A 230,686-nucleotide genomic window follows, 5' to 3' on the forward strand; every position below is an offset into this window, starting at 1 on the left:
CATTGCTCCTTAGAAAGGAGGTGATCCAGCCGCACCTTCCGGTACGGCTACCTTGTTACGACTTCGTCCCAATCGCTGGTCCCACCTTCGACGGCTCCTCCCCTTACGGGTTAGGCCACCGGCTTCGGGTGTTACCGACTTTCGTGACGTGACGGGCGGTGTGTACAAGGCCCGGGAACGTATTCACCGCAGCATGCTGATCTGCGATTACTAGCAACTCCAACTTCATGGGGTCGAGTTGCAGACCCCAATCCGAACTGAGGCCGGCTTTTTGGGATTCGCTCCGCCTCGCGGCATCGCAGCCCTTTGTACCGACCATTGTAGCACGTGTGCAGCCCAAGACATAAGGGGCATGATGATTTGACGTCGTCCCCACCTTCCTCCGAGTTGACCCCGGCAGTCTCCTGTGAGTCCCCATCACCCCGAAAGGCATGCTGGCAACACAGAACAAGGGTTGCGCTCGTTGCGGGACTTAACCCAACATCTCACGACACGAGCTGACGACAACCATGCACCACCTGTATACCGACCACAAGGGGGCGACCATCTCTGGCCGTTTCCGGCATATGTCAAGCCTTGGTAAGGTTCTTCGCGTTGCGTCGAATTAAGCCACATGCTCCGCTGCTTGTGCGGGCCCCCGTCAATTCCTTTGAGTTTTAGCCTTGCGGCCGTACTCCCCAGGCGGGGAACTTAATGCGTTAGCTGCGGCACCGACGACGTGGAATGTCGCCAACACCTAGTTCCCAACGTTTACGGCGTGGACTACCAGGGTATCTAATCCTGTTCGCTCCCCACGCTTTCGCTCCTCAGCGTCAGTAATGGCCCAGAGATCCGCCTTCGCCACCGGTGTTCCTCCTGATATCTGCGCATTTCACCGCTACACCAGGAATTCCGATCTCCCCTACCACACTCTAGCCTGCCCGTATCGAATGCAGACCCGGGGTTAAGCCCCGGGCTTTCACATCCGACGCGACAGGCCGCCTACGAGCTCTTTACGCCCAATAATTCCGGACAACGCTCGCACCCTACGTATTACCGCGGCTGCTGGCACGTAGTTAGCCGGTGCTTCTTCTGCAGGTACCGTCACTTGCGCTTCTTCCCTGCTGAAAGAGGTTTACAACCCGAAGGCCGTCATCCCTCACGCGGCGTCGCTGCATCAGGCTTTCGCCCATTGTGCAATATTCCCCACTGCTGCCTCCCGTAGGAGTCTGGGCCGTGTCTCAGTCCCAGTGTGGCCGGTCGCCCTCTCAGGCCGGCTACCCGTCGTCGCCTTGGTAGGCCATTACCCCACCAACAAGCTGATAGGCCGCGGGCTCATCCTGCACCGCCGGAGCTTTACACCCACCCCCATGCGGAGGAAGGTCATATCCGGTATTAGACCCCGTTTCCAGGGCTTGTCCCAGAGTGCAGGGCAGATTGCCCACGTGTTACTCACCCGTTCGCCACTGATCCACCCCGAAGGGCTTCACCGTTCGACTTGCATGTGTTAAGCACGCCGCCAGCGTTCGTCCTGAGCCAGGATCAAACTCTCCGTGAATGCTTACCCGTAATCAGGTAACACCCGCGTCGAGCGGCACGGCAACCACCGGAATAAGGCGGTCCCGCGCACTGCGTCCTCGCTAGTGTTTTACTTCAAAAGGAATCTCCAACCCCGATCAGACGATCGAGGCCGGGGATGTCAACATATCTGGCGTTGACTTTTGGCACGCTGTTGAGTTCTCAAGGAACGGACACTTCCTTCGGACCGCCTTCCAGCGGGCCCTCCGGGCGCTTCGTTCTTTCGTGTTTCCAGCTTATCAGATGTTTTCCGCTCCGTTTTCCGGAGTTTCATTCATCGGATTTTGCTTTCCGCTTGTCCCCACTCTCTCGCGGCGACTCCGGAACTGTACGGGGACGGACCCGCCACATGCAAATCGTCCCGCCCTGCTGTCGCAGGACGGGACGATCCGTTGTTCAGGCACCGTCAGGCGCGGCCCATCTCCTCGACGATGGCCGCCGCGAAGGCGTCGATGTCGGCCTCCGTGGTGTCGAAGGAGCACATCCAGCGCACCTCACCGGTGTGCTCGTTCCAGAAGTAGAAGCGGTAGCGCTTCTGCAGCCGCTCGCTCACCTCGCGGGGGAGGATCGCGTACACCGCGTTCGACTGGACCGGGCGGACGATCTCGACGCCGTCGATCTTCCGGACCGCCGCCTCCAGCCGGCTGGCCATCGCGTTGGCGTGGCCGGCGTTGCGCAGATAGAGGTCGCCGGAGAGCAGCGCCTCGAACTGGACGGAAAGGAAGCGCATCTTCGAGGCGAGCTGCATCGAGGTCTTGCGCAGGAACTTGATGTTGCGCACCCGCTCGGGGTTGAGCACCACCACGACCTCGCCGAACAGCAGGCCGTTCTTCGTCCCGCCGTAGGAGAGCACGTCGACGCCCACGTCCGTGGTGAAGGCGCGCAGCGGCAGGCCGAGCGAGGCGGCGGCGTTGGCCAGGCGGGAGCCGTCGACGTGGACGAGCATGCCGAGCTGGTGGGCGTGCTCGGTGATCGCGCGGATCTCGTCGGGGGTGTAGAGGGTACCGAGCTCGGTGCTCTGGGCGATGGTGACCGCGAGCGGCTGCGCGCGGTGCTCGTCGCCGAAGCCCCAGGCCTGCTGGTCGAGCAGCTCGGGGGTGAGCTTGCCGTCCGGGGTGGGGACGGTGAGCAGCTTGATGCCGCCCATCTTCTCCGGAGCACCGCCCTCGTCCACGTGGACGTGAGCGGTCTCGGCGCACACCACGGCGCCCCAGCGCGGGAGCAGCGCCTGGAGGGCGACCACGTTGGCGCCGGTGCCGTTGAACACCGGGTAGGCCTCGGCCTTGTCCCCGAAGTGGCGGCGGAAGACGTCCTGCAGGTGGGCCGTGTAGTCGTCCTCGCCGTACGCGACCTGGTGGCCGCCGTTGGCGAGGGCGATCGCGGCGAGGATCTCCGGGTGCACACCCGAGTAGTTGTCGCTGGCGAAACCCCGGACGGCGGGGTCGTGCCGCCGTGCCGCGTCCGTGCGGGTGGAGTCGGTCATCGTGCTGTCAGCCACAGGTGCTGTCCGTTCAGTTCTGCTGCGGGGCGGTCCCAGAGGCCCGCCAGGTGTCCGGCAAGGTCGGCGGTGTCGGTGAAGCCGGCGAACTTCGCCTCCGGCTTCTCGGCCCGCATTTCGGGGCTGACCAGCGCCTTGATGACCAGGATCGCAGCCGCGGCGGTGGGCTCGCCGTCGGAGGCGGTGGTCTCCTTCTTGAAGGAGTCGGCCATGGCGAGGGTCCAGGCCTCGGTGGCGGCCTTGGCGGCCGCGTAGGCGGCGCCGCCCGCGGTGGGCTTGTGGGCGGCGGAGGCGGAGATCATCGCGTAGCGGCCGGCGGGGCTGCGGACCAGAGCGGGCTGGAAGGCCAGCGAGGTGTGCTGGAGGGTGCGCACGACGGTGTCGTGCAGGAAGTCCCAGTCGTCCAGGCGGGTGTCGAAGAAGGTCTTGCTGCCGCGCCAGCCGCCGACCAGGTGGAACAGGCCGTCGACGTGGCCGTGCTCGGCCTCCAGGTGGTCGGCCCAGTCGTGGACCTCCTGCGGGTCGAGCAGGTCGATCACCTGGCCACCGACCTTGGCTCCGCGCACGGCGACGCGGGTGGAGTCCAGCGCGGACTCGAGACGCCGGGCGTCGATGTCGGCGCCGATCACGGTCGCGCCGTCGGCGGCGAGGCGGCGCAGCACCGCCTGGCCGGCCGGGCCGCTGGCTCCGGCGACGGCGATGACCTTGCCGGCCAGCGGGGAGTTGGAGGTCGTGGTCACGCGGCGGCTCCCTGGATACCGGCGCCGGTGATGCCGGCGGTGGCGGCGATGACGCCGCCGAGCTTCTTGGACAGGGCCTCGTAGAACATGCTCAGCGGGAACTCGTCCGGGAGCACGGCGTCACACAGGGCCTTGTTGAGGGCCTTGCCGTCGATGAGGTCGAGCGGGAGCGCGTCGGGGCCCTTCGCCCAGGTGGAGGCGGGGTGCGGGGTGAGGTAGCGGGAGACCAGCTGGTAGGCGGCGATCCAGTGGGCCGGCTTGGGCCGGTCGATGCCGTCTCGGTAGAGGGTCTCGATCTCGGCGCACAGCGCGTTGGTGACCTGCGGGGCCCGGTCCCAGTCGATGCTGAGGCGGTTGTCGCGCCAGCGCAGCGCGTCGTGCTTGTGCAGGTAGGCGAAGAGCAGCTGGCCGCCGAGGCCGTCGTAGTTGCGGACCCGGTCGCCGCTGACCGGGAAGCGGAACAGGCGGTCGAAGAGGATCGCGTACTGGACGTCGCGGGCGTGGGGGTTGCCCTCGGCCTCCAGCTTCACCGCCTCCTTGAAGGTGGTGAGGTCGCAGCGGAGCTCCTCCAGGCCGTACATCCAGAACGGGCTGCGCTGCTTGATCATGAAGGGGTCGAACGGCAGGTCGCCGTGGCTGTGGGTGCGGTCGTGGACGAGGTCCCACAGGACGAAGGTCTCCTGCGCGCGCTCCTGGTCCTGGAGCAGGCCCTCGGCGTCGGCCGGGATCTCCAGGCCGAGCTGCTGGACGGCGCTGGTGGTGACGGCGCGGAAGCGGGCGGCCTCGCGGTCGCAGAAGATGCCGCCCCAGGTGAAACGTTCCGGCGCCTTGCGCACGGCGACCGTCTCGGGGAAGAGGACGGCGGAGTTGGTGTCGTAGCCGGCCGTGAAGTCGGTGAAGGTGATCGGCACGAACATCGGGTTGTCGAAGCGGGTGCGCTCCAGCTCGGCCAGCCAGTCGGGCCACACGACGCGCAGCAGGACGGCTTCCAGGTTGCGGTTCGGGTTGCCGTTCTGGGTGTACATCGCGAACACGACCAGGTGCTCCAGGCCGTCGTCGCGCTGGTCCGCGGGCTGGAAGGCGAGCAGCGAGTCCAGGAAGTCGGGCTCCCGGTAGCCGGTGTCGGCCCACTTGGCCAGGTCCGCGTCGACCGCGGCCAGGTAGGCGGCGTCGTGCGGGAAGAGCGGGGCGAGCTCCTCGACCGCGGCTCGGACGGTGGCCACCAGCGGGTCGACGGTGTGCCGCTGGACGGCGGACAGGTCGATCGAACCGTCCTTGGACTGCAGCGGGCGCAGCGTCTCGACGGCCTCCTTCAGGCGCAGCCAGGCCGGGTGGCCGGCGAGGGTCGAGACCGGGGCGTCGGCCGCCGCAGCGAGCCTTGGCGAAAGATTCTGCATCGGGGACTCACTTCGACAGGAGTTATTTCAACGGAGACACCATAAGTACGAAAGGTTCTCCTGTTCAAGGGGGCCGTGACCGACGAAGCTCCCGTCGAGGCCTCGCCGCGGTCCGGGGCGCGGCTCCGACGGCCGGGCGTCCGGCATGTGGACAGGGATCTGGATGTTCTGGACAGATGCGCCGTCGGGATGCGAACCTCCCGCCATGCTCCCGGCGGTGATCACGGTGGCCGAGCACCACATCGGCCTGTTCCGGGTGCCCTCTCGTTGTCACGCCTGCTGTCGCGTGCGCGGCCTCTGCCGCCGCTGTCGCTGATCCGGCTCGGAGGGCGCCGCGGACGCGGGCCCGTACGCCGACCATGCCGTGTGTGTTCCGGCGCCGCCACCGGGGGGAAGTGACCCGCCGGGCCCGCGGCCGGCCCCGGCCCGCGCCGTCGCCCCCACTGTCCCACCCGGTCCTTCCTCCCTGGAGCCCTGCCATGACCTTCCGCAAGCCGTCCGCCGTACTGCCCCTCGCCGCTCTGCTGGCCGCGGCCGCCGCGCTGACCGCGTGCGCGCCGCAGGACGCCAAGTCCGACGGGGCCGCCGCCTCCGGCGCGTCGGGCACGGCCGGTGCGGCCGCGGGTTGCGCGCCGGGGGCGCTGACGACCCGGACGGCGGGGACGCTGACCGTCGGCACCGACAAGCCCGCGTACGACCCGTGGTTCTCCGAGGACAAGCCGGAGAACGGCAAGGGGTTCGAGTCCGCCGTGGCCTACGCGGTGGCGGAGAAGCTGGGCTACCCCAAGGAGAAGGTCGGCTGGGTGGTCGCGCCGTTCGGCAAGGCCACCTCGCCGGGAGCCAAGGACTTCGACTTCGACATCAACCAGGTGTCCATCAGCGACGAGCGCAGGCAGGCGGTCGACTTCTCCTCCGGCTACTACGACGTGCGCCAGGCCGTCATCGCGCTGAAGAACTCCAAGGCGGCGGGTGCGAAGAGCATCGCCGACCTGAAGGGCGCCAAGCTGGGCGCCCAGGTCGGCACCACCAGCCTCGACACCGTCACCAACACCATCAAGCCGAGCGTCCAGCCGGCCGTGTTCGACTCCAACGACCTCGCGAAGGCCGCCCTGAAGAACGGCCAGGTCGAGGCGCTCGTGGTCGACCTGCCGACGGCGTTCTACATCACCGGCGCCGAGGTGCCGGAGGCGCAGGTGGTGGGCCAGTTCGAGGGGGCCTCGCAGGGCGAGCAGTTCGGCCTGGTGCTGGACAAGGGCTCGAAGCTGACCGGCTGCGTGTCGCAGGCGGTGGACGCGCTGCGCTCCGACGGCACGCTCGCGAAGCTGGAGAAGCAGTGGCTCTCCGACGCCGTCTCGGCGCCGGTGCTCAAGTGAGCGGCGACGCGGCGACCACCGGGGCGGCGGTCGTCAAGGTCGACGACGACGGCTACCGCCCGTCCGAACGCCGGCTGGCGCACGAGGCGTACCGGCGTGGCCGGGCCCGCCGGTCGGCGCTGATCGCCGCCGGGTCGACCCTGGCGACCGCCGTCACGCTCTACCTACTGGTCGTCAACTCCCCTGGCTGGGAGGTGACTCGGAAGACCTTCTCCAACGCCGACTACGCCCGCCAGGCGCTGCCCGAGGTGCTGAAGGGACTGCGGCTCAACCTGGAGCTGATGCTCGGGTGCGGCGCGCTGATCCTGGTGTTCGGCCTGCTGCTCGCGGTGCTGCGGACGCTGCGCGGGCCGGTGTTCCTGCCGGTTCGGCTGCTGGCCACCGCGTACGTGGACTTCTTCCTCGGGCTGCCGATGATCATCTGCCTGCTGGTGATGATCACCGGGGTGCCGGCGCTGCGGCTCAGCGGGGTGACCACCGATCCGCTGCTGCTCGGCGGGGCCGCGCTGGTGCTGACCTACTCCGCGTACGTGTCGGAGGTGTTCCGTTCCGGGATCGAGTCGGTGCACCCCAGCCAGCGGGCTGCCGCCCGCTCGCTCGGGCTCACCAACGCGCAGGCGATGCGGTACGTGGTCCTGCCGCAGGCCGTCCGGCGGGTGGTGCCACCGCTGCTGAACAACCTGGTCAGCCTTCAGAAGGACACCGGGCTCGTCTCGATCGGCGGGGCGATCGACGCGGTGTACGCGGCGAAGATCATCGCAGCCCGGTCGTTCAACTTCACGCCCTACCTGGTCGCGGGGCTGGTGTTCATCGTGCTGACCATTCCGCTGACCCGGTTCGCCGACTGGCTGACCGCCCGGACGAACCGTCGGCAGTTCCAGGGAGGTGCGGTGTGAGTGGGCACGGCAAGGTGGTCGCACGAGGCGAGGTGGTCGCATGAGCGGGGCCGACGTGCTCCGGCTGGAGTCGGTGCGCAAGACCTTCGGCGGCCAGGTGGTGCTGCGCGACGTGGGGTTCGCGGTGCCCGAGCACTCGGTGACGGCGCTGATCGGGGCCTCCGGCTCCGGTAAGTCCACACTGATGCGGTGCGTCAACCTGCTGGAGGGGATCGACGACGGGGCGATCTTCCTGGACGGGGAGGAGATCACCGACCCCCGCGCGGACCAGGACGCCGTCCGACGCCGGATCGGCGTGGTGTTCCAGTCGTACAACCTGTTCCCGCACATGACCGTGCTGGAGAACATCACGCTCGCCCCGCGCCGGGTGCACGGCCGCGGACGGGCCGAGGCCGAGACGAGGGCGCTGGAACTGCTCGACCGGCTCGGGCTGGCGGCCAAGGCGAAGGAGTACCCGGACCGGCTCTCCGGCGGACAGCAGCAGCGCGTCGCCATCGTGCGGGCGCTGGCCACCGGGCCGCGGCTGCTGCTGCTCGACGAGATCACCGCGGCGCTCGACCCGGTCCTGGTCGGGGAGGTGCTCTCGGTGGTGCGCGACCTCAAGGAGCAGGGGATGACGATGGTCCTCTCCACCCACGAGATGGGGTTCGCGCGCGAGGTCGCCGACCAGGTCTGCTTCCTGGACGGCGGGGTGGTACTCGAGCAGGGGCCGCCGGAGCAGGTGTTCGGCGATCCGCGGGAGGAGCGGACGCGGCGGTTCCTGAGCCGGGTCGTCGCCTCGGGGCGGCTGCAGGGCTGAGCCGGGTCGGAAGCGGGGACGGTACGACGGGGTGCGCGATCGGAGTCCGTACACCGGTGGGCACCACCGTGCGCCCCGGTGCGCGCCTGGCCGAGCCCGGGCCGCAGCGGTGATCGTGGACGGGACGACCGTCCAGACCGCGGGCGGCGGGTGTCGGTGTGGCGGGCAGCGGGCGACAGGCAGAGGGGCGGGGAACAGATGACGGCGAACAGATAACAGATGACGTTATCTGTTATCTGTTATCTGTTCGCCGTCATCTGTCAGCCGTCCTCCGCGCCCTGTCCGCCGCCCACCACATCGACGTCGGCCGCCCGCCACCCGCCGCCCCGGGAGGCCGCCGTTGCACGGATCCGCGCTGATCAACTGGCTGCTCGCCCTCCTCACCACCGCCGCCGGGGCCTACTGCCTCGCCCGGCTGCGCCACTCCCCCTGCGCCGCCGGCGCCACGCCCCGCTTCGGCGCACACCGCCTGCTCGCCCGGGAGTCCGACGCCGCCGAGGCCCTGATGGGACTCGGCATGGCCGCGATGGCCGTGACCGGGCATGCCGTCCCGACCACCGTCTGGGCCTTGGTGTTCGGCGTCCCGGCCGCCGCCTTCCTGCTCGCCGCCGTACACGGCCCGGCCCGCCGGGCGCACCGGCTGCACCACGCGGTCGGCGCGCTCGCCATGACCTACATGGCGCTCGCGATGACCGCCACCTCCGGCGGCCATCACCACCACGCCGCCGACGCCGGCACACCACTGCTGACCGGCACCCTCCTGCTCTACTTCGGCGGGTACTCCCTCTGGGCCGGCACCCGGCTCCTGCACACTTCCTCCGGGGCCCTCGCGGTCGGCACCACCGGGTTGCCGCAGGCCTGCCGACTCACCATGGGCATCGGCATGTTCGCCATGCTCCTGACCATGTGAGGCCCGCCACGCGGACCAAGACCCCACGCCCCGCGTGGCGTTGGTCACTGGCCGGTCGAAAGCCGTTCCTCCGGACGTCAACAGCGCATAGGTTGGCAGGGAGCGCGTTGTCGCGTTCCGTGCGTACTCGGGGAGCCCATGCGATGACTGCCCTGATCGGACTGCTACTGCTCGGACTGCTGCTCTCGACCGTCGTGCCCCGGCTGCTGGCCCGGGCCCGCTGGGTGGAGCGCGAACCGGTGCTGGCACTGCTGGTGTGGCAGTGCCTCGTGGTGGCCGTGCTGCTGTGCTGCGTCCTGGGCCTGCTGCTGGCCGCCTCCGCCGCCCTGCCCGAGCTGCGCACCCTGCTGTTCGCGGGCGCACCGCACGGCGTCGAAGCCGCGTACGGCCTGCAGAACGCCGAGGGCTGGGGCCGGTTGTGCGCCGCGGTGCTGGCGGCGGGCGGCGTGCAGACGGTGCTGGCGCTCACCCGCGAGCTCCGTACCGCCAAAGCTCTGCGCAACCGGCGGCACGCCCAACTGACGAGCCGGGCCCCGGAGTTGCCCGAGGCCATCGCGGCCGCCCGGAGCCGCCGAGAGCGGCTGGTGGTGTTGGAGAACGTCCGCCCGGAGGCGTGGTCGCTGCCCGGCCCGGACTCCCGCCTGGTGGTCACCACCGGAGCCCTCCAGCAGCTGACCGACCGGGAGTTGGCCGCCGTCCTGAGCCACGAGCGCGGGCACGTCCGGGCCCGGCACCACTGGCTGAAGCAGTGCGCGCAGGCGCTCGCGTCGGGCTTCCCCGGGGTCGGCGTGTTCAGCGCCTTCCAGCGCCAGGTGGACGACCTGGTCGAGCTGGCGGCCGACGACCGGGCGGCACGCCGGCACGGTCGGCACACCACCGCCCTCGCACTGGCCGAACTCAACCTGGACCGCGGGGTGTTCGGATCCTGCCCGCCCGGTCTCGCACAGTCCCCGCGCCGGGTGGACCGGCTACTCGCGGGCCGCCCGCGACTGTCCGTCCCGCACCGGCTGCGGCTCACCGTCGCGGCCCTCGCCGCGCCGGCCGCCGCCGTCCTGCTGGCCGCCGCCCCAGGACTGGCCTCGATGTTCTGATTCCATCCCAACCCGGCCGCCGGCCCGGCCAAGTGACGTCGAGTCAGTTTGACGAGGAGTCGCCCAGCGGCCCGATCGGGGCACCGAGGGTCAGTTCGAGCACCTCGCGATGGAGCGGCCTGGCCTGCTCGTACCGCTCCCGCCCGGCCTCGGTCATGGCGATCACGACGCCCCGCCGGTCGCTCTCGCACATCGCCCGGGTGACCAGCCCGCCCTTCTCCAGACGGGCGATCACCCGGGACAGCGCGCTCTGGCTCAGGTGGACGGTGTGGGCCAGATCCTGCGCCCGCAGCGCCTGACCGCCCCCCTTGCACCCCTCCACCAGGCGCTCCAGCACCTCGAACTCGCTCATGCCCAACCCGCACTTGTCACCCAGCTCGCGATCGAGCATGCAGGACGTGGCGGCGTGCCGGGCCAGCAGGTCGCGCCACTGCGCCACAAAACCGGCCTCCGCCGGGGAGTCGAGATCAGCCACGCCGCCACCTTAGCATGTGCGCCGTAAAATTATGCGTTCACATCTTATTCATTTGCATTGAATGCACGTGCATGTACTGTCCTCCCCATGACCACCGCGACCGTCACGTCACCCGACGCCTCGTCAACCAGCGGGATGAGCTGGACACCCCGCCTCTGGGGCACCCTGATCGTGCTCTGCGCCGCCATGTTCCTGGACGCCCTGGACGTCTCCATGGTCGGCGTCGCCCTCCCGTCCATCGGCTCCGAGCTCCACCTCTCCACCTCTGCCCTGCAGTGGGTGGTCTCCGGCTACGTGCTCGGCTACGGCGGCCTGCTGCTACTCGGCGGCCGCGCCGCCGACCTGCTCGGCCGCCGCCGGGTCTTCCTGATCGCCCTGGGCACCTTCGCCGCCGCCTCGCTGGCCGGCGGCCTGGTCGACGACGGCGGCCTGCTGATCGCGGCCCGCTTCCTCAAGGGCGTCAGCGCCGCCTTCACCGCCCCGGCCGGCCTGTCGATCATCACCACGACCTTCGCCGAGGGCCCCGCCCGCAACCGGGCGCTGTCGATCTACACCACCTGCGGCGCCAGCGGCTTCTCGCTCGGCCTGGTGCTCAGCGGCCTGCTCACCTCGGTCGGCTGGCGCTGGACCTTCCTGATGCCCGTCCCGGTCGCGCTGCTCGCCCTGCTCTTCGCGATCCGGCTGCTTCCCCGCCCGACCGAGGAGCGCGCCAAGGGCGGCTACGACGTGCTGGGCGCGATCACCGGCACCACGACCGTGCTGCTGCTGGTGTTCACCGTCACCGAGGCACAGGGCGCCGGCTGGCTGAGCCTGCGCACCGTCGGCTCGCTGGTCGTGGTGGTCGCGCTCGCCGCCGCCTTCCTCGTGGTCGAGAGCCGCACCGCACACCCGCTGGTCCGGCTCGGCATCTTCCGCAACGGCTCGGTCGCCCGGGCCAACGTGATCGCCTTCGCGATGATCGGCGCGTACGGCGGGTTCCAGTTCGTCGTCACGCTCTACCTGCAGCACCTGCTCGGCTGGTCCGCGCTGCAGATGGCCCTCGGGCTGCTGCCGGCCGGCGCCTTCATCGCGCTCTCGGCGCCGTTCATGGGTCCGATCGTGGACCGCTTCGGCACCGGTCGGCTGCTGCCGATCGGCCTGCTGGCCCTGGTCGGCGCGTTCGCGCTGTTCCTGCGACTGGACGAGCACAGCTCGTACCCGGTCCTGGTCCTGCCCTCGATGCTGCTGCTCGGCGTGGGCTTCGCGCTGGCCTTCCCCTCGGTGAACATCGCCGCCACCGACGGCGTGAGCGACGAGGAGCAGGGCCTGGCCTCCGGTCTGGTGAACACCGCGATCCAGGTCGGCACCGCCGTGGTCCTGGCCGGGGCGACCGCGATGATCACCGCCGGCAGCGCCGGTGGCGACAGCCCGCAGGCGCAGCTGGACGGCTACCGTCCGGCCCTGGTGTTCGTCACGGCGGTCGCGCTGCTCGGTCTGCTGATCGCCGCGGTGGGCGCCCTGGTCGACCGCCGGAGCAAGTCAACTCCCCTGACGGTGCCGGACTATGATTACCCCGCGGCCGGGTCGAACGCGGCCCGGACCGAAGTCCTGACCAATCGCTGACCGTCACCGCCACCGGGGGCCGACCCCCCGGCCACCGGGCAATGGCGCCGGCTCCACCAAACCCCCGTCTTGGTGGAGCCGGCCGTCTTCGTACCGGCCGCCCGAGCGGCGCCCACCGGCGCGCGGATCCACGGTGCGGCTGCGGCTCCGCCAGTATATTGGCTCGGAGCCAACGAACGTTCGGAGCAGACACGATGGCACCTCGCGGGGATTCGGTCAATGAGGAGATGCGGCAACGCTCCCGTCGGCGCATCATGCGAGCCACCGTCGAACTGGTCGACCAGCGCGGTTACGCGGGCACCACGCTGACCGACATCGCCGAGCGGGCGGGGCTCGCGCGCGGACTGCTCTCGTACTACTTCGACGGCAAACGACTGCTGATGCAGTCCGCGACGCACCGGATGATGCACCAGTCGCTCTCCTCCGCACTCGCCGAACTGACGCCGGACGCCTCTCCGGAGGCCCGGCTGGCCCGTGCGATAGACGCGGTCCTCGCCCTGGCCCTGGACCACCCCCGCGTGATGCGCTCGCACCTCGCGCTGATCCTGGACCCGGACTCCGGTGCCTTCGTCCAGGACCCGGAGCAGCAGCAGCTCGGCGCCATCCTCCAGGGCCTGCTGCTCGACTGGGGCGCGCCGGACCCGGCCGCCGAGCACGCGGTGCTGCGCAGCGCGCTGATGGGCGGCTGCATCGGGGTGCTGCTGCCGGGCGCCGAGCTCCCGCTGGCGCCGATCCGGGCGGACCTGTTCGGCCGCTACAACCTGCCCTGGGAGCTGGGCCTCCCGCCGCAGCCGTTGCCGCCGGAACGCGAACGGCCGCCGGCCCGCGGTTGACTGCGGGCCGGCGGCTGCTCGGTGTCGGACGCCTGCTCGGTGTGGGGCGGCTGTCGGCGGATCACCGGGACCATCCCGGCCGAGCCGTGGCCGGGCGGAGCCTCAGCGCTCCTTCAGGATCGAGGCCAGCAGGTCTATGGTGCGCTCGGGCGTGAGGCTGTCCACGCAGAGCCGCTCCATGACCTGGATGTACGCGTCGACGTCGTCCCGCTTGTCGAGGTAGAGCGCGCTGGTGAGCTGCTCCAGGTACACGACGTCCGCGAGGTCCTGCTCCGGGAAGCGCAGGATCGTGAACGCCCCGGACTCCCCCGCGTGCGCGCCGAAGCGGAACGGCATGACCTGGATCACGACGTTGGTCTGCTCGGCGACGTCGATCAGGTACTGCACCTGACCGCGCATCACCTTGGGCCCGCCGACCGGACGCCGTAGCGCGGCCTCGTCGATCACGGCCCACAGGCGCGGGCTGGCGCCCTCGGCCAGCAGCTTCTGGCGGCGCAGGCGGAGGCTGACCCGCCGCTCGACCTCCTCCTCGCTGATGACCGGCCGACTCTGGCCGAAAACCGCCCGTGCGTACTCCTCGGACTGCAGCAGTCCGGGGATGAACTGCACCTCGTAGGTGCGGATCAGTTGAGCCGCCTCCTCCAGACCGACGTAGGTCTGGAACCAACCCGGCAGCACGTCGTTGAAGCTGTGCCACCAGCCGGACTTGTTGGCCTCGCGGACGAGGCCGAGAAGGGCCTCCCGCTCCAGGCCGTCGTCCACGCCGTAGAGGCTGAGCAGGTCGGCGACGTCGCGCTCCTTGAAGCTGACGCGGCCGAGTTCCATACGGCTGATCTTGGACTCGGAGGCGCGGATCGCGTAGCCGGCGTCCTCGCGCGTGATGCCGCGCGTCTCACGCAGGCGGCGCAGCTGCGAGCCGAGGAGGATCCGGCGGACCATCGAGCCGCCGCCCGGCTGAACTGTGGTCATGCGGTCGAAACCTCCACCTAGGGCAAACAGCGCACAGTCTGCCATCAGTTGAGCGCTCACGGTGCCGATACTGACGGATGTTCCTATCAGTTCCACACCCCGAGCACCAGGATGCACGTGCATTCGGCGCTTGCATATGCCAATAGTGCGACTGCACGTGAATCGACTCTTGCATCTGCAGTGAGCGCACACCACCATGGTGCACGTGCACCTGCACATCCCTGGCATTCCCGCGGGCTCCGCGTCGACCCCACGCGCGACTCCGTGCACCGACCCGGCAGCGTCCCCCCACGCCACCGGGCGTTCGAGTGCGCGCGCGCTGGTCGAAGGGGCGGCCGAGCGGCCGAGCGAGTCGGAGGTGACCGGCATGACCCCGGCGGGTCCAGCCGTGTCCGCCCCCTTATGGGAGGAGCTCTTCATGAGCACCGGTACGGCTTTGGCGGTTGACCCCCATGTGGTCACCTGTACGCTCGCTCCTCGCTTCGAAGCCGTCAGAACCGCGCGCGACTTCGCCCGAACCTCTCTTCAGCGCTGGGGCCTGATGGAGCTGTTCGACGACGTCGCGCTGGTGGCCTCGGAACTGGTGACCAACGCACTACGGCATGCGATCGGCGCACGGCCCGACCCCGCGGGCGGCACCCAGGGCGGGTACGACTTTCCCATACAGCCGACCGCTGAAGGCCGACTGCCGATCCGAATAAGCCTGGTCCACCGCTCTCCCCAGGTGGTCTGCGCGGTGAGCGATCCGAGCAGCATCGGTCCGGTCGCCCGGGAGGCGGACTTCGTCGCCGAATCCGGCCGCGGACTGCACCTGGTGGAGTCCTTCAGCCGCTCCTGGGGCTGGCACCCGCTGGGCAGCGGCAAGGTGGTCTGGGCCCTGTTCGAGGCGGAGCCGGCCACCGGTTCCGAACTCGGTGGACGGCACCGGCGCTCGGCCTAGCGCCAGGCGGCGCGCGGCCGGCCGAGGAAGGCCCCGGGAGGACCACGCCCCGAGCTCCTCAGGACCCGGCGGGCCGGGCGCACGTGCGCGACAGGCCCCGGCGCGACTCTCGGAACGATTCCCCGGACGACTCCCGGGGCAGCCCCCGGACACACCTCTGGACCACCTTCCGAGCCACCTGTCGGCCGAGCCGCAGGACGAACCACCGGACGGGCCGCCGGGCCGGCCGCGGCGCAGGGTCCGGCCGAGTCGCCGGACGGCGCGCGGGTCCACTCGCGGCGCCCTCGCAGGGTCGACCGCGAGGTCGTGGAGCGGCCGCGGAAGAGCCGGGTTCGGAACCGGAACCGGAAAAGACAAAGGCCGTCGCGGTGTCAGCACCCACGACGGCCCCCCGATGGAAGACGGCGGCCGGTCAGACCGTCAGGTGGTCGAACTCCCCGTCCTTGGCCCCCAGCAGCAGGGCGGCGATCTCGGCCCGCGTGTAGATGAGCGCCGGACCTTCCGGGAAGCGCGAGTTGCGCATCGCCACATCACCCCCCGGCAGGGCCGCGAACTCGACGCAGTTCCCCTGGGAGTTGCTGTGCAGGCTCTTCTGCCAGACCACCCCCTTGAGGTCGGCGGCCGCCATCCCGTTGTAGGTGTCGTACGAGTCGTGCGTGTCCTGCGAGTCGTGCATAGAAATCTCCCGAAGAGCTCCGGAGTGGTCGTCCAGCGCGGCGCCCCCGGCACCCGCCGAACGAACGGACCGGCCCCGTACCGGCCCGGCACAACGCCTCACTTGACGTGATGATAGCCGCTGTGCACGTGCATCAGCACGGGACATTGCAGGTGCACGAGGCCTGTCATCCGCCGCCCCGAACTCTTCACGGACCCTTCTCCTGACGGTACGTAAACGGACATAGTCGAGTGAATCGCCAGACCTCCGATAACCGGCCGTGAGCGTTTCCCCGCTGAATGTTGATCTTCCGACGCCGGAAGTCGCACCGTTGTGACCCTCCGTCAAGCGAACCTCAAGCTGTGAGACATCTCACGCGCCACAGCCGCAACTCGACGCCCCGCCGGACACGTCATGACAACTGGCGGTGACCATCCGAGACTCGGGGGAGATATGTCCGAATTACGGGTAAATCGACCGGACCGGCACACCGGACGTGCGGCACACGCGCCATGACCACGCGAAACCCGAACGGCAGCCGACTGCAGGCCTGACGGGCCGATGTCCTACGATCTCCGGCATGAGCACCGCAGCCATCCCGGGCGCGCCACTGCCCGTCCGCACTCCAGGCTCCCGTGCGCGGGGGCGCCACCGCCGCCCCGAGCGCCCCGAGATCCCGGCCGGCTCCCCGGCCCTGGTGCTCGCCGTGCCCGCGACCGCCGGGCCCGAGTCCCGCTCGGTCGTCGAGGAGCTGCTGTCGATCGTCCGCAGCGAGCAGGGCGGCGTCCAGACCGCCGTCGGCTACCTCCCCGGCAACGGCGCCGAGAGCACCGGCGGTGACGAGCACACCGTCGCCGAACTGCTGGCCATGGCCGCCGAGGCCGGCCTGCCCGCACCGGTCCTGGTGCCGCTGGTACCCGGCCCGCACGGATTCCTGACCGAACTTCACGCCCTCGCCGCGGAGTACGGAGCCCCCGTCACCGACGTGCTCGGCCCGCACCCGCTACTCGCCGAGGCCGTGCACGTGCGACTGTCCGAGGCCGGCCTGGCCCGGGCCGACCGCGCCCGGCTGTTCGCCATCGCGACCGCCGCGGACGGCGTGGTGCTCACCACCGTCGGCGGCGAGGACGCCGCCGCGGCGGCCGGCATCACCGGCGTCCTGCTGGCGGCCCGACTGGCCGTCCCGGTCGTCCCCGCCGCGCTCGACGTGCCCGGCTCGGTCGCCGCGGCCGTCAACCACCTCAAGGAGACCGGCTCCCAGCGCCCGGCACTGGCCCCGCTGGTGATCGGGCCGGAGGCCGACTCGGAGCTGCTCGCCGCGGCCGCCGAGGAGACGGGCTGCCCGTCCGCCGCGCCGCTGGGCGCCTACCCGACGGTCGGCCAGCTGATCGCCTCCACCTACCTGGCCGCGCTGCCCGAACCCTCCCCGGAGGCCGAGGCCGCCGCAGAGGCGGAGGCGGCGGCCGCCGAGGGCACTCACGCCGGTCGCGCCGCCCACGCGGCTCACGCCGCCGCCGAGGGGCCTGCCGACCAGTAACGGACACCACGCGCACCGAAAGGGCCCGGGACGGTAGCGTTCCGGGTCCTTTCAGCTTGTCCCGTACGGGAGTTAAGGGGCGAATGAGAGCGATGTCCGTTCTGTTCACATTTGCCCACCCCCGCTTGGTGCACTTCCCGGCTGTCGAGACGCACTCACGCCCCTCCCCCGCGCCTACGCCCTCATGCGACCCGACGTGCCATCACCCACTCCCTGAAGCTCAGACAGTTGCGTACACCCATAGCGACGTTGCCGGAAAACGGTCATTTACGATCACGATGGGCTGTGAAAATGTCACCTCCCACCAAACCGTGATGTGCATCACAGGTATTTGCAGTTTGAACTTAAGTCTGCTTAACGTGCTCCCCGTTCGTGGCCACACGGACCCAGTTCATCCGCGACGCCGAGTCCTGCCGTCGGATGTCCTGGCAGCGCGAAAACGCATCACGGCAGGAGCGGGGGACCCACAGGTAAGTCGCCCCGGACCGCTCTTCGGAACGGTTCAGGGCTAGGGGTGAAGCCGCGCCCACAGCGCGGCCGGGCAACTCCAGCCCGAATCCGACAGCTCACCTCGCAGGCGTGGGAGAGGACCGCGTCTTCATGCTGCCCACCAACGGCACCCGTCTGTCCAGCCGCACCCGACGCGTGATCGCCGCCATCGGCGTCGCGGGCGTCGGCCTCAGCATCCCGTGCCTCACCTCCGGCACCGCCTCCGCCGCCTCCGTCGCCACCTGGGACAAGGTCGCCCAGTGCGAGAGCAGCGGCAACTGGAGCATCAACACCGGCAACGGCTTCTACGGCGGCCTGCAGTTCACCTCCAGCACCTGGGCCGCCTTCGGCGGCACCGCGTACGCCCCGCAGGCCAACCAGGCCACCAAGGACCAGCAGATCGCCGTCGCCGAGAAGGTGCTCGCCTCGCAGGGCCCGGGCGCCTGGCCGGTGTGCTCCGTCCAGGCCGGCCTGACCCAGGGCGGCGCCGCGGCGTCCGTCGACACCGCGGCCGGTTCGACCACCGGCTCGACCGCCGCCAAGCCGGCCACCAAGCCCGCTGCCCCGGCCGCCAAGCCGGCGCAGGACCAGGCCCCCGCCACGAAGCCCGCTTCGAAGCCGGCCGCGCCGGCCCAGGACCAGGCGCAGGCCCAGGGCAACGCCCAGGCCCAGGGCGGGGACTACACCGTCGCCGCCGGCGACTGGCTGTCCTCGATCGCCGACAAGAACAACGTCCAGGGCGGCTGGCAGCGGCTGTACGAGCTCAACCGCGGCACCCTGACCGAGGGGCCGGACACCATCTACCCGGGCCAGCGCCTGTCGTTCAAGGACGGCGGCCAGGCGGCCCAGCAGTCGGCGCAGCCCGACCAGTCCGGCTCGGGCTTCACCTGGTTCGACCGCTCGCAGAAGTCCGGCCAGACCTCCAACGGCGGTGCCGTGAACGCCAAGCCGGCCGCGCAGAGCCAGGCCCCGGCCTCGAAGCCGGCCGCCCAGGCGCAGACTCAGGCTCCCGCCCAGACCGCCACCGGCAGCATGGCCGCCGCGGTCACCTTCGCCAAGTCGAAGGTCGGCCAGGCCTACGTCTACGGCGGCACCGGCAACGGCGGCTGGGACTGCTCCGGTCTGACCCAGGCCGCGCTGCGTGCCGCGGGCGTCTCCGTCCCGCGCGTCGCCGCCGACCAGGCCGCCGCCAGCACCCACGTCTCGCTGGACAGCCTGCAGGCGGGCGACCTGCTGTTCTGGTCCAACAACGGCAAGGACTCCGGCGTCTACCACGTCGCGATCTACATCGGCGGCGGCCAGTACGTCGAGGCCGCCAACCCGAGCTCGGGCGTGCGCCTGCAGACCGTCGCCAACTGGGCCCCGGACTTCGCCGGCCGGGTCTGAGGACGACGGGCGAGCGACAAGGAACAGGTGACAGATGACGGCTGACAGATAACAGATAACAGATAACAGATAACAGATTTCATCATCTGTCATCTGTCAGCCGTCGCCCGCCCCCGGTGAGAGTCTGGTCGCTCCTCCGGGGGCTCCGGCGCATCCCGCCCCCCTGACGACCAGGGGCCATGGTCAAACCCCGCGCCAGCGGGCATGCTGCTGCTCCGCACCAGAGGAGGAGTCACCATGACCCAGGTCACCGTCACACTCGACGCGAACCTCGCCATCGACGCGATGATGCTCTCCGGCACCAAGAGCCCCCAGGACGCCGTCGAACTGGTCCTGCGCGACTACCTGGCCCGCGGCCGCCGCACCGAGACCCGGACCGGCGACGCGCTCGACGGCCGGCGGCTCCCCCAGCGCCCCTCCACGGACCACGAGGGCTGACCCGACGCACCCGCGACACGAGAAACGGGCCCCGGAGAGCAACCGCTCTCCGGGGCCCGTTCGCCCGTCCTCCGTCTACGCTCAGCGCGCGCAGGCCCCCGTGGACCCGCGCATGACCAGCTCCGGCTGGAACATGAACTCCCCGCGCTGGGCCGCGTTTCCACCGACCTCCTCCAGCAGCGCGTCCACCGCCGCCGTGGCCATCGCCTCGACCGGCTGGCGGATCGTGGTCAGCGGCGGCTCGGTGAAGGCGATCAGCGGCGAGTCGTCGAAGCCGACCACCGACACGTCCTGCGGCACCGACAGCCCACGCTGGCGCACCGCGCGGATCGCTCCGAGCGCCATCATGTCGCTGCCGCACACGATGGCCGTGCACCCCTTGTCGAGCAGTGCGCCGGCCGCCGCATGCCCGCCCTCCACGCTGAACAGCGTGTGGTGGACGAGGTTCTCGGCCTCCTCCCCGCCCAACCCGAGCACCTCGCGCATCGCGGCCGTGAAGCCCTCGATCTTGCGCAGCACCGGGACGTACCGCCGCTGTCCGACGGCCAACCCGATCCGCTCGTGCCCGAGTTCGGCCAGGTGCTGGACGGCCATCCACATCGCGGCCCGGTCGTCCGGCGAGATGAACGGCGCGTCGATCCGCTCGCTGTAGCCGTTGATCAGCACGAACGGCACCCCGCGCCCGGTCAGCCGGGCGTAGCGGTCGTGGTCGGCGGTGGAGTCGGCGTGCAGCCCGGAGACGAAGACGATGCCCGCCACGCCCCGGTCGACCAGCATCTCGACCAGTTCGTCCTCGGTCGACCCGCCCGGGGTCTGGGTGCACAGCACCGGGGTGTACCCGTGCCGGCTGAGCACCTGCTCGATCACCTGGGCCAGTGCGGGGAAGATCGGGTTGCTCAGCTCCGGCGTGATCAGCCCGATCAGGCCGGCGCTGCGCTGGCGCAGTCGGGTCGGCCGCTCGTAGCCGAGCACGTCGAGCGCCGCCAGCACGGTCTGCCGGGTGGCGGCGGAGACGTTCGCCTTGCCGTTGAGTACGCGGGAGACGGTGGCTTCGCTGACCCCCGCCTGCGCCGCGATGTCTGAGAGTCGCGCCGTAGTCACGGTCCCAGAGCCTATTGCAACCACGTCAGACCGCCCACCAGCCGGTGCTGTCCGGTGCGAGCACCGTCTCGTCGCCGTCCGCCACCAGCTCCACCGAGGAGAGCAGCAGCTTTCCGGGCGCCGCTATCCGGACCGGCTCGCCCGTGGTGTTCACCGTGCAGACGAAGGAGCCGCGGCGGAACGCCAGGGTGCCCTCGGGGCCGTCCAGCCACTCGACGTCCGTCCCGGCGCCGAGGTCGGCCTGGGAGCGGCGGACGGCGAGCGCGCTGCGGTACAGCTCCAGGGTGGACTCCGGGTCGCCGGCCTGCGCCTCGACGCTCAGCGCAGCCCACTCGGTCGGCTGCGGCAGCCAGGACGGCCCGCCGGCGACCGGGCCGAAGCCGTACGGGGCCTCGGTGCCGGACCACGGGATCGGGACGCGGCAGCCGTCGCGGTAGCCGTCCTGCCCGGCCTTGCGGAAGAACGACGGGTCCTGGCGGACCTCGTCCGGCAGGTCGGTGACGTCCGGAAGGCCGAGTTCCTCGCCCTGGTAGATGTACGCCGAGCCGGGCAGCGCGAGCATCAGCAGGGTGGCGGCGCGGGCACGGCGCAGGCCGAGCTCGCGGTCGCCGGGGGTGCGGATCTGGGTGCCGAGGCCGGGCGGGTTGGCGAAGCGGGTGGCGTGCCGGGTGACGTCGTGGTTGGACAGCACCCAGGTGGTGGGGGCGTCGACCGGACGCATCGAGTCGAGCGAGACGTCGATCACCTCGCGCAGCGCGGCGGCGTCCCAACCAGTGCCCAGGTACTGGAAGTTGAAGGCCTGGTGCAGTTCGTCGGGGCGCACGTAGTTGGCGGTGCGCTGGACGGTCGGGGTCCACGCCTCGGCGACGCCGATCCGCTGGCCCGGGTACTCGTCGAGGATCCGGCGCCAGCTGCGGTAGATCTCGTGCACACCGTCCTGGTCGAAGAACGGCATGACGTCGTTGCCGAGCAGCTTGAGCTGGTCCGAACCGCCGAGGTCGGGGAGGCCCGGGGCCTTGACCAGGCCGTGGGCGACGTCGATGCGGAAGCCGTCGACGCCCATGTCGAGCCAGAACCGCAGGATCGAGCGGAACTCGTCGGCGACGGCCTGGTTCTCCCAGTTGAAGTCGGGCTGCTCGGGGGCGAACAGGTGCAGGTACCAGTCGCCGGGGGTGCCGTCCGGGTTCTCGGTGCGGGTCCAGGCCGGGCCGCCGAAGATGGACTCCCAGTCGTTGGGCGGCAGTTCGCCGCTCTCGCCCTTGCCCGGGCGGAAGTGGTAGCGCTCGCGCAGCGGGGACGCGGGGCCCTCGCGCAGGGCGCGCTGGAACCACTCGTGCTGGTCCGAGGAGTGGTTGGGGACGAGGTCGACGATGATCCGCAGCCCCAGCTGGTGGGCGTCCCGGATGAGCGCGTCGGCGTCCAGCAGGGTGCCGAACATCGGGTCCACGGCGCGGTAGTCGGCGACGTCGTAGCCGGCGTCCGCCTGCGGCGAGGCGTAGAACGGCGAGAGCCAGACCGCGTCCACGCCGAGGTCGCGCAGGTACGGCAGGCGGCTGCGGATGCCGGGCAGGTCGCCCATGCCGTCGCCGTTGGAGTCGGCGAAGCTGCGCGGGTACACCTGGTAGATGACCGCGTCCCGCCACCAGCCTCTGGACGCCCCGCCCGTCGCAGGAGCCGGGGTGACCGCCTCGTGAGCGGTGGCGTCGGCGGCAGGCCGGGAGGTGTCGGCCAGGTTCTGGGTCATGGACGGTATCCCTTGGGGACTAGAGGAGCGAGGAGCGTTACGACTTGGAGGCACCGGCGGTCAGACCGGTGACCAGGTGGCGCTGCACCAGGTAGAAGAAGACCGAGGACGGGATCGCGATCAGCACGGCGGTCGCCGCCATGAAGTTCCACTGCGCGTCGTGCTCACTGACGAAGGTCTGCAGGCCGACGGCCAGCGTGTACTTGTCGGAGCTGAGCATGAACGTGGAGGCGAAGGCCACCTCCGCCCAGGCGGTGAGGAAGGAGTAGAACGCGGCCACCGCCAGGCCCGGCCGGGCGAGCGGCAGGACCAGCCGCCAGAAGGTGCCGATCGGGGTGAGCCCGTCGACCCGGCCGGCTTCGTCGATCTCCACCGGGATGGTGTCGAAGTAGCCCTTCAGGAGCCAGGCGCAGTACGGCACGGTGGTGGTCGAGTAGACCAGGATCAGGCCGAGGTAGCCGTCCAGCAGGCCGAGGTCGGACAGGATCGTGTACATCGGCACGATCAGCACCGCGATCGGGAACATCTGGGTGACCAGCAGCGACCACATCAGCGGCTTGTGCCCGGGGAAGCGCATCCGGGAGACGGCGTAGCCGGTGGTGGCGGCGACCATGACGCCGAACACCGTGGTGACGCCGGAGACCAGGAAGGAGTTGCCGAACCAGGTGAAGAAGTCGGTGTCAAACAGCACGTGGTGGTAGTTCGACAGGGTCAACTTGCCGAAGATCTCGCCGGGGTGGAGGTAGTCCGTCTTGTCCGGTCCGAGCGAGATGTAGAGGATCCACAGGACCGGGAACAGGGCGACCAGGCTGGCGAGGATCAGGGCGCCGTGGGCCAGTGCCTTGCCCATCGGGCTGCTCTCGCCGCGGCGGCGGGTCTTGGCGGGCCGGGCGGCCGGTACCGGGCTCGCCGGCGGCGCGGGACGTTCGGTGGTGGTGCTCATCGGGGTTACCTGCCTTCGTGGGTCAACTGGGTCCGGGGCCGCGGCCGTTGGCCTGCTGGGGCCGTTGGCCTTGCGGGGCCGTTGGCCTGCTAGCCGTTGGCCTGCTCGTTACGGGCGAGCCAGCGCCGGTAGAAGGCGGTGAAGACGATGAGGATGGACAGCAGGATCACGCCGTACGCGGCGGACTGCGCGTAGTCCCGGGGCTGTTGGCCGAAGCCGAGGCGGTAGGCCCAGGTGACCAGAAGCTGGGCGTCGGAGCCGCCGCTGGTACCGAACAGCAGGAAGATGACGGCGAATTGGTTGAACGTCCAGATCACGCCGAGCAGCACGACGGTCGAGGAGACGGTGCGCAGCCCGGGCAGGGTCACGTGGCGGAACCGCTGCCAGGCGGTGGCGCCGTCCATCTCGGCGGCCTCGTACAGCTCGGCTGGGATCGACTGCAGGCCGCCGAGCAGCGAGATCATCATGAACGGGACGCCGACCCAGGTGTTGACCAGGACCGCGGCCGCCTTCTGCGCCAACGGGTCGTCCAACCAGCCGGGTTCGGGCAGGTGCAGGGCGGAGAGCAGGCCGTTGACGGCGCCGCCGTCGGCGAGCATCAGTCGCCAGGAGAAGACGGTGACGAAGGTCGGCACGGCCCAGGGCAGGATGAGCAGCATCCGGTAGACGGCGCGACCGCGCAGCTTCTGGTTGAGCAGCAGGGCGAGGCCGAGACCGATGGTGTAGTGCAGGACGACGCACAGGACCGTCCAGGTGATGGTCCACACGAAGTGGGACCAGAACCGGTCGTAGGAGCCCGGGCCCCACAGGATGTCGGCGTAGTTGTGGAAGCCGACGAACTTGTAGGTCGCCGGGATGTGGTTGACGCCGATGGTCCGGGCGGAGTTGAGGCTGTTGGCGTCGGTGAGGGTGAGCCAGACGCCCTCGACGAGCGGGTAGATCACCAGGACGCCGAGGACCAGGACCACCGGGGCGATCATCGCGTAGGCGTACCAGTGCTTGGCGTAGGAGCGCTTGACGCGTTCCAGCAGGCCCGGACGCTGCTCGCGCTCCCGGCTGCCCTTGCCGGTGGCGCCCTGCACGGCGACTGACATCGAATGACACCTTCTCGGGGATTCTCGGGGGAGCCCGCCGCCTCAGGTCGGCGACTGCTGGTCCTACGGGTCCTGCCGTCCGGCCCGCCGAGGGTGGCGGGGCGGGGGGTGACCGGGTCACAGGTGACGGAAGACGGACAACAGCTGACAGATAACAGATGATGAAAGTTGTCAGCTGTTATCTGTTCGCTGTGATCTGTCACCCACCCCGTGACGCCACCCCGCTCCCGCCCCGCCGTCGCCAAGGCGATCGCGATCGCGACGGGCCGGACGGCCGGCGGCGACTACTTGGCGAAGCCCGGCAGGAGCTTGGCGTAGTCGGTGGCGACGGTGTTCAGCGCGTCCTGAGTGCCGGTGCCCTGGACGGTCTTGCCGAGGTTGGTGCCGAGCGAGGCGAACAGCGAGCTGTACTCGGGCAGCTCGGGGCGCGGCTTGGCGCTGCCGAGAATGGCCTGGAAGCCCGCGATACCGGGGTCGGCCTTGACGTCGGCGGTGAAGGCGTCCGAGCGGGTCGGCAGGGTGGAGTTCTTCTGCGCGATGAAGGCCTGGCTCTCCGCCGAGGTCATGAAGGCGGCGAACTTCTCGGCGGCGGCCTTGTGGGACTGATCGGCACCGGCGTAGACGGAGATGTTGTGACCGCCGGTGGGCGCACCGGCCTTACCGCTGGAGCCCGCCGGGACGGGGGCGATGCCGAGGTTCTGCTTGTCGGCGAACGCGGCACCCTTGTAGATGTTGGTGATCTCCCAGGGCCCCTGGATGATGGCCGCGACCTTGCCGCTGTTGAAGGCGTCCATCATGTGCGCGTAGGCGTCGGTGGTGACGTCGGCCTTGACCGTGCCGGGCGCGGTGAACATCGACTTGTAGGTCTCGATGGCCTTGACGGCCTCCGGCGAGGAGACGGTGATCTTCTTGCCGGCGGCGTCGACGGTGTCGGTGCCCTCACCGAACAGGAACGGCATCGCGTAGTAGCCGTCCGCGGCCTTCAGCCAGAAGCCGTCGACGCCGGCCTTGTCCTTGAGCGCGGCGGCGTCGGTCTTCAGCTCGTCCCAGGTCTTGGGGGCGTCGGTGATGCCGGCCTTGGCGAACAGGTCCTTGTTGTAGAGCAGGCCCAGGGTGTCGGTGACCAGCGGCACGCCGTACAGCTTGCCGTCGTACTTGGCCTGCTGGATCAGGCTGGACTGGAAGGCGGAAGTGTCGGCGGCGGCCGGGGTGCCGTCGAGCGGCTCCAGGTAGCCGGCCTTGGCGAAGGCGGCGGTCCACCCGACCTCGGAGCGGAACACGTCCGGAGCGCCCTTGGCCCCCATCGCGGTCTGGAGCTTGTTCTGCGCCTGGTCGAACGGGACGTTGACGAAGTCGACCTTGACGTTCGGGTTGGCCGCCTCGAACTTCTTGACCAGTTCCTGGTAGTTCGGCGCCTCGTTGGTGGCGTTCGAGGTGTCCCAGTACGTGAGGGTGACCGGCCCGTCGGCCTTGCCGTTCGAGCTGGAGCCGCTGCTGCCACAGGCAGCCATCGAGACCGCGAGGGCCACAACGAGGGCAGAGGCCGCGATGCCACGCCGCATGAGAACTCCTTGGGAGGGTGGGGGTGCCCGAGATGTTCCGAGGCAGGCGCATAATGGCTGCCTCGTGCCGACCGCACCGTTGCTGCCGTCGGGCTCGGGAAGGAAGTTAACAGCGGCGCAATAGCGACGGAAAGTCCTTGCAGCAAGTTTCTGCAAGAAACAGCGATCGTTACGCCCACGTGTCCTGGACGTAGCCGCACGGTAGTTGACAGCGCGACCAAATGTCCGGGTTCGACCGCTTCGAGTCGATACCGGATGGCCGACACCACCACCATGCGTGGCTGAAAGATGCTTGCAGCAGACTGGACGCATGCGTATCAGATCCGCCACACGGGACGAACTGCCGCTGCTGTGCGAACTGGAACGGGCCGCCGGGGCGCCCTTCGCCGCGATCGGCATGCCGGAGATCGCCCACGACGAACCGCCGGCCCCGCACGAGCTGGCCCACTACCTGGACGAGGGCGTCGCCCTGGTCGCCCTCGCCGAGCCCCCCGGCCTTCCCGGCGACGCCGCCCTGCCCGCTGCCCCGGGTCCGATCGCCGGCTACCTGCTCGCCGAGCCGGTAGCCGGCGCCCTGCACATCGAGCAGGTGTCGGTCCACCCCGACCACGCCCGCCGGGGCATCGGCCGGGCGCTGATCGAGCACCTCGCGGTGGGCACCGACGCCCCCGCGCTCACCCTCACCACCTTCGCCGACGTCCCCTGGAACGCCCCCTACTACGCCCGCTGCGGCTTCCGCCCGCTCGCCGACCACGAAGTCACCCCGGGCCTGCGGGAGATCCGCCGCAAGGAGGCCGAACACGGCCTGGACCGCTGGCCCCGCCTCTGCATGCGCCGGGACCTCTGACAGGACCCGCGCCGGGACCTGTGACAGGACCTGCCCCGTGACCTGTGACAGGACCTGCCCCGTGACCTGGGACGGGACCTGGGACGGGCCTGACGATCCCCGCCAGGCCCGCGACGTTCCCGAAGCGCTCAGCTGACGCCGAGCCGCAGCACCGTGGTCGAGCGGAACGCCTCCCCCGGCCGCAGCACGGTGCTCGGGAACGCCGGGTGGTGCGGGGAGTCCGGGAAGTGCTGGGTCTCCAGCGCGATCCCGGCGAACGGCCCGTAGGGGACGCCACTCGCGCCGGTGACCGCGCCCTGGAACTTGTTGGCCGTGTAGACCTGGACGCCCGGCTCGGTGGTCAGCACCTCCAGGGTGCGGCCGCTGACCGGGTCCTCCAGCAGCGCCGCCCTGGCCGCCGTGCCGTCGGCCGGCCGGGCCCGGAGCACCCAGTTGTGGTCGTAGCCGCCGGGCCCGGCCAGCTGCGGGTGGTCGTCGTGCACTGACTTGCCGATCGGCGTGGCCACGGTGAAGTCGAACGGCGTGCCGGCCACCGGTTCGGTCCGCCCGTACGGGATCTGCCGCTCGTCGGCCGGGGTGTACTCGTCGGCGTCGAGGGTGAGCAGGTGCCCGAGGACGTCGCCGGCGCCCTCACCCGCAAGGTTGAAGTACGCGTGGTTGGTCAGGTTGACCACGGTCGGCTTGCTGGTGACGGCGTGGTAGGCGATCACCAGCTCGCCGGCCTGGTCCAGGGTGTAGGAGACGGTGACGTCCAGGGCGCCGGGAAAGCCCTGGTCGCCGTCCGGGCTGTGCAGCCGCAGCCGCACCCCGCCCTCGATCTGCTCGGCCTCCCACATCCGGTTCGCGAAGCCGTCCGGCCCGCCGTGGATGGTGATGCCGCCACCGGTCGGGGCGAGCGGGTGCTCCTCGCCGTCGATGGTGACCTCGGAGCCGTCGATCCGGTTGGCGTACCGGCCGACCACGGTGCCGTAGTGCCGGGCCGGGCCGAGGATCTGGGCCAGCTTGTCGGTGGAGAGCAGCAGTTGGGCGGGGCGGCCGGCACGGTCCGGCGCGGTGAGGGTGTGCAGGGTCGCGCCGAGGGTGAGCACGCTCGCCTCGTAGGGGCCGGCGGAGAGCGTCCAGCGCTCGATCGCGGCGCCCGCGCCCGAGGGGTCGAGGGGTTCGTGCCGCACGCTGGTGGCCTCGCTCGCCATGGCCTGCTCCTCACTGGCGGTCGCGGTGTGCCCCGACCGCCCGGTTCCGGGTCCGTCCCGGGGACGCCGTGGCGTCCCCCGTGTCCGTCAGCCTAGGGCCGGACAGGCCCTGGCGACGGACACCATCGCAGGAGACGCGCGCCGTCTGCGCGCCCCCGCCCTACGCCTCCGCACGCCCTCGCCTTACGCCTCCGCGCGCCGCGCCCTGCACCGCCGCACGCCCCGCCCTACTCCTCCTCGCACTCGTCGCCCGGCCGGGTGGCCTCGCGCGGCTGTGCCGGCAGTCCGAGGGCGGAGGCCAGGCCGTCCGGCCCGCTGCCCGCTTTGCGGTAGACGGCGGCCAACCGGCGGTTGACCAGACTGAGGTGGACGCCGAGCTCGTCCGCGATCCGCTGCGGCGGCACGCCCTGCACGGCCAGGTTGGCGACCTCCCACTCGGGCTGGCTGAGCGTCTCCAGCGTCTCCCGGAAGTCGCGCAGCCCCAGCCGGTTGGGCCGCAGGCCGTAGTTGGCCAGCTCCCGCCGCGCCTGCTCGACGAGTCCCTCGGCCGAGCAGTGCTGGGCCAGCTCGATGCCCTGGTACAGGTGCTCCTGCGCGTCCTCCAACCGCCCGACCCGGCGCAGCGCGGCGCCGAGGTCGACCAGCGCGACGGCGTGCTCGTACCCGGCCGGCGACTGCCCGAGGTACATCACGGCCTGCTCCAGCAGCTCGACCGCCTGCTGCCCGTCCTCGATCTGGGCGTTCAGCCGCAGTGCGGTGCCGATCGCCGAGGCGGTGCCGAAGGTGCGCGCGTCCTGGACGGCCTTCTGGGCGTACTCGCGGGCGCGGTCGGGCTCGTCCGCGGCCAGCGCGATGGCCAGGTGGCCGGCCCAGGGCGCCCAGACGGTGTTGTGCCAGCCTCGGGCCTCCAGCTGGGCGCCGGCCTCGGTGAGCGCGGCGGCCGCTCCGGCGTGGCGCTTCTTGGCGATCAGCAGCTTGCCGTACAGCGAGGGCGCGTCGGGCAGCACCATGGCGGTCGCGTGGTACGGCGGGTGGAAGCCGAACTCGGCGGCGAGGTCCCAGGCCTCGTCGACCCGGCCGCGGGCGAGCAGGGTGTCCACCAGGACGCCGACGGCGTCCCACGCGAGCGGCAGCTTGGGGCCGATCCGCTCGGACAGTCGCAGCGCGCGGCGCAGGAAGTCCTCGGCCTCGGCGAGCAGGCCGCGGCGGAAGCGCGCCAGGCCCATCAGGAAGTAGGCGAAGCCGCGGTGGGCACCGCTCCACCCGGCCACCTCGAACTGGATGATGGCGTCCGCGAACAGCCGCTCGGCCTGGGCGATGCGGTCGTTGTAGGTGTAGGTGAGGCCGAGCATCGAGGGCAGTTCGAAGCCCCAGGTGCTGTTGGTCCAGCCGAGTCCCTGGGGCAGCCGGCCGGAGTCGAGGACGCTGTCGGCGTAGGTCAGCGCCTCGGCGGAGGGGGCGCCGCGCAGGGTGAGGTCCCAGGCGCGCATCGCGAGGACGGCCCGGTCGGCGGCGTCACGGCCGCTGAGGCTGTCGCACATGGCGCCGAGCCGCGTGGAGCGGCCGGGACCGTCCTCCTCGGACTTGCGGAAGGCGTGCCACATGAACGAGGCGGCCTGGAGCCGGAGCCTGCCGGCCGGGTCGGCGGTCTGCCCGGCCTCGTCCTGGCAGACCAGCGCGGCCTCGCGCAGTTCGCCGCTGTGGGCGAGCACCTCGGAGAGCCGGAAGGTGGCGTCCACCCGCAGCTCGGGGCGCAGCGGCCCCTCGTCGGGGTCGAGGGCGAGTTTGAGCTGGTTGACGGTTGCGCCGGGGTCGGTCAGCAGGGCGGAGCAGCCCAGTTCGTACAGCACCTCGGCGCGGATGTCGTCGGCGGGCGGCTCGTTGAGGGCGCGGTGAAGACAGCGCTGGGCGGCTTCGGGGGCGCCGATCAGCAGGTGTTCGGCGGCGGCGCGGCGCAGTTTGCGGACGGTGCGGTCGTCGCCCTCGCCGGAGAAGGTCTCGACGAGGTGGCGGGAGGCGGCGAGCAGACCGAGTCCGGCGTTCTCGATCTCGGCGGCGGCGACGCCGTGCATACCGGTGCGGGTGGCCTCCGGCATGGTGTTGTAGATCGAGCTGCCGATCAGCGGGTGGACGAATTCGAGGTTTCCGTTGGGGGTCTGGGTCAGCACCCGCTGCTTGCGCAGTTGCTTGATGGAGTCGCGGGCGCCCTCCACGCTCTGGGTGGAGATCCGGGTGGCGAGGTCGACCCGGATGTCGGTGCCGAGCATCGCGCAGGCCCAGGCGAAGCGCAGGGTGGAGGCCCCGAGCCGGTCCACCCAGCTCTTGAGGGTCATTCCGGTGGCGTCGACGGCGAGTTCGCGCAGTTGCTGGGAGTTCTCCTCGACCGGTTCGAGGTCCTGGTCGCGGACCTGGTCGAGCAGGGCGACGGCTTCGAACGGGTTGCCGTTGACGACGTTCCAGAACTCGTAACAGAAGGCGTCCTCGGCCTTGTCGCCGAGTTCGGCGCGGATCATGTCGGTGATGGAGACCAGCGAGAGCCGGTTGAGCTCGTGCTTGCCGGTGGCGCGGCCGAGGACGTCCTTGCGGTGTTGCTGGATCTCGGCCGGCCAGTCGTTCTCGTCCTCCCGGAACGCGAAGACGAGCAGGACGGGCAGTTCGCGGGAGCGGACGGCGAACTGGGTGAGCCAGGAGAGCGACTCGTGGTCGGCCCAGTGCAGGTCGTCGACGATCATCACCAGCGGCGCCCGGCGAGGCGCGAGTTGGGTGAGGACGTAGTCGAGGCCGTCCCGCACGCCCTGGGGGTCGAGGCGGCGGGCGCCGGCCTTGGGCTGCTTGAGGCCCATGGCCGGTCCGACGACCTCCTCCCAGGTGCCCATGACCTGGCGGAACTCGTCGGGCCGCAGGCTGGTGAGGGCGGGCTGGAGGAGTTGGCGCAGCACGTGGTACGGCTCGTTGAACTGGCGTTCGCCGCCGCGGGCGAACAGCACGGTGGCGCCGTCGCGGAGTTTGGCGATCCGTCGGACCTCGTGCAGCAGGCTGGTCTTGCCGATGCCGGGGCGGCCGGAGAAGGCCAGCAGTTCGCCGATCTCGGTGCCGCCGGCCGCGAACGCGCGGCAGAGCTTGTCGACGGCCGCCTCGACGGAGCGCAGTTCGGCGTCGCGGTCGCGCAGCCTGACCCTTGGCGAGGTGCTGTCGCCGTCCCGGCCGGAACCGGATCCCGTCCGAAGTTCGTTTCCCTGCTCGGTCACCGTCGCGCCTCCGCCTCGCCGCTCGCGTCACTGCTCGCATCACTGCTCGTGGAGCCGAGGTTAGCGCTGCGTGGCACTCGTCGTGGGGTAATCGCGCAGGCTGGGGCGGACGGTGAGGGTTCGGACGGTTTGCCAAGGGCAATTGCCCTATACACCTAACGTCCGATCATTGCATCAGATAACCTACGGCCCGCGAGGCGGAGATGATCTTGCGTCACCACCCTCACCCCGGAAGCCTCGCCGCGTCAACTCCCCCCACCCCCAGCACCCGAACCGCTAGCACCCGAACCGCTAGCACCCCCACCCTCCGCTGCACCGGGAGTCCGATGTCTGACGACACCTCACTTCAGATTCCGTTCCCGCACCGCCGCAGTCCGCACGGCCCGCGCGCCGGCGCACTGCACCGCGACTGGCTGGTGCGCCACCCGCTGCTCCCCGATGCCGACCACCCGGGCTACGCCCACTGGGAGGTGGCCGACCTCGCCGCCCTCGGCTACCCGGACGCCGGCCCGGACGAACTCGCCCTCGCCGCGGACCTGATGGGCTTCTACTTCCTCTTCGACGACCAGTTCGACGGCCCGCTCGGCCGCCGGCCCACCGAGGTCGCCCCCATCTGCGAACGGCTGATCGCCGTCCTGCACGGCGCCCGACCCGACCAGGACTCGCCGGTCGAGACCGCCTTCGCCGACCTCTGGGACCGCAGCGTGCGCGGCATGCCCGCCCGCTGGCAGGCCCGCGCCGCGTACAACTGGGAGTGGTACCTGGCCAGTCACCCCGCCGAGGCGGCCGGCCGGATCTCCGCCCGGCCACCCGACCGGGAGGCCTACCTGGTGCTCAGACGGGGCACCGCGGCGATGGAGACCATCTTCGACATGGTCGAACGCCTCGGCCAGTTCGAAGTGCCCGCCGCCGTCCTGCACCACCCGGTCCTGCGTCAACTGCGCCAGCTGGCAGCCGACATACCCTCGCTCAGCAACGACGTCCGGTCGTTCCCGCTGGAGGCCCCGCGCGGCGACGTCAACAACCTGGTGATGATCGTCCAGCGCGAGCGCCGCTGCTCGGCCGAGGAGGCCTGCGCGGTGGTGCTGGAGGAGGCGCAGCTGATGATCGGACGCTGCGGGGAGCTGCACGGCAGACTGCCGGACGTCTACCGGGAGTTGGGCCTGTCCCGGGTCGAGCGGACGATCGCCCAGCGGTACGCGGACGGACTGGTCACCTGGCTCGCCGGCTACCTGTGCTGGGAGTCCCGCACCGGCCGGTACCACGCGGTCTGACGCCTCGCCGGGCCCGGCGGGCGCGCACCCGCCCGTACGACGGCTGGAACGCGCACCCTCCGTGCGGGGCGGACGTACGGACCGTAGCCGCACCAGCGTTCGGCGGCTATCGTGCTCGACGGCAGGCGCCCCGGCGGGCGCCCGCCCCGAGTTGCGTGTCCGCACCCTCCCGCCGGGCCGCCCCGAGCCGGGCGGTCCGGCGCGCCGCCCCCGCCGCGCGGCCCGGGCGGCGCCCGACGTCGCGAGGAGACACCAGAGCATGACGGTCTACCAGCCCCCCGGCACCCCCGGCAGCATCGTCGCCTACCGCTCCCGGTACGAGCACTGGATCGGCGGCGGCTGGACGCCGCCGGTGCGCGGCGAGTACTTCGGCGACCCGACCCCGGTCACCGGCGAGGTGTTCACCGAGGTCGCCCGAGGCACCGCCGAGGACATCGAGGCCGCGCTGGACGCGGCCCACGCCGCCGCCCCCGCCTGGGGCCGCACCCCGCCCGCCGAGCGGGCCCAGGCTCTGCTGCGGATCGCCGACCGGATGGAGGCGAACCTGGAGCCGCTGGCCGTCGCGGAGAGCTGGGAGAACGGCAAGCCGGTGCGCGAGACGCTGGCCGCCGACCTCCCGCTCGCCATCGACCACCTGCGCTACTTCGCCGGCGCGCTGCGCGCCCAGGAGGGCGGCCTCTCCCAGCTGGACGAGGACACCGTGGCCTACCATTTCCACGAGCCGCTGGGCGTGGTCGGCCAGATCATCCCGTGGAACTTCCCGATCCTGATGGCGGTCTGGAAGCTCGCCCCGGCGCTCGCGGCCGGCAACGCGGTGGTGCTCAAGCCCGCCGAGCAGACCCCGGCCTCGGTGCTGCTGTGGGCCGAGCTGACCGCCGACCTGCTGCCGCCCGGCGTACTCAACATCGTCACCGGCTTCGGCGAGGAGGCCGGCGCCCCGCTGGCCGCCAGCAACCGCGTCCGCAAGATCGCCTTCACCGGCGAGACCACCACCGGCCGGCTGATCGCCCGCGCCGCCAGCGACAACCTGATCCCGGTCTCGCTGGAGCTGGGCGGAAAGAGCCCCAACCTGTTCTTCGCGGACGTCGCCGCCGCACCGGACGCCTTCTACGACAAGGCCGTCGAAGGCTTCGCGATGTTCGCCCTCAACCAGGGCGAGGTCTGCACCTGTCCCAGCCGGGCGCTGATCCAGTCCACGGTCTACGAGCGGCTGCTCGCCGACGGCTTGGCGCGGGTGCGCGCGATGCGCCAGGGCGACCCGCTGGACACCGAGACCCAGGTCGGCGCCCAGGCCAGCGCGGAGCAGCTGAAGAAGATCCTCTCCTACTTCGAGATCGGCCAGGCCGAGGGCGCCAAGTTGCTGGCCGGCGGAGAGCGGGCCGACCTCGGCGGCGCCCTGGCCGGCGGCTACTACGTGACGCCGACGGTCTTCGAGGGCGTCAACAGCATGCGGGTCTTCCAGGAGGAGATCTTCGGCCCGGTCGTCTCGGTCACCCGCTTCGAGGACTTCGCCGAGGCGGTCTCCCTCGCCAACGACACCCAGTACGGGCTCGGCGCGGGCGTGTGGACCAGGGACCTCAACACCGCCCACCGCGCCGGACGCGCCATCCAGGCCGGCCGGGTGTGGACCAACTGCTACCACGCCTACCCGGCTCACGCGGCCTTCGGCGGCTACAAGAACTCCGGCATCGGCCGGGAGAACCACAAGGCGCTGCTGGAGCACTACCAGCAGACCAAGAACCTGCTGGTCAGCTACTCCCCCGACGCGGTCGGCTTCTTCTAGCCGCTCCCGTCCCGGCCGCGCCCCCGGCCGGCCGGCCGCGCTCCGGTTCACCGCCGTCTCGCGCCGTCGGGGGCCCTCCGGGGAAACGCGGAGCGGGAGACCGGTTCCGGCCTCCCGCTCCGCCGCCACTCCCCGTGGCCCGCGTCGAGCGCCCGTCCGGACGCCCTTCGCTGCACAACCCCCGATCGGGCAAATCGTCTGTTTCGGGATCTAAGCACATGAATCCGCGATTTTCTCGACGCGCCGCCGACATGCCCGGACACGCCCGACGAACGCCTTAAACAGGACTCCCCGCCTCCTCACCTCCGGGAGTCCCGATGACCATCGCCCCCGCCAAGCTCTCCGACCCCGTCGTGCGCACCTTCGTCACCGCGATCAACGCCGGCGACCGCGAGGCCTTCCTCGACACGCTCACCCCGAGCGCGACCATGTCCGACGACGGCTCCGACCGCGACCTCGTCCAGTGGATCGACAAGGAGATCTTCGGTGTCCGCGGCCGGATGGACGTCCAGACGGAGGCGAACGGCGGCCACTCACTGGTCGCCAACTTCACCAACGACACCTGGGGCGAGATGCGCACCGCCTGGCGCTTCACCGTCGAGCACGGGAAGATCACCCGCTTCGAGACCGGCCAGGCCTGACCTCGGGCGCGCGTCAGCGCGAGGCAGGGGCCTGACCGCCGGCGCGCGTCCGGAACAGGGGCCTGCCCTCAGGCGGAGAGCCCCAGGCACCCCCGCACCGCGCGGATCAGGTTGCGCGAGCGGATGTCGCCGGTGACGCCCGGCTGCATGCCGTTGGTGACGTAGCCGAAGCCCAGCCCGAGCTCCGGGTCGGCGAAGCCCAGCGAGCCGCCCCGGCCCGGGTGGCCGAAGCTCGCCGGAGAGGCCATCGGCGCGGTCGGGCCGTGCCGCCAGAAGCCCAGGCCGAAGGTGGAGTTGACGATCAGCACCCGGTCCGGCCCGTGCACCGCCGGCCCGACCGCGCGGGTCAGCACCTCGGGCCCGAGCAGCGGCGGCAGCAGGGCTCCGGAGCCGTCCGGACGGTCGGCGGCGCCGATCAGCGCCGCGTAGAACCGGGCCAGCGAGCGGGCCGTACCGATGCCGCCCGCGCCGGGGATCTCGGCGGCCTGCACCGCCGGGTCGTTGAGGTCCACCCCGGGGCGGACCGAGGCGAAGGAGCGCGCCGTCAGCGAGGCCGGGTCCTGGTAGGCCTCCCGGACGGACTGCTTGGGCCGCAGCCGCAGCCCGCTCGGCCCGGTCCGGGCCGCCTCCGGGGCGGGCAGGTCGACCAGTCGGCCGACCCGCGGCGCGGCACCGGCCGGCAACCCTATCCACAGGTCCAGTCCGAGCGGCCGGGCGACCTCCTCGGCGAAGAACTGGCCGACCGTGCGCCCGCTTACCCGCCGCACCACCTCACCGACCAACCAGCCGAAGGTGTACGGGTGGTAGCCGTGCGCCGTGCCGGGCTCCCAGGCGGGCGCCTGCGCGGCCACCGCCGCCGCCGCGCGCTCCCAGGTCAGCACGTCCTCCAAGCGCAGCGGCACGTCCAGCGCGGGCACCCCGGCCTGGTGCGACAGCAGCCAGCGCACCGGCACCCCGCCCTTGCCCGCCGCCGCGAACTCGGGCCAGTACGAGGCCACCGGCGCGTCCAGGTCGAGCAGGCCGCGCTCGGCCAGCAGCAGCGCGGTGGTCGCGGTCAAGCCCTTGGTGACCGAGCGCAGCACCTGGGCGGTGTCCGCCGTCCACGGCACCGCCGGCGCGGGTCGTCCGCCGACCTCGGGCCGGGCGTCGCCACCCCACAGGTCGACCACCTTGCGGCCGCGCGCGTACAGCGCGAAGGCCGCGCCCAGTTCGCCGTACTCGTGGAAGTTCCGCGCGAAGGCCTCCCGTACGGGCTCGAACCCCTCGGCCGTCTCGCCCCAGATCTCCACCACCGCGTGCCGCCCTCAGCCTGTCGGTTCCGCTCGTCCGTTCGCGCCCGCTTTCGAAGCGGGCCCGGAAACCCTAACCTGTCGATCATGACCAACCCTGCCGAAGAGCTGCTGGACGTCGTCGACGAGCACGACCGGGTGATCGGGACCGCGGTGCGCGGGGAGGTGTACCGGCGGGGGCTCACCCACCGGTGCGCCTTCATCCTGGTCTCCGACCCGGCCGGGCGGATCTTCGTCCACCGCCGCACCGACACCAAGCTGTTCGCCCCCGGCGCGTACGACATGTTCGTCGGCGGCGTGGTCGGCTCCGGCGAGACGTACGCCGCGGCCGCCGTCCGCGAGGCCGAGGAGGAACTCGGCGTGCACGGGATCGCGCCGCGCCCGCTGTTCAAGTTCCTCTTCCGGCAGGACCGGCTCTCCTGGTGGTGCGACCTGTACGAGGCCCGGTGGGACGGCCCGGTCTCGCCGCAGGAGTCCGAGGTCGCCTGGCACGCCTGGCTCACCCCCGCCGAACTCGCCGACCGCCTCACCCGCGACGACTTCGTCCCCGACGGCCGCGAGGCCTACCGCCGCTACCTGGACCTCCACGCCTCATAGGCCCCGTGGCAGGCGCCGGATAGGGTGGCGCGCATGGCCTCCCGTACGCCGTCGCCGACGGCCGCCCGCGCTGCACGGAACCCCGCACCGGACCGGTCCGCGGCGGGTGAGCGGCCGCGCCGGCGGCTCAGTGTGGACGAGCGGCGCGAGCAGCTGATCGCCGTCGCGCTGGAGCTGTTCAGCCGGCGCCCACCGGAGGAGGTGTCGATCGACGACATCGCCGCCGCCGCGGGCGCCTCCCGGCCGCTGGTGTACCACTACTTCCCCGGCAAGCAGGCGCTGTACGAGGAGTCGCTGCGACGGGCCGGGCGGGAGCTCTCGGCGCGGTTCGAGGAGCCCGCCGACGGGCCGCTGTCCGAGCGGCTGTACCGGGTGATGGGCCGCTACCTGGACTTCGTACAGAGCCACGGGCCCGGCTTCGCGGCGCTGCTGCGCGGCGGCTCGGTGGCGGCCAGCGCGGGCACCTCGGCGGTGATCGACGAGGTGCGCCGGGCCGCCCACGACCAGATCCTCTCCCACCTCGCGTTCCCCTCGCCGAGCCCCGGGCTGCGGCTGACCGTCCGGGCCTGGATCGCCAACGCCGAGATCACCTCGCTGGAGTGGCTGGCCGAGCGCTCGGTGCCGCTGGAGGAACTGCAGTTGCACCTGGTGCAGGAGTTCGTCGCCGCCCTCACCCTCACCGCCGCCCGGGAGCCCGCGCTCGCCGCCGAACTCGGTTCCTTCTTCGCGGACGAGCGACCGGACGGCCCGACCGGTCGCCTGGTGCGGGACCTCACCGGGCTGTTCGCCGTCCCCGGGATCGCCGAGGCGGTCACCACGCTCGCCGTCGCGGCGGTCGGCGAAACGTCCCCGCAGGCCACGGAGGAACCGGACGAGGCCGGCGCCGAGTGATCCGCCGGTTCGGCCCCGACACCGGGCTCTGATAGGAATGAGCAGGGATCCGACGGCCCGCCACCACGGGCGCGCGCGGACCCACCCGAACCAGCGACCGCAGACGCAGCAGAGCGGGGGGCTCATCAGTTGACCCAGGACGTCCAGTTCAGCGCGGAGGCCAACCCCTTCGCAGCGGCGGAGCAGGCATGTGCGACCCTCGGCACGCTCACCGACGCCCTCTTCGACGAGCGCACCTCCCGCCACCCGGCAGCCTCGCTCAGCGCCCTGCGACCGGCCGAACACCCCGCCGCCGAGGCGCTGTTCGGCCTTCCGCTGGCGCCCAACGGCCCGGTGCACTCGGCCGTGGACCGGCTCGGCACGGTGATCACCGCCGGCACGGCCCGCCCCGGCACCGGCGCCCGGGTCGCCGACCGGGTGACCGCCGCCCTGCAGGCCCGCTACGGCGGCGGGGCGGTGCGCGGCGCGATCGCCGACCGGGGCACCACCTCGGCCGCGCTGTTCCAGCTGCCGGTCACCGGCGAGTTCGCCGACCCCAAGCTGCGCCCGCCGTTCGCCCCGGCACTGGCCGCGCTGGCCGCCGGGCAGCACACCCGCCATCCGGTCGAACTGGCCACCGGCGCGGGCGCCGAGGTCCGGCTGGTGGTCCCACCCGGCTTCCACCCGCTGACCTCCCCGGGCGGTCCGGCCGGGGTCTGCGCCCGCACGGTGCCCGCTCCGGCGGGCGGGGCGGACGGCGTCGCCCCGGCCACCGCCGCGGCCGCCGAGGAACTGACGGGACATCTGGCCGAGGTCGCCGAGGAACTGTTCGGCGGCACCGGGCCGGCACCGCGCCGCGACTTCGCGGTCATCTCCGCCACCCTCGCCGACCTGGTCCACGACGCCGGCGCGGTCTACGCGGGCGTCTGCGCCCTGGACGTGGACGGCCGGGCCTCCGACGCCGCCCTCGTCGTCTCACTCGCCCGGCACCCGCTGCCGATCACCGCGCTCGCCACCGAACTGGCCACCGTCCGGCGGCACGCCGAGGTGTGGACGGTCCTGCTGCCGGCCGGGCCGGCCGCCGTCCTGGTCGAGGGGCGGACCGTCCCGGTGCCCGGACCGCTGTCCGCCGACGGGCAACGGCGCTGGGTGGTCACCTCGGCGGTCGAGGCCTTCGTCCCGCTGCCGGACGGCGCCACCGTGCTCTGCGTCCAGCTGTCCACGGCGCAGCCGGAGGACTGGGAGCTGTACACGCAGGCGTTCGCGGAGCTGCTGAAGAGCGTCCAGTTCGGCTGGGACGGGGAGGCGGCCGGCGCCGTGCCCGTGGCCGTGCCGCTGACCACCGCTGCCACTCCCGTCGAGAAGACGCCGGAGCAGCCGGAGGAGGTGCCGGTGAACCTGCACGGCACGCCGGAGGACGTCCCGCCCGCGGACGTCCGTCCGTCCTCGTCGGTCGCGGAGGCGGCGGTCGCGGAGGCGGCGGTCGCGGAGGCGGCGGTCGACGCCGAACCGGAGGCCGGGGCCCCGCGGAAGGGCACGCCGGTCATGGTGCCCCCGCCGGACTTCAACCCCTTCGCCCCGGAAAGCCTCCCGTCCGCCCCGGGCACCGACCCGGCCACCCCGGCCGCCGACCCGTTCGGCACGGTGACGGCGGACAAGCCGGACCCGTTCGGCACCATGCTCGCGGCGCAGGGCCCGGCCGTCCCGCCGCCGCCCTCCACCCCGCCGGTCGTGCCCGCGCCGGCTGCCTCCACGGAGGACGCCCCGCGGAAGGGCACGCCGGTCATGGTGCCCCCGCCGGACTTCAACCCCTTCGCCCCGGAAAGCCTCCCGTCCACCCCGGGCACCGACCCGGAGGAAGAAGCGGCGACGGATTCGGGCCCGGAGACCAGCCCCTTCGGCTGAACCGCGCCCGGGCGGGCGGACGGCGGCGGACAACCGACGGCGAACAGATAACAGCTGACAGATAACAGATTTCAGATTTTGTCAGCTGTCAGCCGTCGGTCCACCCCCGGCCGTCACCCCGCACCTGACGGTAGAGCGACATGGTCGCGGCGGCCATCGCCACGCCCCGCTCCCGGGCGATCCGCCGGGTCGACGGCGACGGCACCCGCGTCCCCGGCGCCACAGCACCGCACCAGTGCGCCACCACGCCGAGGCCAACAGCCGCCGCCCGGCCCATCCCGCCAACTGGCGCAGACCCACCACGAGTTGGCGGCAACAGGAGCGACGCGCCCAAACGCCGCAGACAACGGCCAGGCACGGCAGGCCAGTTGGCGCATTGGCGCGCCCCGCGCAATCAGCCCGCGCGCCGCGCCAGGTGGACCACGTCCGGCACACCCCGGCTGACCGGGATCTCGTGCGTGACGACGCCCGAGAAGCCCGCCGCACGCAGCGCCTCCTCGAACTCCGCGGAGGGCTGCGCGCTCCACACCGCCAGCACCCCGCCCGGCTGAAGCCGCTGCCAGAGCACGGCGAGCCCGTCGGCGCCGTACAACCCGGCGTTGGAGTCGGTCACGGTCCAGTCCGGGCCGTTGTCGATGTCCAGGCACAGCGCGTGGTAGCGCTCGCCGTCGGCCGCCGCCAGGTACTCCAGCAGGTCGGTGTGGAGGATCCGGACCCGCTCGTCCTCCAGCGCGCCGTCGGAGAAGGCACCGAGCGGCCCGTTCCGGTGCCAGTCGATGATGGCGCTCTCGCGCTCGACGATGGCGATCCGCCCCCAGCGCGACTCGGCCACCGCGTACGCCAGCGAGAAGCCGACGCCGAGGCCCCCGATCAGCACCGAGGGTCGCTCGACGGGGGTGCCGGTACGGTCCAGCTCGTCCAACGCCGCCTGGATCAGCAGGCGTTCGGAGCGGCCGTCGGCGGTGTCCATCAGAAAACACCCGTTGGCGATGATCTCGAAGTGCCGACCACGCTGGCGCAGGACCACCTCGCCGAACGGGCCGTCCCGCCGGTCGAGCGTGACGACGGCCTCGTGAGCGTCCCGTTCGGGCAGTGCGGTGGACATGCGTGTTCCTCAGCGGACTCGGGTGCAGGAGCCGTCCCGGCGGACGAGTACCCGCCCGACAATAGCCGAGTCCGCCCCCGCGCCGGTCACATCGTGACCAGCACCCCCGCGTACGAGACGCCCGCGACGACCACCCAGGAGCCGAGCCCGAGCAGGGCGAGCCGCCCGCCGGTGCGGACCATGGTGGGCAGGTGCACGGCGCTGCCGAGGCCGAACAGCGCGGCGGCCAGCAGCAGTTCCTGGGCGTCCCCGGCGAGCGTGAGCGCCCGCTCCGGCAGCACCCCGGTGGTCCGCAGGACGATCATCGCGAGGAACCCGGCCACGAACAGCGGGACGATCGGCGGGCGACGACCGCTCTCGACCGGGCTCCCGGAGCCACCGGTGTCCGCCGCGTCCGGCCCGGCGGCGTTCCCCCCGTCCCGCCGCGCCCTGCGCCGCACCCCGACCGCCACCCCGGCGACCAGCGGCGCCAGCAGCACCACCCGCATCAGCTTGACCAGGACGGCCTCGCGCAGCGCGCCCACCCCGCCGGTCTGCGCGGTGGCGACCACCTGCCCGACGTCGTGCACGCTCGCGCCGACCCACCGCCCGAACTCCACCTCGCCGAGCCCGAGCGGGTGCTGGAGCAGCGGCAGTACGGCGATCGCGAGCGTCCCGCACAGGGTGACCAGCGCGACCGAGGAGGCGACGTCCTCCTCCTCGCTGCCGGCCGCCTGGCTGACCGCACCGATCGCCGAGGCCCCGCAGATCGAGTACCCGGTGGCGACCAGCAGCGGCTGGTCCCCGGGCAGGCCGAGCCGGCGGCCCAGCCAGAGCGTGCCGGCGAAGGTGGCCGCGACCACCGCGAGCACCATGGCGACGGTGGCCCAGCCGAGGCCGAGCACGTCGTCCAGGCTGAGTTTGAGCCCGAGCAGGACGATCCCGAGCCGCATCAGCCGCTTGCCGGCCGTGGACAGCCCGGGCCGGGCCACCCCGCGTACCACCGGGCGCAGCCCGGGCAGGTGCGCGGCCGCCATGCCGAGCACGACGGCGGCGGTGAGCTTGGGCACGGCGGGCACGGCCGCGTGGACGCCGATCGCGGCGGCCACCCCGGCGGCGGCGAGCAGCAGTCCGGGGGCGTCCCCACCGAGCGGGGGCAGTGAGCGGGTGCGCGTGGCGCGCTCCCGGAGGGTCAGTGCCACGCCGTCCTCACTGCTGCTGGTCGGCGGGCAGCCGGTAGACCCGCCGGATGCTGGTGCCGAGCCGCGAGACGTCCGCGCCGTACACGTGGATGGAGATGGCGGTGCTGCTACAGGCGTTGCGCACCAGGTGGATGTCGCCGGGCGGGGCGAAGGCGGCGACGGTGCCGGCCGGGCCGGCCACGTGCTCGGTCTCGACCAGCCGGGCGGTGCGGCCGTCGGAGACCAGCCGGTAGCGGGTCTCGCTCTCCTGGCCGCGGTGGACACCGGCCACGCACCAGGAGACGTGGTCGTGGATCGGGGTCTGCTGGCCGGGCAGCCAGACCAGGGCGACGACGGAGAAGCTGCCGTCCTCCTCGGCGTGCAGGACGTGCTGGCGGTAGCGCTGCGGGTCGCCCTCGCACTGGGCGGGGGTGAGCAGCGCGTCAGGCCCGTCGGGGTCGGCGTGCAGGTGCGGCGCGAGGCGTTCGCCGACCAGGTAGGCGGTGAGTTCCGGGGGCAGTCCGCGGTCCACGACGGCACGGATCTCGCCGATCAGGGCGCCCATCCGCTCGGTGAGTCGGTCGCTGCCGACCGTGGCTGAGGGTGTCATGCCAGCAGGTTCGGGCGCATACACCTATCACGTCCAACGAGGGTTCTTAAGCCCTCCCCCAAATCCAGCTTATGAATCGACGGCACTCAGCCGCAGCCCCGGCCACCCACCGGAACCCCCGGCCATCCGCCGCACCGGCCCCTCAGCACCCGACCCGGCTCGCCGCCGCCTGCCGCAGGTGGTCCAGCACCAGCCCGGTGGCCGGGATCCGCCGGTGCTCGCTCAGCACGTACGCGCTCACCTGCCGGCGCAGGTGCGGCTCGACGGCCCGCCCGGTGACCTTGCGGTGGCACATGAAGGAGAGCACCAGCGCGGGCATCAGCGCGATCCCGACCCCGGCGGCGACCAGGCTCTGCACCGCGAGGTTGTCGTCCGTCGAGAACACGATGTCCGGCGCGAAGCCCTCCTCCGCACAGACGTGCAGCAGATTGGCCCGGCAGCGCGGGCACCCGGCGATCCAGCGCTCGCCGTCGAGGTCGGAGAGCCGCACGGCGTGCCGGCGGCCGAGCGGGTGCCCGACCGGCAGCAGCACGGTGAGCAGGTCCTCCATCAGCGGGATCTCGTCCAGCCCGTCGGGCACCTCGGTCGCGGCGCCCGGGTAGCGGAAGGCCAGCGCGATGTCGCACTCCCCGCGCAGCAGGCGCTGGACGGAGTCCGGCGGCTCGGCCTCCAGCAGTTCGACCCGCACACCGGGGTGTTCGGCGAGCAGCCGGGCCATCGCCTCGGGTATCAGGGTGGCGTTGGCGCTGGGGAAGGCGCAGACCCGGACCCGCCCGGCACGCAGCCGGGCGAGCGCGGCGAGCTGCTGCTGGGCGGCGGAGAGGCTGCCGAGGATCACTTCGGCGTGCCGGGACAGCGCCTCGCCCGCCTCGGTGAGCCGCAGCCCGCGCCCGGCCCGGGTGAACAGCGCGACGCCGACGGTGCGTTCGAGCGCCTTCATCTGCTGGGTGATGGCGGGCTGGGTGTAGCCGAGTTCGCGGGCGGCGGCCGAGTAGGAACCGGCCCTCACGACCTCGTGGAACGTCCTGATGTGCCGCGAGTCGAACACCGGCTCCATTGCCCCTCCACCCGGTCGTCGTCGTCCAGCCTCCGCAATCATAAGAGGAAATTGGAGGTGCAGGGTCTATCCCCATCCGCACCTATGGTTCAGGATCGAACCAGCCTTCTCACTGCTGCGCGGCCGGCGGCAGCCCCATCGCCACCCCGGCCTCGACCACCGGCGCCCCGCCCCGCACGCTCGGGCTGCGCCGGCTGCGGCGCTCCACCCAGCGGGCGAGCCAGGAGAGCAGCAGGCACATGCCGATGTAGATCGGCGCGATCACGATCACCACCGGGATGAACGGCAGGTCGTAGTCGAGGTTGGTGGCGATCAGCTTGCCCGCGTGCAGGAACTCCTCGTACGTGATCAGGAAGCCGAGCGAGGTGTCCTTGAGCGCGACCACCAGCTGGCTGATGATGGCCGGCAGCATCGCCCGGTTGGCCTGCGGCACCAGCACGTACGTCATCACCTGGGTCTTGCGCATGCCGAGCGCGTAGGCCGCCTCGCGCTGTCCCTTGGGCACCGCGAGCACGCCAGCCCGGAAGACCTCGGCCAGCACCGAGCCGTTGTACAGCACCAGCCCGGTCACCAGCGCCCACAGCGGCTGCACCTTGAGCGCCACGAAGACGAAGAAGATCATCACCAGCAGCGGCATGGCCCGGAAGAACTCCACCACCAGCGTGGAGAGCCAGCGCACCACCCGGTGGTCGGACAGCCGGCCGGCCGCGAACAGCGCACCGAACGGCAGCGCGAACAGCACCGTCCAGCCGAAGGCCTTCAGGGTGTTGCCGAGCCCGCGCAGCAGCAGGTCCTGGACGCCCCGGTACTCGAAGGGCATCCACTTCTGGTACGTGAACTGGTGGGTGTGGAACAGCATGTAGACGATCCAGCCGATCAGCGCCGCGATCAGCAGCAGCGCGATCCCCCCGTACAGCCGGTGCCGGGCGAGCGCCTTCGGACCGGGGACGTCGTACAGTGCCGAGGCCTGAACGGTCATCGCGACACCGCCACTCGTCGTTCCAGCAGGTTGAAGACGGCGCTGATGGCCAGGGTGATGATCAGGTAGCCGACGGCGATCCAGACGAAGGTCCAGATGATGCTGTAGCCGAGCTCGTTGATGGTCCGGTAGGTGCCGAGCAGTTCGGTGACGCTGAACGAGCCGGCGATCGCCGAGTTCTTCGCCAGCGCGATCATCACACTGCCGATCGGTGCGACCACCGACCGATACGCCTGCGGCAGCACCACCACGCTCATCGTCTGCCCGAAGCTCATGCCCAGGCTGCGTGCCGCCTCGCCCTGCCCCGCCGGCACGGTGTTGATGCCCGAGCGCATCGACTCGCAGACGAAGGCCGAGGTGTAGCAGCCGAGCGCGGCCACCGCGAAGGTGAAGAACGGCAGCGTGATGTTGAAGCGCGGCAGGCCCAGCACCACGATGAAGAACAGCAGGGTCAGCGGCGTGTTGCGCAGCAGCGTCACCCACGCCGTCCCGAACACCCGTAGCGGCCGGACGGGCGAGACCCTGAAGCCCGCGATCAGCACTCCCAGCACCAGCGACAGCACGGCGCTCACCACGAAGAGCGCGAGCGTGCCGAGGAAGCCGTCCCAGTAGGTCGACCAGTTGTCGGTCAGCGTTCTCACAGCGCGGCCCTCTCAGTACCGGTCGATCGGCGGCGGCGTCGGTGCGGGCTCCCCCGAGAGGCCGAGGGTCGCGTCGTAGGCCTTCTTCCAGTCGCCGTTCTGCTCGTACCGCGCCAGCGCGTCGTCGATCGCGTACCGCAGCACGGTGTCGTTCTTCGGCGTCCCGATCCCGTACGGCTCCCGGGAGAACAGCGGGCCGACCACCTTGAGCTCGTCCGGCGCCTTGGCCGCGTAGCCCAGCAGGATCGCGTTGTCCGTGGTGACGGCGTCGACCTGGCCGGTGATCAGGTTGTCCACGCAGGCCGAGTAGGTGTCGTAGCCGATCAGGTGCGCCTTCGGGTACTGCGACTGGATGCGCTGGTACGGCGTCGAGCCGGCCGCCGAGCAGACCTTCTTTCCGTCCAGGTCCTGCGGGCCGTGGATGCTGGTGTTGTTCTTGCGCACCAGCAGCGACTGCCCGGCGATGAAGTAGGGCCCGGCGAAGCCGACCAGCTTCTTCCGGTTGTCGTTGATGGTGTAGGTGCCGACGTAGAAGTCCACCTGACCGTTCTGCAGCGCGGTCTCGCGGTTGGCCGAGGCGATGGTCTTGAACTGGATCCGGTCCGGCCCGAAGCCGAGGTCGGCGCCGACCATCTTGGCGATCTCGATGTCGAAGCCGGAGTACTCGCCGGTGGCCGGGTTCTTCTCGCCCAGGTACGGCTGGTCCTCCTTGGCGCCGACCACCAGGTAGCCCCGGCGCCGGGCGGCGTCCAGGGTCGGCGAGCCGGTGATCGAAGCGGCGTCCCGTACCTGGTAGCTGGGCAGCGCGCTCGCTTGCGGGCCCTTGGGCGGCGGGGTGCCGGCCTTGCCGCAGCCGGCGGCCAGCGCGGCGAGCAGCAGGGCGGCGGCGAGCAGCGTCCGGCCCGGGGCGGCGGGCGTGGTCTTCCTCGTCACGGCGCCGCCTCAGTGCTTCAGGATCTTGGACAGGAAGTCCCGGGCGCGCTCGCTCTCCGGGGCGCTGAAGAAGTCCTCCGGGGCGCGGTCCTCGACGATCCGGCCGTCGGCCATGAAGACCACCCGGTTGGCGGAGGCCCGGGCGAAGCCCATCTCGTGGGTGACCACGACCATCGTCATGCCCTCGCGTGCGAGCTGGCGCATGACGTCCAGCACCTCGTTGATCATCTCAGGGTCGAGCGCCGAGGTGGGCTCGTCGAACAGCAGCGCCTTCGGGTCCATCGCCAGCGCCCGGGCGATCGCCACCCGCTGCTGCTGGCCGCCGGAGAGCTGGGCCGGGTACTTGTCGGCCTGCGCCGCCAGCCCGACCCGCTCCAGCAGTGCGCGGGACTTGGTGTCCGCCTCCGCCCGGGGCCGGCCGCGGACCTTGATCTGCGCGAGCGAGACGTTCTGCAGCACGGTCTTGTGCGCGAACAGGTTGAAGGACTGGAACACCATGCCGACCTCGGCGCGCAGCCGGGCCAGCCCCTTGCCCTCCTCGGGCAGCGGCTCGCCGTCGATCAGGATGGTGCCGTCCTCGATCGGCTCCAGCCGGTTGATCGCCCGGCACAGCGTGGACTTGCCGGAGCCGGAGGGCCCGATGACCACGACGACCTCGCCACGGCCGACGGTCAGGTCGATGTCCTGCAGGACGTGCAGGTCGCCGAAGTGCTTGTTGACACCGCGCACCTCGATCAGCGGTGTGAAGGCCGGGGGCCCGGCCTGGGCCGACCCGGGAGCGCTGGTCACCGGCCGCGTCGCCCCTTCAGCAGCCAGCCCAGCGCACCGCCGGCGAGCAGCGTGGCCAGCAGTGCGATCCAGAGCGGCGCGGTGACGGTGAAGACCCAGAACTGGATCTTCACCGTGTCGAGGTTCGCGAACAGGAACCACACGGCGAGGACGACGAGGACGCCGATCCCGATGTACCGGGTGGGGATCCCACCGATCTCACTGCGTTTGGAGCCGGCCGAGCCGTCCGAAATCTTGGTCACCGGAGCAGTCTGCGGGCCGGGGCGCCGATTTGCCCGGTTACGCGCCCTTACGGGTCAGGGAGTAACCCGCACGGGGCAATCCGGCCCCGTGCGGGTTTAGCGCCCGCCCGGCCGATCCCCGCCCGACAGACCTGGGCAGGCCCGGACGGCACCGGCCCGCTACCGCTCGTCCCGCCAGGAGCGCCAGAGCGCCGCGTACGGGCCGCCGGCCGCCACCAGCTCCGGGTGGCTGCCGTACTCGCTGATCCGCCCGCCCTCGACCACCGCGATCACGTCCGCGTCGTGCGCGGTGTGCAGCCGGTGGGCGATGGCGATCACCGTGCGGCCCTCCAGCACCCGGGCGAGCGACCGCTCCAGGTGCCGGGCGGCGCGCGGATCCAGCAACGAGGTGGCCTCGTCCAGCACCAGGGTGTGCGGGTCGGCCAGCACCAAACGGGCCAGGGCCAGTTGCTGCGCCTGCGGCGGGGTCAATACGGTGCCGCCGGAGCCGACCTCGGTGTCGAGGCCGTGCGGCAGCGCGTCCACCCAGCCACCGGCGTCCACCGCGTCCAGCGCGGACCGCAGTTCGGTGTCCTCGGCCGTGGGTGACGCCAGCCGCAGGTTGTCCCGCAGGGTGCCGACGAACACGTGGTGTTCCTGGTTCACCAGGGCGACCTCGGCCCGCACCCGCTCGGCCGGCATCCGCGCCAACGCCGCGCCGCCGAGCGTCACGCTGCCGCGCCCGGGGGCGTAGATCCCGGCCAGCAGCCGCCCCAGCGTGGACTTGCCCGCGCCGGACGGCCCGACCAGCGCGACCCGGCTGCCCGGCGCGACGTCCAGGCTGATGCCGTGCAGGACGTCCGCGCCCTCGCGGTAGCCGAACCGGACCTCCCGGGCCTCGACCCGGCGGCCGTCCGGGCTGGCGCTCTCGTCGCCCTCGTGCTCGGGCACCTCGCGGACGCCGACCAGCCGGGCCAGCGAGGCCTGGCCGATCTGCAGCTCGTCGTACCAGCGCAGGATCAGGTCGACCGGGCCGGTCAGCATCTGCGCGTAGAGCACCCCGGTGGTCAACTGGCCGACGGTGATCCAGCCCTGGAGGGTGAACAGCCCGCCGAGCACCAGGGTGGCCAGCACCGCCGAGGAGTAGACCGCGTCGATGGTCGGGAACCAGACCGAGCGCAGCCACAGGGTGTAGCGCTCCCAGGCGAGCCATTCGCGCAGCTTGCGGTCCGTCAGCCCGATCCGCTGGTCGCCCAGGCGCAGCGTCTCGACCGTCCGCCCGGCGTCCACCGTCTCGGCCAGCACGGTGTTCACCGCGGCGTACCCGGCCGACTCGTTGCGGTAGGACTCCGGCGCGCGCCGGAAGTACCAGCGGGAGCTGACCAGCAGCAGCGGCAGCCCGATCAGCGAGGTGAGCGCGAGCAGCGGCGAGGTGACCAGCAGGGCGCCGATCACCAGCAGCAACGACACGACGGCGACGGCGAGTTCGGGCACCGCCTCGCGCACCGACTTGTCCAGCCGGTCGACGTCGGTGGTGCCCCGGGAGACCAGGTCCCCGGTGCCGGCCCGCTCCAGCACTCCGGTGGGCAGCGCGACCGAGCGGACCAGGAAGTCCTCACGCAGGTCGGCCAGCACCCGTTCGCCGAGGACCGCTCCGCGCATCCGGGACCAGCCGGTGAAGGCGGACTGCACCACCAGCGCCAGCAGGTACCAGCCGACCGCGACCGCGATGGCGCCCTCGGCGGTGCCGGTCGCCAGCGACTCGACCAGGCTGCCGAGCACCCAGGGCCCGACCAGCCCGGCCACGGTGGCCACCGAGTGCAGCGCCACCACCGCGGAGAACCCGACGCGGTGGCGCCGGGCGAGCAGGCGCAGGTACGCGCGCACGGCGGCCGGGGAGCCGACCGGCAGAGTGGTGGTCGGCCCCTGCTCCTGCTGGACGGGGGGCTTCATGACGTGCTCCTCAGCTGCGTGGAAAGACGGGCAGGACGGGCAGGACGGGCGGGACGGACAGGGCGGACACCGAACGTGCCCCTTCGGCCGCTCATACGGCCTCCCCCACCGGCGCCGGCTCCTCGTCGCGGGTGACCACGGCCCGGTAGGCGGGCTCGGTCCGCATCAGGTCGCGGTGCCGCCCCGCGACGGCCGCCCGGCCCTCGCGCAGCAGCACCACCCGGTCCGCCTGGTCGAGCAGCAGCGGGCTGGTCGCGAACACCACGGTGGTGCGACCGGCCCGGGTGTCCCGCAGCCCGGTCGCGATCCTCGACTCGGTGTGCGCGTCCACCGCGCTGGTCGGCTCGTCCAGCACGAGGACGGGCGGGTCGGCCACCAGCGCACGGGCCAGCGCGAGCCGCTGGCGCTGCCCGCCGGACAGCGAGCGCCCGCGCTCGGTGATCCGGGCGCGCATCGCGTCGCCCCCGCAGTCCGGTGAGCCGTCCACCAGGGCCTCCAGCACGTCGTCGGACCGGGCGGCGGCCAGCGCCTCGGCCACCGAGACCCGCCCCGAGGACGGGATGTCGAACAGCCCGGCCAGGGTGCCGGAGAGCAGCACCGGCTCCTTGTCGTGCACCAGCACCGCCGCCCTGGCCTCGGCCAGCGGCACCGTGTCCAGTTCGGTCCCGCCGAGCCGGACGGAGGGCTGCTCCTGCTCGCCCTCGGCCACCGGGACGTGCCCGCCGAGCCGCTCGGCGAGCGCCCCGGCGAAGTCCGGGTCCCCGCAGACGACCGCGGTCAGCTCACCGGCCCGCACGGTCAGCCCGGTCGCCGGGTCGAACAGGTCGGCGTGCCCGGGCCGGGTCAGCGAGGCCTCGGCCACGCCGTTGGTCCGTTCGAGTGAGAGCACCCGGACGGCGCGCCCGGCGGAGACCCGGGCGACGCTCCAGGCGTGCGCGGCCTCGCCCAGGATCCGCAGCGGCGCCGCGAGGAACGCGGTGGCGCCGTACACGGCGATCAGGGTGCCGACGGCGAGCTCTCCGGCGGCCGCCTGCCGGGCGCCGTACCAGGTGACCCCGACCACGAACAGGCCCGGCAGCAGCACCTGTTGGGCCTGCATCAGCGACCACAGCCGGGCCGAACGGACGGCCGCGGCCCGGACCTTCTGGGAGGCCGCCCGGTACCGCTCCAGGAAGAGCTCCTCGCCGCCGATGCCGCGCAGCACCCGCAGCCCGGCCACCGTGTCGGCGGCCAGCTCGGTGGCCTTGCCGCCGAGCGTGCGCTGCTGCTCGTACCGGCGCTCGAACGGCCCGATCAGCGGCCAGACGGCGACCGCCAGTACCGGGACGCCGAGCAGCACCCCGATCCCGAGCACCGGTTCGACCACCAGCACGGCCACGCTCACGGCCAGCCAGACGATCACCGCGGCCCGGACCCGGGCGACGAGCTCGACGTACCAGCCGATCCGTTCGACGTCCCCGCTGCCGACCGCGACGACCTCCCCGGTGGCGATCCGACGGGACAGCCCGGCACCCAGCCGCGAGGCCTGTCGGGCCACCAACTGCCGCACGTGGCAAGCGGCGTGGATCCAGTTCCAGACGGCCTGGCGGTGCAGCATCACGGCACCGAGCGCGGCCAGCACGGCGAGCGCCACCGCGAGGGCGCCGGCCTGCCAGATCCCGGCGGCCTCGCCGTCGACGGCGGCCTGCACGCCCCACCCGAGCGGTATCGGCAGCGCCGCCTGGCCGCCCATCTCCAGCAGCGCCCAGCAGGTGGCGGCCACCTGTCCGCGCCGTTGGCCGCGCTGCAGCCAGCGCAGGAAGGCCAGGGGTGAGGAGAGATCAGGACTGCCGGGGTCGGCCAGCGGCAGGGGGGTGAGCGGCATGACACTCCGATACGGGAGGGGGTGCGGGAGGGTGCGGACGAGGCGAAGGGGAGACGGCCATGAGGCGCAGGCGCGGGCGGCGCGGCGCGGCGGACCCGGCTCACTCGAAAGGCGGCGGGCACCGCGCGCGGCGGCTCGATCCGGCGCCGCCGACGCGCCCGGGGCGTCGGGCCGGACGGCCCGACGGGACGGCCAGGCTGACGGGCTGCCGGACGGGAACGGGAGGGCACGAACGGCCGGGATCTCAGGAGGTCATGGCCGCGAGCCTGCCAACTCCGATGTGATCCGCGCAACAGGTTTTTTCGACGCCCGGCCACCGATCCCCGCCCGGGAGGGCCTCCGGCCCCCCGCAAGATTCCCCCGAACGGCGGGAACAATCCCGCCCGGGCGCCAGTTGCCCCCTTCTGGAATCACACGGACAACCAGGAGGGCACCCCTTCCCGTGAGCAACATCCCCAGCGTCACCCTGAACGACGGCGCGCAGATCCCGCAGCTCGGCTTCGGCGTGTGGCAGGTCCCGGACGACGAGGCCACGGCCGCCGTCCGCAACGCGATCGAGGCGGGCTACCGCTCCATCGACACCGCCGCCATCTACGAGAACGAGGCCGGCACCGGCCAGGCGATCGCCGAGGCACTGGCCGGCGGCGTGGCCCGCGAGGACCTCTACATCACCACCAAGCTGTGGAACTCGGGCACCCGCGACTGGACCGGCGAGCAGGGCCGCGACGCCGTCCTGCGCGAGTTCGACGCGTCGCTGGCCAAGCTCGGCCTCGACTACATCGACCTCTACCTGATCCACTGGCCGCGCCCGATGCACGGCAGCTACCTGAACGTCTGGAAGGCGTTCGAGCAGCTGCGCGCGGACGGCCGGGTCAAGTCGGTCGGCGTCTCCAACTTCGGGCCCGAGCAGCTCACCCAACTGCTCGACGAGACCTCGGTCGTCCCGGTGCTGAACCAGGTCGAGCTGCACCCGTACTTCCCGCAGACCGAGCTGCGCGCCTTCCACGCCCAGCACGGCATCGCCACCGAGGCCTGGAGCCCGCTGGGCCAGGGCAAGGAGCTGCTCTCCGAGCCGGCGCTGGCGAAGATCGCCGAGAAGCACGGCCGCACGGTCGCCCAGGTCGTGCTCCGCTGGCACCTGCAGAGCGGCGTGATCGCGATCCCGAAGTCGGTCACCCCCGCCCGCATCCGGGAGAACCTGGACGTCGCCGGCTTCGAGCTGGACGCCGAGGACCTCGCCGCGATCGCCGGTGTCGCCACCGGCACGCGGATCGGTCCGGACCCGCAGGAGTTCGACTGGAACTGACGGCACCCGCCGTCCGACTTCTCTGACGAGCGGTCATATCGAAAGACCGCCCACCCCGAGCAGGGGTGGGCGGTCTTCGGCGTACCGCGATTCACCGACGCCAACTGCCGTACGCCGTCAGCACATCAGGCCCTCGACGCGCCGAGCCCTCGGCATGCCGAGCGCCCAGCACGCCAGACCTCGGCACAGGGCCGTCAGCGCATCAGGCCGTCAAGGCCGGGTCTTCCGTACGTTGGCGAATCGTTTTGGCTGGAGATCAAAGGGATCCGGCTAGAACCGCGCCGCCTTACCGATGAGCGCCAGCGCGGGCCCGTGCTCGTTCTCGTCCAGCGGGGCCAGCAGCAGCCGCTGAACCTCCGCCACTCCGGCCGCCGAGCGGTGCAGCAGGTCCTGCCCCGCCGGCGACAGCGACAGCAGGTTGCGGCGGCCGTCCGAGGGGTCGCGCCGGCGCTGCACCAGACCGCGGCGCACCAGCCTGCTCACCATCTCGGCCATCGTCGCCTTGTCCAGCGACGCCAGCTCACCGACCGTGCGCTGGTCGGCGCCCGGCTCCAGCTCCAGCGCGTCCAGCACCGCATACTGCGGCGCCGTCAGCTCCGCGCCGACATGCTCGGACCAGAGTTTCGTGTGCACCTGTTGGCTCACTCTGATCAGGTAGCCGATCGCCCGCTGCGCGTCCAGTATCGGCCGCGCGTCGGTGAAGACGGCGACCGCGGCGGGCTCCAGCCTGGCTATCTTGGCCATCACCCGCACGATCTCCACCTGCTCCTCCGCGGTGAGCGGCTCGAACAGGGTGCGCTGCACGCGGACCACACCGCCGGTGGCCTCACGCACCGCCTGGGCACCGCTCTGTGAGAGCGCGAGCAGTTTGCGCCGGCCGTCGGCCGGGTCACGCCTTCGCAGCACCAGGCCGCGGCGGACCAGCCGCGCGACCATCTCCGCCATCGTCGCCTTGTCCAGCGAGGCCCGCTCGCCGACCGTCCGCTGGTCGGCACCCGGCTCCAGGGCCAGGACCAGCAGTACGGCGAACTGCGGAGCCGTGAGATCGGCTCCGACATGCTCCGACCACAGCCTGGTGTGAACCTGCTGTGCAACGCGAATCAGGTGTCCGGGCGACTGCTGCAGTCGCGCGGACACGCGGGTCGTCGGGATCTCCCCCAGCACCATGTATCCGTCCCGATGTCACACCCGGTGTGTGTGGGACACCCGGGTGGGGCAGTAACGGCGAGTGGGCGTCCAGCTATGAGGGAGGGCGCTCCAGCCGTGCAGCCGGTGGCTGCTGGCGGACACTATACAAACGGCGGGCCCTTGCTGGCAGACAGGGGCGGATAGTAGACGCAGGTTCGGCAACATTGGCATATTTACGCGCCCGCCACGCCTTCGCGGTAACCCGTTCTCAGCAGAAAGCCGACCGGTCGGTCCTTACCGACCGTCACCCGCCGCGCTCCGACCCTGGTCGGCCCACCTACTCGCGGGTAGGGTGTGGCCACCCTCCCCGGGGCGCTCCCCGCGGAGGCAACCCCGAGAGAGACGAGAGCGAGCATGACCGAGCAGAGCACCGCCACCCGGGTCGCCGTCGTCACCGGCGCCGCGCGCGGTCTGGGCGCCGCCACCGCCGTGCGACTGGCCTCCGACGGCTACGCCGTGGCCGTCCTCGACCTGGACGAGGCCGCCGGGAAGGACACCGTCGACCGGATCACCGCGGCCGGCGGCCGGGCCCTGGCCGTGGGCGCCGACGTCTCGGACGCCGACCAGGTCCAGGCCGCCGTCGACCGCGTGGCCACCGAGCTCGGCGCCCCGGTCGTCCTGGTCAACAACGCGGGCGTCCTGCGCGACAACCTGCTCTTCAAGATGTCCGAGTCCGACTGGGACACGGTCATGAACGTGCACCTGCGCGGAGCCTTCCTGATGACCCGCGCGGTGCAGAAGCACATGGTGGACGCCGGTTTCGGCCGCATCGTCAACCTGTCCTCCTCGTCCGCCCAGGGCAACCGCGGTCAGGCCAACTACTCGGCCGCCAAGGCCGGACTGCAGGGCTTCACCAAGACTTTGGCCATCGAGCTGGGCAAGTTCGGCATCACCGCCAACGCCGTCGCCCCCGGCTTCATCGCCACCGACATGACCGCGGCCACCGCGGCCCGGGTCGGCATGGACTTCGAAGACTTCAAGCGGGCCGCGGCCTCACAGATCCCGGTCCAGCGGGTCGGTCTGCCCGAGGATGTCGCCCACACCATCTCGTTCCTGGCGAGCGAGGGCGCCGGGTTCGTCTCCGGGCAGGTGATCTACGTCGCGGGCGGCCCCCTCGACTGAGCACCGAACCTACACAGGGTTACCACGGAGTGGGAAGCCGGCCGAGCCGGCCTCCCGCTCCGTTTTCTTTACCGGGGCTTTTGCAGAATCATTCGAACACCACACTGGCATTCGATCCGAGAATCCCGGAAATCACTCCCCAGGCCGGACCACGTCCCATCAATTGTCGATTTCCCGGGAAAATGACAATTCCCTCCGAAATAGCCCCGGTCGGATGGGTAAGGTCACCCCCGTGCAAGCCCCGAGTACCCCCGCGCCCTTTCCGAACCAGGGGCCGGAGCCGCTCACCACCACCCACCGCGAGCGCCCGAGCCCCACGCAGGACCACCGCCGCGAGCCCGGCTGGCCGCCGATGAGCCGCCGGCAGGCCGCCCTGCTCGCCGTGACCTGCGTCGCCTACCTGCTGGTCGTGGCCGGTGTCCTGCTCAACACCGCCCTGGTCGACCTGGACTGGTCGGTCCGCCTGCTCCGCCCCTACGAACGCTGGCCCCGCCTGGAGCCGCTGCTCGACACCTGGGTGGTCGCCGGGCAGCGCGGCCCCTCCGCCATCGCCGCCTTCGTCTGGCTCGGCTGGCGCGCCCACCGGCTGGGGCGGCTGCGCCCGCTGCTGGTGATGGCCGTCGCCCTGCTGCTGCTCAACGTCACGGTCGGCGCGGTCAAGATCGTCACCGGTCGGCTCGGCCCGCACTACGCCCAGTACGTCGGCTCGCCCGAGCTCTTCTCCGGCGGCACCATCTTCCCGTCCGGCCACACCGCCAACGCGGTCGTCACCTGGGGCGTGCTCGCCTACCTCGCGGTCCGCTGGCGGCGCACCGGCGCGATGATCGCCGCCGCCACCGCCTGCTCGATCGGCCTGACCACCGTCTACCTGGGCACCCACTGGGTCACCGACGTGCTGGCCGGCTGGGCCGCCGGGCTGCTGGTGCTGCTCTCGCTGCCCCTGCTGGAGCCCCTGGTCGTCGCCGCCGAACAGCGGCTGGTCCGACGACGGGTCCACTGAGCCCGCCCGTCATGGCGACCGGTCGGGCGCTACCCCTCCCAGCTGCGCTCGACCACACCGTCGCGCACCGCGAGGTTGAGCCGGCCCTCCCGGTGGTCCATGGTCATCATCGCCCCCGGCTCCAGCACCCGGACGAACGCCCAACCGTGCCGCCGGGCCAGCTCCCGGGCCCGCTCGATCCGCAGCCCCGCATAGCCCTCCGCGTCCGCCGCCGCGTCCGACCCCGTCATCGCGTCTCTCCCCCACCCGCTCCCTCGGACGTACGCTGGAATCGTAGCCCCCACCCGCGCGGCACGGAGGTGAACGGCCATGCGCGCCACCACCCCGCGGCGGCGGTGGCGCAGCGGCACCGAGCCGTCCACCGCCCGCAGCGATCTCAAGCTCCGCTTCCTGCTCTCGCTCACCTTCACACCGCTGTTCGCGCTCGCGACGGCGGGCTTCGCGATCTGGGCGGCCGCCTCCCCCGCGTACGGCGCCCCCAGCCGGGGGACCCTCACCGGCTTCGCCGTCGCCTGCGGTCTGCTCACCCTGTTCGCCGCCGTCGATCTCGTCGTGGTCATCCGGCGCCGCCGGACCGAGCTCTGACGCGGTGTCTCCCACGGAGTGGGAAGTCGGCCGGACCGACTTCCCACTCCGTCAGCACGCCGTCAGCACGCCGGCAGCACTCCGCCGACGCTCCCGCACCGCGCCGTCAGCCCTCCCGACCACCGGGCAGCGGCGGTTCGGCACCGACACTCAGCGGCTGCCGACCGCCTGCTTCACCAGCGTCCGCCCGAAGTCCCACATCAGCCCGCTCCCCCGGTGCGCGTCGTCCATGATGTCGGTGAAGGCCTCGATGAAACGGTCCACGTCGCGCTCCGTGATGATCAGCGGCGGGATCAGCTTGATCACCTCCAGGTGGTCGCCGGACACCTGGGTCAGGATCCGGTGCCGCTGGAGCAGCGGGACGACCACCATCTGGGCGAACAGCCCCTTGCGCGCGGCCTGCAGGGCCGTCCACCCGGTGCGCAGCTTGAGCGACTTGGGCCGGCCGAACTCGATGCCGATCATCAGCCCCCGGCCGCGCACCTCGGCGAGCAGCTCGTACTGGTCGACCAGCGCGGCGAGCCGCTCACGGAAATGGTCGCCGACCTGGCGCGCGTTCTCCACCACCTTCTCGTCGCGCATCACCTCCAGGGTCGCCAGTCCGGCCGCCATCGCCTGGGCGTTGGCGCCGAAGCTGGCCGAGTGCACCAGCACCCGGTCCATCGAGGAGTACACCTTCTCGAAGATCCAGCCCTTGCCGAGCGTGGCCCCGACCGGCACGTACCCGCCGGAGAGTGCCTTGGCCGCGCAGACCAGGTCGGGCAGCACCCCCTCCTCGTGCTGGTAGGCGAAGAACTCGCCGGTGCGCCCGATCCCGGTCTGCACCTCGTCACAGATCAGCAGCGCCTTGTGCTCGTGCAGCAGGACCTGCGCCGCGCGCAGCCAGCCGGGCGGCGGCGCCTGGACGCCCTTGCCCTGGATCGGCTCGACGATCAGTGCCGCGACGTCGCCGCGCTTCAACTCCTTGGCCAGCGCGCCGAGGTCGCCGAGCGGGATGGCGGTGTCCGGCAGCAGCGGGTCGAAGCCCTTGCGGAAGCCGCTCTCCCCGTTGACCGAGAGCGAGCCGGTGGTCAGCCCGTGGAAGGCGTGGTCGGCGTAGAGGATCCGCCGGCGGCCGGTGGCGTACCGGGCGAACTTGAGCGCGGTCTCCACCGCCTCGGTGCCGCTGTTGCCGAAGAACACCCGGTCCAGCCCGGGCGCGTACGAGAGCAGCCGCTCGGCGAGCAGCCCGGGCAGCGGCGAGCAGTCGAAGCGGACCAGGTCCGGCAGGTCGAGGTCCATCACCTGCTGGATCGCCGACCGCACGACCGGGTGGTGGCGGCCGAGTGCGAAGATGCCGAAGCCGGCCAGCATGTCGAGGTACTCGTTGCCCTCGGCGTCGTAGAAGTACTGGCCCTTGGCGCGCTCGTAGTACTTGTCGAAGCCGATGGTGTGCAGCATCCGCGGCAGCTGCGGGTTGAGGTGGCGGCCGTGCAGTTCGTACCGCTCGGCGCCGCGTTCGGCGATCAGCGCGGCGAGGTCGAAACGGGCGGCGGTACGGTCGGGGTCAGCCGGCATGGCGCTGGTTCGCTCCTCGGGTCGGTAGCAGGTTCTTGGCGAAGACGGCGGTCTGGGCGGCGACCCCGGTGCCGGTCAGGCCGGTCTCCTCCAGGATCTCCCCGCGCGCGGCGTGGCCGAGGAACTCCTGCGGCAGGCCGAGCACCCGCACCGGCACGTCCACGTCGGCGTCACGCAGCGCCTGGGCGATGGCGGCGCCGACGCCGCCGGTGCGGCCGTTGTCCTCGACGGTGACGACCAGCCGGTGGGCGGCGGCCAGTTCCGGCAGGGCCGGGTCGACCGGCTTGACCCAGCGCGGGTCGACCACGGTCGCGGTGAAGCCCTCGGCGAGCAGCAGCCGGGCGGCGTCCAGGCAGGCGGCGGCGGTGGTGCCGACCGCCACCAGGAGGATCTCCGGCGCCCGCCCGGTGCGCAGCAGGACGTCCACCCCGCCGATCCGCTCGACGGCCGGCACCGTCGGACCGATGTTCGCCTTGGGGAAGCGGATCACGGTGGGGGCGTCGTCGACCTCGACGGCCTCGCGCAGCTGGGCCCGCAGCTGGTCGGCGTCGCGCGGGGCGGCCAGCCGCAGGCCCGGGACGACCTGCAGGATCGACATGTCCCACATGCCGTTGTGCGAGGCGCCGTCCGGCCCGGTGACCCCGGAGCGGTCGAGGACGAAGGTGACGCCGAGCCGGTGCAGGGCGACGTCCATCAGGACCTGGTCGAAGGCCCGGTTCAGGAAGGTCGCGTAGACCGCGACGACCGGGTGCAGACCGCCGGTGGCCAGACCGGCCGCGGAGGTGACGGCGTGCTGCTCGGCGATGCCGACGTCGAAGATGCGGTCCGGGAAGACCTTGGCGAAGCGGGCCAGTCCGACCGGTTGCAGCATCGCCGCGGTGATCGCCACCAGGTCCGGCCGCTCGTCGCCGAGCGCGACCAGCTCGTCGCCGAACACCGAGGTCCAGGAGACCCCGCCGCTGGGGGTGATCGGCAGGCAGGTGTACGGGTCGATCGGGTTGACGGCGTGGAAGCGGTCGGCCTCGTCCTGTTCGGCGGGCCGGTAGCCGCGCCCCTTGACGGTGAGGCAGTGCACGATGACGGGGCCGCCGAAGTTGCGCGCCTGGCGCAGCGCCTGCTCGACGGCGCCGATGTCGTGGCCGTCGATCGGCCCGAGGTACTTCAGCCCGAGGTCCTCGAACATGCCCTGCGGCGCGAAGGCGTCCTTGAAGCCCTTCTTGGCGCCGTGCAGCGCGTCGAAGATCGGCTGGCCGACCAGCGGGGTGCGCTGCAGCGCGCCCTTGCCGAGGGCGAGGAAGCGCTCGTAGCCCTGGGTGGTGCGCAGGGCGGCCAGGTGGTTGGCGAGGCCGCCGATGGTCTTGGCGTAGGAGCGCTCGTTGTCGTTGACGACGATGACCAGCGGCCGGTCGCGGGCCTCGGCGATGTTGTTGAGCGCCTCCCAGGCGAGCCCGCCGGTGAGCGCGCCGTCGCCGATCACCGCGACGATCCGCCGGTCGTGCTGGCCGAGCAGTTGGGCGGCCTTGGCGAGCCCGTCGGCGTAGGACAGGGCGGTGGAGGCGTGCGAGTTCTCGACCACGTCGTGTTCGGACTCCGCGCGCGAGGGGTAGCCGGAGAGCCCGCCCTTCATCCGCAGCCGGGAGAAGTCCTGGCGGCCGGTGAGGAGCTTGTGGACGTAGCTCTGGTGGCCGGTGTCGAAGACGATCCGGTCGTACGGGGAGTCGAAGACCCGGTGCAGGGCGATGGTCAGCTCCACCACGCCGAGGTTGGGTCCGAGGTGTCCGCCGGTGCGGGTGACGGCGCCGATCAGGAACTCGCGGATCTCCTCGGCGAGCAGCGGGAGTTCGGCGGCCGGGAGCTTTCGCAGCTCGGCCGGGGACGTGACGCTGGAGAGCAGTGACATGGGTACACCTCACGACTCGAAGTGGTGCGGTGGTGCCGCCGCCCGGCGGGGGCGGGGCCGGCCCGGGCGCGGGGCCCGGGCCGGGCGCGGTCGAACGACCCGCTCAGTGGCCGCGGTTGGCGCCGACGGTCTCGGTGATCGCGCGCAGCGACTCCTTGAGCGAGCCCATGGTGGCGAGTACGGCGGTCGGCTCGTAGCCGCAGTGCGCCATGCAGTTGGCGCAGCGCGGGTCCTTGCCGCGGCCGTACTTGCTCCAGTCGGTCTTCTCGACGAGTTCGCGGTAGGTGGGCACGTAGCCGTCGGCCATCAGGTAGCAGGGCCGCTGCCAGCCGAACAGCGAGTAGTTGGGGATGCCCCAGGGGGTGCACTCGAAGTCGGCCTTGCCCTCCAGGAAGTCCAGGAAGAGCGGGCTGTGGTTGAGCCGCCAGCGGCTCCGGTTGCCGCCGGCGAAGGCCTTGCGGAAGAGCTCCCGGGTCTGGTCGACCCCGAGGAAGTGCTCCTGGTCGGGGGCCTTCTCGTAGGCGTAGGCCGGGGAGATCATCATCTCGTCGACCTTGAGTTCGTCGTTGAGGAAGTCCAACACCTCGACGATGGTCTGCGGGGTGTCGGTGTTGAAGAAGGTGCTGTTCGTGGTGACCCGGAAGCCGCGCCGCTTGGCCTCCTTGATCGCCGCCACCGCCTCGTCGAAGGTGCCCTCCTTGGCCACCGACTCGTCGTGCCGCTCGCGCATGCCGTCGATGTGCACGGCGAAGGTGAAGTACGGCGAGGGCTTGAACTTGTCGATCTTCTTGCGCAGCAGCAGCGCGTTGGTGCAGAGGAAGACGTACTTGCGGCGCTCGACGAGCTGGCGGACGATCTCGTCGATCTGCGGGTGCATCAGCGGCTCGCCGCCCGCGATCGAGACCATCGGGGCACCCGACTCCAGGACCGCGCCGACCGCCTGGGCCACCGGCATCCGCTGCTTCAGGACGCCCGCCGGGTGCTGGATCTTGCCGCAGCCTTCACAGGCGAGGTTGCAGGCGAACAGCGGCTCCAGTTCGACGATCAGTGGGAACTTGTCCCGCCGTTTGAGCAGCTTCTGCTGCATGAGGTAGGTGCCGACCCGCACGGTCTGGCGCAACGGCATGGCCATGGCTAGCTCGCCTCCTGAGGGAGCGTCGAGGATGTGGGGTGGTTCAGGTCTGCGGAGCCGGGCCGGGACTCCTGCCGGTACCAGTCGACCAGGGCGGGTACCGTCGCCCGCAGGGTCCGCCAGGCGCGCACCCCGGCCGGGAGGGTGCCGGGCCGCAGCAGTTCGCGGTCGGGGGTGTCCACCACCACCCGCAGGACGGCGGCGGGCAGCGTCGGCCGCCGCTCCCGCAGCGCGGCCAGCACCGCGGCGGCCTCCATGTCGACGGCGAGCGCGCCCTGCAGGTGCAGGGCGCGCCGTTCGAGGCCGCGGACCACGTGGTCGGCGGTGTGGTGCACCCCGGCGTGTGCGGTCAGGCCGAGCTCCTTCAGGGCCCGGGCGAGCTCCGGTCCGGAGCCGACCGGGTACAGGTGCCCCTCCGCGTCGCGCACGCCGTCGGCGACCACGACGTCGCCCGGCAGCACGCCCGGGCCGACCGCGGCGCCGAAGCCGGCCACCACGACCGCGCCGTAGCCGCCCGGGGCGGAGTCGAGCAGCCGGCGGACGGCCAGCGCGGCGCGCCGCCGGCCCATGCCGGTGCGCACCAGCACCGGCGGCCCGCCGGCCGAGCCGCGCCAGTCGCCGCCGCGCAGCGCCCAGACCTCGGGACCCAGCGCGCAGAGCACCAGGAGGGGGGCGGTGGTCACCGCGCCGCCCCGATCACCGGGGTCTCGCCGTTCTCCCGACCGACGGCGGGGCTGCCGTGCAGGTAGCGGCCGAGCGCGGTGACCGGGAAGACCAGCCGGTACAGGTGGTAGTTGATGGAGAAGTCCCACGGGAACCCGGTGCCGGTGAACTGCGGCTCGTCCCAGGTGCCCTCGGGCAGCTGGGTGCGCACCAGCCAGTCCACCCCGCGCTCCACCGCCGGGTTGGCCCGGCCGTCCGGGCCCTCACCGGCCGCGAGCAGCGCCATCAGCGCCCAGGCGGTCTGCGAGGCGGTGGAGTCCCCGCGCCCGGCCCAGCGTGCCGGGTCGTCGTAGGAGCGCATGTCCTCGCCCCAGCCGCCGTCGGCGTTCTGCCGGTCCTCCAGCCAGCGGACGGCGCGGCGGATCGCCGGGTGCTCGTCCGGCACGCCCGCCGCGACCAGGGCGGGCAGCACCGAACCGGTGCCGTAGATGTAGTTGGTGCCCCAGCGGCCGAACCAGGAGCCGTCCGCCTCCTGGTTGCGCAGCAGCCACTCGACGCCGCGCCGGGTGCCCCGGTCGCGGGCCCGACCGGTCTCGGCGAGCATCTCCACCACGTGGGCGGTGACGTCGGCGGACGGCGGGTCGACCACCTCGCCGAAGTCGCAGAACGGCAGCTTGTTGGGCAGCGTGCTGGTGTTGTCGACGTCGAAGGCGCCCCAGGCGCCGTTCTTGGACTGCATGCCGAGGTTCCAGAGCACGCCGCGGTCCATCGCCGCGTCGACCTTGGCCTGGTCGGGGTGGGCGACCCGGCGCAGCGCGAGCACCACCTCGGCGGTGTCGTCGATGTCGGGGTAGGTGTCGTTCTCGAACTCGAAGGCCCAGCCGCCGGGGGCCAGCGAGGGCCGCTGGACGGACCAGTCGCCGCTCTTGCGGATCTCCTCGCCGAGCATCCAGTCGACGGCCGAGACCAGCGCCGGGTGGTCGGCCGGCAGCCCGGCGTCCACCAGCGCGATGGTGGCCAGGCAGGTGTCCCAGACCGGGGACTGGCAGGCCTCCAACCAGCGCCGGCCGTCCTCGGTGTGCACGGTGAAGCGGTCGAAGGAGGAGAGCCCGGCCTGCATCACCGGGTGCTCCAGCTCGTAGCCCTCCAGGTGCAGGGCGATCAGCGAGTAGACGGCGGGCGGCTGGATGCCTCCCCAGCAGCCGTCGGCCTCCTGCCGTTCGACGATCCAGCGGCAGGCCTGGGAGACGGCGAGCCGGCGCAGCGGGCGCACGGCGCGCCGGTGGTAGGCGTGCAGGACCTTGTCGAGGCGCTCGAAGAGGCCGTCCCAGCTGGTGGCGGGGGCGAGCGGCCGGTCGGGGTAGGGGTCGTCCGGGTCGGTGTGCAGCTCGGTGAGCGGGAAGGGCGCCGGACGGACGGGGCGGTGGGCCGAGACGACGGTCAGCGGGACGATGGTCTGGCGGGCCCAGCAGCCGAAGGCGTAGATGTTCAGCGGCAGCCACTTGGGCAGGAAGATGATCTCGGGCGGCATCTCGGGCAGCCGCTCCCACGGCCACCAGCCGAAGAGCGCGAGCCAGATCCGGGTGAAGACCCGGGCGGCCGCGATGCCCCCGGCGGAGCGGACGTACCGCGCGGCGGCCAGCATGTGCGGGGCGTCGGGGTCGTCGCCGGCGAGCTTGAGGGCGACGTACGCCTCGACGGTGGTGGACAGTTCGGGCGGCCCGCCGTGGAACGTGGCCCAGGTGCCGTCCTCCCGCTGCTGGGACCGGATCCATTCGGCGGTGGCCTTGGTCTGTTCCTCGGTCCGGATCCCGAGGAACTGCCGGAGCAGTAAGTCCTCGGCGTCCATGGTGACGTTGGTCTCCAGGTCACCCTTCCACCAGCCCTCGGAGCTCTGCAGCGAGAGCAGGTGCGTGGTGGCGCGGGCCAGGGCCTCCCGCGCGTCGGCCGGTCCGAGATCCGCCTCACCGGCCGGCCGGAGCCGGTCGGTGTCCTCGGGCTGCCACCGCCCGGCGCCCAGCAGGGTCGGGGGGCGGTCGCCCACCGCGACCGGCTCGGAATCGTACTCAGGGTCGAGCCGGCCGTCCGCGGTTGCTGTCAACGTAACGTCACCTCTCTCGTACCACCACGAATTCGGCGAGTGCGACGAAGTGCTCGCGCACGTCGTCGGACATGGGCACCTCGTCCAGGGCGGCGAGGGCAGTCGTGTGCTGGCGGCGGGCTTCCTCCTGGGTCCAGGCGCGGCCGCCGGCCTCCTCGATCAGCGCGGCCCGGGCGGCGAGCTCGGGCTCGCCCTCCTCTCCGCGGCCCTTCGGGTCGGCCAGTTGCTCGGCGAGCCGACGCGAGGCCGCCCCGCCCTCGGCCAGCGCGGCGGCGACCGGCAGGGACTTCTTGCGCTGGCGCAGGTCCCCCCAGTGCGGCTTGCCGGTGACCTCGGTGGCGCCCCAGATGCCGAGCAGGTCGTCCACCGCCTGGAAGGCCAGGCCCAGGTGGTGGCCGTAGCGCTGGAGCGGTTCGGAGACCTTGTCGTCGGCCCCGGCCAGAACGGCGCCGATCGCGGAGGCGGCGGCCAGCAGCGCCGCGGTCTTGCCGCCCTCCATCTCCAGGCACTCGGCGACGGTGACGCTGTCGCGCTGCTCGAAGGCGACGTCCATGGCCTGGCCGTCGATCAGCCGGCGGCTCGCCGTGGTGAGTAGCCGGACGGCACGCACGGCGTCGGTGGGACTCGTACCGCCGGCCGCCGCGGCGTCGAGCAGCACCTCCGTGCCGAGCGTCGCCAGCGCGTCGCCGACCAGGATCGCCTGGGCCGGCCCGAAGACCGTCCAGGCGGTGGCCCGGTGCCGCCGGGTCTCGTCACCGTCCATCAGATCATCATGGAGCAGGGAGAAGTTGTGCACCAGTTCAACCGCGACTCCGCCCGGCACGCCGACCTCTGCGGCGGCGCCGGCGGCCCGGGCGGACAGCAGCGCCAGGGCGGGGCGCACGGCCTTGCCGCCGTCGCCCTTGGCCGGGGTGCCGTCCCGGTCGATCCAGCCGAAGTGGTAGGCGGCGACGGTGTCCATCGGTGCGGCCAAACGGGCGACCGCGGCCCGTAGCGGCGGGGTGCAGAGCGTGCGGCTGCGGGCGAGCAGCTCCGGCACCGAGACCGGTTCGGCGTGCGCCGTGCCTCCGACGGCGATGCCGGTGCGTGACTCCACGTGCGTTCCCTCTCCCTCGTGGTGCCGGACCGCCCGGGGCGGCCGGGTGCTTGCGATGTCGGTGCGGCTGGTGTGGATGCGGCTGGTGCCAGTGTCGCCGGTATCGGTACGGCCGGCGTCGGTAGGGCCCGCGTCGGTGCGGCCGGAGTCGGTGACACCGGCTCGGCCGACGGCGCGCCCGCCGGGTCTGGCGGGGTCCCCGACGGCGGCGCCCGCCGTCACCGGGGCCACCGCCCGTCGCCCCGGTCCGCCGGGAGCCGGGTGCCGGTCGCGGCGAGTGCCTCGTCGGCGGCGGCGTGGCCGCTGCGCACGGCCCCCTCCATGGTCGCGGGCCAGCCGGTGGCCGTCCACGCGCCGGCCAGCACCAGGCCGGGGACGTTCGTCCGGGCCGACGGGCGCAGCTGCGCGCTGCCGGGCGCCGGGTCGAAGGTGGCGGTGCGCTCACGGGTGACGAAGAAGTCCAGCACCTCGGCGCCGGCCGCGGCCGGCAGCAGCCGGGCCAGCTCCGGCAGGTAGCGGCGGCGCAGCTCGGCCACCGGCAGGTCGATCTCGTCCTGGACGGCGGACTGCGAGAGCGCCAGGTACTGGGCGCCGGGGTGGGCCCGGCCGAGTTCGGTGCCGGCCAGGCCGGAGTGCGCGGTGCGGTCGAAGACCCACTGCACCGGGGAGCCGAGGGCGGCGAAGAACGGTCGGCGCAGCACCTTGCGGTCGTAGACCACGTGCACGTTGAGGATCGGCGCGGTGCCGAAGTCGGCCAGCCGCTCCTGGTCGGCGATCGCGTTCGGGGGCAGCAGGGCGGCCGCGCTGTCCTGGGCACCGGCCAGGACGACGGTCTCGGCGGCGATCGGCTCCGCACCCTCCAGCCGGACGGCGTGCTGGGGCTCGGCGGGCTTGAGCTCCGCGACGCGGGCGCGCAGCAGCACCTTCACGCCGGCGCGTTCCAGCTCGGCGAGCGCCCGGTCGTGGTGGATCGTGCCGAGCGGGACGGCGGCCATGCCGATGTCGGAGGCGCCCGGGTCGGAGAGCAGGCCGGTCTTGAACACCATCGCGGCGAGTGCCAGGGACACCTGGTCGGCCCGGGCGTTCAGGGTCGCGACGCCGACCAGGTCCCAGAGCGCGGCGAGGGTGTTCGCGTTCTGCCCGTTGCGGCGCAGCCACTCGCCGAAGGAGATCTCGTCCAGCGCCGGGTCCGCGAGGTCCAGACCCTGCAGGGCGAGCGCGCCGCGGACCACCCGGGCGCGGTCGGCCGGCCCGAGGTGCGGGTAGCGGGCGAGGCTGCCGGCCAGGTGCAGCGGGACGGGCAGGCCGGCCCGGCGCAGTCGGCCGAGGGTGCGCACCGGGGCCGTCTCGGGCCCGGCGACGGAGAGCACCGGTACGTCCAGCCGGTCCTGCAGGGTGACCAGCCGGGTGGCGCCGAGCCGCTCCAGCAGGCCGCGGTAGGCGGTGCAGCAGCGCAGGTAGACGTGCTGGCCGTTGTCGACGGTCAGCTCACCGCGCTGGAAGGAGAACGCCAGCCCGCCGAGCCGGGGCCGCCCCTCGGCCAGCGTGACCCGGTGGCCGGCCTCGGCCAGCCGCAGCGCGGCGGTGATCCCGGCCAGGCCACCGCCGACCACGACGGCGGCCGGGCGCGCGGCATCGGCTCGCCCGGTCATCGACCCTCCCCCTCGCGATTGCTGGACCGCCCGGCGGCGGTCGCTGTGGCCGGCACGCCCGTGGCGGGCCCGTTCGTGGTCGGCACGCTCGTGGTCGGCACAGTCGTGGTCAACACTGCTCCACCCGCAGGTGATTCCCCGCTGACACAGCGTGACAGAACTGTGGTGAGAATCAAGAACGCCCCCCGGCGAGCCCGGAAAGCGCCACGTACGCCTTCTCCCAGCCCGGCAGAGAGACCCGGCCGCGCAGCACCGACTCGGGGTCGGCGGCGATCCGGCCGAGCAGCCGGTGGTAGATCCCGGCCATCGCGGCGGTGCAGGCCCGGCTGCGGCGGTCGAGCATCGGCAGCAGCCGCAGGCCGTCCTCGAAGGCGGCCTGGGCACGGGCGGCCTCGAAGGCCACCAGGCCGGTGAAGTCGGCGCCGACCGGCGGCCTGGGCAGGGCGAAGCCCTGCTCGCAGCCGAACCGGGCCAGGTCCTCGGTGGGCAGGTAGGTGCGGCCGTTCAGGGCGTCCTCGCGCAGGTCGCGCAGGATGTTGGTGAGCTGCAGGGCCAGGCCCAGGGTGTCCGCGTACTGTGCCCCGCGCTCGGGGTCCTCGCAGCCGTACACGCCGAGCGAGAGCCGGCCGATCGCGCCGGCCACGCAGCGGCAGTAGACCTTCAGCTCCTCGTAGGTCTGGTACTCGGCGCCCTTGAGGTCCATCTCGACGCCGTCGATCAGTTCGTCGAAGCCGCCGAGCGGGATCGGGAAGCGCCGGGCCGCGTCGGCCAGCGCGACCTTGATCGGGTCGGTGTCGTCCTCGGCGACCATCCCGGCGCGGACCTCGTCCACCAGTTCCCGGGTGCGCACCAGCGCCTCGGCCTTGCGGTCGGACGGGAGGTCCCCGTCGCCGATGTCGTCGACCCGGCGGGCCAGGGCGTACAGGGCCGACATGGCCAGCCGCTTGGGTTCGGGAAGCAGCCGGATGCCATAGCTGAAGTTGCGCGCCTGAAGTCCGGTGACTGCCTCGCAGTACCGGTACGCCGCCATGACCTGGGCCGACGCCAGTGGTGATGCCGCCACTCGGGCGTTCACCTTCCCTTCGCGAAGATGGCCGCCGCCTTCGCTGCGAGGCGGCGCTTGTCCGGCTTCGCCTGCTGCGCGAGTACGTCGTACCCGGCGTCCTCGATGGCCGCCAGGGCCGCGTACCCGCCGGCGGTGAATCCCGCCAGGAGCAGTCGAAGCCTCCCCCGAACCGTACCTACCAATGGCGCGCCGCGGTCGAGCAGGGTGCGGGCCCGACGCACCTCGAAGGCGATCAGCTCACGCACCGGGCCGTCGGCGGTGGGGGCGGCGAGGTCGGCCTCGGTGACGCCGAACCGGACGAGGTCCTCGGTCGGGAGGTAGATCCGGCCGCGGGCCAGGTCCTCGGCCACGTCCTGCAGGTGTTCGACCACCTGGAGGCCGCTGCAGATCGCGTCGGACAGCTCGATCCGCTCGGGGGTGGAGACGCCGGCGATGGCCAGCACCAGGCGGCCGACCGGGTCGGCGGAGAGGGTGCAGTAGCCGATGAGGTCGTCGTAGTCGGCGTAGCGGGTGGTGGTCTGGTCCACCCGGTTGGCCTCGATCAGGCGGCGGAACGGCTCCGGGGTGAGCCCGCGCCGGTCGACCAGCGGGACGAGGCGGCGCAGCAGCGGGTGGCGGGGGCCGTCGGGGGCCCCCGGGTGGGATGCCGCCTCGAACACCCGGTCGAGGTCCCGCTCCAGGCCGTCCAGCAGCGCGAGGCGGAAGGCGACCTCCGCCGGAGCCGGCGGGCCGGACTGGGCCGAAGGAGTGGCGGGGGGCCTGGCGTCGACCCCGAGCAGGGCGGCGGTGGCGGCCGGGTCGGCCAGGTCGCCGTCGCCGGCGTCGTCGACCAGGCGGGCGAAGCCGTAGACCGCCATCAGGTCGTCGCGCCAGGCGGCGGGCAGGAAGAACGGGGCGACCGGGAAGTTCTCCGCGCCCGCCTTGTCCAGGGTCTCCCCCGCGGAGCGGTTCACCGACGTATCTCTGGGCTGGGCCGAAGCCGACACTGCTGTCACTCCCCCGTTCTACACCGCTGGGTACCACCGGCCCGACTCGGACACGCGTCCGAGCAGGGGCGCCACGTCCGACACACCACCCCCGCGCCTACAGCCTGACACCACGGGCCGCGCCGGAGAAGACCGCCCCGCCCGGCGCACGGGGCGCTCACCCCCGCGGCGGCGGGCCACCCGGGGTACCGGCGGGGGCGCACGACAGGGGGCCGGCCCCGGAAAACCCCGGAACCGGCCCCCTGCACGAGTGGCTCACGCACCCACCACCGTGGGTCGACCCACGGTGTTACGGGCGCTCGCCGCGCTCGTAACGGCTCACGACCTCCTCGGTCGGGCCGTCCATGACCAGCTCGCCGTGCTCGATCCAGATGGTCCGCTCGCAGACCTCGCGGATCGAGCTGTTGTCGTGGCTGACCAGGAAGACCGTACCGGCGGACTTGCGCAGCTCCTCGATCCGCTTCTTGCTGCGCTGCTGGAACGCCTGGTCGCCGGTGGCCAGCGCCTCGTCGATCAGCAGCACGTCGTGGGTCTTCGCGGCGGCGATGGCGAAGCGCAGGCGGGCGCCCATGCCGGAGGAGTACGTGCGCATCGGCAGCGAGATGAAGTCGCCCTTCTCGTTGATGCCGGAGAAGTCGACGATGTCCTGGTAGCGGCTCTTCACGTCGGCCGGCGACATGCCCATCGCCAGGCAGCCGAGGATGACGTTGCGCTCACCGGTGAGCTCGTTCATCAGGGCCGCGTTCACGCCCAGCAGCGAGGGCTGGCCGTTGGTGTAGATGCCGCCCTTCTCGGTCGGCAGCAGGCCGGCGATGGCGGCCAGCATGGTCGACTTGCCGGAGCCGTTCGAACCGATCAGGCCGACCGCCTCGCCCTTGTACGCGGTGAAGCTGATGCCACGCACGGCGTGCACCTCGCGCACGCCCGCGGAGCGCTTGCGGCTGATGATGCGGCTCAGCGCCGAGGTGGCACTGCCCTTGCCGGAGCCGGCGCCGTGCACCCGGTAGACGATGTGCACGTCGTCGACGACGACGGTGGGCTCGCGGGCGACGTCCGCGTCCCGGATGGTGTCCAGCTTGCTCAGGTCGACGTCAGCCACGGCCGTACTCCTCCTCGGCCTTCCAGAAGAAGACGTATCCGATCACGAACATCACGACCGCCCAGCCGATGCCGTAGGCCCACTGGTGGTGCGGAAGATCCTGGTGCTGGGGCTGGTGCTTGTTGTAGATGATCGGCGCGAACGCGTGCCGGAGCAGGTCCATGTAGACCGACGCCGGGTTGACGGACATCAGCACCTGGATGGCGTGCGGCCATTCCTTGATCTTGTCCTGGATGCTGAACATCACGCCGGACAGGAACATCCAGGCCCGCATCACGAAGGGGATCAGCTGCGAGATGTCACTGGTCTTGGCGCCGAGCCGCGACATGACCAGGGCGATGCCGGTGTTGAACATCATCTGCAGGAGGAGCGCCGGGATGATCAGCAGCCAGGTCCGGCCCGGCGTGATGCCGCTGACCAGCACGGTGCCGACCAGCACCACCATCGAGATCAGCAGCTGCTGGAGCTGGATCACCGTGAAGGCGATCGGCAGCGAGGCGCGGGGGAAGTGCAGCGCGCGGATCAGCCCGAGGTTGTCGGAGATCGCCCGGGTACCGGACTGCACCGCGTTCTGGGTGAACTGGAAGACGAAGACGCCGATGCAGAGCCAGGCGATGTAGGTGTCCGGCGGGAAGTTGTCCTTGCTCTTCAGGATCACGCCGAAGACCAGGTAGAACACCGCGCAGTTCAGCAGCGGCGTCACGACCTGCCACAGCTGGCCGAGCTTGGCGTCGGTGTACTGCGCCACCAGGCGGGCGGTGGCGAAGGCCCAGATGAAGTGGCGCCGGGCCCACAGCTGCTTGGTGTAGCTGATCAGGCCGGGCCGTCTGCCGCTGACTGCCAGGCCGTACTTGTCCGCAAGCTGCTTGGGGGTCAGGCCCGCGTCAGCCCCGCGGGGGGCTGAGAGGCTGACGGGTTCACTCACTGTCGACACATTCGTCCTTCACGCGGGATCGGTCGGGGCGGCCGGTCGGCGGGGGTCCGCCGGCCTTGCGCCGAGGGGGATCCACTGGGATCACGGGAGAGTCCGGCCGGTGTGTGGTCACCGGCCGCGGCGATCGATCATTCGATCAGATGACCGGTGGCCGGCCCAGCCTGGTCAATCGCCAAACGGTACGCCATCGCATGGGCCGCCGCGGACCGCAGGGTTCGCGCCAGCCCGCCCGGAACCCGCCCCACCAGGCCTTCAGCGCCTCCGGGGAGGGGCGGCGGGCCAGGGTCAGCAGGAACCAGGTTCCCAGATAGAGAGGCACCAACAGGGCCGGAAGGTTCCGCCTCGCGAGCCAAACCCTGTTGCGCGCCACGTTGTGGAAGTAGGTGGTGTGCCGGGCGGGCGAGGTCGTGGGGTGGTGCAGCACCACGTCCGCCCGGTAGTCGATGGCCCAGCCGGCGTCCAGCGCACGCCACGCGAGGTCGGTCTCCTCGTGGGCGTAGAAGAACTCCGCGGGCAGCTGCCCGGCCTGCTCGAACACCGCGCAGCGCACGGCGCTCGCGCCGCCCAGGAAGGTGGTCACCCGGGACGAGCGCAGCGGATCGCTGGCGCGCAGCCGGGGGACGTGCCGGCGCTGGGTGACGCCGGTGTCGGGGTCGGCGATCCGGAAGGACACGATGCCCAGCTCCGGGTCGGCCGTGAAGGCCTCGCGCAGCAGGCGGGCCGAGTCGGTCCGCGGCAGGTGCCCGTCGTCGTCCAGGAAGAGGACGGCGTCCACGTCCCGGCCGTCGCGGCCGAACAGCTCGATGCCGACGTTGCGCCCGCCCGGGATGCCGAGGTTGTCCGGCAGCTCCACGCTGCGCACGCCCTCCGGCAGCGGCGGCAGCGCGGCGCCCTGGCCCACCACGGCCAGCTCGATCGTCGCGCCCTCCTGGGCGCGGACCGAGTCGATCAGGGCGGCCAGTTCCTCGGGACGGTTGCCCATGGTGATGATGACGGCACCGAGACGGAAGGTCTCCGCGCTGGTCGGGGCGCTCATCCGCCCACCTCGCTTCGCTCGGCGGGGGCGCTCGCCCACGCGCGCCTCTCGATGATCCGCTCGCCGTGCCCGCTCATCGCAGCCTGCTGGAGAGGACGATGCTGAGCAGGTGCAGCACGGTCTGCAGCATGGCGATCGCGGCCAGCAGCACGACCGCGAGCCGGGTGAGGAACAGCCCGCCGTGGACGGCGTCGACGATCCCGGCCGCGAGGATCAGCAGCGAGGCCTCGACCGCGCCGACCAGGCGGTGGAACTTCAGGAAGGAGGCCGCCCGGCGAGCCTTGGCCACCGAGGCCGAGCGCGGCACCGAGGCGCTGTCCTGGACCGCCGTCAGGCCGCTGCGGGCCCGGGCCACGTCCACCAGGTCCGTCTCGGACTTGATCAGGATCGCGCCGAGCGCGGCCAGCGTGCCCAGGAACGCCCACTCCCAGTGCGAGCCGCCGCCCTCGCGGTGCAGCAGGTCGGTGGCGCGCAGGCCCAGGCCGGTCAGCAGGGCCGCCTCGGACATGTAGTGGCCGACCCGGTCCAGGTAGACGCCGGTCAGCGAGGTCTGCCGGCGCCAGCGGGCCACCTCGCCGTCCACGCAGTCCAGCAGCAGGTAGACCTGGATCAGCAGGGCCCCCAGCACCGCACCCGCGATGCCCGGCACGACCAGCGCGGCACCGGCCAGGACGCCGGTGAACATCATCAGGTACGTCAGGCCGTTCGGCGTGATCGCCGTCACGGTGGAGAGCACGCGGGTGATCCGCAGCGAGATCCGCCGCATGTACAGGCGCCCGGCCCAGTGCTCGGCGCTGCGGCGCTGGAGCATGCCCTCCGGGTGGATCACCGCGCGCAGTTCCTCGACCGAGGGCCGGCGGGTCAGGTCCACCGGGGGCCGCTCGGCGCCCGTGGTGGAGGGGTCAGCTGTTGACGGCTTGGACATAGTCGGCGTACGCGTCCCTGATTGCTGAGGGGGAGAGGTCAAGGTGCTCAAGGATGGTGAAGCGCCCCGGGCGGGTGTTCGGAGCGTAGTGCACCGCGTCGGTGAACTCCGCCTCGGTGAAGCCGATCTGAGCCGCGGTCACCGGCAGTCCGTGGCTCGCCAGGCGCTCCACGATCAGACCGGTCAGCTCGCGCTCGCCCCGCAGGAAGCTGGCGAACGCGGCGCCGAGGCCGACCTGTTCGCCGTGCTGGGCGGAACGCTTGGGATACAGCACGTCCAGGGCATGCGAGATCTCGTGGCAGGCGCCCGAGGAGGGCCGGGTGCTGCCCGCGATGTTCATCGCGATGCCGGACAGTACCAGGGCCTCCGCGAGGGCCGTCAGGAGGTCCTGATCCTGAGTGTTTCCTGGGTGCCGCAGCAGGTTCTCGCCCGCCGAGCGGGCCATCGCCACGGCCAGTCCGTCCACCGGCTCACCGGTCACCGCGTGGGACAACTCCCAGTCCGCGCAGGCCGAGATGTTGGAGACCACGTCGCCGATGCCGGCCGCCACGAAGCGCGGCGGGGCCTGCCGGATCACGTCCAGGTCGACGATGATGCCGATCGGGCTGGGCACCCCGTAGGAGCCGCGGCCGGCGTCGTTGTCGAGCGTGGAGACCGGCGAGCAGATGCCGTCGTGGGCCAGGTTGGTGGCGACCGCGACCAGCGGCAGGCCGACCCGGGCGGCGGCGTACTTGGCGGCGTCGATGATCTTGCCGCCGCCGAGGCCGACGACCGCGTCGTAGTGCCCGCCGCGCATGGACTCGGCCAGGCTGACCGCGCTGTCCAGGCTGCCGTCGTCCACGTTGTACCAGTCGGCGCCGGGCAGGGCCGGCTCCAGGCGCCGGCGCATCGCGGCGCCCGAGCCGTTGCTGATCGCCACCGCGATCCGGCCCGAGGCGGACAGCCGCTGGTCGGCGAGGATGCCGCCGAGCGCGTCCAGCGCGCCCGAACGGATCTCGACGAACAGCGGTGACGGGACCAGCCGGGTCAGTACTGGCACGCGATCTCCCGCGCCTTCGCCAGGTCGTCGTGGTTGTCGACCTCGACCCAGGACACCTCGCCGATCGGCTGCACGTCGATCCGCAGACCGCGGTCGACCATCTCCTGGTAGCCGTCCTCGTAGTACAGCTGCGGGTCCCGCTCGTAGGTGGCGCGCAGCGCGTCCGTCAGGTCGACGGCGGCGGACGGGTTGATCACGGTGACGCCGATGTACTCGCCGGTGGCGTCGGTCGGGTCCATCAGCTTGGTGATGCGGCGCATGCCGGCGGCCGGGTCGACGACGACCTTCATCTCCTCGTCGGCGAGCTTCTTCACCGTGTCGAGGGCGAGCAGGATGCCGGCTTCGCGGCCCTCGGCGACCAGCCGGGCGTTGCCCTCCAGCATGGTGCGCTGGACGGAGGCGGGGTGCACGGTGTCGCCGTTGGCCAGCAGCAGGCCCTCGGTGAAGAGCTCGCGTGCGCACCAGAGCGAGTAGGCGTTGTTCCACTCCTCGGCCTTGTCGTTCTCGACCAGGTGGAGCTTGACGCCGTACTTGCTCTCCAGGGCGTCCTTGCGGTCGTACACCGCCTCCTTGCGGTAGCCGACGACGATCGCCGCCTCGCGGATCCCGACCTCGGCGAAGTTGCCGAGGGTGAGGTCCAGCACGGTCCGCTCCCCGTCGACCGGCACCAGCGCCTTCGGCAGGGTGTCGGTGTACGGGCGCAGCCGGCGGCCGGCGCCGGCTGCCAGAACGAGGCCGATCATGCGGGGTCTCCTGATCCGTCGTGCGGTGCGCGGGGGGTGCCGGGGCACCGGCTTTCCGTCCGGCCGGGCCGCGAATCGGCGCGCCGGTGCCGTCGCGAGTGCGGGCACCGTCTCGTAAGCGATGGTAGGCGACCCGGGCGACCAGCCCGAACGCGGCCGGGGGGCTGCGAGGTGACGGGAGGGTGGCGAAGCGGTGCTCGAACGTGAATCGAACGCATACCGAACGGTCCTGCTATTCCGATGCCCCTTCCGAGCACGTCTCGGGCCCATCCGTGCCCGGAATCGGTCGCGGGACGGTCATGATCCGCCCGGTTGTGCGTGGGACAGGTACCGACCGCCACCCATACGGCAGACTGGAGCCCGACGCCGGCGCCGGTGCCCCCGCTGCGTCCGCTGCACTCGGTGTACCGGACGTACCCGATGCTTCCGTTGCTCCCGCCCCCGAAAGAGGCCTCATGCCCCAGAGTCTGCCGACCAACCCGACACACTTCGACTCCGAGATCGACACCGGTCTCGACGTCGAGACAGACGTGACGGTCACCCCGGGGACCACGGCCGGGACCGACGCCGCCGGCACCGAGATCCTGCTCGAACTGGTCGACGACGAGGGCGTCACCATCGGCACTGCCGAGAAGCACTGGGCGCACCAGCAGCCGGGCCGGCTGCACCGCGCCTTCTCGGTCTTCCTCTTCGACCGGCAGGGGCGGCTGCTGCTCCAGCGGCGGGCACTGGGCAAGTACCACTCCCCCGGCGTCTGGTCGAACACCTGCTGCGGCCACCCGTACCCGGACGAGCCGCCGTTCGTCGCCGCCGCCCGCCGCACCGCCGAGGAGCTGGGCATCGCGCCGGCGCTGCTCTGCGAGGCGGGGACCGTGCGCTACGACCTGCCGGACGAGGCCTCCGGGCTGATCGAGCGGGAGTGGAACCACCTGTTCGTCGGGCTGGTGACGGCGAGCGTCGAGCCCGACCCGGAGGAGGTGGACGACTTCGCCTTCGTGACCGCGCAGGAGCTGCGGGAGCTGCGCGCCGAGCGGCCGTTCTCGGTCTGGTTCGAGACGGTCTTCGAGGCGGCGCTGCCGGGGATCCGGGAGATCGCCGGGCGGGACTGGTAGGAGGCGGGGGGCGTCTCCTGCGGGTCGCGGCGGGCGGCGGCCGGTTGCGGCGGCCCGGTTGCGGTTCGCGGCGGGCGGTGGCCGGTTGCGGCGGGCAGGGTGCGGCTCAGTCGTCGGCCTCCAGGGGGACGGGCAGCGAGGCCCAGATGACCTTGCCGCCCTCCCCGGTCCGCTCCACGTCGCACACCCCGCCGGCCTGGAGCGTCACGCTCTTCACCAGGAGCAGGCCGCGGCCGCCGGTTCGCCCGGCATCGCTCTCCAGCGCCTTCGGCCGGTACGGGTCGCCGTCCTCGACCGACACCCGCACCCACCCCCGGCGCACGGCCAGCTCGGTGATCACTTCGGGCGACAGCTCCGCCGCGTGCGTCACCGCGTTGCTCACCAGCTCGGAGACGATCAACAGCACGTCGTCCAGTAGCTCCTGGTAGCGCACCCCGGCCATCCCCTGGGCCAGCAGGCGGTCGCGTACCGCGTGCCGGGTGAGCGGCACCGAGGCCTCGGCGGCCGGCACCGGGAAGCGCCACACGCCCTCCGCCAGCCCGGCAGGGGTACGGTCCGGCTCGGCCGGCCCGCGTTCCGGACTGCCGCGTCTTGGCTCGGCCTTCGCCGTCCCGCTGATCTGCTCCACGTCCAGCCGCCCTTCGTCCGCGACCCGGGAGTTGTCCGCGACCCGGGAGTCAGGCGTTCCGCTCATGGCGCCCTCGGTCCACAGAGGCTAGGAGAGGCACCGGCGGGACCGCGGCACCGTCGACAACTTGCCCGTGTCGGACCGCTTCCGGCCGGAACCGACCACGGCCGCCACCAGGGTCGACTGTTTCCTTCGCGCTCGCCACCGCTTCGGCCGGGTTTCGCGCGCCCTGGCGACCCGTCCCAGCCAGCCCGACCATCCAGACCGGCCCGGACCTCCCCGCACCGGGGAAACGCAGGTGAGAAGCACTCCAGAACCCTGGTAATGTTCTCTCTGTCGCCGAGGGGGCGAGAAAAACCCCGAAGCACACACCCCGTCCGGGTGGCGGAATGGCAGACGCGCTAGCTTGAGGTGCTAGTGCCCTTTATCGGGCGTGGGGGTTCAAGTCCCCCCTCGGACACAATCGAATTCCCTGCGGGATCCGAAAGGAACCCGCGGGGAATTTTTCTTTTCCCGGCCCGCGGCCCGCGGCCGTCGATACTGGCGGCCGCCACTGCTCGCGGGTTCCGCGTGCGGGCCGTGCGAACCGAGTGGGCCGAGTGGGCCGTTACCGGTCCCGTGCGGCCTCGCGCAGCCTCGTGCGACCCCGTGCGGCCCCATGCGGCCCCGTGTGGGCGGCCCAACCCTTGTGATCCGCGCGACTCTTGGGCCCTCTGCGGCCCGGAAACCGGACACGAGATGGCAACGATCGGACGGTTTGAGCTTCCCCTGAGGTATTCGCCCGCTTTTGGCCCATAAGCTGCTGTCCGTTTGTCCGGAAACCAACGCAAAAACCACGACACCACCCGATGAAACCCCGAGCGAGAGGACCGATACGTTGAGTGAGCTCGAGTCGCCGACGGCATCACATCAGAACTACCGCCGATCGCTCGGCACCATCAGCCTGACCGCCGTCGGGCTCGGGTCGATCATCGGATCCGGGTGGCTGTTCGGCGCCGAGCGGGCCGCCCGGCTGGCCGGCCCCGCGTCGATCCTGGCCTGGGTAATCGGAGCGGCGGTGGCACTGACCATCGCGCTCACGTACAGCGAGCTGGGGTCGATGTTCCCCAAGGCCGGCGGCATGGTCCGGTACGGCCAGTACTCGCACGGCTCGCTGGCCGGCTACCTCGCCGCCTGGGCCAACTGGATCGCCATCGTCTCGGTCATCCCCGGCGAGGCCACCGCCTCCGTCCAGTACATGAGCTCCTGGCACTTCGACTGGGCGCAAGGGCTGTACAACGGCAAGGAGCTCACACTCAGCGGGGTGGCGCTGGCCAGCGTGCTGCTGATCGGCTACTTCGTCCTCAACTGGTTCGCGATCACGATGTTCGCCAAGACCAACACCGCGATCACCGTCTTCAAGGTCGTCGTACCGACGCTGACCGCCGGCGCCCTGCTCTTCGCGCACTTCGACACCGCCCACTTCACCGACCACGGCGGATTCGCGCCGAACGGCTGGAGCGCCGTGTTCACCGCCGTCGCGGTGTCCGGCATCGTCTGGGCCTTCAACGGCTTCCAGTCCCCGCTCAACCTGGCCGGCGAGGCCCGCAACCCCGGCAAGTCGCTGCCGAAGGCCGTCATCGGCTCGATCCTGATCGCCCTGGTGATCTACGTCGCGCTGCAGATCGCCTTCCTCGGTGCCATCCCGGCCGCCGACCTGTCGCACGGCTGGAGCAGTCTGGCCTACACCTCGCCGCTCGCCGACCTCGCGATGGTCTGGGGCCTCAACTGGCTCGCCCTGCTGCTGTACGCGGACGCGTTCGTCTCACCCAGCGGCACCGGGATGATCTACGCCGCCACCACCTCGCGCATGATCCACGGCGTGCAGGAGAACGGCCACCTGCCGCGGATCTTCGGCAAGGTGGACGCCCGCACCGGCATCCCTCGCCCGGCCCTGGTGCTCAACCTGGTGGTCGCCTTCCTGTTCCTCGCGGTCTTCCGCGGCTGGGGCTCGCTGGCCGAGATCGTCTCGGTGGCCACCGTGATCTCGTACGTCACCGGCCCGGTCGCCGTGATGGCGCTGCGCCGCCTCGCGCCCGACCTGCCCCGGCCGGTCCGGCTGCGGGCGATGCCGGTGATCGCGCCCGTCGCGATGATGTTCGGCTCGCTGGTCCTGTACTGGGCCCGCTGGCCCCTCACCGGCAAGGTCATCCTGCTGATGGCGGCCGGCCTGCCGATCTGGGCCTGGTACGAGCTGCGCAAGCCCTGGGCCGAGCTTCGGCCGCACCTGCGGGCGGGCGCCTGGATGGTCGCGTACCTGTTCGTGATGGCCGGTGTCTCGTGGGCCGGCAGCACCGACTTCGGCGGCCACGGCTACCTGCCCGAGGGCTGGGACATGCTGGTCGTCGCGGCCATCGGGCTGGCCTTCTACCGCTGGGGCGTCGCCAGCGCCTGGGCCAACCCCTCCCTGGCCGCCGTTCGGCGCGAGATGGCCGAGGAGAGCGCGGCCGGTGCTGCCGGGGAGGCCGGCGAGACCTCCGGCCGGGAGCACTCGCGGGCCTGAGGGGCGTGTAACGGTGAAGGGCCGGTCGAGTTCCTCGACCGGCCCTTCACCGTTGGCGCGGGGTGGTGGGTGGCCGGCCGACGGCCGACGGCCGACAGATGACGGCCGACAGATGACAGATGACAAGTTTCAGCGAACAGATGACAGATTTCAGATTCTGTTATCTGTTCGCTGACATCTGTCGGTTGAAGTCCGGCCGCCGTCAGCCGCGTCGGGCCCGCCGGATGACCGAGGTGACGACCGGGGGGAGCAGGTCGCGGGCGGCGCGCTTGGCGACGTTGGCCGGGCGGCGCAGCTCGGCGGCGCGGGCGCGGCGGGCGGCGAGGTTGCGGGCGGCCTCCTCCTGGGCCTGGCGGGACTCCTCCGCCGCCTGCTCGGCCTCGTGCCGGGCGACCTCGGCGGCCAGCCGCCGGTGGTGGCGGGAGGGGCGGAAGGCGCCGATCCCCTCCGAGGTGCCGGTCATCCGGAGCACCTGCTGCCCGTTCAGCGTCTCGGTGCTGAGGTAGCAGCCCGCGGCGAGGTCCACCCGGTCGAGCAGGTCGCGCTGGAACGGCTCCGGGTCGCCCCAGGTGCCGTAGAACTTGCACTCGGTCAGCATGATCGGCTTGAGCCCGTGGTTGAACACCGCTCCCCAGGTCGCGGCGGCCACGCCCGGGGTGTGCTGGGAGCGATAGTCGTCCAGGACCACGACGCCCTGCTCCTGCAACGCGACCCGGGCCACCTGGAGGTCGCCCACGACGTGCTCGTACAGGTGCGAGGCGTCGATGTGGATGAACCGGAACGCGCCCGCCGCTATCCGCCCGCCGGCCAGGACGGACGTCGGGGCCTGGACTATCTCCGGCAGCTCGTCGTGGAAGGAGAGGTAGTTGGCCTCGAAGGCGGAGCGGGTCAGCGACTTCCGGTAGGAGATGTCCATCTCGGCCGCGTTCTCGCCGTCCGGCGCGTCCGAGTCGAAGAGGTCACAGACGGTGAACGTCTCGCCGGGCTGGCGGTGCTCACCGATCACGATCGCACTGCGGCCCAGGTACGCACCCATCTCCAGCAGGTCGCCGGTGGCCCCGGCCTTCTCCTGCCGTCCCATGAACCAGTCGAACGAGTGCCGGTCATGGTCCCAGAACCAGCCCGGAACGTCCTCCAGTCCGGCCGGCTCGGCAGGCCGCTGCGACTCGTCCTTCAACGCGGCATCGGTCACGGGATGCTCCTTACGCGGTACGGGATGACCTGCGGATTTGAGCCAGACCTCAGCTCGGTGGCAGTCCCCCGTCCGACCGTGGGACACACCGGTACCGGACCATGCGCACCACGACATACCACTGGCAACAGTAGTGCCCCAGCGCTGAGTTCGCTGCAATCTACAGCCGCGCGCACAGGCGTGAGGAGCCTTTCGCGCGACGAGTTTCGTAAACCGCCGTTTCGCTGCCGGAGGGTGAACACGGCGCTTTCGGGACGGTTCGTCCATTCTCGCGCAACGACGCCGCCAGGTCACCGCCCTCGGGGATGATCTTCGTCGCACTTTCTCCGCCTACCGTGATCTCGGGCGGCCCCCGAGGAGCGGGCCCGGACGCGAGGAGCAGAGCGATGGCGGCAGAGACGACGGCGGCGACGACGACGACGGCAGAGCAGCACCCGCAGGACGGCCAGTTGCGGCCCCTGGCAGAGGAGTTGATCGCGATGATGGCCGAGGACGCCGCTACCGCCCCCTTGGCGAACAGCCCGGATCTCGTCGAACAGGCCGTCTGGCGGCGGCTGACGGCCCGGCACGGGGACCGGCTCGCCGAGATCATGGCGGGCCACGGCTGGCCGACGGAGCGGTCCGTGGGGCCGGAGGCCGCCCGGGCGGCCTGGCTGATCGCACAGCACGCGGACCGCCAACTCGACGTCCAGCGACGGGCGGTGGCTCTGATGGCGGAAGCAGTGGCGGTGGGCGCCGCGAGCACTCGGGACCTCGCGTTCCTGCAGGACCGACTGGCCGTCAACGAGGGCCGCGAGCAGCGCTACGGCACGCAGATCGGCGCGGTGGCGGACGGCCGCCCGGTGCCGTGGCCGTGCGAGGAACCGGAGCGGCTGGACGAGCGGCGCGCGGGCGTGGGGATCGAGCCGTTCGACGAGTACACCACGCGGTTCGCCCCGAGGTAACCGGCTGGTCCACCGGGCCGGATTGGCTCTTGCGTGCGGCCACCCGGGCCGCCTTGACTGGCCTTTGACTAGCGCTGTTAGTTAAGCGGCCAATCGGATGAGAGGACACCCGGTGCAACAGCACGCGGAGTACGGCGACCAGTACATCGACGGCGCCTGGCGGCCCTCCCGGGACGACGCCGGGTCGATTACGGTGCTGAACCCGGCGACCGAGCGGGTACTCGCCACCGTGCCGGCCGGCGGGGCGGCCGACGTCGACGCCGCGGTGGCCGCGGCCCGCCGGGCGGCCGGCAGCTGGGCGGCAACCACCCGCGAGGACCGGCTCACCCTGCTGACCCGACTGCGGGACGGGATCGCCGCCGCCCAGGAGGAGATCACCGCGACGGTGGTCGCCGAACTGGGCGCCCCGGTCGGCTTCGCCGCCGCCGTGCACGCCGGGCTGCCGCTGGCCGTGGCGACCTCCTACCTGGCGTTACTCGCCGAGCACCCCTTCGAGGAGCGGATCGGCAACTCGGTGGTGCTCTCCGAGCCCGCCGGGGTGGTCGCGGCGATCACGCCGTGGAACTACCCCTTGCACCAGATCGTGGCCAAGGTCGTCCCGGCCTTGGCGGCCGGCTGCCCGGTCGTCCTCAAGCCGGCCGAGGACACCCCGCTGGTGGCCCGGCTGTTCGCCCGCCTGGTGCACGAGGCGGGATTCCCGGCGGGCGTGTTCAACCTGGTGACCGGCACGGGCGCGGTGGCGGGCGCGGCGCTCGCCGCCCACCCGGGCGTGGACGTGGTCTCGTTCACCGGGTCCACCACCGTCGGCCGGCAGGTCGCCGAGACGGCCGGCCGGGGACTGAAGCGAGTCGCCCTGGAGCTCGGCGGCAAGTCCGCCAACGTGGTACTGCCGGGCGCTGACCTGGCCCGGGCGGTCAACGCCAACGTCGCCAACGTCTTCGCCAACTCGGGCCAGACGTGCAGCGCGTGGACCCGTCTGCTGGTGCACCAGGACCAGTACGAGGAGGCGGTCGCGACGGCCGCCAAGGCCGCCGCCAAGTACGTCCCGGGCGACCCGGCCGACCCGCAGACCCGGATCGGCCCACTGGTCAACGCCGAGCAGCTGACCCGGGTGCGCGGTTACATCGAGGGTGCGCTCGCCGAGGGCGCCCGGCTGGTCGTCGGCGGCGCGGAGCCCGTCCCCGGGCTGCCCACCGGCTTCTACGTCCACCCGACCGTACTCGCCGATGTCGCGCCGGACATGGCGGTCGCCCAGGAGGAGGTCTTCGGCCCCGTCCTGGTGGTCCTCCCCTACCGGGACGAGGACCACGCCGCCGAACTCGCCAACGGCACCGAGTACGGCCTGGCCGGCGGCGTGTGGGCGGCGGACACGGACACCGCCGCCGCGTTCGCCCGCCGCCTCGACACCGGCCAGGTCGACCTCAACGGCGGCCGCTTCAACCCGCTCGCCCCGTTCGGCGGCTACAAGAGCTCCGGCCTCGGCCGCGAACTCGGCCGCCACGGCCTGGAGGAGTTCCTGCAGTACAAGTCGCTGCAGTACTAGCGGAGTTGGTCCGGCTGCGGAGCCGATCCGAGGGCGGGTCCGGTCCGGGAGCGGGACGGTCCGGTCAGGGGCGGTCCGGTCAGGGGCGGTCCGGTCAGGGGCGGTCCGGACGGCGCCGGCCCGGGCCCGCCGCGGCAGGAGCGGCGGGCCCGGACCAGGCCCCGGTCAGGCGAGGTCGACGCCCGGGTAGAGCGGGAAGGGGGCGAGGAGGTCGGCGGCGCGCTTGGCGACACCGTCGCGTACGGCGGCGTCCAGGACGTACTGGGCCTTGGACGGGGTGCCATTCGCGCCGGCGGCCGGGGTGGTGGCGCGCAGGACGGTGTCGATCAGGGCGGCGATCTCGTCCATCTCGGCGGTGCCGAGGCCGCGGGTGGTGAGCGCCGGGGTACCGAGGCGCACGCCCGAGGTGTACCAGGCGCCGTTCGGGTCCTGCGGGACGGAGTTGCGGTTGGTGACGACGCCCGAGTCGAGCAGCGCCGCCTCGGCCTGACGGCCCGTCAGGCCGTAGCCGGAGACGTCGGCGAGGACGAGGTGGTTGTCGGTGCCGCCGGTGACCAGCTTCCCGCCTCGGCGCAGCAGGCCCTCGGCGAGCGCCCGGGCGTTGTCGACGACGGCGCGGGCGTAGGCCTGGAACTCGGGGCGGCGGGCCTCGGCGAAGGCAACCGCCTTGGCCGCCATGACGTGCGAGAGCGGTCCGCCGAGCACCAGCGGGCAGCCGCGGTCGACGTGTTCGGCCAGCTCGGCGTTGCACAGCACCATGCCGCCGCGCGGGCCGCGCAGCGACTTGTGGGTGGTCGTGGTGACGATCTGGGCGTGCTGGACGGGATCGTGGTCGCCGGTCAGCACCTTGCCCGCGACCAGGCCGGCGAAGTGCGCCATGTCGACCATCAGGGTCGCGCCGACCTCGTCCGCGATCTCGCGCATCTTCCGGAAGTTCACCAGCCGCGGGTACGCGGAGTAGCCGGCGACCAGGATCAGCGGGCGGAACTCGCGGGCGGTCTCGCGCAGCGCGTCGTAGTCGATCAGGCCGGTGGCCGGGTCGGTGCCGTAGCTGCGCTGGTCGAACATCTTGCCCGAGATGTTGGGCCGGAAGCCGTGGGTGAGGTGGCCCCCGGTGTCCAGGGACATGCCGAGCATCCGCTGGTTGCCGAGCTCCTGGCGCAGTTCGGCCCAGTCCTGTTCGGTGAGGTCGTTGACGCTCCGGACCTTGGCCCGTTCCAGCGCCGGGCTCTCCACCCGCTGAGACAGGACGGCCCAGAAGGCGGTGAGGTTGGCGTCGATGCCGGAGTGCGGCTGGACGTACGCGTGGTCGGCACCGAACAGGGCGCGGGCGTGCTCCGCGGCGATGGTCTCGACGGTGTCGACGTTGCGGCAGCCCGCGTAGAAGCGGCGGCCCGCGGTGCCCTCGGCGTACTTGTCGCTGAGCCAGTTGCCCATGGCGAGCAGGACGGCCGGGGAGGCGTAGTTCTCGCTGGCGATCAGCTTGAGCGAGGCGCGCTGGTCCTCGATCTCCTGGCCGATGGCGGCGGCGATCCGCGGCTCCACGCCGGCGACCACGTCGAGGGCGCTGCGGAAGGCGGTGTCGGCGGCCGCGGTGGCGGCGGTGTGCGGGGTCTGCGGGGTGGCCAAGGCGGTCTCCTCGTGGTGTACGAAGTGGTGTACGGACGAGTACGGACGGCCCAGGCGCTCGGCAACTGTCGTGCGGGTGCACGGAGCCGCTTCCCGATGGTCGGTTCCATCCCTGCGCGCCAGTCGCGGCTCCCCGGATCGTATCAATGCCCGGGACGATGTGGCGGAGGTCTCAGGATTCGGGACGGCCGCCCGCTTTGCCCCTCGATGTCCGTTCTTCTGCAACGCCGGCATTGCGGCACGATGACGCCGAATGAAGCCGCAATACGCACCGAAACAATGCCCGGAAAAACCTCCTAAGGTGATTTGCGGATCTCCCTCCATGTCCGGTCTGATGGCGCTCGGACGGCCTCCGGGAAACCCCCGGGGACCGGTTCGGAAATACACACCAGCGCACCCTCACCCACAGGGCGGCGGAGAATTCGGGGAGTACGCCTCTCATGGCCGTGGTCGAAACAGCAGCGGGGCCCGCACCCGCCGTCCCTGCACCCGCCGTACCGAGGCTGCTCGGCCGCCTCCTGCGCGACCGGGTCGGCGCCGCCGCCCTCGCCGTCGTCCTGCTCTTCCTGCTGCTCGCCCTGACCGCCCCGCTGATCGCCGCCCTGTACGGAAAGAACCCGGCCGAGCACTACGGCCAGAACACCCCTGGCCTGCTCAGCGACGGCGGCCTGCCGGTCCTGCCGAACGGCGGCATCTCCGGCGACTTCTGGTTCGGTCTGGAGCCGGGGCTCGGCCGGGACGTCCTGACCCAACTGCTCTACGGCATCCGCACCTCGCTGCTGATCGCCTTCGCCTCCGCCGCCGTGACCACCACGCTCGGCGTACTGGCCGGGGTCGCGGTCGGCTACCTCGGCGGGATCACGGACCGGCTGTTCGGCTTTCTGGCCAATGTGCTGCTGGCCTTTCCGACCCTGCTCCTGCTTCTCGCGCTCAGCCCCGTCATCCAGTCCCGACTGGTCGATCCGGGCGCCGCGGAACCGGAGTGGATGCAGTTCCTGGTACTGATCCTGGTCTTCTCCGCGTTCGGCTGGATTCCGCTCGCGCTTTCCTTGCGAGCCACCGTCCGGTCGCTCCGGGAAAGGGATTTCGTGCAGTCCGCCCGGGCCCAGGGCGCCGGCCGCTTTCATGTCGTCGTCCACGAACTGCTGCCGAATGTCCGCTCGCAGCTGCTGGTGCACGCCACGATGGCGGTGCCGACCTTCGTCGCCTCCGAGGCGGTGCTGTCCTTCCTCGGCGTCGGCATCACGGAGCCGATCCCGGACTGGGGGCGGATGATCTCCCGCGGTTCGGAGGTCTTCCAGGCCGACCCGACCTACATGGTCTTCCCGGGTGTGGCGCTGCTGCTCTTCGTGCTCGCCTTCAACCTGCTCGGCGACGCCGTCCGGGACGTGCTGGACCCGCGCGCCGGCCGCTGAGCCCCGCCCCCTCCGGACTCCCCGCCCGCAGGGCCCGCCTTCCCCGCCCGCCGAGCCCTGCTCCCCGTCCCATCACCCCACGTCTCCAGTCCATCACCCCAAGCCCGCCCCGACAGCGGGGCAAGGAGAGATTCGCCATGCGCTGGACCAAACCGTCCCTCGCCGTCGTCGCCACCGCCCTGCTGGCGAGCGCCTGCTCGGCCGGCGCGGGCACCGGCCCGGCCACCGCCGGGGCCTCCGCCAAGGAGACGTCCCCGCTGACCGCCGCGCTCGGCGGCGAGAAGGAGAGCGCCGGCCCGGCCCCCGCCGTGCCCGGCGCCCGCCCGGGCGGCACCGTGAACGTGTACAACAGCGTCGAGTTCCGCCACCTCGACCCGCAGAAGGTCTACGCGGGTGCCACGTACAACGCCTCGCTGCTCTGGGGGCGCCAGCTGACGCAGTATCAGGTGGTCGACGGCAAGGCCAAGTTGGTCGGTGATCTGGCCACCGACACCGGCGCCTCCGGCGACGGCGGGCGCACCTGGACGTACCGGCTCAAGGACGGCGTGGCCTGGGAGGACGGCAAGCCGATCACCGCCCAGGACGTCAAGTACGGCATCGAGCGCACCTTCGGCAAGGGCTACGAGGTCGGGCCGCCGTACTGGCCGCAGTGGCTCACCGGCGAGGCGAGCTACGAGGCGGCGCGCACGAAGTACGCGGGCCCGCAGGACGGCGACCTGGCCGCGATCGAGACGCCGGACGAGCGCACCCTCGTCTTCCACTTCCCGCAGCCGCAGGCCGACGTCCCGTACATGGCCGCGCAGTCCTCGTCCTCGCCGGTGCGCCGGGACAAGGACACCGGGACGGACTACGACCGGCAGCCGTTCGCCACCGGCCCGTACCGGATCGTCGAGCACGTCCAGAACACCCGCATGGTGCTGGAGCGCAACCCGTACTGGAAGGCGGAGACCGACCCGGTCCGCAGCCAGTATCCGGACAAGTTCGTCTTCACGTACGGCAAGGAGGCGCTCAACAGCAACCAGGAGATCCTCTCCGGGCGCGACGGCGGCGCCAATGGCACCACCGCCTCCGACGTGCTCTCCCCCGAGCTGTACCAGACCGCCGACACCGACCCGAAGGCCAAGGACCTGGTCGTCTCCGGCCGCCAGGGCGCCTTCGTCACCCAGCTGGTGATCAACAACGAGCGGGTGCCGGACGTCGAGGTCCGCAAGGCGCTGCACCTCGGCTACCCGCGCCAGCAGGCCCGCCAGGTCCAGGGCGGCTCCCGGATCGGCGAACTCGCCACCACCCTCAGCTCGCCCGCGCTGATCGACTGGGAGAAGTACGACCTCTACCCGGCCAGGCCCGAGGGCGACCCGGAGGCCGCCAAGGCCACGCTCGCCAAGGCCAAGCAGGCGCCCGCGAGCCTGACCTACGGGTACAAGAACACCCCGGACGGGCAGCGCGTCGCGCAGGTGCTGGTGGACGGCTTCGCCAAGTCCGGCATCACCATCGTGCCCAAGCCGATCGACCCCAAGGCGTTCCTGGACGAGGTGCACCGCGCCGACTCCCCGTACGACCTGTTCGAGGAGACCTCGTCCGTCGACTGGCCGACCCCGTCCACGCTGATCCCGTTCTCCTTCGACGGCCGCGCCGGCAGCGACCTCAACTCCGCGCGCTACCGCAACCCCGAGGTCGACAAGGAGATCGACCGGATCAACCAGATCGGCGAGCCGCGTGCCAAGGCCAAGGAGCTGTACGCGCTGGAGAAGACCGTGATGAAGGACGTCCCGGTGTTGCCGTTCGCCTACCCGACCGTCAACCAGCTGCGCGGCTCCAACGTCGGCGGGGCGTTCGTCCACCCCATCTACGGCACGGTGAGCCTGGCCTGGCTGTACCTGAAGTCCTGAGCGTCGTAGCCGCTTCCTCTCCACCCGCCCCGCCTCCACCCGCCCCCGCCGCGCCCGCCGCGGGGGCGGGCCCACCGCGGAGGCGGACCCCTACCGACTCCCCCCGTCTCGTCGACCCCGGACCGGCCATGCTCTCCTTCGCCCTGCGGCGGACCCTCCAGGCCCTCGCCGTCCTGGTCGCGGTCTCCGCCGCCGCCTTCGCCCTCTTCTACGCCGCGCCCGCCGACCCGGCCCGCGCCGCCTGCGGCCCGCGCTGCGACAACGGCCAGGTCGCGGCGGTGCGCCAGAGCATGGGCCTGGATCAGCCCCTGCTCACCCAGTACACCGACTACCTCGCCGGAGTCGTGACCGGGCGGGACATCGGCGACGTGGACGGCTCGGTCATCCACTGCGACGCGCCCTGCCTCGGCTACTCCTACCGGCTGCACCAGCCCGTCACCGAGGCCCTGATCGACCACCTGCCGGTCACCTTCTCGCTGGCCGCGGGCGCCCTCGCCGTCCTGCTGGTGCTCGGCCTCGGCACCGGGTTCGTCTCGGCGCTGCGCCACGGCGGCCGCACCGACCGGCTGCTCTCGGGCTTCACCCTCGTCGGCGCCAGCGTGCAGATCTACTTCCTCGGGTACGTCGCGCAGTGGGCGCTGGTCTACTCCACCGGCCTGCTGCCGCTGCCCTCCTACACCCCGCCGGCCGAGGACCTCGCCGTCTGGGCGGGCGGGATGCTGCTCCCCTGGCTCGTCCTCGGATTCGTCAACTCGGCGGTCTTCGCCCGGCTTTCGCGCTCCCAGCTGCTGGAGACGATGAACGAGGAGTACGTGCGCACGGCCCGCGGCAAGGGCCTCGGCCGGCTGCGCGCCCACCTCAAGTACACCTCGCGCGGCGCGGCCGGACCGCTGGTGCAGCTGATCGGCCTGGAGGCCGGGGCACTGTTCGGCGGGGCGGTCATCACCGAGACGGTGTTCGGGCTGAACGGGGTCGGTCGGTTCACCGCCGAGGCGGTGTCCGGACAGGACCTGCCCGCGGTGGTCGGCGCGGTGCTGCTGGCCGCCTGCTTCGTGGTGCTGTTCGTCGCGCTGGCCGACCTGGTGGTGGCCTGGCTAGACCCGCGAATCCGCCTGAGCTGACTGGAGCGTTCGATGACGTCCACTGTTGAGTCCGTTTCCGGGGCCGTTCCCGGGGCCGTTCCCGGGCCTGGTCCGGGTCCTGCTCTCGGGGCTGCCTCCGGGCTGGTCTCCGGGCCCGTTTCCGGGTTGGCTTCCGGGCCCGCTTCCGAGTCTGTGCTGAGTGTTCGGGATCTGACCGTCACCTTCGCCGACCCGCGCGGCGGCGCACCCGTGACCGCCGTCCGGGGGCTCTCCTTCGACCTTGCCCCCGGCGAAGTCCTCGGCCTGGTCGGCGAGTCGGGTTCCGGCAAGTCGGCCACCGGCCTCGCCGTCCTCGGCCTGCACGACCCGCGTACCACCACCGTCACCGGCTCGATCCAGCTGGACGGACAGGAGTTGGTGGGCGCGACGGAGTCCGAACTGCGCCCGGTCCGGGGCGGCCGGGCCGCGCTGGTCTTCCAGGACGCGCTCACCTCGCTCAGCCCCTTCCACGGCGTCGGCGCCCAACTCGCCGAGATGTACCGGCTCCACCACCCCGGCACCGGCCGCACCGAGACCCGTCGGCGAGCAGCCGCGATGCTCGACCGGGTCGGCATCCCGGCCGCCCGGGTGCGCGACTTCCCGCACCAGTTCTCCGGCGGGATGCGCCAGCGGGTGATGATCGCCATGGCGCTGATGAACGACCCGAAGGTGCTCATCGCGGACGAGCCCACCACCGCCCTCGACTCCCGGGTGCAGCGGCAGGTCCTGGACCTGCTCGGCGAGTTGCAGCGCGAGCACGGCACCGCCGTACTGCTGGTCAGCCACGACCTCGGCGTGGTCGCGGGGACGACGGACCGCACGCTCGTACTGCGCGGCGGCGTCCAGGTCGAGTCCGCGCCGACCGCCGAGCTGCTGGCCGCGCCGCGAGAGCCGTACACCCGCGCGCTGGTGGGGGCGGCGCTCACCCTGGAGTCGGTACCCGGCACGCCACTGCCGACTGTTGACGATCCGTCACCCATCGCCGAATTCGCGCCCCGGGTCGTCGGGCGACCAGAGCGCCGGCTGGTCGAGGTGGCGGACCTCGCCGTCCACTTCCCCGGGCGGCGCCGCTTCCCCGGGCTGCGCGCAGAGCCCGTCCGGGCGGTCGAGGGCGTCGGACTGCGCATCGCGCCCGGTGAGACGCTCGGACTGGTCGGCGAGTCCGGCTCCGGCAAGTCCACCACCGCACGCGTCCTGGCAGGCCTCCAACAGCCCACCGGAGGACGGGTGTTGTACGACGGGAAGGACGTCACCCGCCCAGACCGGGAGTTGCGGCGCAGGCTCAGCCGTGAGATCCAGCTGGTCTTCCAGGACCCGTACGCCTCGCTCAACCCGCGTCGCACCGTCGCCCAGACCCTCGACACCCCGCTGCGCCTGCACACCTCGCTCGACGCGGCGCAGCGGCGGGAACGCTCAGCCGAACTGCTGGAGCAGGTCGGACTGCCCGCCACCCACCTGGACCGCTACCCGCACGAGTTCTCCGGCGGGCAGCGCCAGCGGATCGGCATCGCCCGGGCGCTCGCCCCGCAGCCGCGCCTGATCATCGCGGACGAGCCGGTGTCGGCGCTCGACGTCTCGGTCCAGGCGCAGGTGCTCAACCTGCTGATGGAGCTGCGCGAACGCCTGGGCGTCGCCTTCCTGTTCGTCTCGCACGACCTCGCCGTCGTGCGGCACTTCTGCGACCGGGTCGCCGTGATGCACCGAGGCCGGCTGGTCGAGTCCACCGACCGCGACCGCCTGTTCAGCGCCCCGCACACCGAGTACACCAGGGAACTACTGGCGGCGGTCCATTAGGGCCTGTCTGGAGTCGTGATGACGTGGCGGGGAAAAGGGTTGAGGGGATGATCATCAGGCTGGTAGCTTTCACTCGACCGTGAAGCCGCCCGAGGAGGTGAGACCCATGAACGCTGTATCCATGTGGGTGCTCCCCCTCTCGTCACGGTCGGGAGATTGATGCAGGTGTCGCCGGGAGCGCCTCGATAACAAGGCACTCCCGAAAGGCAACACCCCATGCACTCTCTCCAATTCACCGCCGAGTCGTCGTCGAACGGCATGCTTGAGCGCGACTTCACCGTAGGCGATGTCCCCGGTGTCCTCTGGTCGCCGGCCTCCAATGCAGCCGACCGCGCGCCCCTGATCCTGATGGCCCACGGTGGCGGCAACCACAAGAAGCACCCGGCGATGTCCGGCCGCGCCCGACTCCTGGTGGCTGGCTGCGGCTTCCACGTCGCCGTCATCGACGCGCCCGGTCACGGCGACCGGCCGCGCACGGCGCACGACGAGGCGGAGATCGCCGCCCTGTTCGCGGCACGGGCGGCGGGCGAGCCGGAGGGCCCGATCGTCGTGCGCTACAACGACCACCTGGCGGAGCTGGCCGTGCCCGAGTATCGGGCGATGCTGGACGCACTCCAGGAGCTCCCGGAGATCGGCACCGACGGGCTGGTCGGCTTCTGGGGCATCAACATGGGCACCGCAATCGGCATCCCGTTCGTGGCGGTCGAACCCAGGATCTCCGCCGCGGTCTTCGGCCAGCACTGGCCCGATACCCTGGCCGAGAAGGCGAAGCAGATCACCATCCCGATCGAGTTCGACCTGCAGTGGGACGACGAGCACATCACGCGCGAGGAGGGTCTCGCACTGTTCGACGCCTTCGCCTCGAAGGAGAAGTCGTTGCACGTGAACTCGGGCAAGCACAAGGAGCTGCCCCGGTTCGAGGCCGACAGTGCGGTCAGGTTCTTCGCCCGGCACTTCGGCCGACCGATCACCTCGCCGGCCTGACCTGCGCGGTCGCGGTGTCCGCATTTCCAGCCGGGCGCCGCGACCGCAGCCCCGGGTTGAGGCTGCGCATCCAGATGATGGATCCGCGTAGTTGGAGCCCCGCCATGTAGCTCGCCGGCGTCTTGTCGTAGCGCGTGGCCAGGCCCCGCCATGCCCGGATCTTGTTGATGCAGCGTTCCACCGTGTTGCGCTCCTTGTACCGCTCAGCGTCATGGGCCACCGGTCGGCCGCCGTCCCTGCCGCGCTTCTTGCGGTTCGCGGCCTGATCGGCCTTCTCCGGGATGACCGCCTTGATCCCGCGTCTGCGCAGGTAGGCGCGGTTCGCCCGCGAGGAGTACGCCTTATCGGCAGCTACCGCGTCCGGTCGGGTGCGCGGACGACCCACCGGTCCGCGCACCTTGACCTTCTCCAACACCGCGACGAATCGGGGGCTGTCGGCGGCCTGCCCAGGTGTGAGCACGAACGCCAGCGGGCGGCATCGCCGGTCTGCCGCGAGGTGGACCTTGCTGGTCAGCCCACCGCGCGAGCGACCCAGGGCCGCCGCCTTGAGCCGGGCCCGGCGACGCCGACGCAGCCGTCGGCGCTCGGCCCGCTGGGACTCCCCAGGCGGCGAGTCGCCGGTCGCCGGGGCGATTTGCCCGGTTTCCGCGGCCCCTTTTCCTGTGCCGCGGCCTCTTCCAGCGCCGCCAGGACCTCCGATTCCACCGCCATCCCGGCCGCGTCGTGATGGGCGCGGGCCACCGTGGAGTCCACGCTGACCAAAGACATGTCTGCCTCGCCGCGCCGAGCGGCCTCGGCGATCATCCCCTCCATCAGCGCGGCGAACATACCGACGTCGCGCCACTGGGTGAAGCGGCCGTAGACCGTCTGCCAGGCCCCAAACTCCTCCGGCATCTCTCGCCATTGGCTGCCAGTGCGGAACCGCCTGATGATGCCCTCGAACTGCTCTCGTAGGCGCTGCGGGAAAGGGCCGTACCGCCCGATCGGCAGAAACGGCTCGATCAGTTCCCAGTCACCATCGCTCAGTTCACGTCGCGTCACCGCAGCGTTCTACCAGCTCGGCGTGCCCCTCGGGTCCGAAACAGACCGCACTGATCACGACTACAGACAGGCCCTAGGACGGGCCCTAGCAAGATCGGCCGGGCGGGCCCTAGCGGGGGTCGGTGGGGAGCAGCGCGTAGAGGTACATGTCGCGGCGCTCGTCGCCGACGGTGCGGTGGCTGCGCAGCAGGCCCTCGCGTCGGAAGCCGATCCGCTCGGCGACCCGGAGGGAGACGGTGTTCCAGGGTTCGATGTACAGCTCCAGCCGGGCGAGGCCGAGGTCGTCCAGCGCCCAGTCGGCGACCGTCCGCAGGGCGTGCCCGGCCACCGCGCGGCCGCGCGCCGAGGCGGCCGTCCAGTAGCCGATCGAGGACCGGCCGTCGACCTGCGGAAACAGCCCGACGAAGCCGACGACCCGGTCGTCCGCCCGGCCCGCCACGGCGAAGGAGTAGCCGGTGCCGTCCACCGCCTTCGCCCACTGCCGTTCGACGAACGCCCGGCCGGCCGCGTCGTCGCACCCGGCGGGGGCGGCCGGGACGGTGGTGACCAGCGGGATGTACGGGTCGGCGGCCGCCTCGCGGACCACGGCGAGGTCGGTGAGGCGCCAGGGGCGGAGGGCGAAGGGCCCGGCGGGGAGCGTTGGCACGATCAGGGGCGGACGGTCCATGCTCGAAGCCTGGCATGTTCGATCAGGGAGGTGTAGCGAATATGTCCGCCAGTGATCACACCGCCGGAGATCGCGCGGCCACCGACCGCGCGGCCACCGACCGCGAGGCCACCGACCAGCAGGACGTCGACCACGAGCTCGTCGAGGCCGCCCGGGCGGTGGCCCGGCGCTACACCCGCGCCGACAACCACACCGTCGCGGCCGCCGGACGCAACGCCGACGGGCGGATCGTCACGGCCGTGAACGTCTACCACTTCACCGGCGGTCCGTGCGCGGAGCTCGTCCTCATCGGCGCGGCCGCCGGCCAGGGCGCGTACGACCTCACCACGGTCGTCGCGGTCGCCGACCAGGGCCGAGGCGTCGTACCGCCGTGCGGGCGCTGCCGGCAGGTGCTCCTCGACTACTTCCCGGACGCCAGGATCATCGTCCAGCGGGGAACGGAGCTGCTCGCCCTGCCCGTCCTCGACCTGCTCCCCGAGGCCTACGTCTGGGCCGAGCACCTGGACGGCTAGGGACTGTCCGGCGACCAGAACGGACGGGTCCTCCGCCGTCCACGCCGCCCGAGTCCGCGGGCCGCGCCTGAACGGCCGTTCGCAGGTCGTTCGGCTGCGCAGGCGCGGCTCAAGGGGTTAGCGTGCTGGCGACGTGTCGTAGTGATCGCCAACCGAGGGGGCGCATTGTCGAACGATCTGCTCATAGCCAAGCTCAATCACGGCTTCGACCACCTCGACGCCGACGGTGACGGGCTCCTCACCGAACGGGACCACGTCCTCATGGGCCACTCGGTCGCCCGCTCGCTCGGCCACCAGGAGGGCTCGGCGGCCGAGGCCGTCATCGTCCGCGCCTACCTGACGATCTGGCACGACCTGCACCTCGCCCCTCTGCCCGCCGGCACCGAGACGATCACCCGCGAACAGTTCGTCCGGTCGACCGGTTCGCTCGCCGACGACCCCGAGGCCGCGCAGACCAGCATCGGCGCACTCGCGGCCGCCTTCCTCGCCATCGCCGACACCGACCGCAGCGGAACGGTCGACGCCGGCGAGTTCTTCGTCTTCCAGCGCGGCCACTTCGCCGGACTCTCCCGCGACGACGCCGACGAGGCCTTCCGCCACCTCGACCGCGACGGCGACGGCACCCTCTCCGCGACCGAGTTCATCAACGCGATCATGGAGTACTGGACCAGCCGCGACCCCGACGCCCCCGGCAACTGGTGGACGGGCACGCCCCCGCACGCCCTCTGACACCCGCCGACACCCAGCCGACACCCGCCAAGGCACAGCCGCCGCCCGGCGGCCGGGCCGGGCGCAGTGGGTATCACGGAGGGGGCGCGAGGACGTACCGTGGGCGCTCCCCCAGCCAGGAGGTGACGCCCGTGCCCGAGGAGTCCCTGCCCTTCTTCGTCTACGGCACCCTGCGCAGCGGCGGCCGCAACCATGCCGCCCACCTGACCGGGCGCTGCGCCGACATCCGGCCGGCCGTGCTGGACGGCGCCGCGCTGCACGACGGGCCCGGGTACCCGTACGCGGTGCCGGATGCGACGCCCGGGCGCCGGATCGTGGGTGAACTGATCACCGTTCGCCCGGGCGCGTACGCCGGGGCGCTCGCGGCGCTGGACCGGCTGGAGGACTGCCGGGCGGACGGGACGGGTCTGTACGTACGACGACGGTTGCCGGTTCGGACGGCGGCGGGCGAGGTCCGGGACGCGTGGGTGTACCTCGCCGGGCCGGCCGCTGCGAACCGACTGCGGGAGCATCCGGCGGTGATCGAGTCGGGGGACTGGGCGGACAGGTGACGGATCACGGCTGACAGATGACAATCGACAACTTTCAGCTTTCAGATTTCAAAATCTGTTAGCTGTCATCTGTTATCTGTTACCCGTCGGCTGCCTCCGCTCCCCGCTTCCCGGCCCCCTCCGGCCGACGGTCGGCCGCATACCGCCAGGTAGGCTGCCCCGGCCGCCTGCTTTTCCGCCTCACGGCCCGCCGAACGACAAGGAGCCACCCGGTGCCCGAGCTGCCACTCCCGATCACCGTCGTCGGGATCGGGGCCGACGGCTGGCCCGGCCTCTCCGCCACCGGCCAAGCCGCGCTGCGGGCGGCCGAGGTGGTCGTCGGCGGCCCCCGGCAGCTGGACCTCCTCCCCCGCGACGAGGTCGCCGCCGAGCGCATCCCGTGGCCGTCCCCGCTGCGCCCGGCCGTCCCCGGGCTGCTCACCGCACACGCCGACCGCCGGGTGGCCGTCCTGGCCAGCGGCGACCCGATGTTCTACGGCATCGGCCGCGCCCTCGCCGAGACGGTCGGCGCCGAGCGGCTGCGCGTCCTGCCGCACCCCTCCTCGATCTCCTACGCCTGCGCCCGACTCGGCTGGCCGCTGGAGTCCACCGAGGTGGTCAGCCTGGTCGGCCGCCCGCTGGACACCCTCACCCTGGCCCTCCACCCCGGCCGCCGCCTGCTCGTGCTCAGCGCCGATGCCGCGACGCCCGCCGCCGTCGCCACACTGCTCGTCGCACGCGGCTTCGGCACCGCCCGTCTGCGGGTGCTCGAACAACTCGGCGGCCCGACCGAGCGGCAGCTCGACGGCCCGGCCGACGGCTGGCCACACCCGCCCGGCGACCCGCTGAACGTCATCGCGGTCGAGCTGGGCGACGGCCCGCGCGGCTCGCTCGTCCCCGGCCTGCCCGACGCAGCGTACGAGAGCGACGGTCAGCTCACCAAGCGGCACGTCCGCGCCGCCACCCTCGCCACCCTCGCCCCCTCCCCCGGCGAACTGCTCTGGGACGTCGGCGGCGGATCCGGCTCGATCGCCGTCGAGTGGCTGCGCGCCCACCGCGACTGCCAAGCCGTCAGCATCGAGCGCGACCCGGTCCGGGCCGAGCGGATCGCCCGCAACGCCGCCGCGCTGGGCGTGCCGCGGCTGCGCGTGGTGACCGGCCCCGCCCCCGCCGCGCTCGCCGAACTCCCGACCCCTGACGCGGTGTTCATCGGTGGCGGCCTCACCGCGCCCGGCCTGCTGGACAGTTGCTGGGCGGCCCTGCGACCGGGCGGGCGGCTGGTCGCCAACACCGTGACGCTGGAGTCCGAGGCGCTGCTCACCGAATGGTACCGGCGCCACGGCGGCGAGTTGCTGCGGCTCGCCGTCGCGCATGCCGTCCCGGTGGGCGGCTTCACCGGGTGGCGGCAGGCCATGCCGGTCACCCAGTGGTCCGCCGTCAAGCCCAACACCCCCCAGGAGGAAGCCTCGTGACCGTCTACTTCATCGGCGCCGGCCCGGGCGCCGCCGATCTGATCACCCTGCGCGGCCAGCGCATCCTGGCCCGCGCCGAGGTCTGCCTCTACGCCGGCAGCCTGGTGCCGCGCGAACTCCTCGCCGAGTGCCCGCCGGGCACCCGCCTCATCGACACCGCGCAGCTCAACCTGGACCAGATCATCACCGAGCTGGTCCGCACACACCGGGCCGGACAGGACGTGGCCCGACTGCACTCCGGCGACCCGTCCGTCTTCTCCGCCGTCGCCGAGCAGATGCGTCGCCTCGACGCGGCAGGCGTGCCGTACGAGGTCGTCCCCGGCGTGCCCGCCTTCGCCGCCGCGGCGGCCGCGCTCAAGCGGGAGTTGACGGTGCCGACCGTCGGCCAGACCGTCATCCTCACCCGGATCGCCAAGCGCGCAACCCCGATGCCCGAGGGCGAGGACCTGGCCACCCTCGGCCGAAGCGGCGCCCTGCTCGTGCTGCACCTGGCCGCCGGGTACGTGGACGACGTCGTCGAGCAACTGCTCCCCCACTACGGCGCCGACTGCCCCGCCGCCGTCGTCGCGATGGCCAGCCGGCCGGACGAGTTGGTGCTACGCGGCACCCTCGCCGACATCGCGGAGCAGCTCAAGGCGTCGGGCGTGGTCCGCACCGCGGTCATCATCGTCGGACGGACGCTGGCCGCCGAGCAGTTCCGTGACAGCCACCTCTACTCGGCGGAGCGCGAACGCCCGCACGAGCCCTGCGGAGCGTGATGGCGGCCGTGCCGAGACACGTCCTGATCCTGGGCGGAACGACGGAGGGCCGGGCGTTGGCCGCCGCGCTCGTCGAGCTGCCGTCCCTGCGGGTCACCAGCTCACTGGCCGGCCGGGTCGCCCAACCCCGGTTGCCCGCCGGGGAGGTGAGGATCGGCGGCTTCGGCGGTCCGGACGGGCTGAGCGCCTGGCTGCGCGGCGAACGGGTGGACGCCGTCGTGGACGCCACCCACCCGTTCGCCGCCGGGATGTCCCGCAACGCGGCGCTCGCGGCCGCCATCGCCGAGGTGCCGCTGCTGGCACTGCGGCGGCCCGGCTGGACGCAGGTCCCCGGGGACCGCTGGCACCCCGTCCCCTCGCTCGCCGCGGCCGCCGAGGTCCTGCCCGGCCTCGGGCGGCGAGTCTTCCTCACCACCGGACGGCAGGGCATCGCCACCTTCGCCCACCTCGACGAACTGCACTTCCTCGCCCGCTCGGTGGACCCGCCCGAGCCGCCACTGCCGTCCGTGCTCGAAGTCCTGCTGGACCGGGGCCCGTTCACGCTCGACGGCGAACGGGCGCTGCTGCGCGAGCACCGGATCGACGTCCTGGTGACCAAGGACAGCGGCGGCGCCGCGACCGCACCCAAGCTCACCGCCGCCCGCGAACTCGGGCTGCCGGTGGTCGTCGTGGAGCGCCCACCGCTGCCGGACGGCGTGCCGGTGGCCCCGGACGTACCCGGCGCGGTGCGGTGGCTGGAGCACCTGCGCTAGCCCGGGCCGACCGATCCGGCTCGTCCAACTCGTCCCACCGTGCGAAAGCACCGCGCGAATTCGCCGCCGCATCGGCAGGATGGGCCGATGGCAGACGATCACCGCACCACGACCCTGCGCACCGCCGACGAACGGGCCACCCTGGCCAGCTTCCTCGACTACCAGCGCGACACCCTCGCGCTGAAGTGCGCCGACCTCACCGCCGAACAGCTCCGTACCCGCGCCCTCGAACCCTCCGGACTCTCCCTGCTCGGCCTGGTCCGCCACCTCGCCGAGGTGGAACGCAGCTGGTTCCGCAACGTCCTCGACAACGAGGGCCGGCCCGGTTTCCGGAAGCACCCCGACGGCTCCTTCGCCGAGTTCGACGCCGACACCGCCGACCCGGACGAGGCCTTCACGATCTGGCGCCGCGAGTGCGACCACGCCCGGGAACTCGTCGCCGCCGCCGACTCGTTGGACGTCCTGGGCCACTACGGCGAGGAGGTCTACTCGCTGCGCTGGATCCTCACCCACATGATCGAGGAGTACGCCCGCCACAACGGCCACGCCGACCTCCTGCGCGAACACCTCGACGGCACCACCGGCGAATAGCCCCGACAAGCGGCAGCGGGGAACGAGCCGCCGGCCGGCCTCGGAGGGTGAGGCCGGCCGGCGGGCCGGGTGGCTGTCAGATGTCGCGGAAGGTCTCGATCTGGGCGCCGATGGAGTTGAGGCGCTCGGCGAGGTCCTCGTAGCCGCGGTTGATGACGTAGACGTTGCGCAGGACGGAGGTGCCCTGGGCGGCGAGCATGGCCAGGAGGATGACGACCGCGGGGCGGAGGGCCGGCGGGCACATCATCTCGGCGGCGCGCCAGCGGGTGGGACCCTGGACCAGGACGCGGTGCGGGTCGAGGAGCTTGACGTCGGCGCCGAGGCGGGTCAGCTCGGTGAGGTAGATGGCGCGGTTGTCGTAGACCCAGTCGTGGATCATCGTGGTGCCGTGGGCGGCCGCGGCGATGGCGGCGAAGAACGGCACGTTGTCGATGTTGATGCCGGGGAACGGCATCGGGTGGATGGTGTCGATCGGAGCGGTCAGCTTCGACGGCCGCACGGTGAGGTCGACCAGGCGGGTGTGGCCGTTGTGGGCCCGGTACTCGGGGGTGCGGTCGTAGTCGAGGCCCATGCCCTCCAGCACCGCGAGTTCGATCTCCAGGAACTCGATCGGCACCCGGCGGATCGTCAGCTCGGAGGAGGTGACGACGGCGGCGGCGAGCAGGCTCATGGCCTCCACCGGGTCCTCGGCCGGCGTGTAGTCGACGTCGCAGGTGATCTCGGGGACGCCGTGGACGGTGAGGGTGGTGGTGCCGACGCCCTCGATCCGCACGCCCAGCTTCTCCAGGAAGAAGCAGAGGTCCTGGACCATGTAGTTGGGCGAGGCGTTGCGGATGACGCTCACGCCGTCGTGCCGGGCGGCGGCCAGCAGGGCGTTCTCGGTGACGGTGTCCCCGCGCTCGGTCAGCACGATCGGGCGGTCCAGCGGGGTGCCCGGCTCGACCGAGGCGTGGTAGGCACCGCCGGTGGTGGCGACCTCCAGGCCGAAGCGGCGCAGCGCCGTCAGGTGCGGCTCGACGGTGCGGGTGCCGAGGTCGCAGCCGCCCGCGTACGGGATGGCGAAGCGGTTGGCGCGGTGCATCAGCGGGCCGAGGAACATCAGCACGCTGCGGGTGCGGCGGGCCGCCTCGACGTCCATCGCGGCGAGGTCGAGCTCGGCGGGCGGGGTGAGTTCGAGGTCGCGGCCCTCGTTGGTCCAGCGGCTCTTGACGCCGATGCTGGTGAGGACCTCGAGGATGCGGTAGACCTCCTCGATCCGGGCGACGCTGCGCAGGGTGGTGCGACCGGTGGTCAGCAGCGAGGCGCAGAGGATCGCGACGCACGCGTTCTTGCTGCTGCGGACGTCGATGGCGCCGGAGAGTCGGGTGCCGCCGGCGACCCGCAGGTGCATCGGGCCGGAGTAGCCGAGGGAGACGATCTCGCTGTCGAGGGCTTCGCCGATGCGGGCGATCATCTCAAGGCTGACGTTCTGCTTGCCCTGCTCGATGCGGTTGACCGCGCTCTGGCTGGTGCCGAGGGCCTCGCCGAGCTGCGCTTGGGACCAGCCGCGGTGCTGGCGCGCGGTACGGATGAGGGTGCCGATACGGGTGAGGTAGTCGCCTGTCACTCGCCAGACCATATCTCATGGTTGAGATGACGAGAGAACCAGGGGTGAGTATGACGCTCCTTTTGTCCATTTCTCACCCCGTATAGACGTCAGATCTTCACATCACCAGGCGATGTTGCCGGGATTCTGTGACAGTGTCACGGCCCGAGCGGCTCCGCCCGGCCGACGATGGTGCCCGCGCGGTCGATGCAGATCACGTCCACCGCCACCGGCGAACCGACCAGCACGCCGAGCGCCGTCGCCCGCGCCGCCGCGGCGACCAGATCGCCCAGCGGCACCCCGGCTGCCCGGCACAACTGCACCGCCTCCAGCCCGGTGTTGGCCGCGGCCACCGCCTCCGACAACGCCCCGTCCGCCCCGCCGAGCCGCGCCAGTTCGGCCAGGTACCCCTTGTCCACCTGGGAGCGCGCCGAGTGCAGGTCCAGGTGGCCGGCGGCGAGCTTGGACAGCTTGGCGAAGCCGCCCGCGATGGTCAGCCGGGGCACCGGATGGCGCTTGAGGTACTTGAGGACCGCGCCGGCGAAGTCACCCATGTCCAGCAGCGCGTCCTCGGGCAGCCCGTGCACGGCGACCGCGACCTTCTCGGAGGTCGAACCGGTGCAGCCGGCCACGTGGGTGCGCCCCGCCGCGCGGGCCACGTCCACGCCGCGGCGGATGGAGTCGATCCAGGCGGAGCAGGAGTAGGGGACGACGATGCCGGTGGTGCCGAGGATGGACAGGCCGCCGAGGATGCCGAGCCGGGGGTTCCAGGTGGAACGGGCGATCTCCTCGCCGTGGTCCACGGAGATCTCCACCACCACGTCCCCGCTGCCGCCGTGCGCGGCGGCCACCTCGGCCACGGCGTCGCGGATCATCTGCCGGGGCACCGGGTTGATCGCGGGCTCGCCGACGGGCAGTGGCAGGCCCGCCTTGGTGACCGTCCCCACCCCCGGGCCGGCCCGGAACACCACGCCGGTGCCGGGCTCGCCGGCCCGGACCGTCGCGCGGATCAGCGCGCCGTGGGTGACGTCCGGGTCGTCGCCGGCGTCCTTGACCACGGCGGCCATGGCGCTCGCCCGCCCGGACGGGTCGGCGGAGCGGTCCCGCGTGGTGAGGTCCTCGGCGGCCAGACCGTTCGTGGCCGAGTCGCTCACGGCCAGGTCCTCGGCGGCGAGGGCGAAGGCGGGTTGCTGGCCCTTGGGGAGGGTGATGGTCACCGGGTCCGGGAACTCGCCGGTGAGCAGCGCGGTGTACGCGGCCTTGGTGGCGGCGGTGGCGCAGGCGCCCGTCGTCCAGCCGTGCCGCAGGCCGCTGCTCTTGAGCTGGCCAGCCCGGCCTCCGGCCTCGGCTCCCGGTCCAGCTGCCGCTTCGACTCCGGCTCCGGCTGCCGTTCCGGCTTCCGCTTTGGCCACCTGCGTCTCGCTTCCGGCTCTGTAGGGGTGCTGCGGCATCGACCGCCGGTACCGATTTTCCCCCATTCGCCTGGCCGGGCTCCGGCCGGGGGCGGTGGGAGCGGGCTCTGCGGCCCGGTGCGCGAGCTGTGCAGAGGCCACCGCCCCGCGTTCCCGAAGAGTTCTCCGCACCGGGCTCGCACCCCACGCCTACCCGCGAGTAATCTGGCGGTCCGCCAGAGAGCGGGTTCATGACACGGGGTCCGGTGGCCGGGTTGTCCGGCCGGGACATCAGCATGTGGGGGTTTTTGTGGCAGGGATGAATCGGCGTACGTTCCTGACGGGTACGTCGGTGGCCGCCGCCTGGGCGGCCTTGTCGCTGGGCGGCGCGCAGTTCGCCTCGGCGGCGGAACGTGAGCGCGCGCTGGCGGCCACCGCCGCGCGGGCGGTCAAGGTCACCGGCACCACGCTCGACCAGGTGGCCACGCCCGTCGGCGCCGGCGCGTACAAGCGGCTGACAGCGGGGCCGGGCTGGCCGCTGGTGGTGCGCGGCGATCTGGCAGCGCCGGGCACCGGGCGGGACGACCGCCGGACCGGGCTGGCCAGCTTCGTCCAGTTCAGCGACCTGCACCTGGTGGACACCGAGTCCCCGGTGCGCTTCGAGTACCTGGCCCGGTTCAACGGCAGCGCGTACCGGCCGCAGGAGGCCCTGAACGCCCGTGGCGTCTCGGCCCTCGTCGAGCGCGTCAACTCGCTCGACGGTGGCCCGTACACCGGGATGCCGTTCAGCATGGTGATGGCCACCGGCGACAACACCGACAACCACGAGCAGGTCGAACTCGACTGGTACCTCACCGTCATGGGCGGCGGCCGACTCGCCCAGAACACCGGTGACCCCAACCGCTACGAAGGCGTGCAGAACTCGGGCAACGCGGCCTACTGGAACCCCGAACTCTCCTACAGTGACGGGTACAAGGCGAAGGGCTTCCCGCAGATACCGGGCTTCCTCGGCGCCGCCGGCCGCCCGTTCGACGCGCCGGGTCTGCACACGCCCTGGTACACGACGGTCGGCAACCACGATGACAGCCTTGAGGGTTCGCTGCCGGACCTCGGTCTGCTGAACGACCTCTACACCGGCCAGTACAAGCTGGAGGGCTGCAACGACGCGGACGCGGCCCAGCTGATGGACTCGCTGCGCCGCGACCCGGCCGGCGCTGCGCTGCTGCTCGCCAAGCTCCTCGCGGACGGCGATGCGGTGCGCCGGATCACCCCGGACGAGCGCCGACGGCCGTTCACGCTCAAGGAGTTCGCCAAGGCCCACCTGGACCCTGCGCACACCGGTGCGGGCCCGTACGGGCACGGCTTCACCTCGGACATGGTGGGCAGCGGCAAGCTCTACTACTCCTTCCGCATCTCGGAGAAGGTGGTCGGCATCAGCCTGGACACCACCAACCAGGCCGGGTTCGCGGACGGTTCGCTGGGCACCGCGCAACTGCGCTGGCTGGAGCAGCAGTTGAAGGCGCACAGCGGGCACTGGTACGACACCGACGGGCACAGGGTCGCGGGCGGCAGCACGGACGACGTGATCCTGCTGTTCAGCCACCACACCAGCACCACGATGGGCAACCTGCTGCCCGACCCGCGCAACATCTTCGAGAAGCGACACGACGGCAACGAGCTGGTGGCGCTGCTCCAGCGCTACCCGAACGTGGTCGCGTGGGTGAACGGGCACACCCACATGAACAAGATCACGGCGCACGGCCACGCGGTGCCGGAGCGGGCGTTCTGGGAGATCAACACCGCCTCGCACATCGACTACCCGCAGCACGGGCGCATCATCGAGATCGCGGACAACGGGGACGGCACGCTCTCCCTGTTCACGACGCTGATCGAGTCCTCCGCACCGTACGACACGGACTTCGCCGGCACCTCGGACGCCAACCTGGCCGCGCTGTACCGCGAGCTGTCGTACAACGACCCGAACGGCCGGCCGACGGCGCTGCTGGGCGCGGGCGAGGACCACAACACGGAGCTGCTGATCACCAAGCCGACCCGGTGACGGGAGCGGGCGGCGGCTGGCGGACAGCGACTGACGGCTGACGACGAACAGAAAACAGATGACAGCTAACAGATGATGAAATCTGTTAGCTGTCATCTGTTCGTCGTCGGCCATCAGCCGTCGGCCGTCACGCCTCCGGGTAGCGCCGCGGCGTCCAGACGACCTGCACGCCTCCGCCCCGCTCGACCGCCTGGGTCTGCGAGGAGCCGACCAGCAGGATCGTCCGCATGTCGACCAGCGCCGGATCCAGCTCGCCCAGCCGGACGATCCGGACGCGTTCGGTCGGCCCGCCCACATCGCGCGCCATCACCACGGGCGTCTGCGGCGCGCGGTACTCCAGCAGCAGGTCCCGGGCGAGGGCGACCTGCGTGGTGCGCGACTTCGAACCCGGGTTGTAGAGCGCGAGCACCAGGTCCGCCTCGGCCGCCGCGCGCAGCCTGCGGGCCACCACGTCCCAGGGCTTGAGCCGGTCCGACAGCGACACCACCGCGTAGTCGTGCCCGAGCGGGGCGCCGGCCCGGGAGGCGGCCGCGTGCGCCGCCGTCATCCCTGGCACGATCCGCACCGGGACGTCCCGGTAGGCCTCCTCGCAGGCGACCTCCAGCACGGCGGTGGCCATCGCGAAGACGCCCGGGTCGCCCGAGGACACCACCGCGACCTTGCGCCCGCGCCGGGCCAGTTCGAGGGCGTACTCGGCGCGCTCCGACTCCACCTTGTTGTCCGAGCCGTGCCGCCGCTGCCCCGGCCGCTCGGGCACCCGGTCCAGGTAGGTGGTGTAGCCGACCAGGTCGGTCGCCTCGGCCAGGGCGCCGCGCGCCTCCGGGGTGAGCCAGAGCGGCCCGGCCGGTCCGGTGCCGACGACGGTCACGGCGCCCGCGCCGTCCGCCCGCCGGTCCAGCGGCTCCACCGGTTCCAGCGGCGCGACCTTGCTCGGCAGCACCGCGACCGCGAAGTACGGGACGCTGTCGCCCTCGACCTCCGCGAGCGGCGCGATGCGCTCCCCGTCCATGAACGCGCGCTCGACGTACTGCGCGTCGTCGAGCCGCCCGGCCCGCTCCAGCGCCCGCCGGACGGCCGGGAAGGTGCGCCCCAGCTTCATGATCACGGCGGAGTCGGCGGCGGCGATCCGCGCCGTCAGCTCCTCCTCGGGCAGCGTGCCCGGGATGACGGTGAGCGTCTCCTCGGCCTCGGTCAGCGGCTGCCCGAGCCGGGCGGCCGCGGCACTGAGGGAGGTCACGCCCGGCACCACCTCGGTCGGGTACCGGTGCGCGAGCCGCTTGTGCATGTGCTGGTACGAGCCGTAGAACAGCGGGTCGCCCTCGGCGAGGACCACGACGTCGCGCCCGGCGTCCAGGTGGGCGGCCAGCCGGGCGGCGGCCTCCTCGTAGAAGTCGTCCAGCGCGCCCCGGTAGCCGCCCGGGTGGTCGGTGGTCTCGACCGTGATCGGGTAGACCAGCTTCTCCTCGATCTGACCATCCGTCAGATACCGCTCGGCGATCGAGCGCGCGATGGACCGGCCGTGCCGGGCGCTGTGGTACGCCACCACGTCGGCCTTGCCGATGAGTTCGGCCGCGCGGACGGTCACCAGCGACGGGTCTCCCGGGCCGAGCCCGACGCCGTAGAGCCGCCCGGCACCGGAGATTTGAAGATCCGTCACTCTTCTTCGCTCGCAATCGCGTTGACGGCGGCGGCGGCGATCGCGCTGCCACCGCGCCGGCCGCGCACCACCAGGTGCTCCAGGCCGGACGGGTGCTCGGCCAGGGCCTGCTTGGACTCCGCGGCACCGATGAAACCGACCGGTACGCCGATCACCGCGGCCGGGCGCGGCGCGCCCGCCTCGATCATCTCCAGCAGCCGGAACAGCGAGGTCGGCGCGTTGCCGACGGCCACCACCGCGCCCTCCAGCCGGGGCAGCCACAGTTCCATGGCGGCGGCACTGCGGGTGTTGCCCATCTTCCGGGCGAGCTCCGGCACGGACGGGTCGGTGAGGGTACAGACGACCTCGTTGTCGGCGGGCAGCCGCTTGCGGGTGACGCCACTCGCCACCATGTTGACGTCGCAGAGGATCGGCGCCCCGGCCCGCAGCGCCGCCCGCGCGGAGGCGACCACGCCGGGCGAGTACACCAGGTCCTCGACCAGGTCGACCATCCCGCAGGCGTGGATCATCCGCACCGCGACCTGGGAGACGTCCGCCGGGAGGGCGGCCAGATCGGCCTCCGCACGGATGGTGGCAAAGGACTGGCGGTAGATGGACGCGCCGTCCTTCTCGTACTCGATCACTTCGTGGTCCTCCTGGCCTCGGCGACCGCCTCGGCCATCTCCTCGTTCGTCACGTCCACGGCCACCCGGGCGGCCACCGGACCGTTCACCGTCACCCGGTAGCCCTGCCCGACGGCGAGCACGTCCACCCACCGCCCGGCCGGATGACCGCAGCGTCGTTCACACCCCGACCAGTGCACCGGCAGGCCGACGGCAGGCTGGCCCCCGGTGGAGGCCGCCGTATCGAGCGCCCGCGCCGCGTCCGAACGGACGTCGGCCAGCGACTTGGCACACCCCGGCAGTCCGGTGCAGGCGGTGGCCCGCTCCCAGGGCGAGCCGGGCGCGGTACGGAACCCGGCCGCCGCCAGTGCGGGCAGCCGGTCGGCCGGCGCCCCGGGCAGTACCGCGCCGCGCCAGGGCGTCAGCCGGACCTCCCCGGCGCAGGCGCCCGCGAGCTCCCGCCACTGCGCGGCGGTGGCCCGGCCGAAACGCATGCCCACCGAGAGCCCGCCCGTCGTGGCATCGCCCGTCGAGGCACCGTCCGCTCCGGCGCCAGCCGCCAGAAGGCCCGCCGCCCGGGCACCGCCCGTCACCACGCCGACCGCGGGCGTCGCCCCGGCGAAGGCGGGCAGCGGCACCGAACCGGCCGGCAGCAGATCGGTCGCCTCGCGCAGGTGCCAGGCCTTGCGCCCGCCCGCCCGCAGCGCGTCCAGGAAGGCCCGGGCCGCGTCCAGCGCGGCCGTCACCGCCTGCCCCGCGGGCACCGGGCGCCCGTGGGCCGCCCGCCCGAGGCGCAGCAGCGCGGACCCGTCCGAGCCTGCGATCAATGTCACATCGGCGTCGAGCGCGGCGACGTCGCCCCGCCCGTCGTCCAGCGCGAACAGGAACTTGCCGGAGAGTCCGGCCGCCCAGTCGCTCGCACACAGCCGCGCGTCCAGCTCCCGCACCCAGGTCTGCACGTCGGCGAAGCCGTACGCGTCGAGCCCGGCGAGCGGCGAGGCGACGATGTTGCGTACCCGCTCGTGGGTGTCCGAGGGCAGCAGGGCGACGGCGCGCAGCCGTTCGGCGAGTTCCGCCCCGCAGTGCGAAGCCAGGCCGCGAAGTTGGACGTTGCCGCGGGAGGTGGTCTCCAGTTCGCCGTCACCGAGCGCCTCGGCGGCATCGGCCAGCGCCAGTACCTGACGGACCGTCAACAGGCCGCCGGGCAGGCGGACCCGGGCCAGGGCGCCGTCGTCGGCCGCATGTAGACGAAGGGCCCCTGGGCAGGCGTCCGCGCGCCCCCGGTCGGGCACCGCGGCGCCCGGCGCGGTGGCGTCGGGTGTCGGTGGCATGGCCGCGAGCATACAGATGATCGGATCGATTGCCTCCGTCCGCTGCATCACACCCCGGGCGCTCCGAGCGGCCTCCCCGGGATCGCCCTCCCCCAGGTCAGCCGCACCCCGTACGATGCTGGCGGACGGTCCCCGCGGACCGTGCACACGCCAGCGACGGCGCAGGGGAGGAAACCGGTGCAAACCCGGTGCGGTCCCGCCACTGTGACCGCGGTTCACCGGGAGACCGGACGGCCGCGGGAGCCAGGAACTCCTGCCGTCCTCCACCGGCCCGGGGCGCGGACCCCGAGGAAGGCTTGAAGAGCATTGCGCTGTCGCATGCCCGCGCCCGTTTCCCGTACGGGCGCCCGGCGCCCGTACGCCTCCGGGCGCTCGCACCCGCCGTCCTCGTACCCCCGGTGCTCGCACCGGCCGTCGACGCCGCACCCTCCGTCGACGCCCCGTCCCAGCCCGGCGACCGGGCGGTGCCCCGACGTCCCGGCGACCGCTCCTTCGTCAGTCGCTTGTCCTTCACCAGCCGCTCGTCCTTCATCAGTCGCCAGTCACCCGCCAGTCGCTAGTCACTCGTCACTTTCAACGCCGGCGCGCCCTTCGGCTCGGGGCGGCTCCGAGGCCGGGAGGGCCTTCGCATGATCCTGCTGCTGTCGACGTCCGACACCGACCTGCTCAGTGCCCGCGCCGCCGAGGGCCCGGTCCGCTACCGGCTCGGCAACCCTGCCCGGCTCACCCCCGCGGACCTGCCCGCCCTGGTGGAGGGCACCGACCTCGTCGTGGTCCGCCTGCTCGGCGGCCGCCGCGCCTGGCAGGAGGGCCTGGACGCCCTGCTGGCCGGTCCCCGCCCGGTGGTCGTACTGACCGGTGAGCAGGCCCCCGACGCCCAGCTGATGGAGCTGTCCACCGTCCCGGCCGGCATCGCCGCCGAGGCGCACGCCTACCTCGCCCACGGCGGCGCCGCCAACCTCGCCGAGCTGGCCGCCTTCCTCTCCGACACCGTGCTGCTGACCGGCCACGGTTTCGCCCCGCCCGCCTCCGCCCCGGCCTGGGGCCCGCTGGAGCGCGAAGCCCGTACGCAGGCCGGTCCGACGGTCGCGGTGCTCTACTACCGCGCCCACCACATGAGCGGCAACACCGCCTTCGTGGAGACGCTCTGCCGGGCGATCGAGGACCAGGGCGCGCAGGCCAGGGCCTACTACTGCGCCTCGCTGCGCGGCGCCGAGCCCGAACTGCTGGCCGCGCTCGGCGAGGCCGACGCGATCGTCACCACCGTGCTCGCCGCCGGCGGCACCCGCCCCGCCGACGCGCAGGCCGGCGGCGACGAGGAGGCCTGGGACGCGGGCGCGCTCGCCGCGCTGGACCGGCCGATCCTGCAGGCGCTCTGCCTGACCTGGTCGCGCGCCCAGTGGGAGACCAGCGACGACGGCCTGTCCCCGCTGGACACCGCCACCCAGATCGCGGTGCCGGAGTTCGACGGCCGGCTGATCAGCGTCCCGTTCTCCTTCAAGGAGCTGGACGAGGACGGCCTCACCGTCTACGCCGCCGACCCGGAGCGCGCCGCCCGGGTGGCCGGCACCGCCGTCAAGCACGCCCGACTGCGGCACATCCCGGCCGCCGAGCGCCGCCTCGCGCTCGTACTGTCCGCGTACCCGACCAAGCACGCCCGGGTCGGCAACGCCGTCGGTCTGGACACCCCGGCCAGCGCGATGCGGCTGCTGCACCGGCTGCGCGCGGAGGGCATGGACCTGGGCGACCAGCTGCCCGGCCTCGACCAGCCCCCGCTCGATCGGGCCGCACTCGACCGGACCACGGCGACGGACGGCCACGACCGGACCGCGGCGACGGACGGCGCCGACGAGGCCGCGGAGACGGACGGCCAGGCCCAGGCCACGCGGGAGGACGCCCACGAGGGCGACGCCCTCATCCACGCCCTGATCGCGGCGGGCGGCTACGACCAGGACTGGCTCACCGAGGACCAGCTGGCCCGCAACCCGGTGCGCATCCCCGCCGCCGACTACCGCCGCTGGTACGCCACGCTGTCCCAGGCGCTGCGCGAGCGGGTCGAGGAGCACTGGGGCCCGGCCCCCGGCGAGCTGTACGTCGACCGCTCGCAGAACCCGGACGGCGACATCGTGCTGGCCGCGATCCGCTCCGGGAACCTGCTCGTCCTCATCCAGCCGCCGCGCGGCTTCGGCGAGAACCCGGTCGCCATCTACCACGACCCCGACCTGCCGCCGAGCCACCACTACCTGGCCGCCTACCGCTGGATCGAGGCCGCGCAGGCCGACGGCGGCTTCGGCGCGCACGCCGTCATCCACCTCGGCAAGCACGGCAACCTGGAGTGGCTGCCCGGCAAGACCGCGGCGCTGTCCGCCGAGTGCGGCCCGGACGCCGTCCTCGGCGACCTGCCGCTGGTCTACCCGTTCCTGGTCAACGACCCGGGCGAGGGCACCCAGGCCAAGCGCCGCGCCCATGCCACCCTCGTCGACCACCTCGTCCCGCCGATGGCCCGCGCCGACTCCTACGGCGACATCGCCCGTCTGGAGCAGCTGCTGGACGAGCACTCCAACATCGCCGCGATGGACCCGGCCAAGCTGCCCGCGATCCGCGCCCAGATCTGGACCCTCATCCAGGCCGCCAAGCTGGACCACGACCTCGGCCTGGACGAGCGCCCCGAGGACGACGGCTTCGACGACTTCCTGCTGCACGTCGACGGCTGGCTCTGCGAGATCAAGGACGCCCAGATCCGCGACGGCCTGCACGTCCTCGGGCAGGCGCCGGCCGGCACCGACCGGGTCAACATCGTGCTCGCCATCCTGCGCGCCCGCCAGATCTGGGGCGGCGTCAGCGCACTGCCCGGTCTGCGCGAGGCGCTCGGTCTGGACGAGGCCGCGCTCTCCCTCGGCGCCACCGACGCCGCCGAGGCTCAGGCCCGCGCCCTGGTCGAGGCCATGGAGGCGCAGGACTGGGCGGTCGAGGCGGTGGAGAAGGTCGCCGCCGGACTGCCGGAGGCCGTCCACGAGGTGCTGACCTTCGCCGCCACCCAGGTGGTGCCGCGGCTGGCGGCCACCACCGACGAGCTGGACGCGGTGCTGCACGCGCTGCGCGGCGGCTTCGTCCCGGCCGGGCCGTCCGGCTCGCCGCTGCGCGGCCTGGTCAACGTGCTGCCGACCGGCCGCAACTTCTACTCCGTCGACCCGAAGGCCGTCCCCAGCAAGCTCGCCTGGGAGACCGGCCAGGCACTCGCCGCCTCGCTGGTCGAGCGGTACACCGCCGACAACGACGGCGCCTACCCGCCCTCGGTCGGGCTGTCGCTGTGGGGCACCAGCGCGATGCGCACCGCCGGCGACGACATCGCCGAGGCCTTCGCCCTGCTCGGCGTCCGCCCGGTCTGGGACGACGCCTCGCGCCGGGTCACCGGCCTGGAGGCGATCACCCTGGAGGAGCTGGGCCGCCCGCGCATCGACGTGACGCTGCGCATCTCCGGTTTCTTCCGCGACGCCTTCCCGCACGTGGTCGCCCTGCTGGACGACGCGGTGCGCCTGGCCGCCGCCCAGGAGGAGCCCGCGGAGCAGAACTTCGTGCGCGCCCACGTCCAGGCCGACCTCGCGGTGCACGGCGACGAGCGCAAGGCCACCGTCCGCGTCTTCGGCTCCCGCCCGGGCACCTACGGGGCCGGCCTGCTCCAGCTGATCGACAGCCGGGACTGGCGCACCGACGCCGACCTGGCCGAGGTGTACACGGTCTGGGGCGGCTACGCCTACGGGCGCGGGCTGGACGGGCGGCCGGCCCGCGAGGAGATGGAGACCGCGTACAAGCGGATCACCGTCGCCGCGAAGAACACCGACACCCGCGAGCACGACATCGCCGACTCGGACGACTACTTCCAGTACCACGGCGGCATGGTGGCCACCGTCCGGGCACTCACCGGCAAGGCGCCGACCGCCTACATCGGCGACTCGACCCGGCCGGAGACCGTCCGCACCCGGACGCTGACCGAGGAGGCCGCCCGCGTCTTCCGCGCCCGGGTGGTCAACCCGCGCTGGATCGAGGCGATGCGCCGGCACGGCTACAAGGGCGCGTTCGAGATGGCCGCGACCGTGGACTACCTCTTCGGCTACGACGCCACCACCGGCGTGGTCGCGGACTGGATGTACGAGAAGCTGACCCAGGAGTACGTGCTCGACCCGGTCAACCGGGAGTTCCTGGCCGGCGCCAACCCGTGGGCGCTGCACGGGATCAGCGAGCGACTGCTGGAGGCGGCGAGCCGGGGGCTGTGGGAGCGGCCCGACCCGGAGCTGATCGCACAGCTGCAGGCCGCGTTCCTGGAGACCGAGGGGGACCTGGAGGGCGGCGAGGGCTGAGTCACGGGAGTGGCCACCAGTGTTCCTGTACGCCGTTCGGGTGACATGAACACTGGTGGCGTAGTCCATCCAAGCGGACAATACGGGGCATGCCCCGCCGCCTCGCCCTCACCAGCCCCACCCGGCGCACGCCGCACCCCGAGCGCCGTGCCAACCCGCAGGCACACCGGCACCCGCAGGTGACCGCGCCCTCGCATCGGGGCCGGCATCCGCACCTCCATCCGCATCCACACCCGCACCCGCACCGCTACCGCGCTCGGTTCGGCGCGCTGGCGGCCGGGGCGGTGCCGGTGCTCGCCTTCCCGGCGCCGGGGCAGGCCTGGCTGGCGTGGGTCGCGCTCGTCCCCGGGCTGCTGCTGATGCAGCGCGCGCCCGGCGGGCGGGAGGCGGCGGTGCGCGGGTGGTGGTTCGGGGCGGGCTTCATCCTGACCGCGATGTACTGGCTGGTCCCGTCCATCGGGCCGGGGCTGCCGGTGCTCGCGGTGCTGTTCGGGGCGCTGCAGGGCGGCGTCGGCTACGCCGTCCACCGGCTGCTGCACCCGCCGCTGACCACCCGTGGGGCGGCGCTCGCGCTGGTCGTCGTCCCGGCGGTCTGGGTGACCACCGAGTACGCGCGGTCCTGGCCCGCGCTCGGCGGGCCGTGGGCGCTGCTCGGCGCCACCCAGTGGCAGCACCCGGCGGTCCTCGCCCTGGCCTCGGCCGGCGGGATCTGGCTGGTCAGCGCGGCGGTCGTGGCCGCCAACACCGGGGTGCTGATCGCCCTGACCGCCGTGCACCGGCGGCCGCGCGCCCTCGCGGCGCTGGCCACCGTCCTGGTACTGGCCGCCGGCCCGCTGCTGTTCGCGCTGCGCGAGGCCCCCGCCCGGGCCGGGGCGGTCGCCGTCGCGCTGGTCCAGCCGGGCATCGTGGAGGACCCGCAGGCCCGGTTCGAGGCCAGCGCCCGGGCCACCGCCGCACTCGGCGGGCGGCCGGTGGACCTGGTCGTCTGGGGCGAGAGCAGCAGCACCGCCGACCTCGACCACGACCCGGCCACACTCGACCGGCTGCGCGCGCTCGCCGCCGCGACCGGTGCGCAGATCATCGCCGGGGAGGACGCGCGCAAGGCGGACGGGCGGATCTCCAAGGACGCGGTGCTGGTCTCCCAGGCGGGCGTGGTGGACCGCTACCGCAAGATCCGGCTGGTGCCCTTCGGCGAGTACATCCCGCTGCGGCCGGTGCTCGGCTGGATCGCCGGCGTCAGCCGGGCGGCCGGCGAGAACCGGGCGCCGGGCACCGCCTTCCACGTCCTGCCGGCCGTCGACCGGGCGGGCGCGCCGCTGCCGGTCGGCGCGCTGATCTGCTTCGAGTCGGCCTTCCCCGACATGGCCCGCACCGCCGCGCGGGATGGCGCCCGGGTGCTCGTCTACCAGTCCTCGACCTCGACCTTCCAGCACACCTGGGCGCCCGAACAGCACGTCTCGCTGGCGGCCATCAGGGCCGCCGAGACCGGCCGGCCGGCCGTGCAGGCCTCACTGACCGGGGTCTCGGCGGCCTTCGACGCGCAGGGCCGGGAGCTCGCCCGGCTCGGCACCGACGGCACCGGCGCGGTGACCGTCCGGCTGCCGCTCACCGACGCCGGAACGATGACCTGGTACGACCGGATCGGCGACGTGGTGCCGGCCGGCGCGCTGCTGGTCACGGCGGGGGCGGCGGTGGCGGGGTGGCGGTCCACCCGAGGGCTGCGCCGGTGGGCGCCGGCTTCGGCTCAGCCGTCATCCCAGTCCTCGTCCCAGTCCTCGTCCCGGTCCTCAGCGCAGCCCTCGTCCCAGTCCTCGGCTCACCCTTCGGCGCCGGCCAAGTAGACCCCGAACGCGGCGCCCTGCGCGTCGCGCAGTACGGCGATCCGCGGGCCGTCCGGCACGTCGGTGGCCGGCATCAGCACCTCGGCGCCCAGCGCGGCGGCCCGGGCGACGGTGGTGTCGACGTCGGCCACCGAGAAGTACGGCAGCCAGTGCGGCGGCACCTGCGGCGGGAAACGGTCGTCCATCACCAGCATGCCGCCGAAGTCCTCGCCGTTCAGGCCCCACTGGGTGTACTGCTCGGACGGGCGGACGGACCAGCCGAAGACCGTCGGGTAGAAGACGGTCGACCCGGCCGGGTCACGGGTGAGCAGCTCCACCCAGCCGAGCGATCCCGGCTCGTTGAACACCCCTGCACCCTGGAACGCGCGGGCCTGCCAGAGGGTGAAGACCGCCCTCGACTGGTCCGTGACCACCGCGAAGCGGCCGAGGTCGAACACGTCGGTGGGCCCCATCAGCACGGTGCCGCCGGCGCCCTTGATCTTCAGGACGGTGGCGTCGGCGTCGATGACGGCGAAGGCGACCGTCCAGGCGATGGGCTGCTGCGGCCCGGCCAGCGAGGTGACGGCGGCGGCCGGGGCATCGCCGAGGAACATCTGGGTGTAGCCGCCGGCCTCGGGGCGTACGCCGTTGTCCGCGCGCCAGCCGAACAGCTCGCTGTAGAAGGCCTCGGCGGCGGCGGGGTCGGAGGTGCCCAGCTCGACCCAGCAAGGGCCGTTGGTGGTCACGGAGGTCTGCTTCATGGCTGTTCTTCCCTTGGTTTTCTGCGACTCTCGGTTCGCTGCGATCGACCGTCAAGTGGCCTTTACATCAGGAGACTTCAAGTACATCAGGAGACTTCAAGGACGACCTTGCCGCGGGCGTGGCCGGACTCGACGAGGGCGAGCGCCTCGGCGGCGTGGGCCAGCGGGTAGCGGGCGGTGATGTGCGGGTCCAACTCGCCGGCCGCGACCAGGGCCGCCAGCGCCGCGAGGGTCTCGGGCGTCGTCGAGCGGGTGATGTAGCGGCCGCCGAGTTCGGCCGCGGTGGCCTGGTCGGCGGTGCTGACCAGCTCCGTGCGGTCCTTGAGCGCGTGGACGGCGGCCCGCAGGGCGTCGCCGCCCACCAGGTCGAGGATGCCGTCGACGCCGCCGGGCGCCGCGGCCGTGATCCGTTCGGCGACGCCGTCCCCGTAGCGGATCTGCACCGCGCCGAGGGACTCCACGTAGGCACGGCCGGTGTCGCTCGCGGTGCCGAAAACGGTCAGGCCGCGGCTACGGGCGATCTGGGCGGCCGCGCTGCCGACGCCGCCGGCGATGCCGAGGATCAGCAGCGTCCGGCCGGCGCCGAGGCCTAGGTCCCGGATGGCGTCGTCCGCGGTGGCGACCGAGACGGACAGCGTGGCGGCCTGGTCGAAGCCGACGCCCTCGGGCTTGAGCGCGCTCGACCCGGCGCTGAGCAGCGTCTGTTCCGCGAAGGCGCCGGCGGCCGTGATGCCGAACACCTCGTCGCCCGGGGTGAAGCCGGCAACCCCCGGGCCGACCTGCCGCACCACGCCGGAGGCCTCCTGGCCCATGACGGAGGGGAGTTCGCGCCGCCGGCCGAGCAGACCGCGGCGGATCTTCCAGTCCACCGGGTTCACCCCGGCCGCGCGGACCGCGATCGCCAGTTGCCCCGGGCCGGGCTCCAGCGCCGGACGGTCCAGGAAATCCTGTGTCTCCGGCCCGCCGTAGTCGACGAAGCCGAACGCCTTGACCATCGGTGATCCCACTCCTCGCATCGGTAGCCCCTCCCCCGCCCCAGCATGCGGCCCGGCGCGAGCCCCGGCCCGCCGCTGCTGCGCCGAACGGGCTGCCGGCGGGGGCGGCGAACAAGTAACAGATGACAGCTTTCAGATAACAGATTTTGAAATCTGTTATCTGAAAGCTGAAATCTGAAAGCTGTCATCTGTTCACGAACCGCGCACACATCGCGGCAGCGCCGCCCAGGTCGACGCCCCCACCCCCACCGACCCGTCCCCCCACGGGAGTTGACGAATCGGCCGACCGTCGGGCTGATTGGGCCCGCCATGACAAACCGCACCAAAACAGGAGAAATCATGACCATCCCCACCGCCACCGTCTTCCGCGGAGTCCGCCCCTTCGGCGTGGACGGCGCGACCGATCTGGTCGCCGTCGACGGTCGGCTGGCCGCAGCGGTACCGGAGGGCGCGCGGGTGGAGGAGGTCGACGGTCGGGGGCGGATCGCGCTGCCGACGCTGGTGGATGCGCACATCCACCCGGACAAGACGGCCTGGAGCGAGCCCTGGTACAGCCGACGGGCGGCCGGCGGGCTGCCGGAGTACGTGCGGGGCGATGTCGAGCTGTACGAGCACCAGCGGACGCCGCTCGCCGAGCGGGCCGGGCGGCTGCTCGCCCACGCGGTAACCCGGGGCACCCGGGCGGTGCGGGCCCATGTCGACGTCGCCCCGGCGTACGGGCTGGCCGGGGTCGAGGGGCTGGCGGCCGCCCGGGAGCGGCTGAGCCCGGCGCTGGACGTGCAGGTGGTGGCGTTCCCGCAGCACGGCGTGCGGCGGACGCCGGGCGCGGGCGCGCTGCTCGCCGAGGCGGCGGCGAGCGGGCTGATCGACGCGGTGGGCGGGATCGACCCGGCCGGGTTCGACGGGGTCGGCGAGGACGGCGAGGGGCCGGCCCAGCTGGACCAGGTCTTCGGCCTCGCCGAGAAGCACGGGCTCCAACTGGACGTCCACCTCCACGACATCGGCGAGCGCGGCCTCACCCCGCTGCGTGACATCGCCGCCCGGACGAAGGCCGCCGGGCTGCAGGGCCGAGCCGTGGTGAGCCACGCGTTCTGCGTGCCCGAGCTGTCCGGCGCCGAGCTCGCCGGCCTCGCCGAACTGCTGGCCGACGCCGGCATCGGACCGACCACCGTCGCGCCCTCGGCCCACCAGGTGCTGCCTTTCCGGGAGTTGCGGGCCCACGGGGTGAAGGTGGGCCTCGGTTCGGACGGCGTGCGCGACTCCTGGAGCCCGTTCGGCAACGCCGACATGCTGCACCGGGCACACTTGCTCGGCTGGACCACCGACGCCCGGACGGACGAGGAGCCGGCCCGCCGCCACGTCGCCGGCACCCGCGCCTTCGCGCTCACCGCCCTGGGCGACTGACCCGCCCGGCCCGCGCCCCTCCTGCACCCGACCGGCCCGCACCCCTCCTGCACCGGACCGGCCCACGCCGGCGAACCGGACCGGAAGGGCACGAGCCCCGCCATGTGCGAGCCCTCACCAGCCCTGGGCCGGTGGAACGCTCGACGTCCCACCGGCCCAGGGGTGTTCACCGCGCGGCGGCGCGCTCGACCGGCATCCAGAGCTGGGCCTCGGCGTCACCGGTGCCGGGGACGAAGCGGGTGCGCAGGATCTCCGGCCCCGGCCGGAACTCGTACGGGTTGGACGGGAACCACTGGGTGAAGACGTCCCGCCACATCTCCTGGAGGGCCTTCGGGAAGGTCCCGGTGCTGGAGAAGACCGCCCAGGTGCCCGCCGGTACCTCGCGGACGTCCAGGCCCTCCGGGACGACGACGTCCGCGTCCGCCACCACCGCGTGGTAGTAGTCGAGTTCGACGCCCTCCTCGCGGCTCTCCGAGAAGAACTCGGTGACCGAGAGGATGCCTTCCGGCTCCCGGCCCGAGAGCGCCGAGATCCGGTCGACGGTCTCCCGGCCGAGCCCTTGGATGAACGAGGCGATCGCCGGGTTCACGCCCTCGTGCACCAGCGGGACCCGCGCCCGCCGGCCGATGATCCGGAAGTCCGGCTGTTCGATGATCCGGTATTCCATACTGCTGATTCCTTCCACGACGAGCCGGAAGGACATCCGGGGCTGGGACTTGAGCACCGCACCGTCGCGCCGGGCCTCGCCCGGCCCGACCCCGTGCATCGCCCGGAACGCCCGGGCGAAAGCCTCCCCCGAGGTGTAGCCGTACCGGTTCGCGATGTCGAGCAACGTCCGCTCGCCGCCGAGGACTTCGGCCCCGGCGACGGTCAGCCGCCGACGCCGGACGTACTCCGACAGCGGCATCCCGGCGAGCGTCGAGAACAGCCGCCGGAAGTGGTACTCCGACGTCATCGCGATCCGGGCCAGCTCGGCGACCTCGACCTCGCGGTCCAGGTCCCGTTCGATGTGCTCCATCGCCCGGTTCAGGTGCTCCAGCATGCCGACCCCGTCCTTCCCTTACTGATCACCACCGTAGGAAGGACCCACCCTGCCGCACCCGACAATCGGTGCCCGCTCCGGTCGGGTGCGGCAGGGTGGTGACGGACGACGATGGGGGGGCAAGCAGCCCGGCTCAGATCACGCCCTGGGCCAGCATCGCGTCCGCGACCAGCTCGAAGCCGGCGATGTTCGCGCCCACCACGTAGTCGCCCGGGTGCCCGTAGCGCTCGGCGGTGGTGAAGCAGGAGTCGTGGATGTGCTTCATGATCCCGGCCAGCCGCTCCTCGGTACGGGCGAAGGTCCAGGAGTCGCGCGAGGCGTTCTGCTGCATCTCCAGCGCGCTGGTGGCGACGCCGCCCGCGTTCGCCGCCTTACCCGGGCCGAAGGCCACCCCGGCCTCCTGGAACACCCGTACCGCCTCCGGGGTGGTGGGCATGTTGGCGCCCTCGGCGACCGCCTGCACCCCGCCCCGCACCAGGGCGAGCGCGTCCGCCTCGGTGAGCTCGTTCTGGGTGGCGCAGGGCAGCGCGACGTCGCAGGGCACGCCCCACACGCCCGGGCCCTCGACGAACCGGACGTGGCTGCCGCGCAGTTCGGCGTAGTCGGCGACCCGGCCGCGCCGGACCTCCTTGACCTCCTTGAGGAGGGCGAGGTCGATGCCCTTCTCGTCCACCACGTAGCCGGTGGAGTCCGAGCAGGTGAGCACGGTCGCGCCGAGTTGCTGCGCCTTCTCGATCGCGTAGATGGCGACGTTGCCGGAGCCGGAGACGGCGACCCGGCGCCCGTCCAGGCTCTCGCCACGGCTGTGCAGCATCTCGGCCGTGAACATCACGCAGCCGTAGCCGGTCGCCTCGGTCCGGGCCTGCGCACCGCCCCAGCCGAGGCCCTTGCCGGTGAGCACGCCGGTCTCGTAGCGGTTGGTGATCCGCTTGTACTGGCCGAACAGGTAGCCGATCTCCCGGCCGCCGACGCCGATGTCCCCGGCCGGGACGTCGGTGTGCTCGCCGAGGTGGCGGTACAGCTCGGTCATGAAGGACTGGCAGAACCGCATGATCTCGGCGTCCGAGCGGCCCTTGGGGTCGAAGTCGGAGCCGCCCTTGCCGCCGCCGATCGACAGCCCGGTGAGCGCGTTCTTGAAGATCTGCTCGAAGCCGAGGAACTTGACGATGCCGAGGTTCACCGACGGGTGGAAACGCAGCCCGCCCTTGTACGGGCCGAGGACGCTGCTGAACTCGACCCGGAAGCCGCGGTTCACGTGGATGTCGCCGGAGTCGTCCGTCCACGGGACCCGGAACATGAGCTGCCGCTCGGGCTCGCAGATCCGCTCGATGATCCGGGCGTCGACGAACTCGGGGCGGCGGGCGAGCACCGGCCCGAGGGTCTCCAGGACCTCGTGGACCGCCTGGTGGAACTCCGCCTCGCCCCGGTTGCGGCGGACCACGTCCGCGTAGAGCGCCTCGATCACGCGCTGCTCGGCGTCGGAGGAGGTCGGCGAGGTCGGGGAGGTGGCGGCGTGGGGGGTGGTGGGCATCTGATCAGGACCTTCCGTGGTCGTCGGTGCTCGTGCGCGAGGCGTTCCCGTGCCCAGGAAACGGGGGAAGTCTCGCAGTGTCCACAGCCCGGCTCCCGAGGCATCCACATGCTGAAACCCCCGCGCCCCGCGGACCGTACGATCCACCAGCGTCCTCGCGTCCGCACGGAGCCCGGCTGAACCGGCGTCCGCACGCGAAGCCTCCGCCGCCCCGCCCAGCCCCGCCCCGTCGCGGCCCGTCCCGTCCCGGACGATCGTCACGGAACGTAGGCGCCCCACTGGGAACGCGGCGGGAACAGGTGGGGCACGGGCGGTGTTGTGCGCCTCCGTGGCCGTATCGGGCACAGACGGTATGCAGTTGTTCAAATTGGAACTAACGAGTACCGTCGACATCCGATCCACCCGTTCTGCTTTTCTTCGGCTCATCGACTCATCGACGGAGGCCCACCCATGCCGCAGCCCGGCCCCGCCACGGTGCGCTCGCGTGTGCGCATCCCGCTGACCTTCCCCGACGGCTACCGCGCCGAGGCGGAGGCCTTCACCTTCCGCGGCCTGGCCGACGGCGCCGAGCACCTGGCCCTCGCGTTCGGCGAGGTGCCGGAGGGCGGGACGCCGCTGGTGCGCCTGCACTCGGAGTGCCTGACCGGCGACGTGTTCGGCTCGGACCGCTGCGACTGCGGCCCGCAGCTGCGCGAGTCGGTCGAGCGGATCACCGAGGCCGGCGGCTACCTGCTGTACCTGCGTCAGGAGGGCCGGGGCATCGGGCTCTACAACAAACTCGAGGCGTACGCCCTGCAGGACTCCGGGTTGGACACGTACGACGCCAACACCGCGCTCGGCCTGCCCGAGGACGACCGGGACTACACCGCCGCCGCCCAGATGCTCACCGCGCTCGGCGTCACGGGCACCGCCGACACCGCCAGCAGCACCGCCGACACCGCCGGCGCCACGGGCATCGACCTGTTGAGCAACAACCCCGACAAGGCGGCGCAGCTGTCCGACCTCGGGATCACCGTGCGGCGGCGGGTGCCGACCGGCGTCCACCTGTCCGCGAGCAACGTGCACTACCTGCGGGCGAAGGTCCGCGGAACGACCCTCTCACTCGCCCACGATCTTCTGCAGGGGCGCGTCAGCTGACCGAAGGCCCGGCACAGGCGGGTGGAATGCGGCAGCTTTGGCGTGGGCATGCAGCGCCGTGGCAACGGATGTGACCGCTCGGCCCCCGCCCCGTCCGCAACGACCCGGACGGTCGGCCCCGCCAGCCGTCGGCCGTCCAACGGGGGCAGGGCCAGAGCGGTCAGGCGTCAGCGGTCAGGCGTCAGCCGTCCGACCCCCGCCGGCGGACCGTACGCAGCACCCCGTACGCCGCGACCGGGAGCACGACCAGCAGGGCGGCCCAGAACGCGCCGTGCCCCCAGAGCTCCGCGACGGCCGTGAACTGCCCCTGGAACACCGGGATCCACAGTGCCTCGATCGGGCCGAGCGGTCCGGGCCAGGCGCCGAGCACCAGGGTGGCGGGGATCCAGCAGCAGAGCAGCACCCGGGCGGTGGTCGGCGTTCCCAGGGTGCTCGCGCACGAGACGACGGCCAACAGGACGGCGAACCCGGCCTGGTAGGCCGCGCCGCTCTGGCCGGTCCCCCAGGAGGCCGGCGTCGGGTGGTGCCCGGTGGCCGCCAGCCGGACCTCGACCGCGGCCCACAGCAGCAGGACCAGCACGCCGGCGCTCCCGAGCGCGAACAGCGCACGGTCCCGGGCACCCGCCGCGCCCGTCCGCCACTGCCCGCCCTGCTGCCGAACCGTCGCACCGCGCCCGGCGAGTCGCCGCCAGGCCTCCCGGACCTGCCGCCGGGCCTCGTGCGCAGGTTTCAGCAGCCGGTTCGCCGCGCGCTCGATCAGCGCGAGCGACACCAGGACCGCCACCACCGCCGCGATGCCGGCCCAGCTGCCCATCCCGCCCTCGAACACGACCACCCGCTCGGCCACCGGCTTCGGCATCCGCAGGCCCGTCATCGGCGGCCCGAGCCGCAGGTAGCCGATGGCGAAGGCCCCGACGCCGGTCAGGGCCGCCGTGCCGAGGCCGACCCGGGCGGGGAAGAAGGCCAGGACGGCGGCGGCGACCAGCGCCGCGCCCAGTTGGCCGACCACCTGCTGCGCCGCGTGCTCGCCGGCCTTCTTCAGCGGCCCGCCGAGGACGCCGTCGGGCGAGATCTTGAGCTGGACCCCGGCCTCGACGGGGTAGCGGAACACCGCCCCCGCCCACAGCAGCAGTCCGAGGGCGAGGAACAGCAGCAGGGCGGCGCCCGCCCGGCGCGGCAGGCCGGTGCGGGCGTGCGGCCACCACGCCCGCAGCCGGGTCGGCCAGTCCAGCGACGCCCGCCCGCCCGCGCGCTGCCACAGCCGCCCCCACCAGTGCTCCCGGTCGGCCCGGCCCTCCCGTCCCTCCCCTTCGGGGCGCTCCGCCCGGCCCCGGCCGCGCTGGCGCAGCGTCTCGGCGGCGACCAGGGCCGCGCGCCCGGCGCCCTCCCCCGGGTCGGCGCTCACCGCCCGCCGCCGCAGCGCCGACCAGTGGCGCCGGACCGCCTCCGGTGCGGCGATCGGGTCCGGTGCCGGGCGGCGCGCTGCGGCGCGGACGGCCGTACGGACGCCGGAGCCGGCGGCCAGCGCCGCGTCCACCACCGCCGCCGCGACCAGGGCGGCGAGCTCCGACACCCGCTCGGGCAGCGGCAGCCGGTGCAGGGCGGCGGGCAGCGGCGAGAGCCGGCCCAGCAGCCGGTCGCGTTCCTCGGGGCACACGCTCAGCCACACCGCCAGCCGGTGCGCCTCCTCGCGTTCCTGCGGGCTGAGCCCGTCACCGCCCCGGCGGCCGCCGCCGACGGTGTGCGCCGCGCGGTCCACCTCGGCCAGGACGTCCGGGAGCCCGGCCAGGGCGAGCAGCCGGGAGCAGTGCTCGCCGGAGCACTCGGGGTGGAAGCAGTCGTAGCGGGCGGCGACGGCCGGGGCGCCGACCTTGACCAGGGCGTCGATGAACGCGGCTCCGCCCGCCTCGGTGGCGATGCGTTCCAGCCCGGGGGTGTCGATCGGGCGGTCGAGGTAGTACGGGGTGGCGGCGGGGGCGAACGCGGCGCCGAAGGCGAGCACCGCCAGGGCGGCCACGGCGTCGCGGCGGGAGCCGGGCGCCCGGGCGACGTCGGTGAGGTGGTGCAGGTCGAAGACGTTGTCCTGGACGTCGTCGCGCAGCCAGTCGCGCAGCCGCTCCGCGCCCCCTGCGGAGAGCCAGCGGGCCGCGTCGCCGGAGCGCCGGAGCAGGACCTCGGCGAGCTTGGCCGGGTCGCTGAAGGGGGAGCCGAAGAAGGTGATCGGACGGTGCGCGGCGCGGCCGCCGCCGTCCGGCCTGGCCTGCCGCCGGACCACTGCGGGGCTGCCGCCGGCCAGCCAGCTCCGGACCTGCGGGGCGGTCCACCGGTCCTCCGGGTTCTTGGTGAACAGCCCCTGGAGGAGCAGCAGTTGGCGCTGGTCGGCGACGGCGGAGAGGTCGACCTCGTCCCCCAGGACCAGTTCCAGCTGCAACGCCTCGTCGCTGATCAGCAGGCCGTCCGCGCCGAGGAAGCGGGGGCGGCCGACGAACAGCTCGTACAGGACGTTGCCGAGCGCCCACCAGGGCCCGGCCTCGTGGTTGCGGCCCGCCAGGAGCTCGGGGGCCATGTACGGGATGGTGACGATCGTCTCGGACGTGAAGCGGCGGCTGGCGGTGAGCCGGGCGACGCCGCCGAAGTCGGCGATCACGAACTCCCCGGGCGCGCGGCCGGGGCGGACCAGGATGTTGGCCGGCTTGAAGTCGAGCGGGTTGCGCTCGATCCGCCGCTGCCAGAAGTCGAGCAGGGCGACGAGCTCGTAGACGATCCGCTCGACCTCCCGCCGGTCGGTGTGCCGGCCGCGCTCCCGCAGGTCGGCGAAGTGGTCGGCGAGGGTGACCGGCAGGTACTCCATGGCCACCCAGTCGAGTTCGGTGCCGTGGTGGCCGACCCGGCCGAAGTCGACGATGTGCGGGACGTGGCGGCGGTAGTCGTCGTTGCGCAGGTAGGCGAGCAGGGCGGCGTCCATGGACTGGCCGGCGGCGGTCACCTTGACCGCGGCGTCGCCGCCGCCGTCGGTGCGCCGGACGTGCCAGACGGTGCCCTCGGCGCCGGAGCCGGCCACGCCCTGCGGGGCGAAGCGGCCCCGCAGGGCGTCCGGGAAGGCGCCCGCGAACCGTCCGCCGGCAGGCCCCTCGCCGTCCGGCACCCCTTCGGCGGACCCCGTACCGCCCGGCACGCCGTCCGCGGCGCCCTCGCCGCCCCGGCTGGGCCCGGGGCCGATCCGGTCGGCCCAGGCGGGGGTGGCGGATCGCCCGGCACCCGCGCGTCGCTGGACCCGGGTCGGGGCCTCCGGATCGACCCGCTCCGGCCTGGCCCGCTGCACCCTGGTCGGCGCCTCCGGATCGAAACGGGCGCCGCCGTCCGGTGCCTGCCGGGTCGCGGCGTCGGGGTCCGCCCGGGTGCGCGGGACGGCGCCGAGCCGGGACGGCCGGTCCGGCACGACGCCGAGGCGTCGCCCCCACGGCCGCCGGTCCACCCTGGTCCGGGGCTCGGGCCGGGGTCCGGCCGCGCTCTCCGACCAGGGCTCCGCTCGGCCCTCGTCGGCCGGGCCCGTGTCCTCCGGTGTGGCCATGCGGCGCTCTCCTCCCCGCTTCCCGGGGCCCGAGCACGGGGCGGCAGCCACGCGCGCACCGGCCTCGGGTGGTGATTTTGACGCGTCATCATCCCGCACGGTGGGCCGCGGTGTTGGCCGCTTTCCGGAACGCGGCCGAGTGGTTGCGCCACCGCCGTCAGGCGCGGACGCGGTCGGGCTCGGAGCCTCGCCGTCGGGGCCTCGCCGTCGGGGCCTTCGACGGCTGGGCCTCCGACGCTTCAGCCCTCGGCGCTTGAGCTTCCGACGCTTCAGCCCTCGGCGCTTGGGCCTCCGACCGGGCGCCCCTGGGGCTCCTCCGTGATCCGGCGGGCGATCTCGCCCGGGCGCACCGGGCGGCCGAAGTGCCAGCCCTGTGCCCAGTCGCAGCCGATGGTCCGCAGCCGCTCGGCGTCCTTGCGGGTCTCCACGCCCTCGGCGGTGACGGTCAGCCCGAGCGCGTGCGCCATCGACACCAGGCCGCTGACGATCCGCCACCCGGTCGACTCGTCCTTCGCCGGATCGTGCAGGTCGCCGACGAAGGACCCGGCGATCTTCAGCCCGGAGACCGGCAGGTCGCGCAGGTAGGCGAGGTTGGACCAGCCGGTGCCGAAGTCGTCCACCGCCAGCGAGACGCCGAGGTCCACCAGTCCGTGCAGGGTGCGCAGCGCCTCGTCCTCGGGCCCGACCACGGTCGACTCGGTGATCTCCAGCTGCAGCCGGGCCGGATCGAACCCCGTCGTGTCGAGGATCCGGCCGAGATCGGTGACCAGCGCCGCGCTGCGCGCCTGGCGGACCGCCAGGTTGACGTTCAGCTGCGGCGCGGCGTCGCCGAACCGCTTGATCCAGTCCGCGGCCTGTCCGCAGGCCTGCTCCAGCACCCAGCGCCCGAGCGGCATGATCAGCCCGGTCTCCTCCGCGGTGGTCACGAACTCGTCCGGACCGAGCACGCCGAGCTGCGGGTGGCGCCAGCGCACCAGCGCCTCCACGGCGGCCAGCCGGCCGTCCGCGAGCGCGTACAGCGGCTGGTAGTCGATGAAGAACTCGCCCTGGTCCAGCGCGGCCGGCATCCGGACCGACACCGCGTAGCGGCTGACGGCGCGGGCGTTCTCCTTGGGGTCGAACAGCGTCCAGCGGCCGCGGCCGGCCTCCTTGGCCCGGTACAGCGTCAGGTCCGCGGCCCGGACGGCGGCGCCCGGGGTGGTGGTGGACACCCGCCGCTCCAGCACGCCGACGCTGGCGCCCACAGCCAGCTGGTGGTCACCGATCAGTACCGGCCCGGCCAGCGCCTTGAGCACCGTCTTCGCCGCCGCGACCGCCTCCTGCTCGCCCCGGCAGTTCTCCAGCAGCACCACGAACTCGTCACCGCCGAGCCGGGCGACCAGGTGGCCGAGTGGGCTGAGCGCGGCCTTCAGGCGGGCGGCCACGGCGGACAGCAACTGGTCACCGGTGTCGTGGCCGAGGCTGTCGTTGACCACCTTGAAGCCGTCGAGGTCGACGTAGCAGAGGCCGAACCGGGCGCCCGGATCCGGCTCCTCGAACAGCTTCTCCAGCCGTTCGAAGAAGGCGGCCCGGTTCGGCAGGCCGGTCAGCGAGTCGTGGGTGGCCTGGTGGCGCAGCCGCTCCTGGAGCCGGTAGCGGTCGGTGATGTCCTCCAGCATCGCGACCTGGTACTGCGGGATGCCGTCGTCGTCGCGGATCAGCGAGACGGTCAGGTGGGTCCAGACCACCTCGCCGTCCTGGCGGTAGTACGGCTTGTCGAACTGGAAGTACTCCCGCTTGCCGCTGATCAGCTCCTCGTAGGCCTCCCACACGCCCGGGGTGTCCTCGGGGTGCACGAGGTCGCCGACCCGGCGGCCGGTCATGTCCTCCGGGGCCGCGCCGAACAGCTCCTGGAGCGCCTTGTTGACGGCCAGGATGTTGCCGTCGGTGTCACCTATGCCGATGCCGATGGCCGCGCTCTCGAACAGCGCGCGGAAGCGCGCCTCGGAGGCGCGCAGCGCCCGCTCGGCCTCCTTGCGGGCGGTGTCGGCGGCGGTGCGGATCGCCTCCTGCTCACGCAGTGTGCGCTCGCGCAGAGCGGCCGCCCAGCCCGCCGCGAAGGCGCCGGTCAGGGCCGGGCCGCGCGCGTCACCGACCGGCTGTGCCTGCAGCAGTTCCACTGCCCTGGCCAGCAGCACCGGGTCGGTGAAGTGCGCGTCGACCAGCTCCGCGCCGGCCTGCGCGGCGAGCCGGGGCTCGAACGGCTCGTCCTGCTGGGCGCGGTGGAGCAGGGCGGCGGTCCGGGCGACCAGGCGGCGGAGCAGCCCGGGGTGGACGGCCATGCCGTGGTCGGCGGAGAGCAGGCGCGCCCAGGCCTCGTGGAACCGTTCGGCGCTGTCGGACACCGGGATGGTGCTCATGCGTCCACCAGGGTGGGCGCGATTACGGCGGCGGGGTGCGCGGTGGCGGCGTCAGACCGGGCGGGGGGCGCGACGGTGCGCCCGACGGCCGCTTCGCGGCGCCCGTGGCCGTCGGTCCCTCGCCCGATCCGTCTGCTCAAGGGCGCAACCCTACGCCCGCCACCCCGGTCATCCGCTCGGGGTGCTCGCCGACCGCCTCCGGCTGGTCCGGATGCCACTGCGGCAGGTAGACCACGCCCGGTTCGATCAGTTCGAACCCGGCGAACATGCCGGTGATCTGCTCATGGGTGCGCATGGTCAGCGGGGTCGGCGTCCTCTGGTAGAGCTTCTGGTGGTTCTCCGCCTGATCGGGGCGGCCTTCCAGCGAGGCGTGCGAGAGGACCAGCGCGCTGCCGGGCGGGAGCGCGTCGCGGATCGTGCCGATCAGCTTCCACGGGTCCTCGTCGTCGGTGACGAAGTGCGCGACGGCGACCAGCAGGACGGCCACCGGCTCGCCCTGCGCCAGCAGCCCGGTCACCTCGGGGCGGGCCAGCAGGTCGTCGACGTCGCGCAGGTCGGCCTGGACGACGTCGCTGCCCGGGTCGTCCTCCAGCAGCAGGCGGCTGTGCGCGACGGCGACCGGGTCCCGGTCCACGTAGACGACCTGGGCCTCGGGGCGGACCGCGCGGGCTATCTCGTGCACCGCGCCGAAGGTCGGGATGCCGGAGCCGATGTCCAGGAAGCGGGTGACGCCGCGCTCGGCCAGGAAGGACACGGCCCGGCGGAGGAAGGCCCGGTTGGAGCGCATGATCTGCGGCAGCTCCGGCCACAGGGCCATCGCCTTGCGCGCCATCTCCCGGTCGACCTCGAAGTTGTGCGAGCCCCCCAGGTAGTAGTCGTAGACCCGCGCGGCGTTCGGTTTGTCCAGGTCCGTGCCCTCCGGTACCCAGCTCGGTCGCCGCATGCCTGTGACTCCTTCACTCCGGTTCTGGGGATGCAGCGCCTCGCGGCGACTGCATATGACAGATGAGACTACAAGCACGGAAGATCCTCCCCCGCACCCCGAACGGGTGCAAGCGGAACGTCTCCGTCCTGACACGCGGCGTTTTTGAAGCGTTGGCCTCCCGTCCGGTCGGTGCGCGGGTCCCACCGGCCGGCGGCGTCGAGCACCGCTCCCTCACCCGCGAACCGCAGGTCGGGCGCCAACTCGACGGCTCCCCCGAGGTGTTGAGTTGAACGGCGCCCGCCGAAAACCGCCGCCGCCACGGCCGGACCGGGCCGGGGCCGGACTAGGGTGGGGCCCGTGGACCCCAACCACTACCGCTTCCGGGGCGTGTGGCGGCTCTCAGCGCCGGCGCCCGCCGTGTACACGGCACTGGAGGACGTGCAGAGCTACCCGCTGTGGTGGCCCGAGATCCTCGACGTGCGGCAGACCGGCGAGGACTCCGGGGAACTGGTGGTGCGCGCGCTGCTGCCGTACCGGCTGGTGATCGGGCTGGAGGCGCGACGGCACGATCCGGTCGCCGGCGTACTGGAGGCCGCCATGCGGGGCGACCTCGACGGGTGGTCGCGGTTCACCGTCACCCCGGACGGCGCGGGCAGCCGGGTGCTCTTCGAGGAGGACACCCGACCCGGCAAGCCCCTGCTGCGCCGCCTCGCCCTGCCCCTGCACCCGCTGTTCCGGGCCAACCACGCCGTGATGATGCGCCGGGGGCGGAGGGGGCTGGCGGCACATCTGGGTGGCCGACAGATCACCGGGGACAGGTAACAGATAACAGCGAACAGATAACAGATTTCGAAATCTGTTATCTGTTCGCTGTTATCTGTTCGCCGCCAGGTCCGCCCTGGTGACCACGGGGCCGGTGGCGGTTAGCGTGGCGGCGCACCCCCGAGCCGCCGGAGGACCGTCATGCCCACCACCGCACCCGACGCGTTCGGCTTCGCGGCCCCCTTCGACCGGGGCGGGACGGGCAGCAGCAAGTGGGCCCGCGCGGGGGCACCCGGGGTGATCCCGATGGGCCTGGCGGACATGGACCTGCCCGGGCCGCCGGCCGTGGCCGAGGCGCTGGAGCGCCGGGTCCGGCACCGTGCGTACGGGTACACCGTGTGCGACCCGGCCGGGCGGGCGTTGGTGGCGCGCTGGTACCGCACGCGGCACGACGTCGAGGTGGACCCGGACTGGGTCCTGCTACTGCCGTGCGGTCCCCGCACCGCCGTACGCCTGCTGCTGGAGACCGTACGACCGCAGGCGCCGGTGCTGTTCCCGACGCCGGAGTGGGGCGGCTTCGCCCAGCTGTGCCGGGCGGCCGCCCTCCCGTACCGGGAACTGCCGCTGGCCGCCGGCCCGGACGGCTACCGGCTCCCGGACGGCCCGCTCCCCGGCCCAGCCGGAGCCGTACTGCTGAGCAGTCCGCACAACCCCTCCGCCCGGGTCTGGCCGGCCGCCGAACTACGGGCCCTCGCCGAACGGGCGGCGGAGGCGGGCGCGCTGCTGGTCTCGGACGAGGTGCACGGCGATCTCACCCACCCCGGATACGTCCACCCGGTCGCGGTGACCACCGTGGACCCGGCGCTCCGGCCCCGGGTGGTCACCCTGAACTCGGCGGGCAAGACCTTCAACTCCTCCGGCGTACCGAGCAGTTTCGCACTCGTCCCGGACCCGGACCTGCGGGCGCGGTTCACCGAGGTGCTGGCCGGATTCGGCCTCTGGGAGGGCGGCCTGCTGGAGCAGACCGTCCAGCGGGCGGCGCTGGAGGAGGGCGGCCCGTGGCTGGACGCGCTGCTCGCCCACCTCGCCGCCGCCCGGACCCGGCTCACCGACCGGTTGGGCCCCGCCGTCCGCTCCGCGCCGCAGGCCTCCTACCTGCTCTGGCTGGACGCCGCCGCGCTGGGCCTGCCGGCCGCCGAGGCCCGCCGGGCGCTGCTGGAGCGCTGCGGCCTGGAGGCCTCGGACGGCGCCGAGTTCGGCCCCGGCGGCCGGGGTGCACTGCGGCTGAACTACGCCCTGCCGGGCCCGGTACTGGAGACCGTCCTGGAACGTCTGAACCGCCTGTGACCCCACCGCCAGGCCACCACCAGGCCGCCGCCGGGCCGCCCCGCAACCACCCCGAAGCCACCTCCCACCGCCCCGGAAGCTGCTCCCACAACCGCCCCGGATCTCCCGATTCACCCGATCGCGCCACCCCTGACCTGCGGAAACGAACGTTCACACGATATTTGCGAAGCGCTCCCGCATGCTCCGTAGCAGACTGGGCAAGGTAGTTCGGGCCGCAATCGTGATCCCGAGGATGGTAAGTCCGGTGATACCGACATCCCGTACCACTCAGCCCGACCGGCAGAGCCCCCCAGCGCCCCCGACCGGGGTGACCCCGTTGACCGAGTCGGGGGCGCGCAGCCACGTGTCGGGCGTCTGCTTCAAGATCGGACCGCCCCGCCTGGTGGGCGTCGAGGTCGAGTGGTTCGTCCACGACGACCGATGTCCCGACAAACCCGTCCGGCCCGAACTGGTCGACACCGCGCTGGCCTCGCTGCCACTCGGCGGCCCGGACGGCGACTCGCTCCCCTCCGGTTCGCGTCTCACGCTCGAACCCGGCGGTCAGGTAGAGCTCAGCTCCCCGCCCGCCACCGGCCTCCTGGCCTGCGTCGAGGACACCCGACGCGATCTGACCGCCCTGCGGGCCGCCTTCGCGGCGCAGGGCCTGCGACTCACCGGCACCGGGACGGACCCGCTGTCCCGCCCCCGCCGGATGGTCCTGGACCACCCCCGCTACCTGGCGATGGAGCGCTTCTTCGACTCCGCGGGCCCCTGGGGCCGGATCATGATGACCGGCACGGCGTCGGTGCAGGTGTGCCTGGACGCCGGCGACGCCGGCGGCCCGCACGCGGTGGAGCGCCGCTGGCGGCTGACCCACCTGCTCGGCCCGGTGCTGGTCGCCGCCTTCGCCAACTCCCCGCTGCTGGACGGGAAACCGACCGGTCACCGGTCCACCCGGCAGACCGTCTGGTCCCAGATGGACCCGACCCGCACCCTCGCCCCGGAGCCCGACCACGGCGACCCGAGCGAGGCCTGGGCACAGTACGTGCTGGACGCCCAAGTGCTGTGCGTACGCCGCCCGGAGGGCCTGCCGTGGACGGCCCCGCCCGGGCTGACCTTCCGCGACTGGGTCCGGGGCGCCGGCGAGCGCCCGCCCACGCTGGCCGACTTGGACTACCACCGCACCACCCTGTTCCCGCCGGTGCGCCCGCGCGGCCACCTGGAGCTGCGGATGATCGACGCCCAGCCCGGGGACGGCTGGGTGGTGCCCACCGCGCTGGTCACCGCGCTGCTGGACGACCCGGTGGCCGCCGACGCCGCGCTCGCCGCGCTGGAGCCGCTGGCGCCCCCGGGCGGTCCGCGCCCGCCGCGCAGCGACGTCTGGCGCCGGGCCGCCACGCTGGCCGTCGCCGATCCCGAGCTGCGCCGCGCCGCCCTGACCTGCTTCGCCACCGCCGACGCCGCGCTGGGCCGCCTGCCCGGCGCCGCGCGGCTGCGCGCCGCCGTCGCCGAGTTCGCCGAGCGCTACCCCGCACGCGGCCGCTGCCCGGCCGACGACCAGCTGGACGCCCTGCGCTCCGGCACCCGACGCACTCCTCCGGAGGAGGCCGCACCATGACCGACGTCCGACCCCCTGCCGCCCCCGCGGCGGGCACCGAGTCGCTGCGCGAGACCATCGCGGCCGAGCTGCTGGCCGCCCGCGCCCGGACCGCCGCGCTGACCGACTGCGTCGAGGACGGCGACCTCACCGCCCAGCACTCGCCGCTGATGTCCCCGCTGGTCTGGGACTTGGCGCACATCGGCAACCAGGAGGAACTCTGGCTGCTGCGCAACGTCGGCGGCCGCGACCCGATGCACCCGGAGATCGACCCGCTGTACGACGCCTTCCAACACCCCCGGGCCGAGCGGCCGAGCCTGCCGCTGCTGCCGCCCGCCGAGGCCCGGGCGTACGCGCACGAGGTGCGCGGCCGGGTACTGGACCTGCTGGCGGCCAGTCCGCTGGAGGGCGCACCGCTGCTGGACGCCGGGTTCGCCTTCGGGATGATCGCCCAGCACGAACAGCAGCACGACGAGACGATGCTGATCACCCACCAGCTGCGGAAGGGGGAGCCCGCGCTGGCCGCCCCCCCGCCTCCGCCGGCCCCGGCGGACGCGGCCGCCCTGCCCACCGAAGTGCTCGTCCCCGCAGGGCCGTTCACCATGGGCACGGACACGGAGCCGTGGGCGCTGGACAACGAGCGCCCGGCGCACGTGGTCGACCTGCCGGCCTTCCTGCTGGACACCACGCCGGTCACCAACGCCGCGTACCAGCGGTTCATCGCGGACGGCGGCTACGACGAACCGCGCTGGTGGACGGCGGAGGGCTGGGAGCACCGCCGGCGCGCCGACCTGACCGCCCCGCTGTTCTGGCGTCAGGAGGACGGCGAGTGGCTGCGCCGCCGGTTCGGCACCGTGGAGCCGGTCCCGGCGGACGAGCCGGTGCTGCACGTCAGTTGGTACGAGGCGGACGCCTACGCCCGGTGGGCGGGGCGGCGGCTGCCGACCGAGGCGGAGTGGGAGAAGGCCGCCCGGCACGACCCCGCCACCGGCCGCTCCCGCCGCTACCCGTGGGGGGACCAGGCCCCCGGACCGGAGTACGCCAACCTCGGCCAGCGGCACCTGCGCCCGGCCCCGGCCGGCAGCTACCCGGAGGGCGAGTCCCCGTACGGCGTACGGCAGTTGATCGGTGACGTGTGGGAGTGGACGGCCAGCGACCTCCGCCCCTACCCCGGGTTCCGGGCGTGGCCGTACCGGGAGTACTCGGAGGTCTTCTTCGGGCCCGAGTACAAGGTGCTGCGCGGCGGCTGCTTCGCGGTGGCGCCGGTCGCCTGCCGGGGCACCTTCCGCAACTGGGACTACCCGGTCCGGCGGCAGATCTTCGCCGGGTTCCGCACCGCCCGCGATCTGGAGTCAGCCTGATGTGCCGTCATATCGCCTACCTGGGTGATCCGGTGGTGCCGCGGGAGCTGCTGGTGCACCCGCCGCACGGGCTGTACCGGCAGTCCTGGGCGCCCCGGGTGCAGCAGTACGGCACGGTCAACGCGGACGGCTTCGGCCTCGGCTGGTACGCGGACGGCGACGAGGTGCCCGCCCGCTACCGCCGGTCCGGGCCGATCTGGGCGGACGCCGCGTTCGCCGACCTCGCCCGGGTGATCCGCACCCGGGCGCTGCTGGCGGCGGTCCGCTCCGCCACCGACGGCTGTGCGGCGGGCGAGGCTGCGGCCGCGCCGTTCGCCGCCGGGCGCTGGCTGTTCAGCCACAACGGTGCGGTGGCGGGCTGGCCGGGCAAGCTGAACGCCCTGGCCGCCCTGCTTCCGCCGGCCGAACTGCTGGACCTGGAGGCCCGCTCCGACTCGGCGCTGCTGTGGGCGCTCGTCCTGCACCGGCTGCGGGCGGGAGCCGGGCTCGGCGAGGCGCTGGCGGACACCGTCGCGGACGTCACCGCGCACACCACCGGCCGACTCAACCTGCTGCTCACCGACGGCCACGCGATCGCCGCGACCGCCTGGGGCGACACCCTGCACCACCGCACCCTGCCCGGGCTCGGCACGGTGGTGGCCTCCGAGCCGTACGACGACGCCCCCGGCTGGACGGCCGTCCCGGACGGCTCGCTGGTGATGGTCGAGGGATCCGACGTCACCGTCCGTCAACTCCTCGGCCACCACTGATCCTCCACCACCACTTCATCTTCTGAACAGAGGACCACCCTGTCATGGACACTTTCGATCTCACCCGGCTGCTGCCCTCCGACCACTTCAGCACCGCGTTGCGCCACGACGTGCAGCGCGGCCTGACCTCCGAACCCAAGTGGCTGCCGCCGAAGTGGTTCTACGACGCGCGGGGCAGCGAGCTGTTCGAGGAGATCACCCGGCTGCCGGAGTACTACCCGACCCGCGCCGAGCGGGCCATCCTGACCGCCCGGGCCGGCGAGATCGCCGCCGCCACCGGGGCCCGCACCCTGGTCGAACTGGGCTCCGGCTCCTCCGAGAAGACCCGGCTGCTGCTGGACGCGCTGCGCGCACTCGGCACCCTGGAGACCTACGTCCCGGTGGACGTCAGCGAGAGCGCGCTGACCGCCGCCGGCGCCGCGCTCGCCGCCGAGTACCCCGGGCTCGCCGTGCACGGCGTACTCGCGGACTTCACCGCGCGGCTCGGCCTGCCCCCGGACGGCGGCCCCCGGCTGGTCGCCTTCCTCGGCGGCACCCTCGGCAACCTGCTACCCGAGGAGCGGGCCGCCTTCCTGCGCGGGCTGCGCGCCGCCCTCGACCCGGGCGACTTCCTCCTGCTCGGCACCGACCTGGTCAAGGACCCGGCGGTGCTGGTCGCCGCCTACGACGACGCGGCCGGAGTGACCGCCGAGTTCAACCTCAACGTGCTCAACGTGCTCAACCGCGAGTTGGGCGCCGACTTCGACCCGACCGCGTTCGCGCACGTCGCGCGGTGGGACCCGGCACGGGAGTGGATCGAGATGCGGCTGCGCTCGCTGCGCGCGCAGACCGTGAAGATCCCGGCCCTGAACCTGCCGGTGCACTTCGACCGGGGCGAGGAGCTGCGCACCGAGGTGTCGGCCAAGTTCCGCCGGGAGCGAGTGGCCGGGGAGCTGGCGGCGGCCGGACTGCGGCTGAGCCACTGGTGGACGGACGAGGAGGGCCGGTTCGGACTGTCGCTGTCCGCCCCGGCGTGAGCCCTGCGGCGGCCGGCCCAAATGCCGCCCAATTTGCTTGTTCACCTTACTAATGCTCAGAGCAAGAATTGAGGTTCCTACGTACAAGCCTTAAACGAATAGGGGTTACGATCTCGGCACCGAGCTCAGCGTTGAGTACCAGGAGTCAAGATCATGAGCGCCCTCCAGAAGCCCTCCGAGGCGGCCGAGGCGGCTGAGGCCCCCGCGCCCGGCCGCCTCGGCTTCGTCGTCTTCATCACCGCCGCCGCAGCCCTCGGCGGGTTCCTGTTCGGCTACGACAGCTCCGTGATCAACGGCGCCGTCTCCGGGATCCAGGACAAGTTCGGCGTCGGCGACGGCGTGACCGGTCTGATCGTCTCCTCCGCCCTGCTGGGTTCGGCGGTCGGCGCCGCGCTGGCGGGCCGGTTCGCCGACCGCTACGGCCGCATCAAGGTCATGAAGGCGGGCGCGCTGCTGTTCGCCGTCAGCGCGGTCGGCTCGATGCTCCCCTTCTCCGCCTGGGACCTCGCCTTCTGGCGCGTCCTCGGCGGCGCGGCCATCGGCATCGCCTCGGTGATCGCCCCGACCTACATCGCCGAGGTCGCGCCCACCAAGTACCGGGGGCGGCTGGCCTCCTTCCAGCAGGCCGCGATCGTGCTCGGCATCGCGATATCCCAGCTGGTCAACTGGCTGCTGGCCAACACGGCCGGCGGCGACACCCGCGGCCAGCTGCTCGGCCTGGAGGCCTGGCAATGGATGCTCGGCATCTGCGTCGTCCCGGCCGCGGTCTACTTCACGCTCGCCTCGGTGATCCCCGAGTCCCCGCGCTACCTGATCCAGGCCGGTCGCCTGGACGACGCCCGCGCCGTGCTCGCCGACGTCGAGGGCCAGGGCGTCGACACCGACGCCCGGATCGCCGAGATCCAGGGGCTGATCGCCTCCGACCACCGCCCGCGCTTCCGCGACCTGCTCGGCGGCCGCTTCGGCCTGCTGCCGATCGTCTGGGTCGGCATCGGCCTGTCGGTCTTCCAGCAGCTGGTCGGCATCAACGTGATCTTCTACTACTCGTCGATCCTGTGGCAGTCGGTCGGCATCGACCAGAGCAACTCGCTGCTGATCAGCTTCGTCGGCTCGGTCATCAACATCCTCGGCACCGTGGTCGCGATCCTGCTGGTGGACCGGATCGGCCGCAAGCCGCTCGCCCTGATCGGCTCGGCGGGCATGGCCGTCGCGCTCGGCGCGGCCGGCTGGGCGTTCTCCTCCGCCACCGGCAGCGGCGGCAACGTCACGCTGCCCGACCTCCAGGGCACCGTCGCGCTGGTCGCCGCCAACGCCTTCGTGCTGTTCTTCGCGATGTCCTGGGGCGTGGTCGTCTGGGTGATGCTCGGCGAGATGTTCCCGAACCGCATCCGGGCCGCCGCACTGTCCGTCGCCGCCTCCGCGCAGTGGATCGCCAACTGGGCGATCACCGTCTCGTTCCCGTCGATGTCGCGCTGGAACCTGTCCGCGACCTACCTGGTGTACGCGGCGTTCGCGGCCCTGTCGATCGTCTTCGTGGCGAAGTTCATGAAGGAGACCAAGGGCGTCCGACTGGAAGACATGGGCTGATCCGACCGTCAGATCTTTCGGCCCCCGCACCCTAGCGCCATCGGCGCCGGTGCGGGGGCCGAATCGTTCACTCCCTGCGGCGGCGTGGGCACCTCCGGTACTCCTGTTCGCCAGGAGGGATGTGTCCTTGATCTTCGACCGGCTTCGCGCCCGCAGACCCGCCGCCCCTGCCGGCGGCTGCCCGTACGCCCACACCCACGTCCACGCCCCGGTCTGGTACCCGGCTCCGGTGGCCGCGGACACGGCACCGGCCCCGGCGCCCGCCGAACCACCGTCGGCGCCACCGCTGTTCACCGATCCGGAGCAGGCCGCCGAGTTCATCCGGCGGTTCCACGGCGAACAGCCCACCGCCGGCCCCGCCGACGCCCGGATACGGAGCGTCCTCGACGAGATCGACCGCACCGGCACCTACGAGCACACCCCCGCCGAACTGGCCTACGGCGCCAAGCTCGCCTGGCGCAACGCCGCCCGCTGCATCGGCCGGCTGTACTGGCGCAGCCTGGTGGTGCGCGACCTGCGGCACCTCGGCTCGGCCGACGACATCGCCGCCGAGTGCTTCGAGCACCTGCGGCTGGCGGGCAACGGCGGGCGGATCCGCCCGGTGGTCTCGGTGTTCGCCCCCGACCGCCCGGGCCGCCCGGCCGCCCGCATCGTCAACCAGCAACTGGTCCGCTACGCCGGCCACCGGGTCGACGGCGGCGTCGTCGGCGACCCGGCCGGCGCCGCGCTCACCACCCGCGCCCGCGACCTCGGCTGGAAGTGCGCCGAGGACCGCTTCGAGGTGCTGCCCCTGCTCGTCCAGGAGCGCCCCGGCGAACGCCCCTGCTGGTACGAGCTGCCGGACGACACCACGCTGGAGGTGCCGCTCGCCCACCCCGCGTACGCCTGGTTCGCCGACCTCGGCCTGCGCTGGTACGCGGTGCCCGCGATCAGCGACATGACGCTGGAGATCGGCGGCGTCCGCTACCCGACCGCGCCGTTCAACGGCTGGTACATGGGCACCGAGATCGGCGCCCGCAACCTCGCCGACGCCGACCGCTACGACATGCTCGCCACCGTCGCCGAGCGGCTGGACCTGGACACCTCCAGCGACCGCACCCTCTGGCGCGACCGCGCGCTGGTCGAACTCAACATCGCGGTGCTGCACTCCTTCCAGGAGGCCGGGGTGACGATCGCCGACCACCACACCGAGTCCGAGCGGTTCCTCAGGCACGTCGCCCAGGAGAAGCGGCTCGGCCGGCCGACCCCGGCGGACTGGAGCTGGATCGTGCCCCCGGTCTCCGGCGGGCTCACCCCGGTCTACCACCGGTACTACGACGCGGTGGACCCGTCGCTGCGGCCGGCCTTCGTGCCGCGCGAACCCTGGTGAGACCCACCGGGTGGACGCGGGCCCGTGGCTGCCCGGCGGACGTCCGAGCGTCCGGCGGGCCCGCCACGGACGGACGAAGGCTCGACGGACCCGCGAACGCCCGCCCCGCCTACGGGCGTTCGGCCTACGACTGCCCGGCTTGCGGACGTTCGGCCAGGCGCTCGAAGCGCAGGACGAGCCCGTCGAGCAGTGCCTCCAGGCCCGTCTCGAAGGCGCCCTCGTCCACCGTGCCGCGGTGTCCGGCCAGCCGGTGCGCCTCGCCGAGGTGCGGGTAGTCGGCCGCGTCGTACACCTCGGCGTCCGCGGGGAAGCCGGCCGCGAAGGAGGCCAGCGCCGATCCGGTGACGAAGTAGCGCATCAGCGCGCCGATCCGGGTGGCCTGGCCGCGCGGCCAGCCGGCCTCGACCAGGTGGCCGAAGACGGCGTCGGCCAGGCGCAGCGCGTTCGGCCGCCGGCCCGGGCCCTGGGCGAGCACCGGCACGATGTTGGGGTGGGCGGCGAGCGCGGCGCGGTAGGAGCGGGCCCAGTCGCGCAGCGCGTCCGGCCAGGGCGTCGCCCGACCGCCGGGGGCGCCGAACATCGACAGGTCGACTTCGCCGATCACGCTGTCCACCACCGCGTCCAGCAGTTCGTCCTTGGTGGCGACGTGGTTGTAGAGCGAGGGCCCGCTGACCGACAGTTCGGTGGCGAGGCGGCGGGTGGAGAGGGCCGCCAGGCCCTCGGCGTCGATCAGTCGCAGAGCGGCGGCGACGATGCGCTCGCGGCTGAGCAGCGGGGTGCGCGGGCGGGCCATCGGGTACGTCCTCCGGTTCCTCCGGTCGGGTGGGGCGGCGACCGATTCTGACAGGTGCCCCTTCCCAGCGCGGGCCGGCCGGGGCTACAGTCCCTCCATAAAACTTGCAGCGCTAGTTTAATGGATCGGGAGCCGCCGTGAACCTGGAGCTGTCCGAGGAGCAGAGCGCCGTCCGGGACCTCGCCGCCTCCTTCACCGACCGCGAGATCGCGCCGTACGCCGCCGAGTGGGACCGCGCCGAGTCCGTCGACCGCGCGGTCATCGGCAAACTCGCCGCACTCGGCTTCCTCGGCCTCACCATCCCCGAGGAGTACGGCGGCAGCGCCGGCGACCACCTCGCGTACTGCCTGGTCCTGGAGGAGCTCGGCCGCGGCGACTCGGCCGTCCGCGGCATCGTCTCGGTCACGCTCGGACTGGTCGCCAAGTCGGTCAACGGCTACGGCACCGAGGAGCAGAAGCGGCACTGGCTCCCCCGGCTCACCTCGGGCGAGGCGCTCGGCTGCTTCGCCCTCACCGAGCCCGGCACCGGCTCCGACGCGGCCAACCTCACCACCCGCGCCGTCCGGGACGGCGACGACTGGCTGATCAGCGGCGCCAAGACGTTCATCACCAACGGCACCTGGGCCGACGTCGCCCTGGTCTTCGCCCGCACCGGCGGCGACCGTCCCGAGCAACAGGGCCACAAGGGCATCACCGCCTTCCTCGTGCCCACCGGGCTGCCCGGCTTCACCCGCACCGAGATCCACGGCAAGCTCGGACTGCGCGGCCAGGCCACCGCCGAACTCACCCTCGACAACGTCCGGGTGCCCGACAGCGCCCGGCTCGGCGAGGTCGGCAAGGGGTTCCGGGTGGCGATGTCCGCGCTGGCCAAGGGCCGGATGTCGGTCGCGGCCGGGTGCGTCGGCATCGCCCGCGCCTGCCTGGAGGCCGCCGTCCGCTACGCCGGCGAGCGCGAGCAGTTCGGCAAGCCGATCGCCTCGCGCCAGCTCGTCCAGGAGCTGCTGGCCGGCATCGCCGTCGACGTCGAGGCCGCCCGGCTGCTCACCTGGAAGGTCGCCGACCACATCGAACGCGGCCTGCCGTTCGCCACCGAGTCCTCCGTGGCCAAGCTGTACGCGAGCGAGGCCGCCGTCCGGGCCGCCAACAACGCGCTCCAGGTGTTCGGCGGCTACGGCTTCATCGACGAGTACCCGGTCGGCAAGTACCTGCGCGACGCCCGGGTCATGACGCTCTACGAGGGCACCAGCCAGATCCACCAACTGCTCATCGGCCGCGCCCTGACCGGTGTCGACGCTTTCTGACCACACGTTCCGACAACACGTCAACATCCTCTGAAAACACCGCTGTTCCGTCTGCTAAGGAGCCCGACGACGTGCGTCCCGTCTACTTCGCCGCAGCCCGCCGCACACCCATCGGCCGGCTGCGCGGAGCGCTCGCCACGGTCCGCCCGGACGACCTCTCGGCCACCGTGCTGCGCGCCCTGCTCGCCGACGTCCCCACCCTCGACCCCGCCCGCATCGACGACGTCTACTGGGGCGCCGCCAACCAGGCCGGCGAGGACAACCGCAACGCCGCCCGGATGGCCGTCCTGCTGGCCGGCCTGCCGGAGACCGTCCCCGGCGCCACCGTCAACCGGCTCTGCGCCTCCGGCCTGGAGGCCGTCACCCTCGCCGCCCGGGCCATCGGCTCCGGCGAGGCGGACGTCGTACTGGCCGGCGGCAGCGAGTCGATGACCCGCGCCCCCTTCGTCCTCCCCCGCCCCGACGAGGCCCTGCCGCACCGGATCGAGACCTACGACACCCGGCTCGGCTGGCGGCTCACCAACCCCCGGATGGCCGACCTGCACGGCGTGCTCAGCATGGGCGAGACCGCCGAGGAGGTGGCGAGCCGGTACGGCATCGGCCGGGAGCGCCAGGACGCCTTCGCGCTGCGCAGCCACCAACGGGCCGCCGCCGCCCGCAAGGACGGCCACTTCGACGCCGAGCTGATCCCGGTCGAGCGGCCCGACGGCGTGACGGTCGGCCAGGACGAGGGCATCCGCGAGGACACCAGTCTGGAGAAGCTCGCCCGCCTCAAGCCCGCCTTCCGCCCCGGCGGCACCGTCACCGCCGGTAACGCCTCGCCGATGAACGACGGCGCGGCCGGGCTGGTCCTGGTCAGCGAGGAGGCGCTGCGCGAGCTCGGGCTGCGGCCGCTCGGCCGGTACGTGGCCGGCGCCTCCGCCGGGGTGCACCCCGACGTCATGGGCATCGGCCCGGTGCCGGCCACGCAAAAGGTGCTCGGCCGGGCCGGCTGGTCGCTCGCCGACCTCGACACCGCCGAGCTGAACGAGGCCTTCGCCGCCCAGGCCCTGGCCTCCGCCGACGGCCTCGGGTTCGACCCGGAACAGGCCGACGAACTGGTCAACCCGAGCGGCGGAGCGATCGCGCTCGGCCACCCGCTGGGCGGCTCGGGCGCGCGCATCCTCACCACCCTGCTGCACCGGATGCGCCGCACCGGCGCCCGGCGCGGCCTCGCCACCATGTGCGTGGGCGTCGGTCAGGGCACCGCCGTCCTCGTCGAGAACGTCCTCTGAGGGAGCACCGGAAGTGACTGAAGTGACTGAAGTGTCTGCAGTGAGCGGAGCCGGCGAAGTGAACGAGACCGGTGAAGTGACGGGCCACGCACGCAGGTTCGCGGGCCGGGTGGCCGTCGTGACCGGCGCGGCGCAGGGCATCGGCGCGGCCACCGCCCGCCGACTCGCCGCGGAGGGCGCCACGGTCGCCGTCCTCGACCTCACCGCCGAGCGGGCGGCAGGGACGGTCGCGGAGATCACCGCCACGGGCGGCACCGCGCGGGCGTACGGCTGCGACGTGGCCGACTACGACGCCGTCGAGGCGGTGTTCGCGCAGGTCGCGGCGGACCTCGGTGGGGTGCACATCCTGGTGAACAACGCCGGGATCACCCGGGACAACCTGTTCTTCAAGATGCCGAAGGCCGACTGGGACGCGGTGCTGACGGTCAACCTGACCAGCGCGTACAACTGCAGCCACGTCGCACAGAAGTACATGGTGGCGCAGAAGTACGGGAAGATCGTCTCGCTCAGCTCGCGCTCCGCCCTCGGCAACCGGGGCCAGGCGAACTACGCGGCCGCCAAGGCTGGCATCCAGGGGCTCACCGCGACCCTCGCGATCGAGCTGGGCCCGTTCAACATCAACGTCAACGCCGTCGCCCCCGGGTACATCGCCACCGCGATGACCGCGGCCACCGCCGAGCGGGTCGGCAGCACGGCCGAGGACCACCAGGCGGAGGTCTCCGCCCGGACCCCGCTGCGCCGGGTGGGGCAGCCGGAGGAGATCGCCTCCGTGGTCGCCTTCCTTGCCAGCGAGGACGCCTCCTACGTCAGCGGGCAGACCTTGTACGTCAACGGCGGGGCCCGGTAGCCCCGGCAGGGCCATCAGATATCCCGACGATCGCACTGACGTGTCATCACATAGCTGTCCCAGGTGTGAGGTTACCTTCACCTGGGACGGCCTTTACCTTTTCGCGTGGCCGAGCATGACCATGCCCTTGATCAAACGACCCCACAAAATGACTATGGCATGATCATGCGACAATCGATGGGATGGCCGGACCACCCGACCGGACCAGGTCGGGCCCTGCGTCCCAAGGAGTCCCATGGGCAGCCCCGCCCCCCTTCGCCGCGCCCTGGCTCTGCTCGCCGTCGGGGCCACCGCCCTCACGGCCGGCACCATCGCCGTACCGGCGGTCGGCGCCGCGACCGCCGCCCCCGCACACGACCTCGCGGGCGTCCACGTCCGCCCGGCCTCCTTCGGGCACCACAACGCCCAGGCGCGCGTCGCTCCGCTGAGCACCACCCAGTGCGTCAGCCAGATCGGCATCCACTGCTACTCGCCGCTGCAGTACCGCAACGCCTACAACCTGAACCCGCTGTACCAGGAGGGCGTCACCGGCAAGGGCCGCACGATCGTCATCGTCGACTCCTTCGGCTCGCCGACCATCCAGCACGACCTGGAGGTCTTCGACAAGCAGTGGGGCATCCAGGACACCCAGGTCGAGGTGGTCAAGTGGGGCAACGTCCCCGTCTTCGACCCCAAGAACCCCGACCACACCGGCTGGGCCGGCGAGACCACCCTGGACGTCGAGTACGCCCACGCCATCGCCCCGGACGCCCACATCGTCCTGGTCGAGACCGGTGTCGCCGAGACCGAGGGCACCACCGGCCTGCCCGAGATGATGGACGCCGAGCAGGCCCTCATCAAGGCCGGCCGCGGCGACGTCATCTCGCAGAGCTTCGGCGCCACCGAGAACACCTTCCCGGGCTACGACAAGGGCGACTTCAAGTCGCTCACCGACCTGCGCTACGCCTTCAAGGCCGCCGCCGACCGCAACGTCACCGTGCTCGCCGCCTCCGGCGACAACGGCGCCACCGACGCGCAGACCAACGGCACCGACCTGTACCCGTACAAGGTCAACTCGTGGCCGTCCTCCGACCCGCTGGTCACCTCCATCGGCGGCACCCAGCTCACCCTGGACGACAACGGCGCGCGCACCGCGCCCGACAAGGTGTGGCACGACAAGTCCGGCGCCGGCGGCGGTGGCGTCTCGGGCATCTTCGACCGCCCGTGGTACCAGGCCGGCGTCGCCAACGTCACCGGCAACCACCGCGGTACGCCCGACATCAGCATGAGCGCGGCCGTCGACGGCGCCGCCTGGACCTACGAGTCCTACGACCCGACCGCCGTCGGCTGGCACCTCACCGGCGGCACCAGCGAGGCCACCCCGCTGTTCTCCGGCGTCGTCGCCCTCGCCGACCAGCTCGCCGGTCACCGCCTCGGCCAGCTCAACTGGCGCCTGTACGGCCTCAACCTGCTCCCGAGCGGCTTGAGCGGCATTGAGGACGTGAAGGAGGGCGACAACTCCTGGAACGGCGTCACCGGCTACACCGCCACCGAGGGCTACGACCTCTCCAGCGGCCTCGGCACCATCAACGGCGCCAAGTTCGTTCACGCCATCGCCGGTCGGTGACCGGCAGCAGGTAACAACTAACAGCGAACAGATAACAGATTTCGAAATCTGTTATCTGTTCGCTGTTTTCTGTTCTCTGTCAGCTGTCCGGCCGAGGTGTCAGACGCGGTCCGCCGGGGAGGGGATGGGGGCGGTCGGGGCCGGGGCAGGAGCGGCGGCCAGCTGGGCGAGGTAGCGCTCGGCGGCGCGGAGCTTTCGGCCGTCCCGGCCCGGGAGGAAGGCGCGGAGTTCGATGATCTCCGGGGCGATCCGGAGGGCCGCCGCCCGGTCGGGGATCGAGCGCCAACAGGCTTCGGCGTTGGTGGCCGCCTGCTGCGTCTCCGGGTGGTCCGGGCCCTGCGAGCGGAGCAGCGTCAGCGCCACCTCCCGGTAGATGTCGGCGGCCTCGGCGGGCCGACCCGCGAGACGGCACACGTGCGCCCGGACCTGGCGCACCTGGAGGACCGGTTCGGAGACCGCGCCGTGCTCGGCGATCGCCTCCAGTTCGAGGGCGAAGGCGAGGTCGGTGGCGGCACCGTGGTCCCCGGCATCCGCGCTGCGGACGATCCGGCCGATGACCTCCCGGTAGTCGGCGCGCGGCGGAACGGACGCCGGAGCGCCAGCGGGCGCCGCATCGGCTTGCACCACATCGACCGGCACCGCGTCCACCGGCACCGCGTCGACGGGGACCTCGCCGTCGGCCGGCGCCGCGTCCTCCGGCACCTCCGCCGCCGGCACCGCGTCCGCGGGGGCCTCGTCTGCCAGAGGAGCTTGCGCCGGGACGGCGTCCTGCGGTTCCGCCGTGACCGGGACGGCATCCGCCGGCTCCGGCTGCTCCGTCGGTTCCGGCTCCGCCTGCTGAAGCTTGGCCAGCGACACGCCCGCAGCCGACTCCGCGGCCTCGACGACCTCGGGCAACTCAGGCAGCTCGGGCACCTCGTCCGCCGGTGCGGGCTTGCGCAGGGTCACGCCCGACGAGTCGGCGGGCTGCGCCTTCAGCAGGCTGACCGGGCGGGCCGGCCGGGGCGGGGTGGGCGGCACACCGGGCTTGACCAGGCTCACCAGACCGGCCTCGGCCACCGGGGCCAGAGCCGGAGCCGGGACCGGGGCGGCCACGGACGGTTCGACGACGGCGTCCCACGGCTCCGCCTGGCCCGGCACCAGCGGCGTCGGTGCCGCCGGCGGTACCGACGGCGCAGGTGGCTCGGACGGCACGGCGTCGACCGGCGGCACGGCCCCGGCGAAAGGCACGGCATCAGCGAAGGACACGGCGTCCGCCACCGACGGCACGACGTCCGACAGGCCGTCGCCACGGCGGGCGGTGTTGCGGAAGACCGGGCGGTCCGGGGCGTGCGTGGCCAGGATGATGACGTCCGGCCGCAGCACCGAGTACACCTGCTGCCGCAGTTGCTCGGGCGCGAGCACGTCGCCCGCGCCCGGGCGGCCGCCGTGCAGCGCCTCGATCAGGGCGCGGGTGAAGGTGCCGACCTGCTCCGGGTCCGGGCTGACGACGGCCCACAGCGGAATGCCCTCGCTGAGCGGCGAGACGGCGCCCTGGAGGTACGGCCAGGCGTTCTGGTCGGCGCTCAGGTCGGCGATGACGAGGGTCTGCCACTCGGCCGGGCGGTGGCCCAGCTCGGCGGCGACGGCCTGCCAGGGCAGACCGTCCTGCTTGGAGTCGCGCAGGGTGAGCTGGAGCTGGCCGCCGCGCTTGTCGGCGACGATGTGCCCGCCCAGGTGGACGAGCAGCGGCCCCGGGTGGCGGGAGGCGGCGCGCAGGTGGGCGAGGACGGTGTGCGGGTCACTGGCGCCGGGCAGGTGGACGGCGTCCACCGCGTCCGCTGCGAGCAGCACCTGCGGCGAGACGGCCGCGAGCATCGCGGACAGCACCGACGCCTGGGCGGGACCACCGCGGCCCCAGGTGCGGCGCCCGGAGTTGCCGTAGCCGCCCTCGACGACCAGGATCCGTCCGCGCGGCGCCGACCCGAGCCCGCCCGCACCGGAGGCACCCGCGCCCGGTGCCGGGAACGGCAGCGGCGTGGCCGCGGAGGGCGGCGCGCCCACGACGGGCATGCCGGTGACGGTCCATCCGGTGGGCGCGGCCGGCAGCGGGGCCGGGCCCACCGGGGCGGACGGCGGGACCGGCGGCGCGGGCGGCGGCTCGTACAGCGCGGCGGGCCCGGGCGGGTGTTCGTCCGCCGGGATGCGCGGCGGCGGTACGGCGTCCCACGGGCCCGAGTCCGCTGCCGGTTCGGGGCCTCCTGGGACAGCTGTCGTCTCCGCCATCTTCTGGTCACCGCCCCACCCCGCCGCTTCGCGGCGTCTGATGCCCTTGCTGTGTGGTGCCTGCCACCACTCCCGTTGCGCCACCCTACGAGATCCCGGCACACCCGATCCAGGCCGGGTCTCCGATCAGCGCGCCACACGGCCCGCTATCGTGCCGTCATGGCAGGCCTCGGCATACCTCTTCTGTTCCTCGACATCGACGGACCACTGATCCCGTTCGGCGCGCCGCCCCCGGGCGGCTACCCCACCTATCGCAGCCCGTACGCCACCGGCCCAGGCCCAGGCCCCAGCTCAGGCCCGGATGCCAACCCCCTGCTGGACCGCGTCGATCCGGCACTCGGCCGACGCCTGCTGAACCTGCCCTGCGAACTGGTCTGGGCGACGACCTGGATGTCCGACGCCAACGCCTGCCTCTCCCCCTGGCTCGGCCTGCCTCAGCTCCCCGTCCTGGACTGGCCGGTGGCCAACGACGACGAACCGGTCGGCCTGCACTGGAAGACCCGCGCACTGGTGGCCCGGGCCGCCGGCCGCCCATTCGCCTGGGTGGACGACGAGATCACCGCCGCCGACCGCCGCTGGGCCTCGGCCCACTCGCCCGCTCCCGTGCTCCTTCACCGCGTCGACCACCAACGCGGCCTCACCGACGCGGACTTCGCCACCCTGGACGCCTGGCTGCGGTCAGTCTGAGTACACTCCCCCGCCATGGACTACGCCGCCGGACCACCACTGCCCTGGCACGTCGCACTGGACGGCGGGGTGCTGATCGAGCTGTGGGCGGACGGATACGGCGTCGAGGACGGGGCGTACCTCTTCAGCGTGCTGGCCCGGGCCACGCAGGAGGAACAGCGGCAGGTCGACATCGTCGCCCGGACCCCGGCGGACCCTCAGCGGGTGGGTGTCGCGGTCGCCCGGTTCCCGGCCGCCGCCGTCCGGGACGTCCACACCGCCACCACCCGTGCCGCCGAGGGCCGGTGCGCCTGCCCGAGCTGACCGGACACAGCACCCCGCCCGCGTGGCGCTGCCCGGCCGCTCCGAGGGGCGGCCGGGCAGCGGAACGGGCCGGGTCAGGAGCCGGCGAGCAGATCGCGGAGGAGGGCGACGGTGTCGGCGTCCAGGTCGCGGCCGGTGCGGCGGCTGAGCGCGTCGAGGCGGTTGACGGCGCGCAGGAGCTGGTCGCGGGCACCGGCCGAGGCGTAGGCGTAGAAGAGGTCCCGGTGCAGGAGTTCGACGTCCGGGGCGACGGCGAGGCCGCGGAACACGGCGGCCTCGGCGCTGCGGTGGTCACCGTACTGCAGGCGGCGGGCGGCCAGTTCGTGGGCGGTGTCGACGATCGCCGCGATCATGTCCTGGCGTTCGGCCTCGGCCCAGCCGTAGGAGGCGGGCGGGGCCTCGGCGAACGGGGCGCCGCGTACCAGGGCCAGGGCGTGGGCGAGGGCGGCGTCGGCGGTGGCGCTGGTGCTGCGCATGCCGCGCCGGTAGAGGCTGCGGAACTCGTCCCAGTCGCAGGTGACGACCGGGGTGAAGGAGTAGCCGTCGGTGGTGTCGGTGGGCAGGAAGGTGCGGCCCTCGGGAGAGGTACCGAACCAGGCTGCCAGGTCGGCGAGTTTGCCGGGTAGCGGGCTCTTGGCGTCGGCCGCGGTGGGGTGCGGGTCGAGGTGGGCGGCACCGGGGTGGAGGTCGTGGTCGAGGGCGTGGTGGTCGGCGCCGGGGCGCAGCGCGAGGTAGACGGCGAGTTCGGTGAGCCGGGGCAGCGCGCCGGGTTCGGCGGAGCCGAGGGCCCCGGCGACGTCGACCGGGCCGAGCAGGCGGATCCGGGGGGCATTGCGGGTGGCGTGCGCCTCCGGGGAGCGGAGGATGGCGAGCAGGTCGTCGCTGTCGCTGCGCCCGGGGGTGGTCTGGGCGACCAGGGCCGCGGCGGGGCCGGGCTCGGCCACGGCTCCGGCGGCGGGCTCGGCGGCAGACGCGGACTCGTACGCGGCGCCCGGCTCGGGATCAGCCGGGGGCTCCGGGCGGGACGGGATGCGCGGGTCGGCGCCGGTGGGCGCGGGCGCGGGCTGGTGCGTCGGAGCGGGCTCGGCGGGCGGCGCGGGCACGACCGGCTGGACGGACTGGACGGGCTGGACGGGCTGGACGGCCGCCGGGGCTTCCTCCGGCGCCTCCGCCGCCTCCGCCGCGTCCGGACGGCGCAGGTCCCGGGTGGCCTCGTCGACGGCCTGCTCGGCCACGGGCTCGCTCTCGGCCCCGTTCCCGACCTCCGTCCCGCTCCCGTTCCCGGCCTCCGTCCCGCTCCCGGTCTCCGTCCCGCTCCCGGTCTCCGTCCCGGTCTCGGTCTCGGCGGACGCGGCCTGCCGCCCCTGCCCGTTGACCGCGTACCGCCCCGGTCCGGCCGACGGGGCCGGTACCGGCGTCGCCGGATCGGTGCCCGCGAACGGGCTGGCGCCGGTGCCGATGACTCGGGCGAGCAGCCGGGGCCCGGCGGCCGTGTCCGCACCGTCCTGCGCGCCGCCCGCCGGGGCGCCGACGGCGGCCAGCACCGGTACGGCGGCGGGTAGTTCGGCGGTGTCGGCGTCGTCCGCGTCCGGGTCGGACCCGGGACCGTCCAGGGTCCAGGCGGGGGCCGGATGCTGGGTGAGGTCGTCGGCGGCACGGAGCAGCTCGGCGACCTGGTCGTACTGCTGGTCGCTGAGCCGCTGGAGTTCGACGGTGAGGTGCAGGCCGGGGATGGCGGCCTGGCCGGTGGCCGGGAGGGTCCAGCGGGCGACGGGGCCGCTGCCGCGCTCGGGGGCGCGGGTGATCACGGCGACGCAGGTGCGCGGGCGGGCGTCGAGCAGGCGGCCGAGTTCGGCCGGGATGTCGCCGCCGGGCTGCTGGGCGCAGAGCACGATCTCGGGGATCCAGGACTCGTCGGCCTGGCCCCGGCTGCGGGCGTCGCGCGGGCTGGCGGCCTCGGCGGCGACCAGTGTGGCACGGGCCTTGGCGGTGCGCGGGCCGAGTGCGGCGAGCGCGGCCTCCAGGGTGGGGTGGCGGTGGACGCGCTCGGCGGCCGGGCCGCTGATCGGCACCTCCTCGGCGAGGTCCACCAGGTGCAGGTGGAGCCGGTCGGCGAGCGGGCTGTGCGCGAGTTCGATGGCGAGGGTGCGCAGGATGTCGCGGGCGTCGTCGGGGTGGCCGGAGAGGTGGAGCAGCCGCACGGCCTCCAGGTCGGCGAGGACGACCGAGCCGTCGGGCGAGGTACCGAGGGTGACCAGGGCGGGGTAGGGCGCGGCGGTCTTGCGGGCCTGGGCGGCGCTGAGCAGGTCGCCGGAGTCGGGGCTGCACCACCAGACGTTGGCGGCGTGCGCGGCGCGGAACGGCGCGATCGGGGTGGCCGGGCCGGAGAGGTGCAGTTCGATGGTGTGGCCGGGGGTGATCCGGGCGGCGACGATGGCGGGCAGCCGCTTGCCGCCGCGCACGGTGTTGCGGGCCATGGTGCGCAGTGCGCGGTCGAGCAGGTCGAGGCCGGCGGCGTCCTGGCGGGCCCTGAGCTCGTTCTCGAAGGCGGCGGCCTCGGGCGCGGGCATGGCGATGCGGTGCCGGGGGCGGCGGGCACGCTGCTGGGTGCCGCGCTTGTGGGCGACGGTGCCGACCATGACGGCGGCGAGCAGGACGCCGACGGTGGAGGCGGTGAGGGCGATGGAGTAGTCGTCGCCGGCGGCCGGTTCGGCGTGCGCGGCGGGGGCGGGCGCCTGGACGGGCGCCTGGGTGGGCGCCGGGGTGGCCGGCTGCGGCGCGGCCTGGGAGGGCGCCGCCTGGGTCGGCGCGGGGGCCGGGGTGGCGGGCGCCTGGCCGGCGGGCGGCTGGCCGGTCGCCGGCGTCTGCTCCGGCGCAGGAGCAGGAGCAGGAGCCGGAGTCGGAGCCGGCGAAGAGGCGGGCGCGGGAGCGGCGGCCCCCGGCACGGTGAGCACCATCCCGGGTACCACCACGTCCGGATCGGTCAGCTGCTCCCCGTCCGGCGCCTGCGCCCCCTTGTTCGCCTCGAACAGCTTCGGCCACGCCTCGGCGTCCCCCAACTCCCTCTGGGCGATGGCGGACAGGCTGTCCCCGGCCTGCACGGTCACCGTCGCGTGCCCGCCCGCACCCGGCTCCGTCCCGGACTGCGGCGCCTGCGCCGCCCCGGACGCCGAACCGGCCCCAGAGCCGGACGCAGAGCCGGACGCAGAGCCGGACGCCGCCCCTGAAGCCGACCCGGCGCCGGGCGCCGGCGCGGCGTCGGTACCGGAGGCGGGCGCCGGAGCCTTCGCCTCGTCCGCCTTGGCGTCCCCCGGCATCAGCAGCGCCCACCCCGGCTGGATCGGCCGGTCGGCGTCGAAGCGGATGCCGGAATCGTCCATCACCCGACCGTCGTTGAGCTTGGCGATGTCCACCCACCGCTCGCCGGAGCCCAGTTGGCGCTCGGCGATGGACCACAGGCTGTCGGCGGGCCGGCTGTCCCGCACGGTGTACGTGGGGTTCTGCTCGGCGGCGGGTGCCAGGGCGGGCGTGGACTGGGCGGCGGGCAGGGCGGCGCGCTGTACGCCCGCGGTCAGCTGGGCCGGGGCGGTGGCGGTGTGGGCGGGGGCGGCCGCGAAGGCCGAGCCGGCGACCGGCATCAGCGCGAACACCGAGCCGACCAGCCCGGCCGCGAGCCGCTGGCTCCAGCCGAAGGCCGGGATGCGGCGGGCGATCCGGCCGCGCAACTGGGCGGGGATCTCCAGCAGGACGGAGAGCGCGAAGCAGGCCCAGGCGAGCCAGCCGACCACGACCAGCAGCCAGAGGAACAGCCGTCCGTCGTCCGGACCGGTGAGCGCCTGGCCGACGCCGTCCGGCGCGACCTCGCCCATCGCGGCGACCGCGCGGGTGCCGTAGAGCAGCAGCGCGGGGACTCCGAGCAGCAGGGCGAGCAGGGTGACCAGCGCGGCGAGCGCGGTGATCAGGGCGGCGCCGCGGCCGCGCCCACGCGGTGGGCGGGGCGCCGGGGCGGCGGGCCGGCCGGCGGCCCGGTGTCCGGTGTGGGCCCGGTCGTTGGCGGTTCGAGCCCGGCCCGGGGCGGTTCGGGCCTGGTCCTTGGCACGTGGCGCGGCCATCAGTCGGTCTCCGCTTTCTCGACTCCGTGGACGAGGGTCGCACTGCCCTTGCCCGTTACCTTCCGCTCCCCGAGTGAGCCCAGCAGGACGGGCCGGAAGTCGGCCCGCACGGTGACGGTGACGACCTTGCCGTCGCCGGAGAACTCGACCTCGCCGGCCCGCAGGCCGTACAGGGCCAGGTAGGCGTCGGCGGCCTGCCGGACGTAGTCCTGCTGGATCTTGAAGCCCTTGCCCTGGAGGACGGCGGCCTGGTCGAGCTGCTGTCCGCCGACCCGCGCGGCCTCCTGGGCGTAGGCGTCGGTGCGTTCGGCGACCCGCAACCGGCCGCCGGCGTCGATCACCAGGGCGATGACGAGCACGACGTAGGCCGCGCAGATCGCCACGAAGAGGGCGACCGCGCCCCGGTCGGAGCGGCGCCGAAGCCGCGCCCTGAACGGCACTCTCATCCCCCCTGCCCCTTCCGCACTCGTTCTCCCCACCGGCCCCCACCGGGCGCCACTCGGTCCCGTTGCGTCATCCCCCGAGCGCTCTCCGCTTGCGTCTCCCCCGCGCGGGCCGTCCCCAATCCCCCGTTGTGGCCCGTGTCCCGCCGGGCGCCCTCCCGGGTCGTCATGTGCCCCGGTAGCGGTCCACCACCGAGGTGAACTCGCCGACGAGGTGCTTCGTCACGGGTACGCCGGACGGTCCGCCGAGCAGGTCGGCCAGTTCGACGTCGCACACCACCGTGACCTTGACGGTCGTGACGGCGCCGCCGGGCAGGTCCAACTCGCCCGGCACCACCTGGACGTCCCCGTTGCGGCAGGACACGCCCTGCTGGCGCAGCGTCGCGAGGGCCGACTCCCGGCCCGGTTGCACCATTCCGTCGACGCTGCGCTGCAGCGAGGCGGTGCGCGCGCCCGCGCGGGCGGCGGCCTCGACCGTACCGGCCGTGGTCTGCACCCGTCCGGCGGCGACGGCCACCAGGACCAGCCCGACCACGGCCGGCACGACGATCGCCGCCTCGATGGCGACCCCGCCGCCGTCGCCCCGCCGCCCGGGCCACCACGCGGGCAGGCGCGCCGGCCGCCGGACGGGCGGGCGCGGGGCGCGGGTCCGCCGTCTCACGGCCGCACCACCGCGGGCGGGACGAACCGCTCGCGCGGCGCCTCGGCGAACTGCCTGAGGGAGGGTGCCGACAGCCCGGGTATCAGCAGCGGCGGCCGCACCGCCACCGTGACCCGGATCAGCTCGGGCGTGCTTCCGTCGGTCGTCACCGTGTAGGAGTGGACGCCCTGCCGGTCGAGGAAGTCCCTGGCCTGCCGGCCCGCCGCCTCGTTCTTCGCCTCGTCCGTCGCGTTGCCCTGCACCCGGCCGGCGTCCACGCCCTCCCGGGCGGCGGTGAGCGCGAGCTGCCGGTCGTACCACCAGAGCGCGGCCTGGACGACGAGCATCAGGAGCACCAGGACGACCGGGAAGACGATGGCGAGGCTCACGCTCATCGACCCCCGGTCGCCGCGACGGCGGGGTCGGTACGTCACTTGGTGGCGCCACCCGCACCCGCGCCCGGCATGTTCGGGTCCTGCTCGACCTTCTGCACGACCTTGTCCTTCAGCAGGTACAGCGCGGTCGCGACGGCGCCCGCGACGAAGACCAACGCGATGATGGCGAGGGCGAGTTCGATGCTGATGGCGCCGCGGTCGCCGCGCGCGCGGGCGGCGCGCAGCCGGCCCAGCCGCAGGGTGAACAGCAGCAGGGCGAACTGCACGGGCAGCAGGACGGGCCGGATCAGCCTGCCTGTCAGGCGGGCGAGTCGGACGGTCATTCGGGTCTCCCGGTGTGTGGTGTGGTGTCAGATGCACTGCTAGGAACGTCAGTTGAGCATCTGGTGGAGTGCGGGGAAGACGATCAGGACGGTCATCAGCAGGGTCAGGGCGGCCCCCGGCGCGACCATCCGCTCACTGTCGGCGTTGGCGCGGGCGAGGTCCTCGGCGAGCAGTTCGCCGCGCAGGCCCTTGGCGCGCGCCCGCAGGGTGTCGTACACGGCGGCGCCGTCGGTGCCGGACAGTCGCATGATGTCGGCCACGTCCTGCACCGGGCTGAGCCCCAACTCCTCGGCCAGCGTGTCGAGTCCGGCCCAGGGCGGGAGCCGGTCGGTGGCGGCGCGGTCGAGGGCGTCGCGGATGCGGCGGAACACGGTGCCGCGCCCGACCGCGGCGGCGCGGCGCAGCGCCTCGGCGGGCCCGCAGTCGGCGGCCCGTTCCAGGGCGACGAGTTCCAGGTAGGCGGCGATGCCGTGCAGGTACTCGGTGCGCGCCTCCTTGGCCTCCCCGCGCACGATGGCGTCGGGGACGAACCAGAGCAGGCCGGCCAGCAGCGGCCCGGCCAGCAGCGGCAGCGCGAAGGGCAGGCCGACGTCCATCAGCGCGGCCATCGCGCCCAGGTAGGCGGGCAGCGCCAGGCCGATCACGGCGAACAGCAGCTTGTGCACCATGAACCGGGCCGGGGTGCGGCCGATCAGGGCGAGTTCGCGGTGCGGGACCGACACCCCGCGCAGGTGGACGGAGCGCTCGCCGATCCGGTCGTACCAGCGCGGCCGCTCGTCCGGGTCCGCGTCCCGCTCGGCGGGGGTGCGGTGCAGCCGGTCCAGGGCCTGGCGCAGGTCGGGCGGCGCGGGCCGCAGTTCGGCGATCAGCAGGGCGAGGCCGCCGGCGGCGACGGCCCCGGCCAGCACGGACCAGGGGGAGATCACCGGACCTCCCCGAGCTGCTCGACGGCGGCGTCCTCGCGCACCGGGGCGCGGCGCCCGCCCTTGCTGCGCCGGTCCGGCGCCAGCAGCCGGGGCACCGGCGGGTGCGAGGCGAGCGCGCGCATCCAGGCGATGATCGCGACGAACAGCGCGGCGACCACGGCGAGCACGATCTGGCCGAGCAGCGTCCCGTACGGGCGGGTGTACTCGGTGTTGAAGGAGCCGACCGTGACGACCAGCACGATGATGCCGACCAGCCAGCGGATGGTGGTGCGGTGCTTGGCCCGGTCGGCCTCGATGGCGCGGCGCTGGCGGACCTCCTCGCGCACCGAGTCGGCCATGTCGGCCAGCGCCCGGGCCAGGCCGGGGCCGCTGTCGCCTGAGCGCAGCACGAGCGCGGCGAGCACCTTGTCGGCGGTGGCGTCGGCGAGGCCGTCGGCGAAGGCCTGCAGCGCCTCCTCGGGCCGCCAGCGGGCCTGGAGCCGGGCCGCCAGCTCGCCGATCTCCTCCTCCAGGGCGGCGGGGGCGGTGCGGCGGCTGGTGACGATGGCCTGGTTGAGGCCGACGCCGAGCAGCAGCACGTCGGCGATCCGCTGGGTCCACTCGGACAGCGCCTCCAGGCGTTCGATCCGGCGGGTGTCCGGGCGGGTGGTGTCGAACAGCCAGGGCAGGCCGAACACGGCCAGCGGCACCAGCAGCGCGGTCAGCGGGATGCCGGTGAACAGCCAGCCGAGCGGGGCGCCGATCAGCGCGAGCGGCAGCTGGATCCGGCGCAGCCGCACGACCCGGGCCGAGCCGGCGCCGGGCGCGCCGTACCAGAAGACGTGGGCGCGGCCGGCCGGCGAGCCCTCCCGCTGCGGCGTCTCCCCCTCGTCCGCCGGCTCGCTCCCGCGGGCCCAGGCCACCAGGGCGACCAGGCCGCCCGCGACCGCCAGCCCGCACAGGGCGAACAGCAGCATCATCGCGCGCCACCGCCGATCCGCAGCTGCAGCGGGGTGGCCCAGCCCCCGTACCGGGAGCCGAGCAGGGCGGCGTCGAAGCCGGCCCGGCGCAGGTCGTCCAGGCACTGCGGCGGGGTGTGCGGGACGGCCCGCGGCTCGCCGAGGTCGGCCCGGGGGCCGAACACGGTGTTCAGCGCGGGCCGGCCGCTCTCGCCGAGGCCGGTGACCTCCAGGACGTGGGAGACGAAGCGGTGTCGGCGGCCGCCGACGGCGGTCTCGTCGACCATGGTGACGTGCACGATGAGGTCCAGGGCGTTGGCGGTGAGCCGGTAGGCGAGCGAGTCGGTCATGTGCGAGCCGTACTCCAGGCAGAGTTCGGCGATGCGGTCGACGACCATGTGCGGGCCGCGGGCGTGCAGGGTGCACATCGAGCCGCCCTCACCGTTGGTCATGACCCGCAGCATCGGCACGACCTCGCCGGAGCGGACCTCGCCGACGATGATCCGGGACAGCGTCATCCGCAGCGCCGCCGGGATGAGGTCGCCGATGCTCAACTCGCCCGCCAGGCGGCCCTCGACGCGCTCGCCGTTGCCCTCGCGGGCCTCCATCGGCACGACCTGGCGCAGGTGACCGAGGGTGTGCAGCCACAGCTCGAACTCCGACTCCAGGGTGCCGATCCGCTCGTCCGGCGGGATCTCGGCGGCCATCGCCCGCAGCAGGCTGGTCTTGCCGACGCCCTGGGTGCCGGTGATCATCACGTTCTTCCGGGCCCGGATCGCGGCGGCCAGGAAGGCGGCCAAGGTGCTGTCCAGCGTGCCGAGTTCGACCATCTCCGGCAGCGTCGCCGAGGCCACCCGGTGGCGCCGGATCGCCACGTACGGGCGGGGCGTCACCTCGGTGAGCGCCTGCAGGCGCATGCCGCCCTCCAGGCGCAGCGCGAGGGTCGGGCTGGCGGTGGACAGGCTGCGCTCGCCGCCGCCGTGCTGGCGGGCCAGGTCCTGGAGCAGTTCGACGAGTTCGGCGTCGCTGTCGGCCACCGGCGGGACCTGGCGCAGGGGTTGGTGCACCCGGGAGACCCAGACGTCGTCGCAGCCGTTGATCAGGATGTTCTCGATCTCCGGGTCGTCCAGGTAGGGCTGGAGGCGCCCGGCCCGGAACAGCAGGTCGAAGACGGCCTCGGCGAGGGCGCGGTCCTGCTCCCGGGTGGGCGGGATGCCGTGGGTCTGCGCGTAGGCGTCGGACCAGCGGGCGACCGCCTCCTCGATCAGCGCCCGGCCGCGCTGGCGGCGGGTGGCGCGGTCCGGTTCGGCGCCCGAGGTGGCGGTCAACCGGGTGATCTGCTGGTGCAGTTCGGCCGCGACCTGGCGCTTCAGCTCGCGGGCCACCTGCGGGTCGACGGCCGGGCGGGTGGCGGCGCCGCGCAGGTCGAGCGAGGGCAGCTGGGAGGGCACGGCGGTGGGCGTGGCCGCGCCGCCCTGGTGGGCGTACGGCGGCACGGGCTGCGGCACGGGCTGCGGGGCGACCGGGCCCGGCTGGTAGGCCTGCGGCGGCGCGGCGGCGGGTGCTGGGCCCTGGATCGGGGCCTGGACCTGGACCTGGGCTTGGGCCTGGACCTGGACCTGGGCCGGGGTGGCCCAGGGCAGCGCGGCCGGGTCGGCCGCGGGGTGCTGGTGCAGGGGGCTACCGCGCACGGAGCACCTCCCCGGGGTTGTACGGCTGCGCACCGTTCGGCCGCGCACCGTTCGGCTGCGGATCGTTCGGCTGCGCCTGGTCGGGTGTCACGGCGGGCTGCTGGAGCGGGTACCGGCCTTCGTCCTCGGACTCCTGCCGGACGTAGGGGGGCCGCTGATCGGACGGGGCCTGCTGGCCGTACGGGGTGTACGCGGCCTGCTGCCCGTACGGCGGCTGCGGCGACTGGACGTGCGACGGGAACGGCGCCGGCGCGGCCGGCTGGGGGGCCAGCCCGGCCAGCGGTGCCACCGGGCCGGTGACGATCACCGGCGCGACCGGCTGCGGCGGGGTGTACGAGGGCTGCTCCCCCTCGGCGCTCCCCCACGCCGTCTCCGCGTATGCCGCCGTCGGCGAGGGCGCCGTCGGCGAGGGCGCTGCCGGCGAGGGCACGTGCGGCGCCGGGACCGGGGTCGGAGCCTGGGCCTGGGGCGGCACCGGGGCCTGGGCCTGGGCGGTGATCCGGGCCTGGGCCGGGATCGGCGCGGCCGTCGGCGCGAGCCGCTGGCGGCGCCGGCGGACCAGCAGCTGCACCTCGTCCGCCGCCGAACGCGCCGTCCGCATCAGCTCCGAGCGGATGAACCGCCGGTCGGTGATGTCACCGCCGTCCGAGAGCACCCGGGCGGTGCGGGTGGCGTGCGGCAGCAGCCCGAGCAGCGGCACGCCGAACTCGCGCGACACCTCCGCCCCCGAGTAGGGACCCTCGGCGACCAGCAGCAGTCCGAGCGCGTCCACCCCGGTGCCGGCCGTGGCGAGGTCCTCGGCGAGCGCGGACAGCCGGGGCCGGACCGAGCTCAGGCCGCGCAGCGTGGTGCGGACGGTCACCGCGACCACGTCCGCCCGGCGGGCCAGCACCGCGCTCACGCCGGTGGCGCCGGAGCGGCCGAGGTCCACGATGACGTCGTAGCCCTGTGGTTCGAGGCCGTGCAGCAGGTCGGCGAGCGGCTCCCAGGTGTAGGCGAGGCCCGGGGCCTGGGTGGGGTCGGTCAGGCCGGGCAGCAGCAGCCGCTCGGCGGTGCCCTCGGGCGAGAGGTCGATCAGCTGCTCCCAGATGGTCTGGGCGAGCAGTCCGCGCCGGTCGGCGACGGCCAGGTTGCGCAGCCCGTACACCGCGTCGACCCGGCCTTCCAGGGCGCCCGCGAGCACCGCGCCGCCGTCCGGGTCGGCCTCCACCAGCAGGACGCGCCGCCCGGGCGACAGCGGCCAGGCCAGCAGCAGGGCCAGGGCCGTCGTGGTCGCGCCGGGCGCGCCCGGACCGCCGACCACCGCGATCACCGCCATCAGGCGCCACCCGCCCCGGTCGGGGGCACCGGAGCCGCGGGAGCCGTGCCCGCACCGGTGGGTGCCCCGGAGGCCGCACCGGTCGGCGGGGCCGTCGGCGCGGCGGTGCCACCGGTGCCACCGGTGCCACCGGTGCCGCCGACCGCGCCCGAGCCGCCCGTCCCGGCCGTCCCCGCCGCACCGCCCGCGGCGGCGGCGCGCGGCGTCAGCAGGACCTGGATCCGACCGCCGGCCACCCACTGCGCCAGCCGGGGGCCGTCCGCCGCGCCGACGGCCACGTCGATCACCTGGCTGCCGTCGGTGTCCACCCGGCCGACCGTGATGACCGTCGCGGGCATCGAATCGGCCTTGTTGTTGTCCGGGGTGTAGACCACGACGATCTGCAGCCCGGGCTGGAGCCGACCGGCCGGCAGCTGGGTGCGCTTGGCCGAGACGCCGACCACGATCTGGCCGGGCTGCACCAGAAGCGCCTGCGCGACGTCGGCCCGGGTGAGCATGGCGCCGCGTTTGAGATCGGTGGCGGCCCGCATGCCGACCGTCTTCTCCCGTTCCGTGGCCGCCAGCGGCCGCAGCGCCGGGTCGCCGGCGATCCGGGCCACCACCAGGTCGTCGTCGGTGATCACCTGACCCCACGGGACGTCCCGGGCCAGCGCCAGCACGGCGACCCGTTGGCCGGTGCTGTTGTAGAGCACCGCGCCGCCCAGGCCGCCGGCGGCGATCAGCGCGACCGCCATCGCCAGCACCGCCGGACGGCGCCGCCGGGCCCGCAGCGTCCGGCCGGGGGCGTGCGGGGCGGCGTGCCCCTTGCCCTTGCCCGGGCCACCGCCGGGGGCCTGGCCCGGCCCCTGGCCCTGGTCCGGGACCGCCACGGACACCGCGGCCCCTGCGGGTGTGCCGGATCCCGGCGTCGCGAATGTACGGTTCTCCACCGGGTTCCGCCCTTCCCTCGTGCTCGTGCTCGTTCCGGGTCGTCAGTGCTGGGGTCGTCGGTGCTGGGGTCATCGGTGCTGGGGTCGTCGGCGCTCGGATTGCCTCCGCCCGCAGGTCAGTTGAGGACCTGCACCTCGGCGACCTTGAGCGTGAACTTCGAGGACTGCGGCATCTTGACGTCGAAGGTCTTCGCGTTCGGCCCCGTGACCACGACCTGGCCCACCCAGTTCGCCGTCACCGTCCCGTCGAAGACGCCGCTCTTCTTGGTGCCCGAGCCGACGGCGAACTGGTAGCCGCAGTCCGGTGACGCGGCGGCGCCGTACGCGGGGTCGTACCGCGTCCCGGCCGTGTCGCAGGTCACCGCGACGTCCTTGTCGAAGCTCCAGGTCACGCTCCTCAGCACGGGCGTGACGGTCACCGAGGCGCCCGGGACGGACAGCGTCTTGGGCGCGGGCGCCGCGACGCCGTCCAGCCAGAGCCAGACCGGCGCCTTCACCACCGCCGTGCCCTTGGGCGCGACGCCCGCCGCCGGCTTCGGGAAGCGCATCTCGTGGGCGAACCCGTAGCCGACGTCCACCAGGTTCAGCGCCGGCGGCCCGGCCGGCGAGGTGGCCTCGAACACGATCTCGGCGCCGTCCTGCCCGCCTCCCGTCTGCGGGCAGACCTTCGAGTAGAGCGCGCCCTCGGACGGCTTGTGCCCCTGCCACTCCGGGGCGCCCTCGGCGGGCGGGTTGTCCAGGGGGCGGAAGTAGCACCCGACGCCGCTGTTGAACCAGCCGCGCTCCGGGTCGTGGCAGGGCCACTGCTGGTCGTGGTAGCTGCACAGCAGCGGGCCGTCACCGGTGTTGCCACCGCCGCCACCGCCGGGCTGCGAGGGTCCGGGATTCGGTTTCGTGCCGCCGGAGTTGACCCCCGAACAGATCACGTCCGGATAACATTGTTCGGCGCCTCCGCTCGGCGGTTCGTCCGCCGCCGCCGTCACCGCCGAGGCCACCAGCAACCCGGCGGACAACGGCGCGAGGATCGCGAATCGCCGGGCCGGTTTACGCGTGTTCAGCATGTCCGGTCCACCTCCCGCTTGAAGTCGTAGATCAGCCAACGTGCTTGGAACCAGCGCAGGGACGCGGTCGCGACGTAGCGGTTCAGTCGGGCGCCCGGATCCTTTGCCACCTGGGTGACGGCGTCGACGCGGTGCCAGCCCGATACGTCGACGCAGTCCTCGATCACCGCGGTCTGCGGATCGGCTTTCAGGTCGACGGCCTTGACCACCGCCGAATTGCGCGGCGTACCGGTCATCACCAGTTTGGCGTCACGCAGTTGGCCGAGACTGACGAGGGTGTCGGCAAGGGCCCGCCCGGAGGAGTACGTCTCCAGCGCGAATCCGTCCGAATCCGACCGCCCGAAGGCCTCGGCCTGAGCCTGCCACCAGTCCTGATACGTCTTCAGGGCCAGTCGGCCCATGGCACCTTCCGGACCTTCGGTCGGCGCGATCGAATCGTTTGCCGAACCACTCGAAGGAGTTACCGGACCCACTCCCGCAACACTGGGCGCAGCCGTCCCGAGACGATCGACGGAACCATCGGCACCGCTGCTCGCACAAGCGCCGAGGAGCAACACCAGAACCACCCCGCCGACCCCAACCGCCCCAGGGCGCAACACATTTCCGCGCTGCCGCATCGCCCCACCTCGTCGCGACCGACCGATCCGTGATCCGTGGCCGCCGGAAGAATTCCGCCGTCCCGCAGGTGTTTCCGCTGGGGATCGATTCTTCGCCAACCCACCCCATCACGGCAACACCTCAGGCCCCCTGACCTTACGCGGGAGGCGGTTCCGTCGGGGCACTTTCCCGCCACAGAACGGCCAACAGTTCTTCGGAAAGCGACAATCCGGCCAATGCGCCCCGAACCGCGGCCCGATTGCGCATCAACAGGCGCCCACCCTGCGGCGGAACGAGCAGGCGCGCGCCCGGCGCACCCGAACTACCCGACCCGTCGCCCCCGTCGAGCAGCGCGGCGACGGACGGCTGGAGATCCAGCGGGGCGACGGCGGCCGGAGCACCCGGGACGCCCTGCCGGAGCACGGTGGTGAGGGCGTGGCTGAACGAGCCCTCGCCACCCGGCAGTACGGCGTCCCGGCCGCGTCTGCCCGGGGTGTAGCGACCGACCCGGCCCCACAGCGGGACGCGCGGGTAGGCCAGCAGTTCGCCCGCGCCGTCCTCGCCGCCACCGCGCTCCAGCGCCGCCCAGGTGTCCCGGTCGGCCACCGCGTCGACCAGCAGCAGCGCCTCCTCCTGGTCGCCGTGCACCATCGCGCTGACCACCCAGTCCCAGGCCAGGCCGCGCCGGTAGGCGTTGTCGGCGGTGCTGCCGCCGGTCACCAGGGCGAGCCGCCGTCCGCGCGGATCGACCGCCAACTGGCCGACCAGGCAGACCACCAGCCACCGGCCGGGGTGCTGGGCGGCGTCCCGGACGGCGGTGAGCATCGCGTTGGCGTCCGCGTCCGGCGCCACCTCGGTGACCCGGCAGCCCGCGGCGCCGACGTCGAAGCACATCCCGGGCAGCACCTGTGCGAGCAGCCGCGCGCCGTCCGGCGCCAGCGCCGAACCACCGAAGCCCCGATCGGGCCCGCCGTCCGCCCCGATCACCACCAGGTCGACCCCGCCCGCCATCCGCACGCCCCCTCCCTCGCCGGCCCCGGCGCACCCGGGGCCGCCCGCCGCGCCCACCGCTGCCGTGGTGCGCAGGGGCGCGTACCGTACCGCCGCCGGGCAGGCTACCGCTCCGGGCGGCCGCCGACGGGGCTCCCGACCCGCCCGCTCAGGGACCATGGGCCCTATCGACGCGCGCGCCGACCGGAGGACGATCGGACGCATGGAGCGTGAGGACCGTGTGGAGACCCTGAGCGAGGCCGAGTGCCTGCGGCTGCTCAGCACCGTGCCCGTCGGGCGCGTGGTGTACACCGAGCACGCGCTGCCAGCCGTACTACCGGTCTCGTTCGAGGTACTGGACGGGCGGCTGGTGCTCGCCGTGCGCCGGGGAAGTGCCACCGCGCGCGGGCTTGACGGCACGGTGGTGGCCTTCCAGGCGGACCTGCTGGACCCGGTCACCCGGACCGGGTGGAGCGTGCTGGTGCACGGGCGGGCCGACGTGGTGCGCGAGCCCGAGCAGGTGCGGCGGGTGCTGCGGTCCGGTCTGCGGCCGTGGGTGGGGGACCCGGAGCCGATGTTCGTCTCGCTGGTGCCGGAGCTGGTCAGCGGCCGCCGGCTGTTCCCCGATCTCACACCCCGCGTCCGCACCCCCTGACAGATACCGGCGGGTAGGCATACGCTTCCGGCGTCCTGACCTCTCCCCCAGGAGCGCACCCGTGACGAGCTTCGCCTCCCTCGCCGACCTGACCGCCGCCGTCGGCACCGAACTGGGCACCAGCGAGTGGCACACCATCGAGCAGCGGCAGATCGACCTGTTCGCCGAGGCGACCGGCGACCACCAGTGGATCCACGTGGACCCGGAGCGGGCCAAGGAGAGCCGGTTCGGCTCGACCATCGCGCACGGCTACCTGACCCAGTCGATGATCCCGGTGCTGGCGAAGGAGTGCTACGGCGTCGAGGGCGTGCGGATGGCGCTGAACTACGGCTCGGAGAAGGTGCGCTTCCCGGCGCCGGTGCCGGTGGGGACGGCCATCCGCGCCACCGCCGAGCTGGTCTCGGCCACCGAGGTGCCGGGCGGGGTCCAGGCGGTGGTGCGGTTCACGATCACCAGTGCGGAGAGCGCCAAGCCGCACTGCGTCGCGGAGACGATCACCCGGTTCTACGCGTAGCGGCGCGGGTACCCCGGACGGGGCTCGGACGGGGCCCGGGCCGGGCGTGGGGCGGGCGCGGGTACGCCGATTGGCCCGCGCGGAGCCGCCCACCAGGTCCGGACGGCCCACGGCGAGTAATCTCCGACGAGATGGTTGTCGTATCACAGCGGCCGCACCGGCCACCGGGATACGCCCCCGGCACGCCCGGTAGCCGTGACCGTCCTTGGAGGAGCCGTGCCCCGCCCCGCCCCCTGGTTCTCCCGCCTCGCCGGTCTGTCCTCGCAGTTGGCCCCGCCGACCACCGATTCGGCCACCCGCCCGACCGCGGACCCCACCGGGCCGGGCCTGGCCCGACTGCCCCGCGCGGCCTGGCACCGGGTCCGGACCGAGGCCTTCGGGGCCGAGCCCCGGGGGGAGCGGCTGGCCCGGATCCGCCGCTCACCGCAGTTCGCCGCCGGCGCCTTCCGCAACCCGCTGCCCACCCGGCGCCTGGTCTACGAACGCAGCCCGCTGGAGATCACCCGCGCCCAGCTGACCGGGGACAAGACCCGCCGGGCGCCGACCGCCGCCGTGCCGGTGCACCGCCTGCTCCCGGTCGACCTCGCGGCCCCACCGGACTCCGGGCTACGGCTGACCTGGCTCGGCCACGCCACCGTGCTCGCCGAGATCGGCGGGCGGCGGGTACTGCTCGACCCGGTGTGGGGCGAGCGCTGCTCACCGTTCGCCTGGACCGGCCCCAAGCGGCTGCACCCGGTGCCGCTGCCGCTGTCCGAACTCGGGCCGGTGGACGTGGTGGTGGTCTCGCACGACCACTACGACCACCTCGACATGGCCACCATCCGCGAACTGATCGGGACTGACGCGGTGTTCGCCGTCCCGCTCGGGGTCGGCGCGCACCTGGAGCACTGGGGAGTGCCCGCGCGGCGGATCGTCGAACTGGACTGGTGGGAGTCGGCCGAGGTCGCCGGGCTCACCCTGACCGCCACCCCGGCCCGGCACTACTGCAGCCGCGGCCCGCGCACCAGCTCGCTGTTCCTCTGGGCGTCCTGGGTGGTGGCCGGCGGCGGGCACCGGCTCTTCCACAGCGGGGACACCGGCTACTTCCCCGGCTTCGCCGAGATCGGCCGCCGGCTCGGGCCGTTCGACGCGACGATGATGCAGGTCGGCGCGTACAGCGACTTCTGGCCCGAGGTGCACATGACGCCCGAGGAGGGCGTTCGGGCGCACCTGGACCTGGGCGGCGACCTGCTGCTGCCGATCCACTGGTGCACCTTCAACCTGGCGCTGCACCCGTGGGAGGAGCCCGCCGAACGCGTGGTCACGGCCGCCCAGGCGCTCGGCGCCCGGTTAGTGGTGCCCCGGCCCGGCAAGCCCTTCGAACCGGCCGACCCGCCCGCGCTGCGGCTGTGGTGGCGCGCGGTCGCGGCCACGCCGCGCGGCATCGAACCGCTGGTCCACGAGCGGGGCGCGGCGCCCGTCCGTGAACGGGTGGCGGACTTCGGCGAACAGATTTCAAAATCTGTTCGCTGAAATCTGTTTTCTGTTATCTGTTCGCTGTCATCTGTTCGCCGCTACCCGTTCGCCGCCGTCTGCTCGCCGCGCCCCGGCCGCCGCCGGCGGCGGCGGATCAGCGCCCAGGCCCGCTCCTGCACCAGCAACGTCAGCACCCCGGCCAGCACGATCCCCGCCATGTTCAGCAGCAACTGCACGCTGGAGCCCCAGAACTGCCGCACGTCCCCGTACCCGAGCGCGACGGCGGCGTTGGCGGCCGCCGGCACCGTGGTCACCGAGATCGCCACCCCGACCAGCATCCCGGCCTTCGCGGAGGTCAGCGAGAGCAGACCCGCGATGCCCGCCAGGAAGGCGACCACGAAGGACGTCGCGTCGGGCTGCCAGATGAACGAGGTGCTCGGCCGCGCGGCGTCGAACCTGGCCTCGCTGAACAGCCCGAACCCGTCCATCAGCAGCGAGAACCCGACGGTCAGCGCCATCGCCACCGCGAAACCCGTGACCAGCGCGTTCAGCGACCGCAGAGCCGGGCGCAGCCGTCGCTGGACCACGGCCACGCACAGCCCGGCCAACGGCCCGAACTCCGGCCCGACCGCCATCGCGCCGACGATCAGGATCGCGCTGTCCAGCACCGCGCCGCACGCGGCCAGCATGGTCGCCACGGTGAGGAAGGCCAGGAAAACCCCGGTGAGGGTGGACTCCTCGTGCGTGATCTCGGCGACCGACTCCCAGACCAGCGCGTCGGCCCCCTCCCCCGGGGCCAGCCGCTCCGCCTCGTCGGCGGCCGCCGAGAGGGTCAGCTCGATGTCCGAGACGTCGATCGCCCCGCGTTCGGGAAGGCCCGTCCCGCGCAGCGCCCCCAGGACCTCGTCCGCCGACTCCCGGGCGACGTCGCAGAGCACCACGTCCCCGGCGGGCCGCACGGCCGCGTCCGGCAGCACCACGATGTGCGTCACCCCGACCGAGGCGTCCAGACTGTTGAGCACGGGCTCCCGCAGGTCGGGCGGAACGATCAGGCGCAGGTGCAGCACGGGCACTCCGGTGGGGCGGGGAGGTGGACGGAGGTCCCGCCCACCCTAGGGCCCGTGACCAGCCGTCACCCGGCAGCGGCCGAGGGCTCGGCTGAGGCCGAGGCCTCGGCCTCAGCCCGCCAGGACGTCCCGCAGCGCGCGGGCCTCCTTGACCACGCGGCTCGATCCGCCCTGCGCCGCCGTCGCCGTCACCTCGGCCACCGGCCCCCGGGCGCCGGTGCGCCGAGCGCAGTCCGCCGCGAGGGCGAGCAGGTCGCCGAGGCCCCGGGCGGACTTCCCCTCGCCGCCCAGCAGCGTCGGCAGCGCAGGCCCGAGCACCGACCACACCGTGCCGTAGGCGCCAGTCCCGGCGGCCAGCGTGAGCGCCGCCCCGAGCCGGGTGGACTTCACCGCGCCGCAGTCGACGAGCGCGCCGAGTTCGCGGCCGAGCTGCCCGCCGTCCAGGTCGCCGCGGGCCGCGAGCACCAGCAGGGCGTCGACGGCGGCCGTCCGGTCCTCGGTGTGCCGGGCGCCCAGGCCGTAGGCCAGCGCCAGGTGCAGAGCGAGCCCGGCAGGGCCGCCGGCCTCGGCGAGGGCGGGCAGCAGCCCGCTCCTGTGCCGTTCGTCCCGGTCGGCGGCGGCGGCGAAGTGGTCGAGCCAGCGGGCGGCCAGCTCCTCCCGGTGCCAGGGGAGCATCGCGGCCCAGTGCGCGGTGGGCCGCCAGGTCCACTCGCCCACCTTGCGGGCCCGGGCCACGCTCGGCTCGGTGCCCTCCAGCAGCGCCCGGAACTCGGGGGCGAGCCGCTCGCCGTCCGGGCCCTTCGGGCCGGCCCCGATGCCGGGCTGGGCGACGGCCACCCGCCGGACGTCCTCCCACCAGCGGTCCCCGTAGTGGTGCCCGTGCCGCGAGCCCCGGCCGGGGGCGAAGACCACCCGCTCGGACGGCTGGCCGGGCAGGCCGCCGGTGCGCAGCCAGTGGGCGGCCCACCGCCCGGACGGCGAGGTGAGCGCCTCGGCCGCGCGCAGCACCTCGGCGCCCGCGTGGGGGCCGACCCGCAGCAGGGCCGCGCACAGGTCGGCCCGGCCGGGGGTGGCGCCCGCCGCCTGGTAGCCGGCGAGGCGTTCGACCAGCGTGCCCGGGTCGAGCGCGCCGGTGGTGTCGGTGGGGGTGGCCAGCAGGTAGGGCGGCGACTGGGCGGCCACCTGCCAGGCGGCCTCCTCCATCCGGGCGGCGAGGACGGTGCCGTACACGGTGTTGTTCTGGCCGCGCAGCGGGGAGCGGCCCTTGCCGCCGAGGACGTCCCAGAAGCGGTGCGGCGGCGTCTCGCCCGCCACCGCGGCCACGACGTGGAGGACGTCCCGGGGCGCGCAGTCGTACCAGCGGCCGACACCGTTCCACGGGTGGACCCGGCGGACCGGCCGCAGCGCCTCGACGAGCGCCGCCCGGTCCTGGTGGGCCTGGCGGACCAGGCCGTCCAGCACGCGTTCGAAGACCGCCATCTCGGGCTCGTCGGCGGCGAGCAGGGCGGACAGCTCCTGCGCCAGTTCGGCCGCCGAGGCGATCGGCGGGCCGAGCGGGAGCGGTCGGGGGGCGGGTGGCAGGAGTTCGTTCCACCCGGTGTCCGGGTCGTCGTCCTCGCCGCCGCCGACCGGCGCGCCGAACAGTTCGCCGGCGCGCGGGTGGTGGGCCGGGTCCAGGGCCCCGGCGGCGAGCCGCAGTTCGGGCAGTACCGCCTCCCCGGCCGCGCGGAGGTGGCGGGCCACCACGTTCAGCGCCCGCTCCTGGACGCCCCGGTCCGGGTGCCCGAACGCCTCGGCGGCCGCGAGCACCACCGGCCCGGCCCGCCCGGGCGCGCGCCGGGCGGCCCGTTCCAGCCAGGCCAGCTGGGCGCGGACGAGCTTCTTCTCGGCCCGGAACAGCACCACCGCCGAGGCCTCGGTCAGCACCTCGGGCTCGATCAGCCCGGCCTCGTCCAGTTCGGCGAGCACCCCCTGGGCGTGCCCGGCGAGCACCGACAGCCCGTCCAGCAGCGGCAGCACGTCGCGCACCCGGGCGGCGTACTCCTGCGACGTCGGGGCGAGGGCCTGCAGCACGTCCAGGAAGAACCGCTGGTCGGCCGGCTTGCCGCCGCGCAGCAGCCGGGCCAGGCAGCGGTCGATCAGGTCGGCCCGGTCGAGGTCGCCGGCCGCGGCGAGCTCGGCGATGGCCTCCGTCCAGGCGTCCCCGGGGCGGGGGGTGAACCGCCAGGACAACGCCCCGCCGACGTCGGCGAGTTCGAACACCCGGGGCAGCAGCACCGGGGTGAAGTCGTCGGCCCGCAGCTGCTCGGCCAGCGTGGGCCGCGGGCCGCTGCCCAGGCGCATGCGGTCCGTCCACTCGCGGACGAAGGGATCGGTCTGCGGCACCGCGCAGCCGGTGCGGCGCACCACGTCCTCGATCACCGGGTACAGCGACCAGCCCCAGCGCGGCCCCGGCCGGGCGGCGAGCCGGGTGGCCACCTCGACCTGCCATTCCTCCGGCTGCGCCGCGACGAGTTGGCGCAGCGCGGGGTGGCGGGCCCATTCGCGCGAGGTGAAGTCGCGGGCGCCGAGCCAGGTGGCGGCGGCCGGGCCGGTGTGGCAGCCCGCACCGGCCAGCATCAGGGCGCCCTTGACGGCCATCGCCTGCTTCGACCAGTCGTCGCGCACGTCCTTGCGCAGGGCCTTCAGCGCGGGCAGGCAGCCGCGGCGCTGCGCCTGGTCCAACGCGGCCACCAGCGCCGGTATCTGCGGCATCCGACCGCCCCGGACGGCGGCCAGCAGTTCCTCGACCGCGGTCGGGGCCGGTACGGCTCCCGGTGCGTCCGACGCCGCCGCCCGCGGGTCCGATGCCGTCCGCGCCACCTGTGCCACCCCGCTCACGCCTGGACCCCCTTCGCCACCGTCTGACCGTGCGCCCCGCTCTGGCCCTGCCCGCCGGCCTGCCCCTGCTCCCCGGCCTGCCCTTGCTCCCCGGTCCGTCCCTGCTCGCCGGCCGCCCGCCGGGCCGCGTCCCGCACCATCCCGACCGCCAACGCGTGCTTGCACGGCCCGCGCCCGCCGCGGTACTTGGCCCACCAGAGGCAGGTGCAGCCGAGGCGCCCCGCCTCGTCCGTCCGCACCCGCTGGATGTGGTCGTCCACCGTGACGACGGCCGTCGTACCTCCCGGCTCCAGCCGTACCGCGCCCGCCGCGACCAGCGCCTGGGCGGCCCGCAGCCGTGGGTTGGCGGCCTCGGCCCGGTCGGCGTCGTACGGGAGCTGCCGGTGGAAGTAGGCGGCCTCGGCGGTGTCGTAGCCGATCTGCCCGGCGGTGCCGAGCCGGGTGAGCGCGGCGCGGACCCGCTCGGGGCTCAGCCCGGACTGCTCGGCGAGGTCGGCGACCTCGATCCGCGGCTCCCAGGCCAGCAGCACCGCGACGAGTTCGGCGTCCTGCTCGGCGGTGCCGGTGGCGAGCGCGCCGAGCACCCCGCCCTCGCCGGAGAAGCCGCGGGAGACGTCCGGCGAGAGCGTCAGGGTGAGCCGCATGCCGGGCAGCACCACCTCCCAGGCCGAGGCCGCCGGACCGGCGGCGACCGGGCCGTACACCCGCAGGGCGAGCGCGTGCCGCAGCACCCGCTGGAGCGCCACCAGCCGCTCGGGCCCGGGCAGGCAGACCGCGCCGGGCACCGGCCGGGTGGTGGGCCGCAGCGTGCGCCCGGCCGGGACGACCCAGCCCACGCTGCGGCCGCCGCGCGGCAGCGAGCGCAGGAAGCGGACCGCCTCGGCGGCGGGCAGTTCGGCGCGCAGGTCGAAGCCGGCGGCGACCACCTGGGTCTCGGCGAAGCCGCGCAGCCAGCGCTGCGGCAGCGGGACCTTCTTCTCGACCAGCGGCCCGTCGAAGCTGGTGAGCTCCAGCGCGTCCGGCCCGACCGCGAGGTGCAGCGGGTCGGCCGGGCCGATCCTGGTCAGGGCCTCGCGCAGCGGGTTGTTGACGTCGACGTTGGTGGTGCCGTGGCCGATGTCGTCACCGTCGAGGCCCGCCTGGAGCACGTCGAGGCGGGCGTAGACGCCGCAGCAGCCGGAGAAGGACTCGAAGCGCAGCCGGTCCCCGTTGGCGGTGACCACCGGGTCGAGCGAGGCGCGCAGCTGCGGCTGGTAGTACCGGGCGGCGGCGACGTCCGCGACGGCGAGCAGCGCGGCGGCGGCCGGCGCCGGGTCGGCCAGGAAGCCCGCGAAGAAGCGCGGATTGGCCACCGCGCCGACCGGGGTGGCGCCGCCGGAGGTGGCCAGGTCGAGGTGCCGACCGTCGGCGCCGTCGAGGACGGCGGACGGGCGCAGATAGGCGTACGCGTGTGCGGATTGCGTCATGCCGAACACGCTAGGTGAGGGTACTGACAATCCGTCGGCTCGCCGTCGCACTGGAACAGGTTCTACCCGACTGTGGAGCCCCTGATCGTTACCCAGGTCACACCGCGGCGCGGGCGCCTTCTGCCACTATGGGCCCGTGACCGACCTGACCGAACAGGAAATCCGGGCCGCCCGCCCGGCCGGCTCGTTCGCCGGACTGCTGGAGATCGAGCGACTGGACGAGAACACGTTCCGGGGCCGCTGCCACGCCGGCGCCCCGATGCGCGCCTTCGGCGGGCAGGTCGCCGCGCAGGCGCTCACCGCCGCCGGTCGCACCTGCGACGGCCGGCGCGCGGTGCACTCGCTGCACGGCTACTTCCTGCTGCCCGGCGACCCGACCCAGCCGATCCGGTACGAGGTCGAGCGGGTCCGCGAGGGCGTCTCGTACACCACCCGCCGGGTGACGGCGCTGCAGAACCAGAACGCGATCTTCACCCTCTCCGCCTCCTTCAAGCGTGCCGAGCCCGCCCCCGACCGCCATCGCGAGATGCCGCCGCTGCCCGGCCCGGAGAGCCTGCCGGACGCCTTCTCGCGCTGGGATCCGGCCCTGCGCGCGGCGATCACCGGCACCGGCGGCTTCCGCGACCTCGAACTGCGCTTCGTCCCGCCGGACGCGCCGGGCGTGCCGCCGTCCGTGCCGGGGATGCCGCAGCAGTTCGTCTGGCTGCGCATCGCCTCCCCGCTGCCCGAGGACGACCCGCTGCTGCACGTCTGCGCGCTCACCTACCTGTCCGACCTCACCCTGGCCTCCACCGCCGGACTGCACGAGCAGCCGAACTTCTTCCAGCGCACCGAGCCGCCCCGGCTGCTGATCGCCTCGCTGGACCACGCGATGTGGTTCCACCGCCCGTTCCGGGCCGACGAGTGGCTGCTGTTCGCCCAGCGCAGCCCGTCCTCCTCGGACGGCCGCGGGCTGGCGCTCGGCGAGTTCTACGACCGTGATGGGCAGCTGGTCGCCTCCGCCGTGCAGGAGGCGCTGATCCGCCGGCTGCGCTGAGGCGGCCCGCCCGGCGCGGGCCCGGGCGGGGCGAGCCCGAGCGAACCCGAGCGGGCCCGGACGGCCCGGTGACCGCCCGGCGAACGCAAGGGGGCCGGTCGGCGTCATACTCCTGAGCGGCCCCGGCCCGTATCATGGTGCGGGTGACCAAGGTTGACCTGTCACCACGGCCGGTGGAGGCGATGTCTCCGCGTCAGCTAGAACGCCGCGGAAGCCTGATCGCGGCCGCGCTCGCCCTGGTGAACGAGATCGGCGTCGAACGGCTGCAGATGAAGCAGGTCTGCGAGCGGTCCGGAGTCGCCCTGGGGACGGCGTACCGCTACTTCTCGTCGAAGGACCACCTCCTGGCGGCGGCGATCGCCGAGTGGCACCGCCTGCTGCTGGCCGACCTGGTGGCGGAGCTGCGCGGCCCGCGTGCCGGGCTGGGGGCCACCGACCGGGCGGTCCGGTTCGTCCGCGGCGGGATGCGGGCCTACCAGCGCCAGCCCGAGCTGGCCCGGCTGCGGGTGGCCGTCGCCGCCTCCACCGATCCGTTCGCCAGCGAGGCCCTGCAGGGCATGGCCCGGGCCGACAGCACCGCCCTCCAGGCGGTGACGGCCGAGGTGCCGGCCGCCGCCAGCGACCTGGTGCGGCACATCGTCGCCCACGCCTGGCAGGGCGAGCTGACCGCCTGGGTGACGGGCCGCACCACCCTCGGGGACGCCCGGCGGCGGCTGGAGGACGTGGTGCGGCTGGTGCTGAACCCGTACGAGACGCCGTACCCGGCCCCGTACGAGGTCCAGCCCGCCGCCCACCGGCCCTGAAGGCCCCGGGGCCTGAAGGTCTCGGGCCCCGAAGGCTCGGGGCCCCGAGTCCTAGGCCACCGTCACCGGGTGGACCACCACGGCGCCGAAGAGGTAGCCCTCGCGGTTGAACACCGCCCGCGTGGGCTGGGTCGTGCCCTGACGGTCGGTCGCGCGGGCGCGCAGCTCGTACGCGCCGGACCGCTCGGGGCGCCAGTCGATGCTCCAGCGCGTCCAGCCGTGGGCGCGCGGCTCGTCCCGCAGGTCGGCGCGGCGCCAGCTGCGGCCGCCGTCGGTGCTCACCTCGACCCCGCGCACCGCAGCCGCGCCGGACCACGACCGCCCGTGCAGCCGGTGGCCGCGGCCGGCCTCCAGCACCGCGCCGGAGGCCAGTTCGAAGGCGCTCTTGACCACTTGGGTGGTGAGCGGCGCGCTGCCACCGTCCGGGTAGTCGGGGCCCCAGAACCGGTAGAAGTCGGTGTTCCACGGCGAGTACAGCGGATGGTCGGCCACCTCGATCGTGCCGACCCACTTGATCGAGGCGATGCCCACCCAGCCGGGCACCACCAGGCGCACCGGCGCGCCGTGGTCGGGCGTCAGCGGTTCGTCGTTCATCTCGTACGCGAGCAGCACGTCGTCCAGCGCCTTGGCGACCGGCAGCGGCCGGCGGACCGGGCCGTAGTCGGTGCCGCCCACGACGTAGTGCGGGTCGAGGCCGGTCGGCAGCACGTCCACCGCGGCCCGGGTCAGCCCGGCGGCGCGCAGCACGTCGGCCAGCCGCACGCCCCGCCAGCTCGCCGAGCCGACGCCGCCGAGCGTCCAGGGCGTGCCGGGCACGCTCTGCTGCTGCTGGCTCTGGTAGTAGCTCCGGGCGTTGCCGGCGCACTCGATCAGCGCGCTGATCCGGGTGGACGGCAGCCTCCGCAGGGCGTCCAGGTCGAACTCGACCGGCCGCTCGGCCACCGGGGCACCGCGCAGGCCGCTGCCGAACAGCTTCAGCCGCCAGGTGTCGGGGTCGATCACCGGGGTGCTGGTGTGGTTGCGGACGAAGAACCGTTCCACCGGGACGTGGCGACCGACGGCGGCCTCGCCGTCGGCGTCGCGCAACGCGTCCCAGCGCATCTCGGCGTTGGTACCACGCGGAACGAACCACTCGGCGGGCAACGGTTTGACGATTCCGGGCACGGGCTTGGGCACCTCCTCGGCGGCCGCCCGGGCCGGGGCGAGCCCCGGGACGGCCAGGGTGGGCGTGGCGAGCACCCCGGTGGCGGAGAGCATCCGCAGCAACGTCCGGCGGTCCACGCCGTCGGCACGGGCCTCGCCGCCCAGCCACTGACGGCGGCGCAGCCGGTCGTAGCCGGCCTCGTCGAGCGGCACGGGAGCCTCGTCGAGCGACTCAGGGGCCTCATCGATCGGCACGGCGGGGGTGTGGACCTCGGCGGCCATGGCGGCACTCCTTCACTGTCAGGGTAGGCGGTTCGCGGTGCGCGCGGCTACGGGCGCGGACGGGGCGCCGCCCGGACGGCGCGCCCCGGCCCGGCCCGGGCGAAGCACACGGGCAGGGTCAGCGAGATCTGGAGCAGCTAGGACAGTTCGAACGGCTCGGACGGCTCGGACGACACACGAGCGGACGGCGCGCGGGTATCCGGGCGGCCCGGGCGGCATCGCACCCGACCCGCCCCACGGCGCGGCGTCCTCCTGTCACGATCGGATCCTAGGACCGCGACCGACGGCCCGTCAGGCGATCCGCGAACCCGGGCCCGACCTTCCCGGTACGCACCGGGCCCGACCTTCCCGGTACGCACCGGGCCCGACCTTCCCGGCGCGCCCGGCCCGCCGCGACCTTCCCGGTACGCACCGGGCTTGACCTTCTCACCGGTGTGAACTCCTACCGTTCCCGTTGTCGGAGAAGCCGCAACCCACTCAGGAGCACCCATGCCCCCCGCCCCGCTCGCCCGGATCGTCCAGGGCTCCGGCCCCGGCCTGCTGCTCGCGCACGGCGCCGGCGGCAGCGCCCGGGACAACTGGGGCCCGCTGCTGCCGGACCTCGCCGCCCACCGCACCGTCGTCGCCCCCGACTACCCCGGCTCCGGCGACAGCCCGTACGAGCCGGGCGAGCCCACCCTGGACGAGCTGGCCGACCGTCTGGTCGCCACCGCCGTCGAGGAGGGCCTGGACTCCTTCGACCTGGCCGGCTACTCGCTGGGCGCCGCCGTCGCCGTCCGGGCCGCGACCCGCCACCCCGGCCGGGTCCGCTCGCTGCTCCTGCTCGCGGGCGTCGCCGGCGGCTCGGCGCGGCTGCGGCTGCTCGCCGACCTCGCGATCGACCTGGCCGAGCGGCCGGCCGACCTCGCCCGGCTGATGCTCACCGTCGTCTTCGGCGAGACCTGGGTGGACGCCCTCCCCGAGGACCGGCGCGAGGAGCTGCGGGAGGCGCTCAAGTCCCCGGTGCCGGACGGCTTCCGCCAGCAGTTCCGGCTCGCCGGCCGGGCCGACGTACGCGCCGAGCTCGCCGCGATCGGCGTCCCGACGCTGGTCGTCAGCACCGCCGAGGACATGCTCGTCCCGCCGTCCCAGCACCGCGCCCTGGCCGAGGGCATCCCCGGCGCCCGCTGGGCCGAACTCGCCGGCGGGCACCTGCCGATGGTCGAACTGCTGCCCCAACTACGTGAGGTGGTACTGGAGTTCGTGAAGAGCTGAGCGCCGCCCGGACGCTCCCACCCCAGGGACACCCCCCGGGCGCCCGGGAACACCCCGGCACGGTCGGGCGTTCGCCCGGTCATGCGCATCGGAGAACTCGCCCGCCTGACCGGGGTGTCCACCCGCCTGCTCCGCTACTACGAGGAGCAGGGCCTGATCAGGCCCGCCCGCAGCACGGCCGGCTACCGCGAGTACGGCGAGTCGGACACCGTCCGGGTCCGCCAGATCCGCAGCCTGCTGGCGGCCGGCCTGACCACCCGGGTCATCGCCGAGATCCTCCCCTGCGCCACCGGCCCCGTCCCGGTCCTGGAGGCCTGCCCGGTGCTGCTCGCCACCCTGCGCGGCGAACTCGCCGACCTGGACGCCCGGATCGACGACCTCACCCGCAGCCGCCGGGCCCTCTCCCACTACCTCGCCACCGCGCACGCCCCGGCCCACGAGCACGCGGCCTGACCCCCACCCGCCGCCTCCCCGGCGCGCCCTCCCGCCCCTCGCGGCGCGAACTGGACATAGTGCGACATGCAGCTTTGATCCGAGCATGTCGCCGATGCCCAGGTCCGTCCCCCCGAGGTAGGAGAGGTCCACCCGATGAGCAGCCAGCCGCCGCAGTCCGACCAACGCGGGAGGGAGCCCGACGAACCCGCCGCGACCCTGCCCGCCGACCGGGCGGTGTTCGGGATCAGCGCCGTCCTGGTGCTGGCCGTGGTCGCCTGGGGCGTCTTCGCCGAGGACTCGCTCGGCCGGACCTCCAGCACCGCGCTCGGCTGGGTCCTGCACAACTTCGGCTGGCTGTTCGTGGTGGCCGCCGACGTCTTCCTCGTCCTCACCGTGCTGCTCGCCTTCAGCCGCTTCGGCCGCATCCGGCTCGGGCGCGACGACGACGAACCCGAGTTCTCCACCCTCGCCTGGGTCGCCATGATGTTCAGCGCCGGCATGGGCATCGGCCTGATGTTCTACGGCGTCGGCGAGCCGCTCCAGCTCTTCGCCACCCCGCAGCCCGGCTCCGGGCTGGAACCGCAGAGCGCGGCCGCCGCCCAGCAGGCCCTGGAGTTCTCGCTGTTCCACTGGACCCTGCACCCCTGGGCGATCTACGCGGTCGGCGGCCTCGCCCTCGCCTACACCACCTTCCGCAAGGGCCGCGGCAACCGCATCTCCGCCGCCTTCGTCCCCCTCATCGGCCAGCGCGGCGCCGACGGCTGGGCCGGGCGGGCGATCGACCTGCTGGCCGTCTTCGCCACCGTCTTCGGCTCCGCCACCAGCCTCGGCCTCGGCGCGCTCCAAGTCGCCGACGGCCTCGGCTACATCACCTCCGTGCGCAACACCCAGAACGCCCAGCTGGTCATCATCGGCTCGCTGACCGCCGCCTTCGTGCTCTCCGCCTTCTCCGGCGTCCACAAGGGCGTCAAGTGGCTCTCCACCGCGAACGTCGTCCTGGCCTCGCTGATCATGCTCTTCGTCTTCGTCTTCGGCCCGACGGTGTTCGCGCTGGACTCGATCCCCTCCACCGTCGGCGGCTACCTCGCCGACCTGCTCGGCATGTCCACCCAGACCGGGGCCTTCACCGACGAGAGCTGGCTCGGCTCCTGGACGATCTTCTACTGGGCCTGGTGGCTCTCCTGGGCGCCCTTCGTCGGCACCTTCATCGCGCGCATCTCCCGCGGCCGCACCGTCCGACAGTTCCTGATCGGCGTGCTGCTGGTGCCCAGCGGGGCGACCGTGATCTGGTTCTGCGTGATGGGCGGCACCGCGATCCGGCTGGTCAGCACCGGTGCGGCCGACCTGGTCTCGACCATCCCGAAGGGCGCGGAGGCCTCCCTGTTCGAGATGCTGCGCTCGCTGCCGCTCGGTTCCGTCACCAGCGTGGTCGCCGTGCTGCTGGTGATGACCTTCTTCATCACCAGCGCCGACTCCGCCTCGCTCGTCCTCGGCTCGCTCTCCAGCCGCGGCTCACTGCACCCGCGCACCTGGCTCGTGGTGGTCTGGGGCGTGCTGATGGGCGGGGTCGCGGCCGCCCTGCTGCTGGCCGGCGGGCTCACCGCGCTGCAGAACGCGACGATCCTGGTGGCGCTGCCGTTCGTGGTCGTGATGCTGCTGCTGTGCGTGTCCCTGGTGAAGGAGCTCCGCGAGGACCCGGCCGCCGGCCCCTCCCGTTTCCACCCCGCGCACGGCCTGCGCGACGCCGTCCGGGTCGCCGTCGGCGAAGCCCTCGCCGAACGCGGACGACCGCGCTGACCAGCGCGTACGCCCCACCCCCGGGAGTGGGGCGTACGCGGCCAACCGACGCCCAACCCCCGTCCGGACTTCACCCGCGCGTACCGACCGTTCACACCGCCCTGGAACCCTCCCTGTCATGAACGCCAGCCCTCAGGCGCCCTACCAGGAACCGCGCTTCCCGCTCCCCCAGCGCCACCGCCGCCTTCTCGCCAGCACCGCCGTCCTCGCCTCCATCGCCCTCGGCGCGCTCGGGGTCGGCGCCACCGTCGAAACCGTCCAGCACGGCACCCTCGCCACCGCCACGGCCACCGCGAGAAAGTGACCGGCAGGCCCCCGACCGACCCCTTCAGCACCGCCGTCCGCACCCGGACGCGGTGCTCTCGGCTTTTCCGGGGGCGCCGCTCAGGCGCGCCGTTGCTCCCGGGCGCCGGCCGGGAGGGGGACTGCCGGGGCAGGGCGGGAATGGCGGCCGGTGCCGGGAGCGGGCCGCAGGTCGGGCGCGGGGGCGTAACGGGCGGCGGGCGGGCGCAGCAGCCAGCCCGGGGGGCGGGTGCCGCGGGGGGTGGGGGTGATCAGGCCGAGGCGGTGGAGCAGGTCGAGGGCGTCCCGGCGCAGCGCGGTGCGGTCGGCGAGGTAGTCGCGGTGCCAGCCGGCCGGGATGCCGTACTCGTCGGCGATGTCGCCGAGGACACCGTCTATCAGCGCGTCCGGGATCGGGACGTCGCCGCCGGTGGTGGTCTCGCCGGGCAGCGGGCGGACCTCCTCGACCAGGCGTTCGAGCAGCAGCAGGGTGGCCTGGGACAGGGTGCCGGCGCCGGGGAGGGCGAGGTCGGTGAGTTCGTCGGCCGGGTCGAGCAGGGCGACGCCCTCGGCTCGCAGCTCGGTCTCCAGGCCGAGGAAGTCGGCGAGCGCGGCCGGGCCGCTCAGCCGGTGCTCGTGCAGCCAGGCGCGCCGGTCATCGGGGAGGTCGGCGGCGAGGACGGCGGGGGTCTCGGCGAGCAGCCGGCGCACGGCGGTGGCGGGTTCGGCGTCGGCGGCGCGGTGGATGAGGTCGGCGGCGTCGGCGGCGAGGGCGGGCGGGCCGGCCGGGACGGCGCGGGCGAGTTCGCGGGCGACGGTCAGCACGGCGGTCCGCACCGCCGGGTCGGCCGGATCGACCGGGTCGGCCGGGTCGGCCGGGTCTGCGGGCTCGGCCGGGTCTGCGGGCTCGGCCCGGTCAGTCGGCAGGCCGCCGAGGATCTGCCAGTCGGCGAGCGCGGCGAGGGCCATCGCGCGGTCGGCCGGGCCGGCGGCGAGCCCGGGCGCGGCGGCGCGCATGGCGTCGAGCAGCCGCCCGTACGGGAGTTGCTCGGGTGCGTCGACGAGCAGGGCCAGGGCGAGGGCGAGTTGGGCGTAGCCGGCGGGGGTGAACGGGGCGCCGGTGGCGGGGTGTTCGAGGCGGCGGGCGGCGCCGGGGCCGAGGCCGGCCTTGCAGAGCCGGGCGTGCCAGGGGCCGACGACGAGCCGGTAGCCGAGCAGGGTGTCGAAGCGTTCGACGAGCCAGTCGCGGTGACGGCGGATCAGCGGGAAGCCGTCGGCGTGCGGGCCGGAGGCGGTCACCAGCGGATGGGCGAGCAGCAGCCGGGCGGCTATGCGGCGTTCGGCGGCGGGCAGGCCCGGGACGTCGGGGAGCTCGGGGACGTCGGGGACCTCGGCAACGGGGAGGCCGGGCGTGGCCACCAGGGCGGGGGGCGTCGGCAGGTCCTGGCCGGAACGATCCTGCACGCCCGGCGCCGGGCGGGTGCGTTCGGGCTTGCGGTGCCTGCCGGGCCTGCCCGGCTTGGCGCCTGACCGCACGACGGGCAGCGCGGAGGCGTCCCGCCGGGCCCGGCGCAGGCCGCCGGCGGTGCGGGCCTCGCGGGAGCGCTGGGCGGCGGTGGCGTGCGCGGTCGGGCCGTGCCACCAGCTGACGTCGGCGTCGGAAGCGGCGTCGGAAGCGGCCTCGGCCGGGGCGCCGAGATGGCGGGCCGGGTAGAGGCCGAAGGCGGCGGTGCACAGGTCGTCGGCGGTGCCGGGGGTGGCGGCGGCGAACCAGTGGGCGAGCCGCAGCAGGCCGGGGTCAGGCGAGAGCACGGGGTCGGAGGCGGGTTCAGGGGCCTGCGCGGCGTCAGCACGGGGCCCGGACACGGCTTCGGGCGCGGCCTCAGCTGCGGGTTCGCGTACGGCGAGGACGGCGTCGGCGGTCCCTCGCCCCGTCCCGCCCGTGCGCCCGTCCGGCCTTCCGGCGGCCACCCGGGTGGCGCCGACCGCGTACTCCTGCTGCTCCATGTCGGGGACCAGACTAGACGGTGGCCGGGTCACCCGGTGGCAGCAACCGGCCTCACGCCGAAGTGGCCGACCGCCCTCCGCTACGCCGCCGGCCCGGCCGGGCCCGCCGCCACCGGGTCATCCACCGGGCACCGCCGGGGTTACGCGCCGGTAACCCGCTCTTCCGTCGTCCGGGCGGGTCGCTTAGGGTCGGTCCCGCTCCCCCACCGCCCGACCCCGGAGGTCAGCAGCCGCATGAGCATCCGTACGACCACCCGTGCCGTCCTCGGCGGGCGCCTGCGCTCGGCCACCGGCCTGCTCGGCGGCTTCGCGGCCGCCTCCGCGACGCACCTGGGCGCGATCCTGTCCGGCGCCTCCGTACTGCAGAACGCCACCAAGCCGGCCCTGATGCCGCTGCTGGCCGCGCACAGCGTCACCACGGCGGCCGCCGCCGGGCGGCGGGCACCGAAGGAGCTGGCGCCCGCACTGCTGCTGAGCGCGGGCGGGGACGTGCTGCTCCAGCTGAAGAACGACACCGCGTTCCTGGCCGGGATGGGCTCGTTCGCGGCGGCGCACGTCTGCTACGTGACGATGTTCGTCCGGCGCGGGGCGCTGACCGACCGCCGGCGGGCCCTGGTGGTCGCGGCCGCGTACGCGACGGCCTGGGCGGGCATGATCGGGCAGCTCTGGCCGGATCTCGGGGACCTGCAGATCCCGGTGGCCGGCTACAGCCTGCTGCTGGCCTCCACCGCCGTCACCTCGGCCGGGCTGGGCTGGCGGACCGGGCTGGGCGGGGCCCTGTTCCTGCTCTCCGACACGCTGATCGCCACCCAGCTGGCGAAGTGGCGGGAGCTGCCGGGGCATCAGTTCTGGATCATGGCGACGTACGTCCTGGCCCAGTACCTGCTGGCCGGCGGCATCCTCCGGCACGAGCACGAACGGGACCACGAGCGGGAGCACGAGCGCGAGCACGGGCAGTGGGGCGGGCGGGCGCCCGCGCCGCAGGCCGGCTGAGACGCCTGCGCGCCGCCGGCCCCGTCAGGGTCCGGCGACGCGCGGAGGAAACGCGGGGCGACGGCGCGCGGGGCCATCAGGCACCGCGCCGTCGCAGCAGCCAGAAGCCGCCGATGCCGCCCGCGACCAGGGCCGCGCCCCCGGCCAGCTCCGCCGGGTCGGACGCGACCGAGCCGCCGAAGCCGGTCTCCACGGCGCCGTGCGGGGCGATCTGCTGGCCGCCGGCGCCGGACTGGCCGAGCGAGCCCGCCCACTCGCCGGCCGCCTTGCCCCAGTCCCCGAGGCCCTTGTCGGAGCCGACGCCATTGCCGGAACCGAGGCCGTTGCCGGAACCGGGCCCCTTGTCGGAGCCGAGGCCATTGCCGGAACCGGGCCCCTTGTCGGAGCCGAGGCCATTGCCGGAACCAGGCCCGTTGCCGGAACCAGGCCCCTTGCCGGAACCAGGGCCGTTGCCGGAACCAGGCCCCTTGTCCGAACCGAGGCCATTGCCGGAACCGGGCCCCTTGTCGGAGCCGAGGCCTTTGTCGGAACCGGCCTGGGACGGGCCGACCGAGGCCTCTCCGTCCCTGGCGGATGCGAGGGGGGCCGTCAGGCCGGTCAGTACCGTCGCGCCGATCAGGGCGGCGGCGGCCGTACGCATGGGGCGCATGCCGGAACCTCCGGAATTCTCGAGCGCAGCCGGGGGACTCCGATGTCCCGTGGTCGAACAACTGCACCCGGTCATTCCCCGACGGTAGGCAAGCCATCGGGGCCCGGCCACCGGTCTGGACCGTTCGGGTTACCGCCTCTCACCCACCGTGACTCACAGGTCGAGGTCCACCACGACCGGCGCGTGGTCCGAGGTGCCCTTGCCCTTGCGGGCCTCGCGGTCCACGTAGCTGTCGGAGACGGCGTCGGCGAAGGCCTTGTTGGCGTAGGTGAGGTCGATCCGCATGCCCCGGTTCTTCGGGAAGGCCAGCTGGCGGTAGTCCCAGTAGGTGTAGGGGTGGTCGTACTTGAGCGGGCGCGGCACCACGTCGTGCAGGCCCGCCTCGCCGAGGGCCTCCAGCGCGGCCCGCTCGGCGGGGGTGACGTGGGTGAGGCCCTCGAAGGCGGCGATGTCGTAGACGTCCTCGTCGGTCGGGGCGATGTTGAAGTCCCCGAGGACGGCGAACGGGCGGGGCCCGGCGGCGTCCTCGACGGCGGCCTGGCGCAGGGCCTCCAGCCACTCCAGCTTGTAGCGGTAGTGGGCGTGGTCGACCTCGCGGCCGTTGGGCACGTAGACCGACCAGACCCGGACCGGGCCGCAGGTGGCGGCGACGGCGCGCGGCTCGACGTCGGGCAGCAGGGCGCCGTCGGCGAGGTAGCCGGGCTGGCCCGGCAGGTCGCGCACCACGTCGTCCAGGCCGAGCCGGGAGACGATCGCGACGCCGTTCCACCGGCCCGTGCCGTGCGCGGCCGTCTCGTAGCCGAGCGCGCGCACCTCCTCGTACGGGAAGGCGTCGGCCGCGCACTTGAGCTCCTGGAGGCAGAGCACGTCGGGCTTGGCGCTCTCCAGCCACTCCAGGAGCTTGGGCAGCCGCGCGGTGACGGAGTTGATGTTCCAGGTGGCGATGCGGACGGTCACGGCGGGCGGCCTTCCCGGTGGTTCGGTACGGACGGGTGCTTCGGTACGGACAGGTGCTTCGGTACGGACGGGTGCTTCGGTACGGCGAGGGGTGGGCACCCCCGCGAGGGAGGCCCACCCCGAACATACCGCCCGGCACTGACAGTCCCGATCAGCCCGCGGGCCGCACCACCGCCGCGGAGCCGCCGCCGCGCCGGACCGGTTCGGCCGCGGCCGCCCACCGCCCGTCCGGCAGCCGTTCGACCCCGGTGGCGGCGCCGATCTCGGCGACGGACGTGAAGCTGTGCCCGAGCGCTTCCAGTGCGGCCCGCTCGGGCAGCGCCAGGAAGGCCGGTTCGGCCTGGGTGGCGGCGGTGTTGCGCTGGCTGGCGCGCGGCGCGGCGATGGCCTGCTCCAGGCTCAGGCCCCGGTCGAGCCGCCCGAGCAGCACCTGCAGGGTGGTGGTGATGATCGTCGCGCCGCCGGGGCTGCCGGTGGCGAGCAGCGGTTCGCCGTCGCGCAGCACGATGGTCGGCGCCATCGAGGAGCGCGGCCGCTTGCCCGGGCCGGGCAGGTTGGGGTCGGGGACGCCCGGGGCGAGCGGGGTGAAGTCGAAGTCGGTGAGCTCGTTGTTGAGCAGGAAGCCGCGGCCGGGGACGGTGATCCCGCTGCCGCCGGTCTGCTCGATGGAGAGCGTGTAGGCGACCACGTTGCCCCAACGGTCGGCCACGGTGAGGTGGGTGGTGTTGGGGCCCTCGTAGGGCTCGGCGACGGCGGGGCCGGCCTCGGCGCAGCCGGCGGGGTGGCGCGGGTCGCCGGGGGCGAGCGGACTGGTGAGGGCCCGGTCGGGGCTGATCAGGCAGGCCCGGGAGGCGGCGTAGCGCGCGGAGAGCAGTTCCTTCGTGGGGACGTCGCCGAAGGCCGGGTCGCCGACCCAGCGGTTGCGGTCGGCGAAGGCGATCCGGGAGGCGTCCAGGAAGTGGTGGTAGTACTGCGTGTCTCCGTACGTGCCGAGGTCGCCGTCCTCCAGGATGCCGAGCGCCTCGCCGACGGTGGTGCCGCCGGAGCTGGAGGGGGCGATGGAGTAGACGTCGTAGTCGCGGTAGGCGACGTGGGTGGGGGCCTGGCGGTTGACCTGGTAGGCGGCGAGGTCGGCGGTGTCGACCTTGCCGGGGCGCGCCTTGCGGCCGGAGGCCTGGTCCACCGGCGGGTGCTGGACGGTGGCGGCGATGTCCTTGCCCAACTCGCCCTGGTAGAGGGCCCGGACGCCGTCCTTGGCGAGCAGCCGGTAGGTGGCGGCGAGGTCGGGGTTGCGCAGGACGGTGCCGACCTCGGGGGGCTTGCCGCCGGGCAGGAAGAGCTTGGCGGTGTCGGGGAAGTCCTTGAACCGGTCGTAGTTGTCGGCGGTCTGGCCGCGGAAGGTCTGGTCGACGACGAAGCCGTCGTCGGCGATCCGCTCGGCGGGCTTCAGGTTGTCGGCGAGCGGGCGGCTGCCCCACTGGCGCAGGGCGGTGTCCCAGGTGGCGGCGGTGCCGGGGACGCCGACGGACAGACCGCTGGTGACGGCGTCGGCGAAGGCCAGCGGCTTGCCGTCCTCCAGGAACAGCCCGGCGTCGGCGGTGCGGCCGGCCACCTCGCGGCCGTCGATGGTGTGCACCCGGCCGGTGGCGTGGTCGTAGTAGACGAAGTACCCGCCACCGCCGATGCCGGAGGAGTAGGGCTCGGTGACGCCGAGGGCCGCCGCGGTCGCGACGGCCGCGTCGACCGCGTTGCCGCCCTTGCGCAACACCTCGATGCCGGCCGCGGTGGCGTCGGCGTCCACGCTGGACACCGCCCCGCCCCAGCCCACCGCCTCGGCGGCCTTCGGCGGCGGAGCCGCGCCCGCCGCCCCGGCCGGCCCGGCACAGGACCAGACCAGGGCGGTGGCGAGCAGCAGCGGTGGTGCGAGACGGGTCAGAGCCCTCATCCGGGTCCTCCTGAGTCGGCGTCAACTCCGTTGTTTCACAGGAGGCATGATCCCGACAACCACACCGCACCGCTACCACCCGGCAGTTGACGCGACGGGAGGACCTCAGGAGGCGCTGCGCTCGACCCGGCGGCGCTTGATGGTGCGGAAGCGGCGGGCGACCTGTCGGGCGAGGTCGGCGGCGCCGACCAGGCCGGCCTCGTTGCCGAGGGCGGCGTGCACGATGGTGGCCTCGGGGCGGAAGCCGCGACCGGTGAGGGTGCGGCGGAAGGTGTCCCGGGCCGGGCCGAGCAGCAGGTCCCCGGCCTCGGAGACGCCGCCGCCGATGACGAAGCGGCCCGGGTCGAGCGCGGCGGCCAGGTTGGCGATGCCGACGCCGAGCCAGGTGCCGACCTCGTAGAGGAGTTCGGTGGCGGTCGGGTCGCCGTCCCGGGCGGCCTCGGTGACCAGTGGTCCGGTGATGCCCTCGACGGTGCCGCCGGCCCGGGCGAGCAGCGGCTGCACCACCGGGGACTCCTCGGCGACGAGTTCGCGGGCGTCGCGCACCAGTGCGTTGCCGGAGGAGTACTGCTCCCAGCAGCCGCGGTTGCCGCACGGGCAGCGGTGGCCGCCGGGCAGCACCTGCATGTGCCCGAACTCGCCCGCCAGGCCGTACTTGCCGCGGTCGACGTAGCCGTCGCGGACGACGGCGCCGCCGATGCCGGTGCCGAGGGTGAGCATCACCATGTGGTCCTCGCCGCGCCCGGCGCCGAAGCGCCACTCGGCCCAGGCGGCGGCGTTGGCGTCGTTCTCGACGATCACCGGGAACCGCAGCCGTTCGCTGAGCGCCTGCTTGAGCGGCTCGCCCCGCCAGTTCAGGTGCGGGGCGAACAGCACCGTGGAGCGGTCGGCGTCGACCCAGCCGGCCGCGCCGATGCCGACCGCGTGGACGTCGTGCCGGTCGGCGAGCTCCAGCACCAGCTCGACGATGACGTCCTCGACGACCTTGGCGCTGTTGCTCTTGTGGGGGGTGTCGGTGCGCAGCTTCTCCAGCACCTTGCCCTCGCCGTCCACCACCCCGGCGACCACCTTGGTCCCGCCGATGTCGACGCCGATGGTGGGCAGCCGCAGTATCCCGGCGGGCAGGGCGCGGCGGCGGCGCTCGGCCCGCGGGCCGAGGCCGAGGAGGTTGGGCAGGACGGCCGGCCGGGTGCTGCCTTGGGGGCTGTTCACGGCTTCGGACGCTCCTCACGGGGCTCGGGGTCAGTGGGTCGGGCCAGCTCGTGCGAGAGCTCGGCGAGGTCGGAGCCGCCGGCCATCTCGGTGGTGAGCTGTTCGAGGCCGATCTCGGCACGCGGGTGGCTGCCGGCCATCCGACCCCGCTTGAGCAGGGTGAAGTGGTCGCCGACCAGGTACGCGTGGTGCGGGTTGTGGGTGATCAGGACGACCCCGAGCCCGGCGTCGCGGGCGGCGGTGACGTACTTGAGCACCACCCCGGACTGCTTGACGCCGAGCGCCGCGGTCGGCTCGTCCAGGATCAGCACCTTGGCGCCGAAGTGGACGGCCCGGGCGATCGCCACGCACTGGCGCTGGCCGCCGGAGAGGGTGCCGATCGGGCGGTCGACGTCGTGCAGGTCGACGCCCATCCGGGCGAGCGCCTCGCGGGTGGTGGCGCGCATCCCGTCGGCGTCCAGGCGCAGGCCGCCCCAGCGGCGGTGGCCCTGCTCGGAGCCGAGGAAGAAGTTGCGCCAGACCGGCATCAGCGGGACGACGGCGAGGTCCTGGTAGACGGTGGCGATGCCGCGGTCCAGGGCCTGGCGCGGGGAGGCCAGGCGGACCTCCTCGCCGCCGACGCTGTAGCGGCCCTCGTCGTGCTGGTGCAGCCCGGCGATGATCTTGATCAGGGTGGACTTGCCGGCCCCGTTGTCGCCGAGCACGCAGCTGATCTCGCCGGCGTGCAGGGTGAGCGAGACGTCCTCCAGGGCGCGGACGGTGCCGTAGGTCTTGCCGACGCCCTCCAGCGCGAGCAGTTCGCGGTTCATCGCGGCCCCCGTTCGGCCTGGCGCTTGACGTAGGCGTTCAGCAGGGCGGCCAGCAGCAGCATCGCGCCGAGGAAGAACTTGAACCAGTCCGGGTTCCACTGGGCGTAGATGATCCCCTTGCTGGCCATGCCGAAGATCAGCGCGCCGAGCGCGGAGCCGACCACCGAGCCGTAGCCGCCGGTGATCAGGCAGCCGCCGATGACGGCCGCGACGATGTAGATCAGCTCGTTGCCGACGCCCTCGCCGGACTGCACGGTGTCGAAGGAGAACAGCAGGTGCTGGCCGAGCACCCAGGCGCCGAAGCCGACGCCGAGGTAGAGCAGCGTCTTGGTGCGGGCGACCGGCACCCCGACCGCGCGGGCGGCGGCCGCGTCGCCGCCGACGGCGAAGATCCAGTTGCCGAAGCGGGTGCGCAGCAGCACCCAGCTGCCGACCGCGAGCAGGCCGAGCCACCACCAGACGGTGGCCTTGACGGTCAGCCCGCCGACGGTGACCTCGGAGGCGAACAGCCAGCGGCAGGCGGCGAAGCCCTCCATGTCGGAGATCGGCTTGGTGGAGACCGTCCCGGAGACCAGCTTGGTGACGCCGAGGTTGGCGCCGGTCAGCATCAGGAAGGTGCCCAGGGTGACGATGAAGCTGGGCAGCCTGGTGCGGCCGAGCATCCAGCCGTTGAAGGCCCCGACGGCGAGGGTGACGGCGAGCGAGACCAGCACGCCCACCCAGGTCACCGCGGTGAACTGGTAGGAGACCATCGAGGAGGTCAGCGCGGCGGTGGTGACCAGCACGCCCGCCGACAGGTCGAACTCGCCGCCGATCATCAGCAGCGAGACCGGGACGGCCATGATCCCGATGGTGGACGCCGCGTAGAGCACGGTGCCCAGCGAGGAGACCCGCAGGAAGGGTTCGGCGGCCAGGGCGAACACCGTGAAGACCGCGACGGCGGCGATCAGCGAGCCGAGCTCGGGGCGGGCCAGGAGCCGGCGCAGTGCGGCCGGGCGGTCCTGGGCGAGGACGTCGGTGGTGCTCACCTCGTCCCCCTCGCGACGTACTCGGCGAGCGCGTCGGCGTCGTCCTTGGTCAGGATCTGCGGGCCGGTCGCGACGGGCTTGCCGCCGCCGAGCATGTCCAGGTTGGACTTGTACAGCCAGAGCAGGTCGACGCCCTCGTAGCCCTGGAGGTAGGGCTGCTGGTCGACGGCGAAGCCGACGCTGCCGGACTTGAGGCCGGACACCACCTGCGGTCCCAGGTCGAAGGTGTCGAGCTCGACGGCGCGGTGGACGTCCTGGACGGCCTGCAGGCCGGTGGCCGCCATCGGGCCGGAGAGGGTGAGCACGGTGTCGATGGCCGGGTCGGCCTGGAGCTTGGCGGAGATCGCGGCGCGGGCGTCGGGCATGTTGACGCCGTCCACGTACATCACCTGGAAGGCGCCGGCGGCCTTGGACTGGGCGCCGGAGCAGCGCTGCTCCTGGCCGACGTTGCCCTGCTCGTGGATGACGCAGAGCACGTTCTTGCGGCCGCGGCCGGCCAGCTCGGTGCCGGCCGCCTGGCCGGCGGTGGACTCGTCCTGGCCGATGTGGGTCAGGGCGCCGAACTTCGCGGAGTACTCCTGACCGGAGTTGACGGTGATCACGGGGATGCCGGCGGCCTTGGCCTTGCCGAGGACGCCGGCCATCGCGTCGCCCTTGGCGAGGGTGACCAGCAGGCCGTCGACCTTCTGGTCGATGGCGGCCTGGACGAGCTGGACCTGGTTCTGGGTCTGCGCGTCGTTGGAGTACAGGAAGGTGATGTTGTCCTTGGCGGCGGCCTGCTCGGCGCCCTTGCGCACGCTGTCCCAGAAGGCGTCGCCGGCTCCGGCGTGGGTCACCATGGCGACTTTCCAGCGCGGGGTGGTGACGGCGCTGCCGGCGGAGGCCGCGGCCTTGGCGCGGGCCTCCTCGGCGCGTCTGCCTCCGGTACTGCTGCAACCGGCCGCGGTGACCGCGAGAGCCAGGACGGCGCAAACGGGCCAGAAGCGGCGGGACGGGCGAAAGCGGGTTGTGCTCATCCCCATAGTCTCTCTGTCCCGGCCGCGCGCTCACGCACCGCCTCGCCCGGCGGCGTGCGCCGCCCGGGAGGTAAGGTGCCCCGGGGGACCTTTCCTGGAAGTTCGCTGGACATCACGTCCGGACGACGGCCGTCCGGGTGGCAGACTAAGCGCCGACCCGAAACCGGAACATCACGGAAACGTGATGTTCCTCTCAGGTTCCGCACAGATTTGGATGGCAACCGATCATCGGTTCCCCGCCGTCTGATGCCATTGGAGTGCGTTCGGGCGAGTGGGGCCCGGGCGGCCAGCAACCCGGATACGAGAACTTGATGCAACTGACAGGTACGCCATTCCTCATCCTCACCGTCATCCTGGTGCCGGTGTCCATCACGGTGGCGCTGCTGTTCTGGGGGAAGGTCCGCGGACCGAACCCGGTGCGGATCCTGTCCCGACTGGTCATGATCATGTTCTGCCAGGTCACGGCCGTGCTGATGGTCTTCGTGATGGTCAACAACGCCAACCTGATCTACGGCAACTGGGACGACCTGCTCGGCACCGGTGACCACGTCCGGGCCGTGCCCTCGCTCCCGCCGGCCGAGCCGGGCGCCCCCGCCGGCAACCAGGGCGGCGACGCCGCCAAGCAGCCGCCGAAGGTCACCCAGAAGTTCGCCGGCGTGAACGACCCCGCCGTTCCCACCGACGTCCAGAAGACCGAGCTCAAGGGCCAGGTGTCCGGGGTCGACGGCGAGGTGCTGGTCTGGCTGCCGCCGCAGTACAACGACCCGGCGTTCAAGGACAAGAAGTTCCCGGTGGTCGAGCTGATCCCCGGCTACCCGGGCTCCTCCTCCACCTGGTACGGCACCCTCAAGGTCTCCGAGCAGCTCAAGCCGCTGATGCAGCAGGGCAAGGTCGCCCCCTTCATCCTGGTCTCGCCGCGCACCCTGCTGCTCGGCAACCACCAGGACGCCGGCTGCACCGACATCCCCGGCAAGATCAACGCCGACGCCTGGATCACCCGGGACGTCCCGCAGATGGTCCTGGACAACTTCCGCGCCGACCCCTCCTCGGACCGCTGGGCGATCGCCGGCTACTCGGCCGGCGCCCACTGCGCGGCCAAGCTGTCCCTGGCGCACCCCAACCGGTACCGGGCCGGCATCTCGATGTCCGGCTACAACGACCCGGCGGCCGAGTCGGACTCCCTGGTCGGCAAGGACCCGAAGCTGCGCGAGGCCAACAACCCGGTCAACATCCTGAAGACCGCCCAGACGCCGCCGAAGGTCAACCTCTTCATCAGCGGCAAGAAGGGCGACGGCCTGGAGGACGCCCAGGCGATCGCCGCGGCGGCCAAGGAGCCGACCAAGGTCCAGGTCCAGGAGAGCAACGGCCCGCACACCACGGACCTGTGGAAGACCATGGTGCCGAGCGTCTTCGAGTGGCTGACCGGGATCATCCCGGCGCAGTGACCACGACCGCACGGAGGAGGGCCCGCCGCGAGCAGTCGCGGCGGGCCCTCCTCCGTGCGGGCCCTTCTCGGATGCGGACCGTCCCGGCCTCGGGCCGTCAGGCCAGTTCGAGCGCCAGGTAGAAGTCCACCCGGTCCTCCAGCCGGGAGAGGTCACGGCCGGTCAGCTCCTCGATCCGGCCGATCCGGTAGCGCAGGGTGTTGACGTGGACGTGCAACTGCGCGGCGCAGCGCGTCCAGGAGCCGTCCGAGCGCAGGAAGGCCTCCAGGGTGCGGACCAGGTCCGCCTGGTGCTCGATGTCGTACGCGATCACCTTGTCCAGCAGCCGGCTGCGGAAGGCCCGGCGGACCTCGTCCGGGACTGCCGCCAGCAGCAGCACGTGCGAGGCCAGCTCCTCGGGGCCGGCCACGCAGACCCGGCCGACCCGGGCGGCGGCGATCCGGCGGGCGTGCCGGGCCTCCTCCAGGGCGCCGCGCAGGCCGCCGGCCTCGGAGGCGGGGGCGGAGACGCCGAGGGTGATCCGGCCCTCCGAACCGAGGCCGGCCTCCAGCGGGGCGAGCAGGTCGCGCAGGGCCTCGGCGGGCACCGAGCCCTCCAGGACGGGCAGCACCACCACGGCGCCCGAGCCGGCCCCGGCGACCAGGGCGCGGTCGGTGGTGCCGCCCAGCGCCTCCTCCAGGACGGCGCGCACCGCGCCCTCCGGCAGGCCGGTCCCCTCGGCGCTGAGCACCAGCCAGGAGGCTTCCGGGGCTTGGGATTTGGGCTCGGGGCTCTCGTAGCGGGCGGCCATCGCCGAGGAGGCGTACAGGGTGCGGCTGATCTCGGCCGGGTCGGCGTCGCGCTGCAGCAGGGTCAGCACCTCGTCGGCGAGGCGGCGGCGCAGCCGGCGGCCCTCGTCGCGGCGGTGGCGCTCGGCGGCGACCAGGCGGGCCAGGTTCTCGGCGAGCTGCTGGCGCTTGGTGGTCCACTCGGTGACGTCGCCGGCCACGGCGAGCACCCAGTCGGCGAGCGGCGTCTCGTGCTCGGCCGAGACCGGGGCGGGCAGCAGCGAGTAGGAGCCGCCGGCCAGGCGGGCCCGGTGCGGGGGGCGGCGGCGCTGGCGCTGGGCGCCCAGGTGGGCGCGGACCAGCTGGTCGCGGTCCTCGGCCGGCAGGCGGTCGGCCGGGCCGGCGATCACCGCGCCGGTGGGGGTGAGCACCCAGCAGTCGAGGTCGAGGTCGCCGCCGAGCAGGTCCAGCACGGCGTCCAGCCCGCCGCCGCCGGCCGCCGAGACCAGCAGGCGGTGCCGGTCGACGAGGGCGGCGAGGTCCGCGGCGCGGTCGGCGGAGACCTGGCGGCCGATGAACTCGGTGACGGTGCCGAAGGCGATGTCGTCGGGGACGGCCAGCAGCGGCATCCGGTGCCGGCGGCAGGCCTCGACCAGGTCCTCGGGCACCGGGCCGACCTCGGCCTCGCCGGCCGCCAGGGCCACCGCGCCGCCGGCCGCGAGGGTCCGCACGAACCGCTCGGAGTCGGCCGGGCCGGTGCGCCACAGCATGCCGGTGAGCACCAGTTCGCCGCCGTGCAGGTAGCGGCCGGGGTCGTGCAGGTCCGTGGTCATGACGCCGCTGACCTGCCGGTCCAGCTCGTCCTCGGCCGCGAGCAGGCGCAGTCGCGGGGCGCCGGGGGCGAGCAGGTCACGGACACGCATCCGCGGACTCCTTACGGGGGCTGAGGGTGGGGTGGGGCTGAACGTGGGAGGCCCGAGCGCTCGGTCCGGGGGTCACAGTGTGCCCGAACATCCGTGCTTGGCGTTACGTCCGGGCGGGCGGCCGGATCACGGGCCCATCGCTTGCGAATCACGGCCGGATTACGGTCGTAGGTAGCACCTGGTGAACACCTGGGCTGCGCGATTGTCCTCCTTAGAGGAACGTACAGGATGCCGGGCGGGAGCACAGCCGGGGCTTCATGCCATCGGTGACTGCCAGCGGGCCCCGCCGCGGCGGTTCACTGGGCCACACGCCGCCGGACACAACCCGGTGACCGGGGCCCGACGCGGAGGCGACGAAGCGGTATGAGAGGTCCGAACACCGAGTTCCGGGCACTGTGCCCACCCGTTCGGCAGGCGACGACTTGAGGAGACACCCGCATGGAGTTCCTTCGGCCCGCTACCTGGGACGAGGCACTCGCGGCGAAGGCCGAGTACCCGACCGCGCTGCCCATCGCGGGCGGTACGGACGTCATGGTCGAGATGAACTTCGACGTGCACCGGCCATCCGCGATTCTCGATCTGAACCGCATCACCGAGCTCACCCAGTGGTCGAACGACGGCGGCGTCGTCAGACTCGGCGCCTCCGTCCCGTACGCCCGGATCATCGACGAGCTGTCCGGGCCGCTGCCCGGGCTGGCGCTGGCGGCCCACACCGTCGGCTCGCCGCAGATCCGCAACCGCGGCGGCGTCGGCGGCAACCTCGGCGCGGCCTCCCCGGCCGGCGACTCCCACCCGGCGCTGCTGGCGGCCGGCCGGGACGTGTTCGTCGAGGCGGCCTCCGTGCGCGGCACCCGGCTGATCCCGATCGACGACTTCTACGTCGGCGTGAAGCGCAACAGCCTGGCCGCCGACGAGCTGATCCGGGCCGTGCACATCCCGGTGGCGGACGGCCCGCAGCAGTTCTCGAAGATCGGCACCCGCAACGCCATGGTGATCGCGGTCTGCGCCTTCGGTTTCGCCCTTCACCCGAAGGACGGCACCGTCGGCACCGGCATCGGTTCAGCCGCTCCCACGCCGCGCCGCGCCGTCGAGGCCGAGGAGTACCTGCGGGGCGTGCTCGCCGAGCGTGGGCTCTGGGAGTCCGGCGACCTGCTGGGCACCGAGGTGATCCAGCGCTTCGGCGAGCTGGTCAAGGCCGCCGCCTCGCCGATCGACGACGTCCGGGGCACCGCCGACTACCGCCGGCACGCGCTGGCCGTGATGGCCCGCCGCACCCTCACCTGGACCTGGAACGACTACAGCAAGCAGATCAGGAGCGCGGCATGAGGGTGACGTTCACCGCCAACGGCAAGCCGGTCGAGGCCGACGACGTCTGGGAGGGCGAGAGCCTCCTGTACGTGCTGCGCGAGCGGGTCGGCCTGCCGGGCTCCAAGAACGCCTGCGAGCAGGGCGAGTGCGGCTCCTGCACGGTCTACCTGGACGGCGTGCCGGTCTGCAGCTGCCTGGTCGCGGCCGGCCAGGTGCAGGACCGCGAGGTCCGCACGGTCGAGGGCCTGACCGACGAGAACGGCGAACTGGGCCTGGTCCAGCAGGCGTTCATCGACGCCGGCGCCGTCCAGTGCGGCTTCTGCACCCCCGGCCTGCTGGTGCAGACCGACGCGCTGCTGGACCAGGACGCCCAGCCGAGCGACAACGACATCCGCGAGGCGCTGTCGGGCAACCTCTGCCGCTGCACGGGCTACGAGAAGATCATGGACGCGGTGCGGCTGGCGTCCGCCCGCAAGTGCTCCGGTAAGGGGGCCTCGGAATGAGCGAGCGAAGCGAACGAACCATCGAAGGGTGCGCCTTGTGCGAAGCGCCCGCCGAGCGCAGCGAGGTGGCCGCATGAGCGCTCGCACCATCCAGGGTCAGAAGAACCTCCAGAACATCAACCAGGCGTCCAAGGACGGCATCGGCGGCTCGCCGCTGCGCCCGGACGGCAACCTGAAGGTCAAGGGCGAGTTCGCCTACTCCTCCGACATGTGGCACGAGGACATGCTCTGGGGCATGGCGCTGCGCTCGCCGCACCCCCGCGCCACCATCCTCTCGGTGGACATCTCCGAAGCGCTCAAGGTGCCCGGCGTCTACGCCGTCCTCACCCACCAGGACATCCCCGGCTCGAAGTACTACGGCCTGGAGATCCAGGACCAGCCGGCCCTGGCCATCGACAAGGTCCGCTACCACGGCGAGGCGATCGCGCTGGTCGCGGCCGACCACCCGGAGACGGCCCGCCGCGCGGTGAAGAAGATCAAGGTCGAGTACGAGGTGCTCACCCCGATCGTCACCGAGGAGCAGTGCCTCGACCCCGAGACGTACGGCTACGTGCACGAGCCGCACGAGTACAAGTCGCACGCGTACGGCAACATCTGCCACGAGCAGCGGCTGGTCTCCGGCCTCGGCGTGACCGACGAGGTCCGCGCGCTGGCGGACGTCATCGTCAGCGGCGACTACGAGGTCGGCATGCAGGACCAGGCCTTCCTCGGCCCCGAGTCCGGCCTCGCGGTGCCCGCCGAGGACGGCGGCATCGACCTCTACGTCGCCACCCAGTGGCTGCACGTGGACCGCGAGCAGATGGCCCCGGTGCTCGACCTGCCCGAGGAGAAGGTCCGGCTCACCCTGGCCGGCGTCGGCGGCGCCTTCGGCGGTCGCGAGGACATCTCGATGCAGATCCACGCCTGCCTGCTGGCCCAGCACACCGGCAAGCCGGTCAAGATCGTCTACGCCCGCGACGAGTCCTTCTACGGCCACGTGCACCGCCACCCGGCGAGGATGCACTACGAGCACGGCGCCACCCGTGACGGCAAGCTGGTCTTCGCCGACTGCCGGATCGTGCTGGACGGCGGCGCGTACGCCTCCGCCTCGCCCGCCGTGGTCGGCAACGCGGCCTCGCTCGGGCACGGCCCGTACGTGATCCCGAACGTGAAGATGCACGCCATCGCGCTCTACAGCAACAACCCGTCCTGTGGCGCGATGCGCGGCTTCGGCGCCGTCCAGGCCGCGTTCGGCTACGAGTCGCAGATGGACAAGCTGGCCGCCGAACTCGGCATGGACCCGGTCGAGTTGAGGCAGCTCAACGCCATGTCGGAGGGCGACTGCATGCCCACCGGCCAGCAGATCGACTCCCCCGCCCCGGTCGCCGACCTGCTGCGGCGCGCCAAGGAGATGCCGCTGCCGCCGCCGCTGGACACCGCGCACCTGGACGTGCGCCAGCTCCCCGGCGCGCTGTCCAACACCTCGCACGGCGAGGGCATCGTACGCGGCGTCGGCTACTCCGTCGGCATCAAGAACGTCGGCTTCTCCGAGGGCTTCGACGACTACTCCACCGCCCGGGTGCGCCTGGAGGTGATCGGCGGCGAGCCGGTCGCCATGGTGCACACCGCGATGGCGGAGGTCGGTCAGGGCGGCGTCACCGTGCACGCCCAGATCGCCCGCACCGAGCTGGGCGTCGAGCAGGTCACCATCCACCCGGCCAACACCGAGGTCGGCTCGGCCGGTTCGACCTCCGCCTCGCGCCAGACGTACATGACCGGCGGCGCCGTGAAGCTGGCCGCCGAGGCGGTCAGGCGGGCACTGATCGAGAAGGGCCGCCGCCGCTACGGCTGGACCCACGACGACATCACGCTGGCCGGCGGGAAGGTCGTCTCGGCCCGCTCCGGAGCGCTGGTCTCCATGGTCGACCTGCTCGGCGACGAGGCCATCGACCTCACCCGCGAACACCACCACCGCCCGACCGTCCCGTTCGACAAGGAGACCGGGCAGGGCTTCGGCCACGTCCAGTACACCTTCTGTGCCAACCGCGCGGTCGTCGACGTGGACGTCGAACTGGGCCTGGTCAAGGTGGTCGAGCTCACCGCCGTCCAGGACGTCGGCAAGGCGCTCAACCCGCTCTCCGTCGTCGGCCAGATCCAGGGCGGCTGCACCCAGGCGCTCGGCCTCGCGGTGATGGAGGAGATCATCGTGCGGGACGGGAAGGTGCGCAACGCCTCCTTCACCGACTACCTGATCCCCACCATCCTGGACACCCCGCCGATCCCGGTGGAGATCCTCGAACTGCCCGACCCGCACGCCCCGTACGGGCTGCGCGGCGTCGGCGAGGCCCCGACCGTGTCGGCGACGCCGTCGATCGTGGCCGCCATCCGCAACGCCACCGGGCTGGCGCTCAACCGGATCCCGGTCCGCCCCGAGCACCTGACCACGGAACTCCCGGGCTGACAGCGGGACTTCGACCTCCCCGGGGCGGCGACCGTCTTCCCCGCCGCCCCGGGGCCGCACCACCCGTGCACCACCTTCTGTCGCACCACCCTCTGTCGCACCACCTCTGCGCCTTCTGTCGCACCGCGCACGCACGCACCATCCGCTGCCTCTCCCACGCCGGGGTTCTGCAGCGGTGCGCACCACCCACGCACCGCAGGCACCGCCACAGAGCGCGCCTCCCAGTGAGTCGAACAGTCCCCCTGCGCCAACCTCGTTGACTGGCGATCAGGTCGGCTCGCCCACCCCAACCCCCTTTGACACTTGGGAGTGGACATGACCCGGATCCCCACGGAACCCGGCCCCACCGAAGACAGACCCCACAGCGAAGCCGGGCCCGCCGAGGCCGACACCCCCACGTCGGCCCCGCCAGCACGACCGAGGAACGCGGTCGACGCGTACTTCAAGATCTCGGCCCGGGGATCGACACTCGCCAACGAACTACGTGGTGGCCTCACCACCTTCATGGCGATGGCGTACATCATCCTGCTCAACCCGCTCATCCTGAGCGGCGCGGACGTCACCGGCGTCAAGCTGGACCACGCCGCGCTGACCACGGCCACCGCCCTCGCGGCCGCCGTCACCACGATCCTGATGGGCGTGGTCGGCAACGTGCCGCTGGCCCTCGCCGCCGGCCTCTCGGTCTCCGGCGCGGTCTCCGCCCTCGTCGTGCCGCACACCACCTGGCCGCAGGCCATGGGCCTGTGCGTCATCTACGGCCTGCTGATCGTGCTGCTGGTCGCCTCCGGCCTGCGCGAGAAGATCATGAACGGCATCCCGCTGCCGCTCAAGCACGCGATCACCATCGGCATCGGCCTGTTCGTCACGATCATCGGCCTCTACAAGGCCGGGTTCGTGCACACCGGCGGCCCCACCCCGCTCTCCCTCGGCCCCTTCGGCGAGCTGTCCGGCTGGCCCGTCCTGATCTTCTGCGTCACCCTGCTGTCGATCTTCGTGCTGATGGCCCGCAACGTCCGCGGCGCGATCCTGATCGGCATCGCCGGTGGCACCGTGCTCGCGGTGATCGTCAACAAGGCCGCCCACGTACCGGCCGAGGCGTGGAAGAACTCCGTCCCGGTCTGGCCCGGCAGCCCGGTCTCCGCGCCGGACTTCAGCCTCTTCGGCCACGTCGACCTGTTCGGCGCCTTCGGTGGCAAGGGCATGGGCGCGATCAGCGCCTCGGTCGCCGTGTTCACCCTCGTGCTGGCCGGCTTCTTCGACGCGATGGCCACCATCATCGGTGTCGGCACCGAGGCCGGGCTGGCCGACAAGCAGGGCCGGATGCCCGGCCTGTCCAAGGCGCTGTTCATCGACGGCGCCGGCGGCGCGGTCGGCGGACTGGCGGGCGCGTCCGGCCAGACGGTCTTCGTCGAGTCCGCGACCGGCGTCGGCGACGGCGCCCGGACCGGCCTCGCCTCCACCGTCACCGGCGGTCTTTTCGCCCTGATGCTGTTCTTCTCGCCGCTCGCCGGCATCGTCCCGGTCGAGGTCGCCTCCGCCGCCCTCGTCGTCATCGGCGCGATGATGATGAGCCAGGCCCGGCACATCGACTGGTCGGACCGCGAGGTCGCCATCCCGGCCTTCCTCACCTGCGTCCTGATGCCGTTCACCTACAGCATCACCGCGGGCGTCGCCGCCGGCGTGATCTCGTACACCGTCATCAAGGCCGGCCAGGGCAAGTGGCGCGAGCCCGGCCTGCTGATGTGGATCCTCACCGCGGTCTTCGTGGTGTACTTCGCGCTCTCCCCGGTCAAGTCCTGGCTCGGCGTGCACTGACCTGCGTCAAGCGGTACCGCCGCCGTACGGGATCGTTTCCCGTACGGCGGCAGCTCCCGCACGGCGGCGTGTTCCAGGCGGCGTCTCCCGTACGGCGGCGCTTCCCGTGCGACCGCGTTTCCGCTACGCCGGCGCTTCCGGTACGACGGCGTTTCCGCACGGCAGCGCGCCCGGTGTCGTGCCCCACTACCCTCGAAAGCGACAAGGAGCCCCTGACATGCAGGACATCGCCGAGCAGTTGCAGGCCTGGCACGCGTCCGGGCGCTCCTTCGCCGTGGCCACCGTCGTCGGCGTCTCCGGCAGCGCGCCGCGCGACCCCGGGGCGGCACTGGCCGTGGACGCGGCCGGCGAAGCGGTCGGCAGCGTCTCCGGCGGCTGCGTCGAGGGCGCGGTCTACGAGCTGTGCCAGGCCGCCATCGAGTCCGGCGAGCCGGTGCTGGAGCGGTTCGGCTACAGCGACGAGGACGCCTTCGCCGTCGGACTGACCTGCGGCGGCATCCTCGACGTGTTCGTCCAGCCGATCGTCCCCGGCGCCGACGCCGGACTGGACGCCGGCATCGCGTACATCGCCTCCGGCACGCCGGTCGCGCTCGCCCGGGTGATCGCCGGGCCCGGCGGACTCGTCGGCGCCACCGTCGCCGTCACCGCCGACACCCACCACGGCGCCCTCTCCCCCAGCCCCTCGACCGTGGCCGCGCTCGAACGGGCGATCGTCGCCGAGGCCCGGGCCATGCTCGACGCCGGACGCACCGGCCGGATCGTGCTCGGCCTCGACGGGCGCCCCTGCGACGAGCGCGACCAGGGCACCGTCACCTGCTTCGTCGAGTCCTACGTGCCCGCACCGCGGATGCTCGTCTTCGGCGCCATCGACTTCGCCGCCGCCGTCGTGCGGATCGGCAAGTTCCTCGGCTACCGCGTCACCGTCTGTGACGCCCGGCCCGTCTTCGCCACCGCGCGGCGCTTCCCCGAGGCCGACGAGGTCGTCGTCGACTGGCCGCACCGCTACCTCGACGCCCAGCTCGACCGGATCGACGGTCGCACCGTGCTCTGCGTGCTCACCCACGACGCCAAGTTCGACATCCCGCTGCTGGAACGCGCGCTGCGGCTGCCGGTCGGCTACGTCGGCGCGATGGGCTCGCGCCGCACCCATCGCGACCGCGAGGCGCGACTGCGCGAGGTCGGGCTCACCGAGGCCGAGATCGGCCGGCTGTGCTCCCCCATCGGCCTCGACCTCGGCGCCCGCACCCCCGAGGAGACGGCGGTCTCCGTCGCGGCCGAGATCATCGCCCACCGGCGCGGCGGCAGCTGCCTGCCGCTGAGCGCCGGGGACGGGCCGATCCACCACGACGTCTCCCGGGCCGAGCAGGCCCCGGAGACCGGTGCCGAGGACCAGGTGCCCCGGACGCACGCGGCCTGACGCACGCGGCCTGACGGGGGCCGGGGCCGGGGGCTGTCGCGGGTCGTCACGGCTCGGGTGCGGCGGCCGGGGCTCGGTCGGTCGTCCGGTCGGTCGGTCAGTCGGTCAGTGCCAGCTTGAGTCCGAAGCCCACCACCACCGCGCCCGTCACCCGGTCCATCAGCCGGCGCGCCGACGGGCGGCGCAGCCAGCCGCGCACCGCCTTGGCGAAGCCCACCAGCACCGTCGACCAGAGCACGCCCTCCACGACGTGTACGCAGGTCAGCGCCACGCCGGCGGCGAAGTGCGGGGCCCCGGCGGGGATGAACTGCGGCAGCACGGCCACGTAGAACACCCCAACCTTGGGGTTCAGCAGATTGGTGAGCGTGCCGCGCCGCCAGCCCTGGCCGAACCCGCCGTCCGTCGGCTCGTCCTCGACCATCGCCTGCGTGCCCCGGCTGCGCAGCATGCCGACGCCCATCCACACCAGGTAGGCGGCCCCGCCCCAGCGCAGCACCTCGTACGCCACCTGCGAGGCGGTCAGCAGCGCCGTCACCCCGGCCGAGCTCAGCGTCCCCCAGACCAGCGTTCCGGTCTGGATGCCGAGCACCACCCCCCACGCCTGCCGCCGGTGCCCCAGCGCGGACGTGCGCAGGATCAGCGCCGTGTCGAGCCCGGGCGTGAGCGTCAGCAGCCCCACGACCAAGGCGAAGGACCAGAGGGCCGTCGTCATCTCCATGGGCCTTCATGCTACGTCGGGCTCGATCCGCCGCTCCGGGCGGGACCACCCACCGGGTCGGCCGGCCGGTGGCCCGCCCGCCCGGGTGGTGGGCGAACGCGGACCCGTCGATCGGCAAGCGCTCACTCACCCGGGTCCACCGGCCCGGTGGGATCGGGCAGCCCGCCCTCGGCGATCCTGCCGCCGTCGCCGGCCCACCGGGCGCCCGGTCAGGTGACGTTGAGGCGGGCGGCGAGGCGCAGCAGGGCGGGGCTGAGGCGGGAGAGGAAGCGCGCGACCTTGGCCTCCGGGGTGACCGGGACGACGGGCTTGCCGGTGCGGACGGCGGTGAGGATGGCGGTGGCGACCTTCTCCGGGGGGAAGCCGCGGCGGGCGTAGAGCCTGGCGGCGCGGGCCTGCTTGGCGGCCTGCTGGTCGGCGGTGGTGGCGGAGAAGGTGGAGGTGCGGGTGATGTTGGTGTTGACGATGCCCGGGCAGATCGTGGAGACGCCGATGCCGTGCCCGGCGAGTTCGGCGCGAAGGCAGTCGGAGAGCATGAACACCGCGGCCTTGCTGGTCGCGTAGGCGGTGAGCGCCTTGGAGGGCAGGTAGGCGGCGGCCGAGGAGACGTTGACCAGGTGGCCGCCCTGGCCGCGGTCGGCCATCAGCGTGCCGAAGGCGCGGCAGCCGTGGATGACGCCCCAGAGGTTGACGTCCAGGATGCGCTGCCACTCCTTCTCGGTGGTCTGCAGGAACGTCCCGGAGTGGCCGATGCCCGCGTTGTTGATCACCACGTCGGGCACCCCGTGCTCGGCGGCGACCGTCTCGGCGAAGGCGTCCACCGCGGCGCCGTCGGCGACGTCCACGCGGTAGGCGTGCGCCGGCGGGCCGATCAGCGAGGCGAGTTCGGCGGTGCGCTCGGCGGCGGCGAGGTCGAGGTCGCAGACCACCACGCGGGCGCCGTCCTCGGCGAAGGCGAGCGCGGTGGCCCGGCCGATGCCGCTGCCGCCGCCGGTGACGACGACCAGCCGACCGTCGCCCCGGGCCGCGTCGGCCTGCCCGGCCTGCCCTGTCTGCCCTGCCTCGATGCGGGTGGTGAACTCGCGGACCATCGCGGCCACGGTGACTCCCTTCTCCAGCAGCGCCGACCAGTGACCGGCGTGCAGCGTGCGTCGGGTCAGCTCGGGCACCCAGCGCTCCAGTCCCTCGGAGAGGAAGGGGGCGACGTAGCGGTCCCGGGTGAGGGTGATCAGCTGGACCGGCACCTCCGTCGGCCGCTCGCGCGGACTGCGCAGCGTGGGGCGGAAGTTGGCCCGGTACAGCTCGATGCCGCGGACGGCGTCGCGGCGCAGGCCGGGCTGCGGGTGGTCGGGCCGCGGGGTGACGTGCTCCAGGTCGCGCAGCACCCGCGGCCAGGCCCGGGCCAGCCCCAGGCGCCAGACGCCCGGGGCGAGGAAGGGCAGGTGGAAGGCGGTGATGTACCAGGAGTGCAGGCCCTGGTGGAGCAGCTGCCGCAGGTGGCGCGGGGTGGGGCGGCGCATCCGGTGGCGCAGCCAGTACGCCGTGTGGTCCAGGCAGGGGCCGGACATCGTGGTGTACGAGGCGATCCGCCGCTCGGCGCCGGGCACGGTGACGGCCTCCCAGGACTGGATCGAGCCCCAGTCGTGGGCGATCACGTGTACCGGTCGGTCCGGGCTGACGGCGTCGGCGACCGCGAACAGGTCGGCGGCCAGGCGCTCCAGCCGGTAGCCGTCCCGGGTGGCGGGGACCCCGGACTCGCCGGCGCCGCGCACGTCGTAGCGGACCACGTGGTGGTCGCGGGCGAGGTCGGCGGCGACGTCGTCCCAGACCGCGTGGGTGTCCGGGTAGCCGTGCACCAGCAGGACGGTGGGGGCGGCCGGGTCGCCCTGCTCGAAGACGGCGAGCGGGAGGCCGTCGGAGTGCACGGTTCGGCGGCGGACGGTGGTCATCGGGTGGCCTCCAGGGTGGTCGCCTCGGTGCTTGTCTCGGTGGTCGGCGCGGTGGTCGGCGCGGTGGTCGGCGCGGTGGCCGCCTCAGTCGCCTCGGCGGTGTCGGTCGTCCAGCGGCGGACGTGCGGCAGGTCGTCGTCGAGCCAGTAGGCGTCGTCCTCGGTGACCACCAGGAGTTCCTCGAACTTGATGCCCACGCCGCGGAAGCCGATGTGCGGCTCGACCGCCCACAGACCCGGGGTGGGCGCGTGCCGGGACGACCGACCGTCCGCCCAGAGCGGTGAACGGCCGTGCAGGCGCTCGGAGATGAGCTCGCGACCGAGGGTCTGCAGGGTGCGCACGCCGAAGCCGAAGACGTTGACCCCGGCCGGTCCGCGCATCGTGGTCCGGGTGACCTGGTGGCCGATCACCCGGCCCGGGTAGACCTGGTGGCGGTTGTCGTAGCCGTGCGCGGCGATCTGCGCGTCCACGGCCGCGTACACCTCGTCGAGCGGCCTGCGGGCCCGTACCTCCGTGAGGATCAGCTCGCGGTAGACCTTCAGGTCGGCGGCGAGGCGGTCCCAGACCCGGTTCTCGCCGACCTTGCCGCCGTAGCCGATGTCGGCGGTGTAGCCGTCGACGATCGGCGCGCAGTCCAGCACGTACGGCATGCCCTCCTGCAGGCGGCGGTTGCCGGCGAAGAACTGCAGCGGGGTGTGGAAGTGCCGGAAGGCCGTGCGGTCGCCGAACCAGGCGAACGGGACGTGGAAGAAGTCCTGCACCCCGGCGGCGACCAGGCGGCGGCGCAGCTCCGCGGTGGCCTGGCGCTCGGTGACGCCCGGTTCGATCCAGTCGGCGACCTGTTCGGCGCAGTGGTAGGCGAGTTGCTGGGTCTCGCGGAAGCGGGCGAGGTCGCGCTCGTCGTAGGGGAAGGTCGGGGGGTTCGCCATCGGGGCTCCTTCTACAGGTCGAGCACGCTACAGGTCGAGCACCAGGGTCTCGCCCTCGGCGGCCCGGGAGACGCAGGGCAGCACGGCGCCGGCGGCGCGCTGTTCGGGGGTGAGGCGGCGGTCCCGGTGCTCCGGCGTACCGGCCAGCAGGCGGACCTCGCAGGTGCCGCAGAATCCCTGGTGGCAGGAGTGCGGGAGGTCGGGGCGGGCCTCGCGCAGCACGTCCAGGGCGGAGCGGTCGGCGGGGACGTCCAGCGTCGGGCCGCCGGCGCCCAGGCGCAGGGCGAAGGGGGCGCCGCCGGTGATCGGGGCGGCACCGAAGCGCTCGAAGTGCAGGGCGGTGGCCGGGGATCCGCCCAGGGCGCGCTGCACGGCGGCGAGCATCGGGGCCGGGCCGCAGCAGTAGACGGCGGCGCCGCGCGGGGCGTGCGCGAGCAGGTCGGCGGCGGTCGGCACGCCGTGCTCGTCGTCGGTGCGCAGCTCCACCCGGCACGGGTCGAGGGTGCGCAGCTCGTCCGCGTACGGGAGGGTGTCGACGCTGCGGCCGATGTGCACCAGGCGCCAGTCGAGGCCGTGCCGCTGCGCCTCGCGGGCCATCGGGAGCAGCGGGGTGATGCCGATGCCGCCGGCGAGCAGGAGGACGGCGGGCTCGGCGCAGAACGGGAAGCCGTTGCGCGGGCGGCGGGCGGTGAGGCGGGTGCCGGGGTGCAGGGTGTCGTGGATCTCGACGGACCCTCCGCCGCCCTCGGGCAGTCGCCGCACGGCGATCCGGTAGGCGGTGCGGTCGGCGGGGTCGCCGGTGAGCGAGTAGTGGCGCTCGCGGCCGGAGGGCAGGGCGAGGCGCAGGTGGGCGCCGGGCTGCCAGCCGGGGAGCGGGCCGCCGGAGGGGTCGGCGAGCCGCAACTCGACGACGTCGGCGGCGAGTCGGCGGCGGGCGATGACGGCCAGTTGGAGCGGTGGGGTGGGGCGGCTGAGCGGGCGGCGGGGGTTGCGGCGCAGCAGGGGGCCGCCGAGGGCGGGGGAGTAGCGGTCACCGAAGGCGGTGAGGCGGCGCATGAAGGTGTCCACGCGGGGGCGGCCGTAGAGGTCGGGGGGCGGGTTGAGCAGGTCCATCCGGCGGTCCTTGGCGTCAGGAGGGTGGCGAGCGGGCGGGCGGGGGCAGGCGGGGTGCGGCGAACAGCTGACAGATTTCAGATTTCAGCGAACAGATAACAGATAACGTTTTCTGTTCGCTGAAATCTGTCAGCCGTCGACCGAACCCCGTCCGCCGTCAGCCCCCGGCGGCGGCGCGGGCGGCCGGGGAGGTGGCGAGGTAGCCGAGGGCCTGGCTGGACGAGCCCTCCTGGGTGGGGTGGTAGCCGGGCCGTAGGTACCGCAGGCCGGAGCGGATCGACCCGACCGGGTCGGGCAGCAGGCCGCGCTTGGCGATCCTGCCGGCCTCGCGCCAGGTGGGCTTGAGCCGCCCGTGCAGGGTCGGGTCGGCGGCGAGCAGGAAGCGGGCGCCGCGCACCCAGAGGTGGACCAGCAGCGGACCGGAGACGGCCATTCCGCGGACCCGGCGCAGGTAGCCGGGGTCCAGGTGAACCATCAGGTCGAAGGCGACGCTGCGGTGTTCGACCTCCTCGGCGCCGTGCCAGCGCAGCAGGTCGAGCATCGTCGGGTCGGCCTTGGCGCGGTCCAGGCCCGGCGAGTTGAGCGCCCAGTTGCCGAGGAAGGCGGTGAAGTGCTCGATCGCCGCGATGAAGGCGACCCGCTCGATGATGTTCTCGCGCCGCCGCGCGGGACCGAGGCCCGGCTTGTCGCCGAGGACGCGCCGGAACAGCCAGGCGACCTGCCGGACGTACGGACGCGGGTCGAGCCCCTGGCCGAGCAGGTGGTCGAGGACCTCCTGGTGCGCCTCGGCGTGGATGGCCTCCTGGCCGATGAACCCCAGGACCTCCTCGCGCAGTTGCTCGTCCCGGATGAGCGGCAGCGCCTCCTTGAACACCTTGACGAACCAGCGCTCGCCCTCGGGCAGCAGCAGGTGCAGCACGTTGATGACGTGGGTGGCCATCGGCTCGTCGGGGATCCAGTGCAGCGGCAGTCGGTCCCAGTCGAAGCGGACGTCCCGGGGTTCGAGGACGAGGCCGTCGTGCACGCGCGCGGCGGGGGCGGCAAGGGCGGGTACGGGGGTGGATCGGGGCATGGCAGGCCCTCCTGACCTCGGGACGGCGGCTCGGCGTGAGGGAAACGTACTCGCGGGTAGCGGCCGAGACAAGGGTTTCGGCGACTCTTATCGACATCGAGTCTAATAAGTGACGTGCACCCGGAAGCGGCTACGGAAACCGATACGACCGCGGAAACCGGCGGCGGCCACGGAAACACGTGGGCCCCGCCGGATCGGCAGGATCCGGCGGGGCCCACGGCGGGACGGCGCGACGCTCAGACCGCCATCGCCAGCATCAGCGGCGCCGCCCGGGCCGCCAACAGTTCGGCGGCGGCCTTCAGCTTGTGCACGTTGTCCACCGGCATCGAGGTGGCCAGACAGCCGACCGTGCTGCCCGCCGTGATCGGGACGGCCGCACACACCGTGCCGAGCGCGTACTCCTGGATGTCCAGCACCGGCACGGTGGCCGGCTGTCGCTCCAGCCGGTGCATCAACTGGTCGGCGTCGGTGACGGTCCGGGAGGTGAGCCGGGCCACCGGGTGGCGGGAGAGGTGGTCCCGGCGGGCCTCCGAGTCGAGCTGGCTGAGCAGGCACTTGCCGATCGCGCTGGCGTGCGCGGTGGCCCGGAAGTCCACCCACTCCTGCACCGCCGGCGCGTACTCGGCCGCGGCGACCGCCTCCACCGACAACTCCCCGTCGTGGTACCGGGTGAAGTAGACCGCCGCACCCAACTCGTCGCGCAGTTCGGCGAGTTTGCGGTTCAGCCGGGCCTTCACCAGCTGCTCCCGGTTGTGCTGGCCGAGCAGGGCGAAGGTGCCGCCGAGCACCCAACCCCCGTCCTGGCACTGGAGGTAGCCCTCGATCTCGAGGATCTCCGCGAGTCGCCGGACGGTCGGCAGGCCGAGCGAGGTCTCCCGCGCGAGGGCGACCAGGGTGGCGCCGTCAGGGTGCCGGTCGACGGCCTCCAGCAGTCTGAGGGCGTGCTGCAGGGAGGTGAACGGGCCGGTGAGGCCCTGGTCCAGCGCGGCGTGGCGACCCGGGGCTGGTGTCGACATGTCGTCCCCTTCCGATGTCCCCCCACGGAGCGACCGCGGGCACCCTCCAGCCTATCCACCCGGCGAGCCCGGCAACTGCCGTCCGTGAATATCCGTGAACATTCCGTGGAGCACCCGCCGCCCACCTGGGGAGACGGAGCCGGCCGCGCGGGCCCGGAGGCACGCACGGCCGGAGGAAACGCGACGGGCCCCTCCCTCACTGCCCTGAGGCGACGGGCCCCTCCCCCACTGCCCGGGGGGAGGGGCCCGTCGCGCGGCCGCCGGGTCGCGGGCGGGGCCCCGGGGCCGGTGAGGGTGGGTCAGGTGGCGCTGGAGGGGCTCAGCCCTCGTCGCCCGCCCGTAGCTTGGCGACGGCCGCCTCCAGGCGGGCGCCGTACTCCTCGTCCGCGGCGTGGAAGTGGGCGAGGTTCTTCTCGATGACGTCCTCGCGGGTCACCTGGGCGAGGAAACCCGCGATGTTGTCGATCAGGCGGGTCTTCTCGCCCGCGGACATCAGCCGGTACAGTTCGCCCGCCTGGAAGAAGTCGTCGTCCTTGGTGTGGGCCGGCGTGGTGTAGGTGCCGGTGTAGCCGTCCAGCCGGACCGGCACGGCGAGCGCGTTGTCGGTCTGGGCGGGGCCGTCGTACGAGTTGGGCTCGTAGTTCTTGCCGCGGCCGGACTTGTTGACGGCGTGCAGGCCGTCGCGGCCGTAGTTGTCCGCCTCGGTGGCGCGCGGGGCGTTCACCGGCAGCTGGGTGTGGTTGACACCGAGGCGGTAGCGCTGGGCGTCGGCGTAGGCGAACAGGCGGCCCTGGAGCATCTTGTCCGGGGAGGGTCCGATGCCGGGCACGAAGTTGTTCGGCGAGAACGCGGACTGCTCGACGTCGGCGAAGACGTTCTCCGGGTTCTTGTTGAGCACCAGGCGGCCGACCTTGACCAGCGGGTAGTCGGCGTGCGGCCACACCTTGGTGAGGTCGAACGGGTTGAAGCGGTAGTCCGCGGCCTCGGCGACCGGCATCAGCTGGACGTAGAGGGTCCAGGACGGGAAGACGCCGCGCTCGATGGCCTGGTGCAGGTCACGCTGGTGCGAGTCGGCGTCGGCGCCGAGCACCTCGGCGGACTGGTCGCCGTCCAGCGAGCGGATGCCCTGGTTGGTCTTGAAGTGGTACTTGACCCAGTAGGCCTCGCCCTCGGCGTTGACCCACTGGTAGGTGTGCGAGCCGTAGCCGTTCATGTGGCGGTAGGAGGCCGGGATGCCGCGGTCCCCGAACAGCCAGGTGATCTGGTGGGTCGAGGCGGGCGAGTGGGCCCAGAAGTCCCAGACGTTGTCCGCCTCCTGTACGCCGGTGTACGGGTCGCGCTTCTGCGAGTGGATGAAGTCGGGGAACTTGATCGGGTCCTTGATGAAGAACACCGGGGTGTTGTTGCCGACCAGGTCGTAGTTGCCCTGCTCGGTGTAGAACTTCAGCGCGAAGCCGCGCGGGTCGCGCACCGCGTCGCTGGCGCCGAGGTTGCCGGCCACGGTGGAGAAGCGCAGGAAGACCTCGGTGCGCTTGCCGACCTCGGAGAGGAAGGCCGCGCGGGTGTACTGCGACACCTCGTCGGTGACCTCGAAGTAGCCGTACGCGCCGGAGCCGCGGGCGTGCACGACGCGCTCCGGGATGCGCTCGCGGTTGAAGCGGGCCAGCTTCTCCAGCAGCTGCTGGTCCTGGATCAGCAGCGGGCCGTACTCGCCGGCCGAGGCCGAGTTCTGGTTGTCGGCGACCGGGGCGCCGGACTCCGTGGTCAGGATCTTGGACATGAGGGGTCCTTCAGGTGTCGATAAAAGCGGTGCGTGGAGAGTGGTGTGACGAAGCGTCAGACGCCGAGCAGGCGCCGGACCGCCGAGCGGCGGCGGGAGGAGTTCTCGCCGTCGGGGCCGTCGGCGGGCTGGAGCGCGGCGACGGCGGTGGCGGCCGCGACCTGGTCCGCCAGTGGACGGGCGGCGCTCAACTCGGCGGCCTCGTCGGCGGTCAGGCCGGCCTCGGTGAGGGCCGCGGCGGCCTCGACGGCCGGGACGGCGTTGAACCAGCGCAGCGCGAGGGCCGCGCGACCGGCCTCGGTGAGGCGGCCGGTGAGCCGGAGGCGGGCGAGGCCGCCGTCCGGGTAGACGTTGATGCGCACGTGGGTCACCGGGCGGCCGACGTCGAGCCGGAAGCGGTGCCGGGTGTCGGGCTGCAGGCGGGTGCGGGGCAGGATCTCGAACCACTCGCCGTCCGCCGGGTCCGCCCCGGTCGAGGCGTCGAAGCCGACGAGGTCGGCCCAGCCGGGGGCATTGGCGACGAAGTGGGTGGTGTCCACCTCGGCGGCCAGGACCTCACCGCCCCCGGCCAGGGCGATCTGCACCCAGTCGTTGGCCTTGTCGCGCCGACGCCGGGTCTCCCAGCCCTCGCCCATGACGGAGGCGCGACCGGGAGCGTTCAGGTTGTGCGGGGAGGAGAAGTAGCGGTCGGACGCCGCCTCGGCCACGCCGCCGTACTCCTGGGCGGCCAGGTCGAAGGTGAGGCCGTCCAGTTCGCGCGGGTCGGGCAGCACCTCGCCGTGGACGCGCAGCCGGGCGACGCCGCCGTCCGGGAAGATGTTGAGCCGCACGTGGGTGTAGCGGCCCGCGTCCTCGACGGCGAACTCGTGGGCGGTGTCGCCCTGCAGCGGGGTGCGCGGCACCAGGGTGGTCCACTCGGTGTCCGCCAGCTCCTCGGGCGAGGGGTGGCCGGGGACGGAGGCGGCCTCGACGGAGGCGCTCTCCGGGTAGTTGCCGGTGAAGTGGGCGGTGTCCACGACGAGGCCGCGGATCACACCGCCGACGCCGAGCCGGACGATCGCCCAGTCGTGGTCCTGGTCGGTGGGGTGCGGCTGGTCGGCGGAGACGCCGCGGCGGCGCTTGGACTCCCAGCCGTCCATGATCTGGCCCTTGTGGCCGAAGGTGTGCGGGCGGAACTCGGCGGGCTTGGCGACCAGGAGGTTCTCGGCGTCGGCGAAGGTGTCCTCGTTGGTGGCGACGACGCCCGCGCCCAGCAGCCGCGAGGCCAGGTTGACCAGCTCGGTGAAGGGAGCGCTCGGGGTGTCGGCAGTGGTCACGAAGTCTCCTCAGGACGGGCGGTCGGACGGGGTGGTGGGGGCTGCGGCGGGCCGGGTGAGCTGACGGCCGAAGGGCTCGGCCGCGGTGTCCACCGCGCGGCCGCGCAGCCAGGTCGTGCGGACCGCGCCGGTCAGCGTCCGGCCCGCGTACGGGGTCACGGGGTTGCGGTGGTGCAACCCGGCGGCGTGGACGGCGAATTCTCCGTCGGGGTCGAAGGCGACCAGGTCGGCGTCGCAGCCGGGCGCGATGGCGCCCTTGACACCGGTGAGGCCGGCCAGTTCGGCCGGTCCGGCGGACATCCAGCGGACCACGTCGGCGAGACCGTGACCGCGGCGGCGGGCCTCGGTCCAGACGGCCGGCAGACCGAGTTGCAGGGAGGCGATGCCGCCCCAGGCGGCCGCGAAATCGCCGCTGCCGCCGTACTCGAGCAGCAGCTTCAGGTCGGGGGTGGAGGGAGAGTGGTCGGAGACGACGGCGATGAACTCGCCGTCCGCCAGGGCCTGCCAGAGCCGGTCGCGGTTGGTCTCGTCGCGGATCGGCGGGCAGCACTTGAAGGCGGTGTCGCCGTCCGGCACCTGCTCGGCCGCCAGGGTCAGGTAGTGCGGGCAGGTCTCGGCGGTCACCCGCACGCCCTCCTCGCGCGCTCGGCGCAGCAGCGGCAGCACGGCGGCGGAGGAGACGTGCAGGATGTGGACGCGGGCGCCGGTGCGCCGGGCGGTCTCCAGCAGGTGGGAGACGGCCGCGGTCTCCGCGTCGGCGGGGCGGGAGGCGAGGAAGTCGCGGTAGTGGACGCCGGGTTGCTGCGGGGCGGCGGCCAGTACGGCCGGGTCCTCGGCGTGGATGATCGCCAGCGCCCCGATCCGGGCCTGCTCGGCCAGTGCCGCCTCCAGATCCGCGGCCTCGACGTGCGGGAACTCGTCGACGCCGGAGGGGGCGAGGAAGCTCTTGAAGCCGAACACGCCGGCCTCGTGCAGCGGCGCGAGGTCCGGGACGTTGCCGGGGACGGCGCCGCCCCAGAAGCCGAGGTCGACCCAGGCCTGGCCCTCGGCGACCTTCCGCTTGACGGCCAGTCCCTCCACCGTGGTGGTGGGCGGGATGGAGTTGAGCGGCATGTCGATGATCGTGGTGACGCCGCCGGCCGCGGCGGCCCGGGTGGCGGTGGCGAAGCCCTCCCACTCGGTGCGGCCGGGCTCGTTGACGTGCACGTGGGTGTCGACCAGGCCGGGCAACAGGGCGGTGTCGCCGAGGTCGGTGAGGCCGCCGTCGGCGTCGGGGCGCTCGCCCGCGAGGAGAGAGCCGTACGCAGCGACCTGCTCGATCTTCCCGTCCCGGATCAGCACGTCGGCGGGGCGCTCACCGTCGGGCAGGACCACCCGTCGGGAGCGGATCACCGCTGGCTGGCTGAAAGGCATGGGAGACCTCCGAAACCTGGAAGAGAGGGGTGGGGGGGCACGCCGGAGGAAGCGCTCGAAGGGCGTTCGCGGGGCGGTCGTAGGGCCGTCGGGGAAGGCGGGAACCGAAGGATTGCCCGGGAGCCTAGGCCCGCCTTCAACAAAACGTCAATGGAGGAACGTACGAGGGTCGGGCGCCGCCCGGGGCGGCCCGACGGCCCGACTCAGCCGGACAGCAGCTGTACCGCCAGCCGCTCCCCCGCCACCTCGGCCAGCTCGCCGGCCCTGGTCATGCTGTCCCCCGGCTGTTCGGCGAGGTCGGTGAGGGCGATCGCGGCGGCGAACCCGGCGGCCCGCCACTCGGGCTCGGAGAGCTCCAGCCGCCCGGCCACGGCAGCCACCCGAACCCCCGCCCGGGTGGCCGCCGCGGCAACGCCGGCGGGGGCCTTGCCGTGGAGCGTCTGCGCGTCCAGACAGCCCTCGCCGGTCACGACGAGGCGTGCCCCACGCACGGCCTCGTCGAAACCCAGCAGTTCGAGCAGCAGCTCGATACCGGGGCGCATGGTGGCGCCGAGCAGGGCGAGGGCGGCGAAGCCCACCCCGCCGGCGGCCCCGGCGCCGGGGGCGTCGCGCACGTCCCGCCCGGTGACCAGGGCGACCTGGTCGGCGAAGCGGGTCAGGCCCTCCTCCAGGATCACCAGGTCGTCGCCGTCGGCGCCCTTCTGCGGGCCGTAGACGGCGGTGGCGCCGCGCGGGCCGAGCAGCGGGTTGTCCACGTCGCAGGCCACGACGATCTCGACACCGGCCGGCAGATCGGCCAGCCGGCCCAGGTCGATCCGGTCGAGCCTGCGCAACGCGGCCCCGCCGGGCGGCAGTTCGGCACCGTCGGCGTCGAGCAGGCGGACGCCGAGCGCCTGGACCATGCCCGCGCCGCCGTCGGTGCAGGCGCTGCCGCCGAGACCGAGCACGATCCGCTTGGCGCCGAGCGCCACGGCCCGGCCGATCAGCTGGCCGACCCCGTAGGACCCGGCCGCGAGCGGGGCGGTGCGGCCGCCGGGGAGCCGGGCGAGTCCGGAGGACTGCGCGAGCTCGACCACGGCGGTGTCGCCCTGGACGGCGAGCGCGGCGTCCACCGGGAGGCCGGTCGGGCCGGCCACCTTGGCCGGGACGCGGTTGAAGCCGGCCGCGAGCGCGGCGGCCAGGGTGCCCTCGCCGCCGTCGGCGACGGGTAGTTCGCGCACCTCGACGCCGGGCGCGGCGCGCCGGACGCCGCCGGCGATCCGGGCGGCGACCTCGGCACCCTCCAGGGTGCCCTTGAACTTGTCCGGAGCTACGACCACATGGCCCTGGTGGGGGGTAGGGGGCATGGTGCGGTCCTCACTTCCGTACGGGGTCTGGCGATGTTTCGACAGCCTGTGCCAAGCATGGGCCCGGGAGTTCCGGGGGTGCGACCCCCCGCCGGGAGGGCGTGTCCCGCGCCGGGGGATGCGTCCCCCGTCGGAGGTGCGACCCCCCGCCGGGAGGGTGCGGCCCCCTCCCCGCCGTTCCCCTCGTCCCGCTTCCGACGTACGAGAGGCTCCCCTCGGCGGGGAAGGGACCAGGCGAGGCGTACAGGCACGACCGAAGTGCCCCCGACAGGGAGTACGCATCACCGGTTGGATCGACCGGCGGGCGGGCGGATGAGCCCCGATCCCGCCTGCCGGTCGGGTCTGACCCTCCTGGTGGCGCGGGCACGACCGGATGAGGTACACGCCACCAGGAGGAGTTCGAGGGGCCCCGAGGGGCCCGGGGTGTTAGACCGACCGGCACATGGTGGGTGGATGAAGGAGCGGCGTCCGGGCGACAGCCTGGGCGTCGCGACACCGCCCACCACGTGCCGGTCGGTCTTACTTGACCTCGCGGCCCGAGAGGCGCTCGACGCCGCGCAGCAGCGCCGAGTGGTCGAGCGAGCCGTCGCCGTTGGCCCGGGCGGAGGCGACCAGCTGGGCCACCACGGCGCCGACCGGCAGCGCGGCGCCCACGGCGCGGGCGGCGTCGGTGACGATGCCCATGTCCTTGTGGTGCAGGTCGATCCGGAAGCCCGGGGCGAACTCGCGGTCGATCATGTTCGCCTTCTTGCGGTTCAGCACGGTCGAGCCGGCCAGGCCGCCGCCGAGCACGTCCAGCGCGGCGGGCAGGTCGACGCCGGCGTTCTCCAGGAACACCACGGCCTCGGCGAGCACCTGGATGTTGACGGCGACGATCAGCTGGTTGGCGGCCTTGACGGTCTGGCCGGCGCCGGACGGGCCGACGTGGATGACCGTGGTGCCCAGCGCGTCGAACAGCGGCTTGGCCTCGGCGAAGTCCTCGGCGGAGCCGCCGACCATGATCGACAGCACCGCCTCGACGGCACCGGCCTCGCCGCCGGAGACCGGGGCGTCCAGGGTGCGCACGCCCTTCTCCCGGGCGGCCGCGTCGACCTTCTGGGAGGTCTGCGGGGTGATCGAGGACATGTCGATCACGAGGGTGCCGGGCCGGACGTTCTCCAGCACGCCGCCCTCGCCCAGGATGGCCTGCTCGACGTGCGGGTCGGCCGGGACCATGGTGATGACGACCTCGGCGTCCTTCACCGCGTCGGCGATGCTGGTGGCGCCGTGGCCGCCGGCCGCGACCAGGGCGTCGATCTGCGGCTGGGTGAGGTTGTAGCCGGTGACGTGGTGGCCGGCCTTGACCAGGTTGGCGGCCATCGGGCTGCCCATGATGCCGAGGCCGATGAAGGCGATCTTGCGGCTCATCGCGTCGTTCCTTACGTCGTTCGTGGGGTGGGGAGGGCGTGGGTGCCCGGGTCCGGTGGCGTCGGTGCCCGGGCCCAGCCGGCAGGCGACCGCGTGCGACTGCGTGGCGCTGCCCGGCGGCTGCTCGGCGACCGCGAAGCGGCTGCTGAGCGACCGCGTGCGGCTGCTCGGCCGCTACTTGACGGCTACTACTTGGCCGCGCGGTGCTCGCGCGACAGCCACCCGAAGCTGTCGGCGCTGACGCCGGTGGAGGGGCGGTACTCCAGGCCGATCGGGCCGGTGTAGCCGGCGGCGGTGAGTCGGGCGAACAGGTCCTCGAAGTCCAGACCGCCGGTACCGGGCTCGTTGCGGCCCGGGTTGTCGGCGATCTGCACGTGGCCGAACCGGTCGGTGCAGGTGTCGATGACGGCCGCCAGGTCCTCGCCGTTCCTGGCCAGGTGGTACAGGTCGCAGAGGAACTTCGCGTTGCCCAGGCCGGTGGCGGCGTTGACCTTGTCGACGACCTCGACCGCGGCGGCGGCGGAGACCAGCGGGTAGTCCGGGGACTCCGCCCTGTTGAGGGCCTCGACCAGCAGGATCGCGCCGATCTCGTGCGCGGCCCTGGCGGCGAGTACCAGGTGCTCCAGCGCGAGCGCGTCCTGCTCGGCCGCGTCGACGCCCTCGACCCGGTTGCCGTACAGCGCGTTGAGCGCCTTGGTGCCGAGCGAGGCGGCGAGCCCCGCGGCGACCGGGACGTTGGCCCGGAAGCGGTCCCGCTCGGCGGGCACCGAGACGGTACCGCGGGCGCCGAGGGTGAGGTCGTCCAGGAGGTTGAGGCCGGTGAGCTGCACGCCCGCGTCGGTGAAGGCCTTGCGGAGCGTGTCCAGCTCGGCCTCGGACGGGGTGGCCTCGGTACCGAAGGGCCACCACAGCTCGGCGGCCGTGAAACCGGCGGCCGCGGCCGCGGCGGGGCGCTCCAGCAGCGGCAGTTCGCTGAACAGGATCGACAGGTTGACCGTGAAGCTGTGCCGGGAAGCGGCCGTCACGTCACTCACCTCTCACTCTCTTCCGAGAACCTCAACTTCCACAATCCGGAAGAGGGATTCTGCTTGGTGGAAGCATCTCCGGCCCGGCGAGCGGGTGTCAAGACCGTCGCAACATTTTGTTGAAGAAGCCCGCACACACCCTCCCACCGGCGTCGCCGCTGTTCGATCGACCGACCCCCGCCCGCCCCCACCGCCCGCTCGCTACAGTGTTCACGTGCGATTGATGGTGGAGTTCACGACAGAACCGTTCGAACTGGACACGTTCCCCGAGCACGCCGCGGCGGCCCGCCAGGTCGTCGACGAGGCCGGCCTGGCCGTCTCGGTCGGCCCCTTCGGGACCGGCGCCGAGGGCGAGGCCGACCAGGTCCTCACCGCGGTGACCAGGCTGCTCCGGGAGACCCTGGACGCCGGCGCGACCCGGATCTCGGTCCAGGTCAGCGTGCTGGGCGACGACATGCCGGGCGAGGAGGGCGGTACGCCGTGACCGGACACGTGGAACACCCGCTGGCCACGGCGATGAAGCCGCTGCTGGACGCGGTCGGCGCGACGCCCGTCCCGCTGGACGAGGCGAAGTCCGAGGACGTCGTCCTGGAGTGGGAGGGCGCCCCGGCGATCGCCGTCCGGCTGCCGCACCTGAGCAGCGCACTGGACCGGCTACTGGCCGAGATGGCCCGCCAGTTCGACGGCCGGCCGCTGGCCGAGCTGGACCGCTGGGAGAAGCAGCGGGTCGTCGCCCTCCTGGAGGAGCGCGGCGCCTTCACCGTCCGCCACGGGGTCGAGACGGTCGCCTCGGCTCTGGGCGTCAGCCGTTTCACCGTGTACAACTACCTCAACCGCCAGGACGGCTCGAAGCCCTCCTGAACCCCTCCGCTCCGCCCGCGATTCCCCCTGCCGGAAACCTTCCGAACGGGCGCACCCCGCCGGTCCGGCCAGTCTGAATCAGCCCCCGGCGGGGCGCACTTGGCGAATCGCACACGAATCGGCCCGGCAACAGGGGCCGGCTCAAAACGTAACCACCAACCGTTCAACAAAGTGTTGACGGCCGGGTGGGGTGGATCTAGCTTGTGCGGGTGGCACCACTCTTCAGGAGGTCCACCCGTGACCAATCACCCCCACACCCTTGACGCCCTGGCCGCGGCCGACGCCGCGGACCTGGAGGCGATCCTGCTGGAGGTCTGCTCCAGCCCCCGTTGGGCCGCCGCCGTCGCACAGGCCAAGCCCTGGTCCGACCGGGAGTCCCTGCTCGCCGCCAACGCGGCGGCGATGGCCGGGCTCACGGTCGCCGACCTGCACGACGCGATGGCCGGCCACGCCCGGATCGGCCGGCCCAAGGCGGGCGACGCCACCTCGGAGCGGGAGCAGTCCGGCATCCACGGCGCGGACCAGGCGCTGCTCGACGAACTGCACGAGGCCAACGCGGCCTACGAGGCGAAGTTCGGCCACGTGTTCCTGATCTGCGCGACCGGCCGCACCGCGGCCACCATGCTCGCGGCCCTGCGCGAGCGCCACCCCAACGACGCCGCCACCGAGGCGGAGATCGTCCGGGGCGAGCTGCGCAAGATCAACGACATCCGGCTCAACCGCCTGCTCGGCGAATCCTGACGCATTCCTGACGAATCGTTAGAATTAGCTGACTCAGCATCACATCTGCCATCAGTAAGGTCACTTCACCCATGACTGGCATCTCCACCCACGTGCTCGACACCAGCCTCGGCCGCCCGGCCGAGGGCGTCCCGGTCGAGCTCGCACTGCACACCGAGGGTGGCTGGCAGGTGCTCGGCACCTCCGCCACGGACTCCGACGGCCGGGTCAAGGACCTGCCGGCCGTGGAGGCGGGCTCGGTCGTCCGGCTGCTCTTCGACACCGGCGCCCACTACGCGTCGAAGTCCGCGGAGCCGCCGTTCTTCCCCGAGGTCTCGATCGTCTTCACGGTCGCGCCCGCGCAGCACCACTACCACGTGCCGTTGCTGCTCAACCCGTTCGGATACTCGGTCTACCGCGGAAGCTAGTAGACCGACCTGGAACCTCTAGGAGCCACGTCATGGCCCACGTGCTCGGTCAGAACCAGTACGGCAAGGCGGAGAACCGCATCGTGCGGATCTACCGCGACTCCACCCGGCACGAGATCAAGGACCTGAACGTCTCGGTCTCCCTCCGCGGTGAGTTCGAGGACGTCCACCTCACCGGATCGAACGCCAACTGCCTCCCCACCGACACCACCAAGAACACCGTGTACGCCTTCGCCAAGGAGCACGGGATCGAGTCGGCCGAGGCCTTCGGCATCCTGCTGGCGCGCCACTTCGTCGACAACACCGAGCGCGGCGTCGTCCACAGCGCCCGGATCCGGATCGAGGAGTACGCCTGGGACCGGATCAAGACGCCGGACAGCTCGGCCCGCTTCATCGGCTCGGAGGAGGTCGGCCACTCCTTCGTCCGCAGCGGTCAGGAGACCCGCACCACCGAGATCGTCTACGACGGCGAGTCCGTCCAGGTCATCTCCGGCCTGAAGGACCTCGTCGTCATGAACTCCACCAACTCGGAGTTCTGGGGCTACATCAAGGACAAGTACACCACCCTGCAGGAGGCGTACGACCGCATCCTCGCCACCCAGGTCACCGCCCGCTGGAAGTACGGCTACAGCGGCCGGGACGGCGAGGCCCAGCCCAACTGGAACCGCTCCTACACCCACGTGAAGCGGCACCTGCTGGAGGCCTTCGCCGAGACCTACTCCTACTCGCTGCAGCAGACCCTGCACTCGATGGGCACCCGGGTCCTCAACAACCGCGCCGAGGTGGACGAGGTCCGCCTGGAGCTGCCCAACAAGCACCACTTCCTCGTCGACCTGGAGCCGTTCGGCCTCAAGAACGAGAACGAGGTCTACTACGCCGCCGACCGCATGTACGGCCTCATCGAGGGCACCGTGCACCGCGACGGCGTCGTCCCGGTCATCCCGGTCGCCTGACCTCCCCCACCCCCATGGACACCGCCCGGAGTCGCCGCACCCTCCGGCCCCCAGCGGCCGGCCACGTCCGGGCGGGCAGCGGTATCCGCACCACCGGCTCCATCCGCTCCACGTGCGTCACCCGCTCCACGTGCAGCACCCGCTTCGGAAACACCCGTACCACCAGTTTCTCCACCCCCACCAACCGGAGTTCGTGCCTGCCTCGCGGCGGCCGGCCCGGGGCACTGGAGAAGCTCCCCGAGGGACTCTTGCACGCCGTCCCGCCCTCGGGGCCTCTCCAGCGCCACGGGCGCGCCGGGAGCCACGGGCACAAGAGGGGCTCGACATGGCACCCAGCAGCACCAGCAGTAACGACGGCGGTTCCACCCCGGCAAGAACCCCTGGCCCGGACGGCGCGTCGACACACCTCCCCGGCACGCCGTCCGGGTCCGGCCCCCACCCCGTGGACGAGTTGCTGCCCCCGGTGAAGCTCTTCTCCACCGGTCTCCAGCACGTCGCCGCGATGTACGCGGGAGTCGTCGCACCCCCGCTCATCGTCGGCGCCGGCGTCGGGCTCTCGCCCGCCGAACTCGCCCTGCTCATCTCGGCCAGCCTGTTCACCGCCGGACTGGCCACCCTGCTCCAGACCCTCGGCATCTGGAAGATCGGCGCGCGACTGCCGTTCGTGAACGGCGTCTCCTTCGCGGGGGTCGCGCCCATGATCGCCATCGCCAAGGAACACGGACCGAAGGACGCCCTCCCGGTGATCTTCGGAGCGGTGATCGTCGCGGGGGTCCTGTGCTTCCTCGCGGCGCCGTACTTCTGCAAGCTCATCCGGTTCTTCCCCCCGGTCGTCCAGGGCACCGTGATCACCCTCATCGGGGTGTCCCTGCTCCCGGTGGCGGTCAACTGGGCGCGCGGCGGCACGCCGAGCGCCCCCGGGTACGGCTCCATGCGGGCCATCGGCCTCGCCGCGATCACCCTCGTCGCGGTGGTGCTCTGCAACCGGCTGCTGCGCGGCTTCTGGCAGCAGCTCTCGTTGCTCATCGGCTTGGCGCTCGGCACCCTGATCGCCTTCCCGCTGGGCCTGGCCGACTTCGGCGCGGTGAAGGACGCGAAGGTCTTCGCTCTCCCCTCCCCGTTCCACTTCGGCGCGCCCGTCTTCGACGCCGCCGCGATCGTCTCGCTGTGCATCGTCATGGTGGTCTCCATGACCGAGTCCACCGCCGACATGCTCGCACTGGGCAAGATCGTCGAGCGCGAGGCCGACGAACCCACGCTCGCCGCCGGCCTGCGGGCCGACGGACTGGCCACCGCGCTCAGCCCCGTTTTCAACGGCTTCGCCGCCAGCGCCTTCGCCCAGAACATCGGGCTGGTGGCGCTGACGAAGATCCGCAGCCGCTTCGTGGTCGCGGCCGGCGGCGGCATCCTGATCCTGCTCGGGCTCTTCCCCGTGCTCGGCTCGGTCGTCTCCCTGGTACCGCAGCCCGTCCTGGGCGGCGCCGGGATCGTGCTCTTCGGGACCGTCGCGGCCAGCGGCATCCGCACCCTCGCGGAGGCCGGCATGGAGTCCAGCTCGAACACCATCCTGGTTTCCGTCTCGCTCGGCGTCGGGATCATCCCGATCGCGGTGCCGACCTTCTACGACGCCTTCCCGGAGGCCGTCCGGACCCTGCTGCACTCCGGGATCTCGGCCGGCTGCGTGATGGCCGTCCTGCTCAACCTGCTCTTCCACCACGCCGGAGCCGCCCGCCGGACCAGATCCGGCCAGACCTCCGGTGCGACGGCGCCGACGGCGACACCGTCCTGACCGGCCCGGGAGGGGTGCCCGCCGCACGGCGCACACCCCTCCCGACCCTCCCCCATAGGAGTCACACCATGGCAGTCCAGCCCCCACCCGCCGACCAGCGGATCGTCATCGAGAACGTCGCGATCGCGACCGTCGACGCCGACGACACCGAGTACGCCCGCGGCCACGTGGTCATCCTCGGCAACAGGATCGAGTCGGTCGGCGACGGGCCCGCCCCGATGTGGCTGGACAACGTGGTGCGCCGGATCAACGGCGAGGGCCACCTGATCACCCCCGGCCTGGTCAACACCCACCACCACTTCTACCAGTGGATCACCCGCGGCCTCGCCCAGGACGCCATCCTCTTCGACTGGCTCGTCGCCCTCTACCCGACCTGGGCCCGGATCGACGAGAAGCTCGTCCACGCCGCCAGCCAGGGCTCCGCCTCGGCCCTGCTCAAGTCCGGCTGCACCACCGCCTCCGACCACCACTACGTGTTCCCCAAGGACGGCGGCGACGTCCTCGGCGCCTCCATCGAGGCCGTCCAGGAGCTCGGCCTGCGCTTCACCGCGCTGCGCGGCTCCATGGACCGCAGCAAGAAGGACGGCGGCCTCCCGCCGGACCACGCGGTCGAGGAGCTCGACGACATCCTCGCCGCCTCCGAGGCCGCCGTGGACACGTACCACGACTCCTCCTTCGGCTCGATGCTGCACGTCGCCATCGCGCCCTGCTCGCCGTTCTCGGTCTCCACCGACCTGCTCCGCCAGTCCGCCGAACTCGCCCGCCGCAAGGGCGTGCGGCTGCACACCCACGGCTCGGAGACCGCCGAGGAGGAACAGTTCTGCAAGGAGCTGTTCGGCATGGGCCCGACCGACTACTTCGAGTCCGTCGGCTGGCTCGGCGAGGACGTCTGGATGGCGCACTGCGTCCACATGAACGACTCCGACATCGCCAAGTTCGCCGAGACCGGCACCGGCGTCGCCCACTGCCCGTCCTCCAACGCCCGTCTGGCCGCCGGGATCGCCCGCGTTCCCGACATGCTCAGGGCCGGCGTCCCGGTCGGCCTCGGCGTGGACGGCACCGCCTCCAACGAGTCCGGCGAACTCGGCACCGAGCTGCGCAACGCCCTGCTGATCAACCGCCTGCACGGCTCCCCGACCGCGCTCACCGGCCGTCAGGCGCTGCGCCTGGGCACCATGGGCGGCGCCCGGGTGCTCGGGCGCCAGAACGAGATCGGCTCGATCGAGGCCGGCAAGCTCGCCGACCTGGCGCTGTGGAAGGTCGACGGGATCATGCACTCCTCCATCGCCGACCCGGTCGCCGCCCTCACCCTCGGCGCCCTGCCGCCGCTGTCGGTCCTCTTCGTCAACGGCAACGCCGTCGTCGAGAAGGGCCAGCTGACCACCGTCAACGAGGACCGGATCGCCCGCGACTGCGCCCGCGCCGCCAAGGAGCTCGCCGCCCGCCCCGTCTGACCCCCGCTCTGTTCCTGCCATCCCCCACCAGCTCCGGGCCGCCCAGGGACGGTGCGTGACCCGGACTCCGCAACCCGGCCCCCTTCGGCCGGTGCGTGGACCGCAGCCCCGGACCCACGGCGAGGGTCCGGGGCTGCGGCGTGGGCTCCGGCCTGTTCCCACCCGCGTGGGGAGCCGGCCGGAACGTCGGCGGGCGGGCGCACCGCGGTGGCCGTCATGGCAGGAGGACAGCGGGGTTCCCGGGGCGGCGGCTGACGGCTGACGGCTGACAAAGTTCAGCAAACAGATAACAGATAACGAAAGTTGTCAGCTGTCATCTGTTCGCCGTCTACTGTCCGCCGCCCGTCTCAGGCGGTGCGCCCGAGGGTGGCGAGGTAGGCGCGCCAGCCGCCGTGGTGGGTGATCTCGCGGTGGACGCCGCGCTCGACCTCGCCACGGGCGAGCAGCATGGACAGGCAGGCGGAACCGTCCTCCAGCTTGATGACGCCGAGCTCCAGCTCGCGCGGCTCGCCGGGCAGGATGACGTCTCGCAGGCGCTCCAGGGTGATGTCGTAGAGCTCGCCCTCGATCGCGCTGTCGACGGCCGCGTCGCTCAGCAGGCCGGGGCAGACGTCCTTCTCCCCGTTGACGTCGATGGAGAAGAAGCGGTAACCGGGGGCGGTGCGGGCCGGCCCGACCAGGGCGTCGGCGACCTTGGCGTGGAACGGACCGCCGACCATGGCCTGGCCGTTGAAGAAGATGCGGGGCACGGGTGAACTCCTCTACCGGTTACCGGGGAAAAGGCCGTTCCGTACGGCGACGAGAGGACAGGTGGAATCGTCGCCGTACGGAACGGAGTAATGGGCCGGCGGCACTGCTCCAGCCTGGCAGGCGGCAGCAGTGGCGCCGGCGGATAGATTTGGACTCAGCCCAGCAGGGGGAGCGCCGGGAGGGTGAGGAAGTCCGCGAACTCCTCGGCCAGGGCGACCTGTTCGAAGAGCTGGGCGGCCTCGCGCCAGCGGCCGCCGGCGTACGCCTCCTCGCCCAGCTCGGCCAGGAGTTCGGCCAACTCGGCGGCGACCAGGGTGCGCACCAGGTCGGCGGTGGCCTTCTCACCGGTGTCGGACAGGACGACGCCGTTGTGGATCCACTGCCAGATCTGCGAGCGGGAGATCTCGGCGGTGGCGGCGTCCTCCATCATGTTGAAGATGCCGACCGCGCCGAGGCCGCGCAGCCAGGCCTCGATGTAGCGGACGCCGACCTGGACGGCGTTGTGCAGCCCGGCGCGGGTGCAGGTGCCGCCGGCGCCGGCGATGTCGAGCAGTCGGGCGGCGGTGACCGGCTCGGACGGCCCGGGGTTGTCCTTCTGGTTGGGGCGCTCGCCGAGCACCGCGTCGAAGGAGGCGCGGGCGACCGGCACCAGGTCCGGGTGGGCGACCCAAGAGCCGTCGAAGCCGTTGCCGGCCTCGCGGTCCTTGTCCGCCTTGACCTTCTCCAGGGCGGCGGCGTTGACCTCCGGGTCCCTGCGGCTGGGGATGAACGCGGCCATGCCGCCGATCGCGTGGGCGCCGCGCTTGTGGCAGGTCTGCACCAGCAGGCGGGTGTAGGCGGCCATGAACGGCGAGGCCATCGTGACGGTGTTGCGGTCCGGCAGGATGTAGTGCTCGCCGGCGTCGCGGAAGTTCTTGACGATCGAGAACAGGTAGTCCCAGCGCCCGGCGTTGAGGCCGGCCGCGTGCTCGCGCAGCTCGTAGAGGATCTCGTCCATCTCGAAGGCGGCGGTGATGGTCTCGATCAGGACGGTGGCGCGGACGGTGCCGTGCGGGATGCCGAGTTGAGCCTGGGCGTGGGTGAACACGTCGTTCCAGAGCCGGGCTTCGAGGTGGCTCTCGGTCTTCGGCAGGTAGAAGTACGGGCCGGAGTTGGGGTCCTCGGCGCCCTTGGCGAGCAGCCGTGCGGCGTTGTGGAAGAAGTAGAGGCCGAAGTCGAGGAAGGCTCCGGCGACCGGGGCGCCGTCGACGAGCAGGTGGTTCTCGTCCAGGTGCCAGCCGCGCGGACGGACCACGACGGTGGCGAGTTCGGCGGCGGGCTTGAGGGCGTACGCCTTCCCGGCGGGGGTGGTGAAGTCGATCCGGCCCTCGAAGGCGTCGATCAGGTTGATCTGGCCGCTGACCATGTTCTCCCAGGTCGGGGAGGTGGCGTCCTCGAAGTCGGCGAGCCAGATCCGCGCGCCGGAGTTGAGGGCGTTGATGACCATCTTGCGGTCGGTGGGGCCGGTGATCTCGACCCGGCGGTCCTGGAGGGCGCGGGGCGCCTCGGCGACCTTCCAGTCGCCGGCCCGGATGTCGGCGGTCTCGGGGAGGAAGTCCAGCGTGCCGGCCTCGGCGATCTGCGCACGGCGGGTCTTCCGCCTGGCCAGGAGTTCCTGCCGACGGCCCTCGAAGGCGCGATGGAGGCCGACGACGAAGGCGACCGCCTCCGGAGTGAGCACCTCCTCCGCCCGGTGGACGCGCGGACCGGCGACAGTGACGACCGGAGCGGCAGGGGAGGCGCCGACGGGTCCCTGATCTGTAGCCATGGGCAGGACACTCCTAAGCGGTTGAGCCTGGCGAAGGGAGCTCCGGTGGGAACTTCCTTGATCGGAACCCACCTGTCGGCGAGTTCGATTCTGTAAGGTGGAGACTAGTTTCCGCGATACAGAATTTCAACGGTTTGTTGATGTGATCGCCGGGACTCTACTCCTCCCCGACAGTGAAGGGAACGCCGGTGGTTCCGACCCCCGACACAGCATCGACGACGGGCACGGACCGCGCGACCGGCGGCGTGCAGTCCGTCGAGCGCGCCTTCCAGCTGCTGGAGGCGCTGGCCGACTCCGGCGGCGTGGCCACGCTCAGCGAGCTCTCCACCAGTTCCGGCCTGCCGATGCCGACCATCCATCGTCTGGTTCGTACCCTCGTCCAGCAGGGCTATGTCCGCCAGGACACCGCGCGTCGCTACACGCTCGGCCCTCGGCTGATCCGCCTCGGCGAGACGGCCGGACGGCTGCTCGGCAGCTGGGCCCGCCCGTACCTGGCCGAACTCATGGAGGCCACCGGCGAGACCGCCAACCTGGCCGTACTGGAGGGAGGCGAGGTGGTGTACGTCGGGCAGGTGCAGTCGCGGCGCTCGATGCGGATGTTCACCGAGGTCGGCCGGCGGGTGCAGCCGCACTGCACCGGCGTCGGCAAGGCGCTGCTCGCCCAACTCCCCGAGGACGAGGCGCGCGCCATCCTCGGCCCCAACCCGCTGCCCGCGCACACCGAGTACACGATCACCGACCCGCAGGAGCTGCTGCAGCAGCTCGCCGAGGCGCGCGAGCGCGGCTACGTGGTCGACGACCAGGAGCAGGAGATCGGCGTCCGCTGCATCGCGCTCGCCGTCCCCGGCGCACCGACGCCGACCGCCCTGTCGGTGTCCGGCCCCGAAGCCCGCATCCGGGCACTGGAGGAGCAGACCGGCGCGTCCTCGCTGGTGCCGGTGATGCACCACATCGCGACCCGACTGGGGCAGGTCCTCGCACCCTGACGCCCCGTCAGAACGACGCTGCTGCAGGGAACGTCGGACCGGTCGACTTTCCGTGCGCGGGTTCGCCCGTTCGGGCGGACGGCGGGCGGGTTGCGCCGGACCCCCGGTGGCGGCTCGGCCACCCTGGTGCGGACGCGGCCCGCGACGGCGCGGGCCGCCGGGACGCAAGGGCACGGGTGAGCGGCGATGGAGCGCAGCGATGCGGGGCGCAGCTGTTCCGGACACGGGGACGGCGGTCTCAGGGACGGCGGCTTTCAGGACGGCGGCTTCCGGGTCGGCGCCTGCGGGGACTGGGGCTACGGGGAATCCGGTCGCGGCCACGCGGCGCTCGGCAGTTCGGTGTACGGGGACTCGACGTACGGGGACTCGACGTACGGGGAACCGGCGCGCCGGGGGTTCGGCGGGGCCTGGTTCGTCGCGGCCGTGGCGGCGGGTTGCGCGGTGGCGACGCTGGCCGCCGGCCCGTCCTGGGCGCTGCGGCGGCCCGAGCCGCGGCCGTCGGTGGACGTCAGCGTCGCCGCCACGCCGTCGCACTCCGACCTGAAAGTGGTCCGGATGGACCCGGACGCCGCGCCGCCCGGCGGCACCACCACCGTCCACGCGTTGGTGGCCAACGGCGGCCCGGACACCACCGCCTCGCCGTTCACGGTTCTGGTCACGCTGCCGAACGGGGTGACGCCGGAGGGCCCGTACTTCCCGTCCGACTGCGAGGTGCTGCGGGATGGCCGCGAGGTGCGGTGCGTCTTCGGGCCCGGACTGCCCCCGCTGCGCACCGCGACCGCGCTCGTGCCGGTCCGGCTGGACCCGGGCCTGCCGGTCGGCCGGCTCGGTGGCGGCGCGGTCGCGGTGCACAGCCCGGACGATCGGAGCAAGGGCAACAACCGGCAGCCGTTCGACCTCACGGTGGTCGAGACGGCTGCCGGTTCCTGACCGGGCCCGGCCGGCGGTCACCGGTACGCGGTGGTTACCGGTACACGCGGACGTAGTCGGCGGCGAAGGTGATCGGGGCGGTCCCCTGCGGCGCGGGGTGGTACTGCCCCGCGCCGACCGACAGGTTGAGGATCAGGTACGCCGACCAGTTGGCGCCGACGCCCTTGCCGTCCGAGAAGACCTTGACGCCGTTGACGTACCAGTCCACCGAGGTGGCACCGTAGTACGTCCCGATGGTCACCCACTGGTCCTTCGCGATCGCGCTCGCATCGGCGTAGTACTTGGGGTTGCCGGGGTTGACGTGGTTGGTCAGCTCCAGCAGGTTCGGGTTGTCGGGGTGGTACTCGAAGGAGTCGACCTCCCCGTTGCCGTTCTTCCAGGTCCAGAGGGCCGGCCAGGCGCCGGAGCCGGACGGCAGCTTGACCCGGGTCTCGGCGTAGTCGCCGGTCTTGACCTGGAAGCCCTCGCTGGAGCCCTCGGTGGTCAGGAAGCCGGTGTTCCAGGCCTGCTTGCCGTTCTCCAACGTGCTGCCGCTCGGCGCGGCGGTGAAGGTGGCGACCCCGTTCGCGACGCTGACGTTGTTCTTGTTCAGCCAGTCGAGCTTGTTGTCGTCCGGGTTGTGGTTGCCGTACTTGTACGAGCTGGTCTTGTCGCCGACCCAGCGCGAACCCCAGCTGATCGGGCCGTTGAACTCGTCGGACCAGGTCAGCGACTTGCCGGCGACCGGGGAGCCCGGGGTGCTCGGCGACGGACTGGCCGTGGCGCTCGGGCTGCTCGTCGGGGAGGGCTTCGGGGTCGGAGTAGCGGTCGCGGTCGGAGCCGGGGTCGGGGTCGGGGTCGGCTTCGGGGTGGCGGTCACAGTCGGGGTCGGAGCCGGGGTCGGAGTTGAGGTCGGCTTCGGGGTGGCGGTCGCGGTCGCGGTCGGAGCCGGGGTCGGAGTTGAGGTCGGCTTCGGGGTGGCGGTCGCAGTCGGAACCGGGGCCGGGGCCGGGGTCGGGGCCGGGGTCGGGGTCGGCGCCGGGGCGTCGGATACCACGAGCTGCTGCGAGGGCAGGTTGTGCCAGGCCCCGCCGAGGTCCTGCCAGAAGCCGAACCGGGTGTACGTCCCGGCCGGCAGGGTGCGCGCGCCGCTGGTGAAGTTCAGGCCGCTCGGGCAGATCCGCGCGTTGGAGGCGTTGCCGGGGAAGTCGAGGTTGGCGCCGGACGCGTCTCGGACGCCCACGCCGACGGTCTTCGCGGTGAAGCAGGCCGAGGAGCGCAGGGTCAGCGAGGCGGTGGTGGCCTTGTTCGCGACCATGGTCGCCGGGGCCAGCCGATCCTGGGTGACGGTCGGAGCGGCGGCGGCCTGGGCACCGGCGACGGCCGGCAGGCCGAACAGTCCGGCGCCGGTGATGGCGAACGCTCCGGTGGCGGCGAGGGCGGCGCTGCGGCCCCGGTGGGAGGGACGGGCGTGACGCGGCGCGCGGCGACGGGCAGGCTGGTGCATGGGAGTGTCCTCTGCGACGCCTGCGAGGTGAGCTGTCGGATTCGGGCCGAGGTGGCCCGGCCGCCGGTGGAAGCGGCTTCACCCCTAGCCACGGCCCGCACGCGGGAGCGTACGGGCCGGGCGCTGACCTTGGTTCCCCCGCTCCCGTCCGCCGTGGTGCTCGATTGCCGACCGGCGGGTGGACAGGACTCGGCGTCCCGGCGGTGGAGTCCGCGAGAGCGGACGACCGTTGCAGGCTAGGCAAACCGTCCGTGAACGGACAACCCGGCCGGGCCGGTTGTCGCACAGCTCACAGTGGTGTCGATCAACGACGCTGTGTGGTGGATCAGTTGGGGTCGATCAAGGGATCAGTCGAGCCAGCCGTCGACCTGGCTCTCGGCCTCCGGCGCCCAGGCGAGTTCCAGGTGGTTGAGACCGGCGAGCAGCCGGGTGCCGCCGATCGTCGCGACACCGGTGGTGTCCAGGGCGCTCGCGGTGAACACGATGCCGTCGCTGGGCCCCCGGTTCTCGTTGAGCACGCCCGGGATGTCGGCCGACCCGCCCGCGAGCAGGTAGGTGCGCACCGACGCCGGCACTCCGGCCTGCTGCAGCGGCGCGATCAGCGACCCGGCGTCGATCGCCGCCTGGATGCCCTGGCCGGAGGTGTAGAAGCCCTGGCCGCCGTAGTAGGTGGTCCACCAGTCCTGGGAGGTACCGTCCACCCCGTACCGGCCGTCCCAGCGGGCGAGCAGCTGACGCTGTCCCGGGTAGCAGTCGTAGCCGCCGGTGGGCAACACGCCGAGGCAGGGCTGCGCGGTGTACGTGCCGTAGCAGGTCATGTACAGGTGCGGGGACGGCGCGTTGGCGGTGCCGCCGCAGGCCGGCCAGGCGGCCAGGTCGAAGGACCAGCCGTGCGCGTACACGTAGTCGAGCCCGCCGTTCGGCCCGCCTAGGGTGATCAGGCGGCGCACGTCGCCCGCGTACGCCCTCCCCCACGACGGGCGCACCGAGGACACGTACGCCCGGGCGGCGACCTCGCCCTTGCTCCACGCCACCACGTCCACCTGGGAGACCCCGAGCCGGGCCTGGATCAGCGCGACGGCGTCGCCGACGGTCTGCGCCTGGAGCAGGTTGTCGCCCTGTTTGTGGGCGAAGCCGATGGCGAACACCCGGTGGCCGGTGCCGGCGAGGTACTGGGCCAGGCCGGTGGACGGGCAGGCGGAGGCACCGCAGGTGCCGCTCTCGGCCGGGTTCGCCCAGGCGCGGTCGGCGTTGTCGTTGGCGCCGTGGACCAGCAGGACGGGGGTCTGGCGGCCGCCGGTGTCCCAGCCGGTCGCGGAGTACAGCAGGAAGCGGCCGGAGTAGGGCTCGCCGGTGCCGCCGAAGTACGTCCGGCGGGCGCCGTCCTGGTCGCCGCGACCGTCGGCCGGGTACTGCTCGGCGCGGAAGCCGGGGGTGGTGTCGAGGTAGCGCTCGACCTTGGCCCACCCGTTTCCGGGGGCGGGGAAGGTGGCTTCCAGGGCGAGGGGGGCGGCGGCGGCTTGGGCGGCGGCGGTCTGCGCGGTAACGGCTCGCGCGGTGGCGGCCGCTTGGGCGGTGGTGGGGGTGCCGAGCAGGAGGGCGGCGAGGGTGAGCAGGACGGCGGACAGCGCGGTGGGGGTGCGGCGCGGGGTGCCGGGTCTCGTGGGGGTGGCGCTCGTGGGGGTGCGTCTCATGGGGGTGGACGGTAGGACCGGCCCGCGGCGGGCGCCCAGATGCCGGTCACACACCCCGGAGGCCGGCACGGTGGCGGCCGGTGCCGTGGCGCACTGCCCACGGGCGCGCCCGCTCGGCTCACCGGGTCGGATAAATTGGAGGTCCGACATCTTCCGCAGTGCACAAGACCGCCGTGCACGGCCTCACGGAAACGAGGTACCGCCCCACCATGACCGCGCCCCTGCCCGCCTTCGCCGGCCGCACCTACCTCTTCCGGGCCGACAACGGCGCGGCCTTCCGCAATACCTACTCGGCCGACGGCCGGCGGCTGCGCTGGGAGGGTCTCGGCGAGTCGGCGGGCCAGTGGGAGGACGTGCTGCTGCACGTCGCCGAGGTGGCGCCGGAGATCTACTTCATCAGCTGGACGGAGCAGAGCGGGATCACCGTCAGCCACGTCATGGACCTCGGCCGGCTGACGGTGCGCGCCTTCTGGACGTACGAGGGCGAGGGCGGCCGGGTCGGCGAGTTGCACACCGGGACGCTGGAGCGGGTGGTCTGAGCCTCGCCGCTCCCGCGCCCCGGGGCTGGTCCCCCGCTGTCGGCCTTGTCTGCCCGTTGATCCGCTCGGATCCGCCAGATCCACTGGGTCCGCCGGGGCCGCTGGAACGGCTCGGGTCTGTTCAGACGGTCTGGTTCGGCACCTTGAGGTGCTGGGACAGCCACTCCAGCGAGGACGGCAGCAGGGCGCTCCAGGTCTCGAAGTTGTGGCCGCCGTTCTCCAGCATGCTGTAGGAGACCTTCATCGGGGCCTGCACCGCGTCGACGAAGGCCTCGGTGTCGTGCCGGTAGTTGCCGTCGCCCTTCTTGGTACCGGCCAGCAGCACGGACACCTTCGGCTGCGGCAGGTTCTTCAGCCGCCACATCAGGTTGGCCTCGTCGCGGCGCTGCTTGCTGCCGCCGAACAGGTCGCCCGTGGTCGGGTCGTCGGCGGCGTCGTAGTAGGCGGAGAGCGCGACGGCGGTCGGGAAGACGTCCGGGTGGCGCATGGCCAACTTGAGGGCGCAGTAGCCGCCGGTCGAGTTGCCCATGAAGGCCCAGGCCTGCGGGTCGGACGAGACCCGGAAGCTCGCCTGGATCGCCGCGGGGACGTCCTTGGTGAAGTACGTGTCGGACTGCGCGCCGCCCGGGATGTCCTCGCACTCGGTGTCCTGCGGCAGGGCCGGCGAGGGGCGCACCATGACCATGACGGTCGGCTGCATCTTCCCCTCCTGGAGCAGCTTGAGCGCCGCGCCCGGGTAGTTGAACCGCGTGATCAGGTTCTCGGCGAGCCCGGGGAAGCCGGTGCTGACGATCACCGCCGGGAACTGCCGCTGTGCGTACTCCGGTTGGAAGTACTGCGGCGGCAGGTAGACGTACCCCTCGGTGGACAGCCGGCTCGCCGCGCCGTCGATCCGCACCTTGCGGATCTCGCCGGACTGACTCGGCTCGCGGCCCATCGCGCCGCCGCCCTTGACGGAGGCGTGGCCGATCGTCTCCACGAGCAGCCGACCGGACGCGTCCGCCTTGTTGTGGATCACCACCGGGCCGGTTTCGCCGGTGCCCAGCAGGTCGTCCCAACTGCTGTAGAAGGCGAAGTAGTTGTTCGCCACCAGGCCGAGCGCGGCAAGCACCGTGAGCTGGGTGGCGAGCAGCGCGCCGATCCGGCCGAGCACCGCCTGCCAGGTCCGCCTGGCGAGTCTTGGCCACAGCCAGACCGTGCCGGCCGTCATCACGACGGCGATCAATACGGTCAGCGCCAACACCTTGTGGCTCGTCAGACCCATGTCCTACTTGCTCCCACGCCTCGAACTCCCCGCCCCCTCCGCTCAGGACATCCAAGGTGGTCACCCCGGTTCCCCCGCCGGGGCGCGCGATCACCAACCCTAACGGGGGCGGGGAGGCGGAACGGGTGACAGATGACAACCGACAGATAACAGATTTCGAAATCTGTTATCTGTTATCTGTTATCTGTTCGCCGCCACCGGACCGCCGTCGGCCACCGACCCGACGGGCGGCTGGACTGAGGAGTTCCGGGAGCGGATGCGGAGGCGCGGGTCCGGCACGAGCACGACCGGGATCGGCAACCGTGAGAGCGGCAGCCGGAGTCGGGCTCACTCCTCCCGGTCGTAGAGCCGCAGCCCCGCCGTGAGTTCGCGCATGCAGCGGGCGCCGAGCTCCCGCGGGGACCCCGGACCGGCGGTGGGGGCGCCGGAGGAGGCCCACTCCTCCAGCGCGACCCGGATCGCGGCGGTCGCCGCGGCGGCGGCCAGGCGGATCTCCAGCGGGTCGGTGCCGTCCGGACACCGACCCGCGAGGACGACCCGCAGCCGCTCCTCGGAGTCGGCGTGCACCCGCTGCCAGGTGCCGTCGAGGCGCGGATCGCGCAGCAGGCTGCGGGTCCACTCCATCGCCTCGACGGCCTCGTCGTCGGCCGGGGTCAGCGAGGCCACCGCCGAGCGCTCCAGCGCCTCGCGCAGCGGCAGGTCGGCCGGGGCCTCGGCGAGCTGGTCGACCCAGCGCCGCCCGCCCGCCGCCAGCAGCGGGGCGACGGCGTCCTCCTTGACGGAGAAGTACCGGTAGAAGGTGCGCGGCGAGATGCCCGCCGCGAGGGCGATCTCCTCGGCGGTGACCGCCTCGGCCCCCCGTTCGGCGAAGAGCGCGGCGGCGGTGCGGGCGATGTCCATCCGGGTGGCGTCCCGGCGGCGCTGGTTCAGGGTGGGTCGTCCGGTCACAGGGTCAGCGTACGCGGGTCGATGCCACTGTGGCACGTCGCGCTGGAATGGCATCCATGGACTTATTGGCACGTTATGCCACTCAGGCGTAACGTGTCGCCTGAGGTCGAGAGGCCACGAAAGAACGGAGTACCACCATGGAGCGCTTCAGCGGACGGAACGTCCTGATCACCGGCGGCGGCTCTGGCATCGGCCAGGCCACCGTGCACCGGATCCTCGCCGAGGGCGGGAAGGTCGTCGCCGTCGACGTCAACGAGGACGGCCTGAAGAAGACCCTGGACCGCGCGACCGCCGACGGCACCGCGGACCGCCTGACCATCCAGGTCCTGGACATCTCGGACGAGGCGTCCGTCACCACCGGCGTCGCGGCGGCGATCGGCGGCCTCGGCGGGCTGGACGTCCTGGTCAACGCGGCCGGCATCCTGCGCTCCTCGCACACGCACGAGACCAGCCTGGAGTTCTGGAACAAGCTCCTCGCCGTCAACCTGACCGGCACCTTCCTGATGACCCGCGAGGCGCTCCCGGCGCTGCTCGCGGGCGGCAAGGGCGTGGTGGTGAACTTCAGCTCCACCTCCGCGAGCTTCGCCCACCCCTACATGGCCGCGTACGCGGCCACCAAGGGCGGCATCCAGTCCTTCACCCACGCCATAGCCTCCGAGTACTCGAAGCAGGGCCTGCGCGCGGTCTGCGTCGCGCCGGGCAGCATCGACAGCGGCATGACCCACAACCCGGGCCTGCCCGCCGATGCCGACCTCAGCCTGCTCGCCAAGCTCGCCCCGGCCCTCGGCCAGGGCTTCGCGGGCCCCGAGACGGTGGCCGGCGTGATCGCGATGCTGGCGTCCGACGACGGCGCGTTCGTCACCGGCACCGAGCTCCGCATCGACGGCGGCACCCACATGTGATCCGCCGGACGGCATGACGACGCGGGGTCCGGGCCACTCCTCCGAGTGATGGCGCAGGCCCCGCTGTCGTGTCGCGTGACGCCCGCCTCAGGGCTCGGGACCGGGACTCGGGACTCAGGGCTCAAGACCCATGGCTCAGCCGAGGCCCCCGTGCCGGGCAGCGGCGAGGACGGCGGCGGCGCGGTCGGCGGTGTCCGCGTCCACCCGCTCGGCCGTGATCAGGACCCGGAAGTACAGCGGCGCGGCGAGGTTCTTGATGACCTCCGCCGGGTCGGTGCCGGACGGCAGTTCACCGCGGTCGACGGCCCGGCGGACCACCGGTTCGGCCCGCCGCAGCCGGCCGCGCCCCCGAGGACCCCGGGCAGGCCGCCCGGCTCGCCCTGCTCACCGCCCTCGCGCCGTACCGGCTCACGGAGGCCGACGCCACAGGCCATCGCGGAGGGCCGGTCCTGTCGCGGCCGGTTGGCCGGGTGGGTGGGTGGGGTCAGCCGGTCAACCGGGTCGAGGTCTGCCGGAGACGGTTCAGGGTGTGCGCCAGTCGGCGGCGAAGGCGGCGGCCGGGTTGGCGGTGAGCAGGAGGTCCGGCAGTTCGGGGCCGAAGGTGCGGGCGAGCCGTGGGGCGAGGTCGGTGAGCAGCCGGGTCGGGCCATCGCCCCGGCGCGCGGTGCGGGTGGTGGTGTCGGCGCCGAGGAGCAGCTGGGAGGCGTGGCCGGCGTCGACGAGGTCGGCGATGACGTCGAAGGCCTGGTGGTCGGCCGGGTGGCCGGCCCGGGAGGGACTGTCCAGCGCGAGGTGGACGCCTTCCGCGGCGAGTTCTCGGTGCAGCCGCACGTCGGGCAGCCGGGTGAGGTGGCCGAGGATGATCCGGTCGGGCGGGACGCCGTGCCGGGCGTGCAGCCAGTGCATCACGAAGTGCGGGTGGGCGCCGGGTTCGAGGTGGACGGCGATCGGGGCGCCGGTGGCGTGGTGTGCCTCGGCGGCCGCGGTCATCACCCGGCGGGTGTGCCAGGTGGTGGTCCCGGCGTCGCACGCGACCTTGATCAGGCCAGCCCGGACGCCCTCGGAAGCGCCGCGCGGTTCGGTGGGCGCCTTGGTGGGCGCCCCGGCGGCTGGTTCGGCGGCCGGTTCGGTGGTGAGCCCGGTTGTGAGGTCTGAGATGAAGCGTTCGGCGAGCCCGTCGTACAGGGTGGGGAGGGTGTCCGGGTCGTAGTGGGCCGCCTGGTGCAGGCCGGTGCCGGCGACGACGTGGACGCCGGTCGCACGGGAGAGCTTCGCGAGCGAGCCCGCGCCGCGGCCCATGCCGTACGGGGTCCACTGGACGAACGAACGGCCGCCGACCGCCGCGAAGGCGCGCAGGACGCCCTCGGCGGCGGCCGGGTCGTCCAACTCCTCCCCGGGCAGCAGGGGGCTGCGGATGAAGAGGTGGTCGTGGGAGTCGGTGACGCCGAGTTCGGCGGGGTCGAGGTCGCCGAGGACGGTGCGGACCGTTCGGACGGTGCGGACGTCACGGGTCATGCCTGGCCCTCCCGAGTGCGGGCCACCTCGGTCGGGGCCGTCTCGGCGAAGGTGGCGGTGGCGACGCGCAGGCCGGCCAGGGCCTTGGGGACGCCGACGTAGGGGGCGAGGTGGACGATGACCTCGGTGACCTCCTCCCTGGTCATGCCGATCCGCAGGCTGTTGCGGACGTGGTCGGCGAGCTGCGGCTCCACACCGCCGAGGGCGGTGAGCGCGGCCAGGTTGGCCACCTGGCGGTCGCGCAGGGCGAGGCTGGGACGTTGATAGGTGCCGCCGAAGAGGCTGGTGACGATCCAGTCGGGGAAGCCGGGCGCGAGGCTGTCCAGGCCACCGAGGGTGGTGGCGGCGACCGGGCCGGCGAGGTCGGCGAGAAGGGCGTAACCGGCTTCGCGGTCCAACGGGGCGGGGGTGAGGTCGGTCGGCGTCATCGGGGCGGGGGCCGGGGCGGCGGGGACGGCGGAAGTGGTGGGAGTGGTGGGAGTGGTGGGGACGGCGGGAGCGCTCATCGGGGTGGCGAAACCTTTCACCAGTGCCG

192 protein-coding genes, 1 tRNA gene, 1 rRNA gene, 1 pseudogene and 4 riboswitches (1 of these 199 cut by a window edge) are annotated in these 230,686 nt (G+C 73.0%); of the genes and pseudogenes, 85 read left to right on the plus strand and 110 right to left on the minus strand.

All coding sequences use genetic code 11. The features are described from left to right. Positions 1–13: 13 nt before the first annotated feature. From ACIO5E_RS03930 to ACIO5E_RS03945, 4 genes are all read right to left on the minus strand, one after another. Positions 14–1,537: ribosomal RNA gene (locus tag ACIO5E_RS03930) — 16S ribosomal RNA — on the minus strand. A 426-nt stretch (positions 1,538–1,963) separates the two neighbouring features. Next, entirely contained in the window at positions 1,964–3,040 is a 1,077-nt protein-coding gene (locus tag ACIO5E_RS03935) for a threonine aldolase family protein (protein ID WP_400664403.1), read from the minus strand. Continuing rightward, positions 3,037–3,795 carry an SDR family NAD(P)-dependent oxidoreductase gene (locus tag ACIO5E_RS03940; protein WP_400663481.1) on the minus strand — a complete coding sequence of 253 codons (759 nt, stop codon included), beginning with the start codon at positions 3,793–3,795 and terminating at the stop codon, positions 3,037–3,039. The genes ACIO5E_RS03935 and ACIO5E_RS03940 overlap by 4 nt, the downstream gene beginning before the upstream one ends. Continuing rightward, on the minus strand, positions 3,792–5,192 hold the full coding sequence (locus ACIO5E_RS03945; RefSeq protein ID WP_400663484.1) for a DUF6421 family protein: 1,401 nt from the start codon (positions 5,190–5,192) through the stop codon (positions 3,792–3,794). Before ACIO5E_RS03945 ends, ACIO5E_RS03940 begins: the two co-directional genes overlap by 4 nt. Before the next feature lie 479 nt (positions 5,193–5,671). Between ACIO5E_RS03945 and ACIO5E_RS03950 the strand changes: the two genes are divergently transcribed. The 5 genes from ACIO5E_RS03950 (at position 5,672) to ACIO5E_RS03970 (ending at position 10,261) form a co-directional block, all read left to right on the plus strand. Beyond that, positions 5,672–6,565, plus strand: a complete 894-nt coding sequence (locus ACIO5E_RS03950) for an ABC transporter substrate-binding protein (RefSeq protein ID WP_400663487.1) — start codon at positions 5,672–5,674, stop codon at positions 6,563–6,565. Next, positions 6,562–7,461: an amino acid ABC transporter permease gene (locus ACIO5E_RS03955; RefSeq protein ID WP_400663490.1), complete on the plus strand. Its 900-nt coding sequence runs from the start codon at positions 6,562–6,564 to the stop codon at positions 7,459–7,461. Before ACIO5E_RS03950 ends, ACIO5E_RS03955 begins: the two co-directional genes overlap by 4 nt. Positions 7,462–7,501: 40 nt before the next feature. After that, the gene (locus tag ACIO5E_RS03960) at positions 7,502–8,260 is read left to right on the plus strand and encodes an amino acid ABC transporter ATP-binding protein (RefSeq protein WP_400663493.1); all 759 of its coding nucleotides are present in this window, start codon (positions 7,502–7,504) and stop codon (positions 8,258–8,260) included. Between the two features lie 340 nt (positions 8,261–8,600). Further along, positions 8,601–9,170 carry a DUF5134 domain-containing protein gene (locus ACIO5E_RS03965; protein ID WP_400663495.1) on the plus strand — a complete coding sequence of 190 codons (570 nt, stop codon included), beginning with the start codon at positions 8,601–8,603 and terminating at the stop codon, positions 9,168–9,170. A gap of 143 nt (positions 9,171–9,313) precedes the next feature. Beyond that, positions 9,314–10,261 (plus strand): M56 family metallopeptidase, encoded by a 948-nt coding sequence (locus ACIO5E_RS03970; protein WP_400663498.1) that lies wholly within the window; start codon positions 9,314–9,316, stop codon positions 10,259–10,261. A 43-nt stretch (positions 10,262–10,304) separates the two neighbouring features. Here the strand turns inward: ACIO5E_RS03970 and ACIO5E_RS03975 are convergent, their stop codons facing one another. Further along, positions 10,305–10,736 (minus strand): MarR family winged helix-turn-helix transcriptional regulator, encoded by a 432-nt coding sequence (locus ACIO5E_RS03975; protein WP_400663501.1) that lies wholly within the window; start codon positions 10,734–10,736, stop codon positions 10,305–10,307. 87 nt (positions 10,737–10,823) lie between these two features. Between ACIO5E_RS03975 and ACIO5E_RS03980 the strand changes: the two genes are divergently transcribed. Both ACIO5E_RS03980 and ACIO5E_RS03985 read left to right on the plus strand, forming a co-directional pair. Then, positions 10,824–12,338, plus strand: a complete 1,515-nt coding sequence (locus ACIO5E_RS03980; RefSeq protein WP_400663504.1) for an MFS transporter — start codon at positions 10,824–10,826, stop codon at positions 12,336–12,338. Positions 12,339–12,592: 254 nt separating this feature from the next. After that, a complete protein-coding gene (locus ACIO5E_RS03985; protein WP_400663507.1) occupies positions 12,593–13,171 on the plus strand; it encodes a TetR/AcrR family transcriptional regulator in 579 nt (192 codons plus the stop codon). Positions 13,172–13,273: 102 nt separating this feature from the next. Here the strand turns inward: ACIO5E_RS03985 and ACIO5E_RS03990 are convergent, their stop codons facing one another. Then, positions 13,274–14,140 (minus strand): helix-turn-helix transcriptional regulator, encoded by an 867-nt coding sequence (locus ACIO5E_RS03990; RefSeq protein ID WP_280679714.1) that lies wholly within the window; start codon positions 14,138–14,140, stop codon positions 13,274–13,276. A 418-nt stretch (positions 14,141–14,558) separates the two neighbouring features. On the opposite strand from ACIO5E_RS03990, the gene ACIO5E_RS03995 reads away from it, so the two are divergent. After that, positions 14,559–15,080 carry an ATP-binding protein gene (locus ACIO5E_RS03995; RefSeq protein WP_400663511.1) on the plus strand — a complete coding sequence of 174 codons (522 nt, stop codon included), beginning with the start codon at positions 14,559–14,561 and terminating at the stop codon, positions 15,078–15,080. A 412-nt stretch (positions 15,081–15,492) separates the two neighbouring features. On the opposite strand, the gene ACIO5E_RS04000 is transcribed toward ACIO5E_RS03995, so the two are convergent. After that, on the minus strand, positions 15,493–15,756 hold the full coding sequence (locus ACIO5E_RS04000; RefSeq protein ID WP_400663513.1) for a DUF397 domain-containing protein: 264 nt from the start codon (positions 15,754–15,756) through the stop codon (positions 15,493–15,495). Positions 15,757–16,315: 559 nt separating this feature from the next. Here ACIO5E_RS04000 and ACIO5E_RS04005 point away from each other — a divergent pair. The 3 genes from ACIO5E_RS04005 (at position 16,316) to ACIO5E_RS04015 (ending at position 19,585) form a co-directional block, all read left to right on the plus strand. After that, positions 16,316–17,272, plus strand: coding sequence for a hypothetical protein (locus tag ACIO5E_RS04005; protein ID WP_400663516.1), 957 nt, complete (start codon positions 16,316–16,318; stop codon positions 17,270–17,272). 430 nt (positions 17,273–17,702) lie between these two features. Continuing rightward, a riboswitch (cyclic di-AMP (ydaO/yuaA leader) is annotated at positions 17,703–17,865 on the plus strand. Next, on the plus strand, positions 17,852–19,147 hold the full coding sequence (locus tag ACIO5E_RS04010; protein ID WP_400663519.1) for a transglycosylase family protein: 1,296 nt from the start codon (positions 17,852–17,854) through the stop codon (positions 19,145–19,147). It overlaps the preceding riboswitch by 14 nt. 237 nt (positions 19,148–19,384) lie before the next feature. Next, positions 19,385–19,585, plus strand: coding sequence for a hypothetical protein (locus tag ACIO5E_RS04015; protein ID WP_400663522.1), 201 nt, complete (start codon positions 19,385–19,387; stop codon positions 19,583–19,585). 81 nt (positions 19,586–19,666) lie between these two features. Here ACIO5E_RS04015 and ACIO5E_RS04020 read toward each other — a convergent pair whose 3' ends face one another. The 5 genes from ACIO5E_RS04020 to ACIO5E_RS04040 all read right to left on the minus strand — a co-directional run bounded on the left by ACIO5E_RS04020 (position 19,667) and on the right by ACIO5E_RS04040 (position 26,029). Next, positions 19,667–20,686, minus strand: coding sequence for a LacI family DNA-binding transcriptional regulator (locus ACIO5E_RS04020; RefSeq protein WP_400663525.1), 1,020 nt, complete (start codon positions 20,684–20,686; stop codon positions 19,667–19,669). A gap of 25 nt (positions 20,687–20,711) precedes the next feature. Further along, the gene (locus ACIO5E_RS04025; RefSeq protein WP_400663528.1) at positions 20,712–22,430 is read right to left on the minus strand and encodes a glycoside hydrolase family 13 protein; all 1,719 of its coding nucleotides are present in this window, start codon (positions 22,428–22,430) and stop codon (positions 20,712–20,714) included. Positions 22,431–22,467: 37 nt separating this feature from the next. Next, positions 22,468–23,373, minus strand: a complete 906-nt coding sequence (locus tag ACIO5E_RS04030; RefSeq protein ID WP_400663531.1) for a sugar ABC transporter permease — start codon at positions 23,371–23,373, stop codon at positions 22,468–22,470. 89 nt (positions 23,374–23,462) lie between these two features. After that, entirely contained in the window at positions 23,463–24,467 is a 1,005-nt protein-coding gene (locus ACIO5E_RS04035; protein ID WP_400663534.1) for a carbohydrate ABC transporter permease, read from the minus strand. 284 nt (positions 24,468–24,751) lie between these two features. Then, a complete protein-coding gene (locus tag ACIO5E_RS04040) occupies positions 24,752–26,029 on the minus strand; it encodes an extracellular solute-binding protein (protein ID WP_400663537.1) in 1,278 nt (425 codons plus the stop codon). Positions 26,030–26,339: 310 nt separating this feature from the next. Here ACIO5E_RS04040 and ACIO5E_RS04045 point away from each other — a divergent pair, with 310 nt between their 5' ends. Further along, positions 26,340–26,876, plus strand: a complete 537-nt coding sequence (locus ACIO5E_RS04045; RefSeq protein ID WP_400663540.1) for a GNAT family N-acetyltransferase — start codon at positions 26,340–26,342, stop codon at positions 26,874–26,876. A gap of 128 nt (positions 26,877–27,004) precedes the next feature. On the opposite strand, the gene ACIO5E_RS04050 is transcribed toward ACIO5E_RS04045, so the two are convergent. Next, positions 27,005–28,069 (minus strand): aldose epimerase family protein, encoded by a 1,065-nt coding sequence (locus ACIO5E_RS04050; protein WP_400663543.1) that lies wholly within the window; start codon positions 28,067–28,069, stop codon positions 27,005–27,007. Positions 28,070–28,296: 227 nt separating this feature from the next. After that, on the minus strand, positions 28,297–31,317 hold the full coding sequence (locus ACIO5E_RS04055; RefSeq protein WP_400663546.1) for an ATP-binding protein: 3,021 nt from the start codon (positions 31,315–31,317) through the stop codon (positions 28,297–28,299). A 326-nt stretch (positions 31,318–31,643) separates the two neighbouring features. Between ACIO5E_RS04055 and ACIO5E_RS04060 the strand changes: the two genes are divergently transcribed. The 3 genes from ACIO5E_RS04060 to ACIO5E_RS04070 all read left to right on the plus strand — a co-directional run bounded on the left by ACIO5E_RS04060 (position 31,644) and on the right by ACIO5E_RS04070 (position 35,015). Beyond that, positions 31,644–32,591 (plus strand): terpene cyclase, encoded by a 948-nt coding sequence (locus ACIO5E_RS04060; protein WP_400663548.1) that lies wholly within the window; start codon positions 31,644–31,646, stop codon positions 32,589–32,591. A gap of 259 nt (positions 32,592–32,850) precedes the next feature. Beyond that, positions 32,851–34,374: an aldehyde dehydrogenase family protein gene (locus ACIO5E_RS04065; protein WP_400663550.1), complete on the plus strand. Its 1,524-nt coding sequence runs from the start codon at positions 32,851–32,853 to the stop codon at positions 34,372–34,374. A gap of 317 nt (positions 34,375–34,691) precedes the next feature. Continuing rightward, positions 34,692–35,015: a nuclear transport factor 2 family protein gene (locus ACIO5E_RS04070; RefSeq protein ID WP_400663552.1), complete on the plus strand. Its 324-nt coding sequence runs from the start codon at positions 34,692–34,694 to the stop codon at positions 35,013–35,015. A gap of 68 nt (positions 35,016–35,083) precedes the next feature. Here ACIO5E_RS04070 and ACIO5E_RS04075 read toward each other — a convergent pair whose 3' ends face one another. Further along, complete coding sequence (locus tag ACIO5E_RS04075) at positions 35,084–36,307, minus strand: serine hydrolase domain-containing protein (protein ID WP_400663555.1); 1,224 nt, start codon at positions 36,305–36,307, stop codon at positions 35,084–35,086. 84 nt (positions 36,308–36,391) lie between these two features. Here ACIO5E_RS04075 and ACIO5E_RS04080 point away from each other — a divergent pair, with 84 nt between their 5' ends. The 3 genes from ACIO5E_RS04080 to ACIO5E_RS04090 all read left to right on the plus strand — a co-directional run bounded on the left by ACIO5E_RS04080 (position 36,392) and on the right by ACIO5E_RS04090 (position 39,676). Beyond that, positions 36,392–36,901 carry an NUDIX hydrolase gene (locus ACIO5E_RS04080; protein WP_400663558.1) on the plus strand — a complete coding sequence of 170 codons (510 nt, stop codon included), beginning with the start codon at positions 36,392–36,394 and terminating at the stop codon, positions 36,899–36,901. Between the two features lie 33 nt (positions 36,902–36,934). Further along, positions 36,935–37,792, plus strand: coding sequence for a TetR/AcrR family transcriptional regulator (locus ACIO5E_RS04085; RefSeq protein WP_400663560.1), 858 nt, complete (start codon positions 36,935–36,937; stop codon positions 37,790–37,792). Between the two features lie 129 nt (positions 37,793–37,921). Continuing rightward, positions 37,922–39,676 carry a hypothetical protein gene (locus ACIO5E_RS04090; protein ID WP_400663562.1) on the plus strand — a complete coding sequence of 585 codons (1,755 nt, stop codon included), beginning with the start codon at positions 37,922–37,924 and terminating at the stop codon, positions 39,674–39,676. A 394-nt stretch (positions 39,677–40,070) separates the two neighbouring features. Here the strand turns inward: ACIO5E_RS04090 and ACIO5E_RS04095 are convergent, their stop codons facing one another. The 11 genes from ACIO5E_RS04095 to ACIO5E_RS04145 all read right to left on the minus strand — a co-directional run bounded on the left by ACIO5E_RS04095 (position 40,071) and on the right by ACIO5E_RS04145 (position 50,988). After that, a complete protein-coding gene (locus ACIO5E_RS04095; RefSeq protein WP_400663565.1) occupies positions 40,071–40,781 on the minus strand; it encodes a spermidine synthase in 711 nt (236 codons plus the stop codon). Positions 40,782–40,867: 86 nt separating this feature from the next. Beyond that, on the minus strand, positions 40,868–41,956 hold the full coding sequence (locus ACIO5E_RS04100) for a YeiH family protein (RefSeq protein WP_400664405.1): 1,089 nt from the start codon (positions 41,954–41,956) through the stop codon (positions 40,868–40,870). Positions 41,957–41,969: 13 nt separating this feature from the next. Beyond that, on the minus strand, positions 41,970–42,551 hold the full coding sequence (locus ACIO5E_RS04105) for a cysteine dioxygenase (protein WP_400663568.1): 582 nt from the start codon (positions 42,549–42,551) through the stop codon (positions 41,970–41,972). 142 nt (positions 42,552–42,693) lie between these two features. Continuing rightward, positions 42,694–43,599 (minus strand): LysR family transcriptional regulator, encoded by a 906-nt coding sequence (locus tag ACIO5E_RS04110; RefSeq protein WP_280679764.1) that lies wholly within the window; start codon positions 43,597–43,599, stop codon positions 42,694–42,696. 118 nt (positions 43,600–43,717) lie between these two features. Then, positions 43,718–44,587: an amino acid ABC transporter permease gene (locus tag ACIO5E_RS04115; protein WP_400663571.1), complete on the minus strand. Its 870-nt coding sequence runs from the start codon at positions 44,585–44,587 to the stop codon at positions 43,718–43,720. Then, positions 44,584–45,228 (minus strand): amino acid ABC transporter permease, encoded by a 645-nt coding sequence (locus tag ACIO5E_RS04120; RefSeq protein ID WP_400663573.1) that lies wholly within the window; start codon positions 45,226–45,228, stop codon positions 44,584–44,586. Before ACIO5E_RS04120 ends, ACIO5E_RS04115 begins: the two co-directional genes overlap by 4 nt. A gap of 12 nt (positions 45,229–45,240) precedes the next feature. Next, complete coding sequence (locus ACIO5E_RS04125; RefSeq protein WP_400663576.1) at positions 45,241–46,161, minus strand: glutamate ABC transporter substrate-binding protein; 921 nt, start codon at positions 46,159–46,161, stop codon at positions 45,241–45,243. Between the two features lie 9 nt (positions 46,162–46,170). Further along, positions 46,171–46,899, minus strand: a complete 729-nt coding sequence (locus ACIO5E_RS04130; protein ID WP_400664408.1) for an amino acid ABC transporter ATP-binding protein — start codon at positions 46,897–46,899, stop codon at positions 46,171–46,173. A gap of 47 nt (positions 46,900–46,946) precedes the next feature. Then, positions 46,947–47,192 carry a LapA family protein gene (locus tag ACIO5E_RS04135; RefSeq protein WP_400663579.1) on the minus strand — a complete coding sequence of 82 codons (246 nt, stop codon included), beginning with the start codon at positions 47,190–47,192 and terminating at the stop codon, positions 46,947–46,949. 159 nt (positions 47,193–47,351) lie between these two features. Further along, positions 47,352–49,124: an ABC transporter ATP-binding protein gene (locus ACIO5E_RS04140; RefSeq protein WP_400663582.1), complete on the minus strand. Its 1,773-nt coding sequence runs from the start codon at positions 49,122–49,124 to the stop codon at positions 47,352–47,354. 91 nt (positions 49,125–49,215) lie between these two features. Continuing rightward, entirely contained in the window at positions 49,216–50,988 is a 1,773-nt protein-coding gene (locus ACIO5E_RS04145) for an ABC transporter transmembrane domain-containing protein (RefSeq protein ID WP_400663585.1), read from the minus strand. Positions 50,989–51,430: 442 nt separating this feature from the next. Between ACIO5E_RS04145 and ACIO5E_RS04150 the strand changes: the two genes are divergently transcribed. Further along, positions 51,431–52,294: an aldo/keto reductase gene (locus ACIO5E_RS04150; protein WP_400663587.1), complete on the plus strand. Its 864-nt coding sequence runs from the start codon at positions 51,431–51,433 to the stop codon at positions 52,292–52,294. A gap of 270 nt (positions 52,295–52,564) precedes the next feature. On the opposite strand, the gene ACIO5E_RS04155 is transcribed toward ACIO5E_RS04150, so the two are convergent. After that, the gene (locus tag ACIO5E_RS04155; RefSeq protein WP_400663589.1) at positions 52,565–53,461 is read right to left on the minus strand and encodes a MarR family winged helix-turn-helix transcriptional regulator; all 897 of its coding nucleotides are present in this window, start codon (positions 53,459–53,461) and stop codon (positions 52,565–52,567) included. 375 nt (positions 53,462–53,836) lie between these two features. Between ACIO5E_RS04155 and fabG (ACIO5E_RS04160) the strand changes: the two genes are divergently transcribed. Next, complete coding sequence (fabG, locus tag ACIO5E_RS04160; RefSeq protein WP_400663592.1) at positions 53,837–54,604, plus strand: 3-oxoacyl-ACP reductase FabG; 768 nt, start codon at positions 53,837–53,839, stop codon at positions 54,602–54,604. Between the two features lie 232 nt (positions 54,605–54,836). After that, complete coding sequence (locus ACIO5E_RS04165) at positions 54,837–55,604, plus strand: phosphatase PAP2 family protein (protein WP_400663594.1); 768 nt, start codon at positions 54,837–54,839, stop codon at positions 55,602–55,604. Positions 55,605–55,633: 29 nt separating this feature from the next. Here ACIO5E_RS04165 and ACIO5E_RS04170 read toward each other — a convergent pair whose 3' ends face one another. Beyond that, a complete protein-coding gene (locus tag ACIO5E_RS04170; RefSeq protein ID WP_280679644.1) occupies positions 55,634–55,834 on the minus strand; it encodes an I78 family peptidase inhibitor in 201 nt (66 codons plus the stop codon). Positions 55,835–55,913: 79 nt separating this feature from the next. On the opposite strand from ACIO5E_RS04170, the gene ACIO5E_RS04175 reads away from it, so the two are divergent. Then, positions 55,914–56,189: a DUF6343 family protein gene (locus ACIO5E_RS04175; RefSeq protein WP_280679642.1), complete on the plus strand. Its 276-nt coding sequence runs from the start codon at positions 55,914–55,916 to the stop codon at positions 56,187–56,189. Positions 56,190–56,339: 150 nt separating this feature from the next. Here the strand turns inward: ACIO5E_RS04175 and ACIO5E_RS04180 are convergent, their stop codons facing one another. From ACIO5E_RS04180 to ACIO5E_RS04250, 15 genes are all read right to left on the minus strand, one after another. Continuing rightward, positions 56,340–57,746, minus strand: coding sequence for an aspartate aminotransferase family protein (locus ACIO5E_RS04180; RefSeq protein ID WP_400663597.1), 1,407 nt, complete (start codon positions 57,744–57,746; stop codon positions 56,340–56,342). Continuing rightward, entirely contained in the window at positions 57,736–59,646 is a 1,911-nt protein-coding gene (gene dxs, locus ACIO5E_RS04185; protein WP_400663600.1) for a 1-deoxy-D-xylulose-5-phosphate synthase, read from the minus strand. The genes ACIO5E_RS04180 and dxs overlap by 11 nt, the downstream gene beginning before the upstream one ends. Positions 59,647–59,749: 103 nt before the next feature. Further along, positions 59,750–60,778, minus strand: coding sequence for an adenosyl-hopene transferase HpnH (gene hpnH / locus ACIO5E_RS04190; RefSeq protein ID WP_400663603.1), 1,029 nt, complete (start codon positions 60,776–60,778; stop codon positions 59,750–59,752). Positions 60,779–60,780: 2 nt separating this feature from the next. Continuing rightward, positions 60,781–61,461 carry a 1-hydroxy-2-methyl-2-butenyl 4-diphosphate reductase gene (locus ACIO5E_RS04195; protein WP_400663606.1) on the minus strand — a complete coding sequence of 227 codons (681 nt, stop codon included), beginning with the start codon at positions 61,459–61,461 and terminating at the stop codon, positions 60,781–60,783. Beyond that, a complete protein-coding gene (gene shc, locus ACIO5E_RS04200; protein WP_400663609.1) occupies positions 61,458–63,542 on the minus strand; it encodes a squalene--hopene cyclase in 2,085 nt (694 codons plus the stop codon). Before shc ends, ACIO5E_RS04195 begins: the two co-directional genes overlap by 4 nt. A 7-nt stretch (positions 63,543–63,549) precedes the next feature. Further along, positions 63,550–64,638 (minus strand): polyprenyl synthetase family protein, encoded by a 1,089-nt coding sequence (locus tag ACIO5E_RS04205; RefSeq protein ID WP_400663612.1) that lies wholly within the window; start codon positions 64,636–64,638, stop codon positions 63,550–63,552. A gap of 218 nt (positions 64,639–64,856) precedes the next feature. After that, positions 64,857–66,290 (minus strand): hydroxysqualene dehydroxylase HpnE, encoded by a 1,434-nt coding sequence (gene hpnE, locus ACIO5E_RS04210; RefSeq protein ID WP_400663615.1) that lies wholly within the window; start codon positions 66,288–66,290, stop codon positions 64,857–64,859. Positions 66,291–66,462: 172 nt separating this feature from the next. After that, positions 66,463–67,320 carry a presqualene diphosphate synthase HpnD gene (hpnD, locus tag ACIO5E_RS04215; protein ID WP_400664410.1) on the minus strand — a complete coding sequence of 286 codons (858 nt, stop codon included), beginning with the start codon at positions 67,318–67,320 and terminating at the stop codon, positions 66,463–66,465. A 41-nt stretch (positions 67,321–67,361) separates the two neighbouring features. Continuing rightward, a complete protein-coding gene (hpnC, locus tag ACIO5E_RS04220; RefSeq protein WP_400663618.1) occupies positions 67,362–68,309 on the minus strand; it encodes a squalene synthase HpnC in 948 nt (315 codons plus the stop codon). Positions 68,310–68,631: 322 nt separating this feature from the next. Next, positions 68,632–69,441, minus strand: coding sequence for an ABC transporter ATP-binding protein (locus tag ACIO5E_RS04225; RefSeq protein ID WP_400663619.1), 810 nt, complete (start codon positions 69,439–69,441; stop codon positions 68,632–68,634). Next, a complete protein-coding gene (locus ACIO5E_RS04230) occupies positions 69,434–70,375 on the minus strand; it encodes an ABC transporter permease (RefSeq protein ID WP_400663622.1) in 942 nt (313 codons plus the stop codon). Before ACIO5E_RS04230 ends, ACIO5E_RS04225 begins: the two co-directional genes overlap by 8 nt. 136 nt (positions 70,376–70,511) lie before the next feature. Continuing rightward, entirely contained in the window at positions 70,512–71,411 is a 900-nt protein-coding gene (locus ACIO5E_RS04235) for a glycosyltransferase family 2 protein (protein WP_400663625.1), read from the minus strand. Positions 71,412–71,484: 73 nt separating this feature from the next. After that, positions 71,485–72,222 carry a CDP-alcohol phosphatidyltransferase family protein gene (locus ACIO5E_RS04240; protein WP_400664412.1) on the minus strand — a complete coding sequence of 246 codons (738 nt, stop codon included), beginning with the start codon at positions 72,220–72,222 and terminating at the stop codon, positions 71,485–71,487. 91 nt (positions 72,223–72,313) lie between these two features. Beyond that, complete coding sequence (locus ACIO5E_RS04245) at positions 72,314–73,375, minus strand: iron-containing alcohol dehydrogenase family protein (RefSeq protein ID WP_280679615.1); 1,062 nt, start codon at positions 73,373–73,375, stop codon at positions 72,314–72,316. Further along, positions 73,363–74,118: a sugar phosphate nucleotidyltransferase gene (locus ACIO5E_RS04250; RefSeq protein WP_400663629.1), complete on the minus strand. Its 756-nt coding sequence runs from the start codon at positions 74,116–74,118 to the stop codon at positions 73,363–73,365. The genes ACIO5E_RS04245 and ACIO5E_RS04250 overlap by 13 nt, the downstream gene beginning before the upstream one ends. Positions 74,119–74,648: 530 nt before the next feature. Between ACIO5E_RS04250 and idi the strand changes: the two genes are divergently transcribed. Continuing rightward, positions 74,649–75,230, plus strand: a complete 582-nt coding sequence (gene idi / locus ACIO5E_RS04255) for an isopentenyl-diphosphate Delta-isomerase (RefSeq protein WP_400664414.1) — start codon at positions 74,649–74,651, stop codon at positions 75,228–75,230. Positions 75,231–75,336: 106 nt separating this feature from the next. On the opposite strand, the gene ACIO5E_RS04260 is transcribed toward idi, so the two are convergent. Further along, a complete protein-coding gene (locus ACIO5E_RS04260; protein ID WP_400663632.1) occupies positions 75,337–75,924 on the minus strand; it encodes an ATP-binding protein in 588 nt (195 codons plus the stop codon). Between the two features lie 309 nt (positions 75,925–76,233). On the opposite strand from ACIO5E_RS04260, the gene ACIO5E_RS04265 reads away from it, so the two are divergent. Together ACIO5E_RS04265 and ACIO5E_RS04270 are read left to right on the plus strand one after the other, a co-directional pair. Continuing rightward, positions 76,234–76,318, plus strand: a tRNA-Leu gene (locus ACIO5E_RS04265). Between the two features lie 417 nt (positions 76,319–76,735). Then, positions 76,736–78,400 (plus strand): APC family permease, encoded by a 1,665-nt coding sequence (locus ACIO5E_RS04270; RefSeq protein ID WP_400663635.1) that lies wholly within the window; start codon positions 76,736–76,738, stop codon positions 78,398–78,400. A 202-nt stretch (positions 78,401–78,602) separates the two neighbouring features. On the opposite strand, the gene ACIO5E_RS04275 is transcribed toward ACIO5E_RS04270, so the two are convergent. Continuing rightward, the gene (locus ACIO5E_RS04275) at positions 78,603–79,592 is read right to left on the minus strand and encodes a class I SAM-dependent methyltransferase (RefSeq protein ID WP_400663638.1); all 990 of its coding nucleotides are present in this window, start codon (positions 79,590–79,592) and stop codon (positions 78,603–78,605) included. A gap of 479 nt (positions 79,593–80,071) precedes the next feature. Here ACIO5E_RS04275 and ACIO5E_RS04280 point away from each other — a divergent pair, with 479 nt between their 5' ends. Together ACIO5E_RS04280 and ACIO5E_RS04285 are read left to right on the plus strand one after the other, a co-directional pair. Then, positions 80,072–80,536, plus strand: a complete 465-nt coding sequence (locus ACIO5E_RS04280; protein WP_400664416.1) for a DUF6624 domain-containing protein — start codon at positions 80,072–80,074, stop codon at positions 80,534–80,536. Between the two features lie 112 nt (positions 80,537–80,648). Then, positions 80,649–82,079 (plus strand): aldehyde dehydrogenase family protein, encoded by a 1,431-nt coding sequence (locus tag ACIO5E_RS04285; protein ID WP_400663641.1) that lies wholly within the window; start codon positions 80,649–80,651, stop codon positions 82,077–82,079. Positions 82,080–82,244: 165 nt separating this feature from the next. Here ACIO5E_RS04285 and ACIO5E_RS04290 read toward each other — a convergent pair whose 3' ends face one another. After that, entirely contained in the window at positions 82,245–83,708 is a 1,464-nt protein-coding gene (locus ACIO5E_RS04290; RefSeq protein WP_400663644.1) for a glycine hydroxymethyltransferase, read from the minus strand. Between the two features lie 41 nt (positions 83,709–83,749). Then, positions 83,750–83,845: riboswitch (ZMP/ZTP riboswitch) on the minus strand. A gap of 303 nt (positions 83,846–84,148) precedes the next feature. On the opposite strand from ACIO5E_RS04290, the gene ACIO5E_RS04295 reads away from it, so the two are divergent. From ACIO5E_RS04295 to ACIO5E_RS04315, 5 genes are all read left to right on the plus strand, one after another. Beyond that, positions 84,149–85,123, plus strand: coding sequence for an ABC transporter permease (locus ACIO5E_RS04295; RefSeq protein ID WP_400663647.1), 975 nt, complete (start codon positions 84,149–84,151; stop codon positions 85,121–85,123). 137 nt (positions 85,124–85,260) lie between these two features. After that, on the plus strand, positions 85,261–87,012 hold the full coding sequence (locus tag ACIO5E_RS04300; RefSeq protein WP_400663650.1) for an ABC transporter substrate-binding protein: 1,752 nt from the start codon (positions 85,261–85,263) through the stop codon (positions 87,010–87,012). A 128-nt stretch (positions 87,013–87,140) separates the two neighbouring features. Beyond that, positions 87,141–88,133 carry an ABC transporter permease gene (locus ACIO5E_RS04305; protein WP_400663653.1) on the plus strand — a complete coding sequence of 331 codons (993 nt, stop codon included), beginning with the start codon at positions 87,141–87,143 and terminating at the stop codon, positions 88,131–88,133. 153 nt (positions 88,134–88,286) lie between these two features. Next, a complete protein-coding gene (locus ACIO5E_RS04310) occupies positions 88,287–89,927 on the plus strand; it encodes a dipeptide ABC transporter ATP-binding protein (RefSeq protein ID WP_400663656.1) in 1,641 nt (546 codons plus the stop codon). A gap of 216 nt (positions 89,928–90,143) precedes the next feature. Continuing rightward, a complete protein-coding gene (locus tag ACIO5E_RS04315; protein WP_400663658.1) occupies positions 90,144–90,911 on the plus strand; it encodes an alpha/beta hydrolase in 768 nt (255 codons plus the stop codon). Positions 90,912–90,969: 58 nt separating this feature from the next. Here the strand turns inward: ACIO5E_RS04315 and ACIO5E_RS04320 are convergent. Beyond that, a pseudogene (locus tag ACIO5E_RS04320) lies at positions 90,970–91,952 on the minus strand (IS5 family transposase); the annotation flags it as partial. A gap of 109 nt (positions 91,953–92,061) precedes the next feature. Then, positions 92,062–92,619: a GNAT family N-acetyltransferase gene (locus tag ACIO5E_RS04325; RefSeq protein WP_400663661.1), complete on the minus strand. Its 558-nt coding sequence runs from the start codon at positions 92,617–92,619 to the stop codon at positions 92,062–92,064. Positions 92,620–92,660: 41 nt separating this feature from the next. Between ACIO5E_RS04325 and ACIO5E_RS04330 the strand changes: the two genes are divergently transcribed. From ACIO5E_RS04330 to ACIO5E_RS04360, 7 genes are all read left to right on the plus strand, one after another. Next, positions 92,661–93,131, plus strand: a complete 471-nt coding sequence (locus ACIO5E_RS04330) for a cytidine deaminase family protein (RefSeq protein WP_400663664.1) — start codon at positions 92,661–92,663, stop codon at positions 93,129–93,131. A gap of 165 nt (positions 93,132–93,296) precedes the next feature. Beyond that, entirely contained in the window at positions 93,297–93,860 is a 564-nt protein-coding gene (locus ACIO5E_RS04335) for an EF-hand domain-containing protein (RefSeq protein WP_400663667.1), read from the plus strand. A 131-nt stretch (positions 93,861–93,991) separates the two neighbouring features. Continuing rightward, on the plus strand, positions 93,992–94,411 hold the full coding sequence (locus ACIO5E_RS04340; protein ID WP_400663669.1) for a gamma-glutamylcyclotransferase family protein: 420 nt from the start codon (positions 93,992–93,994) through the stop codon (positions 94,409–94,411). Positions 94,412–94,623: 212 nt separating this feature from the next. Then, positions 94,624–95,862 carry a precorrin-6y C5,15-methyltransferase (decarboxylating) subunit CbiE gene (gene cbiE / locus ACIO5E_RS04345; RefSeq protein WP_400663672.1) on the plus strand — a complete coding sequence of 413 codons (1,239 nt, stop codon included), beginning with the start codon at positions 94,624–94,626 and terminating at the stop codon, positions 95,860–95,862. Next, positions 95,859–96,620, plus strand: coding sequence for a precorrin-4 C(11)-methyltransferase (cobM, locus tag ACIO5E_RS04350; RefSeq protein ID WP_400663675.1), 762 nt, complete (start codon positions 95,859–95,861; stop codon positions 96,618–96,620). Before cbiE ends, cobM begins: the two co-directional genes overlap by 4 nt. After that, entirely contained in the window at positions 96,620–97,372 is a 753-nt protein-coding gene (locus tag ACIO5E_RS04355; RefSeq protein ID WP_400663678.1) for a cobalt-precorrin-6A reductase, read from the plus strand. Before cobM ends, ACIO5E_RS04355 begins: the two co-directional genes overlap by 1 nt. Positions 97,373–97,459: 87 nt before the next feature. Continuing rightward, a complete protein-coding gene (locus ACIO5E_RS04360) occupies positions 97,460–97,963 on the plus strand; it encodes a DinB family protein (RefSeq protein WP_400663681.1) in 504 nt (167 codons plus the stop codon). 76 nt (positions 97,964–98,039) lie between these two features. On the opposite strand, the gene ACIO5E_RS04365 is transcribed toward ACIO5E_RS04360, so the two are convergent. Continuing rightward, the gene (locus tag ACIO5E_RS04365; RefSeq protein WP_280679580.1) at positions 98,040–99,569 is read right to left on the minus strand and encodes a UDP-N-acetylglucosamine 1-carboxyvinyltransferase; all 1,530 of its coding nucleotides are present in this window, start codon (positions 99,567–99,569) and stop codon (positions 98,040–98,042) included. Positions 99,570–99,706: 137 nt separating this feature from the next. Further along, positions 99,707–100,960: a cobalt-precorrin-5B (C(1))-methyltransferase gene (locus ACIO5E_RS04370; protein WP_400663685.1), complete on the minus strand. Its 1,254-nt coding sequence runs from the start codon at positions 100,958–100,960 to the stop codon at positions 99,707–99,709. A gap of 298 nt (positions 100,961–101,258) precedes the next feature. Between ACIO5E_RS04370 and ACIO5E_RS04375 the strand changes: the two genes are divergently transcribed. Then, entirely contained in the window at positions 101,259–102,998 is a 1,740-nt protein-coding gene (locus tag ACIO5E_RS04375) for a TIGR03767 family metallophosphoesterase (RefSeq protein WP_400663688.1), read from the plus strand. 127 nt (positions 102,999–103,125) lie between these two features. On the opposite strand, the gene ACIO5E_RS04380 is transcribed toward ACIO5E_RS04375, so the two are convergent. From ACIO5E_RS04380 to ACIO5E_RS04390, 3 genes are read right to left on the minus strand one after another with little or no spacing between them, the layout of a single operon-like run. After that, positions 103,126–104,655, minus strand: coding sequence for a precorrin-2 C(20)-methyltransferase (locus ACIO5E_RS04380; protein WP_400663691.1), 1,530 nt, complete (start codon positions 104,653–104,655; stop codon positions 103,126–103,128). Then, entirely contained in the window at positions 104,652–105,278 is a 627-nt protein-coding gene (locus ACIO5E_RS04385; RefSeq protein WP_063350072.1) for a precorrin-8X methylmutase, read from the minus strand. Before ACIO5E_RS04385 ends, ACIO5E_RS04380 begins: the two co-directional genes overlap by 4 nt. After that, positions 105,275–106,588, minus strand: a complete 1,314-nt coding sequence (locus tag ACIO5E_RS04390; protein ID WP_400663695.1) for a hypothetical protein — start codon at positions 106,586–106,588, stop codon at positions 105,275–105,277. The genes ACIO5E_RS04385 and ACIO5E_RS04390 overlap by 4 nt, the downstream gene beginning before the upstream one ends. A gap of 167 nt (positions 106,589–106,755) precedes the next feature. Beyond that, a riboswitch (cobalamin riboswitch) is annotated at positions 106,756–106,841 on the plus strand. 376 nt (positions 106,842–107,217) lie between these two features. On the opposite strand from ACIO5E_RS04390, the gene cobN reads away from it, so the two are divergent. Then, positions 107,218–110,946, plus strand: coding sequence for a cobaltochelatase subunit CobN (gene cobN, locus ACIO5E_RS04395; protein ID WP_400663697.1), 3,729 nt, complete (start codon positions 107,218–107,220; stop codon positions 110,944–110,946). A gap of 89 nt (positions 110,947–111,035) precedes the next feature. Beyond that, a complete protein-coding gene (gene lnt / locus ACIO5E_RS04400) occupies positions 111,036–112,787 on the plus strand; it encodes an apolipoprotein N-acyltransferase (RefSeq protein ID WP_400663700.1) in 1,752 nt (583 codons plus the stop codon). On the opposite strand, the gene ACIO5E_RS04405 is transcribed toward lnt, so the two are convergent. Both ACIO5E_RS04405 and ACIO5E_RS04410 read right to left on the minus strand, forming a co-directional pair. Continuing rightward, complete coding sequence (locus ACIO5E_RS04405) at positions 112,763–113,527, minus strand: VOC family protein (RefSeq protein WP_400663703.1); 765 nt, start codon at positions 113,525–113,527, stop codon at positions 112,763–112,765. The genes lnt and ACIO5E_RS04405 overlap by 25 nt on opposite strands. An 86-nt stretch (positions 113,528–113,613) precedes the next feature. Then, on the minus strand, positions 113,614–114,522 hold the full coding sequence (locus ACIO5E_RS04410; protein WP_400663706.1) for an NADP-dependent oxidoreductase: 909 nt from the start codon (positions 114,520–114,522) through the stop codon (positions 113,614–113,616). A 339-nt stretch (positions 114,523–114,861) separates the two neighbouring features. Here ACIO5E_RS04410 and ACIO5E_RS04415 point away from each other — a divergent pair, with 339 nt between their 5' ends. Next, positions 114,862–115,926 (plus strand): amidohydrolase family protein, encoded by a 1,065-nt coding sequence (locus ACIO5E_RS04415; RefSeq protein WP_400663708.1) that lies wholly within the window; start codon positions 114,862–114,864, stop codon positions 115,924–115,926. Between the two features lie 166 nt (positions 115,927–116,092). On the opposite strand, the gene ACIO5E_RS04420 is transcribed toward ACIO5E_RS04415, so the two are convergent. Next, positions 116,093–116,968: a GyrI-like domain-containing protein gene (locus tag ACIO5E_RS04420; protein WP_400663711.1), complete on the minus strand. Its 876-nt coding sequence runs from the start codon at positions 116,966–116,968 to the stop codon at positions 116,093–116,095. A gap of 133 nt (positions 116,969–117,101) precedes the next feature. Next, on the minus strand, positions 117,102–118,499 hold the full coding sequence (gdhA, locus tag ACIO5E_RS04425; protein ID WP_400663714.1) for an NADP-specific glutamate dehydrogenase: 1,398 nt from the start codon (positions 118,497–118,499) through the stop codon (positions 117,102–117,104). 450 nt (positions 118,500–118,949) lie between these two features. Here gdhA and ribA point away from each other — a divergent pair, with 450 nt between their 5' ends. Continuing rightward, positions 118,950–119,636, plus strand: a complete 687-nt coding sequence (gene ribA, locus ACIO5E_RS04430; RefSeq protein ID WP_400663717.1) for a GTP cyclohydrolase II — start codon at positions 118,950–118,952, stop codon at positions 119,634–119,636. Between the two features lie 181 nt (positions 119,637–119,817). Here the strand turns inward: ribA and ACIO5E_RS04435 are convergent, their stop codons facing one another. The 3 genes from ACIO5E_RS04435 to ACIO5E_RS04445 all read right to left on the minus strand — a co-directional run bounded on the left by ACIO5E_RS04435 (position 119,818) and on the right by ACIO5E_RS04445 (position 126,549). After that, positions 119,818–123,207, minus strand: a complete 3,390-nt coding sequence (locus ACIO5E_RS04435; protein WP_400663719.1) for a hypothetical protein — start codon at positions 123,205–123,207, stop codon at positions 119,818–119,820. Between the two features lie 269 nt (positions 123,208–123,476). Next, on the minus strand, positions 123,477–125,606 hold the full coding sequence (locus tag ACIO5E_RS04440) for a putative bifunctional diguanylate cyclase/phosphodiesterase (RefSeq protein WP_400663722.1): 2,130 nt from the start codon (positions 125,604–125,606) through the stop codon (positions 123,477–123,479). Positions 125,607–125,742: 136 nt separating this feature from the next. Continuing rightward, positions 125,743–126,549: an SAM-dependent methyltransferase gene (locus ACIO5E_RS04445; RefSeq protein ID WP_400663725.1), complete on the minus strand. Its 807-nt coding sequence runs from the start codon at positions 126,547–126,549 to the stop codon at positions 125,743–125,745. 339 nt (positions 126,550–126,888) lie between these two features. On the opposite strand from ACIO5E_RS04445, the gene ACIO5E_RS04450 reads away from it, so the two are divergent. The 8 genes from ACIO5E_RS04450 to ACIO5E_RS04485 all read left to right on the plus strand — a co-directional run bounded on the left by ACIO5E_RS04450 (position 126,889) and on the right by ACIO5E_RS04485 (position 136,298). Continuing rightward, positions 126,889–127,353, plus strand: coding sequence for an SRPBCC family protein (locus tag ACIO5E_RS04450; RefSeq protein WP_400663727.1), 465 nt, complete (start codon positions 126,889–126,891; stop codon positions 127,351–127,353). 141 nt (positions 127,354–127,494) lie between these two features. Further along, the gene (locus ACIO5E_RS04455) at positions 127,495–128,640 is read left to right on the plus strand and encodes an aminotransferase class I/II-fold pyridoxal phosphate-dependent enzyme (protein WP_400663730.1); all 1,146 of its coding nucleotides are present in this window, start codon (positions 127,495–127,497) and stop codon (positions 128,638–128,640) included. A 316-nt stretch (positions 128,641–128,956) separates the two neighbouring features. Further along, complete coding sequence (egtA, locus tag ACIO5E_RS04460; RefSeq protein ID WP_400663733.1) at positions 128,957–130,237, plus strand: ergothioneine biosynthesis glutamate--cysteine ligase EgtA; 1,281 nt, start codon at positions 128,957–128,959, stop codon at positions 130,235–130,237. Continuing rightward, entirely contained in the window at positions 130,234–131,577 is a 1,344-nt protein-coding gene (egtB, locus tag ACIO5E_RS04465) for an ergothioneine biosynthesis protein EgtB (protein ID WP_400663736.1), read from the plus strand. Before egtA ends, egtB begins: the two co-directional genes overlap by 4 nt. Beyond that, the gene (gene egtC, locus ACIO5E_RS04470; protein ID WP_400663738.1) at positions 131,577–132,326 is read left to right on the plus strand and encodes an ergothioneine biosynthesis protein EgtC; all 750 of its coding nucleotides are present in this window, start codon (positions 131,577–131,579) and stop codon (positions 132,324–132,326) included. The genes egtB and egtC overlap by 1 nt, the downstream gene beginning before the upstream one ends. Before the next feature lie 44 nt (positions 132,327–132,370). Beyond that, positions 132,371–133,342, plus strand: a complete 972-nt coding sequence (gene egtD / locus ACIO5E_RS04475; RefSeq protein ID WP_400663741.1) for an L-histidine N(alpha)-methyltransferase — start codon at positions 132,371–132,373, stop codon at positions 133,340–133,342. A gap of 153 nt (positions 133,343–133,495) precedes the next feature. Continuing rightward, positions 133,496–134,929, plus strand: a complete 1,434-nt coding sequence (locus ACIO5E_RS04480) for a sugar porter family MFS transporter (RefSeq protein WP_400663744.1) — start codon at positions 133,496–133,498, stop codon at positions 134,927–134,929. 286 nt (positions 134,930–135,215) lie between these two features. Continuing rightward, the gene (locus ACIO5E_RS04485) at positions 135,216–136,298 is read left to right on the plus strand and encodes a nitric oxide synthase oxygenase (protein WP_400664418.1); all 1,083 of its coding nucleotides are present in this window, start codon (positions 135,216–135,218) and stop codon (positions 136,296–136,298) included. 124 nt (positions 136,299–136,422) lie between these two features. On the opposite strand, the gene ACIO5E_RS04490 is transcribed toward ACIO5E_RS04485, so the two are convergent. Continuing rightward, positions 136,423–137,091 (minus strand): TetR/AcrR family transcriptional regulator, encoded by a 669-nt coding sequence (locus tag ACIO5E_RS04490; RefSeq protein ID WP_400663747.1) that lies wholly within the window; start codon positions 137,089–137,091, stop codon positions 136,423–136,425. Positions 137,092–137,228: 137 nt separating this feature from the next. Between ACIO5E_RS04490 and ACIO5E_RS04495 the strand changes: the two genes are divergently transcribed. The 4 genes from ACIO5E_RS04495 (at position 137,229) to ACIO5E_RS04510 (ending at position 142,119) form a co-directional block, all read left to right on the plus strand. Then, positions 137,229–138,392 carry an acyl-CoA dehydrogenase family protein gene (locus tag ACIO5E_RS04495; RefSeq protein WP_400663749.1) on the plus strand — a complete coding sequence of 388 codons (1,164 nt, stop codon included), beginning with the start codon at positions 137,229–137,231 and terminating at the stop codon, positions 138,390–138,392. Positions 138,393–138,463: 71 nt separating this feature from the next. After that, a complete protein-coding gene (locus ACIO5E_RS04500) occupies positions 138,464–139,666 on the plus strand; it encodes a thiolase family protein (RefSeq protein ID WP_400663752.1) in 1,203 nt (400 codons plus the stop codon). Between the two features lie 76 nt (positions 139,667–139,742). Further along, positions 139,743–140,513, plus strand: a complete 771-nt coding sequence (gene fabG / locus ACIO5E_RS04505; RefSeq protein ID WP_280679749.1) for a 3-oxoacyl-ACP reductase FabG — start codon at positions 139,743–139,745, stop codon at positions 140,511–140,513. A 235-nt stretch (positions 140,514–140,748) separates the two neighbouring features. Continuing rightward, positions 140,749–142,119: a S53 family peptidase gene (locus ACIO5E_RS04510; protein ID WP_280679526.1), complete on the plus strand. Its 1,371-nt coding sequence runs from the start codon at positions 140,749–140,751 to the stop codon at positions 142,117–142,119. A gap of 99 nt (positions 142,120–142,218) precedes the next feature. Here the strand turns inward: ACIO5E_RS04510 and ACIO5E_RS04515 are convergent, their stop codons facing one another. Then, positions 142,219–144,384, minus strand: a complete 2,166-nt coding sequence (locus ACIO5E_RS04515) for a hypothetical protein (RefSeq protein ID WP_400663757.1) — start codon at positions 144,382–144,384, stop codon at positions 142,219–142,221. Between the two features lie 159 nt (positions 144,385–144,543). Here ACIO5E_RS04515 and ACIO5E_RS04520 point away from each other — a divergent pair, with 159 nt between their 5' ends. Further along, entirely contained in the window at positions 144,544–145,071 is a 528-nt protein-coding gene (locus ACIO5E_RS04520; protein WP_400663759.1) for an HAD domain-containing protein, read from the plus strand. Positions 145,072–145,086: 15 nt separating this feature from the next. Further along, positions 145,087–145,374 carry a hypothetical protein gene (locus ACIO5E_RS04525; protein WP_400663762.1) on the plus strand — a complete coding sequence of 96 codons (288 nt, stop codon included), beginning with the start codon at positions 145,087–145,089 and terminating at the stop codon, positions 145,372–145,374. Between the two features lie 74 nt (positions 145,375–145,448). On the opposite strand, the gene ACIO5E_RS04530 is transcribed toward ACIO5E_RS04525, so the two are convergent. The 13 genes from ACIO5E_RS04530 to ACIO5E_RS04590 form a co-directional block, all read right to left on the minus strand. Beyond that, positions 145,449–149,486, minus strand: a complete 4,038-nt coding sequence (locus ACIO5E_RS04530; RefSeq protein WP_400663765.1) for a LysM peptidoglycan-binding domain-containing protein — start codon at positions 149,484–149,486, stop codon at positions 145,449–145,451. Next, entirely contained in the window at positions 149,486–149,932 is a 447-nt protein-coding gene (locus tag ACIO5E_RS04535) for a hypothetical protein (RefSeq protein ID WP_400663767.1), read from the minus strand. The genes ACIO5E_RS04530 and ACIO5E_RS04535 overlap by 1 nt, the downstream gene beginning before the upstream one ends. Positions 149,933–150,095: 163 nt before the next feature. After that, a complete protein-coding gene (locus tag ACIO5E_RS04540; RefSeq protein ID WP_400663769.1) occupies positions 150,096–150,590 on the minus strand; it encodes a TadE/TadG family type IV pilus assembly protein in 495 nt (164 codons plus the stop codon). Further along, on the minus strand, positions 150,587–150,964 hold the full coding sequence (locus tag ACIO5E_RS04545; RefSeq protein ID WP_400663771.1) for a TadE/TadG family type IV pilus assembly protein: 378 nt from the start codon (positions 150,962–150,964) through the stop codon (positions 150,587–150,589). The genes ACIO5E_RS04540 and ACIO5E_RS04545 overlap by 4 nt, the downstream gene beginning before the upstream one ends. Positions 150,965–150,999: 35 nt before the next feature. Then, on the minus strand, positions 151,000–151,287 hold the full coding sequence (locus ACIO5E_RS04550; RefSeq protein ID WP_400663774.1) for a hypothetical protein: 288 nt from the start codon (positions 151,285–151,287) through the stop codon (positions 151,000–151,002). A gap of 48 nt (positions 151,288–151,335) precedes the next feature. Next, the gene (locus ACIO5E_RS04555) at positions 151,336–152,214 is read right to left on the minus strand and encodes a hypothetical protein (protein ID WP_400663777.1); all 879 of its coding nucleotides are present in this window, start codon (positions 152,212–152,214) and stop codon (positions 151,336–151,338) included. Continuing rightward, positions 152,211–153,173, minus strand: a complete 963-nt coding sequence (locus tag ACIO5E_RS04560; RefSeq protein WP_400663780.1) for a type II secretion system F family protein — start codon at positions 153,171–153,173, stop codon at positions 152,211–152,213. The genes ACIO5E_RS04555 and ACIO5E_RS04560 overlap by 4 nt, the downstream gene beginning before the upstream one ends. Next, entirely contained in the window at positions 153,170–154,843 is a 1,674-nt protein-coding gene (locus ACIO5E_RS04565; RefSeq protein ID WP_400663783.1) for a CpaF family protein, read from the minus strand. The genes ACIO5E_RS04560 and ACIO5E_RS04565 overlap by 4 nt, the downstream gene beginning before the upstream one ends. Next, entirely contained in the window at positions 154,833–156,161 is a 1,329-nt protein-coding gene (locus ACIO5E_RS04570) for a hypothetical protein (protein WP_400663785.1), read from the minus strand. Before ACIO5E_RS04570 ends, ACIO5E_RS04565 begins: the two co-directional genes overlap by 11 nt. Further along, on the minus strand, positions 156,161–157,036 hold the full coding sequence (locus ACIO5E_RS04575; protein WP_400663788.1) for an SAF domain-containing protein: 876 nt from the start codon (positions 157,034–157,036) through the stop codon (positions 156,161–156,163). The genes ACIO5E_RS04570 and ACIO5E_RS04575 overlap by 1 nt, the downstream gene beginning before the upstream one ends. Positions 157,037–157,206: 170 nt before the next feature. Next, positions 157,207–158,151: a hypothetical protein gene (locus ACIO5E_RS04580; RefSeq protein ID WP_400663791.1), complete on the minus strand. Its 945-nt coding sequence runs from the start codon at positions 158,149–158,151 to the stop codon at positions 157,207–157,209. Next, positions 158,145–158,552, minus strand: coding sequence for a hypothetical protein (locus tag ACIO5E_RS04585; protein WP_400663793.1), 408 nt, complete (start codon positions 158,550–158,552; stop codon positions 158,145–158,147). The genes ACIO5E_RS04580 and ACIO5E_RS04585 overlap by 7 nt, the downstream gene beginning before the upstream one ends. Positions 158,553–158,904: 352 nt before the next feature. Beyond that, positions 158,905–159,765 (minus strand): hypothetical protein, encoded by an 861-nt coding sequence (locus tag ACIO5E_RS04590; protein WP_400663795.1) that lies wholly within the window; start codon positions 159,763–159,765, stop codon positions 158,905–158,907. Between the two features lie 196 nt (positions 159,766–159,961). Here ACIO5E_RS04590 and ACIO5E_RS04595 point away from each other — a divergent pair, with 196 nt between their 5' ends. The 3 genes from ACIO5E_RS04595 to ACIO5E_RS04605 all read left to right on the plus strand — a co-directional run bounded on the left by ACIO5E_RS04595 (position 159,962) and on the right by ACIO5E_RS04605 (position 162,419). Next, positions 159,962–160,393, plus strand: a complete 432-nt coding sequence (locus ACIO5E_RS04595) for a pyridoxamine 5'-phosphate oxidase family protein (protein ID WP_400663797.1) — start codon at positions 159,962–159,964, stop codon at positions 160,391–160,393. 61 nt (positions 160,394–160,454) lie between these two features. Next, positions 160,455–160,907, plus strand: a complete 453-nt coding sequence (locus ACIO5E_RS04600) for a MaoC family dehydratase (RefSeq protein WP_280679487.1) — start codon at positions 160,455–160,457, stop codon at positions 160,905–160,907. Positions 160,908–161,234: 327 nt separating this feature from the next. Continuing rightward, entirely contained in the window at positions 161,235–162,419 is a 1,185-nt protein-coding gene (locus tag ACIO5E_RS04605) for an MBL fold metallo-hydrolase (RefSeq protein WP_400664420.1), read from the plus strand. Positions 162,420–162,460: 41 nt separating this feature from the next. Here the strand turns inward: ACIO5E_RS04605 and ACIO5E_RS04610 are convergent, their stop codons facing one another. From ACIO5E_RS04610 to ACIO5E_RS04620, 3 genes are all read right to left on the minus strand, one after another. Next, complete coding sequence (locus ACIO5E_RS04610; RefSeq protein ID WP_400663799.1) at positions 162,461–163,429, minus strand: DUF389 domain-containing protein; 969 nt, start codon at positions 163,427–163,429, stop codon at positions 162,461–162,463. A gap of 111 nt (positions 163,430–163,540) precedes the next feature. Then, positions 163,541–166,309 (minus strand): DUF6493 family protein, encoded by a 2,769-nt coding sequence (locus ACIO5E_RS04615; RefSeq protein WP_400663801.1) that lies wholly within the window; start codon positions 166,307–166,309, stop codon positions 163,541–163,543. Beyond that, the gene (locus ACIO5E_RS04620; protein WP_400663802.1) at positions 166,306–167,775 is read right to left on the minus strand and encodes an SWIM zinc finger family protein; all 1,470 of its coding nucleotides are present in this window, start codon (positions 167,773–167,775) and stop codon (positions 166,306–166,308) included. Before ACIO5E_RS04620 ends, ACIO5E_RS04615 begins: the two co-directional genes overlap by 4 nt. A 136-nt stretch (positions 167,776–167,911) precedes the next feature. Here ACIO5E_RS04620 and ACIO5E_RS04625 point away from each other — a divergent pair, with 136 nt between their 5' ends. After that, a complete protein-coding gene (locus ACIO5E_RS04625; protein ID WP_400663803.1) occupies positions 167,912–168,811 on the plus strand; it encodes an acyl-CoA thioesterase in 900 nt (299 codons plus the stop codon). 143 nt (positions 168,812–168,954) lie between these two features. Next, positions 168,955–169,614, plus strand: coding sequence for a TetR/AcrR family transcriptional regulator (locus tag ACIO5E_RS04630; RefSeq protein ID WP_280679479.1), 660 nt, complete (start codon positions 168,955–168,957; stop codon positions 169,612–169,614). Between the two features lie 51 nt (positions 169,615–169,665). Here the strand turns inward: ACIO5E_RS04630 and ACIO5E_RS04635 are convergent, their stop codons facing one another. Beyond that, the gene (locus ACIO5E_RS04635; RefSeq protein ID WP_400663805.1) at positions 169,666–171,039 is read right to left on the minus strand and encodes a sulfite oxidase; all 1,374 of its coding nucleotides are present in this window, start codon (positions 171,037–171,039) and stop codon (positions 169,666–169,668) included. 489 nt (positions 171,040–171,528) lie between these two features. Between ACIO5E_RS04635 and ACIO5E_RS04640 the strand changes: the two genes are divergently transcribed. The 4 genes from ACIO5E_RS04640 (at position 171,529) to ACIO5E_RS04655 (ending at position 174,829) form a co-directional block, all read left to right on the plus strand. Then, positions 171,529–172,293 carry an alpha/beta fold hydrolase gene (locus ACIO5E_RS04640; RefSeq protein WP_400663807.1) on the plus strand — a complete coding sequence of 255 codons (765 nt, stop codon included), beginning with the start codon at positions 171,529–171,531 and terminating at the stop codon, positions 172,291–172,293. Between the two features lie 81 nt (positions 172,294–172,374). Then, positions 172,375–172,746 (plus strand): MerR family transcriptional regulator, encoded by a 372-nt coding sequence (locus ACIO5E_RS04645; protein ID WP_400663808.1) that lies wholly within the window; start codon positions 172,375–172,377, stop codon positions 172,744–172,746. Between the two features lie 135 nt (positions 172,747–172,881). Further along, a complete protein-coding gene (locus tag ACIO5E_RS04650; RefSeq protein ID WP_400663809.1) occupies positions 172,882–174,525 on the plus strand; it encodes a BCCT family transporter in 1,644 nt (547 codons plus the stop codon). A 118-nt stretch (positions 174,526–174,643) separates the two neighbouring features. Then, the gene (locus ACIO5E_RS04655; RefSeq protein WP_400663810.1) at positions 174,644–174,829 is read left to right on the plus strand and encodes a hypothetical protein; all 186 of its coding nucleotides are present in this window, start codon (positions 174,644–174,646) and stop codon (positions 174,827–174,829) included. Positions 174,830–174,909: 80 nt separating this feature from the next. Here ACIO5E_RS04655 and ACIO5E_RS04660 read toward each other — a convergent pair whose 3' ends face one another. Continuing rightward, complete coding sequence (locus ACIO5E_RS04660; RefSeq protein ID WP_400663811.1) at positions 174,910–176,814, minus strand: DUF2398 family protein; 1,905 nt, start codon at positions 176,812–176,814, stop codon at positions 174,910–174,912. A gap of 234 nt (positions 176,815–177,048) precedes the next feature. Here ACIO5E_RS04660 and ACIO5E_RS04665 point away from each other — a divergent pair, with 234 nt between their 5' ends. Then, the gene (locus tag ACIO5E_RS04665) at positions 177,049–177,807 is read left to right on the plus strand and encodes a lysoplasmalogenase (RefSeq protein ID WP_400663812.1); all 759 of its coding nucleotides are present in this window, start codon (positions 177,049–177,051) and stop codon (positions 177,805–177,807) included. A 76-nt stretch (positions 177,808–177,883) separates the two neighbouring features. Here the strand turns inward: ACIO5E_RS04665 and ACIO5E_RS04670 are convergent, their stop codons facing one another. From ACIO5E_RS04670 to ACIO5E_RS04700, 7 genes are all read right to left on the minus strand, one after another. Beyond that, a complete protein-coding gene (locus tag ACIO5E_RS04670; protein WP_400663814.1) occupies positions 177,884–178,456 on the minus strand; it encodes a hypothetical protein in 573 nt (190 codons plus the stop codon). 153 nt (positions 178,457–178,609) lie between these two features. Beyond that, complete coding sequence (locus tag ACIO5E_RS04675; RefSeq protein ID WP_280679461.1) at positions 178,610–179,413, minus strand: exodeoxyribonuclease III; 804 nt, start codon at positions 179,411–179,413, stop codon at positions 178,610–178,612. Between the two features lie 151 nt (positions 179,414–179,564). Beyond that, positions 179,565–181,358, minus strand: coding sequence for a gamma-glutamyltransferase (gene ggt / locus ACIO5E_RS04680; RefSeq protein ID WP_400663816.1), 1,794 nt, complete (start codon positions 181,356–181,358; stop codon positions 179,565–179,567). Positions 181,359–181,463: 105 nt separating this feature from the next. Next, entirely contained in the window at positions 181,464–182,570 is a 1,107-nt protein-coding gene (locus ACIO5E_RS04685; protein WP_400663818.1) for an ROK family glucokinase, read from the minus strand. After that, positions 182,567–183,379, minus strand: a complete 813-nt coding sequence (locus ACIO5E_RS04690) for an ATP-binding cassette domain-containing protein (RefSeq protein ID WP_400663820.1) — start codon at positions 183,377–183,379, stop codon at positions 182,567–182,569. Before ACIO5E_RS04690 ends, ACIO5E_RS04685 begins: the two co-directional genes overlap by 4 nt. After that, positions 183,376–184,407: an ABC transporter permease gene (locus tag ACIO5E_RS04695; protein WP_400663822.1), complete on the minus strand. Its 1,032-nt coding sequence runs from the start codon at positions 184,405–184,407 to the stop codon at positions 183,376–183,378. Before ACIO5E_RS04695 ends, ACIO5E_RS04690 begins: the two co-directional genes overlap by 4 nt. After that, positions 184,404–185,423, minus strand: a complete 1,020-nt coding sequence (locus tag ACIO5E_RS04700) for a sugar ABC transporter substrate-binding protein (protein WP_400663824.1) — start codon at positions 185,421–185,423, stop codon at positions 184,404–184,406. The genes ACIO5E_RS04695 and ACIO5E_RS04700 overlap by 4 nt, the downstream gene beginning before the upstream one ends. Positions 185,424–185,734: 311 nt before the next feature. On the opposite strand from ACIO5E_RS04700, the gene ACIO5E_RS04705 reads away from it, so the two are divergent. After that, the gene (locus tag ACIO5E_RS04705; RefSeq protein ID WP_400663826.1) at positions 185,735–186,868 is read left to right on the plus strand and encodes an alpha/beta hydrolase; all 1,134 of its coding nucleotides are present in this window, start codon (positions 185,735–185,737) and stop codon (positions 186,866–186,868) included. Between the two features lie 97 nt (positions 186,869–186,965). Here ACIO5E_RS04705 and ACIO5E_RS04710 read toward each other — a convergent pair whose 3' ends face one another. Beyond that, positions 186,966–188,558 (minus strand): PucR family transcriptional regulator, encoded by a 1,593-nt coding sequence (locus tag ACIO5E_RS04710; protein WP_400663828.1) that lies wholly within the window; start codon positions 188,556–188,558, stop codon positions 186,966–186,968. Positions 188,559–188,996: 438 nt separating this feature from the next. On the opposite strand from ACIO5E_RS04710, the gene ACIO5E_RS04715 reads away from it, so the two are divergent. The 5 genes from ACIO5E_RS04715 (at position 188,997) to ACIO5E_RS04735 (ending at position 196,041) form a co-directional block, all read left to right on the plus strand. Further along, entirely contained in the window at positions 188,997–189,884 is an 888-nt protein-coding gene (locus ACIO5E_RS04715; protein WP_280679446.1) for a xanthine dehydrogenase family protein subunit M, read from the plus strand. Then, positions 189,881–190,369, plus strand: coding sequence for a (2Fe-2S)-binding protein (locus ACIO5E_RS04720; RefSeq protein ID WP_400663830.1), 489 nt, complete (start codon positions 189,881–189,883; stop codon positions 190,367–190,369). The genes ACIO5E_RS04715 and ACIO5E_RS04720 overlap by 4 nt, the downstream gene beginning before the upstream one ends. 73 nt (positions 190,370–190,442) lie before the next feature. After that, entirely contained in the window at positions 190,443–192,809 is a 2,367-nt protein-coding gene (pucD, locus tag ACIO5E_RS04725; RefSeq protein ID WP_400663832.1) for a xanthine dehydrogenase subunit D, read from the plus strand. A gap of 315 nt (positions 192,810–193,124) precedes the next feature. Further along, entirely contained in the window at positions 193,125–194,624 is a 1,500-nt protein-coding gene (locus ACIO5E_RS04730) for an NCS2 family permease (RefSeq protein WP_400663834.1), read from the plus strand. A 217-nt stretch (positions 194,625–194,841) separates the two neighbouring features. Further along, positions 194,842–196,041: an XdhC family protein gene (locus ACIO5E_RS04735; protein WP_400663836.1), complete on the plus strand. Its 1,200-nt coding sequence runs from the start codon at positions 194,842–194,844 to the stop codon at positions 196,039–196,041. Between the two features lie 97 nt (positions 196,042–196,138). Here the strand turns inward: ACIO5E_RS04735 and ACIO5E_RS04740 are convergent, their stop codons facing one another. The 12 genes from ACIO5E_RS04740 to ACIO5E_RS04795 form a co-directional block, all read right to left on the minus strand. Next, positions 196,139–196,759, minus strand: a complete 621-nt coding sequence (locus tag ACIO5E_RS04740; RefSeq protein ID WP_400663838.1) for a LysE family translocator — start codon at positions 196,757–196,759, stop codon at positions 196,139–196,141. 209 nt (positions 196,760–196,968) lie between these two features. Further along, positions 196,969–198,708, minus strand: coding sequence for an SDR family oxidoreductase (locus ACIO5E_RS04745; RefSeq protein ID WP_400663840.1), 1,740 nt, complete (start codon positions 198,706–198,708; stop codon positions 196,969–196,971). Continuing rightward, positions 198,705–199,637: a M24 family metallopeptidase gene (locus ACIO5E_RS04750; protein ID WP_400663842.1), complete on the minus strand. Its 933-nt coding sequence runs from the start codon at positions 199,635–199,637 to the stop codon at positions 198,705–198,707. Before ACIO5E_RS04750 ends, ACIO5E_RS04745 begins: the two co-directional genes overlap by 4 nt. A 27-nt stretch (positions 199,638–199,664) precedes the next feature. Continuing rightward, entirely contained in the window at positions 199,665–200,750 is a 1,086-nt protein-coding gene (locus ACIO5E_RS04755) for a PDR/VanB family oxidoreductase (protein WP_400663844.1), read from the minus strand. A 157-nt stretch (positions 200,751–200,907) separates the two neighbouring features. Next, positions 200,908–201,822, minus strand: a complete 915-nt coding sequence (locus ACIO5E_RS04760) for a metal-dependent hydrolase (RefSeq protein ID WP_400663846.1) — start codon at positions 201,820–201,822, stop codon at positions 200,908–200,910. A gap of 236 nt (positions 201,823–202,058) precedes the next feature. Next, positions 202,059–202,838 (minus strand): IclR family transcriptional regulator, encoded by a 780-nt coding sequence (locus ACIO5E_RS04765; RefSeq protein WP_400663848.1) that lies wholly within the window; start codon positions 202,836–202,838, stop codon positions 202,059–202,061. A 319-nt stretch (positions 202,839–203,157) separates the two neighbouring features. Further along, positions 203,158–204,618, minus strand: a complete 1,461-nt coding sequence (locus tag ACIO5E_RS04770; protein ID WP_400663849.1) for a catalase — start codon at positions 204,616–204,618, stop codon at positions 203,158–203,160. 56 nt (positions 204,619–204,674) lie between these two features. Continuing rightward, entirely contained in the window at positions 204,675–205,934 is a 1,260-nt protein-coding gene (alc, locus tag ACIO5E_RS04775; protein WP_400663851.1) for an allantoicase, read from the minus strand. A 9-nt stretch (positions 205,935–205,943) separates the two neighbouring features. Then, a complete protein-coding gene (gene allB / locus ACIO5E_RS04780; RefSeq protein WP_400663852.1) occupies positions 205,944–207,347 on the minus strand; it encodes an allantoinase AllB in 1,404 nt (467 codons plus the stop codon). 203 nt (positions 207,348–207,550) lie between these two features. After that, entirely contained in the window at positions 207,551–208,693 is a 1,143-nt protein-coding gene (locus tag ACIO5E_RS04785) for a glycerate kinase (protein WP_400663854.1), read from the minus strand. A 519-nt stretch (positions 208,694–209,212) separates the two neighbouring features. Beyond that, a complete protein-coding gene (locus ACIO5E_RS04790; RefSeq protein WP_400663855.1) occupies positions 209,213–210,100 on the minus strand; it encodes a 2-hydroxy-3-oxopropionate reductase in 888 nt (295 codons plus the stop codon). Positions 210,101–210,288: 188 nt separating this feature from the next. Further along, positions 210,289–211,134, minus strand: coding sequence for a hydroxypyruvate isomerase family protein (locus tag ACIO5E_RS04795; RefSeq protein ID WP_400663857.1), 846 nt, complete (start codon positions 211,132–211,134; stop codon positions 210,289–210,291). Between the two features lie 214 nt (positions 211,135–211,348). Between ACIO5E_RS04795 and ACIO5E_RS04800 the strand changes: the two genes are divergently transcribed. The 7 genes from ACIO5E_RS04800 (at position 211,349) to ACIO5E_RS04830 (ending at position 217,330) form a co-directional block, all read left to right on the plus strand. After that, positions 211,349–211,609, plus strand: coding sequence for a thiamine-binding protein (locus ACIO5E_RS04800; protein WP_400664422.1), 261 nt, complete (start codon positions 211,349–211,351; stop codon positions 211,607–211,609). Next, positions 211,606–211,986 (plus strand): helix-turn-helix domain-containing protein, encoded by a 381-nt coding sequence (locus ACIO5E_RS04805; protein ID WP_400663859.1) that lies wholly within the window; start codon positions 211,606–211,608, stop codon positions 211,984–211,986. Before ACIO5E_RS04800 ends, ACIO5E_RS04805 begins: the two co-directional genes overlap by 4 nt. A 237-nt stretch (positions 211,987–212,223) precedes the next feature. After that, positions 212,224–212,727 carry a 2-oxo-4-hydroxy-4-carboxy-5-ureidoimidazoline decarboxylase gene (uraD, locus tag ACIO5E_RS04810; RefSeq protein ID WP_400663860.1) on the plus strand — a complete coding sequence of 168 codons (504 nt, stop codon included), beginning with the start codon at positions 212,224–212,226 and terminating at the stop codon, positions 212,725–212,727. A 71-nt stretch (positions 212,728–212,798) separates the two neighbouring features. Continuing rightward, the gene (uraH, locus tag ACIO5E_RS04815; RefSeq protein ID WP_280679410.1) at positions 212,799–213,134 is read left to right on the plus strand and encodes a hydroxyisourate hydrolase; all 336 of its coding nucleotides are present in this window, start codon (positions 212,799–212,801) and stop codon (positions 213,132–213,134) included. Between the two features lie 32 nt (positions 213,135–213,166). Further along, positions 213,167–214,087: a factor-independent urate hydroxylase gene (pucL, locus tag ACIO5E_RS04820; protein WP_400663862.1), complete on the plus strand. Its 921-nt coding sequence runs from the start codon at positions 213,167–213,169 to the stop codon at positions 214,085–214,087. 325 nt (positions 214,088–214,412) lie between these two features. Next, positions 214,413–215,876 carry a nucleobase:cation symporter-2 family protein gene (locus tag ACIO5E_RS04825; RefSeq protein ID WP_400663863.1) on the plus strand — a complete coding sequence of 488 codons (1,464 nt, stop codon included), beginning with the start codon at positions 214,413–214,415 and terminating at the stop codon, positions 215,874–215,876. Between the two features lie 68 nt (positions 215,877–215,944). Then, on the plus strand, positions 215,945–217,330 hold the full coding sequence (locus tag ACIO5E_RS04830; protein ID WP_400663865.1) for an 8-oxoguanine deaminase: 1,386 nt from the start codon (positions 215,945–215,947) through the stop codon (positions 217,328–217,330). Between the two features lie 347 nt (positions 217,331–217,677). Here the strand turns inward: ACIO5E_RS04830 and ACIO5E_RS04835 are convergent, their stop codons facing one another. Together ACIO5E_RS04835 and aceB are read right to left on the minus strand one after the other, a co-directional pair. Then, a complete protein-coding gene (locus ACIO5E_RS04835; RefSeq protein ID WP_400663866.1) occupies positions 217,678–218,079 on the minus strand; it encodes a gamma-glutamylcyclotransferase in 402 nt (133 codons plus the stop codon). A 155-nt stretch (positions 218,080–218,234) separates the two neighbouring features. Continuing rightward, positions 218,235–219,887 (minus strand): malate synthase A, encoded by a 1,653-nt coding sequence (gene aceB / locus ACIO5E_RS04840; protein ID WP_400663867.1) that lies wholly within the window; start codon positions 219,885–219,887, stop codon positions 218,235–218,237. A 188-nt stretch (positions 219,888–220,075) separates the two neighbouring features. Here aceB and ACIO5E_RS04845 point away from each other — a divergent pair, with 188 nt between their 5' ends. Continuing rightward, on the plus strand, positions 220,076–220,873 hold the full coding sequence (locus ACIO5E_RS04845; RefSeq protein WP_400663869.1) for an IclR family transcriptional regulator: 798 nt from the start codon (positions 220,076–220,078) through the stop codon (positions 220,871–220,873). A 186-nt stretch (positions 220,874–221,059) separates the two neighbouring features. Continuing rightward, entirely contained in the window at positions 221,060–221,803 is a 744-nt protein-coding gene (locus ACIO5E_RS04850; protein ID WP_400663871.1) for a hypothetical protein, read from the plus strand. A 34-nt stretch (positions 221,804–221,837) separates the two neighbouring features. On the opposite strand, the gene ACIO5E_RS04855 is transcribed toward ACIO5E_RS04850, so the two are convergent. Continuing rightward, positions 221,838–223,289, minus strand: coding sequence for a hypothetical protein (locus tag ACIO5E_RS04855; RefSeq protein WP_400663872.1), 1,452 nt, complete (start codon positions 223,287–223,289; stop codon positions 221,838–221,840). 2 nt (positions 223,290–223,291) lie between these two features. Further along, positions 223,292–223,458: riboswitch (cyclic di-AMP (ydaO/yuaA leader) on the minus strand. A 178-nt stretch (positions 223,459–223,636) separates the two neighbouring features. Then, on the minus strand, positions 223,637–224,983 hold the full coding sequence (locus tag ACIO5E_RS04860; protein ID WP_400663873.1) for an esterase/lipase family protein: 1,347 nt from the start codon (positions 224,981–224,983) through the stop codon (positions 223,637–223,639). A 209-nt stretch (positions 224,984–225,192) separates the two neighbouring features. Between ACIO5E_RS04860 and ACIO5E_RS04865 the strand changes: the two genes are divergently transcribed. Next, positions 225,193–225,522, plus strand: coding sequence for a MoaF-related domain-containing protein (locus tag ACIO5E_RS04865; RefSeq protein ID WP_280679385.1), 330 nt, complete (start codon positions 225,193–225,195; stop codon positions 225,520–225,522). Positions 225,523–225,643: 121 nt separating this feature from the next. Here the strand turns inward: ACIO5E_RS04865 and ACIO5E_RS04870 are convergent, their stop codons facing one another. Both ACIO5E_RS04870 and ACIO5E_RS04875 read right to left on the minus strand, forming a co-directional pair. Further along, positions 225,644–226,786, minus strand: coding sequence for an alpha/beta hydrolase (locus ACIO5E_RS04870; protein WP_400663875.1), 1,143 nt, complete (start codon positions 226,784–226,786; stop codon positions 225,644–225,646). Positions 226,787–227,113: 327 nt separating this feature from the next. Further along, complete coding sequence (locus tag ACIO5E_RS04875) at positions 227,114–227,734, minus strand: TetR/AcrR family transcriptional regulator (protein WP_400663877.1); 621 nt, start codon at positions 227,732–227,734, stop codon at positions 227,114–227,116. Positions 227,735–227,871: 137 nt separating this feature from the next. On the opposite strand from ACIO5E_RS04875, the gene ACIO5E_RS04880 reads away from it, so the two are divergent. After that, complete coding sequence (locus ACIO5E_RS04880) at positions 227,872–228,636, plus strand: SDR family NAD(P)-dependent oxidoreductase (protein WP_400663878.1); 765 nt, start codon at positions 227,872–227,874, stop codon at positions 228,634–228,636. A gap of 135 nt (positions 228,637–228,771) precedes the next feature. Here the strand turns inward: ACIO5E_RS04880 and ACIO5E_RS04885 are convergent, their stop codons facing one another. The 4 genes from ACIO5E_RS04885 to ACIO5E_RS04900 form a co-directional block, all read right to left on the minus strand. Next, positions 228,772–228,972: a TetR-like C-terminal domain-containing protein gene (locus ACIO5E_RS04885; RefSeq protein WP_400664424.1), complete on the minus strand. Its 201-nt coding sequence runs from the start codon at positions 228,970–228,972 to the stop codon at positions 228,772–228,774. A 186-nt stretch (positions 228,973–229,158) separates the two neighbouring features. Further along, positions 229,159–230,151, minus strand: a complete 993-nt coding sequence (locus tag ACIO5E_RS04890) for a phosphotriesterase (protein ID WP_400663880.1) — start codon at positions 230,149–230,151, stop codon at positions 229,159–229,161. Further along, complete coding sequence (locus ACIO5E_RS04895) at positions 230,148–230,657, minus strand: carboxymuconolactone decarboxylase family protein (RefSeq protein ID WP_400663882.1); 510 nt, start codon at positions 230,655–230,657, stop codon at positions 230,148–230,150. The genes ACIO5E_RS04890 and ACIO5E_RS04895 overlap by 4 nt, the downstream gene beginning before the upstream one ends. A gap of 17 nt (positions 230,658–230,674) precedes the next feature. Further along, positions 230,675–230,686, minus strand: the 3' portion of a protein-coding gene (locus ACIO5E_RS04900) for a DUF4865 family protein (RefSeq protein ID WP_400663883.1). 585 nt of this gene lie beyond the right edge of the window; only the last 12 of its 597 coding nucleotides appear in the window; its start codon lies beyond the right edge, outside the window — the gene reads right to left on this strand; the stop codon is at positions 230,675–230,677.

This window comes from Kitasatospora sp. NPDC087314, assembly GCF_044744365.1.
In the GTDB taxonomy this organism is placed as follows: Bacteria; Actinomycetota; Actinomycetes; order Streptomycetales; family Streptomycetaceae; genus Kitasatospora.

Excerpts from the sequence above, each read along its gene's own strand:
- ACIO5E_RS03935 (WP_400664403.1), bottom strand. The coding sequence starts at position 3,040 with ATGACCGACTCCACCCGCACGGACGCGGCACGGCGGCACGACCCCGCC.
- ACIO5E_RS03945 (WP_400663484.1), bottom strand. The coding sequence starts at position 5,192 with ATGCAGAATCTTTCGCCAAGGCTCGCTGCGGCGGCCGACGCCCCGGTC.
- ACIO5E_RS03950 (WP_400663487.1), top strand. The coding sequence starts at position 5,672 with ATGACCTTCCGCAAGCCGTCCGCCGTACTGCCCCTCGCCGCTCTGCTG.
- ACIO5E_RS03960 (WP_400663493.1), top strand. The coding sequence starts at position 7,502 with ATGAGCGGGGCCGACGTGCTCCGGCTGGAGTCGGTGCGCAAGACCTTC.
- ACIO5E_RS03970 (WP_400663498.1), top strand. The coding sequence starts at position 9,314 with ATGACTGCCCTGATCGGACTGCTACTGCTCGGACTGCTGCTCTCGACC.
- ACIO5E_RS03980 (WP_400663504.1), top strand. The coding sequence starts at position 10,824 with ATGACCACCGCGACCGTCACGTCACCCGACGCCTCGTCAACCAGCGGG.
- ACIO5E_RS03985 (WP_400663507.1), top strand. The coding sequence starts at position 12,593 with ATGCGAGCCACCGTCGAACTGGTCGACCAGCGCGGTTACGCGGGCACC.
- ACIO5E_RS03990 (WP_280679714.1), bottom strand. The coding sequence starts at position 14,140 with ATGACCACAGTTCAGCCGGGCGGCGGCTCGATGGTCCGCCGGATCCTC.
- ACIO5E_RS03995 (WP_400663511.1), top strand. The coding sequence starts at position 14,559 with ATGAGCACCGGTACGGCTTTGGCGGTTGACCCCCATGTGGTCACCTGT.
- ACIO5E_RS04000 (WP_400663513.1), bottom strand. The coding sequence starts at position 15,756 with ATGCACGACTCGCAGGACACGCACGACTCGTACGACACCTACAACGGG.
- ACIO5E_RS04005 (WP_400663516.1), top strand. The coding sequence starts at position 16,316 with ATGAGCACCGCAGCCATCCCGGGCGCGCCACTGCCCGTCCGCACTCCA.
- ACIO5E_RS04015 (WP_400663522.1), top strand. The coding sequence starts at position 19,385 with ATGACCCAGGTCACCGTCACACTCGACGCGAACCTCGCCATCGACGCG.
- ACIO5E_RS04025 (WP_400663528.1), bottom strand. The coding sequence starts at position 22,430 with ATGACCCAGAACCTGGCCGACACCTCCCGGCCTGCCGCCGACGCCACC.
- ACIO5E_RS04030 (WP_400663531.1), bottom strand. The coding sequence starts at position 23,373 with ATGAGCACCACCACCGAACGTCCCGCGCCGCCGGCGAGCCCGGTACCG.
- ACIO5E_RS04035 (WP_400663534.1), bottom strand. The coding sequence starts at position 24,467 with ATGTCAGTCGCCGTGCAGGGCGCCACCGGCAAGGGCAGCCGGGAGCGC.
- ACIO5E_RS04040 (WP_400663537.1), bottom strand. The coding sequence starts at position 26,029 with ATGCGGCGTGGCATCGCGGCCTCTGCCCTCGTTGTGGCCCTCGCGGTC.
- ACIO5E_RS04045 (WP_400663540.1), top strand. The coding sequence starts at position 26,340 with ATGCGTATCAGATCCGCCACACGGGACGAACTGCCGCTGCTGTGCGAA.
- ACIO5E_RS04050 (WP_400663543.1), bottom strand. The coding sequence starts at position 28,069 with ATGGCGAGCGAGGCCACCAGCGTGCGGCACGAACCCCTCGACCCCTCG.
- ACIO5E_RS04060 (WP_400663548.1), top strand. The coding sequence starts at position 31,644 with ATGTCTGACGACACCTCACTTCAGATTCCGTTCCCGCACCGCCGCAGT.
- ACIO5E_RS04065 (WP_400663550.1), top strand. The coding sequence starts at position 32,851 with ATGACGGTCTACCAGCCCCCCGGCACCCCCGGCAGCATCGTCGCCTAC.
- ACIO5E_RS04070 (WP_400663552.1), top strand. The coding sequence starts at position 34,692 with ATGACCATCGCCCCCGCCAAGCTCTCCGACCCCGTCGTGCGCACCTTC.
- ACIO5E_RS04080 (WP_400663558.1), top strand. The coding sequence starts at position 36,392 with ATGACCAACCCTGCCGAAGAGCTGCTGGACGTCGTCGACGAGCACGAC.
- ACIO5E_RS04085 (WP_400663560.1), top strand. The coding sequence starts at position 36,935 with ATGGCCTCCCGTACGCCGTCGCCGACGGCCGCCCGCGCTGCACGGAAC.
- ACIO5E_RS04095 (WP_400663565.1), bottom strand. The coding sequence starts at position 40,781 with ATGTCCACCGCACTGCCCGAACGGGACGCTCACGAGGCCGTCGTCACG.
- ACIO5E_RS04105 (WP_400663568.1), bottom strand. The coding sequence starts at position 42,551 with ATGACACCCTCAGCCACGGTCGGCAGCGACCGACTCACCGAGCGGATG.
- ACIO5E_RS04115 (WP_400663571.1), bottom strand. The coding sequence starts at position 44,587 with ATGACCGTTCAGGCCTCGGCACTGTACGACGTCCCCGGTCCGAAGGCG.
- ACIO5E_RS04140 (WP_400663582.1), bottom strand. The coding sequence starts at position 49,124 with ATGAAGCCCCCCGTCCAGCAGGAGCAGGGGCCGACCACCACTCTGCCG.
- ACIO5E_RS04145 (WP_400663585.1), bottom strand. The coding sequence starts at position 50,988 with ATGCCGCTCACCCCCCTGCCGCTGGCCGACCCCGGCAGTCCTGATCTC.
- ACIO5E_RS04155 (WP_400663589.1), bottom strand. The coding sequence starts at position 53,461 with ATGGTGCTGGGGGAGATCCCGACGACCCGCGTGTCCGCGCGACTGCAG.
- fabG (WP_400663592.1), top strand. The coding sequence starts at position 53,837 with ATGACCGAGCAGAGCACCGCCACCCGGGTCGCCGTCGTCACCGGCGCC.
- ACIO5E_RS04170 (WP_280679644.1), bottom strand. The coding sequence starts at position 55,834 with ATGACGGGGTCGGACGCGGCGGCGGACGCGGAGGGCTATGCGGGGCTG.
- ACIO5E_RS04175 (WP_280679642.1), top strand. The coding sequence starts at position 55,914 with ATGCGCGCCACCACCCCGCGGCGGCGGTGGCGCAGCGGCACCGAGCCG.
- ACIO5E_RS04180 (WP_400663597.1), bottom strand. The coding sequence starts at position 57,746 with ATGCCGGCTGACCCCGACCGTACCGCCGCCCGTTTCGACCTCGCCGCG.
- dxs (WP_400663600.1), bottom strand. The coding sequence starts at position 59,646 with ATGTCACTGCTCTCCAGCGTCACGTCCCCGGCCGAGCTGCGAAAGCTC.
- hpnH (WP_400663603.1), bottom strand. The coding sequence starts at position 60,778 with ATGGCCATGCCGTTGCGCCAGACCGTGCGGGTCGGCACCTACCTCATG.
- hpnE (WP_400663615.1), bottom strand. The coding sequence starts at position 66,290 with ATGACCGGGCGAGCCGATGCCGCGCGCCCGGCCGCCGTCGTGGTCGGC.
- hpnD (WP_400664410.1), bottom strand. The coding sequence starts at position 67,320 with ATGGCGGCGTACCGGTACTGCGAGGCAGTCACCGGACTTCAGGCGCGC.
- ACIO5E_RS04235 (WP_400663625.1), bottom strand. The coding sequence starts at position 71,411 with ATGAGCGCCCCGACCAGCGCGGAGACCTTCCGTCTCGGTGCCGTCATC.
- ACIO5E_RS04240 (WP_400664412.1), bottom strand. The coding sequence starts at position 72,222 with ATGCTCCAGCGCCGCAGCGCCGAGCACTGGGCCGGGCGCCTGTACATG.
- ACIO5E_RS04250 (WP_400663629.1), bottom strand. The coding sequence starts at position 74,118 with ATGATCGGCCTCGTTCTGGCAGCCGGCGCCGGCCGCCGGCTGCGCCCG.
- ACIO5E_RS04260 (WP_400663632.1), bottom strand. The coding sequence starts at position 75,924 with ATGAGCGGAACGCCTGACTCCCGGGTCGCGGACAACTCCCGGGTCGCG.
- ACIO5E_RS04280 (WP_400664416.1), top strand. The coding sequence starts at position 80,072 with ATGATGGCCGAGGACGCCGCTACCGCCCCCTTGGCGAACAGCCCGGAT.
- ACIO5E_RS04295 (WP_400663647.1), top strand. The coding sequence starts at position 84,149 with ATGGCCGTGGTCGAAACAGCAGCGGGGCCCGCACCCGCCGTCCCTGCA.
- ACIO5E_RS04300 (WP_400663650.1), top strand. The coding sequence starts at position 85,261 with ATGCGCTGGACCAAACCGTCCCTCGCCGTCGTCGCCACCGCCCTGCTG.
- ACIO5E_RS04305 (WP_400663653.1), top strand. The coding sequence starts at position 87,141 with ATGCTCTCCTTCGCCCTGCGGCGGACCCTCCAGGCCCTCGCCGTCCTG.
- ACIO5E_RS04315 (WP_400663658.1), top strand. The coding sequence starts at position 90,144 with ATGCACTCTCTCCAATTCACCGCCGAGTCGTCGTCGAACGGCATGCTT.
- ACIO5E_RS04325 (WP_400663661.1), bottom strand. The coding sequence starts at position 92,619 with ATGGACCGTCCGCCCCTGATCGTGCCAACGCTCCCCGCCGGGCCCTTC.
- ACIO5E_RS04330 (WP_400663664.1), top strand. The coding sequence starts at position 92,661 with ATGTCCGCCAGTGATCACACCGCCGGAGATCGCGCGGCCACCGACCGC.
- ACIO5E_RS04355 (WP_400663678.1), top strand. The coding sequence starts at position 96,620 with ATGGCGGCCGTGCCGAGACACGTCCTGATCCTGGGCGGAACGACGGAG.
- ACIO5E_RS04360 (WP_400663681.1), top strand. The coding sequence starts at position 97,460 with ATGGCAGACGATCACCGCACCACGACCCTGCGCACCGCCGACGAACGG.
- ACIO5E_RS04375 (WP_400663688.1), top strand. The coding sequence starts at position 101,259 with ATGAATCGGCGTACGTTCCTGACGGGTACGTCGGTGGCCGCCGCCTGG.
- ACIO5E_RS04390 (WP_400663695.1), bottom strand. The coding sequence starts at position 106,588 with ATGCCACCGACACCCGACGCCACCGCGCCGGGCGCCGCGGTGCCCGAC.
- cobN (WP_400663697.1), top strand. The coding sequence starts at position 107,218 with ATGATCCTGCTGCTGTCGACGTCCGACACCGACCTGCTCAGTGCCCGC.
- lnt (WP_400663700.1), top strand. The coding sequence starts at position 111,036 with ATGCCCCGCCGCCTCGCCCTCACCAGCCCCACCCGGCGCACGCCGCAC.
- ACIO5E_RS04405 (WP_400663703.1), bottom strand. The coding sequence starts at position 113,527 with ATGAAGCAGACCTCCGTGACCACCAACGGCCCTTGCTGGGTCGAGCTG.
- ACIO5E_RS04410 (WP_400663706.1), bottom strand. The coding sequence starts at position 114,522 with ATGGTCAAGGCGTTCGGCTTCGTCGACTACGGCGGGCCGGAGACACAG.
- ACIO5E_RS04415 (WP_400663708.1), top strand. The coding sequence starts at position 114,862 with ATGACCATCCCCACCGCCACCGTCTTCCGCGGAGTCCGCCCCTTCGGC.
- ACIO5E_RS04420 (WP_400663711.1), bottom strand. The coding sequence starts at position 116,968 with ATGCTGGAGCACCTGAACCGGGCGATGGAGCACATCGAACGGGACCTG.
- gdhA (WP_400663714.1), bottom strand. The coding sequence starts at position 118,499 with ATGCCCACCACCCCCCACGCCGCCACCTCCCCGACCTCGCCGACCTCC.
- ribA (WP_400663717.1), top strand. The coding sequence starts at position 118,950 with ATGCCGCAGCCCGGCCCCGCCACGGTGCGCTCGCGTGTGCGCATCCCG.
- ACIO5E_RS04435 (WP_400663719.1), bottom strand. The coding sequence starts at position 123,207 with ATGGCCACACCGGAGGACACGGGCCCGGCCGACGAGGGCCGAGCGGAG.
- ACIO5E_RS04440 (WP_400663722.1), bottom strand. The coding sequence starts at position 125,606 with ATGAGCACCATCCCGGTGTCCGACAGCGCCGAACGGTTCCACGAGGCC.
- ACIO5E_RS04445 (WP_400663725.1), bottom strand. The coding sequence starts at position 126,549 with ATGCGGCGACCGAGCTGGGTACCGGAGGGCACGGACCTGGACAAACCG.
- ACIO5E_RS04455 (WP_400663730.1), top strand. The coding sequence starts at position 127,495 with ATGCCCACCACCGCACCCGACGCGTTCGGCTTCGCGGCCCCCTTCGAC.
- egtB (WP_400663736.1), top strand. The coding sequence starts at position 130,234 with ATGACCGACGTCCGACCCCCTGCCGCCCCCGCGGCGGGCACCGAGTCG.
- egtC (WP_400663738.1), top strand. The coding sequence starts at position 131,577 with ATGTGCCGTCATATCGCCTACCTGGGTGATCCGGTGGTGCCGCGGGAG.
- egtD (WP_400663741.1), top strand. The coding sequence starts at position 132,371 with ATGGACACTTTCGATCTCACCCGGCTGCTGCCCTCCGACCACTTCAGC.
- ACIO5E_RS04480 (WP_400663744.1), top strand. The coding sequence starts at position 133,496 with ATGAGCGCCCTCCAGAAGCCCTCCGAGGCGGCCGAGGCGGCTGAGGCC.
- ACIO5E_RS04490 (WP_400663747.1), bottom strand. The coding sequence starts at position 137,091 with ATGGCCCGCCCGCGCACCCCGCTGCTCAGCCGCGAGCGCATCGTCGCC.
- ACIO5E_RS04510 (WP_280679526.1), top strand. The coding sequence starts at position 140,749 with ATGGGCAGCCCCGCCCCCCTTCGCCGCGCCCTGGCTCTGCTCGCCGTC.
- ACIO5E_RS04515 (WP_400663757.1), bottom strand. The coding sequence starts at position 144,384 with ATGGCGGAGACGACAGCTGTCCCAGGAGGCCCCGAACCGGCAGCGGAC.
- ACIO5E_RS04520 (WP_400663759.1), top strand. The coding sequence starts at position 144,544 with ATGGCAGGCCTCGGCATACCTCTTCTGTTCCTCGACATCGACGGACCA.
- ACIO5E_RS04525 (WP_400663762.1), top strand. The coding sequence starts at position 145,087 with ATGGACTACGCCGCCGGACCACCACTGCCCTGGCACGTCGCACTGGAC.
- ACIO5E_RS04530 (WP_400663765.1), bottom strand. The coding sequence starts at position 149,486 with ATGGCCGCGCCACGTGCCAAGGACCAGGCCCGAACCGCCCCGGGCCGG.
- ACIO5E_RS04535 (WP_400663767.1), bottom strand. The coding sequence starts at position 149,932 with ATGAGAGTGCCGTTCAGGGCGCGGCTTCGGCGCCGCTCCGACCGGGGC.
- ACIO5E_RS04545 (WP_400663771.1), bottom strand. The coding sequence starts at position 150,964 with ATGAGCGTGAGCCTCGCCATCGTCTTCCCGGTCGTCCTGGTGCTCCTG.
- ACIO5E_RS04550 (WP_400663774.1), bottom strand. The coding sequence starts at position 151,287 with ATGACCGTCCGACTCGCCCGCCTGACAGGCAGGCTGATCCGGCCCGTC.
- ACIO5E_RS04560 (WP_400663780.1), bottom strand. The coding sequence starts at position 153,173 with ATGATGCTGCTGTTCGCCCTGTGCGGGCTGGCGGTCGCGGGCGGCCTG.
- ACIO5E_RS04570 (WP_400663785.1), bottom strand. The coding sequence starts at position 156,161 with ATGGCGGTGATCGCGGTGGTCGGCGGTCCGGGCGCGCCCGGCGCGACC.
- ACIO5E_RS04580 (WP_400663791.1), bottom strand. The coding sequence starts at position 158,151 with ATGCTGAACACGCGTAAACCGGCCCGGCGATTCGCGATCCTCGCGCCG.
- ACIO5E_RS04585 (WP_400663793.1), bottom strand. The coding sequence starts at position 158,552 with ATGGGCCGACTGGCCCTGAAGACGTATCAGGACTGGTGGCAGGCTCAG.
- ACIO5E_RS04595 (WP_400663797.1), top strand. The coding sequence starts at position 159,962 with ATGGAGCGTGAGGACCGTGTGGAGACCCTGAGCGAGGCCGAGTGCCTG.
- ACIO5E_RS04620 (WP_400663802.1), bottom strand. The coding sequence starts at position 167,775 with ATGACGCAATCCGCACACGCGTACGCCTATCTGCGCCCGTCCGCCGTC.
- ACIO5E_RS04635 (WP_400663805.1), bottom strand. The coding sequence starts at position 171,039 with ATGGCCGCCGAGGTCCACACCCCCGCCGTGCCGATCGATGAGGCCCCT.
- ACIO5E_RS04640 (WP_400663807.1), top strand. The coding sequence starts at position 171,529 with ATGCCCCCCGCCCCGCTCGCCCGGATCGTCCAGGGCTCCGGCCCCGGC.
- ACIO5E_RS04645 (WP_400663808.1), top strand. The coding sequence starts at position 172,375 with ATGCGCATCGGAGAACTCGCCCGCCTGACCGGGGTGTCCACCCGCCTG.
- ACIO5E_RS04650 (WP_400663809.1), top strand. The coding sequence starts at position 172,882 with ATGAGCAGCCAGCCGCCGCAGTCCGACCAACGCGGGAGGGAGCCCGAC.
- ACIO5E_RS04655 (WP_400663810.1), top strand. The coding sequence starts at position 174,644 with ATGAACGCCAGCCCTCAGGCGCCCTACCAGGAACCGCGCTTCCCGCTC.
- ACIO5E_RS04660 (WP_400663811.1), bottom strand. The coding sequence starts at position 176,814 with ATGGAGCAGCAGGAGTACGCGGTCGGCGCCACCCGGGTGGCCGCCGGA.
- ACIO5E_RS04665 (WP_400663812.1), top strand. The coding sequence starts at position 177,049 with ATGAGCATCCGTACGACCACCCGTGCCGTCCTCGGCGGGCGCCTGCGC.
- ACIO5E_RS04670 (WP_400663814.1), bottom strand. The coding sequence starts at position 178,456 with ATGCGCCCCATGCGTACGGCCGCCGCCGCCCTGATCGGCGCGACGGTA.
- ggt (WP_400663816.1), bottom strand. The coding sequence starts at position 181,358 with ATGAGGGCTCTGACCCGTCTCGCACCACCGCTGCTGCTCGCCACCGCC.
- ACIO5E_RS04690 (WP_400663820.1), bottom strand. The coding sequence starts at position 183,379 with ATGAACCGCGAACTGCTCGCGCTGGAGGGCGTCGGCAAGACCTACGGC.
- ACIO5E_RS04700 (WP_400663824.1), bottom strand. The coding sequence starts at position 185,423 with ATGAGCACAACCCGCTTTCGCCCGTCCCGCCGCTTCTGGCCCGTTTGC.
- ACIO5E_RS04705 (WP_400663826.1), top strand. The coding sequence starts at position 185,735 with ATGCAACTGACAGGTACGCCATTCCTCATCCTCACCGTCATCCTGGTG.
- ACIO5E_RS04710 (WP_400663828.1), bottom strand. The coding sequence starts at position 188,558 with ATGCGTGTCCGTGACCTGCTCGCCCCCGGCGCCCCGCGACTGCGCCTG.
- ACIO5E_RS04715 (WP_280679446.1), top strand. The coding sequence starts at position 188,997 with ATGGAGTTCCTTCGGCCCGCTACCTGGGACGAGGCACTCGCGGCGAAG.
- ACIO5E_RS04720 (WP_400663830.1), top strand. The coding sequence starts at position 189,881 with ATGAGGGTGACGTTCACCGCCAACGGCAAGCCGGTCGAGGCCGACGAC.
- pucD (WP_400663832.1), top strand. The coding sequence starts at position 190,443 with ATGAGCGCTCGCACCATCCAGGGTCAGAAGAACCTCCAGAACATCAAC.
- ACIO5E_RS04730 (WP_400663834.1), top strand. The coding sequence starts at position 193,125 with ATGACCCGGATCCCCACGGAACCCGGCCCCACCGAAGACAGACCCCAC.
- ACIO5E_RS04735 (WP_400663836.1), top strand. The coding sequence starts at position 194,842 with ATGCAGGACATCGCCGAGCAGTTGCAGGCCTGGCACGCGTCCGGGCGC.
- ACIO5E_RS04740 (WP_400663838.1), bottom strand. The coding sequence starts at position 196,759 with ATGGAGATGACGACGGCCCTCTGGTCCTTCGCCTTGGTCGTGGGGCTG.
- ACIO5E_RS04745 (WP_400663840.1), bottom strand. The coding sequence starts at position 198,708 with ATGACCACCGTCCGCCGCCGAACCGTGCACTCCGACGGCCTCCCGCTC.
- ACIO5E_RS04750 (WP_400663842.1), bottom strand. The coding sequence starts at position 199,637 with ATGGCGAACCCCCCGACCTTCCCCTACGACGAGCGCGACCTCGCCCGC.
- ACIO5E_RS04755 (WP_400663844.1), bottom strand. The coding sequence starts at position 200,750 with ATGGACCTGCTCAACCCGCCCCCCGACCTCTACGGCCGCCCCCGCGTG.
- ACIO5E_RS04760 (WP_400663846.1), bottom strand. The coding sequence starts at position 201,822 with ATGCCCCGATCCACCCCCGTACCCGCCCTTGCCGCCCCCGCCGCGCGC.
- ACIO5E_RS04765 (WP_400663848.1), bottom strand. The coding sequence starts at position 202,838 with ATGTCGACACCAGCCCCGGGTCGCCACGCCGCGCTGGACCAGGGCCTC.
- ACIO5E_RS04770 (WP_400663849.1), bottom strand. The coding sequence starts at position 204,618 with ATGTCCAAGATCCTGACCACGGAGTCCGGCGCCCCGGTCGCCGACAAC.
- allB (WP_400663852.1), bottom strand. The coding sequence starts at position 207,347 with ATGCCTTTCAGCCAGCCAGCGGTGATCCGCTCCCGACGGGTGGTCCTG.
- ACIO5E_RS04785 (WP_400663854.1), bottom strand. The coding sequence starts at position 208,693 with ATGCCCCCTACCCCCCACCAGGGCCATGTGGTCGTAGCTCCGGACAAG.
- ACIO5E_RS04790 (WP_400663855.1), bottom strand. The coding sequence starts at position 210,100 with ATGAGCCGCAAGATCGCCTTCATCGGCCTCGGCATCATGGGCAGCCCG.
- ACIO5E_RS04800 (WP_400664422.1), top strand. The coding sequence starts at position 211,349 with ATGGTGGAGTTCACGACAGAACCGTTCGAACTGGACACGTTCCCCGAG.
- uraH (WP_280679410.1), top strand. The coding sequence starts at position 212,799 with ATGACTGGCATCTCCACCCACGTGCTCGACACCAGCCTCGGCCGCCCG.
- pucL (WP_400663862.1), top strand. The coding sequence starts at position 213,167 with ATGGCCCACGTGCTCGGTCAGAACCAGTACGGCAAGGCGGAGAACCGC.
- ACIO5E_RS04825 (WP_400663863.1), top strand. The coding sequence starts at position 214,413 with ATGGCACCCAGCAGCACCAGCAGTAACGACGGCGGTTCCACCCCGGCA.
- ACIO5E_RS04830 (WP_400663865.1), top strand. The coding sequence starts at position 215,945 with ATGGCAGTCCAGCCCCCACCCGCCGACCAGCGGATCGTCATCGAGAAC.
- aceB (WP_400663867.1), bottom strand. The coding sequence starts at position 219,887 with ATGGCTACAGATCAGGGACCCGTCGGCGCCTCCCCTGCCGCTCCGGTC.
- ACIO5E_RS04850 (WP_400663871.1), top strand. The coding sequence starts at position 221,060 with ATGGAGCGCAGCGATGCGGGGCGCAGCTGTTCCGGACACGGGGACGGC.
- ACIO5E_RS04855 (WP_400663872.1), bottom strand. The coding sequence starts at position 223,289 with ATGCACCAGCCTGCCCGTCGCCGCGCGCCGCGTCACGCCCGTCCCTCC.
- ACIO5E_RS04860 (WP_400663873.1), bottom strand. The coding sequence starts at position 224,983 with ATGAGACGCACCCCCACGAGCGCCACCCCCACGAGACCCGGCACCCCG.
- ACIO5E_RS04865 (WP_280679385.1), top strand. The coding sequence starts at position 225,193 with ATGACCGCGCCCCTGCCCGCCTTCGCCGGCCGCACCTACCTCTTCCGG.
- ACIO5E_RS04870 (WP_400663875.1), bottom strand. The coding sequence starts at position 226,786 with ATGGGTCTGACGAGCCACAAGGTGTTGGCGCTGACCGTATTGATCGCC.
- ACIO5E_RS04880 (WP_400663878.1), top strand. The coding sequence starts at position 227,872 with ATGGAGCGCTTCAGCGGACGGAACGTCCTGATCACCGGCGGCGGCTCT.
- ACIO5E_RS04890 (WP_400663880.1), bottom strand. The coding sequence starts at position 230,151 with ATGACCCGTGACGTCCGCACCGTCCGAACGGTCCGCACCGTCCTCGGC.
- ACIO5E_RS04895 (WP_400663882.1), bottom strand. The coding sequence starts at position 230,657 with ATGAGCGCTCCCGCCGTCCCCACCACTCCCACCACTCCCACCACTTCC.